Origin of the sequence: Saccharopolyspora phatthalungensis, from assembly GCF_014203395.1 — a bacterium.
Classification (GTDB): Bacteria; Actinomycetota; Actinomycetes; order Mycobacteriales; family Pseudonocardiaceae; genus Saccharopolyspora; species Saccharopolyspora phatthalungensis.
The window spans coordinates 4,446,655-4,677,340 of the sequence record NZ_JACHIW010000001.1 but is presented as its reverse complement, the minus strand read 5'-3'; the positions used below and the strand labels follow the sequence as shown (position 1 = coordinate 4,677,340).

Genomic DNA, 230,686 nt, shown 5'->3' with positions numbered 1-230,686 from the left:
CACACTCCTGCCGATGGTGGTCTGCCAGCTGTTCCTGTTCAACCGCAGCCCGCACCTGGAGGACCTGAGCACCGAGCTGTTCGACCGATTCCGCAGCGACCGGATGTTGCAGGGTGCGCGGTTGAACACCCTCTACGCGGCGCAGCGGGCGATCGCTTCGCTGGGGATCTGTGACCCGCCCCGGCTGCGCACCGGCGCTGACTCGACCCGGGCGACCGGCGGCGCTCCGGTCTGGGAGCAATGGGTGAACCGGTGGCACGAGACCTCGACGCTGCCCCCACGCGTCCGCGGTCAGACCCGCTCGAACCTGCTCAGGGTCGGCCGTTGGCTCGCCGCCGAGCGCCCCGAAGACGCGGATCCATCTGACTGGACCCGCAAAACCTGCGCGGCCTGGGGCGCCGCGCTGGAACGGATGAGGGTCGGCGACTACGTGCAGCGCACCGTCGGGCTCGGCGATCGCCTCGGCAAGCCCATGGAGGCGTCCACTAAGCCTCGATCCACCGGTGGTTTTGGGTAACGGTTCGGCCGTAAGAAGGCGAGATGCCCTCCTGAGCTGGGACGATTGATCTTGCTGAAGGAACCAATCGGTCCTAGTGAGAGGGCATCTCTGGAGTGCGATCTTCTCATAGTCCGGCACGGCTGGGCGCGGTGTTTGATGATCCGAACCTGATCGCGGATGCCGGGCTGATCCCGGTGGTGCGGCTGGCGGAACGAGCCCGGCTGGGTGAGCTGGTCAGCGAGGCGGTACGTATCAGCGGGGCCGACAACAGCGGCGGGGCCAACCCGGCGGCGAAAGTGCTCACGGTGGTGGCGGCGATGGCCGCGGGCGCCGACAGTATCGATGACGTCGACCGCCTTCGGCACTCGGCGATGCCGGTCGTGTTCGACGAGATCAAGGCCCCCTCCACTGTGGGCACTTTTCTGCGGTCGTTCACTCACGGACATGGCCTGCAACTGCATCGTGTGCACCGGCAGTTCCTGGGTGAGCCGGCCACGCACGCACCGCTTTTGCCCGGAGCCGGGCAGGTGGCATTCATCGATATCGCCCCGACCCACAAACGGGTCTATGGCCGGGCCAAGCAGGGTGCGCAGATCGGCCGGTTCCAAGGTATCCGCACGCTGCATCCGCTGCTGGCCACGATCTCAACACCGACCGCGCGGCCGGTCATCGCCGCGGTGCGGCTGCGCGAGGGCAAAGCGGCCGATGCGCGTGGCGCAGCCCGGTTCGTCGCCGACTCCTTGGCCGCCGCCGACCAAGCCGGGTGCCGTGGGATGCGGATCGTGCGGGCGGACTCGAAGTTCTACACCGCTGATGTGGTCGCCGCCTGCCGCCGGCGCGGGGCGTATTCCTCGCTGTCGACGGGTATGAACCCCTCGATCGCCGCCGCGATCGCCGGCATTGCCGCCGATGCCTGGCGGCAGATCCGCTATCCCCGAGCGGTCGTCGATCCCGACACCGGGGAGTTGATCTCCGAGGCCGAAGTCGCCGAGATCCCCGCCTACACCGCGTTCGCCGGCAAGCCCAAACACCAGCAGGTCACCGCGCGCCTGATCGTGCGCCGGGTCCGCGACCTGGCCAAACCACCCATCGAAGGTGAGCAGGGCGAGTTGTTTCCCGTCTGGCGCTACCACCCGATCTTCACCGACAGCCCCATCGAAACCCTGCAAGCCGAACAACAACACCGCGACCACGCCGTGATCGAACAGGTCATCGCCGACGGCAAATCCGGCCCCCTGGCCCACCTGCCCTCCGGCAGGTTCAACGCCAACGCCGCCTGGCTGATCCTGTGGGCCATCAGCTACAACCTGCTCCGTGCTACCGGCACGTTGGCCTCGGTCTTCCACGCCAAAGCCACCACCGCCACCCTGCGCGCACAGCTGATCCACATCCCGGCCCGCATCGCCCGTTCAGCGCGGAAACTCACCCTGCACCTGCCCAAACACTGGCCCTGGCAACACGCCTGGACACAGCTGTTCACCGCCACCCACGCCCCACCAACAACAGCCTGACCCCACCCGCCCCGCCCCCCAAGGGCCCGACCGGAACCACACGTGGAAAAGCTGGGCAGACCAGCAGCTCACACACGCCCGAAAACCCAAACCGACCTCAAAGGCGATCAAACCCCAAGGTCAAGATCACCAACAAACAACACCGGCGGATCGAGGCTAAGGAGGTCCAGCTCGCAGCGATCAGGAGATTCTTCACCGACTGCCAGGAATGGGAGTGGCTGCCCCGCCGCTTCGACCCCCAGCGCGCCCTGGCCACCCCGCGCAGCATCGCCGCCCTGCTCGGCCCCGACCCCAGGGTGATCGCAGACGATATCTGGGCGAAACTGCTCTGGGCCGGGCTTAACCTCGGCGAAGACGATCTCCCGGTGACCAACGCCGGGAACTTCTACCCGATCGACCTGGTTCGCGCGGTCACCCTGGCCTGGCTGTTCTCCGGCCAACGCTCGGACGAGATCGCCCGGCTGCGCGTCGGCTGCATTCGCTGGCAACACGACGGGGCCGCGATCACCGGCGATTCGGACCAGGTCCTGGCCCGCGACGCGGTCTGCCTGCTCGACGTCCCCACCCACAAGACCGGCACCGCGTTCACCAAGCCCGTCGACCCGATCCTCGGCCAGGCCATCGACGCCTGGCAGGCCACCCGACCACCGCAGCCGCAATTCACCGACCGGCGCACCGGCGAGCGCGTGGACCTGCTGTTCGCCTTCCGCGCCCGCCGCATCTCCACCGCCTACATCAACAACACCGTCATCCCGATGCTCTGCCGCAAAGCCAGCGTCCCCGCCGCAGACGTCCGCGGCAACATCACCAGTCACCGCGCCCGGTCCACCATCGCCAGCCAGCTCTACAACGCCAAAGAGCCCATGACCCTGTTCGAGCTGCAAGCCTGGCTCGGCCACCGCTCCCCGCAATCCACCCAGTTCTACGCCAAGATCAGCCCCAACACCCTGGCCAAGGCCTACAGCGACGCCGGATACTTCTCCCGCAACGTCCGCACCATCGAGGTCCTCGTCGACCGCGACGCGGTCGTCTCCGGGCAGGCCGCCGCCGGCGAGCCCTGGCAGTACTACGACCTCGGGCACGGGCACTGCTCCTACACGTTCTTCGAGCAATGTCCACATCGGATGGCCTGCGCCCGCTGCGACTTCTACGTCCCCAAGGCATCCAGCAAAGGACAATTGTTGGAGGCCAAGGACAATCTCCAGCGCATGCTCGCCGAGATCCCCCTCACCGACGACGAACGCACGGCAGTCGACGAGGGGCAGACCGCCCTCGACAGCCTGTTGGGACGGCTGATCGATGTCCCAACTCCGGCCGGGAGCACGCCACGCGAGATCGGTATCCCCGCGACCGCGACCCTGCTCCCGATCGTCGGGGTGAACCAGGGCAAACAGGAATGAACTTGACAAATCAGATTCCACAGAAGGTTGAAGCTGATCAAGCGTGCCATGTTCGGCCGCGCGAACTTCGACCTGCTCCGCCGCCGAGTGCTTGCCAGAACGTGACCCGCCCCAGCCGCGTCATCGAATGTTTGCCAGAACCCATTTCACAGAGCGCCGTCAACCTCCGGCGGCGAGCACGAGAATCCCGCAGCGTGGCGGGCGTGTCCTGGTAGCGGGGCGGGCCTGCGTCTCCGGCCGGAATATGACGCGACGACCGGCTCGGCATCCCCGCCATGGGCAGTGGTGGCCGGCTTGACGGCCATCACATACGGCAGTCCTCGCGTGGCCAGTTCGCACCGGAAGGTGGCGTCGTCGCCGTAGCCGGCATCACCGACCACCACCGGCGGAGTCTGCCCCAGCCGGCGAGTTCGTCGAGCATCTCCAACGCCTGCCGCCATTTCGGGCGATACCCCTGATCCTCGGGATGCCGCAGCGCCGCCGCCGGGCGGCGATGCGTTCGGCCTCGGCGCCGATCGCGCACTCATCGTCCCAGCTCTGCGGGAGAAACAGCCGCCAGTTCAGCGCGGCCGAGCAGGTATCGGTGACCGCGTGCACGCTCACCGCGATCTGGCAGTTGGTGACCTTGCCCGCCGTGCCGGTGTACTGCCGGGCCCTCCCCGGCGAGGCGTTGCCGTCCTTGAGATGCCCGGTGTCATCCAGCACCAATGCCTCCGGGGACACCACCTGCACCGCCCGCGCCCGCCAACCGCCGCCGCACCACCGCATAATTTCAGGTCGAGGGCGTGATGAACTGCTGCAACCGCTGATGATCCACCCCCAGCCGCTCGGCCATCGGCTGCATCGCGCCACCCGTCCAGCAGCAGCCCCCGCAGACACAAGCCACCATTCGCCCGCTACTCAATGCAGACGAACGAGGTGAACATCTCCCCTGATCGTCGGCGGAACGAGCGGTTGGCTCGGTTGCGGTCGATCGTGCATCGTGAGTTCGCGGTGGTCGCGCATGATTTGGCCTCGTCCAAGGCGGAGGCGGTCGCTGATCACGATTCGCAGGTGCTGGGGCACATGTCCAGCAGGGACACGTGGGAGACCAACGACGAGCTCCTGGACTGGGTCGGGCCGATCGCCGCCAAGGCGGGGTTTGCCAGTCTGCGGCATCTCGGTGCCCGCTGTGCCGACCGGCTCGACGCTGCGTGCTCGGCCCGGCAACGCCTGCGTGACCTGCCCGCGGCAGATGATGAACCGCCAACGAACTTCCAGCGCCATACACTAAAGAGTCATCGCGGGTTCCTGTGCTAGTGGCTCCGGCAGGCGACTGGCATGGATGATGTGCAGGTTGCTGACGGCTCGGGTGAGGGCGACATAGAGGCGCTGGAGGCCACGGTGCTCCGCTTGGGCGATGCGTGCCGGTTCGACGACTAGGACGGTGTCGAACTCGAGTCCCTTGGTGAGAGTGACAGGCGTGAGGGTGAGTCGTTCTGTCTGCGGGCTTGCGCCGTTGGTACCCAGAACGGTGTGCTGGAACCCGCTGTCGGAGAGGGCCCGATGGAGTTCGGGAATGTCGCTGTCGGCGGCAATGAGTCCGACCGATCCTTCCCGGGCAAGTGCAGTGGCACATGTTGTGATGGTTGCCGCGATCGTATTCTCGGGCGCGGTTTGGGTGATGTGGAGGGCGTCGGCGGAGTGGCGAAACGATGCAGGGCCGCGTAGTTCTGGCGCGATGTGTGGCAGGAGGCGGGCGGCGTAGTCGATGACCTGTGCTGGTACGCGGTAGCCGCGAGTCAGTTCCTCGATCTGACCGTCCGGTCTGTCGAGGTGGTCGAGGACTGCGGTCCAGTCTTGGACGGCGGAGGGGCTGGTGGCCTGTGCCAGGTCGCCGAGGATGGTGCAGGAGCCTGCCACGCGTCGGGCGATCGCCCGGATCTGCATCGGGCTGAGGTCTTGGGCTTCGTCGACTACGACATGGCCGAGTTTCACAGGGCGCTCGATCAGCGTTGTGACCTCGTCGAGGAGCGCCAAGTCGAGGCTGGTCCAGGTCATTGCTTTCACGCTGCTTGGGCGAGGCGTGAGCAGGATGGCGTGCTGCTCGTCAGGGGAGAGAATTCCGTCCGCGGCGCGGGCCAGGTGAGCTTGGTTGGTAAGGAGATCGAAGACCAGGCGGGCGGGATAGACCGTGGGCCACATCTGCCGGACGGCACGGTTGATTGCCTTGTGGCGACGAAGCTGATGCAGAGTGCTGGGAGCGGCTGAATTCCCTGCCTGCTCCATCTGGCGCAGTACGAGATGTGCCAGACGCTGAGTCAGCAGCTCGCGACCGGCAGCGTAGTCGATTCCGCGGCTGAGCACGGCGTCGAGGTTCTGGGCGAGTTCGTCGGGGGGCAGGCGCCACGTGCGGTGTTGATGCTTGACCTCCAGTGTGTCCCCAGGCGGTTGGATCCGTGACCATAGGTGGCGTCGGATGACCTCGGCCATCCGGGCATCGCCCTTGACCCGTGCGGCCCGCGGATCGTCGGCACGCTCGACGGTAATGCCCGAGCCGGTTAGCTCATCGATGGTGGTCTGCGAGACCTCTACCTCGCCGAGCGCTGGCAGGACGTTACGAATATATGAGAGGAAGGAGTGGTTGGGCCCGATGACGGCAACCCCGCCGTCCTTCCGTAACCGTTCCCGCTCGGAGTAGAGCAGAAACGCCAGACGGTGGAGGCCCACTGCGGTCTTTCCTGTGCCGGGGGCGCCTTGAATGCACAATGTGCGTTCCAGCGGAGCGCGCACCAGGCTCATCTGTTCGGGCTGGATCGTGGCCACGATGTCGCGCATCGGGCCCTTGCGGGGTCGCTCGATCTCCGCGGCCAACAGGCCGTTCCCGCTGCTGGATACGACCTGATGGTCGAGCGGTTCGTCTTCATAAGCGGTCAACACACCGTTGTGGTCAAAGCCGTACCGGCGGCGAACCCGAACTCCCAAAGGGTCCTGGTGGCTGGCCTCGTAGAAAGCGCGCGCCAGCGGGGCACGCCAGTCGATGACCATGGGCTCGCCGTCGTCGTCGCGGACACCACGACGTCCGACATAGACACGATCACTATCCAGCCCGCGCGTGTGAGAACCACTCTTACGGACTATGCCCGAAGCGCTGTCGTAGACCTCTCCCGGTGCGTATTCCAGGCGTCCGAAGAACAGGGGCACGTCATCGAGGTCGGACAGCTCCTCGATCACCTGAATGCGGAACTGGCGCAACGCGTGGTTGAAGTACTTGTCCACGACGGCATCGCCCTCACCCGCGCCCGTGGTCAGCATCGTGTTGACCTCCTCGCGCATGCAGGCCAACGTTGCGCGGCAGGCGTCCATGTAGTCGCGTTCGGCGCGAATCCCTGGCTCTACTGGGTCCTGGTCAGCTTGGGGCATGATCGTGGCGGGCCTCACATCGAAAGTTGAAATCCTAACCCGGTTAATTATACGACCGAGGCAAGTTGTTGCCCAAATCAGGGTTGACTAGGCTGATGTCATGGAGGAATTTGGATTGCGGGAGCGCAAGAAGCGCCGCACCCGCGAGGCGATCATGGAGGCGGCCTTCGCTCTGTTTCGAGAGTCGGGGTTCGACGGCGTCGCTGTCGTCGACATCGCCGCAGCCGCCGAGGTGTCCAAGCCCACCTTGTTTGCCTATTTCCCGACCAAGGAAGACCTTGTCCTCCGCCGATTCATCGACGACAACAAAAGTCCTGCGCTCGTCGTCCGGGAACGTCCGCCCGGCATGCGCGCCCTGCGGGCCTTGCGCCAGAGCTTTCTCGATCGGCTCACTCAGCGAGACGTTCTCACCGGCCTGAACGACTCCCCACCAGCCATAACGTTTCACAATCTGCTGTACTCCACGCCGACCCTGATGACCCGCCTGACCATCTACATGCTCGACCAAGAACGAGACCTCTCCGGCGAACTGCTCACCTCCGGCGGACTGAGCGACGAGTTCATCGCACGCCTTGTGGCCGCACAGGTCTTCGGCACACATCGAATCCTCGCCTACTACAACGCCCAGGAGATGCGGTTGGGACACAGCGCTGACGACACCTACCCCGTAGCGGTCGCCCGTGCTACTACGGCCTTCGATCTCCTAGAGAGGTCTATCTTATGAACGGTGTTTCGGCGTGTTCGGTTAGCAGGTTTCAGCAGCCGACCAGCGGTCACTGAACGTGATAGCGAAGGCGTTGACTCACTGGCTTCCAACGCATGGCCGTCGGGTGTCAACGGCGTCTGAATTTTGGATCTGTCCCACTTTCCGTGATGGACCCGGATGCTTCCCGTCTGGCGGGTAGTTGATCATGTGCTTGGTGTGCTGATCTTGGAGTGCTTGGCGTCCTGTTTCCGCATCTGGCGCAGTTACGGATAGACGATGTGCATGCTGCGGGGCCGGTGGTGCGGATCGAGGCGAGCACGCTGGCCGGCCGTGTGGCGTGTCCTGGCTGCGGAACGCTGTCCGATCGGGTGCACAGCCGCTACGAACGGCGGTTGTCTGACACCGCGATCTCCGGCCGGGAGGCACTGATTCGGCTGCGAGTCCGTCGATTGTTCTGCGATAACCCCGAATGCTCCAAGAAGACCTTCGCCGAAGCGGTGTCGGAGTTGGCGGCTCGCTACGCCCGGCGCACCACAGCGCTGGAGCGGGTGTTGTGTGCGGTCGCGCTGGCGTTGGGTGGTCGCGCCGGGGCCCGGTTGACCCAGCGCCTGGCCGCCGCGGTCAGCCGGATGACGTTGCTGCGTATGGTTCGTGCCCTGCCCGACCCCGAATACGCGACTCCTCGGGTGCTGGGCGTGGACGACTTCGCTCTGCGCAGGGGCCACCGCTACGGCACGATCCTGATCGATGTCGAGTCCAGCCGCCCGGTCGACGTGCTCACCGACCGCACCGCCGAGACACTGACCGCGTGGTTACATGCCCATCCTGGTGTGGAGATCGTCTGCCGGGACCGGGCCGGCGCCTACGCCGAGGGCGCCCGCGAAGGCGCACCTGATGCGCTGCAGGTGGCCGACAGGTGGCACGTGTGGAACAACCTTGCCGGCGCGGTGGAGCGCACCGTCGCCCGACACCAGGAATGCCTGAGTGCAGCGGTGGACACGGTCACCGAGTCCGGCCCCGATCCTGACGCTGATCACCAGCACGGCCAAGACGATCAGGTCACGGCGCCGGTGCAGCCTGCCCAGCCCGAGGACAGAACGGATCGGATCGCGACCCGAACTCGGGAGCGCTACACCGCCATCCATGCCTTGCTGGCCGAAGGCGTGGGCATCAGAGCAATCTCTGCCCGGCTTGGCCTGGCACGCGGGACCGTGCGCCGATTCACCCGCGCCGAAACGGTAGGGGAACTGCTGACCCGTAACGGCACCGGACGACGACCGAGCCTGTTGGAGGAATTCAAGCCCTACCTGCACCAACGCTGGGGCGACGGGTGCACCAATGCCGCTGCCCTGTTCGCTGAGATCAAGGCACGCGGCTACCGCGGTGGCCAGAAGATCGTGCGCGAGTACCTGCGCCCGTTCCGCGCCGCAGGCCGCACTCCCGAACCGCCCCCAAAGCCGCCTTCAGTGCGGCGGGTCGTGGGTTGGATCATGAGCGATCCGTCCAACATGGACGAAGAAGACCAACGCCGGCTCGACGCCATTCTCGCCACCAGCTCACAACTCGCCGCGCTTGCTGGTCATGTCCGTGCCTTCGCCACCATGATGTGCGGCCTCCGCGGCCACGAACTGGAGGAATGGATGGCCGCCGTCGACGCCGACGACCAACCCGGCTTGCACTCCTTCGTCGTCGGCCTCCGACGCGACCAGGACGCCGTCACCGCCGGACTAACCCTGCCCTACAACAGCGGCCCGGTCGAAGGCCACGTCAACCGCATAAAAATGATCAAAAGGCAGATGTTCGGCCGAGCCAAGGCCGACCTGCTCCGCAAGCGCATCCTGCTCAGCGACTGAGCCCCAGGCCAGATTCACGGAAAGTGGGACAGATCCAGTTTTCACCCGCCGCCGACATCGGGCGCGTCCTGTGCCGTAGCGATCCGGCATCAGAGCCTGCCAAAGCCAGCTGATCGCAACCAAGTCGCACCACCTGTCGGGGCTGTGCTGAACATCGCCAAAGTGCTGCGGGGACGGATAGTGCTGGCGGCTCGCGATCGCCGGGAAGACGACGGCCGCGTCTGGCTCGCGAGTGCTCGGCACCCGATGACGTTGCTTTGCTGGTGAGGGCGTCATCGCGCACCGCCCCCTTTCCGGGTCGATCATTCCTCGCCCACTCCAGTCGATCTCAAACACGCATCGAGCGGGCCCGACGACCCTGGTCGGCACGACCCACGTTAGCGATCAGTCTGGGAGTGGCATGCGGTTCGGCATCAGTTTCTTTCCTACGGTCAGCCCCACCGAGAAGAGCGCGTACCAGTACTACGAGGAGTGCCTAGACCTCACCGTGCTAGCCGAGGAACTCGGCTTCCACCACGTCAAGACGGTGGAGCACTACTTTCACCCTTACGGCGGCTACAGCCCTGATCCCGTGACCTTCCTGGCTGCCGCGGCCGCTCGAACGAACCGCGTCCGCCTTGTCACCGGAGCCGCCATTCCGGCCTTCACGCATCCCATCAAGTTAGCCGGCAAGCTGGCCATGCTGGACAACATCTCGGGTGGCCGACTGGACGCCGGCTTCGGCCGCGCGTTCCTGCCCGACGAGTTCGAGGCATTCGGCGTGCCGATTGAGGAGAGTCGGCGTCGCTTCAGCGAGGGTGTGGAGGCGTGCAAGCTGCTGTGGACGCAGGAAGACGCCGTGTGGGACGGCGAGTTCTACCGCTTCGGCCCGGTCACGATGTTGCCGAGGCCATGCCAACGCCCACATCCCCCGGTCATGGTCGCCGCAGCGGCTAGCTCGGACTCCTGTGAGGCAGCAGGCAGAGCTGGCCACAACCTCCAGCTCGTCCCGTCGATCAGCCATCGGGAACGGGTCCAGGACATGCTGGCGCTGTATCGGAAGGCATGGGTCGACGCCGGTCACGCACCCGGTACCGAGCACGTTCAACTTAGCTACACCTGCTACCTGGCCGCCGCCGAAGCCGAGGCGCGGCGCGGTGGGCGGATGTCGCACGAGAACTACACCTCGAAACTGGCCGAGGCCGTGTCCGCGTGGGCTCACACCAGCAGCGCGCAGTACCCCGGCTACGAGCGGCTGGCCCAGCAGGTGACCTCGAGCGATTTCGAACAAGCGCTACGGGACACGAAGATCCTCGCAGGCAGCCCGGAGCAGGTGCGCCGGCAGGTGGCACAGATCCGTGACTGGTATGGCGACGCCACGCTGAGCCTCCAGGTCACGTCCGGAAACCTGCCGATCGAGGAGTCGGCACGCACCATGCGCCTGTTCGCCACCGAGGTCATGGCAATGTTCGACAGGGGCGACTGAGCAATGTTAAAACCTTGGAGGAAAAGCAGAATCCGGACCGTGACGCGCAGTTTCGTTACCTCAACGATTACAGGACGTAACCCTCCTGCCACACCATATCCGTGACCGTATCCGCGGGATACTGGATGCCCCTGGGCGGTGAGCTCCGCAGCGAGTGTGCTGGTCGACTTGGTCGTCCACGCAACGACGATATGGGATCACCCCGCACATCCGGTTGTACCGGCACGAGCAATGCCGGCCGCGGTCCACGGGGCGGGATCGACTCTCTGACCGCCGCCGACAGCGTCAAACGCCGCTGACGCTCGTCCAGATGAGGCCGCAACGCTTCAAACTTCGCCGCCCGTGACGCCTCAACGTCTTCCGCCATGCCCATACCACAAAATACCGTCGTGATCAAAGTCCCCGCCAGCCTTACTATCGATTCGTGTAATCCCAGAAGGCCGATAGATTCCAGGTGGCTGCCTGTCCGTCACCAGCATGTTTCACGTGGGCACGTTCGACCTTCCAGGCTGCGGTGCGCACGGTCTCTACCGCAGCTTGGAGGGCGAACAGTCTCGATACGTTGACTGCCCAGGGGTTTGAGCCGGGTACAGGAATCGGGAAACATTGGATGGAACCAGGCAGAAGTGGACGAGATCGGATGTTCTCGACCAAGCTCGCGCAGCAACTGACACCGGTCCGGCGCACCGTGAATCACCTACGCGACCTGGAGCGAATGACCTCCTGTACGCCGGTAATGATCGCCGCTGGTGGTCGACGTGTCGCTTCCGGCTGAATACTTCGACCGGCGTTGACACGACGGTCATACCTCGAGGGGTGCCCAACAACGTCGACATCGGGCTGCTGATTGGGACATGTCACATTTCGGAAGAGGCGGCCCTGCCTGGAAGCAGCAGCATGAGCGCGGCGGTGATGACATAGAGCGCGATCTCGACGAGGAGAATAGTCGAGAAGGCGTTACCGTAGACTTGCATCCGTGACGCACTACTAGCAGGGGCGTCTAGGATTACGAAGAAGATGGTGCCAAGGACGGCAATGCCAGCCGCGCTGCCGATCTGGTTCACAGTTGAGAGCACACCGCCAGCCGAGCTGGCATCTTTGCTCGGTAGGCCGGCGAGCACGACATTAACCAGAATTGGCGACGCCAAGCCGAGCCCGAGGCCTCCGATAAACAGTACCGAGGCCAGCATCCAGTAACCGGGATTTTGACTGTCGCTGACGATGACCCACAACAGGGCCTGCGATACGGCGAGGATCAACGATCCGCTGATCAGTAGGGCTCGGCCAGCTTTGGCCGCAAGTGTCGTGCCGAGTCCAGAGGTGACGATAGATCCGACCGCGTAGGGAAAAATCACCAGGCCCGTTTGCCAGGCCGTGCGTCCTGTGCCGGACTGTAGATAGATCGACATGGCCAGGAAAAATGCGCCGATGGCGCCATAGAAGAATACCGAGACCAGCAATCCTGCACTGAAACTGCGAACGCTCAGCAGTGCCGGGTCCAGTACGGGCTGTCCACCACGGCGTGTCACCGACCGTTCATAAACGAAGAACCCGCCCAACAGCAGTACCCCAATGGTCATAATCGCGAAGCCCCACCACGGCCAGCCCCAGTCACGGCCTTGGACCAAGGGCAGCAGCACCAGGAACACGGCAAGGGTCGAAAGCGCCGCACCCACTACATCCAGTGTGGCACGGCTTTCGCTGGTCGACTCCGGCACCACCCGAAAACCGAGCGCGATGGCAACAGCCGCGATCGGGACATTCACCCAGAAGATCATCCGCCAGCCAAACCCGAGCACGTCGGCGTCGACGAGAAACCCGCCCAGCAGCGGTCCGGCGACGGTAGCCAGGCCCGTGACGGCCCCAAACGCCCCGAAAGCCTTGGCCATTCTCGCTGGGTCAAGCGCGGACCGGATAATTCCGAACACCTGCGGGACCATCAGGCCACTGGCCAAGCCTTGCAGGACGCGGGTGCCGATCAACATCTCGGGACCGGTTGCCATAGCGCATGCCGCCGAGGCGATAGCGAAGACAGCCAGGCTAGCCAGGAACACCCGGCGTCGGCCATAGTCATCACCGACCCGCCCGCCGGTGATGAGACCAGACCCCAGCGCGAGGACGTAAGCAGTCAGTACCCACTGCAGCTGAGCCTGACTCGCGTGGAGCTCGCCCGCCATGGCGGGTGCCGCGACTGTAACGATGTTGGCGTCCAGCATGTCCATGAATGACGCAGACAGCACAACCAGCAGTGCAATCCCGGCGCTCTTGCCGACCAGAGGACCTGTTTGGGGTTCATGGTGCGAGTTTGTGGACGAAACGGCGCGTGATTTCATGCGTTACCTCATGATAGCTGTAGGAGATTTGTAGTGTTTGTTTCCTGAGTTGGGGTAACCACCGGCGTGTCGGCCGCCGCCTAGCTTATCCAGAGATTCTCGCGCGGATGAGTGGCTCGCGCCGTCGGGATCAGCAGTGTGGAGTAGTCGAGTTCTTCGGCGCGTGGACGATGGTGCGCCATTATGTCGAGGTATATCCGTTCCGGCATTGACTTCGGAGTGAAACGTCGGTCTATCATACAAAAATACTTTTGTTCTTTGCCTTGTGAGCTATTTCGTCAGCGCCGCGTCCAGTTGCGCGAATACGGTTCCGGCTACATCGGGTGTTAGCTGAACGCCTTTGACGACGGCGATCACCAGTTCCACCGCAGCCTGTGCCTCAATTCGAGGTGGCCACACGTCCTGTGCGTCATCCCCGGTAAACAACTCGCCTAACGACTGCCGCCAGTTGGCCTCGTGGTGCTCCATCACGGTCCGGATCTCCGGGTCCCGGCGGGCATGCAGGTCGAGTTCGACGGTCACGACGAACACCTCCGGCGATTCCGTCAGCAGCTTACGCACATACCTCAGATACGCCCGCAAGGACTCTGCGGGATCAGGGCCCTCGGGGAGTCGCGATCCGAACTGGCCGATCGCGTACTCGGCGACCGCCGCGATGATGTCCTTCTTACCCGGAAAATGATGGTGCAGCGTCGAATGATCGATGCCGACGTCCTCGGCGATCCGCCGTAGCCGCAACCCCCCGAGCCCCACCGTCGCCACTTGATTAAACGCAGCCCGGACGATCGCCGTCCGCCGGTCAACTAGCTCCAACGCCACTCCTTCCTCCACCAACCGGTTGGTGGAGTGTGCCAGAAACCCAGTTGGATTGGCAACACGGCAGCGTTGAGCAGGGACGTCAGTGTCTGTGGCTGATGCGGTCATGTCTGAAAATGTGTTGCGGTGTATTCTGCTGAGTTGGTTGCGCCCAGCAGGCGGTGAGGATGGTTGCCGGGCGTTCGTGGAGGGCATAAGTCGAAGTAAGCCACGATAACGGCGGCGGAGCTTACTCGGGGTTGCTCCGCGGAGACGTTGCGAGCGTGGGTGTGTCAAGAGCAGAACAATCGCCGGCGCGGTCACCACCGTGGCCGCCATCGAAGCCAGCGCCACGCTGGCTACGGCCATCAACAACACCCCCTACCCCAACGTCGCATAGTCAGAGGCCACCAACATCGGGAAGTCGGGCTCACCGAGCACCACGCAGGGCCAAGCATCCGTCGACATCCGGAAGTTCTCCGACTACGTCTTCAAAAAGGTCGCACCGGCGGAGGCCCAGGCCGATTACGAGACGCATGCAGGCGATTGGCCGAGATCCTCAATGACGACGTCTTCGCCGACCTCGACGGCATCCGCGGAATCGACGACCTCACCGACCAGCTCACAGCTGAACAGATCACGACGATCACGCGGCACTTGCACCGCTTTGGTGTGTTCTTCACCGGCCCGCTGGACCTCGACCACGCAATGCTGATCCACTTCTGGAACGCCTACACCGAACTGGACCCGGACGGAACGGGCCTCAGAAAACAGATGCGGCGAGGCCGTCTTGGGGGGTGCGCGCCCTCATGACGATTACTGGGATCCCACGGATCCACAGCGTCAGGATGAGCTCCGCTGGTATCGGTACCTGATCATTTCGCGGTCCAGGCCCAGCACACACCTCAAAGCGTTCTCGCGGATGGAGGCCGAGGACCTGAAAACCGGGCCGTCCGTGATCACCGACCTCATCGACCACGTCCGGACGAAGATGGGACTGTGATCAGCGAGAAAGACCCGCTAAACGGCTGGCACCCGGTCGGAATCGACCAACTCGAACCCGCTGCGCGAGACGCGTTGCCCGCAACCGGGTGCACGGCGGCCATCGCCGGTCCTGGCGCGGGTAAGACCGAATTTCTCGCACAGAAGGTCGCATACCTGCTGCAGACCGGCGCGTGCCCAGCACCACGGCGGATTCTCGCCATCTCGTTCAAACGCGACGCCGCCGCCAACCTCGAATGCAGGGGCCGCGACCGCATCCCCGAACACGCCGAGCGCTTCGTGTCGATGACCTTCGACAAGTTCACAAGGGCATCGTCGCGACCGGGGCGCTGACCGGCTCGTACGAGATCGAGTCCTGGAAGCCGCGCCCGCAAACGACCTTCATCAACAACCCGGCGTCCACCGCTTATGGCGCAACCAGAACGGCCTTTCGTCGGAGTTTGGGACCTCCCGCTCGTAACGCCGAGCACCCCCTCCGGGGACCCGAAGGTCGTCGCCGCGTGGCGGTGGTTGCAGGAGCTTTACCTGAACACCACGCCGCAACGCCTCGACTTCGTGATGCTCAACCGCCTGGCCGAACGGCTGGTGCGCGTGGTCCCCCAACTTCGCCGCGCGCTGCGGATCACCTACTGCCTTCGCGAAATTCATCAGCTCCTTCGACGCGAGCCCGCACCCTCTGAAGTGGAACTTCCGCTCGTCGCCGCCCTTGGTCGCGCTCCACCACGTCATCGCCACCCGGCTCGACCGCTCCTCCGTCCGGGCCGAGTCGAAAGCCTTGGCCGAGGAAGGCCACGAACCGGTCGGACTGTGGCGTTTTCCCGACACCGCTCGCGAGGCCGACCGATTCGCGGCCTGGATCGCCCAGGACATCGCGAACTCCCACCGCGCCCCGCCAATTTCGCTCTCCTCGCACGCCAGAAAGTCGCCGACTTCGAGGAACGGTTCCGGCACCGTTTGGCCCACCACGGCATGCGCCTCCGCAACGACACCGCCCAAGTCGGCGGCATGAAACTCCAGAGCCTGCTCAAAAACGACGTAGCTCGCCTGCTCCTCGGCATGCTGCGCCTGGCGGCCGAACCTCATGGCCTCACCACGGTTTGGAACGAGGTATCGACCGTGCTAATCGCACTCCGGGGTCTCGACCCGGACGAGGATTCTGCCCGCAGTGTCAGCGACGAACTGACCACACCACACGGAAACTGCCAACGTGGCTCAACGCGCGCACCCCGACCGAAACCGACCCCAACGATGTCGTAGCCGTCGTTCTCGAGCATTGTGGCCCAGCCGATCGGCGTCGATACACCGCCTCCGCACGACACGGCGAGGACCTTGACGCCATAGCCGGCTCCGTCACCGCCCGACTGACCGAGGTTACCCAAAGCGCCCCCGACTGGGCACAGGTCTTCGACGACTTCGAATCCGCCGACGCCGTCTCGTTGCTGACCGTCCACCGCAGCAAAGGGCTCGAGTACCACACCGTTTTCTTCCTCCGACTCGACGACGAGCAATTGGTGGGCACACGAACGCGACCCGGACGAATCAGCCTCGGCGTTCTTCGTCGGACTGTCCCGCGCGGCACAACGGCTGATCTTCGCCACCACGTCCGCAGCAGCGCGCCATGGCACGATCGCCGACTTCTACACAATGCTCGACCAAGCGAGCGTACCCGAACAACAGTTGGACTAAGTGGCTCCGGCATTTGGATCATTTGAGGCGTCGTGTGGTGGGGCGGGTGTCCCAGCGGTAGAGGGGCCTGGCGCGTTGGATGAGTTGACGGACGGTAACGATCGCGGCGGCGAGGTAGAGGTAGAAGTCGACGATGTCGCCGTTGCGGTCGGTACAGCGCAGCAGTTTGCCGAAGTTGTTCATCCACGAGTGGGTGCGTTCGACCACCCACCTTCTGCCGGCCTGGATCGGAGCGGCAACGCCTTTGCGGGCGATGACACCGGTCAAGGCGTGCTCGCTGAGCAGATCCCGGGTCTTGCCGCTGTCATAAGCACTGTCGAGGTGCACCCTGGCGTCGGCAGGCAGGCCACCGCCGGGTAGGTCGGCGACCTGCTGGCGGGTCTGGGCCAGCGTGGGTTCCAGCAGTGGCGAGTCGTGCCGGTTCGCGCCCGCGGACACGATTCCCAGGGGTACGCCGGTGCCTTCGGTGGCTGCGGAGCGTTTCAGTCCGCCTTTGCGGCGGTCCACCGGAGAGGGACCGGCTTTCTCGCCGCCGCACGGTGCTTTGGTGATGCATCCATCGGCGGAGATCTCCCCCAACTGCAGGCCGATCATCTTGTCGAACGCGGCCAGGCACAGTGCGTGGAGCTTGGTGGCGATCTCCAGTTCGGCCCACTCGATGAGCCTGCGTCGGATCGTGCGGTCCGAACACCGGCTGGTGGCGATGCGCTCGTAGCCGGAGCCATGCACCAAGGCGTCGATGACGTGCTCGAAGACGACTCGGTTGGGGATGCGCTTGCGGTGACAACCCAATGGATGGCGGGCGTCGAAGGTCGGTTTCTCCGGCAGCAACGCGGCGAATTGGACCCAGATCGGTTCGATGAGAGAGGATGGGAGCACGGGCATGGTCGTTCCTTGTGATCACGAAGCGTCAGCAACTTCATGATCACCTGCGGCCATGCCCGTCCCTGTTGGCAGCCCCAGCCAAAGATCAGCTTCCCCGCCTACTGCCGGAGCCTCTAAGTAAGGAGAGTCCGGCCTGAGTCTGTATCAGGAACGAAGCTTCCGCAGGGCTCCACCTCGACGATGCAACTGGACCTGTTGGTGTTCAGTTTCATCCGAAGGTCATCCGTCGAAAGTGAAGGCGTTGAGGGACGGCTTTCGAAGGTCCAGCGTCCTCGGCCTGAACGGCCTCGCCGACGCCCTCGGCACCGCAAGCAGGAAAACCACAACAAGTGTGGTGGCCCGCTCTCTGGAGTGGCCAATCGGGTACGTGGGGTCATGGCTCACATCGAAAAAACAGGGCAAGCGCTTGCGGGTCCGGTACTCGAGACCGGACGGATCCATCGGGTCAGTGTCCGGATTCCACACCAAGACGGAAGCTCCTGCACTACGCCCAATGCCTCGACACCGACCGACACCGAGGCCCGTGGCTGGACCCCAAAGCTGGCCAAATCCCGCTATATCAATGATCTTTTGTTAATAGGGTGAGTCGTTGCGCTTGTTTTGTGTTGCCTGGTGGGACAATCGTGGTGTGCCGAAGTCTTCACAGTCGACGGGCGGCCAGGCCCGTGAGAGCAAACGTGTAGCCGCTGGACGGGATTTCGACGGGTTGCGTGAGCGCCGGATGCGTGCGGCGGAGATGTTTCGTCGCGGAAAGCGCCAGGTCGATGTGGCCTCGGCGTTGGGGGTCTCGGCGCAGACGGCGTCGCGGTGGTACCAGATGTGGCAGGACGGAGGCCGGGCGGCACTGGAGGGTGCCGGTCGTGCCGGGCGGATGCCCAAGCTCTCCGATGAGCAACTGGCCGAGGTCGAAACGGAGTTGATCAAAGGCCCGCGTGCCCACGGGTTCGCGACCGAGATGTGGACCCTGGCGCGAGTGAGCGAGGTGATCGAGCGGGTGACCGGGGTCCGGTACTCACAGACGCAGACCTGGACAATCCTGCGCGAGCGACTGGGCTGGAGCCGCCAGCGCCCGGCCCGGCGCGCGACCGAGCGTGATGATGCCGCGATCGAGGAATGGATCAAAACCGACTGGCCGCGGATAAAAAAAGCGCCCGGCGCCGAGGTGCCTGGATCTGCTTCCAAGACGAAAGCGGATTCTCCCTGCTTCCAGCGGTAAGAGCCACCTGGGCGCCCAAGGGACAGACTCCGGTGCTGCGGCACCGGTTCTCCTGGAAGCGGATGTCGATGTCGGCCGCGCTGGCCTACCGGCCCGATGGCAGCCAGGCGACGTTGGTGTTCCAGGCCGAACACGGCGCCTACGACACCTCCTCGCTGATCGAGTTCCTCACCGACCTGCACCATCACTTTGGCGGAGACCCGGTCACGCTGATCTGGGACGGCCTGCCCGCTCACCGCTCCAATGCCATGAAAGCCTGGCTGGCCACCCAGCGACGCTGGCTGCACGTCGAACCGCTGCCCGCCTACGCCCCCGACCTCAACCCCGTCGAACAGATCTGGGGCAACGTCAAGGCAACCGAACTCGCCAACCTCTGCCCCGACACCATCGACGAAGCCCACACCGCAGCGGAGACCGGACTCGAACGCATCGGCAACAGCTACCAGCTGTGCTTCGCGTTTCTCGACCATACCGGCCTTTCCCTATGAACCAAGATCACTCAAATACCGAAAGATCATTAGGTGCCGGGCTCGTCGAGCTTGGCGGCGAAACGCTTGGGCGAGTTCTGGGTCTTGAGGGCGTAGCCGTCGGCGACCACCTTCTCCAGCGCGTGTGGATATGCGGGTGATGGCGCGGCCTACGGCCCCAGGAGTTCGGCCGTTTGTTGATGTTTCCCGGCAGGGGCGTATTGCTCGGTCGGGTCGGCGTGTCTTCCCGTAACCCTGCTGGGGCGGGGTGATGCTGCGGAGTCATGGTGGTGCGCTGATGGCGTGGGTGCCGGTGATGGAGCGGGAGCTGAACCCTGATGGGACGGCTCACGCGGTTCGGCTCGGCCATCGCGAGGTGGACCGTTATCTGGAGTTCGTGAGGGCGCGGGCTCGGCCGAACACGCTGTTGGCCGTGGCGTTCGATTTGAAGGTGTTCTTCACCGAGATCAGCAAGGATCCGGTCGAGGTAACCACTGCGGATGTGTACGCGTTCATCACCGCCCAGCGAGCCCCTCGCCACGGCGGGCGGGTCGTGCGGTTGGACGATGGCGAGAAGGGCCTGTCTGCGCGGACGATCAAGCGCCGATTGTCGAGTGTTTCCGGTCTGTTTGGCTATCTGGTAGCGCTCGGTGACGCGGGTGTTCACGCGAATCCGGTGCCGTGCGGTCTGGCCACGCGTCGCCCAGGATCATCCCGCACTCGCCGTGGTGGGGCGTTGATCCGCACTCCACGGACACTGCCGAGGATCCTGACTCCTCAGGAGGTGGATGCGTTTCTCGGGGCGTTGCGCACTCGGCGGGATCGGGCGATGGCGTTGGCCATGCTGCTGGGCGGTCTGCGGCGCTGCGAAGTGCTGGGGCTGAGGCCGGAGGATGTCGATCCCGGATCACGGCGGCTGTTTATCTCCGACGGCAAGGGTGGAGCGCAGCGTTATGTACCGATCTCGTCGAGGTTTTTCGCTGAACTCGGCGACTACCTCACGCAGGAACGGCCGACCGAGATCAGCACGGACCATTTGTTCGTGGCGCTGAAGCGGCCCCGTCGTGGCGGTCCGCTGAGCGCGGAGGGGCTGGACGAGATCGTCGAAAATGCCTGCCGCCGTGCGGGTTTGCGGAAGCTGACCTGCCACCAGCTCCGGCACACGTGCTTCACGAGGTTGCGGGAGGCGGGCATGCCGCTGGAGGCGATTCAAGCTCAGGCCGGGCACGCCTGCATCGAATCAACTCGCATGTATCTGCATCTGACCAACGACTGGCTGGCCGAGCAGTACTCGACGGCGATGAACACCATCGACGCGGAACTCTATCCTCCAACCGGGCAGGCACTCGCCCGGGTGGTCCCTCTCCGTGGGCGGAGATGATCGCATGGGCCGTCAGTACCGCCAACCCGGTCCCGACAGCACGGCAGCATCGATGGGCGAGCGTCCTGCCGGTAGCGTCTATCACCGCGAATTGGACACGCGCCATCGGCTGTTCGTGTCGCGGTTCGTGGCCGATGTGAGCGTCGCCGGATTCCGTGCCGACGCACGGAAGCTCACCAACAGGGCGCGCACGTTCTGCCGGCGTTTCGATACTCCGGCGGGATGGCTCCAGCTCAGCCTCGACGAGCAAATTCGATTGCCGGCTGAGATGCGCAACGTTGTGACGTGGTGTCTGTGTACGCAGAGGCTGTCCGGAGTCGACGTGATCGACTACCTGCTCACCCTCAGCGGCGTGGGGCGTTTCGCCGCCCGCCTCAATTCAGAGTTTCATGACCGGTTCGCCGGCATGGCTTCCACGCTCGGCAACAGCGCCATGCGCTCGTCGGGCAGAGACTGGGAAGCGCGGCAGTGGCTGACGCTGGTCCGGCTCTCGGTCATCGCCGGAGTCGCTCCACAGGACATCACCGTGTCGCAGATGGAATCGGCGCGGCTGGCGTTGTGGCAGCGGATGCGCGAGCAGGGCCACGTCGTGATGTCGAACATGCTCAACACCAGCTTCTTCGAAGTCCAGGCGACCTTGTTCCACCTGGGCCAGGTCGAGGAGTTCCCGCGCAGGCGCAATCTGGCGGCACGGTGCGATTTCCAACGCCGCTGGGACGCTGTGGCGCCCGGGCTGGCCGCGACGCTCACCCAGTATCTCGATCAACGTGCGACCGTGCGGGCGGAAAGCACCGTGATCGGCGAACGCCAGACCCTGCTGGGGTTCGCCGAATATCTCGTCAGCCATGCACCCGACGCGCACCGGGTGGCCGATCTGCGGCGCGAGCACATCGAAGCCTACAAACAGCATCTGGCCACAACTCCCGCGCATAGCAAGGACGCCCCGGTCAGCAAACGCACCTTCTACCGCCGGCTGGCAATGCTGCGCGCAGTGTTCGATGACCTCGCTGAAACCGGGCATCCTGACGCGCCCCGGGGATGGCTGGTGCTACCCGGTGACCTGCCGATCCAGGACAAGCCGCTGCCGCGGTTCATCGACGATCCGGCCGCCGCGAAGCTGCTGCAGGCAGCCCGTGACCACTCCGACTTCTTCGTCCGGCTGTCCGTGGAGTTCCTTGCCCGCACAGGGCTGCGCATCGGCGAGTTCCTTGACCTGACCACCGACGCTGTGGTGCAGATCGGCGCCGGATACTGGTTGCGGGTACCGCTGGGGAAACTGCACAATGATCGCTACATTCCCTTGCACCCCCAGCTGAAGGAACTCCTGGATCAGTGGGTGGCCGATCGTCCTGAGGGTTTGCGTACCAGCTATCTGTTCGTCGACCGAGGGCGCCGCATCAGCCGGGGCCGAGTCCGGCTGGGGCTGGCGGAATGCGCCCGCAGCGCCGGAATCGGTCATGCCAGCCCGCACCAACTCCGGCACACTCTGGCCACCCAAGCCATCAACCGCGGCATGACCCTGGAAGCCCTCGCCGCGCTGCTTGGTCACAAGACACTTTCGATGACGCTTGTTTATGCCCGCATCGCCAATCGCACCGTGGCCAATGAGTACTTCTCCGTGTCGGAGAAGGTCGAAGCGCTCTATGACCAGCCCAAGGAGCTGCCCGCCGATGCCGAAGGCAACCAGATGCGCAAGCTCCGCGCGGAGATGCACCGCCGCATGCTGGGCAATGGCTACTGCGCCCGACCTGTCGAGCTGGACTGCCATTTCGAGTCGATCTGTGAATCCTGCACGTTCTTCGTCACCACCATCGAATTCCGCCCCACCCTGGAAAAACAACGCGACGACGCCGAGAACAAAGGCCAAGTCGGCCGGGTGAAGGTCTTCGACGGTCTCCTCGAGCGGCTCGACGCCAACGCCTCCTGACCACAAAGGAACCGTGACCATGCAGGATTACGATCCCGACGAACTCCCCGACAACGACGAGATCACCGAGGCAACCAGCAGCGATGCCGGCACTGCCGAACTTCTCGGTCTCTGCGAAGAATTCCTCCGCACAAGCAGCCCCGCCGTCCACTGCGAGCTTCGCCGATTCCTCACCCGGCACGGCTATCACCCCGTCTGCGGTCTCGGTGCGTTCCTTGATGCTCTGCAGTTCACCGTGTTTCGTCCCGATACCGCGCCCCACAGCCCTACATCACCAACCGAATAAGCGAAGGCGGGGTGCTCCCGCGTCACGGGAACACCCCTACCAGGCGGTTGCATCGCTTGTCGCGGTTACGCCTCCCGCACTGCCGAGTACCTGCGCGGCTGGTCACATGTCCGCACCGCCGCTCCCCGTCCGGTCAAGCGCTCCAACGCATTCGCCACCGCGCCACTGGAGCGGCCGAGTGCTTTGCTGATCGCGGCCGGTCCGTGCTCACCGGGATTCTCGGTCAGGAAGTCCTCCACCAACCCGTGCAACGCGCCCTTCGCCAACCGCGCCTTCCGCCCCTGCACCACCCGCCACCGCGTCAGATCGCCGGAGTCCACACGCACCACGCGGCCCTCTGCCTCCAACGCAGCAAGCACCTCCACGAGATCTTCCTCCGAGGACTCGCAGCCTGGCTCGGACCGTTCCCCGGCCTCCGATGACCCACATATGTTGTTCACCGCGCCCGCAGACCGGTTCAGGGCCTTGCCGATCGCGTTCGGGCTGAACTGCTCGCCCGCGTGCTCGGTCAGGAAGTCCTCAACCATGCCCCGCAGCTCCCCCTTGCCCAACCGGCCAGCCTTCGCCAACGGTGGCTTCCCGGAGGAGTTGTTCGCCCCGGTGTCCGGATGCGTGGGCAAATCCGGGACCGGCTCGATCGGGGAGCAGTCCATGCTGGACACGGTGTCCTCGGTGGGGATCTCCTTCGTCGTTGCAGTGTCGGCCCCCTGCTCGTCGGGGACGTCCGCAGTGGTGCTGGCCTCGTCGGCGTTCGACGGCTCGTCGACCGTTTCCGCTTCCGGGATCGCGGTATCCGCGGGGTCGTTGACCGTCCACCGGTCGGCGGCGCGGCGACCGCCTTCGGCGATACCGGAGATGCGGGTGACGGTGCCGTCCTTGTCCCAGGCGGCGAGGATCTTCCCGGCAGTGGACCGACCCACCTTGGCAGCCTCGGCTAGCTCGGCGGTGGTCGAGTTGGGGTGGGCGTACAACACGGCCCACACCTTGTCCTCAGCGTCGGTGCGCACCGGTGCGGCCGGGCTGGTGGCGGGCAGGGCCTGCAGGGTGCGGGGCGTGGTCGGCTTGTCGGCGTTGTTGTTCTTTCTGGGCATGACAACCCTCTCCTTCACGGATGAAGCTGGATGGTGATTGGTCATGCCCCCAGGGACGGTGTAGCCCCCGGTGCGCTGCCGGTCGTGCGGGGCTACACGGATATAAACGCTTCCTTTGCCTCGTGACGTCAAGAGATTTCGACAACAAGATGACTGTCTTGTGTGGACTTGGCCCGGAGGACCATCGGTTTTGGGCCATTCCGGTTCTTCAGCTGACAGCGACCCGAATCGACGTTGACACCACCGCCCGGGACGAAGCGTCCATATCCACGGTCAGCACCGATCACCACGACAAAGCCCCAAAGGTGCACGACGACGACCAACCAGCACACCACCCCGGACCCGCGCGCGGCGGGCCCTGGCGTCGCCGCTGACCCGCCTGCACCGGTGACCGCACCAGATCCGCCGACCTCGCCGGTCGACGCGTCGGCCCGGGCGAGGAGGCGTCGCTGCACCAATGGGAAGGCTGGCCTGACGACGTGGTCCTCCTCGCCGCACCGATCGCGACCACTCCGCCGATGCAGATGCCCGCTGACGCGCGGGCGATGCTGGTCGCGGCGGTTGACATCGCCGACGCCAGCGAGAGGGTCGCCTTGTTCGCCGGATGCAGGGAACCCCAGCACCACGCCGCCGACATCGTCGACGGCGCCCTCGGCTCCGGCTTGGCGCCAGCACATCGACGACCCCGACGACCCAACGCGAGCGGACATCGAATTGCTGCTGGCCCATCAAGGCCGCTAGAGCCAGGTCGGGTTGCGGACCGGTGTCAGCCCAGAATGGCCCCACCTCATCGCCCCCATCGCAGCAGCCGTGACGGGCCTAGTCGCCGCCCTGGGGCCGGCCACGGGCCAACTGCGCGAGGCCCTCGTGGCACGTAAACCAACGCAAGCAAGCAACTCGGTCCCGGCTTGATTGGCATCGTGCTAGAGCAGATCGTGGTCAGTTCAGTGGTGTGCGGCCTTAGCGACATCGCCGTAGCGCGGCTCACGCCGGAGGGTCCTGACGCTACGACCACCGCAACATCCCGAAGTCCGGACGTCGCATCAGGCACGCGCACGAACGCTACTGCAGAAAGTCGGAGAGCTGAAAGCCTTCGACCACCTCGACCGGCCTCGGTTCGCCCTCGACGCCCTGGCCTACATGTCGTCGCACGTGCGGCAGCTCTGCGCACTTTACAGAATCGGGCCGAACCAGACACGTCAATGCGCTGCCCCGGGAAGCGATGAGACTTGGCCGGAGTGGTGGAACTACACCGACGGACGTGCTCCAACCCCTGCCGTCAACGGCTGTATCGGCACAGGAAGGTGGGTTCGGCAGTTGCAGGTATGCCGTGGCAATACCAGGAGATCCGATGACGCGACTCTCTGCTGCTATTTGGGCGAAGACTCAACCAGTGCTCGTGTTCCCGCGAAAAGTACAACATCAAGCGATCCAGCTGTCGGAGTACCAGTATTCAACCATGTTGTATTCCGAGGCTTCCTCGGCGAGGCGGGCCTCTCATGGCCCGCTTCGCGACGTCCCAGGGCTCCCAGCTTCCTCGCTAGGACGCCGAAGCGTTGAGGGGTGCTGCGGGGACGAACGTCCGCTCATGCCGATGGGCGATAGGCAATGTGATCGCGCACTCGTCAGCGACGGAGTGCCTGTTGGACGCGGGCAAGGGCTGCAGGGCAAATTCCGTGCGGGCGGGCTGCTCCGGCGGTTACTCTCACGCCATGGCGCAGCGGATCATGTACGTGCAGCTCAAAACGGGCTACGACACCGACCGGGGCCCGTCGTGGATCGCCTGGGTTCGTTTCTCCAAGACGTGGAAGACCGCGTATGTCCACGGTCGTACGCTGCGCCGTTGGCCAGGCATGTTCGACGCCAACTTCTACGACGTCGAGACCGGGGAACAGTTTTGGGTTTCCGGACCGAAGAGAGACCAGACCGATGGACGGTACAGCCCCGTTCTGCCGGAGGTCGATGACGACGCCCGCGGACGGTACGAGGAGTTCCTGCGAGGAGCTCCGCTGCCGGGACGCGAACACGGGTAGCTTCACCCTTGGATGACCTCCTGACGTCCGCGTCTGCCGCTGAGCGCGGCCACGTGCCGCACAGCGCAGTGTCCGGGTGGCTGCGGCGTTCTCGGAATCCCCGCTGGGAACGGACGCAAGCGGCATCTCGTGGACCCTGGCGCCACTGTGGCCGAACTCGCCGCCGGGGCCGTCACGTTGCCCACCGAGCTGGGCAGCCCGCTGGTCGCCTTCGCCCACGACAGCGCCGTGCCCGATACCCCGCGCGCCGAACTGCACCTCGCCATCATCCGGCAAGGCAGCATCTGGCAGGCCGAACTCCGTTACGTGCCTGGTCTGTTCGGCGCGGAAACCGCCGAGCGGATGCTGTCCCAGCTGCGCACGCTCGTCGCCGACGTGGCCCGCGACTCGGCTACCCCCGTCTCCCGGCTCTCCCTGCTTGGTCCCGAGGAGATGGAGCGGATCTTGGTCGGCTTCAATGACACCGTCACCGACCTGCCACATGGCACTTGCCTACACACCTGGTTCGAGATGCAGGCCACGGCCCGGCCGGACGCCACCGCTGTGGTGCAGGGCGCGCGCTCCTGGACATACACCTGGATCGACCGTGCGGCCGACCGACTGGCGGGGCGACTGCGCGCGTCAGGCGTCGGGCCCGGCGACCGCGTCGGTCTGTGCCTGGAGCGCTCCGCCGAACTGCTCGCCGCTATCCTCGCCATCCTCAAGGCCGGCGCCGCCTATGTGCCGCTCGACCCGGATTACCCCGAGCAGCGGCTCGCCGCGATGCTGGACGGCACCTCGTGTGCCGCCGTTGTCACCGACGCCGCCCGCACCGCCTGCCTTCCCGGCGCCGACCGGCCTACTCTCGTCACCAACGGCTTGTTCGACGAGCCCGTCGAAGGCGAACGCCTCGATTCGACCGCCGGGCCCGAGGATCTGTGCTACGTCATCCACACCTCCGGCTCCACCGGCGCTCCCAAGCCCATCGCGCTGCGTCATCGCGGCGTCGTCAACAACATCGCCGACCTCAACTCCCGCTTCGAGGTGAGCCCGAGCGACCGCGTCCTCGCTTTGTCCTCGCCCAGCTTTGACATGTCGGTCTACGAGTTCCTCGGCATCACCGCTGTCGGCGGCACCGTGATCGTCCCCGAATCGGAGCACACCAAGGACGTCGCTCACTGGGCCCTCCTGTGCGCCCGGCACGGCGTCACCGTGTGGAACTCAGCCCCCGCCCTCCTCGAACTGCTCGTGGACTACTTGGAGCACACCGGCGAACGGGCCTTCGACGCGCTGCGCCTAGTCCTGCTCGGAGGCGACTGGGTCCCCGTCTCCCTGCCTGACCGCCTGCACGCGTTCGCTCCCGACGCCCGCTTCGCCGTCATGGGCGGCGCCACCGAGGCCTCGATCCACTCCACCCTCTACGAGGTCACCACGACTGATCCGGCCTGGACGAGCATCCCGTACGGACGCCCTATGGCCAACCAGCGCACCTACATCCTCGACGATGCCCTGCGGCCGGTGCCACCCGGCGTCGTCGGCGAACTTCACCTGGCCGGTACCGGCCTGGCCCGCGGCTACCTGGACCGTCCCGACCTCACCGCCGAGCGGTTCCACGACTGGTCGTACGGCGCCGTGCACGACCGGCTTTACCGCACCGGCGACCTCGCCCGCTATCGTCCCGATGGCGTCCTGGAACTCATTGGCCGCAAGGACTTCCAGGTCAAGGTGAACGGCCTGCGCATCGAACTCGGCGAGATCGAGGCCGTGTTGCGATCCCACCCGGACATCAAGGACTCCGTCGTCATGGCCCGCTCCGACGGTGGCAGGCAGCGTCTGGTCGGCTGCGCCGTGCCCCGCCCCGGAACCGCACCCGAACCCGCCGCACTGCGAGCCCACCTCGCCAAGTCGCTGCCCGCATTCATGGTCCCGGCGGCCGTCCTCGTGCTGGATACCCTGCCGCTCAACGCCAACGGCAAGCTCGACCGCAAGGCGATCGGCGCCCTCGACCCGGACAGACCGGCTCTCAAGTCCGCGCCCGCCACGACCGACGACACGCCGCAGGGCCCCTGGGAACAGCACATCGCCGCGGTGTGGACCGAAATCCTGAACGTCGAACCCGTAGGCCGGGACAGCGATTTCTTCGCCCTCGGCGGCGACTCCATGACGGCCCTGCGCTGCCTCGCCCGCATCGACCCGGGCCTGCGCTGGCCGGAACTGGCTCGCCACTCCACGGTCCCGGCCCTTGCCGCCCGCCTCACCACCATGGGCCACACACCCCCCACCCCACGCCTCGACCGCCCCACCAGCGACGGCCGGCGCCCACACGGCGGCGCCTCCACAAGTAAGGAATGAACATGCGCATTCTCGTCATCGGCGGCTCGGTGTTCCTCGGTCGTGCCTTCTTGGAGGACGTCCTCCGACGCGGCCACACTGTCACCGTCTTCAACCGCTGGAAGTCCGGCCCCGACCTCCCCGGAACCCACGCCGTGCGGGGCGACCGCGAGAACCTGGACGACCTCACCGCGCTCACCGCGCACGGCCCCTGGGACGCCGTGATTGACCCCGGCGGACAGCACCCGCGCACCGTCGGCCTGTCGGCCAGCACGCTCAGCGGCCACGCCGACGCCTACCTCTTCGTGTCCTCTTTCCACGCCTACGCCGGCTGGCCTGCGGACCCCGTTGACGAGGAGTCTCCGCGGCACGCCTGCGCTCCCGACGCAGCCGTCGAAGATGTCCCCGCCAACGCCTTGAAGGCAGGCTGCGAGCGTGCTATCGAGGCATCCTTCGAAGGGCGTACGGTCATCCTCAACCCGGGCCTCATCGTCGGCCCGCGCGAGACCCCAGGGCGACTGCTGTGGTGGCTGGAGCGCATGGCGCGCGGCGGCGACGTCGTCGTCCCCGGCGGTCCAGAACGTCCCGTCCAGCTGATCGACGCGCGCGACACCGCCGCGTTCGGCACCCGGCTCCTCGAAACGGGTGGCGCGGGCCGCTACCTCGTCGCTGGGACCCAGGGCGCCGAGACCCTCGGCAACCTCTTTGAGTCCTGCGCCAAGGTGGCCGGTGCCGACGCCCAACTGCGCTGGACCAGCGACGAGTTGCTCCTGGAGCACGAGATCGGGCCCTGGACCGGGCTGCCGTTCTGGGCTCCCGACCAGCCCGCCATGGCCGGGGTGTGGTCGGCGTCCACAGCCCGTGCCCAGGCCGCGGGCCTGCGCTGCCGCCCCCTCGCCGAGACCGTTGCCGACACCTGGCATTGGCTGCGCGAACGCGGCCCGGCCGACGAGCCGTACCGGCAGGGAAAGATCCCGCTCGGCATCGACGAGGACAAAGAAGCTGCCGTGCTCCGTGCCCGCCAGGCCCGGAAGGAACAGCGATGACCCGCAGCCTTCACACGTGGTTCGCGCACGCGGCCGACGCCCACCCGGACTGCTCGGCCCTCGAACTGGACGGCGAGATTCTCACCTACCGCGAACTTGACACCCTAGCCGGTGCGCTGGCCGCCGAGATCGTCGCGTTCGGCGGCGGCACCCCGACCCGCGTGGGCCTGACCACGACACCGGGACCGCTGACCTACGCCGGATACCTCGCAGCCCAGCGCCTCGGCGCGGCCGTGGTTCCCCTCAACTCAAGGTTTCCCACGGCCCGTTCGGCCGCCATCGCGCAGGCCGCCGCCGTCGACCTCGCGCTCTTGGCGGAGACCGAACTCCCCGGCATCCCGACCCTGAACCTGACACCGGAGCTCCACGCCCGACTGCGCACCGCACCCGACAAGGCCCTGCCACCCGTCCCCGTCGCTCCGGACGACATGGCCCACCTCCTGTTCACGTCCGGCTCCACCGGCGTGCCCAAGGGCGTCCCGGTGACGTACCGCAACATCGACGCGTACCTGCGGTACGTGATCGAACGCTACGAGCTCGGTCCCGGCAGCCGGATGGCCCAGAACAGCGGGCTCGGCTTCGACGCGTCCGTCTTCGAGCTGTTCGGCGCCTGGGGCTCGGGTGCCACGCTGGTGGTTCCGCCCCGCCAGGAACTCGCCAAACCCGCCAAGTTCGTCGCGCGCGAGAACATCACCCACTGGTTCTCGGTGCCGTCGGTCATCACCATGGCCGACCTCACCGGCAACCTCGCCGCCGACTCGATGCCGACACTCCGCTGGAGCCTGTTCGGCGGTGAGCAACTGACCGTCCAGCAGGCCGAAGCCTGGCGGGCCGCCGCACCCCGCAGCGTCCTGGAGAACGTGTACGGGCCCACCGAGGTCACCATCACCTGCACCCACTACCGCCTCCCCGAGCAAATCGCCGACTGGCCGCGTACCGCCAATGGCACCCTGCCCATCGGCGCGGTCCATCCCCATCTCGACCACGTCGTCCTCGACGAGAACCACCAGCCCGCCACCACGGGCGAGTTGTGCGTACGTGGAGTGCAGCGCTTCGCCGGATACCTCGACGAGGCGGACAACCACGGCCGCTTCCTCGACCCCACCTGCCACCCCCCGCAGTCCACCGAGCGCCAGGTCCCCGACGACAGGGACTGGTACCGCACCGGCGACCTCGTCCAGGTCCTTGACGAGGGAGCTTTGGTACACCTCGGGCGGATCGACCAGCAGGTCAAGATCATGGGCGAGCGTGTGGAGATCGGGGAGACCGAGGCGGCGCTGCGGGAGCAGGACGGCATCGACCAAGCCGTCGTGGTTGCCGTACGCGGCGTCGACGGCCAACTGCGCCTGGAGGCCGCCTACACCGGCAATCCGATCCCGCCCGCGCAACTGCGCCGCTCCCTGTCCGCCAGCCTCCCGCGCGCCATGATCCCGCACCGTTTCATCCACCGTACGGCCCTGCCACTGAACGCCAACGGCAAGCTGGATCGCCGGGCCCTGACGGACGAACTGGCCGAGGCACAGCCGCACGAGGCGGAACACGCCACGCAGAGTCCCGCGACCCCCGGGCAACTGCGCTTCTTCGTCCTCGACATGCAGCAACCCCGGCCAGCGATCGTGCACCGCCTGACCGTCTCCGGAGCCGTGGACGTCGAGCGGCTCACCGGTGCCGTGCGGGCCGTACTCGGAGCCCAGCCCGCGCTGGGCGTCTCCCTGCGCATGACGGCCGACGGCCTGGCCCAGCGCGTGCACCCGGTGGCCGACGTGCCGTTCGAGGTGCTGGCGCTACCGGCCGACGATGCCGCGGCCGAGCAGGTGCTGTCCGAGCAACAGGCCGTCCTGAGCGCCCCGTTCGACCACGCCGGCGCACCGCTGAGCCGGGTGGTGCTCGTGCACCGCGCCGATCGCGCGCACCTGTTCTTCGCCGTCCATCACGGGGTCTTCGACGACGGCTCCGCTCCCATCCTGCTCGCGTCGCTGATCACCGCCCACGGCCTGGGCCCCGAGCATCTCGCCGTCGCCGAGACCCCGTCCTTCGACGTGTCCGCTCAACACCGGGAAACGCTAAGGGACTTCTGGACCACGACACTGAAGGACGCCCCCGACAACTGCACGCTGCCGCAGCTCGTACCGGACGCCCCGCGCGAGCGGGGCGAGGTCGCGACCAGCCTGTCCGACGGGCTCACCGCACGCATGCAGCGGCGTACGGCGCTGACGGGTGCCAGCCCGTTCACCCAGGTCATGAGCGCCTTTGCCTGGGTGGCCGGCTGGTATGGGCGCACCGACGACGTGGTGATCGCTACGGTCAGCGGCGCGAGCCGGGACGCCCAGGGCCTCTCGGTGGTCGGCTGCCTGCAGAACACCGTCCCGGTGCGCGTCGCGCTCGACGGTGCCACCACCGAGAACCTGCTGGACCGCACCCTGGACGCCCTTGCCGACGCCGTCGAGCACGCCGAACTGCCCATCGAGGACATCGTGGCGGCGACTGGCGCGGGCCGGCACCTCGACCGCAAGCCGTTCACCCAGCTGATTTGCACGCAGGGCGAGGTGGTGACCGAGGAGGTGGACGCGCGGGGGCTGCGCTGGCGTCTGGAGCCGCCCGCGTCCGACAAGGTCGAATACGACCTGAGTGTGACTCTGCTGCACGCCCCGGACGGGGCGGAGCACCTTGTCGTTGCCTATCCCCGCAGCGCCCTCGACTCGGCCGTCGCTGAGCGCTTCCTCGCGCATCTCGTCGCGGCCCTCGACGCGCTCGGCGCCGACGAGGAGCTGCCGCTGGTCCGACTCGACCTGCGTACGCCCGCAGAGCGCGCCGAGTCGCGCCGCCGGTACGGAGCTAGGCCTGGCCGACGTGACCACCCGCGCACGGCGACTGGCCGCCGCGCTTATCGAGGCGGGCGTGCGGCCCGGCGACCGGGTCGGCATCCACCTGGAGCGCTCGCCCGAGGTGATCAGCGCGATCCTGGCGACGTGGTGGGCGGGCGCCGCCTATGTGCCGCTCGATCCGGGCCATCCCGCCGAGCGACTCGCCTACGTCCTTGAGGACGCCGAGCCGGCCGCGCTCATCGCCACCTCCCCGCTGCTGCCCGGCGTCCCCACTGTGCACCCCGGCGTGCGTGCGGCAACGCCTGCAGACTGGCCGCGGGTTGTGCCTGATGCGCCCGCGTACGTGATGTACACCTCGGGGTCGACCGGCCGACCCAAGGGAGCTGTGGTCCGCCACGACAGTCTGTGCGCACTTTTCGCCGACTTCGACGCGCGGTTCGCCGACGGTCCTTCAGTGGTGCTGGCCGGGACCGGCTACTCATTCGAAATCAGCCTGGTCGAGCTGGTGTGGCCGCTGACCTGCGGCCGCACCATCCAATTGACCAGCCACCGCACGGTGGTGGACGATCTCCCCGACCCAGCGGGTGCCTTCTACCAGTGCACCCCGTCGGCCGCCCGTCTGCACACCGCGTCCCCGCAAGGACGCCGCTTCCTGGCCGGTCTCGGCGTACTGCTGGTCGGCGGCGAGCCGCTAGACGCCGACCTCGCCGCCGACCTGGCCCATCTCGTCCCCGGGCCCGTCTTCAACGGCTACGGCCCGACCGAGGCGACCGTCTACACGACGTTCTGGGAGGTGGTGCCCGACGCACCCGTTCTCATCGGCTGCCACTGGCGGGCGTACGGTGCCACGTCGTCGACCATGTCGGACGGGACCTGCCGCCCGGCTGCCCCGGCGAACTGATCATCTCCGGCACCGGGGTTGGCGACGGCTACTGGCGCCGCCCCGAGCTGACCGCCGAACGCTTCCCCGATCTGTCCGGCGCCACCGGCTACCGCAGCGGCGACCTGGTCTCCTTCTCGCCCGGTGCAGGCCTGGCCTTCCTGCACCGCACCGACCAGCAGGTAAAGGTCCTCGGCCAGCGCATCGAGACCGGCGAGATCGAGGCGACGCTGCGCCGCCACAGCACGGTCCGGGACGCTGCGGTCGCCGTGCTCCCGGACCGAACTGGCGTGGTGGCCTTCGTTGTACTGGAAGAAGCCGACAGCCAGCCGCGTCCGTTGCCCGCCGACGTCGCGGCCGAACTACGCCGCGACGCCGAGAAGTGGCTTACCGGGGCAATGCTGCCCACTGCCTGGTTCCAGGTGCACGAGCTGCCCCGATCCCCCAACGGCAAGCTCGACCGGCCGACCCTCACCGGTTGGGCCACGCAGGCAGTGCCCGCAGTCCCGGCGACGGTGACCGGCAGCTCCGCGCAGGCCGTGGCCGAAGTCTGGGAGCGTGTCCTGGGCACGCCGGTCACCGACACGGGCGCCACCTTCTTCTCGCTCGGCGGCACCTCGTCCGGTGTCCTGCGCGCACTTGCCCAACTGCAGCCCCGCTACCCGCGGTTGCATGCTGCGGATCTTTTCCGGCATACCACCCTGCGCACCCTCGCGGCCCATCTCGACACCCTGGACGGCGCTGCGGAACGAACGGACCCGCAAGCCGGAGGCGACCGAGCGCGCACCGTGCCCGCGCCCTCGGCCGCTGGAAAGCACAGCGCCGATAACTTGGAGGAGTCCAATGCCGCTGTCCCTGATGTGCCTGCCCTATGCCGGAGCGGGAGCCGCCCTGTTCCGGCCCTGGCAAGGTGACGCCGGCCTGCCGTTCGAGGTCGTTCCGGTCCAACTCCCGGGCAGGGATGAGTGGTTCGTCGAGGATCCATGCACCTCGATGGTGGACGCGGCCCGCGTCTGCGCCGACCAGATCCGCGAGGCGGCGGGCGGCGGGCCGTACGCCGTCTTCGGCCACAGCTTCGGCGCACTGCTCGGCTACGAGACCGTTCGGCTGCTTGTCGCAGAGGGAGGTCCGCCGCCCGTCCACCTCGTCGTCAGCGGTGCCGCTGCACCGGGGCTACCGAGACCGCGGATGAACGGTGCCCGTCTGGACGACGAGGCCTTTGTTGCCAGGCTGCGCGACCTGGTCGGTTACGACCACGGCGCTTGGCACGATCCGGAGTTGCGTGAGTTGCTGCTGCCCGCTCTGCGGACCGATTTGGAGATCCAGGACAGGTACGTCCCCGCTCCCGGCCCTGCTCTGCCGCTCCCGGTGACCGTGCTGTGCGGCACCGAGGACACCCTGGTGGGGCATGACGACGCAGCTCAATGGGAGCGGTTCACCATGGCAGGAGCCAGCGCCGTAGACGTACCGGGACCTCATATGTACTTCACCGAGAACTGGCCTCTGCTGTGGAAGACGCTTGGGGCAGTTCTCGAGATGTCAACGGGTCGCGAATTTTGAGCCCGGGTGAGAACCCGAGAACCCACGAGGAACTCCGTCAGGCCACCCGGTGCCGACATTGTCGACGTCACAATCGATCAGGTCGACAGCCCCGGCTACAAGGTACTCGATCGACAAGGAGAAACCCGCCGGAACGAACGATCAGCAGATCCACCGGAACATCGCGGAACCTCGCTGTTCGCCTGGGTCGTCGACCAGTGCCGATCCGGGTGGCTGCTGTGCGATGACGGCAACGGCGAGGTCGCGGACTTCCTGCACTTGACCGGCGACGGGCAGCTCACCGCGATCCACGTGAAGGCGTCGGGTTCCACGAGTGCGGGCCGTCAGATCTCGCTGGTCCCGTTCGAGCAGCTGGTCAGCCAGGCGACGAAGAACAAGGGACTGATGGAGCGTGAGCCGCTGGTCGATCGGCTGGGCGGCCGGAGCAGACCCTGGTCGGCGACGTGGCACGACGGTGCGCGAGCGACGGCGGCGGGTTTCTTGGACGCGCTCGATCGCACCGGCACGACACACGCACCTATGTCAGGCTCGTCCAACCGCACCTGTACCGACGTGCAAAGGGGCACATCATCGCGGACCGGCGAACTGTGCAGGCGTACCGGCTGCGCCTTGTCCTGGTCGAGAACTCGGTCAGTAGCCTTGACCTGCTGTTTTGTCCAGGTTGATGATCGGTGGTTCGTGGCTGTTCGACTGCGGTACCAGGTCTTGGCGCAGTCCCTGACGTGGCTGGCGTTGCTGGCGCGCTCCTCGGCCTCCAAGGACGCGGAGATGCTCGCGTTGCGTCACGAGGTGGCGGTGCTGCGCCGGACCAACCCTCGCCCGCGGCTGGGCTGGACCGATCGGGCGGTGCTCGCGGCCCTGTCCCGGATCCTGCCGAAATCTCTGCGGGGCTGCCGCATCGTGACTCCCGCGACGTTGTTGCGGTGGCATCGCCGCCTGGTGGCCCGGAAGTGGCGTCAGCCGAAGCCGCCGGGACGGCCGCCGATCAGCGGTGAGATCACCGCGCTGATCGTCCGTCTGGCGACGGAGAACCGGGCGTGTTCGTGGTCGGGCGCCCCGTCCGGCTGGACCTTCGGCCGGGTGCTGGGCAGGGTCGATGACGACGAACTCGACGAGGCTTTATCCGGTTGGACGGCCCAAGACAACGAGCCGGCCACCGCGGTCGCCATCGATGGCAAGACGATGCGGGCCGCGACCATCGGACATGCCGACATTGCGGGTGCCGATAAATCATCCGTGCTGGTCAGGCGGCATATCGATACTCATGGAGAACGCCCCTGAGCCTGTCGCGTCTGTGGATGTCCAGGTTGGTTACGTGATCCAGGCCGGCGATGGGTGCGGGTAGCGCACGCGTGCGGCTTGGCCCAGTGTCCGGTGCGGACGGTGCTCGTTGTAGAACGACTCGAACTCGCGCAGCACGTGCAGAAGGTGACGCTCGTTCCAGATCAAGGTGCGGCCCAGCAGCTCGCGCCGACAGGTCTGTATCCACCTCTCCATGAGGGAGTTCACTCTCGGCATCCGGATGCCGCTGAGCACTACCCCGATGCCCGCATCGGCAAGGACGGCGTCGAAGGCTGGCGTGAACTTCGCGTCCCGGTCGCGTATCAAGAACCTCGCCTTGCTGCACGAGTCCTCGAGGTCCATGACGAGGTTGCGTCCACGCTGGACGATCCAGTCGCCGGTGGGGTGGGCGGTGGCGCCCATGATTCGGATCCGCCGGGTGGTGTGCTCGATGACGGCGAAAGGTGTACAGGCGCGTGCCGGTCAGGGTGCGGGTCTCGAAGAGGTCGCAGCGAGCAGGGCGTCGGCTTGGCTGCGCAGGAAGTCGGTCCAGGTGGTGCTCTGGCGTTCAGGTGCGGGTGGGATGCCGTGCTCCCGGAGGATTTCCCAGACTGTGGAGGCGGCGACCTTGATTCTCAGTGCGGCGAGCTCACCGTGGATGCGGCGGTATCCCCCCGAGGGATTCTCTCGGGCGAGGCGCATGACCAGGGTGCGTATCGAGCGAACGGTGGGTGGGCGTCCGCGGCGCCTAGGTGCGCACGTTGCGGCATGCCGCTACTTGAGCAGGTCGCGGTGCCAGCGCAAGAGCGTGTCGGGGCGTACCAGCAGCAGAAGCGGCCGCAACTTGTCCATCGGGAGGTGGTGGAGCAGGCCGGCGAGGATGGCGCGGTCAGTGTCGGTGAAGGTGGGCTTGCCGATCTGACGTTGCAGGACGAACAGTTGGTGCCGCAGCGCCAGGATTTCGATGTCTTTGTCTCGGTCACTCATCGACAGCAGGCGTAACAGGGCAAAGATATTGGTCGCGGCGAGGTAGGCCAGGCGCAGCACCACGACCGATCATGATGCCGTCCGCCGCCCCGGCGAAAGACGGCCGGACGACCAACGTCCCATCGGAGACGGCCGATCACCCCCGTGACCTGGGCGGACGATTTATCGGCACGCGCAGGGCTGGAGCGAAAGGCGTAGCCGGAGGGGACCGGGGCATCCAAGGCTTCCCGCACCACGGTATGCCCGGCACGGTAGGCCGCCCACCGCAACCGCAGCATGATCCGCGGCTTGGTCAGATCGACCCGGGCGAGCTCGGCGAGAAACCCGGCCAGCACCGCGGCGTGAATGTCGGTGACCTCCCCGGCGAACCGGGCCGACAGCATCGCCGCGATCCGGGTCAACGCCGGCAGCGCCACCCCCACACAACCGACCGTCCACGTCGCGCCCTCGGTGCGAGAGCGCAGCACCAGATGCGCCCACACCGCATCCCGCACCCCCTGCGGGCAGCGGCGCCGCAGCAACCGGTCCCGGACCTCATTCAACGGCACCCGACGAGCCGGCAAACCAGGAAACAACCGGCCGTCCAGGCAAACCGGATGCGGCCCCGTCACCAGCCACTCGAAAGCCGCACGCGCGGAATCCAACGGCATCCCATCGCGTTCGCAATCCTCCGAGTCCCGACCCCTGCGCGTGTGGCGGAATTGATTCTTCGTGGCCATTAAATGACTCCTTGCGGCGAGCCGGAACAACAACGCCGCAATCAAGCCACGAGAGGTACTACCATACCGCTACAAAACCACTACCGATCTACTGCCAGACTACTACCGTTGATCTTAAAATGATCATTTTCTCAGTTTCTTTGATCGACTACTCGTGGTGGAGTGGATCGTCGCCGCGTGTGTCGTGATCACGTTGTGATCGACCGTAGTAGCCGATGAGCTGGGACTATGCGGACACGATAGTAGTGCCGTAGTAGTGCGGTAGCAGCCGTGACCGAGTGATCCCACCGCGATACCCGACTTTCGCGATCCGGCCTGCGAACGGCTGGGAAAAATTTCCGACCGATCTTCCGCACGGTCGGTGCGGATGGCTGCGTGCGTGCTTCACGCGCGCGTGCGCGCATTTTTCTCTCCCGAATTCCGAGTACGACAACCGCCTCGGCTGCGGCCGGGCCACGTCGGCGAGAAAATTCGATGCCGGTTGTCCCCCGTGGGCCTTTATTTCGGAGTTCAGGGATGTCACCAGCCCGCCACGCGCAACACCACCGCGGAGACATCCATGAACTCAGCCAACGATTCCCAACCCCCCGCTCAGCAAGACCGATCCGAATCGACCGGCCCCGCTCGCCCACCCCGGCACGGCCGACGCGAAGCCCCCCGAGACGGCGCCGCGTTGCCGTCGGCGACCCGGCCCAGCCCCCGCCGCACCCCGACCACGCCGCGATCGCGGGCCGCCGCACCGATTCCAGCATCGGTGTGGACCAGCGGGCCCCGGCCCATCGATCCCGAGACCGTGTGGCCGACCCCCATCGTGGACAAGATCGTCACCTCCTTCACCCGCCTCGGCGGTCGCGTCGTGCTATTGACCGGCCCTGGCACCGCGGCGATCCCCGGCAAGCCCGCCCCCGAAAACTCCTGGCACGACGAGAGCGACAGCGAGGTGGAGGCGGCGCTGACCGCCATCCAGGCCCTGGACCGCACCGCCCAGACCGTCCACCTCAGCCCCACCCCTGGCACGCACCCACCAGCCTTCCCGCCCTACCGGGCCGATCTCCTCGACGAGCCGCAAGGCCCCGACGGCGCCCAGACCGCAGAACGCTCTAACGCCCTGCTCGAACACCTCGCTGATCAGGCGGCGAGAGCGGATGCGGTCATCGCCGACCTGCGCCCGCACCACAGCGGCCAGGCCAACACTGATCACCTCGCCCGCACCGCGGCCCGGCTGCTGCGCACCGGCGGCATCCTCACCGTGCTCACCCACAGCGACAACTCCCGAGGACAGTTGGTCGACCCGACCGGGCCCGTGGTGGCCGCCTGCCAGAACGCCGACCTGCTCTACCTCCAGCACATCGTCGTCCTGCTCACCCCCCTCCGCGACGGCCACGTCGTAATCGGCCCCGAAACCACCGGCACCACCGGCCGTCCGCATCCCCCCACCAAGGACCACAACCGGCCCGCGCCGCACCGGCGCATCCACGCCGACCTGCTCGTCTTCGCCCAACCACACCAGCACCAAGCCCCGCCGCCCCCGCCAGCCGTCCCCGTGCCCGGCACCAGAGCCAGCCGATGACCCACCGTCCCAACCGCCGCCCCACCGATCCCGGCCCCCACACCGAGAAAGGCGCACACGTGCCCGAACCCCACACCGAGGACACCCCGACCGTGCCGATCCCCCGCGCCCTCATCAAGCAGACCGAGCCACCCACACCTGCCCCGGCAGTGTCCGTATGGGACCGCGCAGCGCGCCCCCGCCGCCCAACGCAAGGGCCGCTACACCCGCGAGTCCACCGCCCATCCCGCCAAGATGCTCCCCGCTGTCGCCGCGCAGGCCATCACCCACTACACGCAGCCCGGCGATCTCGTGCTCGACCCGATGTGCGGTATCGGCACCACCCTCATCGAAGCCCTCCACCAGGGTCGCCGCGCGATCGGTGTGGAATACGAGCCGCACTGGGTAGACGTCACCCAAGCCAACCTCGACCTGGCCCGCCGCGCCGGCGTTGATCCCGACGCGCGTGCGATCCACGGCGACGCCCGGCAACTGGCCACGCTGCTGCCGCCCGATCTGGCCGGTCAAGTCGCGCTGGTGGTCACCAGCCCACCGTATGGGCCCTCCACCCACGGGCAGGTCACCGTCACCCCCGGCGGCGGGGTGCACAAGTACCACCACCTCTACGGCAACACCCTCGACCGCGGCAACCTCGCCAACATCGGCCACCACCGACTCCTCACCGGCTTCACCAAAATCCTCACCCACACCGCAGCATTCCTGCGCCCCGGCGGACACGTCGTGATCACCCTGCGCCCCTGGCGCGAACACGCCGAACTCATCGACCTACCAGCCCAGATCACCGCCTGCGGCCGCGCCGCCGACCTGACACCCACCGAACGCTGCGTCGCCCTGCTCGCCCGCATCGCCCAAGACGATCTCGTCGCCCGCGGCAGCTTCTTCCAACGCGACTTCATCGGCAAACAACGCCGCGCCGGACTCCCCCTGCACCTCATCGCCCACGAAGACCTGCTCGTGTTCCAGCGGACCGAAACCCCCGTGAGATCCTTCCACCCCCGCGGGCCTTCACAGCACCCGACAGCAACGGCCCGCCCCCTGTTCTCTGTGGACACTCAAGCCAGTGAGCTGGCCGGAGCAGCCGCGACCGGCCCTCAGCTGGGCCGGGCCGCATGAGCACCCGCAATACCCGCACGACGCACCGCATGCCCCCACAATCGAGACAGTCCACGCCGGTATCAGTCACGGATACCACAAAGCCAGGCGTGGAATCTCGGCCTCAGCACGGCACCGCCAACTCGCAACGCACTCCAGCGCCACGAAACACAGGCAACCGCAGGGCAACAGCCGAACGCAACGAGACCACAACACCCGATACCAGCGACCCACATGGACAACTCGTTCCGCTCTACACACCGGCCGAAGCGGCCGAAATACTCTCTATCAAAGAATCCTGGCTACGCCGAAAAGCCGGAACACGCTCAATACCCTGCACCCTCATCGGCCGCCACCTCCGCTTCTCAGCAACAAACCTTCACGAGATCGCCGACTCCGGCACACGCCCAGCCCGAAAAAGACCCGGACGCCCACGAACACCGAAATAGACCCACCGCGACTGCTCACACGACCACCTGACGTATCCCGCTTGCTTTTCTCGCCGCCACGAGCGTCCGTCTGTCCGTCAAACCAATCCGGCACACACAAAACGGAGGCCAACATGGCATGGGCAGAACGGCGAGGAAAAAATTCATGGCGGGTACGCTACGAAAAAGACGACGGGTCACTCGGATCCATCCCCGGATTCTCCAGCAAAACCGCAGCAACAGCCTACGCTGACAACCTCGAATCCGAACAACGCAAAGGCACCTGGATCGACCCCTGCGCCGGCAAGATCACACTCACCGAGTGGAGCACCAGCTGGCTCGACGCCCTTGATGTCGCGAAGAACACCGAAACCCAATACCGCAGCCTGCTCACCAACCACATCCTGCCCCGCTGGGGAACGACCGCCCTGTCCGACATCACCGGCACGGCCGTCGCCGCCTGGAGCAAGAAAGTCCGCGCCACCGGCTACGCCGAAGCCACAGTCACCACCATGACCAAAGTGCTCTCGATGATGCTGGCCGACGCCGCCGACGACAAACTCATCACCGCCAACCCCGTACGCACCCGCCGACGCGGAAAACGCCAACGCACCAAACGCACCGAACGACTCTGGGCCACCCCACTCCAAGTACTCCAGATCGCCGACCAAGCCGCAGCGCTCGTCGGTAACTGGGCCGCCGCCCTCATCATCACCGCCGCCTGGACCGGCGCCCGCTGGGGCGAACTCGGCGGACTACAACGCCACAACACCCACCTCGACGACGGCCACATCATCATCAATCCCGACATCGGAGCACTCCACGAAATCAACGGACACTTCAGCCTCGGCCCACCCAAAACACCCGAATCCGCCCGCACCATCACCCTGCCCCCATTCCTCATCACCCTCCTGCGCCACCACCTCGACAGCCACGACCACCCCCACGTCTTCGTCACCACCGAACACCAGCACCCACGCCGCTCAAACTTCAGCCGCCGCGCCATGCGACCAGCCGCAGACGGCAACCAACCACGCACAAACCCACCAATCCGGGCACGAGCCATCAAACCCGGCCTGACCTTCCACGAACTACGCCACAGCCACAAAACCTGGCTGATCGAAGACAACATCCCCGAAATCGCCCAGGCACGCCGACTCGGCCACACCCTCGACGACGAGATCCGCGAGGTCTACTCCCACATCGGCCCCGCTGTCCACGACCGCCTCCTGTCCGCCCTCCAACAACGATGGAACACCGCCCTAACCGACACCACCGTCAACCACATCCCGACGGCTTGGCACCCCACCACAGCCCCGGCAAACACAATCCCACCCAGCAGCCAGCAACCCACCACTAAACCAGCACACTGACCGACCACCCCAACCACGAAGCACCGCCCGCCCAGGCGGTGCTTCCCGCTCTCCGCCACACAGGCCAAGACACCCCGAACCCGACCACTATGAACCCAACGTTCAAGACCATCCAGACGGGTGAACAAGATCCCCTCCCACAACGCGACCCCACTTCAATCCCCCAAAACCGATCCTCCCAAGATCCTCCCAAAACCCGCGAAAATTACGACACCGCACGCCGCCGCCGATCACTACAAGATCCACACACAGACACGAAAGAGCCCGCTGACCTGCGCTTACGCGCTAGGCCAGCGGGCTGCTCGGACCGTCGGGATGACAGGATTTGAACCTGCGACCCCTTGACCCCCAGTCAAGTGCGCTACCAAGCTGCGCTACATCCCGGCCTCACCTCTTGGGGTGTGGCGTTAGCTTACCGCACCTCCGGGGGGACGATCTTCGGGGCCCTCCCCTTCGCGTTGGCCCTGGTCATCCGGCCAGGCCCAGGTGTTCACCGCCGCTGTGAGGGCCGTTGTCCAGGTGGTGAGGAGCCGCGCACCCTCCTCGGGTGTTGCGCCTCGGGGGTCACCTAGGACTCCGTTGGGGCTGGCCGCGCGCACTCCGTTGGCGCGCAGGACGTTGATCAGGTTCGTGAGTGGCGTGGTGTTGCCTGGCTCGGCTTGGTCTAGGCGCACTGCTGCTGGGCGCAGTGCCAGCATTACCGAGGTTTCGGTGCGGCCCGCGTGGGTGTCGTCGGGTCGGCCGGTCGGTGCCCAGGCTAGCGTCCGGCGGCCTTCCGTTCTCAGGGTCTGGACGGCTCGGCGGACCGGTTCGGCATTGCCTCCGTGGGCTGACACCAGCACCACTCCCGCGAAGTCGTCCGCGGAGCGGACGAGCTCCACCAGCAGGTGCTCGACCGCTTCGCGGCCGATCGACAGGGTGCCCGGGAATCCCGCGTGCTCTCCGCTGGAGCCGTAGGTCACGGGCGGCGCGACCAGGATGGATCTCCCTTGCGCCAGGCGGTCGCACAGCTCGACCGCGATCTCGGTGTCGACGGTGTAGGGCAGGTGCGGGCCGTGTTGTTCGGTGGCGCCGACCGGGACCGCGAGGAGGCTGTGCGGGGCGGCTTCGGCTACCTCGGGCCAGGTCAGTTCCGTCAGGCGGGCCGTCATGGCTCCGCCTTGTCGTTCACCTGGACGCTGCTACGGCCGCCGCGATCGGTCAGGAAGGGCAGCAGCGGGCCGAGGCTCCGGGACTTCAGGGCGCCGCGCGCGACGCCGCAGCCGTATGCCAGGTCGTCGACTATGCGTGCCAGGCTCCAGCGGGCCGGGTCCAGTGGCGGGCGTTTGCGGGCCCAGTCCAGGACGTGCCTCAGCGCCACCAGCCCGAGCACGACCCTTCCTCGGCGGCTGAGCAGTAGCAGCGGGATGGCCACCGGTGCCCAGGCTCGTCCGATGGCGTCGGCGAAGACGCGGCCGGCGCCGACGTTGCCGTGCACCGCCAGGCGGACCGCCTCCTGGGGCGGGATGCCGATCTTGCCGAGTTTCCGGGTCAGCAGGGCCGCCGCGCCGCCGACCACGGCCAGCCCGGCTCCGGTTCGGCCGGTGAGGACCAAGATCCAGGCCACCACGCTCCACACCGACGCCCGGACCGGTGCGACGGCGTCTCCGTGCCGCTGGGCCAGCGGTCCTGCCGAGCTGCCGTAGTCGAACCGCTGGCGCACCAAAGCTGTCCACCGCGTGCGGGGCGCATGCTCGACGATGGCCGCCGGTTCGTAGCGCACCAGGTGCCGGTGGGCGATCAGTCGCCAGATCAGGTCGACGTCTTCGCCGAAGCGCAGGTCCTCGTCGAAACCGTCCAGTTCGCGTAGCGCCGATGTGCGGACGACCAGCGCCGCCGTCGGGACGTAGCTGACGCGGCTGCCTGGTCGCACCAGGCCCGGTTCGCCGCCCAGGTCGAGCGGTGACTGGGTGCTTTCGTAGCGGGCGATGGCCGTGCTGCCGGGCGTGCTGCGGACCCTCGGTGCCACTGCTGCCACGGCCGGGTCTTCGAAATGGCGCAGTACCGGTTCGAGCCAGCCCGGGGCGGGAATCGTGTCGGCGTCCAGGAACGCCACCAGCGGAGTGCGGGCCAGTCGCCAGCCGGCGTTTCGGGCCGCTGCCGGTCCTCGTGCGACGTCGTGGCGCACCGCAGCTTCCGGGATCGGCTGGCGGGAGCCGTCGTCGATGACGATGGCAGTCGTGTCGAGGGCCGCGAGCAGGCCGGTCAGTGCACCGTCGCGCACCGGGATCACGGCGCTCACGTCGCCCGGACCGTACTGGGCCTCGTCGTAGTGGGGGTGCATCAATCCCGCCCGGACGAGCCGTTGCGCCAAGCCGGTGGCGCTGCCGGCCACCGCCTTGCCGTCGATCCAACCATCGACGGCTTCTGCGCCTTTGGGGCTGAGCCGCAGCACGCGGAAGGGCGATCCCCCGGCGAGCGTTCGCCCGTCGTCGTAGCGACGCAGGCTGGGGTCGGGCGTGAGTCGCAGGGTCATGCCGTGAATCCTCCGTCGGCGTGTACGACGGTTCCGGTGATGGCCGAGGACTGTTCGCTGCACAGCCAGCACACCGCGGCCGCCACCTCGTCCGGTTCCAGCAGGCGTTCGACCAGTTGGTGGCGGCTGAACTCCTCGGCGGCCGGCAGGTCGTAGTAGGCCGCGGTGGCGGTGAGCATGTCCGTGCGGGTCGATCCCGGCGACACCGCGGTGGCGTTGATTCCGGTGCCGCGAAGGTCGGTGGCTAGGCCGCGGATCAAGCCGACCACGGCGTGTTTGGCCGCGTTGTACCCGGCGAGGTGGTAGAGGCCGCGGTGGGCCGCCGACGAGGCCAGGGCGACGAATCTGCCTGTGCGAGGTTGCGGTCGTTGCAGCAGCAGGGGGATCGCGGCGCGCGCCAGGTTCGCCACGCCTCGGACGCCGACGTCGAATAGGGCGTTCCACTGGTCGTCGGAGGTTTCCCAGAGCGGTTGTCCGCCGGCCATGATCGCCGCCGCCGCGACCGCCGCGTCGAGGCCGCCGAACTCGGCCTCCGCCACCGCGACGGCTTGCCGGACTGCCGTCTCGTCGCGGACGTCGGCGACCACGTCGCGGACCGAATCGGGCCATTTCTCCGCGAGGGCACGCAGTTGGTCCCGGGTTCCCAGCGGGTATGTGGCGCCTGGAATGTCGGCGCAGATGTCGACCGCGACCACGCGCCAGTCGTCGGCGGCGAGCCGATCTACGACCGCTGCGCCGATTCCGCGCGCCGCGCCCGTCACGACCGCGACCCTGTTCATGGCGTCTCTCCGCTGATGTAGCCGTGGCGGTGCAGGTAGCCCAGCAGTTCGTCGACCGCTTCTGCCGCGGGTAGCGGTCCGAGGACGGTCGGTGGCGTGCGGTCCTGCAATGCGCCGGTCAGTTCGAGCACACGATCATGCGCGGTGGCACCGGCTGGGGCGGGCAGTTCCCGGGGGCGCGGGCGAAGGGGGCGGGCGGGGAGCGTCGGCCGGTGTCGGTGCGGCTCGGCGGGGATGGCGGGGATCGTTGCCTTCTGCGCCGCCAGCACGGCTGGCAGGCTCGCTCGGCGGAGGCGAACACCGGCGGCTTCCAGCGACACGACGGCTGGCCTGGGCAACCGCAATACCTCCCGGCTGCCGCCGTCTAGTCGGCGGTGTGCGAGCAGCGACTGGCCGTTGGATTCGAGTTTCACGACGCCGAGGGCCTGTGCGGCACCGAGTCTTGCCGCGAGGAAGGCCGGTGTCGTTCCGGTTCCGCCGTCGGCCGATCTGTCTCCGCACAACACGAGATCGGGCGCGCGGCCGTGCAACGCCGACGCGATCGCTTTCGCCGTATCGGCGCCGTTGTGTGCCAGTGAGCCGGGCTCCAGCTGGTCGTCCCGGTCGATTCGGACGGCCTCGTGCGCGCCGGCTGCCAGGGCTGTTCGCAAGATCTCCTCGGCCGCCACTGGCCCCACGGTCACCGCCAGCACACGGCCGTCGAGCTCGTCGGCGAGCCGCAGGGCGTGTTCCAGCGCGGCGAGTTCGGCGGCGTTGCCGCCGCGATCCCGGTCTTCGGCATGGAGGCTCCCGGTGAGCGGATCCACCCGGACCCGCCGCCAGGACCAGCTCAACGCCACGACCATCTGTGGTCCCATGTCAGCCCTTCCGGAACACGACGCCGTGCCCGCCGTCAGGGTAGGTCCAGGTGATGGCGCCGGCCTTGTTGCAGATCTGGTAGCAGGTGCCGCATTCGAAGCACTGCTCGTAGTTGAACAGGATTCCGCCGTCGCCGGTGGGCACGAACAGCTTCGCCGGGCAGGCGTGGACGCATTCCTTGGTGGTGCAGGACCGGCAGATGTCGGAGTCCACGGTGATGTGCGGGCGCTGCCCGACCTCGAAGTCGACGGTGTCCATCCGGTCCTCGAACGACATGTCTGGGTACTGGCGCATGTTCAGCTCCTCAGCCGAAGATCCGGAAGCCTGCCCAGGCGTCCGCGGCGAGTTGCCGCAGCCGGACGCCGTGCCGGGCGGCGGTTCGGCGAAACAGCTTGCCGAGTCCGGGTTTTGGTTCCGGGTTGCGGACCGTGAAGACCTCCTGGGCGAAGTCGCAGAGCAGTCGGGGGTACTGCTGCTGGACCCGCTCGGACAGGACCAGGTGCGCAGCGCCCTGCAGGTTCTTGTGGTCGGTCAGCACGAAGTTGTCCTCCAGCCGCTTGCGGTAACCGGTGAGCCGGGAGGTCTCGCCCGTGGCGATGGCCTCGGCGGCGGTCCGGCCCGCCGCCAGGCCGGAGCCGATGGCGAAGTTGACTCCTTCCAGCCAGATTCCGGCGGCCAGGCACATCGCGGCCGCATCCCCGGCGACCAGCAGGCCGTCCGTGGTGAGCGGCGGCATGCTCCGGTAGCCGCCTTCCGGGATCAGGTGCGCGGAGTACTCCTTGAGCTCCGCGCCCCGCAGGTAGGGAGCGATCGCGGGGTGGGCTTTGAGGTCGGCGAGCACTTCTTCGGGCCGTCGTCCGGACTTCGCGAGGCCGGTCAGCGAGAGCACCACACCGACGCTGACGGTGTCGCGGTTGGTGTAAAGGAAGCCGCCGCCGGAGATGTCTCCGGTGCAGCCGAGGATTTCGAAGTCCGCGCCGTCGTCGCCGCTGAGCCCGAAGCGTTCCTCGATCGTCTTGCGCGGCAGCGCGAGGGTTTCCTTCACGCCGAGGGTGTGCTGCTCGGCGTCGGTCTGCGGGAGCAGGCCGGCCTGCTTGGCGAGGAACGAGTTCACTCCGTCGCAGGCGATGACCAGCTCCGCTCGGATGTCGCCGTCGGGCCGGTCGGTTCGGACGCCGACGACGCGGCCGGCGGCGTCGCGCAGCAGCTCGGTGGCGACCGTGGAGGTCACCAGCTGCGCGCCGGCGTCCACGGCTTTGCCCGCCAGCCAAGCATCGAAGTCCGCGCGGTAGGTGGTCATCCCGTTGTACGGTGCGTTCCCCCAGTCCTCGGTGCGGAAGTCGATCGTGAGGGCCTGGGTGGGGGTCATCATCATGGTGCTGCGGCGGGTGACCCACCGTTGCACCGGCGCGTCTTCCCACCAGCCGGGTAGGACTTCGTCGAGCACCCGGCCGTAGACGACGCCGCCGTAGACGTTCTTGGCGCCGGGGAACGGTCCGCGCTCCAGCAAAATCACGCTGCGGCCCGCCCGGGCCAGCTCCAACGCGGCGGATGCCCCGGCCGGGCCCGCGCCGACCACCACGGCGTCCACACTGGACTTCTCAGGCATCGGCGGCTCCGTTCAGTCGGCGCGCCAGTTCGTGCAGGACCTCGCGCGCGTCGGCGACGATGCCCAGGTCGGCCATCGCGGTCATCGGGCAGGACGGGTCGGTGTTCACGCTCACCACGTGCGCCGGGCGTCCCAGGCCGCCGGTGTGCTGCGTCGCTCCGGAGATGCCGAAGGCCACGTAGAGATCGGGGTCGACGACGACCCCGGTGGTGCCGATCTGGCGGTCGTGGCCCGCCCAGCCGGCGTCGGTGATCACGCGTGTCGCGCCTGCGGAGGCGCCCAGGGCGGCGGCCACTTCCGTCAGGGTCCGCATCACCGCCGAGCCGTCCTCCCCCGGTCGCACCAGCCCGGCTCCGCCGCCGAGGATCCGCTTCGCCTCGGTCAGCTCGACCGTTTCGGGTTCCGGTTCCAGGACCTTGACGACCTCGGCGTCGAGCACGTCCGGCAGGGTGACGGTCAGCTCGACCGGTTCGACTGGCTCGAACGGCGACGGCACCGGGTGCGGGGTTCCGCGTACCCCCGGGATGAGGGTCACCACGACGGGCTCGTCGAACTCGACGTGGACTTCCAGTGAATCGTCCAATCTGGACAGATCGGCGTCTTGCGCCGTGCACCGGAGGGCACCGGCGAACAGCGGCCGTTCGCTTTGGAAGGCCAAGCGGGCAGCGATGTCACGCCCGTCGGGTGATGCCGGTAGCACGACGACGTCGACCGCGTTGAGCAGCGGAGTCAGGGCGGCGGCCAGCGCTGCGGGCGCGATCACCGGCACTTCGGCCGTCCAAATGCGTTGCGCGGCAGTGAAAGCACGAGCCGCTTCCGGCGTGCCGGTCCCGACGACGAGGACCGCGCCGCCGCATTCGGCCGCCACTTCGTCGGCGCCGCCGGGCAGCGCGCCGTCGCGGACGATGACGACGGCGAGCATCTCGGGTAGTCCGTTCACAGACCCACCGCCACTCGATGTCCTTCGACGACCGCGGCATGGGCACGCCGCGGCGCGATGCAGTCGCCGACGCGATACACCGGGAACGCGGCTCCCTTCAGCTCATGCCACAGCGCATCCTCCGGTGCCTGGTGCGCCGCGCACACCACCCAGTCGAACCGGGCTTCGGTCATCTCCCCGGTGGTGTGCTTGAGGATTTGCAGCGCGACGCCGTTCTGCCCGGCCGACGCCGACATCACGACTTCGTCGGTGTGCTGCTCGATTCCCTTCGCGTGGGCCCGGACGTTGAAGGTCTCCATGTCCAATGTCACGCCGAGGTCCTGGCAGACCACCATGCCCGCGGTGGAGATCCGCACCCGGCAGCCGCGGTCGGCGAGCAGCTCGGCGACCGAGGACGCCTGGTGGAATCCGAGATCGTCGACGATCAGCACGTCGCCGGACGGGGTTGTGCGGCCTTCCAGCACATCGCGGACGTCGACGACCCGGTCGAGGCCCCCGGCCCAGGGCACCGGCTGCGGCCGGGCGCCGGTCGCGAGCACGACCGCGTCTGGGTGCTCATCGCGCAGCAGCTCGGCTGTCGCCGCCACGCCCGTTTTGATGTCCACTCCGTAGCGTTCGCATTCCGCGCGCAGGTTTCGCACCACGTCAAGGAATTCCGCCCGGCTGGGAATCGTTGCGGCGACCGCGACTTGACCGCCGGTCGCCTGCTCCCGTTCGAAGAGGGTCACGTGGTGGCCGCGCTCCGCCGCCGTCGACGCCGCCTGGAGTCCCGCCGGTCCGCCCCCGACGACGAGCACCCTCTTGCGGGCCCGAGGTATCGGCAGCGGCACGGATTCCCGGCCGGTGCGGGGGTTTTCGATGCAGCCCAGCCAGCGGTTGAGGCCCATCCGGCCGACGCATTCCTGGTTGCACGACAAGCAGGTTCGGATGTCGCTGCCGTGCCCGGACCGGGCCTTGGCCACGAAGTCGGGGTCGGCGATCTGTCCGCGCACGACGCCGACCAGGTCGCAGTGGCCTTCCTCCAGCGCGCGTTCGGCCTGCAACGGGTCCTTGATCCGCCCGACCCCCACCACCGGCAATCGCACGGCCCGGCGGATCGCGTTGGAGATGAACAGGGCATAGCCCGGCGGAATCGCCATCGACGCCTCGATCATGTACAGGGTCGAGGTCGCCACGCCGATCGAGGTGTTGATGTAGTCGACCTTGCCGGTGGCTTCCACCATCCGCGCGACCTCGACGGCCTCGTCGATGGTGGTGCCGCCTTCGATCAGCTCGTCACCGCACAGACGCACGCCCAGCGCGCGGTCCGGGCCCAGCGCCTCGCGCACCGCGTTGATGATCTCCAGCAATATCCGGGCGCGGTTGGCCAGCGAGCCGCCGTAGGCGTCGGTTCGCATGTTCGTCGCCGGGGACAGAAATCCCCGCACGATCGAGGAGTGCGAGCACTGGAGCTCCACGCCGTCGAACCCGCCCTCGGCGCAGTGCCCGGCGACGGTGGCGTATCCGGCCACTACCTCGGCGATCTCGTGGACGTCGATCGCCTTCGGCACTTCCCGGAACATCGGGTCCGGCACGGCCGAGGGCGCCCACACCGGAAGCCGCGAGTACATCGACGACGCCTGCCCGCCGTTGTGGTTGAGCTGGGCGAAGATCGGGACGGCGTGGGCGTGGACGGCTTCGGTGATCCGGCGGTAGCCGGGCACGACCGACCGGTGAAATCCGTGGACCAGCTTCTCGTACGGCCAATCCGTCGGGTGCGTCGAGTGCTCCTCGGTGATCACCAGGCCCGCGCCACCGGCGGCCCGCGCCGCGTAGTAGGCGGCGTGCTGCTCGCTGGGCAGCCCGTCCTGGGCGTAGTTGGTCAGGTGTGCCGAAAACACGATGCGGTTGCGCACCGTGACCGGGCCGATGCGCAGCGGGGAGAACAGGTGGCGGGTCATCGCGCACCACCTCCGACCAGTTCGGTGATCTCGTGCGCCGCGCGGCGTCCTTCGAGGATCGCCTCGTGGATCGTCCGGGGCGCCACACAGTCACCGATCCGGCGCCACTCGGCCAGATCCGAGTTGGGCAGTCGATGTCCGCAATGGATCAAAGCGGCGCAGGGCAGGGTGCGGCGCTGCGCGGTGAAGGTGTCCTCCAGGAGCACGTGGTCGGGATGGAGCTCCCGCAACAGCGAGCGCTTCTCCAGCCGCACCCCGGCACGCTGCAACCGGCCGTTGGCCTCCGCCAGGTCGCCGGTCAGCGCCAGCTGTGTGCCCACCACCTGGTCCTGGGTAACGATCGCGGTCTCCTTGCCCTGCCCGGCCAGCAGTTCGGCGACGCCGACGCCGACAGCGTCCCCGACCGGATCGAATACCACCACCGGCCCGTCCGGCACGGCATGCCGGTCGAGCAGGTCCGCGACGTCGATGACGACGCCGCCGCGCACGTCGTATGGGCGCGGGCCCGGGACCGATCCGGTCGCCACCAGCACTTCCCGCCCGGAGGCGAGCAGGTCGGCTTCGGTGGCCTCGGTGCCGACGGTGACGCGCACGCCGAGCCGGCGCACCTCCGATTCCAGCCAGTCGGTGATCCGGCGCAGCCGGCCACGCCCGCCGACTTGCGCGGCCCAGAGCGCCGCACCGCCGAGCCGGTCATTCTTCTCGACGATCTCCACCTCATGCCCGCCCTCGGCCAGCACCCGCGCCGCCTCCAGCCCGGCGGGCCCGCCGCCGACGACCAGCACCTCCCGCCGGGTGATGCGCGTGGTTGTGCACTCTCGTCCCGGGGCGTCGCTCTCGTGCCCGCTGAACGGTTCGGCGATGCACGAGACGATGGGGTTGCGGTTGTCCCGGACTCGGCACTTCTGGTTGCACAGCACGCACGGCCGGACCCGACCCGCATGCCCGGCACGCACCAACTCGACCAGCCGGGGCTCGGCGATCTGCGCACGGGTCATCTCCACCACGTCCGCGACTCCGTCGTCCAGTGCCTGCTGCGCTTGCTGCGGCTCCACGACGCTGCCCTGCAGCACCACCAGTGCCCGCCGCTCACCGGACTTCTCGCGCACGACCTCGCGGATCTGGCGGCAGAGCTCGATGTTGAAGCCGGGTTCGGTGTGCAGGTCCGGTTGGGTCGCCGAGGTCGCCATCGCGGATCCGCGCACCACGACGAGGTAATCGATCCCGTCCAGCACGGCCTCGACGATGCCGGCGGCCTGCTCCGGGGTGATGCCCGCCCAGGGAGCAAGTTCGTCGCATGACAGCCGCAGCCCCACCACGCGGTCGCCGACCGCCCGGCGAACCGCGGCCAGCACCTCGCGAAGCAACCGCGTCTTGTCCTCGCCGTAGGAGTCGCCGCGCTGGTTGGTGAGTCCGGACAGGAACTGTCGCAGCAGGGAGTACTGCCCCGCTTCGATCTCGACACCGTGCATCCCGGCCCGCACGGCCGATTCCGCGGCGGCGGCGAAGCCCGCTACGAGCTCGTCGATCTCACCCTGCTCCAGCTCCATCGGCATTTCGCGGGTGGCCACGTCCGGCACCCGCGACGGCGCCCACAATGCGCTCTGCGAGAACGCCGAGGATCCCTGCGAACCAGCGTGTCCGAGCCCGGCGAGCACCACCGCACCATGCGGCCGGCATGCCTGCGCAACGGCCTGCCAACCGATGCGGCATTCGGCGGCGAGCGGAGCGCGTTCGTAGGGCCAGTCCGAGGCGTGCACGCTGGCCGTCTCGGTGACGATCACTCCGGCGCCCCCGGCCGCCCGCGCCGCGTAGTAGGCCACATGCCGCTCGGAGATGCCACGTCCCCGGCCCAGGTTCGTCTCGTGCGGCCCGAACAGCACCCGCGACGGCGCCGCCACCGCGCCCAGCCGGACGCCGTCGGTCAGCCTCACGACTGGCTCACCAGCGGGCTGGAGTCGCACGGCTTGGCCGGAACCGCGGGCATGCCCAGCCCGACCCGCCGCGACGACCGGGAATGGTCCTGCGAGGCCGTCGGCAGCCCAGATCTGTCCACAACGGACAAAGCGGCCTGCCCATGCCCCTTCACACACTCCGGGTCCGGGCCCTCCAGCGGCAGACCGGTGAAGAACTTCGCCGCCATGCACCCGCCCTGGCACGCATCGAACGCCGAACACGACCGGCACGCGCCACCGGACTGCGGCCGCCGCAGCTCGCCGAACAGCTCCGACTCGCGCCACACCCGGGCGAAACCGCCGGTTTCGCGGACGTTTCCGGCCTTGAACGCGTCGTGGATCGCGAACGGGCACGCGTAAACGTCGCCCACCGGGTCGATCAGGCACACCACCCGGCCCGCGCCGCACAGGTTCAACCCCGGCAGCGGCGTGGACCCCAACGCGTTCAAATGGAAGAACGAGTCGCCGGTGAGCACTTGATCGCCGTTTTCCACCAGCCACGCGTAGATCTCGTGCTGCTGCGCGTCCGTCGGATGCAGCTCGTCCCACACGTCCGCACCGCGCCCCGACGGCCGCAACCGGGTGATCCGCAACTGCGCGCCGAACCGGTTCGCGATCGCCTGGAAGTCATCCAGCTGGGAGACGTTGTGCCGGGTCATGACCACCGAGATCTTGAAGTCGCGCATGCCCGCCGCGGAAAGGTTTTCCAGCGCCCGCATCGCCATGTCGAACGACCCGGGCCCGCGCACGGCGTCGTTGACCTCGCGCGTCGCGCCGTCCAGGGAGATCTGCACATCCACGTAGTCGGTGGCGGCCAGTTGCCGGGCCCGCTCGGGGTCGATGCGCAGGCCGTTGGTGGAGAACTTCACGCCCACCTGATGTTCGACGGCGTAGTCCAGCAGCTCCCAGAAGTCCGGGCGCACCGTCGGCTCGCCACCACCGACGTTGACGTAGAACACCTGCATCCGCTGCAACTCGTCGATCACGGCCTTCATCTCCGCCGTGCTCAACTCGCGCGGATCCCGCCGCCCCGATGACGACAGGCAGTGCTCACAAGCCAGGTTGCAGGCGTACGTCCACTCCCAGGTCAAGCAGATCGGGGCGTCCAGACCGCCCTTGAACTGCTCCACCAGGGAGGGAACGGGCGCCGGTTCGACAGCAGTCATCTTCGACTCCGTTCCGAGGCGCGGGTTTCGGGGTTTCGAGGCGCGGGAGCGCGGGGCTTCGGGGCTCGGGTCATCGGGGACGGATCATGTCCGTGGCCGCCAGCGAGGCCAACGCGCGCCGGAACTGCGCCCGCCGATCGGCCGGTATGTCCAGCAATGCGTCCTCGACGCTGGCGTGCTCGTCCAGGCCGCGCACCAACTCGACCAGTTCGGGAACTTTCAGGAACGACAGCTTGCGGTTGCCGAAGTGGTACGCGAGCGCCCCGAACGGCTCGGGACGCAACGCGACCTGCGGATTCAGCCGGTAACCGCGACTCGGATCGAACTCCGCTGCGCCGGCCACCGCTAGTAGACCCCGCACATCCCGTCGATCGAGACCTCTTCAACCAGCAGTTCGTCTTCGATCGCCGGTTCGGCGGCGACGGTGCCCACTTCGTGCTGTTCGTCAGCCATGCGATGCTCCTTGTCGACGCGGGCCGCGCCACGGCGGCCACCGGAGACACCGTATTTGCACCGAGTGCATTTTGGAAGACCTGGAGAGACATTCGTTGGGGCACAACACTGCTGGCGCAGATTCCCGACCCGGCGGTCGGCGGCGGGTGACCACCGCGGCCGAACTGGAACAGGTCGCGTTCGAACTCTTCGCCGAGCAGGGCTTCGAGCAAACGACCATCGCCGACATCGCCCGCGCGGCCGGCATCGCGCGCCGGACGTTCTTCCACTACTTCCCGTCGAAGAACGACATTCCGTGGGGCGATTTCGATCGCGAACTCGACCGCATGCGTGCGGATTTCCGCGCCTCGCCGCCGCAGATGCCGCTGGTGGACGCGATCCGCCACGGCCTGGTCGAGTTCAACCGGGTCGCCCCGGAACAGGTCCCGGCGCACCGGCGCCGCATGCGGCTCATCCTCCGGGTGCCCGTGCTGCAAGCTCACTCCACACTGCGGTTCCGGGCCTGGCGGCAGGTGATCGCCGAGTTCGTCGGCGCCCGCGTCGGTCAGCCCGAAGACGCCCTAGCGCCGCAGGCCATCGCCCACGCCACGCTCGGCATCGCCCTAGCGGCCTACGAGCAGTGGCTCGACCGGCCCGATTCCGATCTCACCGAGCTGCTCGACACCGCAATGCGCGAACTGGTGGCCGGGTTCAACACGAGCAAGCAGCCGGAAGCCGGATGACACCGGGTCACGGATGACCCTGCGCTGAATCCCCGGGCCTAGATGTTGCCGGGTCTCGATGTCGCCTTCTGTGGGAGCTCCGGTCGGTCATGACTACACCGATCCAGCCGACGCGGATAGGCTGCCTGGGATGATCAACGACGAGAACGAGATGTTCGACTGCACCGTGCGGATCCCGGCGGAGCAGCGATGACCGCAGTGATCGTCGGCGCCGGTCAGGCCGGCGCCCAAACGGCGGCGGCGTTGCGCCGCGAGGGTTACGCCGAGCCGGTTGTGCTGATCGGCGCCGAACCCGAGTTGCCCTACCAGCGCCCGCCGTTGTCCAAGTCGTTCCTCGAAGGCGATGAGGCCGCGCTGCCTCTGCGCGCGAAGTCCTTCTACGCCGACAACGGGATCGAGCTGGTGACCGGCGAGCGGGTAACGGCGATCGACCGCGAGGGCCGCACCGTCGGCTTCGGCGATGGGCGTCGGCTGGGTTGGGAACGACTGGTGCTGGCTACCGGCGCCCGGCCCCGGCGGCTGGGCATCCCCGGCGAGGAGCTGGCGGGCGTGTGCATGCTGCGCGATCTCGCCGATGCCCGCGAGATCCGGTCCCGCATGGCGGCGACCGAAGCGGTCGTGATCATCGGTGGCGGTTTCATCGGCTTGGAGCTCGCCGCCGCTTTCAGCGGCCGAGCCGAGGTCGTGGTGTTCGAGGCGACCGACCGGCTGATGGGCCGCGCGGTCACGGCCGACATGTCGGCGCACTTCGCTCGCGCGCACGCGGAAAGCGGTGTGGTGCTCCGATTCGCCCATCTGGCAGCGGAGTTCATCGGTCGGGACGGGCGGGTGACCGGCGTCCGCACGACGGACGGCCGGACCTTCCCCGCCGATCTCGTCGTCATCGGAGCGGGCGTGCTGCCCCGTGACGAGCTCGCGCGGGACTGCGGGCTGGCCGCCGACAACGGGATCCTGGTCGATGCGACCCTCCGCACCTGCGATCCGGCGGTGTTCGCGATCGGCGATTGCGCTCGTTTTCCCAGCGCCCGCACCGGTTCCTCGGTGCGTTTGGAGTCGGTGCAGAACGCCCTGGACCAGGGGCAGCACGTGGCGAAGCAGATCACCAGCGGAATCGTCGGCGAGTATCGCAGCCTCCCCTGGTTCTGGAGCCACCAGAGCGACCTGAAGCTGCAGATCGCCGGGCTGGCGGATGGTCACGACCGGACCCACTTGATCGGCGACCCGGGCGAGGGCAAGTTCTCGGTGCTCGCCTTCCGGCGGGGAGAGCTGGTCGCCGTCGAATCGCTGAACCGCCCGTCCGACCACATGGCCGCCCGCCGCCTGCTCGCCGCGGGCCGAACCGTCCCGTTCGACGAGGCCACCAAGCCCGGCTTCGACCTCCGCGCCTACCAGCGCCGCACCCAGCCGAGCTGACAGCACATCCCGTCGGGACGACAGCACATCCTGTCGGGACGACAGCACATCCCGTCGGGATGGAAGGGGCGGAAGGGAATTGGCGTCAGTGCGGGGTGTCGCGGGCGATGAGCACCGGGCACGGCGCGTGGTGGATCAACTTGTGGCTGGTCGAGCCGAGGTGCGCGCCCGCGACCCCGCCCCTGCCGCGGGCTCCGACCACCACGAGTTGGGCTTCCTTCGCGCGGGCGAGCAGCTCCGCGGTCGGTGATCCGCGGCTGACGAACCGCTGGACCTCGACGTCGGGATACCGCGCGCCCCAGCCCCCCAGGGCCTCGGCGACGAACCGCTCTTCGTTCTCGTTGACCTCCTGCTCGGGCAGCCGGGAGCGCATCCACCTGAGGTCGATCCCGAGCACCTCCCAGGTGTGCACGACGTGCACCGGGACCGTCCAAGACGCCGCCACGGCGAAGGCGTGCGCCAGCACCAACTCGGCGGACCGGGCGTCGTCCACTCCGGCCAACACGGGGCCGGTCACCGGGAAGGTCAGCGGCTCGCCGGTATCCGGCACGACCACCACCGAGCAGTGCGCGTGCGCGGCGGCCTTGACCGCGACCGAACCGGCGAGCAGGCCCGTAAACCCGCCGAACCCGCGATCCCCCACCACCAGGAGCCCGGCGTTCTCGGTCTCCGCGATCAGCACCTTCTCCGCCGTGCCGGGCACGGACGCGGTGCCGACGGGCACGTCCGGCGCCTGCTCCCGCGCGACATCGGCACTGGCGTCCAGCCAGCGCGAAACCTGTTCGCGAATGTGCACCCGGTGTTCCCTCGGCAGGTGCAGACCGGGCGTACCCGCCAGCACGGGCTGGGCGGTCGCGTCCGCATAGACGATCCGCAGGCCGGACCGGCGCCGCGACGCTTCCCGGGCCGCCCAGCGAGCGGCATTCCGCGCGACCGCCGAGCCATCGACTCCCACGACTACAGGTCCGCCGTTCATCCAGACCTCCCGGTGTTGTCCCCTCCCCACCAGGGTGGTCCAGCCCGCGCCGATGCGCTCACCGGAGGCGCGCGGCTGGGCGGGCGGCCGTTCAGCGGATCGGCGCCCCCACGGGGCCAGCTAGTGCCCCGTCCCGGCACGTCGACCGACCGCCGCGGCGCGGTGTTGCCTAAGCCTGATCCGCCAGGGTGTTCCAGAACATCAGCTCGAAGTTCTGAAAGAGACGACCGTATTCGCCGGCCGCGTCGGTGATGAGTCCGGCTTCGATGCCCTCGTGCAGTGCCGCCGATGCCACTTCGTCGGCGTCGGGTGGTGGCGAAGCGAAGAAGTCGAAGAACGCGCACGCCTCGTCGTCCAACCCGTACCGGGTGCGCAGCGCTTCAGCGATCGCGGCGCAGTAACTCCCCCAGGCCGCGAAGTTCGCGGTCACCGCGACGACCACGTCCGCGGGCTCGGCGTTCAACGCCAGCCACGCCAGATAAGCGGGATATGCCTGGCAACCGGCCTGTGGCCGGTAGCTGCGAACCGCTGCCGCGTCCATCCCCAAAGCCGCGGACAATGGCGGAAGCGCCTGCCACGCCATGCCCTCCCCTTGCGCCAGCCCGGCGAAGAATTCCCGTACGGCCGACCCCTGCGCGCGGCCGGCCAGGGTCAGGAAGCTTCGCCAATCGCTGGCAACGATCCGGTGCTCCTCGGCCGCCAAAACGGCTAGCACGGTTCGCGAAACCCGCCCCTCCTGGACCAATGGCACGAACCGATTATCGCCCTCGTTCAGCGCGAGTTCTTCCTGCAGCGAGGTCAGGAAATCCTGCACATTAGCCATTCTGCGAAACCCCCGGTCCGGCGCGTGATCCACTCTGCCGACCGCGCTACCCACACAGGTAGCGCCGCCGATGGCAGGTTCACCTGGGCATTGCGGCATTTCGGCTCACCGCCTCCGCGATGATCGATGCGAATTGTTCCCGATTGGTCAGGTGTGGACCGTGCCCGGCGATCGTCTTTGACCGCGCGCCCGGGATCGGCTTCCCGAGAATCTCCATCTCTCCCGCTCCGCGGAACTCGTAGTGGAAATGCAGGTCTGACACGGACACGTGCCGCATGCTCCCGATTCCTCCTTCAGCCGCCAGGGTGCGGCCGACGAGCGTGGCTCACCGAGCTTACTAGACTCAGACTCTAGTGGCCAACTCTAACCAATCTGGATCGAGTCGCCAAGCCTGACGACGTGGACGTCGCGGTTTCGTTGGAGCCGCGTGACACCAAGGCAGAGAGACGCCACTCGCGCGCGTCATGGCGACATCCGGGAGCCTGAGCGCGCAACCCGGTTGGCTTCCGGAGTCGTGCATCGCCGAACCTTGTCTACATAGAACTGTCCACAAAGCTCATTGTCCGGCGAGGGTGTGTCAGACGAGGGGTCGGCCGGTCCTGATGCGGCGGCGCAGGTCCCAGCGGACCAGGTTGAACGGGAACCGGCGCACGACCGGCGGCAGCCGCCGCACGATGGCCGCGAGCACCGACATCAGCGCGTCGAACCGGCGCTGGTCCCGGGCGGTCCACGGCAGCCGCATCTCCTCCCGGAAGCGCTCCGGGAGGAATCCGGTCGTGACGAACTTGTTGAAGTGGCCGAACAACAGCGACACCGGGCGCGGCAGCCAGGCCAGCACCGTCAGGTCGTAGAGGTAGTCGCGCACGGTGTCATCGATGGAGATCAGGTTCAGCGACTCGGTCCAGTACTCCTCGAACCCGGCCCGGCCGGCCGGCCACGCCTCCGGCGGGACCTGCAAGGTCGTGCCCAGCACCGCCGCGTCCCGGTAGAAGACCTCGGCCGTTTCGCCGCCGAGTTCGCCGAAGAAGATCCGGTAGAGATCCTCGATGCCCTTGTACAGGCAGGCCGCCACCCAGAGCTGGAGGCCGGGGTCGAAGGCGTCGTATGCGACCGGGCTCGAATCCGTCGAGCGCACCCGCGCGTGCACGCGGTTCACCCCGCGCCGGAACAGTGCTCGCTCCCGCTCGGTCCCCATCGTGGCGACCACGAGGTAGCCGAGGGTCGTGCGGGTCCGCTTCACCGGATGCCGGAACAGCTGGCCACTTTCGACCCGGCTCTCCAGCACGCCGTAGCCCACACCGGGACGGGCAAGCTGCATGATCACGTTCGCGTTGCCAGCCAGCAGATCCGCACCGAGCACCGCGTCATCGATTCGCTTGGGCTTGTCCGCCGAAACCGCCACCGTCGGCCACCCTCCGCAGCGGATTCAATTTTGCACACGGTCGTTCCCAGATAGCGAACAGCGCTCCCGCCGATCTGTCAAGATTGCTGGATGAGCCCGTCTAGCCTTCGGATCTACGGCGTTGTGCGAGGCGATCACGGTGCGGGGCGCTGACCGCAGCGATTTCGCGCGAAAAAGACGTTTTCTCCGCAAGGCGTGGGCGATTTCGCACGAAAACGCCCACCTCGCGGGGCACGCGTGGTCGGTGATGGCGAGGACGGCGCAGATCACGGGAGCCAGGTCCAAGCCGGGTAGCGGTAGCGCCCGTTCGCCCGCCTGGGCTAGGTGAACGGGCCGTTCGCTTTAGCCCGCGGCGCGGGCGATCTCGGCACGGACGCCGAGCAGACGCACCGGGCGGTCCAGGGGGAACCGGTCGAGGGCGGTTTGGGCGGCTTGTTCGATCGCCGCCGCGTCGCGGGTGTGGGTCGGCAGCGAAACGCCGTGGGTGTGGGTCGCGAACCGGGAGTCGCGGACCTTCACCACGACCCGGCGGGCCAGGGCGTCCTCGGCCGCGAGATCGTCGGCGACGACGTGCGACAGGCGAGTGATCTCCGCGCGCATTTCGGCCTTGTCGCGCAGGTCCTGCTGGAAGGTGGCCTCCCGGCCGTGCGAGCGCGCCCGGTAGGGCTCGTCGGTGACCGGCGTGGAATCGTAGCCGTGCGCCAGCGCGACGAGCCAGGGCCCGATGTTGGGTCCGAAATCGCCCACAAGATCGGCCATCGCGGTCCGGGCCAAGTCGCCGACGGTGGCGATACCGCGCGCCGCGAGCTTCTTCGCGGTTTTCGCACCAACGCCCCACAACGCGTCCGTCGGCCGCGCCGCCATGACCTCGACCCAGTTGGACATGTCGAGCCGACGCACCCCGGCGGGCTTGGCCAGTCCGGAGGCGAGTTTCGCCCGGAGCTTGTTATCGCCGATGCCCACCGAACACGCCAGGGCGGTGCGCTCCCGCACATGCCGCTGAACCGCCCGCGCGGTCAGCTCGGCGTCCTCGGTGTCGACGAGCATGAACGCCTCGTCCCAGCCGGCGACCTCCAGGATGCCGCCGACCTCCCCCAGCGCCGCCATCACGTCGGCGGATGCCGCCAGGTAGGTCTCGCGGTCGGCGGGCAGGAACACCGCTTCCGGGCAGCGGGCCGCCGCGGTACGCAGGGGCGTCCCGGAGCGGACCCCGAACTCCCGCGCCTCGTAGGAGGCGCCGGCGACCACGCCGCGCTGCTTCGGGTCGCCGGAGCCGCCGACGAGCACCGGCCGCCCCCGCAGCTCAGGGCGGCGCAACAGCTCGACCGCGACGATGAACTGATCGAGATCCACATGCAGCACGACCCGTTCCACGCTGCCAGCATCGACGGGTTTCGGGATTTTCGCCAGAGCGGACGACCCCGCGTTGATCTCAGCAACCCGTTGCGCGAGGTCGACATGAACGCTTGGTGATCGCGCGCGTCGCGCTCGGACCCGCACGGCGAAACCTCGCCACCATCCACATCGGACCCGGAAGCGCGCGGCTACCCCCGCAACGCGATCGTGTGCGCGACACTGGTGGGGTGAGCAAACGAAGCGCGGGCATCCTCCTGTTCAAGATCGAAGACGGTATTCCTCACGTCCTCGTGGTGCACCCGGGCGGTCCGTTCTGGAAGAAGAAGGACGCCGGCGCCTGGTCGATCCCGAAGGGCGAATACGACCCCGACGAGGACGCCCAGTCGGCGGCGATCCGCGAGTTCGGCGAGGAGACAGGTACGCAGCTGACCGAACGCGAACTGATGCCGCTCGGCGAGGTCAAACAGCGCAACGGCAAGCTCGTGACCGCCTGGGCGGTCGAGGGTGACTTCGACGCGGACGCCCTGCGCAGCAACGAGTTCGAAATGGAATGGCCGCCGAAATCCGGTCGCCGCCAAAGATTCCCGGAAGTCGACCGCGCCCTGTGGTGCGACCCGGAAACCGCCCGCGAAAAGCTCAACCCGGCGCAGGCTGCCTTCCTCGACCGCCTGCTTGACCTGCTGCGGAGCACCGGCCGCCTACCGTGAGCTGTGTTCCCGCCCGTCGTAGTCGATAACCGAAGCCGGGACCCGGGCTCACGACAGCTCCAGCACGCGCCTGCCGATCTCGGCATCGATTGGACTCATGTCCACGGCAGGCGGCGTGTGCGGGATCCACCACTGGAAGTCCGACGCCTCGTCGTTGACCACCAGCCGCGGCACTGCCTTCAGGTCGGTCCGGTAGACCGCCGCGTATTCGTGGCGCGCGGGCCGCACGAGCTCGAACTCGACGACAGCGGCCAAGTCCAGCGCTGTCGTCCGGATTCCGGTCTCCTCGGCCAACTCCCGTATCGCGGCCTGGCGCGGCGATTCGCCCGGCTCGCGCAACCCGCCAGGTAACTCCCAGTAGCCTCGCAGGCCATTGAGCATCATCAGCACGGCGTCGGCGAGGCCGACCACGACCAGCGACAGCGGCATCGACCGGTCGTCGAAGGAGGCCAGTTCGGACTCGGCCGTGAACCGGATGTCAACGAGCACGTTGCCAACCCGATCACGCAGTGGCAGCTCGGCCATGATTCCCCTTACCGATCGGAGTTCAGCCGTCCCGCGTCGGCGAGAGGGCCAGGTTTGCGATGCCGGTGGACGACAGGACGCCGCGAAAGGCCGACAGCGCATCCGCCCGCTCGGCGTCGGGGTACCGGAGTTCCAGAATCTGTGCGGCCGGGCCGGCGAGGTCTTCCAAGGCGCGCACACAGCGGTAGTAGGCCAAGCGGTCGGGATCGACGTCGGCGGGCCCGTACCCGGCGAAGAACCACTGCTGCTCCTGCGGGCTCACCGGGGCGAAGGGAAGGACCCCACCGATCACGAACAGGAGATCCCGTTCGCGCGGCGCGACAACCGTGTCGTCCCAGTCGATCAGCCAGACTTCCTCGCCGCGCAACAGCAGGTTCCCCAGATGCGGATCGCCGTGGCACACCACGTTGGACGCGTGCCGGGAGCGAAGTCCCCGCCCCAGGTCGTCGGCCTGCGCGAGGAGCGCACCGATCCGGTCCGTCGCGGCGCACCACTGCTCGGCCAGGCAACGCACCAGGTGATCGGCCGAATCCCTGGCCGACGTGCAGTCGCCGTGCAGGACACGCACGGCCGATGCCCAACGCTCGTGCGTGTGGTCCTCGCGAGGCAACGACGTGGCCGCCTCGACCGGGGGCGTGGCGGGCACCTGCGCGAGAAGCGCTCCGTAGGATTCCCAGTGGTGCGCGGTCATCCCGCCGTTCAGCGCGCCGTCGTCGGAAACCCACGGCACCAGGGACAGGCGACGACCTGCGCGCTCGCTCCACAACTCGCCACGGCGGGTCGCAACCGGCCCCACCACCCCGGACACGCCGCGCTCGACGAGCCAAGCCGACACGGTCAGCCCGGCGGTCGTCCCGCCGCAGCTGTACTTGACGGCGTACCGAGCACCGCCGGAGCAGACCCCGCGCCAGACCTCTGCCGCCACGTCCGCGCCGACCCCAACCGGCTCGATCGCCACGAGGTCGATGCCGAAATCTTCCCGAACCCACACCCGCAGACGATCAGCAGCGGAGATGTCGGACATGTCCGGAACCTAACCAGGTAGTCCCAGGCTTCCGCCAGCGAATTTCCCCGGTTGTGAGCGGATGGTCACCCTGGCGCCAGTGCTACCGAGGCGTACCACGGGTTTCTCGGCAATGACCGCCAACGCCGCGAAAGCGGCCCCCGATCACACTCCGATCGAGGACCGCTTTCGTTCACCTAGGTTCAGACCTCGAACCGGTCACCCTTCACAGCGGCAATAAACGCCGACCACTGCCCAGCGCTCGCGGTGAAGTACCCGGCGGCCCGATCCTTCGTGTCACGAACGGCGGCGCCGTCACCGATCCGGCCGACCTCCACGCAGTTGTCCGTCTGCGTAGAACGGCTCGACTTCCGCCAGTTCTTCGGCTCGCGCGGCAATGTCATGATGTCGTCTCCTTCTTTGATGACGTCGGCGATGAGCTTGGATGACACGGCCGGGCCCATCGCCATCTCCCATGAGCAGTCGTTCGCGGTCACTGTGCAGCCGGGCAAGTTCCAGCGAGCATTGCAGCCCACGTTCATGACTGACAAGGCTGTGTTCCCCGGCCCGGTCTAACGCGCGTTCAACGAACGAAAGCGGCCCCCGATCACACTCCGATCGAGGACCGCTTTCGTTCACCTAGGTTCAGACCTCGAACCGATCACCCTTCACAGCGGCAATAAACGCCGACCACTGGCCAGCGGTCGCGGTGAAGTACCCGGCTGCCCGGTCCTTCGTGTCGCGAACGGCAGCGCCATCACCGGCCCTGCCGACCTCGACGCAGTTGGTCTGTCCGCCACTGACCGTCGATTTCCGCCAGCCTTCGGGGGCCTGCGGTACCGTCATGATGTCGTCTCCTTGGATCTGATGACATCGGCGATGAGCTCGGTTGCCTCTGCTGGGCTCATCGCCAACCCGCGCAGCGTATCCACTGCGTGCCTGTAACTTTCCACCGTCTTCTCGTCGGTGATCGTCGCTGACGAACCAAAGTGCTCAAGATGCAGCACCGGTTTCGTCCGCGAGAACTCAAGGAGCGCCCACGAGCCGCTGAGCATCGCGGCTGCTGGCCGGTCCATTGGCAGCACATGAAGCATGACATTGTCGAGCTCGGCTATACGTTGCAGGTGACGCAGCTGGCCAACCATCACATCGTCGGGGCAGACCGGATATCGCAGCGCGTACTCGCCGACAATCGCGACAAGTTGCTTGGCCGGTGCGTCGGTCAGCACATGCTGTCGTCCGATGCGGAGCGTTGCGCGTTGCTCTGCCTCTCCGCGCGAAGCTCCGAACGCGATCATGATGTGACGGGCGTATTCATAGGTCTGCAAAAGCCCCGGGATCATCAGCGGCTCGACGTTGGTGATTGTCTGCGCGGTTCGCTCGTACTCGGTCAACGCGGCGAGTTGCTTGTCGATGCCCGGAGCGACCCAGTTCGGGTCGAGTGCATCGCGGGCCAGTTCGAGCAGCCGGTCACGATCAGCGCCGTTGACACCCAGGACCGCAAGGACGGTTGCGGTATCGGCCTCGCTGGGGTTGAGCCGTCCGTTTTCCCATCTCGATATATGCGAGCTGCTGCGGCCGATGATCTCGGCAAGCTTGCGTGTCGAATACCCGCGCCGCTCGCGTGCCTGTCGTAGTTCCGCTCCCAATGCTCGGGCGCGCGGGGTGTCAGCGCTGCTTGCCATGCAGCAATCGTAAGCCGTGCACAGATCGTCACGGCACCATCAGCCGATTGGAGCACTAGCGGAATTGCTGCATGCATCAGATACTGATGCATGCAGCAGATCCGCTGCTGGAGACAGCTTAGTGGGGAGGCTTCATGTCGTATCAGCCCCATCCGTTCAGCTGGGCGCCTGCCGGTGGCCTGCGGCACGCCAGCACCGACACCAGACCTCGCAAGGGCTACCCGACCGGTTTCGTGGTGGCCACCCTGTGCGGCTATCAACTGGCCGCGGAAAACACCACTCTGGCTTGGCTTTGGGACAAATGCCCGGCCTGCAACGACAAGGTGCACGGCCGCGCTAACACCCCGACGCCGCACGCGGTCGGTGCGAAATGAGCACCGCCCACGAGCTCGCGTTGCGGATCCGGGGCGTGATCGCGGCGCTGTGTCTCGCCGTCGGTGACGTGGAGCGGGGCCTCTACAAAGACGCCGACCGTGCGCGCCTGGCCAGCTATCTCGACGCCCTCGCCGCCGCGCTGCGCGTTGGGTCGACGACCCGTCAGGGCCCGGTCGTCGACTCGTTGCGGGTCAATGAAACCGGCCAGCAACCGGCCATCGAGCCGCCGAGGGCCGACCAGTGACGCCCGCGCTCGTCTCGACCGGCGTGCTTGTCGTCGGTGCACTCGCGGTGTGGGCGACGCTTTACTACGCCCCCGCCCGGCATTCCGGGGGTGGCCAGGGTGCGTTGACGGTCTCCTACCTGATCGCGCGGGTGGAGTCAGAGACCAGCGGCGGCCGACACCGCCTCCGCGAACGCGAGCCGCGCACGGTGCAGCTTCGCGGCGACCTCGCCGACGACATCGCGAACGAAGAAAGCCGAATCCTGCCCCTTGTCCAGCCCGGACTACCGGTCGCCGACCGCGCATCTTTCCCACTGGCTAGCGACCGTGACGCGCTCTTACGACATCGGGGCTGCTGCGGCGAATCCTGGCCGGGCTCAACCGTACATGGGGTGAATCGATGAGCAATACCAAGGAGAAACTCAACGCCTTGATCTTGAACTTGGCGAAAGTGCAAGAGCACGCCCAGCACCTGCACTGGGTGTATGAGCGAGCGCGCCAGGAAGTAGCCGAGCTGATGTGCGAAGTGCCCGCCGCGAACACCGTGGCAAGCAATGCCCTGCTGGCACACCTCGAAGACGGCAGCCGCGCCGGACTGGAACTCATGGTGATACGACACCACCGGGAACGGTCCCGCGTGCTGCACACGCCGAGCGATGCGGTTGCGCACACGCGGACCACGAGCGCGCCCCCGAACCCTTGGGAGAACAACCGGGTGGTGTGGTTCCTCGCGCACTTCACCGGCCTGCCCAACGGCACGCGGTTCGGGATGCGGTTCGACCCGGATACCCGCCGACCCACGGCCGGGACCATCACCGCGCCGGATGGCTCGTACGCGTCCGTGATGCTCGAACCGACGCCTGACGGGACATGGTCGGTGACCGAGAGCGGCCCGACACCGCTGTGGACGGCAGTCGAAAAGGCACACCAGCTCTGGCAAGCTGCCGGTGAACCGGGGTGGTCGCGGCTCGGGGTGACCGTCGAGGCGGACGATCAGTGGGTGTGGATCGACGAGCCGCATGGCGAGCACCAATGGAAGCTCACCCTGTGATCGTTCCCGCAAACGACGAACGTTGCGCACACCCCTGGGTGTGCGCAACGTCGCGGCACCTTCACTCACGACTCAGTACGCCGCATAATCGCGAGAATGACCATCGCTGAGTTGCACGCCGAGTTCGATGCCCTGCGCGCCGATGAGCTGCGGTTGCGCCGCACGCAGAAGTGGTCCCAGGTCGAGCCGGACGTGCTGCCCGCCTGGCTCGCCGAGATGGACTACCCGCTCTGCCAGGTGGCCCGCACCGTGCTGCGAGAGTTGGTCGACCGTTCCGACTTCGGCTATCCAGTGCTCGGCGAGTACCTCGCGGCGTTCGCCGATTGGGTTGCGCGGGAACAGCATTGGCGCGTCGATCCCGCGCTGCTCTCGCCCGTCTGCGACGTGATGGCCGGGCTCGAAGCGGCGGTGCGCCGGTTGACCGAGCCCGGCGACGGAGTCGTGGTGCTGACCCCGGCCTATCCCCCGTTCCTGGTCATGCTCGCCCACCTCGACCGGCCGATCCGGGAATGCCCGCTACGGCACACCGACGACGGCTGGCGGATCGACTTCGACGCGGTCGCCGACACCCTCGCGGCAGGCGCGCGGGCAATACTGCTCTGCCACCCGCACAATCCGACGGGCCGGGTGTGGTCGCCCGCCGAGTTGCAGGCGATCGCCGAACTGGCCGACCGGTATGGGGCTTTCGTGATCAGCGACGAAATCCACGCGCCGCTGCGCGCGGGTGACCAGGATTTCATCCCCTACGCGGCGGTCAGCGAGCTGGCCGCGTCACACGCCGTCGCGGTCAGCAGCGTGTCCAAAGGGTGGAACGTGCCGGGACTCAAGTCCGCCGTGCTGGTGTGCCAAGAGTCCACGAAGCACGTCCTCGACACCATCCCGCCGTACGAGAAGATGCGCACCGCAGTACCCGGAATCGCCGTCGCGACCGCACTGTGGCGGGACGACGACGGCTGGCTGACGGCGGTGCGCAGCTACCTGGACCGCGCCCGCGACCGGTTGCAGGCGTGGGTGGACGAGCGCCCGCAGGTTCGCTGGCATCGCGGTCAGGCCGGTTACCTGGCTTGGTTGGACGTCCGCGAGCTGGGTCCGGAACCGGCCGAAGTTTTGCTGCGCAAGGCCCGCGTCCGGGTCGTCCCAGGAACGGACTTCGCGCCGCCCGGTTCGGCGGCCGGCCAAGGCTTCGTCCGCTTCAACCACGCGACTTCGCTGCCACTGCTGGAGGAGTTGCTCGCGAGGCTGGGCTCAGTTCTCAATTGACGATGTCCGGCGAAACCACCTCCGGGACCGGTCATTCGGCGAGGAATTCGGTCAGGTTGGCTGTGAGGGCGGCCGGGTTGTCCTCTTGGACCAGGTGGCCGGCTTGGTCGATCCAGGTCAGGCGGGCGTGCGGGATTCGCTCCGCCAGGCGCTTGGCCCGGTCTGCGGGCAGCCAGTCGTCCCGGTCGCCCCAGGCGATCAGGACCGGGCAGGCCAGCTCGGCGTAGCGGTCCTCCACTTCGCGGGTGAAGCGCTCGTCGGCCTGGCGGATCTGGCGGTAGAAAGCCGGTTGGCCCGCCTCGCCCAGCCAGGGCGTGACCAGCGCGTCCAGGACGTCACCGCGCAGTTCGCGGTGCGCCGCCGTCGTGATGTAGCGACGGACCAGCGCCTCGTGCAGATGCGGCGGAAGGGCCGCGAAGACCTCGGAATTCTCGCGCACCAGACGGAAGAAGTCCGAGCCCCAGGGACGCACACTGACCGCGTCCACCAGCGCCAGCCGTCCATATTGGACGCCGTCAAGCAAAGCGGTTCGCAGCGCCACCGCGCCGCCGAAGTCGTGGGCGACGACCGAGGTGGTGCGCAGGTTCCAGTGCCGCAGCAGATCGGTGAAAACCGCCTGCTGGGCGGCTAGCGAGACGTCCTGGCCCTCACGCATTTCGGACTGCCCGTAGCCGGGCATGTCCCAGACGAACACCTGGTGCCGGGCGCTGAGCGCAACGGCGACATCGCGCCAGACATACGACGAGAACGGCGTCCCGTGCAGCAGCACGACCGGATCTCCCTCCCCCATGCTCGCCCAGCGGACCGTCCCGTGCGCCGACTCGTGCCGCTCGGGCAACTCCCAGCTCATCCCAACCTCCCGTCCGCCTTTGCCGGTAACGTTACCATCAAATAGTCTAAGATGGTAACCTTGACGTGTGGCACACGACCGCCCGGCCGCACCGGGCAAGCTGGCACCAGTCGAGGCGTTCGGCAATTCGGCACGCTTCCGGTACGGCGAAGACGCCTTGGCCGACCTGGCGAGTACGCAGACCTGGTTGCGCGAGCACGGTTGGCACGACGCGGCCGACGAGCTCGACGAACCCGCACACCAAGAACTAGTCCGCGCCCGCGAGACGATCCGCGGCCACCTCGCCGGAACCGATTCAACGGGGCTGAACGACTACGCGAGCCGACTGCTGCGGCCACCGCAGTGGCAGGACGGCCAGGTGGTGATCCCGACAGCGAACGGCACCGAGGTCGAGCGCCTGATCGGCCGGCTCATCGCGGCCCTGGCCCTGGACGGGCTCACCGGCAAGCCCGGTCGGCTCAAGGTCTGCCACGCCGACGACTGCCGCTGGCTGTACTACGACCGCTCGCCGGCCAACAACAGCACCTGGTGCAGCATGGACAGCTGCGGAGCGCGCCACAAGATGCGCGCCTACCGGACGCGCCGCAAAGAGTCCTGATCCGCCCGATAATCGGGGCAGATCCGTGGCAGCGGTGCTTGCGCGACCCAGTCCCACACCGCAAATGACTTACGCCGCAGATAAAACAGACCCTAGGAACAGGAGCCACTTCGATGCGAGTCGCGATCACCGGGCACCGGGAACTGCCAGTGGAAACGGCTCGCCTCGTGGAAAGCCGGCTGCGGGCGGAAATCGGCGGCTACCGGGCCGCCGAGCTTGTCGGCGTGACCTGCCTGGCCGATGGCGCGGACAGCATCTTCGCGCGGCTCGTGCTGGCCCACGGCGGTCGGCTGTCCGTGATCATCCCGGCCAGCGAGTACCGCGCCGGGCAGCCCGAGCCGCACCATGCGACTTTCGACGCGCTCTGCGCCAAGGCATCCGAGATCATCGAGCTCGACTTCGTCGCCCCGGAGCCGCCGGCCTACCTGGCGGCCGGCCTGCGCATGCTCGACACCGCCGACCACCTGATCGCCGTCTGGGACGGCCGCCCGGCCCGCGGGCCGGGCGGCACCGCCGATATCGTCGCGGCCGCACACGACCGCGGACTCTCCGTCACGGTCGTCTGGCCGCCGGGCGCGCAACGCGCCTGACCCGAACACCGGCCCCGGGTGCCGTCCGAAACCCTTGCTGGAAAAGGGGAAACTTCCGGATCACACCACGGCTTCGTCCGCTTCGTCCGGCGCTTCCTGGGGGCGCACCGGCAGCGTGCCGAAGACCGCCGGCGGTTCCTTCCAGTAGGTCGCCGAGCTACCGGCCTGGATCGCGGCCCACACGCGCTCCGGGGTGGTCGGCATGTCGATGTGCCGCACCCCCAGGTGCTTCAGCGCGTCGATCACCGCGTTCTGCACCGCAGGCGTGGAACCGATGGTGGCGGACTCGCCGATTCCCTTGGCGCCCAACGGGTTGTGCGGGCTCGGCGTCTCGGTGTTCGACACCTCGAAGGACGGCAGGTCAGCCGCCGACGGAATCGTGTAGTCGGCCAGGGTGCCGGTCTCCGGATTGCCGTCGACGTCGAAGGTCACCTGCTCCCACAACGCCTGCGCGATGCCCTGAGCCGCGCCGCCGTGCTGCTGACCGCGCACGATCATCGGGTTGAGCACCCGGCCGCAGTCGTCCACCGCGATGTGGCGTAACGGCCGGACAAACCCGGTCTCCACGTCCACCTCGACCACCGACACGTGCCCGCCGAACGGGAACGTCGCGCCCGCCGGGGCGAAGTCGATGTTCGCCGCCAGCCGGTCACCGCCGTCCGCGGCGGCCCGGGCGAGCTCCGCCCAGGCGACCGTCGCGCTCGGCACCCCGGCCACGCCGAGCCTGCCATCGTCGGTCAACTGGATGTCGTCGACCGACGCCTCAAGCCGGGACGCGGCGAGTTCCTTGGCCTTCCGCAGCACCAGATCGCCGGCCTCCTGCACCGCACTACCGGCGATCTGCAGCGACCTCGACCCGCCGGTTCCCGAACCGCGCGGCACCTGCTCGGTGTCGGACTGAACGAACTCGATCGACTCCATCGGAATGCCGAGCCTGTCGGACACGATCATGGCGAACGAGGTCGCGTGCCCCTGGCCGTGGGCGGAGGTGCCGACCTTGATCCGGGCACCGCTCTCGTGCACCTCGACCTCGGCGTACTCCCCCGCGCCCCCACCGGTGATCTCCACGTAGGCGCTCACCCCGATGCCCAGTAGCAGGTGCTCGCCGGCGGCGATGCGACGAGTTTGCTCGGCGCGTAACGCCTCGTAGCCGGCCAGCCGCAGCGCCTCGGCAAAGGGCCGCTCGTAGTCGCCGCTGTCGTAGTTGGCGCCGACCACCGTCTTGTACGGGAAGGACTCCGGCACGAGGAAGTTCTTACGCCGCAACGCGACCGGGTCCATATCCAGCTCGGCGGCGGCCAGATCCATCAGCCGCTCCAGCATCGCCGCGGCTTCGGGCCGTCCCGCGCCGCGGAACGCGCCGATCGGCGTGGTGTTGGTGATCGCTGCCAAGGCGTCATAGCTGATCTTCGGGATCTGATAGACGCCCTGCGCCATCATGCGCGTAGATCCCATTGCCAACCCGCCACCGAAGCCCGCGTAGGCACCGGCATCGCCGATGACGCGGCAACGGAGCCCGACGATGGTGCCGTCGCGCTTGAGCCCTAACTCCGCGAACTGCACCTGCGCGCGGCCATGCGGCATGGCCTGCATGTTCTCCGAGCGCGTCTCGACCCACCGGACCGGCCGTCCCAGGCGCCGGGCGACCGCGACGGCCACCGCGTGCTCAACGATCGTGCCGGCCTTGCCACCGAACGCGCCGCCGACGTGTGGCGAGATCACCCGCACCCGCTTCGGATCCCAGCCGAAAGTCTTGGCCAGCCCGTTGCGCACGCCATGCGGCATCTGTGTCGAGACGTGCACTGTGACTTCATAGTCCTCGTCCGGCCCGCCCGGCTGCACAGCGATCGCGTTGCCCTCCAGCGGAACCACGGCGACGCGCTGGTTCTCGATCCGGGCCCGCACCACGACGTCGGCGCCGGCCAGCACGTCTGCCCCGGCGGCGTCGCGATACCCGCCGGCCACATTCGAACCCAGCTCCGGAAACTGTTGTTCCGCTGCGGGCTCCAGAGCCTGCTCCGGGTCCGCGACGACGGGCAGCGGGTCGTAGTCGACGTCGACCAGTTCGATCGCGTCGGCGACCGCGGCGGCGCTCTCGCCGACGATCACCGCGACCGCCTCACCGACGAAACGCACTCGGTCGGTGGCCAGCGGCGGCCGTTCGCAGCGCGAGTTGAGTTCGATGAAGGGTGGCGGGACCGGCACATCCAGATCTGCTGCGGCGAACGCCGCGACGATGCCCGGCGCGGCGGCAGCGGCCTTGACCTCGACGCTTGCCAGGCGCGCGTGCGCGACCGGCGAGCGGACGAAAGCCAGGTGCAGCATGCCATCGAGATCAAGGTTGCCGACGTAGGTGCCCCGGCCCCGGAGCAGCTCCGGGTCTTCGACCCGTTGGACTTCGGTCCCCAATAATGAACCCGCCATGTTCGAACCCTATCCGTCCAGTCGCCGAGAAGCATCGAGAAAACCGGTTGCGGAGGGAACACAACAACGAACATCCGGCGAAAATTCCCCGCCAGATGTTCGCTTCGGGTTCGCGCCCCCCAAGGGCTCGACGGCCAGCCTGCGCTCAGCGCCTCGGCGGGCGCAGCCCCGTTCCCGAGCATCGAGCTATTGGTTCAACCAAGAGGATCGTGGCGTCGTCTCTCGCGCGTTCGCGGCCCCTGGGTTTCACAGACTGAAATTCGCTTTTCACAATAATGAAAACCACGCTGACCTTTTTCAGCACGGATGCGGCAGTGCTCGACCCACGGCCCTGCCAAAGCACGCCGATCAGCACCCGTCGACGTCCGATTCGCGACCCAATGCGACGGCTCACCCTAATCCGGTGGACAGCCCGGTGAGAATCGGCTCGTGAACCACGTCTGGACCCTCGCGCCGGTCGACCCGGCCGAACCCGTCGTCGTCCGACTGCTCCGCGACTACATCGACGAGTTGGCGAGCCACGCCGAGCATTGGCCCGAGAAGACGCTGACATGCGCGGAGGAGCAAGAAGATCCGGAAAAGAGCTTGACGTTTCGAAAGGGTGCAGTGTGGGTGCCATGAGGCCACAGGTGATCCGTACCGAGCGGCTCGGGTTGGTGCCGCTTCGCCTCGATCACGCCGCGGAAATGTCGTGCGTGCTCGCCGATCCGGATTTGTACGGATTCATCGGCGGTGTCCCGCTTACGCCGCACGAACTGCGCTCCCGGTATGAGCGGATGCTGGCAGGCCCGCCGGATCCCGCGGTGTCCTGGTGCAACTGGGTGATCCGGCTGCTCGACGAGGCGCGCCTGGTCGGCGCGGTCCAGGCGACGATCACCCCCGGTTATCCCGGACCGGTCGCCGAGATCGCCTGGATCGTGGGCACCGACTGGCAGCGGCAGGGCATCGCGAAAGAAGCCGTGCGCGGCCTCGTCGACTGGCTGCGCCGGAAACCGGTGCGGGGCATCATCGCGCACATTCACCCGGAGCACCGAGCATCGGCCGCGGTAGCAACGGCGACGGGCCTGAAGCCGACCGGCCACTGGCACAACGGAGAACTCAGCTGGCGCCTGACCCTCAAACCCGCCACCACCGCAAGCTGAGTCCGGGAGGCCAGGACCACCCGGAAGGCAAATCGGCGTGTCTCGGCGGATATCCCGAAATTCGGGATCATCGGGCTCCGCATTCACGTTGGAGGCGAAGCACTTCTGGCCGCGCAGTGTCCAGTGTGCACAGTGCAGCGGGTCCGTCGCGGCTGGCCAACATCGCCGCCGCCCTGCTTCTCGGTCCCGAACATCGCGCTTCTCAGCAGCGAGCCGAACCGGGCGAGCTCAGGCCGAGCGCTGCGACTGCCCGCGACTCCATGAGCCCATTCCGCGATGCGGAAACCATACCCGCTCGGCGACGATTTTCCGCCCGGCGGGCGAAGCGCCCGGACAGCCGGGCCACTACCGTGGAGCCAGCGGTCTTCGGCGAGCAGGCGGGCGACAGACATGATCGATGTGCAACGTAGGTTGGTGCTGATCCGGCACGCCAAGTCGGCCTGGCCGGACGACGTCGACGACTCCGACCGGCCGCTGACCGAGCGGGGCCGCCGCGACGCACCCGCCGCCGGCCGATGGCTGCGCGAAAACGCGGCGGCGATCGAGTTCGTGCTGTGTTCCCCGGCGGTGCGCGCCCGCCAGACCTGGGCGCTGGCGGCCCCGGAGATCCCGGCCGAACCGAAAGTCAAGTACGACGACCGAATCTACGCGGCCTCGGCCCGCGAACTCCTGGCCGTCATCCGCGAAATCCCGTCCACGGTCATGACGGCCGCCGTCGTCGGCCACAACCCGGGACTCGAAGACCTCGTCCAGCTGCTCACCGATGAACCGGCGGAGCTCAAAACCGCAGCGATCGCGCTGCTTTCCAGCCCGGCCGCTTGGTCCGAAGTGGGCCAGTCCTGGGCGGCCGGCGCAACCTACGTCAAGCCTCGCGGCTGACCTATCGCGGGCGATGAGCCGACGAACTCACTGGCTACTGTGGACGAATAGACTCCGTGGCGATTTCAATGGAAATCACCGTGCTGATTTCCATTGAAATCGCCCATGTCCCGCGTCAGGCGTTGACGGGTTGGCGGGATAGCTTGAGGTCCCAGCGGTGGCGGGTCAGCACAACCGGCACGCCTTCGCCTCGGGCCTCCGCCGCGAAGACGGCCGCGCGGGCTCGGCGCCACCAGACCACTGTGCGCAACGTTCCGAACAGCAGCAGCGCCACCAGGGCCAACATCGCCACCCGGTAATCCGAGCCGCCGGGCAGGCCCTGCGTCAGGTCCAGCACCAGGCCCACCAACAGGACACCGAGCGCGGTCGCGGTGTGCCCGCCCGCGTTCGCCACACCGGTCGCCGTTCCGACCTGGTGGAGCGGGTTGTAATCCCGCACCAGGGCGAACGCCACCGCCGAAACCGGGCCGCCCAGCGCGAAGATGAAGAACGCCGTCGCGATCACCGCCAGCGGCGGGTGCCCGCCTTGCCAGCCCAGCAGGACCGCCCAGGCCAGGACGTTGAGGAGCAGATAACCCAGCACGATCCACATCCGGCACTCCGGGCGGCGGCCGATCAGCGCACCCACCACGGGGCCGCCGATCACCTGGCCGATGATCAGCAGGCTGAGCATCACGCTCGCCGTCGCGGTCGGCACGCCCAGCCCGTTGACCAGATACGGGAAACCCCACAGCAGGGTCAATGCGCCCGAGACGAACATCGTGCAGAAGTGCGTCCAGAACGCCAGCCGCGTGCCCGGCACCGACCACGCATCGCGAACCTGCCGGAAAACCGCGCCGCCGCCACGCGGCCGCGCCCCGCCGAACGGGGCGTCCCGCACGACCGTTCCGGTGACCGCCGCATAACCCAGCGTCAACGCACCCACCAGCAGGAACGTCGCCGTCCAGCCCATGTTTTGCAACGCCAGCGCAAGGGGGAACGTGGCCGCGACGCCACCCAGCGCCCCCAACGCGCTGGACATCGTTGCCACCAGTGCGTAGCGACGGGCGGAGAATTGCGTTGCCACCAGTCGCAGGATGCTGACCCACATCAACGCATCGCCCATGCCCAGCACCGCGCGGGCGAGCAGGCCCATCGGATAGGAATCGGCCACCGCGAAAAGCACTTGACCAGTGCCCAACAACACTACCGCCGCGGTGATCACCTTTCGGGCACCGAAGCGGTCCACCAGCAATCCGGTGGGGATCTGCATGCCGGCGTAGATGCCGACCTGCAGCACCGTGAACGCGCTCAGCGCGGCCGGCCCGACGCCGAACCGGTCCAGCGCCTGCGTGCCAGCGACCCCCAAGCTGCCTCTGTGAAATACCGCGGCGAGGTAGGCAACCACCGCCGCGCTCCAGATCCACCATGCCCGACTCTCCGGTCGGTCGGCAGCCACTTGAGACCTCCTTGTTCAGTTCTGTGCAGCGAAATCAAGATCAAGATCAACCGTTGATCGGTCACTCATCCGTATTGTCGCCGAAACGGGACGCGGAGTTACCGAAACCGCACGTGCATTGCACCACACTTTGCGCACGTGCCTACTTTTCCGGCCACTAAAGCAAACCTCGCTATTAAGTCCACTGTGTACTATGAACAATTCAGGTGGACACTATGAACAAGCCGTTTCATGGGAACGGCTTGCGCGTAACGGGGTCAGAGTTGCGCGGCGACCTCGTCCAGCAGACCGACCAATCCGGCCAGCGCCGGGTTCTGGTCATCCCGGCGCCACACCAGGGCCAGCGGGATCGACGGGGCGTCGTGCACCGAAACCAGCACCACGCCGGGAACTTTCAGGTGTCCGGCGGTCATCGGGACCAGGCTGATGCCGGAACCGGCGCCGACCAGCGACAGGATCGTGTGGGTGTCCGGCGCTTCCTGCACGAAATTCGGACTGTAGTCGTGTTGCATGCAGGCCGCCTGCACCAGTTGGTTGACCACCGAGCCGCGATTGGCGGGATAGCTGATGAACGACTCGTTGCGCAGGTCCGCCAGCCCGACTCGCCGGGCACCGGCCAGCCGGTGGTCCTCCGGCAGCGCCACCGCCAACGGGTGCTGCTCCAGCTCCCGCACGCACAGGCCCTCGGTGGGCACCGGCAGTCGCAGCAGCCCGGCGTCGATTTCCTGCTGGTTGATCTGGTCCACCAGCTCGCCGCCGTAGAGCGGGCTGACGATGTCGAAGCGCACGTTCGGATAGCGCTCCCGGAACTTGCGCACGATCAGCAGCATCACGCGGTACGACGTCTGACCGCTGAACCCCAGCCGGACCACGCCGATCTCCCCCGCGGCAGCCTGCCGGGCCAGCCGCGGCGCGGCCTCCGCGGCCAGCAGCGCCTTGCGTGCCTCGCGTAGGAATGCCTCGCCCGCAGCGGTCAGCGCGACGTGCCGCGTGGTGCGGCGCAGCAGCGCCACGCCGACCTCGTGCTCCAGGCGCTTGATCTGTTGCGAAAGCGGCGGTTGGGACATGTGCAACCGGACCGCGGCCCGGCGGAAGTTCAGCTCCTCCGCCACGGCGACGAATGCCCGCAGGTGGCGCAGCTCCACCGCTCCAACCTCCCGACGGCGAGCGCCTTTGCCCAGGTCACCGACGATTGTGTCGCGAAACCGAATCAAACCTACCCGATTTTGGTGTTAGACGAAACACACTCGCTGTCCTAGCGTCGAGACACCGTGTTTCGGCCTGCCGAACCGCCGATTTCCATGGAAATCGCCCACCCAACAAGAAAGGTCGGGAGGTATGGGTGAACTGGCGTCCCCGGGCGGGACGGCCCCCGAAACGGTGTTCCGGGACGGCCTAGCCACCGGCGAGCTGCGATACCAGCGCTGCGGCAGGTGCTCGTCGGCGGTGTTCCAACCGCGCGTGCTGTGTCCGGGCTGCGGAAGCGGCGACCTGAGCTGGCAGCGCAGCAGCGGCCTCGGGACCGTCTACTCGACGACCGTGGTGCGCGACCGCACCGGGATGCACAACGTCGCGCTGATCGACTTGGACGATGGCTTCCGGATGATGTCGCGGGTGGACGACCTGGACGCCGACAAGGTGGTCATCGGGGCGCGCGTCGGGTTCGCCGTCGCCGATGACGAGGGGACGCCCGTCGCCGTGTTCCGTTCTGGAGGACGACACGGACGGCAATCCGCCACCACTGCGCGTAGCGGCCGATCGCGGGACGCAGAGGACTCATGACGTTGCGCGGCAGCACGGCGGTGGTGGGCGTCGCCGAATCGGATCTCGGCCAGGTCGCCCACGGCCTGACTCCGCTGGACCTGGTGGGGCAGGCGACGGTGCGGGCGCTGGCCGACGCGTGCATCCAGAAGTCCGAAGTGGACGGTTTGTTCACCGCGTCGTCGTACTACCCGATGTCCGGCATGGACACCGCCGAGTACCTCGGCATCCGGCCCAGCTACATCGACGGATCGACCATCGGCGGCAGTTCGTTCGTCTCCCACTTGCTGCACGCGGCGGCGGCGATCAACGCTGGGGTGATCTCGACGGCGCTGATCGTCTACGGCAGCACCCAACGCTCCGACGGTGGCCGGCTGGTCTCGCCGTCCAAGCCGAACCCGTTCGAGGCGCCCTACCGCGCGCGGTACCCGATCAGCATGTACGCGATGGCGACCGCGCGACACATGCACCAGTACGGCACGACCCGCGAGCAGCTGGCCGACGTGGCGGTGGCCGCGCGGCAGTGGGCGCAACTCAACCCGGTGGCGTTCATGCGTGCGCCGCTGACCCGCGAGGAAGTGCTGTCCGCACGGATGATCAGCGATCCGCTGACCAAGCTGGACTGCTGCCTGGTCACCGACGGGGGTGGCGCGGTCGTGCTGACCAGCGCGCAGCGCGCGCGGCAACTGCCCGGCCAGCCCGCCTTCCTGCTCGGGGTCGGCGAGGCGACCTCGCACCGCAGCATTTCCGCGATGCCGGACCTGACGGTCACCGCGGCGGCCGAATCCGGCGGCCGGGCCTTCGAGATGGCCGGCCTGACCCCGCGGGACGTCGACGTGATCGAGCTCTACGACGCCTTCACCATCAACCCGATCTTGTTCCTGGAGGATCTCGGGTTCTGCGCCAAGGGCGAGGGCGGCGCGTTCGTCGCGGAGGGCCAGATCGCGCCCGGCGGCAAGCTGCCGGTGAACACCAACGGCGGTGGGCTCTCGTACTGCCACCCCGGCATGTACGGGATCTTCACCGTTATCGAGGCGGTGCGGCAGCTGCGCGGCGACTGCGGTGCGCGGCAGATCCGAGGCGCCGACGTGGCGCTCGCGCACGGCAACGGCGGCGTACTGTCGAGCCAGGTCACGGCGATCTTCGGTACCGAGACCACGCTGTGACGACCACATCCGGCGGCAGGGCGATTTTTCCGCGATTTCCATGGAAATCGCCGCCGGAAGCGCGCAAGGAGGATTTGATGTTGCAGGGCAAGGTTGCGGTCATCACCGGCGGTGCCAAGGGCATCGGGTTCGCCATCGCGGAGAACTTCGTGTCCCACGGCGCGAAGGTGGTGCTCGCCGATATCAATGCCGAGCATGCCCAGGAATCGGCGGAGAAGCTGGGCGGGAGCGGCACAGCGTGCGGGCTGGCCTGCGACGTCACTGACCCGGACGCCGTGCGGGCGGCGGTCGAGGCGGCCACCGACGAATTCGGGTCGCTGGATGTCATGGTGAACAACGCGGGGATCACCCGAGACGCGACCATGCGCAAGATGACGCTGGCCGACTTCGAGGCCGTCCTAGACGTGCATGTCAAGGGTGCCTGGCTGGGCACCCGGGCCGCCGCCGCGGTGATGCGCGAGCAGGGCCACGGCTCGATCGTGAACATCTCGTCGATCTCCGGCAAGGTCGGCATGATCGGGCAGACCAACTACAGCGCCGCCAAGGCCGGCATCGTCGGGCTGACCAAGGCCGCCGCCAAGGAGGTCGCGCACAAGGGCGTGCGGGTCAACGCGGTGCAGCCGGGTCTGATCCACACCGACATGACCGCGGCGTTGCGCGAAGACGTGTTGAAGGCCAAGCTCGCCGAGATCCCGATGCAGCGCGCGGGCGAGCCGGCCGAGGTCGCCAACGTGGTGCTGTTCCTGGCTTCCGACATGTCGTCGTACATGACGGGTTGTGTCCTGGAGATCACCGGCGGCCGGCACATCTGACGGAACTCGCTCGGAAAGAGGCACCCGCAGCGCCTTATAGGGTCAGCCAAGCGGCTCGAAACTCATTGCAACCGCCGTGTATCGGGACCGGCGGCGGACATCCGCCGCCGACCCGTCAAGATCACTACCGAGAAGGGCCGAAGGCAGCGGACCGGTGCAGCATGCGCGCGCGCCCTGCTACGCGAGCCTCGGCATGCGCTCGTGCACGACCACCGCACCGGTCAATCGCGCACTGGTTCGTCGAGTTCGGCGAGGATGGCGGTGGTGTGCTGGCCGAGCTCGGGAATCGGGTCCATCCGCGACTCACGGCCCGCGACTGTCACCGGCGGCAGCAGGGCGCGCAGCTTCCCGGCGGGCGAGTCGACCTCGCGCCAGCGGTCGCGGGCGGCCAGCTGCGGGTGCTCGGCGAACTCGGCCATCGTGCGCATCCGCGAATTGGCGATGCCGACCTCCTCTAGACGGGCTTCGATCTCCGCACTGGTCAGCTGCGCGAACGCCGCCTCGATCACCACCTTCAGCTCGGCCAGGTGCTCGACCCGCTTGGGGTTGGCGTCGAATCGGGGATCGGTGGCCAGTTCGGGCCGGTCGAGCACCTGCTCGCAGAACTTCAGCCATTCCCGCTCGTTCTGCACGCCGAGGAACACCTGCGATCCGTCACCGGCCGCGAAGGGCCCGTACGGCGCGATAGCCGCGTGCCGAGCGCCCGCGCGCCGCGGCGGCGTACCGCTGTATGTGGCGTAGTAGTAGGGAAATCCCATCCATTCCCCGAGCGCGTCGAACAGCGAGACCTCGAATGCCGTTGCCTGGCCGGTGCGCTCGCGCTCGTAAAGGGCGGTCAGCACCCCGGTGTAGGCGTACATGCCGCCGGCGATGTCGGCGGTGGAGATTCCGGTCTTGGCCGGTTCCGCCTCATTGCCGGTGATGGAAACGAGGCCCGTCTCGCACTGGACCAGCAGGTCGTATGCCTTCTTGTCGCGATACGGGCCGGAGCTGCCGTAGCCGGAGATGTCGCAGACGATCAGCCGGGGGTAGCTCGCCCGCAGCTCTGCCGCGCCGAGGCCGAGCCGGGTCGCCGCGCCGGGCGCGAGGTTCTGCACGAACACGTCCGCACGCGCCAGCAGCTTGTCCATGACCTGCCGGTCGGCCTGCTGCTTGAGGTCCAGGACGATGCTTTCCTTGTTTCGGTTGAGCCACACGAAGTGACTGGACAGGCCCTGCACCGAGGTGTCGTAGCCGCGGGCGAAGTCCCCGGCCGGGCGCTCGACCTTGATCACTCGGGCACCCAGGTCGGCCAGTTGCCGGGTGGCGAACGGGGCGGCGACCGCCTGCTCCAGGGACACCACGGTCACGCCGTCCAACGGAAGCATCGAACAGCTCCCCTTCCCAAGCATTTGTACGGCCAATTGCTGGCCCAGCATTACCCGCCGACGAGGCGTTGTCAATGGGCACAAGGCACACCGCAGGCACATTGGCCGTACATATCAGCCGTCGATTTCAAGGGAAACCGGCATGTCGATTTCCCTTGCAATCGCCGGTCCGCATCAGGTCAGGTGACGGCGAAGGAAGTCGAGGGTGCGAGGCCAGGCCATGCGAGCCGAATCCTCGTGGTATGACGCCGGATTCTGGTCGTTGAAGAAGGCGTGCCCGGCCGGGTAGACGTGAATCTGCGGTCGTACCTCGGACTGCTGCTGGATCTTGTCGCGCAACTCGCCCACCGCGTCCATGCTGATGGAGCGGTCGTATTCGCCGAAGTGGCCCAGCATCTGCGCCGTCAGACCGGAAAAGTCCGTGTCCGCCACCGAGGGCAGCCCGTAGAACGGCACCACGGCGCCGACCCGGTCGCCCTGCTGTGCGGCCAGCACGATCGCGAACTTGCCGCCCATGCAGAACCCGACCACTCCGACCGCCGAACTCGTCACCGCGTCTAGCGTCAGCAGGTAGTCGACCGCCCCGGAGAGGTCGCGGGCGGCCTGATCGACCGGCAACTCCTGCATCAGCCGCGCGGCTTGCCTGGCGTCGTGCGTGGTGTGCCCGCCGTAGAGATCCGGGGCGAGCGCGACGAACCCCTCGGCCGCCAGCCGGTCGGCGACATCGGCGACGTGGTCGGTCAGCCCCCACCACTCCTGGATCACCACCACGCCCGGGCCCGGCCGCGACGGCTTCGCCAGGTAGCCGTGCGCGGTGCGCCCATTGCTGGCGAAGCTCACGTTCTGGTGCGGATTCGTCACGCTGGTACTCCCTTTGTCCGGCGGCAAAGCCTTGACCCCGACCGGCTCATCGTCGCGCCCGGCCGGGTTGATCGCACGCGGTCACATCTGGGCCGCCCGGCGTTCCCGCACGACCGGCAGCAGAGCCATCCCGGCGAAGATCAACACGGTATCCGCCGAGCACCGCCCGTGCCAAGAGCCGGTGCGGTCGGTTGATCTCCCTTCAACAGCACGTCGCCGGGCGCGGGCGGCGCTCGGCGACGTGGTGGATCCGGCTCACCAGGCTTGCTCAGCCCGTTATGCCAGAGAGGTCCATGTGGAAGACCTCCCAGATGTGCCCGTCCAGGTCGTGGAAGCTCTTGCCGTACATCGGGCCCTCGTCCATCGGCTCGTTCGCGGGCTGCGCTCCCGCCGCGAACGCCTTCCCGGCCAGCTCGTCGACCTGCGCCCTGCTTTCCAAGCCCAGCGCCACCAGGACTTCGGTGGCCTTGTTCGCGTCGACCAGCTCCTTCTTGGTGAACTGCCGGAAGAACGGTTCCACCAGCAGCATCGCGTAGGAATCGTCGCTGATCACCATGCAGGTAGCGTTTTCGTCGGTGAACCGCTGGTCGAAGGTGAAGCCCAGCGCGGTGAAGAAGTCGACCGCCCTGTTGAGGTCCTTGACCGGCAGGTTGATGAAGGTCTTGATGGACATCGTTTCTCCGTTTCACACGCGCGGTTGATCAGCGGTTGGCCAGGAACGGGATGGTCTGGCGACGCCCCCAGGCGAGCGCCACGAACACCAGGACGAGCACGAGCGGCGGGAGCGCCATGACCGGCGAGTCGAACACGAACAGCTGGGTGATCGTCGCGCCGACCATGACGCAGGCGAGACCGAGCGCGGCCGGTCCGGCCAACCGGGGCACGAGCAGGCCGATGGCGCCGAGCAGTTCCAGCGCGCCGGTCAGGTACCGGAACCACTGCCCGAGCCCGATCAGCCCGAACATCTCGACTGTCGTCGGATCACCGATCAGCTTGGGGACGGCGGCGAACGCGAAGAACGCCGCGAGCAGAGCCTGGAGCACCCAGAGCGTCACGTGTACGCCCCGCCGCTGAGAAACCGCCGCGTTCGAGCTGGTAGTCATGTTGCACCCTTTCCCGAGGGCTGGAGATACCGACTACCCGTATCGACCTCGGGCGCAACGAAAACTCATCGGGGCCGCGCGAAGAAAGTTCGCGCGCCGGTCAGTCGGCGACGACCTGGTCCAGCACCGTCGTGAACGCATCGCGATCCACGGTGGCCGAATCCTGCGCGAGCCACCGCCCGATGTCGCACACGAACTGCGCCGGGGTCATCGGCGAAACCGGGTCGCCATCCTGCTCCACGGTGGTGATGTCACCGGCACGGCTGGGGTAGATCAGCACCACGCCGCGCACCTCGATACCGGGCAGCAGCTCCTCGAAGAGGGCGACGCCCTCCGGCAGCCTGGTCGCGCCGCCGCGGAACGGATGGCCGTTGCGCCACAGCGTGCCCTCGTCGTCGGAGGTGTAGTGGCCGGGCAACCAGCTCTTGGATTCCACCAGCACCAGCCGCCGCCCGCAGAGCACGGCGTGGTGGACGTCCTCGAACACCGAATCGGGCCAGGACAGTCCGTGGAACACCCGCACGCCCGGCAGCCGGGTCAGGTACTTCGCGCACAGCTCGGCGGTCAGCTGCTGGGCCCGCTCGTCCTGCCCGTCCGGAAGGCCGAAGATACGTTGCCCGCCGAACTCCGCGGCGAACGAGCGGTTGACCCGGTGCGCTCGGACATGCCGACGCAGCAGCAGCACGATCACCACGCCGGAGCCCACCAGCACGGCCAGCCAGGCGGCCATCAGCATGGCGCTCAACTCGACGGCGAGCCCGGCCAGCAGCAACAGCGACCAGCCGCCCACCAGCGCCAGCGTGGGTGCCCGATCCGGGCCGGTGACCGGCAGGTAGCGGACCCGGGTGTCCGGATCGACGGTGTCCCACCACGGGATGTCGTCCAGCCGCAGCCGCGGCAACTTCGGGACGTAGGCCGGATCTTCGCCGAAACTCCGCCGACGGCGCCGCCCCGTCACCCGCGGGCGGCGGATGGGCTCGCCCGCACCGTCGTAGTCGGCGCGGCGGACCGGATCGTTGAGCGTCTCGTACGCCTCCTGCAACAACCGGAAGGTTCCTGCGGTGCCACCGACATCGGGGTGCATGCTGCGTGCCAGCGACCGATAAGCGGACTTGATCTCCGCTGCCGTCGCGTTCCGTGTCACGCCCAGCAGTTCGTAATAGTCGACCCCGCGCACGGCCCTCCTGCTTCCCACGATTGCGCGGTCATGATAGGGCTTGCGCGGAATTCAAGATCAACCGAGTGGGGATGTTTCCTCGGCGACTTCGACCACGTCCTGTCCGGGGGCGACTTCGGTGCCGTCGTCGAGCAGGAAGCGGGTGATGGTGCCGCTGGTTTCCGCCTTCACCGGGCTGTAGGTCTTCACCGCCTCGATCACCGCGATGGTCTGGCCGACATCGACGTGGCCGCCTTCGCGCACGTACGGGTCGGCCTCCGGGGACGGACCCCGGTAGAACACGCCTGGTTGTTGCGCCTTAACAGTGGACATACTCGGTACCGTGCTCTTTCCCGAGCCGGACCGCCACTCGCCGCACCCTTGATCTTGGTCTGCCGGCCAGCAGCGCCGGGTTCGGGCCCTGGAAGCGAAAAAACCCGCTGACCGGCCGGTCAGCGGGCTCTTCCACGCGGATGACCGAGACGGCTCGCGCCGCCCCTCCCTTTTGGCCACCCGGGACAGCCGCCCGGTCTCAGGTGGCGCCTCGGACCGGTACGGCTAGCTTTGCGGTCGAACGCCGGGACGACCAGCCGGGAGCGGGGGTACTCCGGCGGCCCACCCGGCACCGCCAGGTCGTTCGCCGGCGGGCGTAGCCCACCGGTGCCAGTCGACACTTTAACCGATTTTCCCGACCCCGTGGAGCGCAACGTGACCCAAAGCTCCCCGCGCGTCACAACCGGCCCATCCGGCGCCTCACGGAGCGCACAATCGGGAACTTCGCGATCACTTGATCATTTCCCGGCGGGCCCCGAGGATTCCGGAGTACGGCCGGATGAACTTGGCTAAGGCGGTCTCGGGTCTTCGCTTTCCCCGTCGAACCCGGGAAACCAAGATCGAATTCTTGCCGACGCGGACTCGGCGAAGCGTGACACACCCATTCGACCATTTCGGACATGGATCGAAAAAGCAGGCCAAAAGGGCCGAGCGGAGCGCGCCGTGGACCTGTCGCGGATCGGTGTCATGGTCTTCACACCCGTTTGACACAAAGGTGAGCCTTACCTAGTTTCTTATCGCTCACCGAATCGCCGGCGAAGGAAGATGTGAATGCTATTCAGCAATGCCCTCATCGGGCTGCGGGAGGGGCTGGAGGCCGTTCTCGTGGTCAGCATTCTGGTCGCATTCCTCGTCCGCACCGAACGCCGCCGCGCGCTGCCGTTGGTCTGGACCGGGGTCAGCTTGGCGGTGGCGCTGTCGGTGGCGGTAGGCGCGGTGCTCACCTACACCGCGGCGACGCTGAGCTTCGAAGCCCAGGAGGGATTCGGCGGGATCGCCTCGATCATCGCGGTCGGCTTCGTCACCGGCATGATCTTCTGGATGCGCAAGGCCGGTCGCACCCTCGCGGCCCAGTTGCGCGGCCAACTCGACGATGCGCTGCAGCTCGGACCGGTTGCCGTGGCCACCGTGGCGTTCCTGGCGGTCGGCCGGGAGGGCCTGGAGACCGCGGTGTTCTTCTTCTCCAGCGTGCAGTCCGCCGGCGGCGGCACCGTGCTGCCACTGGTCGGATTCCTGATCGGGATCGCGATCGCTATCTTGCTCGGCTACCTGATCTACGCCGGGGCGGTCAAGGTCAACCTGTCGAAGTTCTTCACCGTCACCGGGGTGCTGCTGGTCTTCGTCGCCGCCGGGGTCTTCGCCTACGGGATGCACGACCTGCAGGAAGCCGGCCTGCTGCCCGGCCTGCACACGCTCGCCTTCGACGTCAGCGCCTACGTCCCGCCGAACTCCTGGTACGGCGCGCTGCTCAAGGGCATCTTCAACTTCTCCCCGCAGACCACCGTGCTCGAAGCCATCGTCTGGGTCGGCTACGTCGCGGTCGTACTCACCCTGTTCCTCCGCCCCCATCGCGGCGCCGCCCGGCCCGCCGAGATCCGTACCGGAGACGCAAAGTGACCATCAAAGCCCGCACCCTGCTGCCCGCGCTCGGCACCATCCTGCTCGCGGCCGGATGCGGCGGGCAGACCGCCGGCTCCGCGCCCGGTGCGATCGCGGTGCAAGCCGGCGACGACGCCTGCAAGCTGTCCACGACCTCCGCCCCGGCCGGCACGATCCGCTTCGACATCACCAACACCGGCAGCCAGGTCACCGAGTTCTACCTCTACGGCGAGGGCGACCGGGTGCTCAGCGAGGTCGAGAACATCGGTCCCGGCCTGACCCGGCAGCTGGTCGTCGAAGTGCCGCAGGGCGGCAAGTACACCACCGCGTGCAAGCCCGGCATGCAGGGCGACGGCATCCGCGGCGAGTTCACCGTCACCGGCTCCGCGAGCGCGCAGAACGGTGCCGCCACGCAGGCCGTCGCCGACTACAAGCGCTACGTGGACGAACAGGCCGACCAGCTCAAGGCCGGCACCGCGAGGTTCGCCGCAGCGGTCAAGGCCGGTGATGTGGAGCAGGCCAAGCAGTTGTACGCCTCGGCTCGGCTGCCGTGGGAGCGCATCGAACCGGTCGCGGAGAGCTTCGGCGACCTGGACCCGAGGATGGATGGCCGGGAGGCCGATCTGGAGCAGGGCCAGCAGTTCACCGGCTTCCACCGGCTGGAAAAGGACCTCTGGGTCACCGGGCCGCAGCCCGACACCCCGGCGATCGCCGACCAGCTTCTCGCCGACGTCGACCAGCTCGTTGCGCAGACCCGGACCGTCCAGCTGACCCCGGCGGGCATCGCCAACGGCGCCAAGGAACTGCTCGACGAGGTCGCCACCGGCAAGGTCACCGGCGAGGAGGAGACCTTCTCGCACACCGACCTGTGGGATTTCCGGGCCAACGTGGACGGCGCCAAGCAGGTGGTCACCACGCTGCGGCCGGTGCTGAGCGCGAAGGACCCGCAGCTGCTGGCGGTCCTGGACCAGAAGTTCGCGGCGGTGGACGCGCTGCTGGCGCGCTACCAGGTCGGCGACGGCTTCAAGCTCTACACCGAGCTGACCCCCGAGCAGGTCAAGGAACTGGCCTCGGCCGTGGACGCGCTCGGCGAGCCGCTGAGCAAGACCGCGGGCGTGGTGGCGCAATGACCGGTGTGTCCCGCCGTCGGCTGTTCGGGATGACCGGCGCCGGTGTCGCGATCGCGGGCACCGCCGCCGGGACGGGGTACTTCGCCGCGAGCCGCCCCGACGAGACGGCGGCCACGGTGCCCTTCCGGGGTCCGCACCAAGCCGGCATCACCACCCCGGCGCAGGACCGGATGCACTTCGTGGCCTTCGACGTGACCACGACCGACCGCGCCGAGTTGGCCGCGCTGCTGCGGGACTGGACGCAGGCCGCCGAGCGGATGACCGCCGGGTTGGAGGCGATCGAGAACGGCGCGGTCGGCGGGCGCACCGAGGCACCGCCGGGTGACACCGGCGAGGCCCTCGACCTGCCCGCGTCCGCGCTGACGCTGACCATCGGGTTCGGGCCGTCGCTGTTCGACGGCCGGTTCGGGCTCGGCGATCGCCGTCCCGCCGCACTGCTCGACCTGCCGCACTTCCCCGCCGACAACCTCGATCCCGCGCGCAGCAGCGGGGACCTGTGCGTGCAGGCCTGCGCCAACGATCCGCAAGTGGCCGTGCACGCGGTGCGCAACCTGGCGCGCATCGGGTTCGGCAAGGTCGCGGTGCGCTGGTCGCAGCTCGGGTTCGGCCGGACCTCCACGACATCGCGGGCGCAGAGCACACCGCGCAATCTGTTCGGGTTCAAGGACGGCACGAACAACCTGAAGGCCGAGGACACCGCGGAGCTGGACCGGCACGTCTGGGTTCAGCCGGGCGACGGCCCGGAGTGGATGTCCGGCGGGACCTACCTGGTGGCCCGGCGGATCCGGATGCACATCGAGACCTGGGACCGGACGTCACTGGCCGAGCAGGAAGCCATCGTCGGCCGGGCCAAGGGCAGCGGCGCACCGAACGGCGCGGCCGAGGAGTTCGACCCGGTCGACCTCCAGGCCCGCAGCCCGGACGGCGAGTTCCGGATCGCGGCCGACGCGCACATCCGGCTCGCCGCGCCCGCGACGCACGGCGGGGTGCGGATGTTGCGCCGCGGCTACAACTTCACCGACGGATCCGACGGGCTCGGGCGGCTGGACGCGGGGCTGTTTTTCGTGTGCTTCAACCGCGACCCGCGCACCCAGTTCGTGCCCGTGCAGCGGATGCTGTCCAAGAAGGACGCGATGATGGAGTATCTGGAGCACACCGGATCGGCCATCTTCGCCTGCCCGCCAGGAGTCCCACCCGGCGGCCACTGGGGTGACTCCCTCTTCGGGTAATCGGCGCGTTGACTTCCATGGAAATCGCCGCCGGTCTCCGGGGCCACCTGCTCCACCGGCAGGTAGGACGCGGCGGCGCGATGATGCACGCATGGATGTCACCGAAGTGTTGCTCCCGGGGGTCGGGCTGCGCTACGAGTTCACCACCACCAACGGCCAGCGCATCGGAGTGGTGGCTCGGCGGCGCGGCGACTTCGAGTTCGTCACCTACCCCAGCGATGATCCCGACGAGGTCCGCGTGCTGTTCCGGCTCAGCGAAGACGAAGCCGACGCGGTCACCGAAATCCTCGGCGCCCCGCGAATCGCCGAGCGCTTCGCCGATCTGACCCGCGAAGTGCCGGGGCTGAACGCGGGGCAGGTCGAAGTCACCCCCGGGTCGGCGTTCGCCGGGCGCACGCTCGGCGAGACCCGCGCCCGTACCCGCACCGGCGCGTCGATCGTGGCGATCGTGCGCGGCGAGGACGTCATCGCCTCCCCCGCGCCGAGCCAGTCGTTGCAGGCCGGGGACATTCTCGTGGTGATCGGCACGCAGCAGGGCATCACCGGGGTGGAACACATCCTGGCGGGGTGAGTTGCGGTGCACACCTCGATCGCCCTCCTGCTGGAGCTGGGGATCGTGCTGATCGTGCTCGGCGCGGTCGGCACGGTCACCCGGCGTTTTGGGGTGTCGCCGATCCCGCTGTACCTGCTGGTGGGCCTGGCGGTGGGCGAGGGCGGTATCGCGCCGCTGCCCGCGGCACGGGACTTCGTGGAAATCGGCGCGTCGATCGGGGTCGTGCTCCTGCTGCTGACCCTCGGCCTGGAGTTCTCCATCGAAGAATTCACCGTGACGCTGCGGCAGCACGTTCCCTCCGGCCTGGCGGACATGGTCGTCAACGCCGCGCCGGGCGCACTGGCCGGCTGGCTGCTCGGCCTGGACGCCACCGGAATCGTGGCGCTGGCCGGTGTGACCTGGGTGTCGTCGTCGACGATCGTGTCCCGCCTGCTGGACGACCTGCACCGGCTCGGCAACCGGGAAACCCCGGCCGTGCTGTCGGTCCTGCTGCTCGAAGACTTCGCGATGGCGGTGTACCTACCGATCCTCGCGGTGCTGGCCACCGGCGGCACGGCGCTGCACGGCGTGGCCAGCGTCGCGGTCGCGGTGGGGGTCCTGCTGCTGGCGTTGATCGTCTCGCGCCGCTGGGGACACCGCGTCGGCCATCTGGTCGAGGACCGCGACACCGAGCAGTTGCTGCTGCGGATCGTCGGGCTTGCCCTGGTGGTGGCCGCGATCGCGGAGCTGGCCGGCACCTCGGCCGCCGTGGGAGCGTTCCTGGTCGGCCTGGCGTTGACCGGCCCACTGGCCGACCGGGTGCGCTCCGTGGTCGCACCGCTGCGGGACCTTTTCGCGGCGGCGTTCTTCCTGGCGATCGGCATTTCGGTGCCCCCGGCCTCGCTGTTGCCGCTGCTCCCGCTGGCAGCCGCGCTGGCCGCGGTGACCGCGCTGACCAAGATCGGCACCGGCTGGTACGCGGCGGCCCGCGGCGGAGCCGGGCGCCGAGGCCGACTGCGCGCGGGCACCGTGCTGATCGTCCGCGGCGAATTCTCGATCGTCATCGTCGGACTGGTGGCCACCCAAGACGTCCTGGTCGGCCCCCTGACCACCGGCTACGTCCTTCTCCTGGCGGTGGCAGGCCCGCTGATCACCTGGTGGTTCGGCAATCCGGCACGCCAGACGTCGTGAGTGAGTCGCCACCGGCCAGAGCGAGCACTGGATCAAGCGTCCGGAGAACCAGAAAGGCAAGGAATGCCACCGAATCCGCCGGTGCGACCCCGCTCTCCGAATCCACATTGGACGTCGACGAGTCAAGCCTGGCCCGGCTCATGCGCGATGTGGGTGATGCCGGCGTTCGGCGGTCTAGGCGGGGCCGCTCGACGAGCTCGGACCGGCGGGCGGGATAACTGGCTTCTCGGTGCCGGAAGTCCTGGTCGCCCGTGTCCGGCCGCATACCAGACGGCGCGTGACACGTACTCGCCGTACCGGCCGCCGGTGAGCTTCGAGGCGCACGCCAGAATCGGGCTGGCGATCCGCAGCGCTGCGCCGCCGGGGCCTGCTGCTGGATTCCGGCGTCCGGGGCATGCCGGAAAGCCTCGCCGGACAACTGGACCGACACCTGTCTGCTACCCCGAACGCGGAGATCAACTGATGGAACTGGGAATTTCCGGGCGCAATGCCTTCGTGTGCGCCTCGACAGGCGGACTGGGCGAGGCGACGGCCCGTGCGCTGGCGGCCGAAGGCGTCAACGTGGTGGTATCGGGCCGCCGTGGCGACCGGGCCCGCGCCATCGCCGCCGAACTGCCCGGCGCGGTCGGCATCGAGGTCGACCTGACGGCACCCGATGGCGCCGACCAGTTGCTCGCGGCAGCCACTTCGGCGTTGGGCGACATCGACATCCTGGTGCTCAACGGCCCCGGCCCACGCCCGGCGACGGCGTCGGTGCTCACGATCGACGACACCACGCAAGCAGTCCACAACCTGCTGCTGGTGCATCAGCGCCTCGTGGCGGGAGTGCTGCCCGGGATGCGCGAACGGGGTTGGGGCCGGGTGCTCGCGATCGGCTCCAGCGGAGTGGTCGCGCCGATCCCGCGCCTGGCGTTGTCCAACATCGGCCGCAGCGCGCTCGCGGCGTACCTGAAGGGCCTGGCCGCAGAGGTCGCGGCCGACGGTGTCACTGCGAACCTGCTGCTGCCGGGCCGGATCGCGACGGACCGGGTGGCCAGTCTCGATACCGCCCAAGCCGAACGCGAGCAACGGACGCCCGAGGAAGTTCGCGCGTCCACGGAAGCCGCGATCCCGGCAGGCCGCTACGGCGACCCTACGGAATTCGGCGCGGCGGCGGCGTTCCTGTGCAGCGCCAAGGCGTCTTACATCACGGGCACCGCGATCCGCTGCGACGGCGGCATGGTCGCGACCCTATAGCTGAACTGACCGGAGCTCGGAAGCGTTCGCACCGGTTCTTGCCGCAAACGATCACTCACGAGGAGCGTCAGAGCTGTTGGGTGAGGTTCACCGCGTTGCCATCGGGGTCTTGGATGTGGGCGACTCGCTGGCCCCACGGCATGTCGTTCGGCGGGCCCAGGACCCGGCCGCCGACGGCTTCCACCCGTTCCAGGAGCGCGTCGACGTTCTCCACGTCGAAGCTGAGCAGCACACGGCCGGTGGTACCGGTCTCGGCGTCCCTGGCGATCACCAGGCCCAGCTCGAAGTCATCGACCTCCAGGCCGATGTAGAACGTCGGCTCGGTGTCGGGGATGCGGTACTTCTCCACCGCGCCGAACAGCGCCGTGTAGAAGTTCAGCAGGCGGTCCAGGTCGGGCGTGTTGATGATCGGCTGAATGGCCACGTGCATGCGCCTTCCTCGTCGGGCGAGCAATACCAGGGCTCGCGGTGCGTTGCCGAACATGCTGACCATCCGCAACCCGAAAACTCATCGGTGGGGCCGTCCGGGGTGCAGGGCGGTGATCGGCTGGTCTCGGTGGGCTCCCTCGACTCCGGCCGGGATGCGCGACGCGCCCGGACATGTCGTCGTTGCCCGGCTGGGGCCACCATGAGGGGATGACGCCCGAGTCGAGCGTGCGGGTGCGCATCGACCCGGACCTGTGGTTCTTCGCCGTGCCGCAGCACCGGGTCGAACAGTTCGAGCTGCGCTACGACGGCACCGCGACGTTGGGCCACCTCGCCGAGTCCCTCGGCGTCCCACGCACCGAAGTGGGCCCGCTGCTGGTCGACGGCGTGCCGGCGACGCCCGCCCACCAGCCGCGCCCCGGCTCCACCATCGAGATCGGCCCGGTCCGGCGTCCGCAACCGGTGTCGCCCAGGTTCGTGCTGGACGTGCACCTCGGCAAGCTGGCCCGGCGGCTGCGGCTGCTCGGCGTCGACACCGCCTACCGCAACGATGCCGCCGATGACGAACTGATCGCCCAAGCCGAGCGCGAGCACCGGGTGCTGCTCACCCAGGATCGGGGCCTGCTCCGCCGCCGTGCGCTGTGGGCCGGCGGGTATGTACGGGGCGCCGATCCGACACGGCAGTTGGCGGATGTGATCGACCGGTTCGCGCCGCCGTTAGCCCCCTGGACTCGCTGCACCGCGTGCAACGGCATCCTTGCCCCAGTGTCCAAACAGGACGTACTGGACGAGATCGAGTCGGGAACCCGCCGCCACTACGACGAATACGCGCGCTGCCGGGACTGCGGGCAGGTGTACTGGCGCGGCGCGCACGCCCGGCGAATCAACGCGATCATCCGGGCCGCGCGCCTCGCCCACCCGGAGATCGGCCCGTGAGCTCGCACGCCCTTCACCCGGGTGAGGGGCCTGGGTGGCCCTCACCCGCCCTGCACCGGAGGTGGGGCACTTTCGGCGTACTGTGGTCCAGCTACGACGGGAAGGATTACGATGCTGCGGCCACTACCGTCCCCTGCCGAATTCGGAATGTGGGACACCTTGCCCGAAGACCCTCCCGAGCATCTGCTAGATCTGTCCGATGAGGACACCAAGGACACGATCCGGCGCCGCGACATCCTCAAACAAGAGTGGCACTGGTACCTGAACTACCCGCGCGGCCTCTGGCCGGACGCCTCGATCGAGCGGGACACCTTGGGGCAGGGCGAGGCGTGGCGCAACTGGCTTCTCCGCCGCGCGTGGGATGCGGTAGCAACGCTGAATGCCGGTATCTGGTCGCCTGGGTCCAATGCAGCTTGACAGGTGGCGCATAGCTGCTCGTCGCGGTCGGCTTGCCCGCCACGCATTCGGCACGCGGCCGTGTGATCACCTCCGGCAAGAGTCTCCGCAGATGATCTTGGCGTTCGCGTCTTCCGATTGAGTGATAAAGCGCCCCACACCCTGCGCCGCCTTCACCGGGTGCGGGGCGCATTCGTCGTTTCTACGGCCGTGCGAACTGCTCGACGTGTTCACGCTGGCTGTCGGCCAGCCCGAGGTACGGCCGATCGGCTGGGCGCTGGTGCTTCCGGCACACCTCATACCGGCGCCCACCAGCGCCAGAACGCTGGTCGGCATCTGCGTACCCGAGGACTTGAATCGTCAGCGCACGGCCCATCGTCAAGCCGTACTGCGTCATCGTCCACCGCCCATCCGCAGCGTGTTCGCCATCCACACCCACCGATCCGGGATCGACTCGGCAGTGGGCTCGGGCAGTTCGTCGATCGGCGCATAGGTGGCAAAGTGCGTCATCGATCACCCCGCGCCGCCCGTAACAGTCGTCCGAGCTCTCGACATGCTCGGCGAGCTGGTCATGAACCCACTGCAACACTTCGCCCGGTTGCCACGCTACGAGCGCGGGCTCGGCAGTGGACGCGTCGACCCAGTTCCGCGGCTCGGCGCTGGACTCGATGCTGACAACGCAGTGGTGATGCATCGGAACACCGGGCGGGACGTCGCCCCAGCTGCTGACTGTCATTGCCCCATCCTGTCAGTGCGGCGCGCTGCCGAATACGGCACCGCAGTCGTTACTGATGATCAGTACTCGTTCTGGTGAGTACTCCCGTGCGGCGGGCATTTCGGCTCTTCAAACAAGCCATCGTCTCCCACGCTGGCTCCTTTCTTCGCGCGGGTTCGGAGATCCACTAGACGGCCGCGATTAGGACACCGCCAACAGGTCGACTCACCGGATGGGACCACGGCCATGTTTGTGGCAGACTCGCCCCGCCATGTTTCCGCGCCGGGGAATCTGTGTTTTTGGATAGGCGCATTCTGCCTTTATGAATCCTCCGTGACGGGAAACCGCTACTAGTTTCAGCTGTCGTGTCGCTCGTACCGTTCGGCGGCATAGTCGCCTGGGTTTTGGCACCCCTAGGATTGGGACGTCCGGCGTTGCTCACACCGCATCTATTGGCTGTTCACCACAATGGTCGTGGTAGGCCCTCCCGCCATCCACCTAGGGCCGTGAGCGTCGTGTTCGTGGTGCCCCAAGACATCTGGGTCTTCGTCAGCAAATGGGCAGCAATCAGCGACGCAGGGCCACGATAGAGGCTTGTTGGGGTTAAACGTTTCTATAGGCAACTCACACCCACATTCATCGTTACGCGGTACGCGCGGTAGAGTCTTTGACGGTCCCCGGTAGGTAGCTGCTACCGGGGGCCTTTCCAGGCTCACGGGTGTCGCTTACACTTCGAGCAAGCCTCGATATCCCGGGAGGCTTCTTTGTCCACAACTGGCGAGCCGCACAGCGAGAAGCGGAAGACTCGCCCATCTATAGTCACTTCGGGTGCATCCGGTCCGATACGGTGTCTGAGAGCTCGGAAAATCCCCGGATACCATTTACGGCCGTCCGGCTCTAGATCCCCAGCCACAGAGAACCACCCGTTCGCAGCGGGTCTCATGGCAGCTCTAGCTTTCGGATCCTTTCGGCTATCTCAGTCAGAGTGTCTGCGAGCATGTTCAGATCCCCCCGAGACACCGGGTCTTGGATGATCCGGTGGGCAACTCTAATGAGATCCCACGCTATTTGGTGCCGGACTACCGTAGCCACAGTTGCACCCGCCTATTGTCGTCCATTGGGGTGAGCGGACCCGGCCCGGTCGAGGGGGGATCAAACCGGTTCGCTGCCGTTTCCGTTGATGCAGTTCACCGGTTTTGCGCGAACCGGGCCCGCTCGGTATCCACATTGATCAGCTGCCGCTATCTTGGGAAGTGGAAAAGTGTTAGCAGGGGTTAGCAAAGGGGGAGCCTTGACCCATATGGGTGCCATACTCCGGGCAGCGCGGGAAGGCGCGGGGGTAAGCCTTCGGGAGATGTCCGAACGAGTCTGCATGGTTGCCCCATATTTGTCCCAGCTTGAGACCGGTAAGAGACCGGTACTCCCCAGGCACATAAAGGCGTACGAGCGTGCGCTAGGCGTGGAAGGACTGGCCGACGACATGGACAGGAGAGCACTCCTCAGAGCGCTCGCCGCAACTACGGCGGGCGAACCGTTGACACGACTCCTTGACGGGCTGGTGGCCCCAGCGGAATCCGGGCAAGTTGGCAGGATCGAAGTCTCGGCCGTTCGGGAGGCCGCCCGACACCACTCAGCGATGGATCTCCAGTACGGCGGCAACGTCGCCGCCGGCGTCGCAGGGGAGTCACTGAGGTGGGCCGTAAGCCTCCTAGATCGGCCCATGACATCCGAAACCCGCAAGGCGCTTTCGAGTGCCGTGGCATCGCTCTCGGACAGGGTTGCGTGGTCATTCCACGATGCCGGGCTCAAGTACCAGACTCGGCGTCTGTCTGAGTTGGCGATCCGTACAAGCAACGAGGGGGACGATCCGACCCTTACCGCACACGTTCGGCTGAACATATCCTCGTTCATGGAGACCCGACCGATAGACGCGGCATCGGTGCTTACGGGGCTTTACCAAGACACCCGGGTCCACTCGTTGGAACGAGCCAACGTGGCGGCAGTCAGAGCCCGCCACGTTGGCAACGCAGGGGAATCCCGAGAAGCTAGAAACCTCCTCGGCCTGGCTGAGGATCTAATCTGCAAGGAGTACCCGGACGGGGTACCTTCGTGGGCCGGGTTCCTATCGATACCCCACCTTTGTCAAATACTGGGTGACTCGTACAACGCGATCGGGGATTACGACAGGGCTGCCTCGTACTTCCAACAATCCCTAAGGGGCTTCGGCCCAGAGAGGGGCCGGGGGAGGGTCACGCTCATGGTCCGTCTTGGCCTGGTCCGTCTAGCTCAGGGCCGGGTAGAGGATGCACGGGCGCAAGCAGACGCAGCTCGGCGGGCAATGGCCACTGTCAACTCTGTACGGGCTCGGGAGAGTCTGGACAAACTGACCAGTCGACTCGACGTGTTGGCATAGTCGCAAGTTCAGGGAGATGTCACGTTACTTGGGGATGCCCGTATCACCATGCGGGACGCTGCTTTACGGGCGGGTCGCCTTGCTCCGCAGCGGAGTCTGCCAGACGCGCTCTAGTCGAACCGTCCAAAACGACAACGCCCCAGCATTCAACCGCCGGTGCGTTGTCGTTTCGGCCCACTGCCGTCGCGCACTCCGCCGTTCCGCACGGCGCTCCCACACACCTCGTCTAGCGACAGGCAAGCGATCCAGTGCACGGCGACCACGCCGACGATACGGCTCGCACTGCCGTCAGGCAGAGCCCGTCGGCGTCTGGCTCGCCAACCTTCATGGTCCGCACCGATGCCGGTTACCACGATCATGGTCTCGCTTCTGCTTGGATCACTGTCGGTTTGGTAGCGCCAGGCTCCCAGACCACCAGCGTGTACCCGAGCGGCAGGAGAGCGCGTACCGCGTTGGCGCAGCCCTGCTCACCGGGGCACATCGCATTGTTGACGACGACTACGCCGTACGTCTGCCCCGGTCTCACGCTGGCTCCATTCTTCGCGTGGGTTCGAAGATCGACTACACGCTCGATAGGACCTTTGTGCCTACCGGGGCTATCGACCATAGATCACCTCCGTTCAAATCATGTGGGGGTATGGGAGGACGGCTGGACCACCCCAAAGGGGGATGCAGTCTGGTCCAGCCGTCCCTTGCCCTGCGCGCAGCGGTCGCATCGCGCGCCGCTAGGGCACAGCGGCGGTTAGTCTCGGACGGAGGAATGACGGGCTGAGATGACTCACCGCTTCTATTGGTCGCTTCCCCTAGCTATAATCACGGTGGAAGTTTTCGCCATGAATGCGCGGCCGTGCACCTGGTATTCGTGCGGCCCCATCTTATCTGGGTCTTGGTGTGAAAACAGGCAGCCACTTGCTGGACACGCCCACATTATGGGTTCGTCGGTACCGAACGTTTCAGCTTCCTTGGGCAAGGTAACCCCCATTCATCGTTACGAGGTACGTGCGGTAGGGTCTTTGGCGACCCCCGGTAGATAGCTGCTACCCGGAGCCTTTGCATCTCGGTCGTTCTGACATAATCGGATCCTGAGCGTGCGTTAAGGGCGACGAAGGCACTTCGGGCATTTGGCAACCAAATAGTCCGTAGGTTCCGTTCGTTTTACAACAGGCGAGCCGCACAGCGAGAAGAAGAAGACCCTGCCTTCCAGGGAAACCTTGTACGCATCCGGGAGGACACGGTGCATGAGCGCCCGGAATATTCCGAGATGCCAGTTCCCGTCGTCGTTTAACTTCCCGGACACAGAGAACCAGGGGCTCACAGCGGGTCTCATCGCGACTCTAGCTTTCGGAGCCTCTCGGCAATCTCGGTCAGAGTCTCAGCTAGCTTGCTCAGTTCATCCTGAGATACGGCCGGATCATCGATGATCCGGTAAGCGACTCGGATGAGATCCCAGGAGATTTGCTCCAGGACTGCATTGACCACAGCAACACCCGCCTAGTGTCGTCCGATTGGGTGAGCGGACCCGGCCCGGTCGAGGGGGGATCAAACCGGTTCGCTGCCGTCTCCGTTGATGCAGCTCCCCAGTTTTGTGCGAACCAGGTCCGCTCGGTATCCACATTGATCAGCTGCCGCTATCTTGGGAAGTGGATAAGTGTTAGCAGGGGTTAGCAAAGGAGGGGCCTTGACCCATATGGGTGCCATACTCAGGGCCGGTCGCGAAGGCGCGGGAGTAAGCCTTCGGGAGATGTCCGACCGAGTCAGCATGGTTGCCCCATATTTGTCCCAGATTGAGACCGGTAAGAGACCGGTACTCCCCAGACACATAAAGGCGTACGAGCGAGCCCTAGTACGGCAGCAGCCATTTGGTTTTTGACCTGCGGGAACGTGTGGTTGGGGGCTGCGTTCGATGTAGGGCAGCCGCCTGTTGATCATGTGTTTGTGAGGACAACAGGATCACAGGCGGCTGCGGCTGCCAGGATAGGTGTTCGGTTGGGTGGGCGGAAGTTGGGTGAGTTACTGGAGGAGCTGCGCTGGTGTTTTCGGCGGATCGAGCCGTTCGTGCAGGCCCGTAAGTACGTGCGGGCGGTGATGAGCGAGATACCGAAACGGAACGGATGGACCGTTGCCGAGCACGTCGGGGACCGAACGCCGGACAAGACGCAGCGGCTGCTGAACCGGGCGCGCTGGGATGAGGCCGCGGCGATGGCCGAGATCCGGCGGTTCGCGGTGTCCGGGCTAGAGGAGGCGGCCCGCAAGTCCGGACGCAGGCGCGGGAAGCTGGTGATCGGGGCGCTGGATGAGACGGGGCAGCAGAAGAAAGGCGAAGCCACCGCAGGCGTCAAACGCCAGCATATGGGCTGCGCGGGCCGGGTGGAGAACGGGATCAACACGGTGCACCTGTCGTATGTGCGCGAAGGCACCGGACACGCGTTGATCGGGTTCCGGCAGTGGATCCCCGAAGGACACCTCACCGACCCGGTGCGGGCGCTGCGCATGGGACTACCGGCAGACCTGACCTTCCGCACCAAAGGACAGCTCGCCATCGACATCTGCACCACAGCGACCACCGACGGGATCCGACCCGATTTCTACTGCGGGGACGAGGTTTACGGAAACTGCACCGAACTGCGGGAGCACTTCGAGGCCGACGAGCAAGCCTATGTGCTGCGGGTCCAGAAGAACTTCCGGATCACCCTGCCCAGCGGCACGGTGCTGTCCTGCGAACAGGCAACCAAGACACTGCTCAAACACAAGCGACGGTGGGAAATCCGCTCGGCCGGCAAGGGCTCCAAAGGCGACCGGTGGTACGCATGGGCCTGGATCGCCACCGCCTCACAACGGCACTACCTACTCATCCGCAAACACCTGCGCACCGGCGAACTGGCCTTCCACTACTGCTTCGTACCCGAAGGACAACTGCTCACCAAGACGAGGCTGATCCGGGCCGCCGGGCTCCGTTGGCCCGTCGAGGAAGGATTCGAGTTCGGCAAAGACAGCTTCGGCCTGGACCAGTCCCAAGCCAGGCTCTACACCGCGATCGCCCGGCACACCGTGCTCGTCTGCGCCGCCCTCGCTGTCTGCGCCGTCACCGCCGCGCTGCTACGCGACCGCACCAACAGCCAAGCCTCCGAACCAGCACACCCGGACCAGCCCCCACCCGCCGATCCCGGCATGATCCCGCTCACCATCCCCGAAATCAAACACCTGACCGCCGACACCACACGCCGACCATCCGAAAACACAGCCCACTGGGTGAACTGGCGCCGCAAACACCAAGCACGATCACGATGGCACCACAAACGCACCAGACTCGCCCGCGACACCAAGATCACCCAGGTCAGCTAGCGAATGGCTGCTGCCGTACTAGGTGTGAAAGGACTAGCAGACGACATGGACAGGAGAACTCTCCTTGCGGCGATTACCGCCACCGCGAGCGAACCGTTGGCACGACTCCTTGACGGTCTGGTCTCCCCCAAGGAGTCCGGCCAAGTTGGCAGGATCGAGGTCGCGGCCGTGCGGGAGTCCGCCCGGCATTTCTCGGCGATGGACCTCCAGTACGGAGGCAAAGTCGCGGCAGGTGTCGCAGGGGAGTCCCTGCGATGGGCCGTGGGTCTTTTGGACCGGCCGATGACATCCGGTACCCGCAAGGCCCTGTCTAGCGCCGTAGCGTCGCTGTCAGACCGACTAGCGTGGTCTATGCACGACTCTGGGCTCAAGTATCAGACCCGCAGAATGAGCGAGCTGTCGGTTCGCACGAGCAACGAAGGCGACGATCCGACCCTAACCGCGCATGTCCGACTTAACCTGTCCTCGTTCATGGAGACACGACCGGCCGACGCGGCCTCTGTACTAGTGGGGGTCTACCAAGACAACCGGGTGCACCCGTTGGAGCGGGCTAATGTGGCGGCCGTAAGGGCTCGCCACCTTGGCAACGCGGGGAATGCGCGCGAAGCCCGGAATCTGCTGGGTCTAGCTGAAGATCTGATCGGCAAGGAATACCCGGACGGGGTGCCTTCGTGGGCTGGGTTCCTGACGGACCCGCACCTCTTCCGTGTGTTGGGCCGGTCGTACTACTCGATCGGGGAGCTAGACAAAGCAGCAACCCACTTCGACCAAGCTATGCGGGGTTTCGGTTCGGACCGGGGCCGGGGGAGGGCTCAGGTCATGGTTCGTCTTGGCCTCGTCCGTCTAGCTCAGGGCCGCGTGGAGGATGCGCGGGCGCAGGCAGACGCAGCGAGACGGGCAATGGCCACTGTCAACTCTGTACGGGCTCGGGAGAGTCTGGACAAACTGACCAGTCGACTCGATGCACTGGCGTAGTCGCAGTGCATGGGATGTCACATTGCTTGGGGATGCCCGTATCACCATGCGTCGGTGACCGCGCCGGAGCAGGCCCGCGAACGCGAAGTCGGCGACGTGATGCGAATCGGCCCACAGCTGGGGGTATGCCTTCGGGCTGCGCCGAACGCCAAGGTCGTGGTGGTCGGCTACCCGCAGCTGAACGAGCTCGGTGCGTGCAGCGCGACGTAATTTTCGCCGGCGGGCGCGGCGACCGCCGGAGTGGCCAGGACCGTGCTTGCCGTTGCCAGAGCCACGGCGGCACAGACGATGGGCCGGGAGTGACGCATGCTTCCTCCGATCGGACAGCTAAAACGCCACCATTCAAGGAGAACCCCGGCACAAATCGGCCGATTTGGCGAATAATCGCCAGTAATCGCGAACACTGCACAGCGCGCAGCCGAGTCAGGTAACAGCCCGCCAGGAGTGTCGGGTACTCACCTCCGCTACCGGCCCGATTGGCGGACGTGATCGACCGGTTCGCGCCGCCGCTAGCCCCCTGGACTCGCTGCACCGCGTGCAACGGCATCCTTACTCCAGTGTCCAAACAGGACTTGCTGGACGAGATCGAGTCGGGAACCCGCCGCCACTACAACGAATACGCGCGCTGCGGGGACTGCGGGCAGGTGTACTGGCGGGGCGCGCATGCCCGGCGAATCAACGCGATCATCCGGGCCGCGCGCCTCGCGCACCCGGGGATCAGCCCGTGATGGCCTTCAGCGTCGGCAGTATCAATGGACCTGCTTTGCGTGGATCTGCCAGCGGTGCTCACCGTCTGGGTCGTCGATCCAGACCCATTGGCTGCGGCGCGTGGCTGTCAGGCCGAGGCGCTGCCAGTCCGGTCGTCCGAGATCCAGCCAGAGTTGGTGAGCGGCTTCGACCGCCGGCCACAACGCGGTCTGACCGCTCTCGGCGACTTCCCAGGTTTCCTCGTCGACGGGGGTCAGGGAGACCTCGACGGCCGAGCCGTCCTGGGCTGTGATGGTGCTGGCGATCGCCTGTCGAGTGTGGGGATCGAGCTTGTGCCCGATCTGCAGACCGGACGGAAGTCCGTGGAACTGGGCGAGCAGCCACACGACCCGATTGTCCGACCACGGGGTCGGCGCGGCGGACGTGGTGCGCGCGGATCCAGTCTGTTGGACCGGAACACGGCGCAGGGGCGACGGGTCGTTGTAATGGCGCATCGGCATGAACGAGCCCCACCGTGCGGTGAAGTGGCCTTCGAGTCGGTCGCCACATCGACGCAGTAGCACGAGGTTTCCCGCGTTCATCGCGGTTTTGACGTCAACGAGCACGACGCCGCCTGGCCGCAGTTGTTCGGCCCATGACCACGGCACCCGCGGCACCGAACAGGTCGCCATGATCCGGTCGTAGGGCGCGTGGTCCGGCAATCCCCCCTCGCCGTCGACGGCTGCGAGGGTCGGATGCAGTCCAATGGCGGCGAGGCGCGCCTGGGCCGCCGCCACCAACCGGGCGTCGATGTCGACGGAGAACACGCGCGTGCCGCCGAGCCGGTGTGCAAGGAGCGCGGTGGTGTAGCCGGTGCCGGTGCCGATGGCCAGAACCTTGTGGTCATCGTGCACGTCGAGGATTTCGAGCATGCGCACGATCAGATCCGGTTTGGTGCTGCTCGACACGGCTTCGCGGTAGTGGCCCCGGTCGGCGAGCGCGGTAACCAGGGTGACCGGGGAATAGGCCAGCTCCATACCGCGGGGCGAGGTCATGTCGCCAGGCTGCCAGCCTCCGGTCTGGTCCTGCTGGAAGAACTCGGGCACGAGCTCGTGCCGCGGGGTCGCGGCGACCGCGGCTTTCCATGCCGGGTCAGTGAGGTCGCCGCGCGCTTCGAGTTCGTCGGCGAGCGCTTGCGCCCGCGCATGCCAATCGTTGTCCAGGTGAGTTGTCACTGCGTTCCCTTCGCCAAGAAGTCGGCAAGGACATCGGTCAACGGCGCACCGGTCGCGGCTTCGAGCCACAAATATTGGCCCCCGGCGTTGATTTCAAGGAAGTGCCAGTGCCCCGATGGGGTGACAATGAAATCCAGTGCCCCGTACACGAGACCGAACGCCGCCATCAACGACCGAACTCCGGTGACGATGTCCGGTGGCGGGTCGATCAGCTCGTAGGACAGGGCGTCGTAGTCGGAGCGCCAATCCACGTACGATGCCGCGCTGCCTGCGTGTATCGCCGCCGCCGTCAGGTGTTCGCCTACTGCCACCACCCGCACCTCGAACGCCTTGGGAACCCACCGTTGAACCATGTGCGTGGTGACCTCGATACCGCGGAGGTCGGCGAGTTCTGCGGCGTCGAGCAGGCGCGTCCACGACAGTTTCCGGGTTCCCTGCTCGGACAGGGAGTTCGACCCCAGCAGCTTGGTGATGGTCTTGCCCTCGGCAGCAAACTCGCGCACCCGCTCGGGCTCGTTGGTGATTACAGTGCCCGGAACGTGTAGCCCGGCAGCGGCAGCGCGAATGAGCTGCAGCGGCTTGTAGGCTGCCTCCGCCAGCCGGAACGGATGGTTGACCCACAGAGCATCCAAACTGGACAAGGCGCCCCCAAGGCCGTACTTGGCTTCCATGAACGCGTGGTGGCGTTCGGCTTCGGACAGCTCGGCGGGCATCTGGTAAGCCTCGGGGCTGCGGTACCACACCGCGTGCACGTCTTCCAGCTCGACGCAGTGCGCGGGTGTGCGCAAGTACCCGGACCAACGTCCCCCGCGCAGCCCAGCGGAAACGCTGAGCTGCGCAGGGAACCACGCGGTGTTCACTCGAACCACCCGCGTCCCGCGATCACGGAGCGCGGTGACCATCGCATCGGCCGACGGATCGAGATCACGAGCGAGGATCAGAACTGTCATACCGGCTGCGGGGCATCCGGGGCGAAGTCGTACACATAGTCCTCGGACGGGCCCTCGTCGCCGTCGTTGCCGGTCACTGAGCCCGCCGTCGGTTCCGCCATCACCTCGGCCAGCGGACGCCCGTCACCGTCGACCGCCACCTGCCGTTCGTGGTCGTACTGCCAAACCCCTACTACCCGGCTGGTACCGGAGAGCTCGGTCATGCCCCGCAGGCCCCAAGGGCGCACGCCCACCTGGGACGGCTCCGCTGTGCTCTCCGGGGCCCTCGCCGGGCGGGCGAGCGGGAACTGTGCACTGTCGGACGCCAGCGGTTCGTCCGCGAACCGCGTCAACATGCTCGTCATACAACCTCCATTCCATCTGACCGGACTTCGGCCAGAGTTCTTGATACGACCCGCGATGGCGTGTTCACCGACCGGGTCTCCCCATTGACGTGCTGGTCGGCGTGCGAGGGGCGCACGCCGACCAGGGCCCGGCGCGGTGGGCCGGTTTCGGCGAATGCCGCGCGTCGACCTCGTGCCGCGTCGGAGATCGGGGGATGACCGGACCACCCGAGGAGTGCTGTGCCGATCCGGTCATCCCGTGCCCTGCGGCCAGCCGCTCCTGTTCGATCCAGGGCACATATCGGCGGGCGCGCAGAGAACCACGCACTTACAGGGAGCTCATGCCTTTTCACCGCGAAGGGCCTCCCCGCAGCTTCGGCAAGGGGGTGTCAGGAGCCAATCGCGAGTCTGGTCGTCGTCTCTCTTCGTCGCCACTTACCGCACACAGAGGTGTCGGATTCTTCGCTGTCCGCGATAAGCCCTCGAAAGGCGTGTCGAGCCCCGTCCGATACCGGAATCCAGTAATGTCGCCGCGATGCCGTCCGCCCCTGCGCAGGGGCGGTTAGGATCTTCATAGCGCATGTGTCGCACCAAACTGAATTGGACGCGCTCGACTCGTCTGAAACCGGTATGTCGCACAGTGTGGTTTCTGCGTTCCGTGTTACGTCGACCGCGTGGATTAAGTGTGACAGATCAGTCCAGGTGTCGTCTCCCAGCATTCGCAACCCCTGTTCCCGTGATGGTTCCTATCCTGCTACGGTTTCCAAACTCGCGAATGGCGACGCTTAGACGGTAACGGTTACCCGATAATCCAGTCACTGCCCTAAACGGTTGATCTGTTTCGTGCACATCATCTGCGAGACTGTGGTCATGGCAGGTACAGCACGACAGGTCCACCTCGGCCGGAAGCTGCGAGAGCTTCGTGACTCGGCTGGGATGAGCTTGGACGACGTAGCCGCGACGCTTGAGCGTTCGCGGTCGACGGTGGGGCATTGGGAGCGCGGCCACTCGAAAGTCAGCGCGCAAGACCTCAGCGCGCTATTGGCTCTCTACAGAGCGCCGGACGACTTGGCTGATCAACTGCAACAGCTCCGCCGCGAGAGCGGAAAGCGTGGGTGGTGGCAGAGCTACAAGTTGCCCACGTACATGACCCCGTTCATCGGGTTCGAAACGGACGCATCCGAGGTCTTTCATTTCGAACTCGGCATCGTGCCCGGCCTGCTGCAAACCGAGAGCTACGCGCGAGCCGTCCATGAAGCTGGTCGCCTGGTGCTCACGGATGCAGAGCTTCAGGAATGGGTAGACGCGCGGCTCAAGCGGCAGGAACGCTTGGAGAAAGGAGGAGGTCTCACACTTCATGCCGTGGTTGCTGAGGAGGCCCTAAGTCGCATTGTCGGGTCTCCGGCGGTGATGTCCGAACAACTTCGGCACCTCGCGCAAGTCAGCAAGAAACGCAGCGTGAATCTACAGGTGTTGCCGTTCGACGCGGGCGCTCACGTCGGTGCGCATGGTCCGATCACGGTCTTGAGGTTCCCCGACCCCGGCCACGGCGACGTGGCATTCAGCGACACCCCGCTTGGCGGGCATGTAATCGATGACCTTCGAGACGTGGCAGAGCTGGCGAGGTTGTTCAGTGACCTCCAAGCTCAAGCCCTCCCAGCGAAGGAGTCTCGGAGCCTGCTCAGTAGCATCCAGGAAGCGCACGCCACCCGTTCGAAGGAGTAGCAGACGTGAGCACAACCCCAGAGTGGCGGAAGTCCAGCCGTAGCGGGCAGGGCAACAACTGCGTCGAGGTTGCCACTAACCAGCCTGGCACGGCGCTCGTTCGGGACTCGAAGCTCGGTGAGGCATCGCCGATCCTGAGCACCACGCCTCAGTCCTTCGCGGCGTTCATCGACGCGGTGAAGTCCGACCGGTTCTGACCGTCACAGCGAAGCGCCCCCGGCATCCCCTTCGGCTCTAGGAGTCGTCGCAACACCCGATCTACGGGGATGCGATGGACTTCGAGATCCGCAAGGCCCAAGTGCCGGGGGCGCTTCCGTTTCTGCCTACCGCTGTCGTGCTCGCCGCCGCTCCGCACGGCGCGCCCGCACCTCGTCGAGCGACAGGCGAGCGATCCAGTGCACGGCGACCGCGCCGACGACAATGCAGGAGAAGGCCGTCCGGTAGAGTCGTTCGGCGTCTGGCTCGCCAACCGTCACGGTCCGCGCCGATGCCTTGGGTTCGACGGCCCGGCACTCCGGCGACTTCGCCGAGCTCGTCGTGGTCGGCGTCGTCTCAGGATCGGGAATCCGCTCATTCGCACTGAGCATGAAAGCGCCAGCGCGCATGCAGCCGAGCACGACCCCCAGCAGCGTTACGACCGACGACAGTCCTAATTGGACGCTTTTGACTTGCGGTTAAGGATTTTGATCCGCCGAGTCTAAGGTCGATTGATAATGCCGTTCAGCGTCGGCAAGTACGCCTGGGCGTGACCGTCGATGTCCGGGTGAAACGACTCCACCAGCGGATTGCTCGGGCCGTTGATCCACTCGTTGGAGCTGCACACCCCGTGCCCGGCGAACGCGTCGCGGGTGTCTGCGTAGGTGAATCCGGCCGCGTTCGCGCGCTCCGAGATGACCCCGGCCAGCAGGTCGGCGCCGGCGTTGAGCCGCTTGCGCTTGCGTTCGCTGTAGCCGGGAACGCTGCACGCACCGAGCTCGTTCAGCCGCGGGTAGCCGATCACCACGACCTTGGCGTTCGGCGCAGCCCGGCGGATGTTGGCGTAGGTGGCGTCGAGCTTGCCCGGCAACTCCTTGCGGGCTTTCTCCTCGCCGCCACCGACCGCCGAGTCGCAGCCGGCGTCGGTGCCGAGCAGGCACTTTGTGACGACGTCGGCGAAACCGATGTCGTTGCCCCCGATGGAGACGGTGACCAGCGTCGTACCGGCGTTGAGCCGGCCGAGCTGTTGGGTGTTGACGTCGTCGGTGACCGCGCCGGAGCAGGCCGCGAACGCGAAGTCGGCGACGTGATGCGAATCGGCCCACAGCTGGGGGTATGCCTTCGGGCTGCGCAAGCAGTCGCCGCTGTCGCCGAAGTATTCGCGAGTGCCGACCCCGGATGCGTAGGAGTCGCCCAGCGCGACGTAATTTTCGCCGGCGGGCGCGGCGACCGCCGGAGTGGCCAGGACCGTGCTTGCCGTTGCCAGAGCCACGGCGGCACAGACGATGGGCCGGGAGTGACGCATGCTTCCTCCGATCGGACAGCTAAAACGCCACCATTCAAGGAGAAATCCGCACACATCGGCCGTTTTGGCGAGTAACCGCCAGCGATCGCGAACGCCGCACAGCGCTCAGCCGGGCCGGTTACCAGACATCGCCTTCGCGCCAGTCGCAGGTGAGGTCGCCGGTCGGGTCCAGCGGTGTCGCGACCGGTAGGACGTAGATGGCGCCGTCCTCCTCCGGGGTCCGCCGGGTGCCGGTCGGGGTGAGAGCGAAAGTCGGGCCTTGCCAGCGCTGCCAGCCGCGCGCTTGGTAGAACGCCGCTCCGTCGTCGCTGGCTCCCAGCGCACCCAGCTCGTAGGCACCGCGCACCACGCGCTCCAGCTCGGTCATCATGGCTGCGCCGATGCCCCGGCGACGGCGATCCGCGCGAACCGCGACGCCCTCGACGTAGCCGGTGCGCAACGCTCGTCCGGCGTGCAGTAACCGCCGCTGGACCACTGCCGCGTGCCCGACCAGCTCACCGTGTTCCCACACCAGGGCGTGGATGCCGCCCAGGCAGTGTTCCCAGTCGTGTTCGGTCATGTCGTCGAACACGTCCCAGAGCAGGGCTCTGGCCGCCTTGATCGTCGTGCCGTCCAGGTCAGCGGTGTGTGCGAGGCGCAATTCGGCCATACCGGCCATCTTGACACCAGCCGAACCCATCAACCGACCGGCCGGAGCCGTCGTCACGAATCGGTGATCAAGATCGTATGGCGGAAACCGGCCGGATTGTCGTAAGGTCCCGGCCTGGCCGGCGTTCGCCAGATCAATTTCAGCTCAGGAGGTACGGCCGTGGAACAGGTGGTTCTGCTCGACGATTCCGGTCAGGCGATCGGGGTCGAGGACAAGGCGACCGTGCATCACCAAAACACGCCCCTGCACCTGGCCTTCTCCTGCTACGTCTTCAACGACAGCGGCGAGTTCCTGCTGACCCAGCGGGCGCACCACAAGCGCACCTTCCCGAGCGTGTGGACCAACACCTGCTGCGGCCACCCCGCGCCCGAAGAGGACATGAAGGCCGCGATCACCCGTCGGCTGGGCGAGGAACTCGGGCTCACCGTGCGCAGTCTCGAACTCGTCCTGCCCGGCTTCCAGTACCGCGCCGTGATGCCCAACGGCGTGGTGGAGAACGAGAAGTGCCCGGTGTTCGTCGCCTTCACCGAGAGCACGCCGGAGCCGAACCCGGACGAGGTCGCCGCGACCCGATGGGTGGACTGGAAGCAGTTCAGCGCCAACGTGCTCTCGGGCGAAACCGAGGTGTCCCCGTGGTGCGTGCTGCAAGTCCGTCAGTTGTCCCAGCTGGGCCCGGAACCGACTCAGTGGCCCGCGGGCGATCCGGCGGACCTGCCGCCCGCAGCGCGCGTGAGCTGACCTGGCCGACCGGCCACCACAGGAATCCGGGCTAAGCCCGGGTGAATACGAGTTGATCGCCCGAGACGCGATGGCGGCCGAAGGGCCGAACTGAGCGCGGAGGCGGCAGGGCCTTCTCGCCGGGTTAGCTCATGCCGGCAGCACCGTGGACATCACTTGTCGAGGTGTACACGTCGGGCACGAAGCGCGGCGTGCGGCCGGTTGCCCGGATCGACGCGGCTTTCCGTCGCCTCCACCCGGAAACCGGCATCCGCAAGGCGCTGCGAGATCTCCTCGACCGACCAGAAGTAGGCGGTCGTCACCGCGTGCGGAAACGGCTCGACCCGCGCGCCCTCGAAGATGCCAAGCAGCAGGCTGCCGCCATCCGGCAGGCATCGCGCGAACTCGCCAAGAATGCCCGGCACGTCCTCCGGAGCCGTGTGAATGATCGAATACCACGCGAGAATCCCGGACACAGAGCGGTCGGGCACGCCGAGATCGTCGAGCGTCGCCACTCGGAACGCAACATCGAGAAACCGAGACCTGGCTATCTCGACTAAAGCTGGAACAAGGTCAACGCCTTCGACATCGCAACCCTGACTACGGACAAAGTCGGTCCAGTGCCCCGGCCCGCACCCAGCGTCGATGATGCGCCCGGACACCTCGCCAGCCCACCGAGACACCAGCTGCCGATCCAGGTCGTGCACGGCTTCCATCGAGCCCAACAACGATGCGTACTCCTCGGCTCGCCGACCGTAAGCATCCCGCACGTCATCGACCATCAGACACCCCCAGGGAGATCAACACTCAGCACGCGAACATTGTGCCCCCCACCGACGATGGGTCAGGCCAGAAGCGATGCATGCCGACGGACTTGGGGTGGTGTTCGTCATGGTCAGTGATCAACCATGCACAACAGCGGCTTATGACACCGGGGAACCGGCCTTCGGCCGCAGCTCCCGTGACCAGCTCCACTCGCCCGGCTCCGGCGCGCCGACCAGCTTCAGACCACCGCCACGCAGCGTCCGCGCGATCGCGGTGTTGTCAACGTGGGTGTGCGCGGTGAGCGTGCCGATCCCCAATTCCTCGGCCTGCTCGACCAGCTTGCGGACCAGAACCGTGCCGACACCCTGCCGCTGCCAATCGTCCCGGACCAGCAACGCCAGCTCGCCGGAATCGCCGTCATACATCAGGTTTCCCATGCCGACCACCTCACCGCCCGGCGCCAACGCCAGCAGCGAACGCCCGAGGGCCGGGGTGAGCAGCCGCTGCAACCCGCGTTCCCCCGGCGCCGGTCCGGGACTGAAGTACCGCCGGTACCGGGCCGCGCTGGAACAACGCGCGTGGAACGCCGACACCAGGTCCAAATCCGCCCGGTCCGCAGGCCGGATCGTCAGGTCCACCCCGTCCGATGTGCGCGCGGCGTCCGACCTCGGCCGCACCCGCGTGCGGCAGCACTCCGCCAGATCCGCCATCGCCCGAGCCCGCGCGAACTCCGCCGGGGTGAACGCCCCGCCGGGCCGTTCCAGCACGAGTACCCCGCCGCCCGGATCCGCCAGGCACATCGCGCCGCCAGTAAACGAGCCGATCTCCAGCGGCGCCTCGGGCTCCTCCTGCCAGTGGACTTCCACCTGTCCGAGCAAGGCACGCAACGCCCGGACCAGGCCGGTGCGGCCGTTGACCAGGTCGATGGCCAGATTCGCGGTCCGGGTCGGCACGTCGTCGAGCTCGCGCACGTCCGCCCGCGCCGCGGTCACGTCGTGCCCCCCGGCAGCCTCGACGGCGGCGATCAATTCCCGTCGGCTCACCCGTGTCGGCACGTGCAACAGCACCTCGTCCACGACGCCACCGGCCACCGGATGGACCTGCATGGTCCGGATATCCGCTCCGAGGGCGGCCAGGCCGCCGGCAAGGCGAGCCAACCTGCCCGGCGTATCGGTCACCGACGCGCGCAACCGCCACAGCGTTTGCTGCATGCTCACGACTTCCGGTACCGGTGCCACGGCGGGCGGCGCGGGCGGCCGCTGCCGACGCCACCACCACCGTCCGGCGGCCACCACCAGCAGGACGGCGCCGATGGATAACAGCACCAGCGGCCCGCGGGCCTGGCTCTGCATTCCGGTCACGAGCAGGTTCGCCGCGCCCGCCGCCAGGAACAGCGCGGCCAGCTCGATGAGTTCGCGGGTCCAATCCCCACGTGCGTGGCGATGCTGTCTGGAAGTCATGCCACCATGCTTCCCGCGTCGTATTGCGGGCGCTTGATCTGGGATGACGGCCCGGTTAACGGACCCATATCACACCGCCGCGGAGCCGACCGGCGGCGATCGAGCCGAGTTGGTGCTACCCGCGGCGGCGCTTGTTCATGTTCAGCGGGATTGCTGGCCGTAACCCGCGAACTGTTCCGCGCAGCGCGCCAGTTCCGCGTCGCTGAGCAGGCTCGGGGCACCGACTCTGCTCGCGGTCAGCCAGAGTTCACACAGCCACTCCAGCTGCCGCGCCCGGTTGTATGCCTGCGACAGGCCGGCTCCGATCGTGATCGTCCCGTGGTTGCGCAGGATGCACCCGGTGCGTCCGGTCAGTGCCTCGGACATCGTCTCGGCCAGCCGGCAGCTGCCGAAGGTGGCGTACTCCGCCACCCGCACGACACCGCCGAATTCCGCGAGCTGGTAGTGCACCGCCGGAACATCGTTGCGCAGCAAGGACAACGCCGTCGCGTGGAGCGAGTGCGTGTGCACCACCGCCCCCGCGTCGTGCAGCTGGTAGGCGGTGAGATGCATCGGCAGTTCGGAGGTGGGCTTGAGATCGCCGTCGACCACCTTGCCGGTGAGGTCCACCAGCGGAATGTCGGCCACGTCCAGCCTGTCGTAGTCGACTCCGGATGGCGTCACCGCCACCAGATCGCCGCAGCGAACCGACACGTTGCCGGAAGTGCCGACCACCAGCCGGTCCGCGGTCATCCGCCGGGCGATCTCGATGACCTCGCGCCGTTGCTCGGCCAGTCGCGAACTGCTCACATCATCCCTCGTTCAGCAGGCGACGCCGGAAGCATCCGACGCCGACTCGTAGCCGCTGATCGCGGCGACCTTCTGGGCCGACGGCGACGATTCGTCGAACCGGTAGTCCAGCCATTCCGATGCCAGCTTGCGGGCGAGCTCCAGGCCGACCACGCGCTGGCCGAAACACAGTATCTGGGCGTTGTTGCTCAGCACCGACCGCTCCACCGAGTAGCTGTCGTGCGCGGTGACGGCCCGGATGCCCGGCACCTTGTTCGCGCTGATCGCCACGCCGAGCCCGGTGCCGCACACCAGCAGCGCCCGGTCCGCCTCGCCTTCGGCGACCATCCGCGCAGCGTTGACGGCCACGTGCGGATAGGCGGTGTGCTCGTCGGTGCCGACGCCCACGTCCACCACGCTGGCGATTCGCGGGTCGTTCTCCAGATCCTTTTTCAGCGCGTCCTTGTACTGCAGCCCCGCGTCGTCGGAGCCGACCACGATGCGAAACGTCGCCTGCTCAGTCACTTTTCTCCGCTCCCCTCTTCTCCGTCCAGCTTCTCCGTCGAGCACACAGCGCTGCCAACGAGCATGTCGCCGATGCGGTTGAGCGCGAACGCCAGCGACATCGCGCCCGGGTCCGGGTTTCCGACGCTGCGCTCGGCCAGCGGCCGGGCCCGTCCGGTGCGGGGTCGCAGCTCCGCGGTGTCCTCGGCTGCCTTCGTCGCCGCCTTCGCGGCCCGCTGCCATGCCTCGGTGCCGCTCGCACCCGACTCGACGGCGCTGCGTAATTCCGCCACGAACGGCTCCAACGCATCGACCAGCGTCTTGTCACCGAGCTCTGCCCGGCCGATCCGCTGCACCGCCGCCAGTGCCGCCGAGGCGCCCGCAGCAAGATCGTTGGCCGTCGCGGCGCGGTGATCGGGCAGCAGGTCGCCGAACGAACGCAGCGCCGCGCCCCACAGCACGCCCGAGGTGCCACCGGCCTTCGCTGCCCACGCATCGCCGGCCGCGACCAGCACCGCGGCCGGGCCGACGCCCTGTCCCACGGCGTCGTAGGCGGCCTCGACCGCAGCCGCGCTGCCGCGTGTCATGCCCCGGCCGTGGTCGCCGTCGCCGGCGATCGCGTCGAGGCGGCCGAGTTCTTCTTCCTTGCCGCGCAGCAGGTCGGCCACCGAATGCAGGGCCTGCACCACGATCGCCGCGGTCGCTTGGCCTTCCGGTGGGGCCACCACGATCGCCGGCTCCGGCACCGGCACCAGCTCATCGTCCTCATCGGACTCATCCGCCTCGGTGGGCGCGACGTTTCCCGTGCGATAGGCCGGAGTGTCGGCCGGTGCCAGCCACAACCGCTCCAGTTCCGGGTCCAGCCAGGTCAACGTCAGCGAGCAGCCCGCCATGTCCAGGCTGGTCACCAGCTCCCCCACCTCCGGTGCGACGACCTCCACGCCGTTCTCGGCCAGCAACCGGGCCACGGTGCCCCACACCACGAACAGTTCCTCGTACTTGGTGGCGCCCAGTCCATTGAGGATCGCGGTCACGCGCCGGGATTCGGTGTCGGGGGCCTCGGCGAGCAGGCTATCGACCAGGATCTTGGCCAGCTCCGACGCCGAAGGCAGGTCGCGTTCGGAGACGCCGGGTTCGCCGTGGATGCCGAGCCCAAGCCCCATCCGGCCGTCGGGCACCTCGAACAGCGGCTTGTCCTGCCCCGGCAGCGTGCAACCGTCGAAGGCCACGCCGAGGCTGCGCGTGCGCCCGTTGGCGTGCTGGGCGACCCGCACCACCTCGTCGAAGGAGTACCCCTCCTCGGCCGCCGCCGAGGCGACCTTGAACACCACGAAGTCGCCGACCACGCCGCGGCGCTTGGTCTGCTCGGCCGCCGGAGCGCTGGCCACGTCGTCGGTCACGACAACGTTGTGCGCGCGGATCCCGTCGCGTTCCAGGCGTTCCACCGCGAGCCCGAAATTCATGTTGTCGCCGGCGTAGTTGCCGAAAGAGAACACCACCCCGGCACCGCGGTCGGCAGCCCGGCCCACCGAGTAGGCGTCGTCGGCCGATGGCGAGGTGAAGATGTTGCCGATGACCGAGCCGTCGGCAAAGCCCGGCCCGACCACTCCGCAGAACGCCGGGTAGTGCCCGGATCCGCCGCCGGTGACCACGGCGACCTTGCCCTGCGGCGCGCGTTTCGCCCGCACCACGCCGCCCGGCACCTGCCGGACGTATTCGGGGTGCGCCGCCACGAAACCGGTCACCATGTCGTCGGTGAACGACGCGGGATCGTCGTACAAGCGCGTCATCTGCAGCTCCTCAGCACCGTGTCGTGAAGGTCAGGGGGTCGTGCCCCACTGGGGGCGGGCGCGATCGATCGAATCCAGGTAGTCGCGGTAGCCGTGCTCGTAGAACTCCACGGCGCTCGGGTGCGGCACCACGGTGCGCCGCGCGGCGGCCCACAGTTCGCGGTCCACGGGTTCGCCCAGCGAGTCCCACGCGGTCATCGCCGCGCCGCGCGTACCGACGCCTTCCTCGTAGGGCACGTGCAGCGGCCGGCCGAGGACGTCGGCGAAAATCTGGCTCCAGGCGGCCGATCGAGCACCGCCGCCGCACGCCGAGACGTCACCGGCCAGGCCCGCGGTCTCCAGGTTGTGCCGGGCGGCGTAGGCCACCGCCTCGCACATCGCGCGCACCAGGTCGGCCTGCGTGGTTTCCAGCGACAGCCCGCTGAACTGGCCGCGCGCGTGGGGCTCGACGAACGGCGCGCGTTCGCCGGAACTGGACAGGAACGACAGTGCCGACACGCCGCCGGCACCGGGTTTGCTGTTGCCCAGCAACGTTTCCAGTTGGTCCACGCGGGCGCCGATCATGTTCAGTACCCAGTCCAGGTTGGCGGTGCCGACCATCGCGGGCATCACCCGTAGGTACTTCTCCGGCAGCGGCGTCGCCAGCCACATGCCCGCGACCTCGCCGTGCGGGTCGATGCTCACTTCCTCGCGCAGCACCTGGCAGCCCAGGGTCGTGCCGATCACCAGGCTGCCGTCGCCGACTTTGCCGACCCCGGAGCCGAATGCGCAGGCGGGCAGGTCGAAGGGACCGGCCGACACCGGCAGCCCGGCCGGCAGCCCCAGGTTCTTGGCGCTCTTGCCGTCCAGCGCGAACAGCTTGTTCGGCGGGGCCGGTTCGGCCAGCAACCTGCGGTACTCCTCGATGCCGCAGGCACGCAGCGCTTCCGTCGAATAGCTGCGGGTCGGTACGTCCAGGAAGGGCAGCGAGGCATCGGATGCGTCCACCGTGATCTCACCGGTGAAGCGCTGCACGATCGCGTCCACGCAGTAGCCGGCGACCGCAGCCCGCTCCAGCCGCTCCGGGGCATGCTCGGCCAGGTGCGCCAGCAGCGGCCCTGCCGAGCCGGGGAACATCCCCGACCCGGTGAGCCGGAAAACCCGCCGCTGCACACCGGATTCGCCCCACCGGTCCAGCACATCCGCGGCGCGGGCGTCCAGCCACGAGATCGCCGGGCCGACCGGCCGGCCCTGGTGGTCGCGCAGCCACAGCCCGTCGCCCTGCCCGGTGATGGCCAGCGCCTCGACCGGTTCGCCGACCTCATCGGCCGCCGCGGCGACCTCGCGCACCACCTGGACCACCGAGTCGATGACCTCTTCGAGGTCCTGCTCGACCCGGCCCCCCGGCAGCCGCTGCAAGGTGCTGCGCATGCTGTGCGTGACCAGCGCCGTGCCGTCGCGGTTGAGCAGCGACGCCTTGGTCACCGACGTGCCGACGTCGACCCCGATGATCATGGCCGTGGGCCTTCGAACTCGGCCAGCACGTCCGGATTCGCCACGAACCGGGGCCGCTCGCCATTCAGGAACCGGGCGACATCACCGGCGACGATCTCGGCCGCGCGGTGGGCCGTCTCCCGGGTCGCCCCGGCCAGGTGCGGAGTGGTGATGACGTTGGGCGCGTCGAACAGCGGCCAGTCGCGCGGGGGCGGTTCGATGTCGTACACGTCGACGGCCAGGGCGCCGAGGCGACCGGACTTAAGCAACTCCGGCAGCGGCGCGTAGTCGAGCAGCCCGCCGCGTGCGGAGTTGATCAGCACCGCACCTTCCGGCAGCAGCTTGAGATTGTCGGCGTTGAGCAGGTTTTTGGTCTCCGGGGTGAGCCGCGCGTGCAGGCTGACCACCGAGCTGCGCCGCAGCAGCGCCTCCAGTCCGACGAGCTCGACACCGTCGCGGGCGGCGTCCTCTGCCTGCACGAACGGATCGGACACCAGCACGTGCGCGCCGAAGGCCCGCAGCACGCGGGCCACGATCTTGCCGATCGCCCCGTAGCCGACCAGCCCGACGGTCGAGCCCGCCAGCTCGGTGCCGGCTTTCTCGTAGGAGTAGTAGTCGCCGCGCCAGTTGCCGGCCTTCAGCTCGGCATCGGAACCGGGGATGCGGCGCAGCGCGGCCAGGGTCAGCCCGACCGCGAACTCGGCCGCGGCAGCGGCGTTGCGCCCCGGTGTGTAGGTGACGATCACGCCGTTGTCGGTGGCGGCCCGCAGGTCCACGTTCACCGGCCCGCCGCGGCATACACCGACGAACTTCAGCCGCGGGCTGTTGGCCAGCACATCGGCGGTGAACGGCGCCATCTGGGTGGTGACGATCTCCGCGCCGCCCAGTGCGTCGAGCAGCTGCCGTTCGGTACCGCTGGCCTCCTCGACGTTGCCGACCGGCCCGAACGGCTGCACCGGCCACTGCAACATCAGGGTGCTGAACTGCAGGTCGTGCGCGCCGGCACGACGACGCAGGGCGTCGATGAACACCTCGGGAGCGACGAAGTGGTCACCTGCGGCCAGGACACTGGTCATGCGGACTCCTTTGTCTTCCTGCTTGCGGTGGGCCGGTGGCCACTGGAGCTGCCGACCGGTTCGGGCAGCGCGCCCACCAGGCGCAGCCGGACGTCGTCCAGGTCGGCGGCGATGTAGCCGGCCTTGGCCAGGGCGTCCTTGGCTGGCGGATATCCGGAGTTGGGGATGGCCACCACAGTCATTCCCGCTGCGGCGGCGGCGCGCAACCCGTTGCTGGAGTCCTCGACCGCCAGGCAGTGTTGCGGGTCCTGGCCCAGCTTGTCGGCGGCCGACAGGTACACGTCCGGGCTCGGCTTGCCCTTGGGCACCTCGGCGCTGGACACCGTCGCGGAGAAGTGCCTGGTCAGCCCGTGACGGTCGAGTACGGCGTCGATCAATCGGCGTGGCGCGGACGAGGCCAGCGCGATCGGGGCCCGCTCGGCGACCTCGGTGACCATGCGCTCGGCGCCGGGCAGCAGCTCGATCTCACCGCCGTCGAGCGCGGCGATCATGTCGTCGACCACGGCCCGCTCGGTCTCCGCGGTGGATTCGGTGGCCGCGCTGAAGTCGGCCAGGAACGCCGACCACTCGGGGGCGCTCATCCCCTGCACCCGGCGGGTCTGTTCCGCCGTCCAGGTCTTGCCGCGGGCGGCGGCGAACTTGGCCCACATCCGCTCCCACAGGTGCTCGCTATCGACCAGGACGCCGTCCATGTCGAACACGACCGCGCGGTAGGCGCCGTTCGGCCTTTCGGACTGGGTCATCTTTACCTCCCGCCAATCACTGACGCAAGCCAAATTAACATATAAGACGTTAATTGTCACCGTCCAGGTGGTAGTTTCAAATTCCCGGATGTCTCCTCACCGCGACCACCGGACCACCAGGCAAGATTGACCTCATGGCGTCCGCACCGAAGAAGCAGTCCCCCCGGATCCTGCGACAGCAGAAGATCGTCGATCACGTGGTCACGCAGGGGTTCGCCAGCGCCGCGGAACTGTCCGAGCTGACCGGCGTCAGCCTGATGACGGTGCACCGCGACCTCGACGACCTGGTCACCCGGGGCCTGCTGCGCAAGTACCACGGCGGGGTATCCGCCCAGCCGTCCACGGTGTTCGAGAGCAGCTCGGACTTCCGGCTGCACACGCACACCGCGGAGAAGGAGGCGCTGGCCAAGGACGCGCTGCAGTTCATCACGCCCGGCATGTCGGTGATGCTGGACGACTCCACGACCGGGCTCACGCTGGCCAGGCTGCTGCCCGACGTCGGTCCGATGACCGTGGTCAGCAACTACCGGCAGGTGCAGGAGGCGCTGCGCGAGGTGCCGGACATCCGGCTGATCGGCCTGGGCGGGGAGTACTCCCGCACCCACGATTCGTACCTGGGCCTGCCCTGCCAGGAAATGATCAACACCTTCTCGGTGGACATCGTGTTCCTGTCCACCTCGGCGATGAACGCGAAGCTGACCTACCACCAGGAGCAGGAGATCGTCCTGGTCAAGCGGGCGATGCTGGCCAGCGCGACGACGAAGGTGCTGATGATGGACGCCAGCAAGGTGGCCCGCTCGGCGCTGCACCAGTTCGCCCCGGTGCGCGCGTTCGACCACGTGCTGCTGGCCGGGAAGCTGGACGCGGCACTCGTGGAGGAGATGCGGGAGCAGACCGACGTCCGCCTCTCGCCGATGGAGTAGTGCCGACGCTTGACCACAATCCACACCTACGCCCGGCTCGCTCCTTTCGCTGCGTCCAGGGCATCGGCGAGTCGGCATAACCGCGGTCGAGGCGGCATCCTGGGTACCGCTGCCCGCACCCCGGCACAGACGGGCCCCGAAAATCACTAAATTAACGTCTTGCGCGTTAATCTGAACAAGGTGCATGATAGCCGAACCCGTGGACCGGGGACGTGTCTTGGACGCGCACCGGGAACTTCCGATCCTTGGAGACAGTGATGTCCCAACAGACTTCAGCGGATGCCGGGCCTCTGCGGCCGGCCAGCCGACTCGACCGCATGGGTATCCCCAGGCAGCTGTTCTGGGGGTTCGTCGCCGTGCTGATCTTCATGATCGGCGATGGCGTGGAGACCACCTACCTGTCGGACTACCTCCAGCAACCCGAAGGCGGCGGACTGCCCGGCGCGGTGGCCTCGTTCGCCACCGTCACGGTTTACGGCGTCGCGGTGATGATCGCGGCCTGGTTCTCCGGGACACTCTCGTCGATCTGGGGCCCGCGGCGGGTCATGTGGCTCGGCGGCGCCTGGTGGGTCGCCTTCGAGTGCCTGTTCCTGTTCGTCGCGATCCCCTCGCACAACCCCACGATCATCGTGGCCACCTACGGCATCCGGGGCTTCGCCTACCCGCTGTTCGCGTTCGCGTTCCTGGTGTGGGCGCAGGTCGCCAGCCCCACCAAGATGCGCGGCTCGGTCGCCGGGTGGTTCTGGTTCGCCTTCACCGGCGGGCTGCCCACCCTCGGCGCCGCGGTGGCCGCGCTGGCCATCGGCCCGTTCGGCATGAGCCTCTACGGCACCCTGGTGTTGTCGCTGGGGTTGGTCACCGTCGGCGTGCTCATCGGTAGCTTCGGGGTGCGCGAGGAGCACGGTCTGAAGCCGATCGCCGATGAGACGGTCGAGAACCCGCGCAGCATGAAGCGGCTGGGCGAGGGCGTGGACATCCTGTGGCGGGACCGCCGGACGCTGGCGGGTGGCCTGATCCGGATCGTCAACACCGCGCCGCAGTACGGCTTCTTCGCGATGTTCCCGTTCACCTTCGGCCCGGCCGCTCCCGGCGGTGGTTTCCTCAGCGCCGCGGAGGTGGCCACGCTGGCCTCGATCGCCTACGGCGCGAACATCGCGGCGAACCTCTTTTTCGGCGTCTTCGGCGACCGCTTCGGCTGGCGCCGCACGATCACCTGGTTCGGCTGTGTCGGCTGCGCCATCGCCACGCCACTGTGGTTCTTCACCGCCGTGACCTCGCAGAGCTTCGCGGTCACCGCGACCTTCGGTGCCGTCTACGGCGTCCTGCTGGCCGGTTTCGTGCCACTGTCGGCACTGATGCCCTCGATGGTCGAGCCCAAGGACAAGGGTTCGGCGCTCGCGGTGCTCAACTTCGGCGCCGGCGGTGCGGCGTTCGTCGGCCCGGTCGTGGTCACGGTCCTGTACCCGCTGGTCGGCGGTGGCGGGGTGGCCATCGCGTTCAGCGTGCTCTACGTCCTGGTGGCGTTTCTGAGCTTGAAGGTCAAGGACGGCTGCGACCCCGGCGAGCAGAAGTCGAAGCAACGTTACGCGCGGCAGGTCCAGACTGTGCGCTCCCCGGCGTAGTTTCCGTCGCCGTGAGCCCGCGTCCCGAGGACGCGGGCTCACGTGCATTCGGCCGTCGTCGCCGGGCGCGACCAGGTGGCCGTCCGGGGTGAAGGCGGGCCGCCCGACAATCTGGCCGGGCAGGACGGTCGGCGTCGGGCCGAACACCGCGATCCGGCCCTCGCCGTTGCGGACCGCGACGACCGGGAGGCCGCTGCCGAGAACGGCGAGTGCGGGGTCGGAGGTGGCGGCGGTGTCGATGGCGGCGACCACGGACCATCCCGCGTTTTCGCCGAGCACGACCAAGCGTCCGGTCACGGCCTCGCGGAACGCCGCGAACGCTTGGCTGCCGCGTGCTACCGCAACGGATCCGGCTGGATGGTGGGTTTGCGGAGGTGCGGCGAACTGCCCGCCTGTGTCGCCGAGACGCCAGTGCAGCAGTCCAGCCCGGGCAGCGGCGAAGAGGTGCACTTCGCCGCTGGCGGTCGGGAGCACCGACACGGCGTCGTCGACGCCGGTCCCGCCGAGGTCCATCCAGCAAGGCTGGTCGGTGAACCGCGCACTCACCCCGCCGCGGGTGTCGCGGACCGCGACCACTGTTCTCCCGCCCGTTGTCACGGCCGCCGCCGGTGGTCCGACGTGTGTGGTCGGCTTCTCGGCCGCCGGCGGGGAGCCGAGTGCCTGCCAGTCGTCGTTCTGTCGCTTCAGGAAAATCCCGCCCGTGTTCCGGTCCTGCACGACGAGCGTGTCCGGGTCCGCGAACCCGGCCGAACCGCTTTGCGGCACGAACCCCGGCGTGTCCACAATGGACTCGCGAGACCCCGTGCCCTTGATCAACTGTCCGCCCCGGACGTAGGCGAACCAGACTTGGCCGTCTCGACCGGTCGTTGCCCAGTTCGTGCCCCCGGGCCAGCGATGTCGCATGCTGTGCAGCCACGTCGCGTAGGGCTCGCCCAGGCTCACCTCGGTGTCGTGCGCCGCGTAACGCTCGAAGATCGCGCGTTTGTCGGCGACGATGTGCGCGGGCAGGTTCGGCGGCGCGTCGGCGGTGTTGTAGTCGCGATAGTGGATCAGGTACGCCGCGGCGGCCGAGCGCAGCGCCAGCTCGGCGAATCGCGCGGTCATCACATGGTCCGGGTGGTTGTGGTGGTTTCCCCACTGCGGCTGGTACCGGCCGTCCGGTTCGGGGTCGTGGGTCCGCACAACCCCGGGCTCGAACTGCCGGTAAAGCCAGGCCAACGCGGCGATGACCGACGCTCGGTCATGCCTGCCGGTACCAGCCAGTGCCGACCCGTCCGGTTGCAGCGTCTCGGCTTGTGCCGTCGCGTCGTGCCATAGCCGGGTCAGCGCATGCTTGCCGCCGGTGGCGCGCGGATCGTTGTCGTCGGGCAGGTTCAAGAACACCAACCGCACCCGCGGTCGATGGCGCAAAGTCTGCATCTCGGCCTGTCGTCCGCCGGGCAGCGACAGCACGGCGTGCTTCCAGGCGTCGGACACACCGGCCATCGCCGCGAACGCCGCCCGCGCCCCGGCCTGCCGATGCGCGGCATACCGCGCGGCGGGCCGCACATCGCTTTCCCCCGCCGTCAGGAACACGGTCGTCACGGTCGCGCCGGAGCGGATCGAGATGGCCAGGTCCGGATTCATGAACAGGATGTCGTCATCGGGATGCGCTACGACCTGCAGGTGGGACCGCACCCGCGCCGCAGCGGCCGGGCCGGCGAGCAGCGCGACCAACAGCAGTGCGGTCGCGGCGGCTAGTCCTCTCATCGCGGTTGCCTCCTCCGCAGCGGAGAAACCACCGAAAGCACGATCGCGAGCAGGGCGCCCGCGCACGCCAGCAGGAGGTGCGCCGTGAAACCGGGCGGACTCCAGGAAAGCGTGAGCGCACCACCCGGCACACCGGGCGGAACCCGGACCAGGAGCAAGCCCGCGTCGGTGCCGTCGACCCGCACCCGACGACCATCCACCGCGGCCTGGTAGCCGGGCCAGGCCAGACGCGCGAAGACCAGCTCGGCCGGGCCCCCGGTGCGGCCGAAGCGCACGGTCTCCCGCCGCTGCCCGTGCTGCACGTCGTCGAGCACGTGCACGCCCCGGCTGGCGCTGAGCCGCCCGTGCGGCCAAGGAAGTGCGGATTTCCGGCTGAGCACCACGACATCGCGGTCCCGCCGCGAAATCCGCCAGCCCGCCGGGGCCTCGGGCACCTCGCGGAGTCGGCGCTGCACCACGACGTGGGTGGCCTTGAGCTGGTCGACCAGCCCATCCGGCTCCCACAACCGGTCGTAGGCCTGCGGGCAGGTCGCTCCGTAGTAGCTCAGGCAGAGCCGGGTGTGCAGGGCGTTGTATCCGATACCGGTATAGGCGACCAGACTCGCCACCCCGGCCGCCGCGTGCATGTTGCCGAACAGCAGCTGCGACCACGCGGCACGAGAGGCGATGTCCGCCGACGGGATCAGGTCGCGCTCGGCGAGCTGCACCACGGTGCCGCCGTCGAACTCCGCATAGTCGGAACGCAGCTGGGCGATGGAGGTCGGGAAGTTGTAGACGGCGACATCCCGGTTCGCCGGGAACCAGGCCATCTGCAGGGCTAGCGCGCAGACCGTCCCCAAGTGCAGCACCGCGGCCTTCAGCCGCTTGCGGTGCACGATCACGACTGCGGCGCACAGCACCGCGATCATGCCCAACGACACCAAGTGTTTCGGCGCTTGCGCGGGCCAAGCCGCGAACGACAGATACCCGCCCAGCAACAAAGAGCCGGCCGAGCAGGCCAGGCGCACCTTGAAGTGATCGGTGCGCAGCCCGCGCGACAGGGCAACCGAAAGCAGCACCGCCACCGCTAGGTGAAGCACGGCGACGTGGCGCACCGGCCAGCGGAACAACCACACGTTGGACGGCCCCAGGCACAGCAAGAAATAACAGCCCGCGAGCGCCACGGCACACCCGCAGCGGCGCCACGATGCGCCCGCCGACCGCCAATCCAGCCACGCCAGCAGCGGGATGGCGAACCAGGCGAAATAGGTGGCGGGCACCGACATCCGGAAGGTGCCGAAAGACAAGATCTGCGGCACGAAGGAGGGCATGCTCGCGTTCAGCAGATCGCCGACGCCGGGCACCAACTGGCCGATGTTGAACAGCTCGTGCCCGGATCGCCAGCCCACCTCGGCGGCCGCCAGGACCGGGAAGAAGATCAGCGGCAAGGTAGCCGTGACCGCGATGCCGACCAGCCCCAACCGCCGGACGCGCGACCAGTCCCGCCCGGTTTCGATGAACAGCCCGGCGAAAACCGCAGCCAGCGCCAGCACACCATAGGGGTCACCGGCGGACACGCACAGATAGCACAGCAGCCACGGCACGAACGCCGGAATCCGCCCGGCCTGCAGGCGGCGCAGCGCCCACCACGCCCAAGGCAGCCACGCGAACCCCATGAGCCCGCCCGCCCAGGTGGCGGCCTGGAAGTACAGCACGAAACCGGACAGCGGCAATGCCACCGCGAGCACCGAGGCGACATCGCGCTTGGCCCGGTAGTCGCGGCAGAGCAAGAAAGTTCCGACGCCGAGTGTGACGAGGAACTGGGTCTTCACCACGGTGGCGGCGATCGCGAGATCACCGAGCCACACCACCAGCAGGCAGTCCAGCAGGTGCACCGGATTCCAGATCCCGAACAGCGATTCGGCGGCGAGGTTCCCGCCCATCCATGAATCGAGGTCCAGGCCGAGCGGCCAGTCCCCGGCCAGCAGCCGCTCCCCCAGCCGGTGCCACATCGGCAGAAACTGCGCCGCGCTGTCGTCCCAGAAGTAGAACGACGGGTTCACCATTGCCGGAATCTGGCTCAACAGCGCGACGACCACCCCGACACCGACCGCGCCGCGCCACTCGCCGCGCGGCAACCGTTCGGTCAGCACCGCCTTGCTCAACAGGAACGTCGCGGGCACCACGACCAGACCCGCGGCGATCGGGGCGAGCACCGGATCGACACCGAACACCTCGACCGACGCCGCAACGACGGCGGTGCTCAGCCCGATCATCGCCAGGTTCGACAGCGGGAACAGCAGCAGCGTCCGCCGGTTCGGCACCACTCCGAAGGTGAACCGGCAGTTGAGCAGGTACGAGCACACCGTCGCCACCACGGTCGCGATCAGGTGCGCCGGCAAATACGGCAGCAGCAACCACAACGCCAGGTAGACGGTGCAGTGCACGGCCGTGTTAACGCCGCCGACGAGCGCGAATCGCAGGAGCTCTGATCTGCTTGTCTTGCGCCACATCGCTCCCCCTATGACGCCAGCTCGGCCGCCGGGTGCAACCGGCGTTCGCGGGCCTGCGGGTGGAGCTCCGGGCTCGACTCCTTCACCAGGTAGTGCGGCCTACGCTTGGCCTCGAAGTAGCTCTTGCCCAGGTATTCCCCGAGCACTCCGAGGAACAGCAGCTGCACCCCGCCCAACCCGACGACTCCGGCGAGCAAGGTCGCATACCCCGGCACCTCCACACCGTCCACAATGGTGTTCGCCACGACGAAGAGCACATAGGCACCGGCCAGCACCGCCACCAACACGCCCAGGTAGATGGCCAGCCGCAAGGGTTTGCTGTTGAACGACGTCAGCCCGTCGATGCCGTAGTTCACCAGCTTGCCCAGGGTCCACTTCGAGCCACCGCCGACCCGCGGCACGTTCCGGAACCACACGTAGGCCGTATCGAAGCCGATCCAGGCGAACAGCCCCTTGGAGAACCGGTGGTACTCCGGCAACGACAGCACCGCCTCGACGGCCCGCCGCGAAAGCACCCGGAAATCCCCGACCCCGTCCTGCAACCGCACGTCGACGAGCCGACCACAGGCCCAGTAGTACATTTTGGACAGTGCCGATCGGCAGCGGCGCTCGCCAACGCGACTGCGCCTGGCGACGACCTGGTCGTACCCGGAATCAAGCAGCGCCAGCATCCGTCGCAGCAACTGCGGCGGATGCTGCAGATCGGCGTCCAGCAACGCCACCCGGCGGCCCCGCGCATGCCGCAATCCGCACAGCATCGCCGCCTCCTTCCCGAAGTTGCGGCTCAGCGACACGTAGCGAAAACGCGGGTTCAGCGCCGCCAACCGGCGCGCTTCGCGCAGCGTCCGGTCGGTGCTGCCGTCGTCCACCAGGATCACCTCGTAATCCCGGACGCGTCCGGACAACGCCGCGACCAGCGCGTCGTGCAACCGTTGCAGTCCGCGCTCCTCGTTGAAGCACGGCACCACCATCGAGAGGTACATGGCAGGTCTCATCCCCGGTCGGTCGACTCCCGCAAGAACCGGGAAGCCGCTGTGGGCCAAACGAATCGGCGTCGACCGTAGGATCCGGGCCGCGCGACACCCCCTCCCGACACACCGGCGAATAGTCCACCCGGGCGGCTTTCGAACGCACCGCCACCCGATCGCGCAGCCACCCGCCGGAAGTGGCAGGCTGGAATCATGCCGTCAGCGTCGTTTCCCCGCCGCAGCGCACGCACCCAGGGCTTCACCCTGGGGGCGCCGCGGAACTTCACCGCCGGTGACTCCGTGCTCTTCCTGCGCTCCGCAGGCGGCACCGAGCGCGACAACGCCCTGTGGGCACTGGACACCGAAACCGGCCAGGAGAGAATGCTCGCCGATCCGGCCGCGCTCCAGGCCGAAGACCACGTGTCACCGGCCGAACAGGCCCGCCGCGAACGCGCGCGGGAACGGGCCGGCGGCATCACCGGCTACGCGACCGACCGCGACGGGCGACTGGCGGCCTTCACGCTGTCGGGACGGCTGTTCGTCGCCGACGTCGCGGCCGGCACCGCCCGCGAACTCCCGGTGCCGCAACCGGTGGCCGATCCCAGGCCGGATCCCGACGGTCGCCGGGTGGCCTACCTCTCCGGCGGTCAACTGCGCGTGATCGATGTGGACGGTTCCGGCGACCACGCGCTCGCCGAACCAGAAGGCGCGGACATCACGTGGGGCGCCGCGGAGTTCATCGCCGCCGAGGAAATGGACCGCCACCGCGGCTACTGGTGGTCCCCGGACGGATCGCGGCTGCTGGCGGCGCGCGTGGACGAATCCCCGGTGCAGCACTGGTATCTCGGTGATCCGTCCAACCCGGCCAGCGAGCCGACCGCCGTGCGCTATCCGGCCGCCGGGACCGCCAACGCCGACGTGGCGCTGGCCGTCTTCGACCTCGACGGTCACCGGGTGGACGTCGACTGGGACCGGCGGGCCTTCCCGTACCTCGTCACCGCCCACTGGTCCCGGCACGGCCGCCCGCTGATCGCGGTGCAAAGCCGTGACCAGCGCACCCAGCTCGTCCTGGCCCTCGACCCCGGCACCGGCCAGACCACCGAGGTGCACCGCGACACCGACCAGCACTGGGTGGAGATCAAACCCGGCTGGCCCGCCTGGAGCCCGGACGGCCGCCTGGTGCGCATCAGCGCCGACAACGGCGCGTACCGGCTGGTCGTCGGCGATCAGCCGTGGACCGCAGCGCCCCTGCAGGTCCGGGGCATCCTCGACATCGGCGACGACGACATCCTGATCTCCGCCTCGGAGCAGGACCCGACCCAGGTCCACCTCTTCCGCGTCACCGCCGAAGGTGCCGAGCAGGTGACCGAGCAGGCCGGTGTGCACACCGGAACGCGCGCCGGTGAGGTGCTCGTGGTCGCCACGTCCACGCTCGACGAGTCGCGCACCCGGGTGCGGGTGCGGCGCGCCGGGCGGGAGGTCGCCGAGATCGGCAGCCGAGCCGAGAACCCCGAGGTCGACCTCAACGTCGAACTGCTCCGGCTCGGCGACCGCGACCTGCGCAGCGCTCTGCTGTTGCCCAGCCAGTACGACCCGGCCGACGGCCCGCTGCCGGTGCTGCTGGACCCCTATGGCGGCCCGCACGCGCAGCGCGTGCTGTCCCGGCAGCAGGGTTATCTGACCTCCCAGTGGTTCGCCGACCAGGGATTCGCCGTGCTGGTCACCGACGGCCGCGGGATGGCCGGGCGCGGCCCCGACTGGGACCGCGCAATCGCCGGGGACCTCGCCGGTCCGCCGCTACAGGACCAGGTCGACGCGCTGCACGCGGCCGCGGCGCAGCATCCCGAGCTGGACCTCGGCCGGGTCGCCATCCGCGGGTGGTCCTTCGGCGGCTATCTCGCCGCGCTGGCCGTGCTGCGTCGCCCAGACGTCTTCCACGCTGCGGTCGTCGGCGCCGGGGTGGTCGACTGGCGGCTGTACGACACCCACTACACCGAGCGCTACCTGGGCGATCCCAACGTCGTTCCCGAGGCGTACGTGGCGAATTCGCTGCTGTCGGACGCCGCCAAGCTGGAGCGGCCGATGCTGATCGTGCACGGCACCAGCGACGACAACGTGGTCCTAGCGCATGCGCTGCGGCTGTCCGCCGCGTTGACCGCATCGGCCCGCCCACACACCGTGCTGCCGCTGTCGGGCGTCAGCCACATGCCCACCGACGAGACCACTAGCGAAAACCTCCTGTTGCTGCAGGTGGACTTCCTGCGCAACGCACTAAAGCGCCACTAACGCCTCCGCTGGCATAGCTCTTGGCTAGAGGATCTCGAGCGGAACCGGGTGCGGCGGGGCCGGGAATCCCTCGTCGAGCTCGGCGAGATCCGCCGAGGACAGCTGGATGTCCAGCGCCGCCCGGTTCTGCTCGACATGCACCTTGGTCACGGCCTTCGGGATCGCGCACACCCCGTCCTGCGCCAACACCCAGGCGATCGCGATCTGCGCCGGAGTCGCCGAGTGCCGCTCGGCGACCCGACGCAACACCGGCTCGCCCAACAGCCGTCCCTGCTCGATCGGCGAATACGCCATCACCGGCAACCCCTGCCGACGGCACCACGGCAGCAGGTCGAGTTCGACGCCGCGCCGCGTGAGGTTGTAAAGCACCTGGTCCGTGGCGCACTGCCGACCCAGTTCGCTCGTGCAGAGCTCCGCCATGTCCTCGACGCCGAAATTGCTCACCCCGAAATGCCGGATCTTGCCGTCGGAGCGCAGTCGTTCGAACGCGGCCAGCGTCTCCGACAACGGTGTGCTGCCGCGCCAGTGCAGCAGGTAGAGGTCGAGGTGGTCGGTGTCCAGCCGCCGCAGGCTGCGCTCGCACGCCTGGACGGCCCCGCGCCGGCTCGCATTGTGCGGATACACCTTGCTGACCAGGAAAACCTCGTCTCGACGCCCGGCGATCGCGGCCCCGACCACTTCCTCGGCGCCCCCGCCGCCGTACATCTCGGCGGTGTCGATCAGGCCCAATCCGAGGTCCAAGCCGTGCCGCAGCGCGGCGACCTCCGCTGCGCGCTGCGCGCGCCGCTCCCCCATGCCCCAGGTGCCTTGCCCCAACACCGGCAGTTCCGGCCCGCCGGGCAATGGAAGTCCTCGCATGCGCACTCCCCTTCAGCTCCGCTGTGGAAGGACCGCTACCAGCTCGAAGCCACCGTCTTCGGAGGGCCCGGCGTCCAGTCGCCCACCGGCCATCCGCACCCGCTCCGACAACCCCGCCAGCCCGGAGCCGCTGCTGCCGACGTCGACGACCGGACCATCGGGGGCACCGTTGGTGACGGCGATGTGCAACGAGCCGTCGCGGCGCTCCAACCGCACCTTGATGCCCGCACCGGGGGCATGCTTGGAGGCGTTGGTGAGCGCCTCCTGAACCACTCGGTAGGCGGCGCGTTCCACTGCGGGCGGCACATCGTGCGGTTCCCCGAGCTCGGTCGAGAACTCCACATTCACGCCCGCTGCCTGCGCCCCGACCACCAGATCCGGGATCTTGTTCAACCCGGCCTGCTGTCCCGCCGCGCCGAGCCCCAACGTCGTGCGCGTCTCGTCCAGCGCCTGCTTCGCTAGCCCGCGCAACCGCCCGGCGACCTCTTGGGTACCGGGATCCGTCGTGGTCGCCGCCAAGGCCGCCGCCTCGACCGCGATCAGGGTCACGTGATGACCTACCGCGTCGTGGATCTCCCGCGCGATCCGCGCCCGTTCCTCCGCGCGCGCCGTCTCCGCCTTCGCCTGAAGTTCGGCATCGGTGGCCTCCTGCAGCCGCCGCAGGCTGTCGGCCAACTGCTGCCGCAGCGCCACCAATACCCCTAACGCCATCGGCGCACCGGCGGCAAGCAGCACGAACGCAATCGTCAGGATGATCGACCCCACCCCGAGGGACTGCGTGATCATCACGGGTGTCGTCGCGACCACCGAGGTCAGCAGCACCCAGCCGAGCAGCTCCCGGATCACCGGCTGCGCGCGCCCCAGCGCGAACAACGCCACGATCGTCGCCGGCCAGCCCAGTCCACCGGCCAACGCGGGCATGCACAGCAGCACCGTGATGCGTGGCCATCGCCGCCGCAGCGGCAGCAACACCGCAGCCACCAGCCCCGATACCGCCGCATATCCGAACGGGTCGGGTGCGGCCAGCACCGCGGCCGCCGGAATTCCGACGACCAATGCCTCTACAGCGAGGCGATGCCACTGCACCGGCCTCACCGGAAGTCGCCCGCCACCCGCTGCGCGATCAGCGCAGCCTGAACCCTGTTCTGCGCGCCGAGCTTGCTCAACACCGTCGACACGTAACTCTTCACCGTCGCCTCGGTCAACCCGAGACGCGAACCGATGCTGGCGTTGGACCGGCCATCCGCCAACAGCAGGAGCACCTGCCGCTCCCGGGCGGATAACGCCTCCACCAGCTGCTTCTCGTGCGCGTTGTCGGTGGTGCCGCGGAACCTGGGCAGCAGCCGAGCGGTGATCCGCGGGTCCAGCACCGCCCCACCGGCCGCCAGATCGTGCACCGCCCGAACCAGCACCGCGGGCTCGGCGTCCTTGAGCAAGAACCCTTGCGCCCCGAACCGCAAGGCATCGGTCACGTAATCGTCCAGGTCGAACGTCGTCAACACCGCCGCCACCGGCGGCTTGGCCAACAGGGCAAGATCCCGCAACGCGGACAACCCATCCTTACCGGGCATCTGCACGTCGATCAGGGCGACGTCCGGGCGATGCGTGCGCGCCACGGCCAACAACTCGTCCCCGTTGCCCGCCTCTGCGACCACGCGAATCGTTCCGCCGCTTTCCAGCAGAACCCGCAAGCCACGCCGCAGCATCGCCTCATCATCGGCGAGCACAACCCGGATCGGCCCCCCGCCGTCCTCAGCCCGCACGTCTCGGTCACCTCCCCTGTTCCGAGGGTCGCCAGCAGACTAACGGGACCGCGTCAAACCCAGCGCACAGCCACCCAAGCGGCCAGCGATCAACGACGGCCGCCCTTGGCCTTGCGCTCCCGCACCCGCACCGAGATGCGCACCGGGCTACCCACGAATCCGAACGTTTCCCGGAACTTGCGCTCCAGGAACCGCCGGTATCCGGCCTCCAGGAACCCGGTGGTGAACAGCACGATCGTCGGCGGCCGGGACTGCGCCTGGGTGGCGAACAGGATCTTCGGCTGCTTGCCGCCGCGCACCGGCGGCGGATTGGCCGCGACCAATTCGGAAAGCCAGCCGTTCAACCGACCGGTGGGGACCCGGGTGTCCCACGACTCCAGCGCCGTGCGCAGCGTCGGGGCCAGCTTCGCCACCGCCCGACCGGTCCGGGCCGACACGTTGACCCGCTCCGCCCACCGGACCCGCACCAGCTCGCGGTCGATCTCCTTCTCCAACTGGCGACGGCGGTCCTCGTCGACCAGGTCCCACTTGTTGTAGGCGATCATCAGTGCCCGACCGGCATCCACCACCATGGTGATCACCCGCAGGTCCTGCTCGCTCAACGGCTCGGAACCGTCGATGAGCACGATCGCCACCTCGGCCGCCTCGATGGCCGCCTTGGTGCGCAATGACGCGTAGTACTCGGTGCCGCTGGCGGTCTTGACACGCTTGCGCAGCCCGGCGGTGTCGACGAAGCGCCATACCTCGCCGTCCAGCTCGACCAGTGAGTCCACCGGGTCGACCGTGGTGCCCGCGACCTCATGCACCACCGACCGCTCTTCCCCGGTCAGCTTGTTGAGCAGGCTCGACTTGCCCACGTTCGGCTTGCCGATCAGCGCCACCCGCCGCGGCCCGCCGGTCGCGCCGAACACCTCGCGCGGCGTTTCCGGGAACACCTCCAGCACGGCGTCCAGCAGGTCACCGGAACCACGCCCGTGCAGGCCGCTGACCGGGAACGGCTCGCCGAGCCCCAACGACCACAGCGAATGCACGTCGGCGACACCGCGCTGGTCGTCGACCTTGTTCGCGGCCAGCAACACCGGCCGCTTCGACCGGCGCAGTACCTTCGCCACCGCTTCCTCGGTGGCCGTCGCGCCGACCTTGGCGTCGACCACCAGCAGCACCGCATCAGCGGTGTGCATGGCCAGTTCCGCCTGCGCGGCCACCGAAGCCTGCAATCCCTTGGCGTCCGGCTCCCAACCTCCGGTGTCGACCACCGTGAAGCGACGCCCGTTCCACAGCGCGTCGTAGGCCACCCGGTCCCGGGTGACGCCCGGGGTGTCCTGGACAACGGCTTCCCGGCGGCCCAGCAACCGATTCACCAACGTCGATTTGCCCACGTTGGGCCGACCGACCACGGCCAGCACCGGCTGCGGCTTCGGCGGCGCCTCGCCCTCGGCCGCTTCGACCTCGTCGAACTCGGCCCATTCGGCCTCGTCGGACCACGTGCCGTCCAGGCCTTCCACCGACTCGTCGGTCACGCTCGTTTCCCTCTCGAATAGTCTTCGTGCTGGTCCGCGACCAGCCGATCCAACTCGGCGATCAGCTCGACCAGTTCGGTGCGCACGGCTTCGGTCGCCACGACCAGCCCGGTGCGGCCCTTGCCCGCCGGCAGCGTGATCGGCTCCCCGAACAACACGTCGATTCGGGGCAAAAGCCTACGGCCCGCGCCGTCCGGGCGTCGCGTGCCCCGGCAGGCCACCGGCAGGATCCGCGCCTCCGACGCCCGCGCCAGCCAGGCGGCACCGTGCCGCGCGGTGGTCACATCGCCCTCACCTCGGGCGCCCTCCGGGAACACCCCGACGAGCCCGCCAGCCCGCAGCACTCGTACCGCCGCCAACAGCGGCGTGCGGTCCGGTTCACCGCGGCGCACCCCGATCTGCCCGATGCGGCGCAGGAACCAGCCCAGCGGACCGCGGAACGCCTCCTGCTTGATCAGGAACACCGCATTACGCGGAATCATCCCGAATAGCAGCGGCCCGTCGACCAGCGAAGTGTGGTTGGCGACCAGCACCAGCGGCCCGGTGCGCGGAATCCGCTCCGCGCCGTGGATCCGCACCCGGTACGGCAACCGCACGATGCGCCGCGAAATCCACTGGCCGAACCGGTGCATGCCGCGGGACGCGCCCTCGGGCAGGGTTTGGTCGCTCACCGCGTCGTCCGTTCCACCGCGACCAAAAGGCCACGGCTCTCTACGTGCTTGTGCAACTGTTCGAGCACCTCCACCACGCCCAGATCCGTGGTGTCGAGCTCCAGCGCGTCCTCGGCCCTGCGCAGCGGCGCCACCTTCCGACCGGAGTCCAAGGCATCCCGGCGCCGCACATCGGCATGGGTCCGGTCCAGGTCCCCGGCGCGGCCCTCGGAGACGTCCTGCGCCGTGCGGCGCTGCGCGCGGGCGTGCGCGGAGGCGGTCAAGTAGACCTTCAGCCCCGCATCCGGCACCACCACGGTGCCGATGTCGCGCCCCTCGACGACAATGCCGCCCGGCGCCACCAACGCCTCGTCGATCAGCTCCCGCTGCTGGGCGACCAACTGCTCGCGCACCTCAGCGACCGCCGACACCGCCGACACCGCACTGGTCACCTCCGGCCCGCGAATCTCCCGGCCGACGTCCGTGCCTTCGAGGAACACCGTGGGATGCTCCGGGTTGGTTCCCACGGTCAGCCGCGCCGCCCGCACCACCCGCACCACCTCGGCCGGATCCGACGGCTCGACGTCGGCCCGCAGCACGGCAAGCGTCACGGCGCGGTACATCGCGCCGGTGTCGAGATAGGTCGCACCCAACGCGGACGCCAATTTGCGGGACACCGTCGACTTGCCGGTGCCCGACGGGCCGTCGAGCGCCACCACACCGCGGAGCCTGGCGAATGCCACGTGCATGTCCTTCCCGAGCCGGAACCGAGCTGCCCGGCACCCGACCGGACCAACCGTTCATTCTGCCTGCTCCGCCCCCGAGCATCCCAATCGCATCCAGATCGATCCAAACCAGGGGGACAAATCCGAAAGAACACCTAATAGGGTCGCAGGCGTGGACGTAACAGTGACACCCTTGCCGGGACTCGGCACGCAGCAGGACTTCACCACCCGCTCCGGCCACCGCATCGGTGTGATCACCTACCGCGACGGACGGTTCGAGCTGATCGTCTCCGACCACGAGGACCCGGACAAGGTGGCTGCCTCGGTCGACCTGACCACCACCGAGACCAGCGCGCTGGCCAACTTGCTCGGCGCCCCGCAGCTGGTCGCGCAGCTGACCGAGCAGCAGCGCGAGGTCGCCGGGATCACCACCTGGCAACTGCCCGTCGCCCCGAACTCGCCCTACGACGGCCGCGCCCTCGGCGAGACCGAGATGCGCACCCGCACCTCCGCTTCGATCGTCGCGGTCGTCCGGGGAGGCACGGTGCACCCGTCCCCGCGCCCGGACTTCCACTTCGTCGCCAGCGACCTGGTGGTGGTCGTGGGCACGATCGACGGGCTGCGCGCCGCCAGCGAAATCCTGGAAAAGGGCTGACCGGCGCCCCACCAGTAACTCCGTACACCTCCCGGCCACCGGGCCGGGACACGCGTCACCAACGGCGGTCCAACGCGTGCCGAACCCCGAACAACTCCATACACAGGGCACACGCGAGAGGAAACACGGTGCACGATACGGCGATCTCCCTCATCGAGCTGGGAGCGGTTTTCTTCGGCCTCGGCATCCTCGGGAGACTCGCCTGGAAGATCGGGGTGTCACCGATCCCGCTGTACCTGTTAGGAGGGCTCGCGTTCGGCACCGGCGGGCTGATACCGCTGCACGGCATCCAGCCGTTCACCCACATCGCCTCCGAACTCGGCGTCGTCCTACTGCTGTTATTACTGGGCCTGGAGTACTCCGCGGGCGAGCTGGTCACCGGCTTACGCCGCTCCTGGCTGGCGGGCCTGATCGACATCGTGCTCAACGCGGTGCCCGGCGCGCTGGTGGCCCTGCTACTGGGCTGGGGGCCGATTGGCGCGTTCACGATGGCCGGGGTCACCTACATCTCCTCGTCGGGCATCGTCGCGAAGGTGCTCGGTGACCTGGGGCGGCTGGGCAACCGGGAAACGCCGGTGATCCTGTCGATCCTGGTCTTCGAAGACCTGGCGATGGCCGTCTACCTGCCGATCCTGACCGCCGTGCTGGCCGGCGTCAGCTTCCTCGGCGGCCTGACCGCGGTCGGGGTGTCGCTGGTCGTCATCACCCTGGTGCTGGTCATCGCGCTGCGCTTCGGAAAGTACGTCTCCGCGCTGGTCGACAGCCCCGATCAGGAGGTCTTCCTGCTCCGGCTGCTGGGCGCGGCCCTGCTCGTCGCGGGCATCGCTTCGGAATTGCAGGTCTCGGCGGCGGTCGGCTCGTTCCTGCTGGGCATCGCGATCTCCGGGTCGACCGCGGTGAACGCCTCCCGGATGCTGGAGCCGCTGCGGGACCTGTTCGCCGCGCTGTTCTTCGTCGTGTTCGGCCTGAACACCGACCCGAGCCAGATCCCGCCGGTGCTGCCGGTGGCGCTGCTGCTGGCGGTGGCGACCTGCGCGACGAAGGTCCTCACCGGCTGGCTGGCCGCCCGGATGCAAGGCGTCGGCCGGATGGGCCAGCTGCGGGCCGGTGCCGCGCTGGTCGCGCGCGGCGAATTCTCCATCGTGATCGCCGGGCTGGCCCTTGCTTCCGGCGCGGTGACCGGCGAACTCGCCGCCCTCGCCACCGCTTACGTGCTGCTGATGGCGGTCGTCGGCCCGGTTGCGGCCCGCGTCGTCGAGCCGGTGGCCCGGATGTTCCTCAAGCGCCTGTCCAGCAAGGCCTGAGCGAAGCCCCGCACGAAAAGGCCTTCGGCCAATCCCAACTGATCGACCGAAGGCTCAAACTCACTTGAGTCCCACACCGCAAGCGGCTTACGCCGCTTATAAACAGCCCAAATTCAGAGCCCGACCGCCCGGTACAGCGATCCGACCTCCTGCTGGTTCAACGGCCGGATCGCGCCCGGCCGCTCGGTGGTCAGCCGCACCTGGCCCAGCTGCGTCCGCACCAGACGCTGCACCGGGTGGCCGACGTGCTTGAGCAGCCGCCGCACGATGCGCTTGCGGCCCTCGTGCAGCACGATCTCCACCAGCGCCCGGTTCTGGTTCATGTCGACCAGCTTGAACCGGTCCACCTTTACCGGTCCGTCGTCCAGCTCCACGCCCTCGCGCAGCCGCTGCCCGAGGTCCTTCGGGATCGGCCCCAGCACTTCGGCCAGGTACGTCTTGCGCACCTGGTACGACGGGTGCATCAGCCGGTTGGCCAGCTCCCCGTCGTTGGTGATCAGCAGCAGTCCTTCGGTGTCCTGGTCCAGCCGCCCCACGTGGAACAGCTTGCCCTGCCGCTCCCGCAGGTAGTCGCCGATGCACGGGCGTCCCTTGTCGTCGGACATGGTGCACAGGATGCCGCGCGGCTTGTTCAGCAGCAGGTGCGTCAGATCGTCGTTGACCATCACCCGGTTTCCGTCCACGTGGATCACCGCGGTCGCCGGGTCGACCCGCCTCCCCAGCTCGGTGACCACCTCGCCGTCGACCTCGATCCGCCCTTCGGCGATCATCTCCTCGGCCGCGCGCCGCGACGCGACCCCGGCCTGGGACAGCACTTTCTGCAGCCGCGTGCCTTCCGAGTCGGCTCCGGGCCGAGAAGCGTGGGACGGGGAACGGTACTCAGACGTCATCAATCGAATCCACTTCGGGCAACAAGGGGGCGAGCGGCGGCAACTCCTTCAGCGACGACAGCCCCAGCCGCTCCAGGAACAGCTCGGTCGTGCAGTACAGGATGCCGCCCGTCTCCGGGTCGGTTCCGGCCTCTTCGATAAGGCCGCGCCCTACCAGGGTACGGATGACGCCGTCGACGTTCACACCGCGTACCGCCGCGACCCGCGAACGCGTCACCGGCTGCCGGTAGGCGATCACGGCGAGCGTCTCCAGCGCCGCACGCGTCAGCTTCGAACGCTGGCCGTCCAGCAGGTACCGCTCCACATACGGCGCGTACCTCTCCCGCGTGTAGAACCGCCAGCCGTCCCCGACCCGTCGCAGGTCAAAGCCCCGCTGCGCCTCGGCATAGCCGTCGGAAAGCCGTTGCAGCGCCGCCCGTACCCTGGCCACCGGCTGCTCCAGGGTGTCGGCCAGCAACTCCTCGCCCGCGGGTACGTCCACCACGAGCAGCAGCGCCTCCAGAGCCGCATCGAGCGCCGAATCTGCCGACAGGTCCGGCGCGCTCGGCTGCTCCACGGCCTCGGACTCCCCGGACTCCGCCAGCGCTTCCGACGGCTCCTGAGGTTCGGCCGGCGGTGGGGAGTCCGGTGGTTCGGGAGTCTCGTCCTCCGCCGTGGCCTGCGGCTCCAGCTCCGTCACCCGTACTCCTCTTCGTCATGGTTGGCGCGCTGCGCCTCGGCGTCGACCTGCGCCTGCGCCACGCTGCCGCCCACCCAGCGCACGAGCAGCTCGCCCAGCGGGTTCTCCTGCTCGAACTGCAAGACCTTTTCCCGGTAGAGCTCCAGCAATGCCAGGAACCGCGCCACCACCTCGACAGTGTGCCCGCAGTCCGACACCAACTCCGCGAACGTCGCGCTGCCCTTCTCGGCCAACCGCACCCGCAGCAGCGCCGCGTGTTCGCGGACCGAAACTCCGTGCTGGTGAATGTGGTCCAGCGACACCGTCGGCGGCGGTTTCGGCCGGAACACCGCCGCCGCGATCTCGGCGAAGCGCTGCGGAGGAACCCCGATCACCACCTCCGGCAGCAGGTTCTCGAACCGCTCCTCCACCGATACCGAGCGCGGATAGCGCCGCAACGCACCGGCTTCCAACTCGCCGAACAACGCGGCCACCTGCTTGTACGCGCGATATTGCAACAGCCGCGCGAAGAGCAGGTCGCGGGCCTCCAGCAGCGCGAGGTCCGCCTCGTCCTCCACCTCGGCGGCGGGCAGCAGGCGAGCCGCCTTCAAGTCCAGCAGCGTCGCGGCGACCACCAGGAATTCGGTGGTCTCATTTAAGTCCCAATGCTCGCCGAGCGCCCTGGTGTAGGCGATGAACTCGTCGGTGACCTTGTGCAACGCCACCTCGGTGACGTCCAGCTGGTGCTGGGAAATCAGCTGCAACAGCAGGTCGAAGGGTCCTTCGAAATTCTCCAGCCGCACCGTGAACCGACCGCTGGAGCCGGGATCCTCGCTCGGCTGCTCCTCCGGAACAGCGGGGTCGATCACTCGCCGGGCTCCCGCAGGCGCTGCACCAGCACGGAGTCCGCACCATTCTCGTCGAGGTCGGCGAGCACCACCGCAACCGCTTCCCGCACCACTCGGCCCCGGTCCACGGCGATGCCGTGGTGGGCCCGCAATGCCAGTCGCGCCTGCTCCAAGCCCAGCAACTCCTCGTCGGACACGTACACGGTGATCTTCGAATCGTGCTTGCGCCGCCCCGAACCGGACCTGCCCACCGCTTGCTGTGCCGCAGAGTCCCGCACCGGCTCGGGCGGATTCGCGTGATCTGTCCGGGGCACAGTAGTACGGAACAATTCGGCGGCTCCAGGCAGGGCAACCCGGCGCGTCATCGGGCGATCACCTCGCGAGCCAGCGCCCGGTACGCTTGCGCCCCGGCCGAGCGCGGCGCCCAGCGGGTGATCGGCTCGCCCGCCACCGTGGTCTCCGGGAACCGCACCGTCCGGTTGATCACCGCGTCGAAGACGATGTCGCCGAATGCCTCCACCACCCGCGCCATCACCTCGCGGGAATGCAGCGTGCGCGGGTCGAACATGGTCGCCAGGATGCCGCTGATCTCCAGCCTGGGGTTCAATCGCTCCCGCACCTTCTCGATGGTGTCGATCAGCAGCGCCACCCCGCGCAGGCTGAAGAATTCGCACTCCAACGGGATTATCACGCCATCCGCGGCGGCCAACGCGTTCACCGTCAGCAGGCCGAGCGAGGGCTGGCAGTCCACCAGCACATAGTCGTACTCCGGTAGCGCCGGTTGCAGCACCCGGTGCAGGGTCTGCTCGCGGCCCACCTCGGCGACCAACTGCACCTCCGCCGCGGACAGATCGATGTTGCTGGGCAGCAAATCCATGCCCTCGACGGTGGTCTGGCGCACCACGTCCTGGACGGCGACCGGCCGTTCCATGATCACGTTGTAGATGGTCTGATCGAGCTGGTGGGGCTGGACCCCGAGGCCGACCGAAAGCGCGCCCTGCGGATCGAAATCCACCAGCAGCACCCGGCGTCCGTACTCCGCCAGCGCTGCGCCGAGGTTGATCGTCGACGTGGTCTTCCCTACGCCGCCCTTCTGGTTGCACATCGCGAGCACCGATGCGGGACCGTGCCGGTCGAGCAGCGGTGGCTCCGGGATGTGCCGACGTGGCCGGCCAGTGGGACCGAGGCCGCGCGGGGTCGACGTCGGGTCGATGTCTTCCTCGCGGCCCGTCTCCGGGGCGATGCTCAGGTCGACCGCGACCCGGGGCCGCCCTTCGGCGGCGGGCTGCGGTAGCGACATGGCGATCTGACTCCTTTGGTGCCGGTGGCGATCAAACGCAGCCTAAGTGGCATTCACTACCAGCGGCAACGCGCCTCGCCGGGGTGTTGGAAGTTCCCTGTGATCTCCGTGTGATCAACGTCTACCGCTTGTCCCGCCGCCTCGCATTCGCAGCGTGGCCAACTCACTCCGTAGCGTGGGCCCGCGGATGGGTCGTCGCATAGACCTCCCGCAACGTGTTCACGGTGATCAGCGTGTACACCTGGGTCGTCGTGACCGAGGCATGGCCCAGTAGTTCCTGCACCACGCGAACGTCCGCGCCGCCCTCCACCAGGTGCGTGGCGAACGAGTGCCGCAGCACGTGCGGCGACACCGAACCACCGATTCCGGCGCGCCGGGCGGCGGTCTTCAAGGCATTCCACGCGCTTTGCCGGGAAAGTCCGCTGCCGCGCGAATTCAGGAACACCGCGGCACTTCCGCGACCACGCGCCAGCAGACCCGGTCGGCCCCGCACCAGGTATGCCTCCAGCGCGGCCAAAGCCGGCCGGCCGATGGGCACCAGCCGTTGCCGACCTCCCTTTCCGTCCAGCAGAACCGTGCGGTGGGTGGCGTCGAGGTCGTCGAGATCCAGGCCGACCGCTTCGGAAATCCGCGCCCCGGTCGAATACAGCAGTTCCAGCAGTGCCCGGTCCCGCATGCCCCGGGCGTCCTCGCCGCCGGCGTGATCGAGCAACTTCCCAACGTCAGCGATGGAAAGCGCCTTCGGCAGGCGCTTCGGCAGACTCGGCGGCGCGACCTCGCGAGCGACGTCGACCGCCAGCAGCCCTTCGGCATGCGCGAAGCGGTGCAGGCCGCGAGCCGCCACCAGGGCCCGCGCCGCCGACGACGGCGCGAGCGCGGACCGGTCTTCGGTGCCTTCCCGCAGCTCGGCCAGGAATCGCGACAGGTGTTGGGCACGCACCTCGACGAGACCGGAAATCCCCGCGACGACCAGGAATTCGGCGTATCGGCGCAGGTCCCTGGCATAGGAGTCGAGAGTGCTGCGAGCGGTGCCGCGCTCGACGGCGAGGTGATCGAGATACCCGGTGATCACGCCGCGCAGGTCCGGTGGCAGCTCCTCGAAACCCTTCACCGGGCGGCGAAGCGCGACGGCCGGTCCGGCCACTCGGCGTCGGCCGGTCGCGGCCGGGCCCGGCCGTCGCGGACCACTTGGGCGGCGAGCAGCCCGGCCACCGCGGGGCCGTTGACGATCTCCCCGGCCAGCGCCATCCGAATCGTCTCGGCCAGCGGAAAACGCCTGATCACCAGGTCCGCCTCCTCGTCCCCGACCGCCGCCGGTCGGTCCACATCGGACAATCCGGTGGCCAGGAACACCCGCACGCACTCGTCGGTGAAACCAGGTGAGGTGGCGACGTCGACCAGCACCGACCAGTCCCGGGCGGCGAGCCCGGCCTCTTCGGCGAGTTCCCGCTGCGCCGTGCGCACCGGTTCCTCCCCCGCCACATCCAGCAGCCCGGCCGGCAGTTCCCAGAGCCGCCGGCCGAGCGGATACCGGTACTGATGGATGAGCACGACCTCGTCGTGTTCATCGAGCGCCACCACCGCCACCGCGCCGAGGTGCTCGACGACCTCGCGGCGCGCCTGCCCGCCACCGGGCATCGCGACCTCGTCGGCCCGCAGCGCGAGGATCTTGCCGACGTACGCGTCGTCGCTGGCCAGGGTGGTGAATTCGTGCTCGCCGTTGGTGCGCGCGACACCATTCTCAGTCGTGTCCACGTCGACCACCCTAGAGCGGATTGGCGTCCGGAACACGAGTCGCGCGGTTCCAAGGGAAATCGACGGGTCGATTTCCCTTGAAACCGCCTGATCACACGCTGGGCGCCGGCTCCTGGACGGGCTCAAACTCGACCGGCAACCGCTCCGCGGCGCGATAGTCCAGCGCCGCCTTCACAAACGCCGCGAACAGCGGGTGCGGGCGGGTGGGACGGCTCTTCAGCTCCGGGTGCGCCTGGGTGCCGACGAAGAACGGGTGCTCCTCGCGCGGCAACTCGACGAACTCCACCAGCCGGTCATCCGGGGAAGTCCCGGAGAACACCACGCCCGCCTTGCTCAACCGGTCCCGGTAGGCGTTGTTCACCTCGTAGCGATGCCGGTGCCGCTCGGCCACCTCGGTGGCGCCGTAGGCCTCGGCGACGATCGAGCCCTCCTGCAGCTTCGCCGGGTACGAACCCAGCCGCATGGTGCCGCCCATGTCCCGGTCACCGGAGAGCACATCGTGCTGGTCGGCCATCGTGCTGATCACCGGATGCTTGGCGGGCTCCTCGAACTCCGTGGAGTTGGCCCGCTCCAGCCCGGCCAGCGAGCGCGCCGTCTCGATCACCATGCACTGCAGGCCCAAGCACAGCCCGAGGGCCGGAATGCCATGCGTGCGCGCATACCGGATGGCACCGAGCTTGCCCTCGATGCCGCGCACCCCGAAGCCGCCCGGAATCAGCACACCGTCCATTCCGGACAGTGCGTGCGCCGCGCCCGCCTCGGTCTCGCAGGTATCCGAACCGACCCAGGAGATCTCCACCTTCGCCCGGTGCGCGAAACCACCGGCACGCAGCGCCTCGGTGACCGACAGGTAGGCGTCGGGCAGGTCAACGTACTTGCCGACCAGGGCGATCCGCACCCGCTCCGACGGGTTGTGCACCCGGTCCAGCAAGTCACCCCACACCGACCAGTCGACGTCGCGGAACGGCAGTCCGAGCCGCCGCACCAGGTAGGCGTCCAGGCCCTCCCCGTGCAGCACCCGCGGGATGTCGTAGATCGACGGCGCGTCCGGGCAGGCCACCACGCCGTCCACGTCGACGTCGCACATCAGCGCGATCTTGCGCTTGAGATCCTCGGGCAGGTCCCGGTCCGCCCGGCACACCAGCGCATCGGGCTGGATACCGATATTGCGCAGCGCCGCCACCGAGTGCTGGGTCGGCTTGGTCTTCAGCTCGCCGGAGGGCGCCAGGAACGGCACCAGCGACACGTGCAGGAAGAAACAGTTGTCCCGGCCGACGTCGTGCCGGACCTGTCGGCAGGCCTCCAGGAACGGCAGCGACTCGATGTCACCGACCGTGCCGCCGACCTCGGTGATCACCACGTCGGGCGTGCGGCCGTCCTCGTCCGGCTCGGCCATCGCCCGGATCCGGGCCTTGATCTGGTCGGTGATGTGCGGGATCACCTGCACGGTGTCGCCCAGGTACTCGCCGCGGCGCTCCTTGGCGATGACCGTCGAGTACACCTGACCGGTCGTCACGTTGGCGTTGCGGGTCAGGTCCCGGTCCAGGAACCGCTCGTAGTGCCCGATGTCGAGGTCGGTCTCCGCGCCGTCCTCGGTCACGAACACCTCACCGTGCTGGAACGGGTTCATCGTTCCCGGATCGACGTTCAGGTAGGGGTCGAGCTTCTGCATGGTCACCCGCAGGCCGCGGGAAGTCAGCAATTCACCCAGGCTGGATGCCGTGAGCCCCTTACCCAACGAGGAGGCCACGCCCCCCGTGACGAACACATGCTTGATCGTGCGTGCTTGCGGCACCAACAAACGCTCCCCGTGGTCAAGCCGTCGCCTGGCTGGAATTCTGCGCTGGCAGGACGGCTGCATCCGTCGCTCCCACGGAATTCCAGCCTAACGCACGACCATCGGGGTCCGCACCGAGACCCACCGAGCCGAAGCCCGGCCCGATCGGCCAGGTCAACCGCCATCCGGTGGCCTACCCGCCGGTTTCGGGCCGGAGAACCGGCCGCGATGGTGAGCATCGACACACCGCACCACCAGCATCACCAGCACCAACGGGCTCAGCCTCGGGTCGCGGGAACCGGCCCCTGGGCACTGCTCGCGACGCCGTAGTGCCCGGCCTGCCGGTCGGCCTGCTCACGCGCCGCCAGCACGATCGCCACCCGACCCGAGCCGCTGTCCGCGTTGTCCACCGTGGACAGCGTCGACGCCATCGCCGGGTCCGCGCGCGCCACTCCCACCGCACCGTTCCCGTCGGCCGAACCGGCATCGCCGGCCAGCACCGCACCCTGGCCCGCCCGGTCGATCTGGGTCGCGAACCGGGCCAGTGTCGCGGCCTTGTCCCCCGCACTGTCACCGTCGATCCGGCCACCGGTCAGCATCACCGCGAGCTGCGCGGGCCGCAACCCCGGCGAGGCGACCGCGAAGCCCCCGTCGGCCAGACCCGCGAACGCGGCCGCTCGCTCCTGGCCGCCGGTCTGCGGCTGCCCGGTCTGCGGGTTCAGCAGGGCCAACGGCCCGATCAGGCCACCCGCCAAAGTGCCGGGATCCGCCGCCGTGGGCAGCTGCACACCGGCGGGCAGCAGCTCGGTGACCACCCGCCGCAGCTGGTCCGCCCGGTCCGGATCGGCGAACGACTGGCCCAGGCGCACCTCACCGGTCACGTCCGCACCCGCCGCGCGCAGCAGCTGCGCCACCGCGTCGCGCTGCTGTTCGGAGGAGTCCGCCGAAGTGATCAGCACAACGCTGCGCTTCGCCAGCTGGCCCTGCACGGCCATCGGCCCCACCGCCGAGTCGAACCGATCGGCGGCAGCGACCTGCGCCTTGAGCGCCGTTCGCTCGGCGTTGAGGTCGTTGACCTGCTGCTGCAACGACCGTTGCTGGTCGCCAACGCCGGCCAGCAACCGGTCGCTGATCGAGCTGGAGCCGACGACGACGCCCACGGCCAACGCCAGGAACACCGCAGCGATCGACACGATGTGGTAGCGCAACGAGATCACGTGAAAAGCCCCTTGAAATATGCGGATACGTCGTCACCGGTGTCGGCGAGCACGCCCAGGAATGCGGTGCCCAGCCCGGAGACCAGCAGGGCCACGACGACCACCAGCAGCACCGAGGCGACCAGCAGCACCACGGCGCTGACAGGTGTCCGGCTGCGCTGCAACGCGGCCACCGCCGGACCGTCGATGACCTTGCTGCCCAACCGGAGCCGGGTAAGGAACGTCGACGGGTTCGATCCGGAGCGCCCGCGGTCGAGGAATTCGCCCAGCGTCGCCTGGAAACCGACCGTGATCACCAGGCTCGCCTTGTGCGCGTCGGCGAGCAGCAGCGCCAGGTCCTCGGGGTTCCCGGAGGCCGGGAACGTCACCGCGCCGATGCCCAGATCCTGGATGCGCTCCAGGCCGGGCGCGTGCCCGTCGAGGTGGGCGGGGATCACGAGCTCCGCGCCGCACTTCAGCATGGTGGTGGCGATGCCGTCGGGGTCACCGACGATGACGTTCGGCTTGTACCCGGCCTTGCGCAGCGCCTCCGCGCCGCTTTCGACCCCGATCAGCACCGGCCGGTACTCCCGGATGTACTTCCGCAATCGCTGCAGGTCGTCGGCATGGCCATAGCCCGGCGCCACCACCAGCACCTGGCGGCCCGCCATCGGCACCGTCAGCTCCGGCACGCCGACGCCGTCGAGGATCAGCGTCCGCTCCCTGCGCAGGAACTCGATGGTGTTCGCCGAGAACGCCTCAAGCTGCGCCGACATCCCGGCCTTGGCTTCGATGAGCAAATCGGCGACCGAGTTGGCGTCCTGCTGCGTCCCGCGCCCGACCTCCCGGTCCCCGACGAACACACCGCCTTCGTGCAGCCGGATTTTCGCGCCGTCCTTGACCCGGTGCGCCACCTCGGGGCCGACCCCGTCGACCAACGCGACGCCGGCCGACAGCAGCACTTCGGGCCCGAGGTTCGGGTAGCGCCCGGAGATCGAGGGCACGGCGTTGACCACACCGACCACACCGGCCGAGACCAGCGCTTCGGCCGTTCGCCGGTCCAGGTCCGCGTGATCGATCACCGCGATGTCGCCGGAACGGACCCGGCGCAGCACGTCACCCGAGCGCCGCTCGACCCTGGCGATCCCGGCGATGCCGGGCAGGCTTTCCTGCTGGCGGGCCAGCAGACCGCTGAGTTTCATGCACCGATGGTGACAAATCGATCAACCGTTATTGGTCCGCCACGCCGGTGCTGTTGCCCTACAAGCAGCAGAATTCATTGGGCCGAACGGCCTACTTCTTGCTGTGCTCCCGCTTTTTGGGCGCCGACTTCCCGCGCCGCCGGAACCGCGTTTGGGCCAGCTTGTAGGCCGTCGCGGTGTCGAGCAGTTCCTCCGCGTGGGCCCGCCCGGTCTCCGTGGAGTCCATCCCGGCCAGCATCCGCGCCAACTCGACCACCCGCCGCTCGTCGGCGACCACTCGCACATCGCTGCGCGTCAGCCCGCCGTCGGCGGCTCCCTTGTCCACCACGAGGTGCCGGTCGGCGTACGCGGCGACCTGCGGCAGGTGGGTGACGACCACGACCTGGTGGGTGCCGGCCAGGCGGGCCAGCCGCCGCCCGATCTCCACCGCGGCGCGACCCCCGACTCCGGCGTCGACTTCGTCGAACACCAGTGTTGGCACCGTGTCCGCGTCGGCGAGCACGACCTCCAGCGCCAGCATCACCCGGGACAGCTCACCGCCCGAGGCACCCTTGTGAATCGGCAGCGCGGGGGCACCGGAATGCGCGATCAGCTGGAGTTCGACCTCGTCGACGCCCTCCGGACCGGCATGCACGGAGCGCCCTCGCACGGTCAGCGCGTACGGATCGCTGGGGTCGGCTTCCTTCGCCTGGACAACGACTTCCAGCCGCGCCTGCGGCATCGCCAGCCCGTCCAACTCCTCGGATACCGCTGCGGCCAGGCCCACCGCAGCCTCCTGCCGAGCCGCAGACACCGCAGCCGCGTGCTCGGCCAACTCGGTCGCGAGTTCATCACGCCGCGCGGCCAACGCCGCCAGCGCCTCCTCGGAAGTGTCCATTCCGGACAGTCGGGCGCGTGCGTCGTCGGCCCAGGCCAGCACGCCGTCGACGTCCGCGGCGTACTTCTTCGTCAACTGCTTCAGTTCCGCCTGCCGGGCCAACACCTGCTCCAGCCGGGCGGGGTCGGCGTCCAACCGGTCCAGGTAACCGCCGAGCTCGCCGCCCACGTCGGCCAGCACCGCGACCGCCTCCGCCACCCGCGGCTCCAACTCGCGCAGTGCCGGGTCCTCGGCCGCGCCGAGGCGCCGCCGGGCCTCCCCGATCAGGCCGATCGCGCCCGGCGCGTCCGGATCGCCGTCGACCGCGCCGCTGAGCGCCAGGTGAGCGGCGGTCGCGATCTCCCGGAGCTGGTCGACATCCGCGAGCCGCCGCGCCTCGTCGACCAGCTCGACGTCCTCGCCGGGTTCCGGTGCGACGGCCTCGATCTCGGCGAGGCTGTGCCGGAGCAACTCCGCTTCCCTGGCCAACTCCCGCGAGCGTTCGGTGCGCTCGGTCAGTTCCCGCACCGCATCGGCCCATTCCGCCCGGACCCGCTGGTAGTCGGCGAGCACGTGCAGCACCGGTTCGCCGGCGAACCGGTCCAGCACCGCGCGCTGCTCGCCGGACCGCAGCAACCGCAGCTGGTCGTTCTGGCCATGCACGGCGAGCGCTTGCTCGGCCAGTTCCGACAGCACCGCGTTGGGCACCGAACGACCGCCGAGATGCGCCCGCGACCGGCCGTCGGCCGTCACGGTCCGCACCGCGATCAGGCTTCCGTCCTCGTCGGGTTCGGCCCCGGCATCCGCGGCTACCTTTGCCGCCGGCGAGTCGATCGTGGTCTGGAACCGGCCCTCCACGACGGCACGCTGCGCACCGGACCGGACCCGCGACGCATCGGCCCGACCACCGCCGAGCAGATGCAGCCCGGTGACCACCATCGTCTTACCGGCGCCGGTCTCACCGGTGACCACGGTCAGGCCGGCGTGCAGTGCGAGCGTGGCGTCGTCGATGACGCCCAGTCCCTGGATGCGCATCTCCGCCAACACATCAAGCACCCTAGCGGCACGACCCGACCCACGGTTCCCCGCTAGGGTGATCAGCGCGAGAGAAGGGTGCCCGGTCGTTTTGCGTAAGACCCGGTCGTCAAGTTGTGGCGGGGCCTCGCCAGCCCTGGACCGGCAGCTCGAACTTGCGGACCAGGCGATCGGTGAACGCGGTGTCGTGCAGCCGGACGAGGCGCAGCGGCGCGGCACCGGCGACCACCTCGACGCGCGCCCCCGGCGGCAGGTCGAACTGGCGCTGCCCGTCGCAGAACAGCACCGCGTGGTGGCCGTGCTGGTCGATCTCCAATGCGACCAACGACTTCTGCGACACCACCAGCGGGCGGGCGAACAGCGCATGCGCGTTGCTCGGCACGACCAGCAGCGCCTGCACCTCCGGCCACACCACGGGGCCACCCGCGGAGAACGCGTACGCCGTCGACCCGGTTGGGGTGGAGCACAGCACGCCGTCGCAACCGAACGCCGACACCGGGTGGCCGTCGACCTCCACCACCAGGTCCAGGATCCGCTCCCGGCTGCTCTTCTCGACGCTCGCCTCGTTGAGCGCCCAGGTGCGGGCCAGGACGTCGCCGTCGAGCTTCGCGGTGACCTCGATGGTCATCCGCTCCTCGACGAAGTACCGGGATTCGACGACGGCGGCCACCGCTTCGTCGAGCGCATCGGAATCCGCCCCGGCCAGGAAACCGACCCGGCCTAGGTTCACCCCGAAGACCGGCACGTCGGCCAGCCGCGCGAGTTCGGCCGCGCGCAACAGGGTTCCGTCGCCGCCCAGCACCAGAACGAGCTCGGTGCCGGCCGCGGCCTCCGGGCCGGGCTCGACCACCTGGAGGTAGCAGTCGGGGTTCAGTTCCGTCGCCTCTTCGGCGAGCACCCGCACCCGAATGCCCGCGCCGATGAGCTGGCCGGCGACCTTCTCGGCAGTGCGCATGTTGTGCTGCCTGCCGGTGTGCACCACCAGCAGCACCTCTCGGGTCAACTGGACTCCTTCACCGGTGCGAGCCTTTGACTGAAGTCTGCGGCCCCTGCCGAACCGCGTCCACCACGAGCGCTTCCGCCGCCGATGCGTCGGTCTCCTCGCCCGGACGCAGCCAGGCGAAGTATTCGACGTTCCCGGACGGGCCGGGCAGCGGACTGGCCACGACACCGCGCAGGCCCAGCCCGTGCTCGGCGGCGAACCGCACGACCTCCAGGACCGCTTCGGCCCGCAACTCGGGATCGCGTACCACGCCACCCGAGCCTAGCCGCTGTTTGCCCACCTCGAATTGCGGTTTGATCATTGGCACCAGATCGGATTCCGAGGTGGCGCAGTCGACCAGCGCGGGCAGCACCAGCTTCAGCGAGATGAAGGACAGGTCGGCCACCACCAGATCCACCTGGCCACCGATGTCCCGGGGCGCCAGCGACCGCACGTTCGTCCGGTCGTGGATCCGCACCCGGTCATCGGTCTGCAGCTTCCAGACCAGCTGGCCGTATCCGACGTCGACCGCCACCACCTCGCGCGCTCCCCGGCGCAGCAGCACGTCGGTGAACCCGCCCGTGGATGCGCCCGCGTCCAGGCAGCGCCGGTCGGCGACGGTCAGCCCGGCGGGCTCGAACGTCTCTAACGCACCGACCAGCTTGTGAGCGCCGCGCGACGCCCAGCCCGGATCGTCGACGTCCTCGGCGACCACGACCGGCGCGTCGATCTCAATTGCGGTGGCGGACTTCTGGGCCACCATGCCGCGCACGCTCACCCGGCCCGCGGCGACCAGTTCCGTGGCGTGTTCGCGGGATCGGGCGAGCCCGCGACGAACCAGTTCGGCATCCAACCGCGCCTTGCGTGGCACTACCGTCAGCTCCTGTGTGCACTCGTTCCGGAGAGGAGGTTGTCGGCCTTCGACAGCGCGTCGGTGAGCGCGGCGTGCACCGCCTCGAACCGCTCGACGTGCTCGGCCACCGGCAGCTCCCGCACCTCATCGAGCTTGGCCACGGCCGCCGCGATGGCGTCGATCGCCGACTGACCGTCGTCGGCGGTACGCGCCAGCATCGCGGGATTCGGTGCCTGCGGCTCCTGCTGCCACGGAGAGGTCATCCGCTCCTGCTCCCATCGATCACGCCGCTGCAGCGGCAACGTGTCCACGCTAGCGGAACGCCGCGACAGCGACATCACGACATGCGCAGGTCAGGCCAAGCCGAGCTGCCGCAGCACGTCTTGCGAGTGCCAGTCGCCTCCGTGCACGGCGACCGGCCCAGACGCCGTCGCCCACCAAGCCGCGCACAGCGCGCGAAGGGCAGAAACCGCATCGCCCGGCTGTTCTCCGGTCTGAGTGGTCAGCTCCAGCGAGTCGCTGTCGACCCGTACCTGCCACGTCGACTGTTCGCCGATCGCGACCTCGCTCGGCGACTGGTGCAGTGCCCGCAGATCGGCACCGACGAAGTCCGGTCGCAGTTCGGCCGTGGCTTCGAGCAGGTCCCGCGCCGTGCTGACGCCGGTCAGCACCATGAGCGAGGGCATTCCGGCGTTGACCGCGCCCGCGATGTCGGTGTCGAGCCGGTCGCCGACCATCAGTGGCGCCTCGGCCCCGGCTGAAGCGACCGCCCGGTCCAGCAGCGGCCGCTCCGGTTTTCCCGCCACCAACGGATCCTGATCGGTGGCCGCCTGCAGGAGCGCGACGAGCGCACCGTTACCGGGCGCCAGGCCGCGCTCGGTCGGCAGGGTGCGATCGCCGTTGCACGCAACCCACAGCGCGCCCGCGCGGATCGCCAAGCAGGCTTCGGCGAGGTTGCGGTACGCGATCTCGGTGTAAAGCCCCTGCACGACAGCGACGGGCTCGTCAGCGAACTCGCCGACAGGAACCAGCCCCGCTTTGTCCACTTCGGACTCCAGCGCGGGGGCGCCGACGACGAGCACCTTCGATCCGGGCGGCAACTTCTCGGCCAACACGGCGGCACCTGCCTGGGCGCTGGTGCTCACCTCGGTCCGCTCCGCGTTGAGGCCGAGACCGACGAGGTGATCGGCGACGGCCTGGTCCGGTTTGGACGCGTTGTTGGTCACGTACCGGACCGGAACACCGACCCGGTGCACCTCCTGGATCGCCTCCAGTGCACCGGGAACGAGTTCGCCGCCGCGAAACACCGTGCCGTCGAGGTCGAGCAGCACGACATCATGGCCATCGAGAAGCGTGCCGCTCACTGCGCCCGCGCGCCTCCTCCTACATTGCCCGCACCGGTTTCGGTGGCGTCCGAGGTGGCCACTTGTCCGGCGTCGTCGGAATCGGCCGCTTCGGTGTCGGCGTCGACGGACGTCTCCGGCTCCGTGCCCGCGTCGTCGGCTTCGGCTTCGTCTTCGAGCCGCTCGTCGGGTTCACCGTCGAGATCATCGAAGTCGTCGTCCACCTCGGCGGCCTCATCGTCGAACTCGTCGTCGTCGACGTCGTCATCGAATTCGTCGCCAATGTCGTCATCGTCGTCGAATTCGTCGTCAATGTCGTCTTCGTCAACGTCGTCTTCGTCAACGTCGTCGCCGACCTCGGCTGCGGTTTCGGCCTCGGTGACGAGCTCCTCGACCACGTCCGGGCCACCCAGCTTCTCGGCGAGTTCCTCCAGACGCTCCGCGGCGTCGGTCTCGTCCTCGTCATCGGCGTGCGCGGCGTGCACGAACCAGGTGAAGGCGTCGCGCTCCCGCCCGGCGGCCAGCAGGTTGTCGGCGTAGGCGTAGAAGAGGCGCGCGCTCCACGGTTCCTGGCGCTTCGGGTCGAGCTCCGGGATCTGCAGGCTCACCACGGAGGCATCGATCTCGCCGAGGTCTCGGCGGGCGCCGGCGGCGACGATGCGCAGCTCGACCGCATCCTCCTGGTCGAGCTGGGTGGCTTCTTCGCTGCGGCTGAGCTCGACCGCGCGCTCCGGCCGCCCCATGGCTCGCTCGCAGTCGGCCATGATCGCCAGGTGGCCGGGGCCACCGGCCATCCGCCGGACGGCGCGCAGCTCCGCCAGCGCCTCGTTCCACTCGCCCACCAGGTAGGCGGTGAGGCCGTTGGCTTCGCGCACCGAAGGAATGCGCGGAGCCCGCTGCCGCGCGTAGCGCGCGTGTTCAAGGGCGCGCTCCGGCTCGGAGTCGATCAGCTGGCCGGAGGCGACCAGGTGCAGCGCAACCTTGTCGGCCAAGCCCTTGGGCAGCGTCAGCAGCTCGCGGCGGATCTCGATGTCCAGCTCCGAGGGCTCCAGGCCCTCGGGCAGCTGGGGCTCTTGCTTCGCCGCCGACTCGACGGCCGCCTCATCGCGCGATTCCGGTCGCGGCGAGTCGTGCCTGTAGCCCCCGCGGTCCCGTCGGCCGCTGTCGCGTTGCCCGCCGCCACGACGGTCGCCGCCGCGGTGGTCCCGATCCGGACGACCGCCCCGGTCCCGGTCGAAACGCCCGCCCTGCGGACGCGACCGGTCATCGCTACGCCGGTCATCGCGGCGATCGTCCCGGCGAGGCCGGTCGTCCCGACGCCGGTCGTCGCGGGGCCGGTCATCGCGTCGACGGTCGTCGTAACGGGGTTTGCCCGGCCGGTCGTCGTAGCGGGGTTTGCCCGGCCGGTCGTCGCGCCGCCCGTACCCGCCGCGCCGGTCATCGCGCCGGAAGTCACCGCGCCCGCGATCATCGCGATTCCGGTCGTCGCGGCGGAAGCCACCACGATCGTCCCGCCCCCGGTCATCACGGCGCGGACGGTCGTCGCGACGCGGCCGATCACCCTGCCGGAAATCATCACGACGCGGACGGTCGTCACGGCGGAAGTCACCACGCCCGCGATCATCGCGATTCCGGTTGTCACGACTCCGGTCGTCCCGACGGTCATCACGGCGGAACCCACCACGATCGTCCCGAGGCCGATCACCCTGCCGGAAATCGTCACGACGCGGGCGATCGTCGCGGCGGAAGTCACCGCGCCCCCGGTCATCGCGATTCCGGTCGTCGCGGCGGAAGCCACCACGAAGGTCCCGCCCCCGGTCATCACGGCGCGGACGGTCGTCGCGACGCGGACGGTCGTCACGGCGGAAGTCACCACGCCCGCGATCATCGCGATTCCGGTTGTCACGACTCCGGTCGTCCCGACGGTCATCACGGCGGAACCCACCACGATCGTCCCGAGGCCGATCACCCTGCCGGAAGTCATCGCGACGCGGACGGTCATCACGGCGGTCATCGCGCCGGAACCCACCGCGGTCGTCTCGGTAACCACCGGAACGGCGGTCTTGCCCGCCCTGGCCCCGGAATCGGTCGCGCCCACCGAAGTTCTCGCGACCTCCCCGGTCATCCCGGTTGCGGTCGTCGCGATTGCGGTCGTCGCGATTGCGATCGTCGCGATTGCGATCGTCACGATCGTTGCGGTAGCCGCGGTTGTCGCGGTCACCGCGGTTGTCGCGGTCGCCAAAGCGGCGCGGGCCGCCGCCGTCGCGGTCCCGGCGCGGACCGCCGTAGGAACCGCGGCGATCGAAATTCCCGCGGCCACCCTGGCCGCCGCGGCCGGCACCGGCCCCGCGGCGAGGACCGCCGCGCCTGTCGTCGGAACCGGACACCGAACCTCCTGAAGCAGAAATACTGAAGTCCCCACCAGCGTAGTCCCACCAGATGGCGGGTCGCGGCGGGCGCTCCCTGATGTGAGCGGGGACAAGTCGCGTGGAACGTACTGCGTTTGCGATAAAACGCAGCGTATGGACAAAACGAAGGGGGCCGACCGGAATTCCGTCCCGCAAGGACGGGTCCGGTCGGCCCCCTTCTTAGTTGTGTGTCGGCGGTGTCTTACTCTCCCACACCCTGTCGAGTGCAGTACCATCAGCGCTGGGGAGCTTAGCTACCGGGTTCGGAATGGGACCGGGCGGACCCTCCCCGCCATCGCCACCGACAACCCACACCCCACCACCACAAGCAGCGGGAAAACCTCGGGTGCCAGAATCAATGACACAAAACCATCTTCGATTACCAACGTGTCTGATTGTTGTCTCAGACACCGTATAGTGGGTGCGTAGCAATCTTTGTGAACAAGTCCTCGGCCTATCAGCACCAGTCAGCTCCACACGTTACCGCGCTTCCACACCTGGCCTGTCAACCCGATCATCTCTCGGGGGCCTTAACCCACAAAGGGGTGGGAGACCTCATCTAGGAACAGGCTTCCCGCTTAGATGCTTTCAGCGGTTATCCCTCCCGCACATAGCCAACCAGCCACGCCCTTGGCAGAACGACTGGCACACCAGAGGTACGTCCGTCCCGGTCCTCTCGTACTAGGGACAGCCTTCCGCAAGTCTCCTACGCGCGCGGCGGATAGGGACCGAACTGTCTCACGACGTTCTAAACCCAGCTCGCGTGCCGCTTTAATGGGCGAACAGCCCAACCCTTGGGACCAACTCCAGCCCCAGGATGCGACGAGCCGACATCGAGGTGCCAAACCATGCCGTCGATATGGACTCTTGGGCAAGATCAGCCTGTTATCCCCGGGGTACCTTTTATCCGTTGAGCGACACCGCTTCCACCAGCCAGTGCCGGATCACTAGTCCCTGCTTTCGCACCTGCTCGACCCGTCAGTCTCACAGTCAAGCTCCCTTATACACTTACACTCAACACCTGATTGCCAACCAGGCTGAGGGAACCTTTGGGCGCCTCCGTTACCCTTTAGGAGGCAACCGCCCCAGTTAAACTACCCACCAGGCACTGTCCCCGATCCGGATCACGGACCCGAGTTAGATGCCCGGAACGACCAGAGTGGTATTTCACCAACGACTCCACCACAACTAGCGTCATAGCTTCACAGTCTCCCACCTATCCTACACAAGCCGAACCAAACACCAATACCAAGCTATAGTAAAGGTCCCGGGGTCTTTCCGTCCTGCCGCGCGAAACGAGCATCTTTACTCGTACTGCAATTTCACCGGGCCTGTGGTCGAGACAGCGGAGAAGTCGTTACGCCATTCGTGCAGGTCGGAACTTACCCGACAAGGAATTTCGCTACCTTAGGATGGTTATAGTTACCACCGCCGTTTACTGGCGCTTAAATTCTCCGCTACACCCTTACAGGTTCACGGGTCCTCTTAACGTTCCAGCACCGGGCAGGCGTCAGTCCATATACATCGCCTTACGGCTTCGCATGGACCTGTGTTTTTAGTAAACAGTCGCTTCTCCCTGGCCTCTGCGACCACCACCAGCTCCCACCGCAAGGGCGTTCACCAGCAGCGGCCCCCCTTCTCCCAAAGTTACGGGGGCAATTTGCCGAATTCCTTAACCACAGTTCACCCGACCGCCTCGGTATACTCTACCTGACCACCTGTGTCGGTTTCGGGTACGGGCCGTGAAGACACTCGCTAGAGGCTTTTCTCGACAGCATGGGATCACTCACTTCACCACCACGGCTACGCATCACCCCTCACCCCTTACGGCATGCGGATTTACCTACACACCGGGCTACAGGCTTACACCAGTACAACCACTCACTGGCAGAGCTACCCTCCTGCGTCACCCCATCACTTAACTACTACCCCATCAGGCCCCATGCCAGCATGCACATCACCCAAAGGATCAACACACACCAGGATGGTTAGTATCAAAGGATTCGCTATGGACGCATCAACACGGGTACGGGAATATCAACCCGTTATCCATCGACTACGCCTGTCGGCCTCGCCTTAGGCCCCGACTCACCCTGGGCGGACGAACCTTCCCCAGGAACCCTTAGTCATCCGGCGGCAGAGATTCTCACTCTGCACTCGCTACTCATGCCTGCATTCTCACTCCCACACACTCCACACCTGGCTCACGCCGGCGCTTCACCGCATGCAGGACGCTCCCCTACCCAACCATATGTCACCACACAGTTGGCATGGCTTCGGCGGTGCGCTTCAGCCCCGCTACATTGTCGGCGCAGGACCACTTGACCAGTGAGCTATTACGCACTCTTTCAAGGATGGCTGCTTCTAAGCCAACCTCCTGGTTGTCTCAGCGATCCCACATCCTTTCCCACTAAGCGCACACTTAGGGGCCTTAGCCGATGCTCTGGGCTGTTTCCCTCTCGACGACGAAGCTTCTCCCCCGCCGTCTCACTGCCACGCTCAACTCAGGCGTATTCGGAGTTTGGCTGATCTCAGTAACCCGCGAAGGCCCATCAACCAACCAGTGCTCTACCCCACCCAAGCAACCACGCAACGCTGCACCTAAATGCATTTCGGGGAGAACCAGCTATCACGGAGTTTGATTGGCCTTTCACCCCTACCCACAACTCATCCCCCAGGTTTTCAACCCTGGTGGGTTCGGGCCTCCACACGGTCTTACCCGCGCTTCACCCTGGCCATGGGTAGATCACCCCGCTTCGGGTCTACACCACGCGACTAAAACGCCCTCTTCAGACTCGCTTTCGCTCCGGCTACCCCACACACAGGTTAACCTCGCCACGCAGCAGTAACTCGCAGGCTCATTCTTCAAAAGGCACGCCATCACCCGAAGGCTCTGACGGTTTGCAGGCACACGGTTTCAGGAACTCTTTCACTCCCCTCCCGGGGTACTTTTCACCATTCCCTCACGGTACTATCCACTATCGGTCACCAGGGGGTATTTAGGCTTAGCGAGTGGTCCCGCCAGATTCACAACACCCTCCACGAAAGCGCTGCTACTCGGGAACACCACCACACGCGCCATGCAGATTTTCGCCTACGGGACTCTCACCCACTACGGCCGGCTATCCCAAACCATTCGACTAACCCACACAACAACGCTGAAGACTCGGTAGCGTCTTCCAGCAGCGTCCCACAACCCCGCACACGCAACCCCTACCAGGTATCCCACGCGCACGGTTTAGCCTCCTCCGCTTTCGCTCGCCACTACTCACGGAATCACCAGTGTTTTCTCTTCCTACGGGTACTAAGATGTTTCACTTCCCCGCGTTCCCCCCAACACCCTATACATTCAGGCATTGGTAACCCGACATCACCCGGGCTGGGTTACCCCATTCGGACACCCTCGGATCACAGCTCGGTTGACAACTCCCCGAGGACTATCGCAGTCTCCCACGTCCTTCATCGGCCCCTGGTACCAAGGCATCCACCATGTGCCCTACACAACTTGGCCACAAAGATGCTCGCACCCACTATACAGTTCTCAAACAACAACCAAACACACAAGAAAACACACACAATGTGCTCCCTCAGACACCCAACAGCGAACTGTCTTGTTGACGTTAGTGTGTTCCACAATCCATCGAGCACCCACAGCGGAAAACATTCGCTTCCAAACCATGGACACTCCCAACCCCACAGGAGTCAGAGTGTTATTGCTCCTTAGAAAGGAGGTGATCCAGCCGCACCTTCCGGTACGGCTACCTTGTTACGACTTCGTCCCAATCGCCAGTCCCACCTTCGACCACTCCCCCCACAAAGGTTAGGCCATGGGCTTCGGGTGTTACCGACTTTCATGACGTGACGGGCGGTGTGTACAAGGCCCGGGAACGTATTCACCGCAGCACTGCTGATCTGCGATTACTAGCGACTCCGACTTCACGGGGTCGAGTTGCAGACCCCGATCCGAACTGAGACCGGCTTTAAGGGATTCGCTCCACCTCACGATATCGCCACCCTCTGTACCAGCCATTGTAGCATGTGTGAAGCCCTGGGCATAAGGGGCATGATGACTTGACGTCATCCCCACCTTCCTCCGAGTTGACCCCGGCAGTCCCCCACGAGTCCCCGGCATAACCCGCTGGCAACATAGGGCAAGGGTTGCGCTCGTTGCGGGACTTAACCCAACATCTCACGACACGAGCTGACGACAGCCATGCACCACCTGTACACCAACCACAAGGGAAACCCCATCTCTGAGGCCATCTAGTGCATGTCAAACCCAGGTAAGGTTCTTCGCGTTGCATCGAATTAATCCACATGCTCCGCCGCTTGTGCGGGCCCCCGTCAATTCCTTTGAGTTTTAGCCTTGCGGCCGTACTCCCCAGGCGGGGCGCTTAATGCGTTAGCTACGGCACGGAAACAGTGGAACCCATCCCCACACCTAGCGCCCAACGTTTACGGCGTGGACTACCAGGGTATCTAATCCTGTTCGCTCCCCACGCTTTCGCTCCTCAGCGTCAGTATCGGCCCAGAGACCCGCCTTCGCCACCGGTGTTCCTCCTGATATCTGCGCATTTCACCGCTACACCAGGAATTCCAGTCTCCCCTACCGAACTCAAGTCTGCCCGTATCGACCGCAAGCCCACAGTTAAGCTGCAGGTTTTCACGGCCGACGCGACAAACCGCCTACGAGCTCTTTACGCCCAATAAATCCGGACAACGCTCGCACCCTACGTATTACCGCGGCTGCTGGCACGTAGTTAGCCGGTGCTTCTTCTACACCTACCGTCACCCGAAGGCTTCGTCGATGTCGAAAGAGGTTTACAACCCGAAGGCCGTCATCCCCCACGCGGCGTTGCTGCGTCAGGCTTTCGCCCATTGCGCAAGATTCCCCACTGCTGCCTCCCGTAGGAGTCTGGGCCGTGTCTCAGTCCCAGTGTGGCCGGTCACCCTCTCAGGCCGGCTACCCGTCGTCGCCTTGGTAGGCCATCACCCCACCAACAAGCTGATAGGCCGCGGGCTCATCCTGCACCGCCGGAACTTTCCACACCAGACCATGCGATCCAATGTCATATCCGGTATTAGACCCCGTTTCCAAGGCTTATCCCAGAGTGCAGGGCAGATTACCCACGTGTTACTCACCCGTTCGCCACTCATCCACACCCGAAAGTGCTTCAGCGTTCGACTTGCATGTGTTAAGCACGCCGCCAGCGTTCGTCCTGAGCCAGGATCAAACTCTCCAACAATGCCTGTTGAAACAATCCCAGCAGACACTCAAACAATCCCCGAAACCAGGAACCAGAGCGCCATACTCAAAGAAACCACCAACCACACAACCATGTGGTCAGGGGCATAAAAGAACACTAACCAAAACAGTCCGCTGTTGAGTTCTCAAAGAACACACCCACACCATCACCCAGACCCCCATTCCAGGGACCCGCAGCTCCGGGGAGCATTTCCTTTTGCGCTTTTGCTGTTGACCAGAGTAGCAGGCCTTTTTTCGACTCTGCCAGGGGGTCACCCCCGCCGGCTCGCCGCCGAATTTCGGCTCGCTATTCCACCCGGCCGCAGCCAAGCACCGTTGTATCAAAGATCTGAGCGGAAACCGCATCCTCGTCCTCCGGACACTCAAGCCCGGCAAGCGAATTTCGATTTCCCGTTCGGGGCGCCCACTCTATCACCCGGAGGTAAGAGCTTGGTTCGCGACTCCCGTGTCAGTGCCCGGTCCGTTTTTCATCGGCCCGTTCCGCGCTGACTCGAAATAAGTTACGCGCTGATCCGCGTCAAGTCAAATCGGCTCGAATCAGCACCGGCAGGAACCGAACGCGCAGCTCAACGCCCCTTTCCGGTGCTGATTCCAGGCTAGTGCACGACCCGAACGCCCGCAGTGTGACGCTTGCCACGGCGAATTACCAACCAGCGGCCGTGCAGCAGGTCGTCCTTGCTGGGCGACCACTCCTCATCAGCGATTTTGCCGTTGTTGACGTATGCGCCGCCCTCCTTGATGGTGCGCCGCGCCGCGCCCTTGCCGGCCGCGAGACCGGTTTCGACGAGCAGGTCCACCACCGTTGGGCCGTCGGCGAGCCGGATGTCCGCGATCGGCACCTCGGCCATCGCGGCGTCCAGGGTGGCCTCGTCAAGTTCGGTGATCTCGCCCTTGCCGAACAGCGCCTGGCTTGCCGCGATGACCTTGCGGGTCTGGTCCGCGCCGTGCACGAGCGTGGTCAGTTCCTCGGCGAGCCTGCGCTGACCGGCCCGCAGCTGGGGTCGCTCCGTCGTGGTCCGCGCCAGCTCTTCGATCTCCTCGCGGTCGAGGAAGGTGAACAGCCGCAAGTACTTGGCGACGTCGGCGTCGGCCGCATTGACGAAGTACTGGTACCAGGCGTACGGCGAGGTCATCGTCGCGTCCAGCCAGACGTTGCCGCCGCCGGTGGACTTGCCGAACTTGCGGCCCTCCGAGTCGGTGACGAGCGGCAGGGTCAGCGCGTGCGCCGCGACCGACTCCTGCTTCCGGATCAGGTCGACACCCGCGATGATGTTGCCCCACTGGTCGGAGCCGCCGAGCTGGAGCCGGGTGCCATACCTGCGGTACAGCTGCACGTAGTCGTTGGCCTGCAGCAGCATGTAGCTGAACTCGGTGTAGGACATGCCGTCGGTTTCCAGCCGCCGCTTGACGGTCTCCCGGGCCAGCATCGTGTTGATCGAGAAGTGCTTGCCGATGTCCCGCAGGTAAGCCGTGACCGGCAGATCGGCCGTCCAGTGCGCGTTGTTCTCCATGATCGCGCCGGTCGGCGAGTCGTCGAAGTCGACGAACGTGGCCAATTGGGCACGGATCTTCTCGGTCCACTCCAGCACGGTGTTCTCGTCGTGCAGGTTGCGCTCACCGACATCGCGCGGGTCGCCGATCAGGCCGGTGGCGCCGCCGGCGAGGACCACCGGCCGGTGTCCGGCCTGCTGGAAGCGGCGCAGGGTCAGGATCGGGATCAGGTGCCCGGCGTGCAGGCTGGGTCCGGTCGGGTCGAAACCGGCATACAGGGTGAGCGGTCCATCGTCGAGTTCCCGCCGCATCGAGTCGAGGTCGGTGGATTGCGCGATCAGCCCGCGCCAGGTCAGCTCGTCAAGGATGTGCTCACTCACGCGGTTCAGTTTCGCGCATCCCCACAACCGGGTTCACGTCCGGGCCTGGATGCGGCGACGGCCGCCACGCCGGTAGGAGCTGACCGCCGAGGAGCCGTCAATCCAGGTCCGCCAGGGCAGATCCTTCGCGGCGGCCACGCCGACGCGTGGCCCGCTGCGGATGTCGTCCTCGCCGACCGGCGTGCCGTTGTACAGCCGGATCGGGGATTCGGGGTCCGTGAGGTCGACGCCGTTGTGCTCGCGGGTGATGCCGAGCACCCCGGCCAGCCGGGCGGGCCCGCTGGCGAGCTGGACGGCCTTGCGGACCGCCGGTCGCCGGGAGCGGGCGAGCTCGCGGCCGGTGGTGACCTCCCCGGCGCGCAACAGCACCGCGCCGGGGACGCCGTCGCTCAGGCACACCACGTTCATGCAGAAGTGCATCCCGTAGACGAAGTACACGTAGAGGTGGCCTGCCGGGCCGAACATCACCGCGTTGCGTTCGGTGCGTCCGCGATAGCAGTGCGACGCGGGGTCGTCCAAACCGCGGTATGCCTCCACCTCGACCAGCCGCACGCAGACCTCACCCTGGGGGCTAGTCGATCTCAGCTCGCAGCCGAGCAGACGGCGGGCAACCCACAGCGGATCAAGGGCGAGTTCGTCGCGTGTCACCTGGCTCACATGCACGACACTACCGGTGGTGGCCAAAAAGTGATCACTTAGACGACCATTCGCGATGTTCCCGCACTCCGGCGACGACGCGTTCGCGCTGCTCGGCGACCCGGTTCGGGGCCGTGCCGCCGTGCGCGTCGCGCGAGGAGATCGAGCCTTCGACGGTAAGCACTTCGCGCACTTGCGGGGTGAGCGCCGGATTGGCCGCCGCGAGCTCCTGGTCGGTCAGATCCTCCAGGCCGACGCCGCGGGCCTCGGCGGTGCGCACACATTCCCCCGACGCCTCGTGCGCGACCCGGAACGGAACTCCCTGCCGCACCAACCACTCCGCGATGTCGGTGGCGAGCGTGAAGCCCGCGGGCGCGAGCTCCGCCAGTCGTTCGGTGTGGAAAGTCAGGGTGCCGAGCATGCCCGCCATCGCCGGCAGCAGCAGTTCCAGCTGCTCGACGGAGTCGAAGACCGGTTCCTTGTCCTCCTGCAGGTCCCGGTTGTAGGCCAGCGGTTGCGCCTTCAGCGTCGCCAGCAGGCCGCTGAGGTTGCCGATGAGCCGCCCGGACTTGCCGCGAGCCAGCTCGGCGACATCCGGATTCTTCTTCTGCGGCATGATCGAACTGCCGGTGGCCCAGGCGTCGTCGAGGGTCACGTAGCCGAATTCGGCCGTGTTCCAGATGATCACCTCCTCGGCGATCCGCGAGAGGTTCACGCCGAGCATCGCGAGGCAGAACGCCGCTTCGGCGGCGAAGTCGCGCGAGGCGGTGCCGTCGATGGAGTTGTCGACTGCACCGGCGAAGCCGAGTTCGGCGGCGACGGCCTGCGGGTCGAGCCCGAGCGAAGAGCCCGCGAGGGCGCCCGATCCGTAGGGCGAGTAGGCGGTGCGGGCGTCCCAGTCGCGGAAGCGCTGGACGTCGCGCAGCAGCGCCTGGCAGTGCGCGAGGAGGTGGTGCGCCAGCAGCACCGGTTGCGCGTGTTGCAGGTGGGTGCGGCCGGGCAGCACCGCGCCGGGGTGCTTGGCGGCCTGGGAGACGAGGGCGTCGACGACGTCGAGGACACCGGCGACGACGCGGCGGTTGGCGTCGCGCAGCCACATCCGGAACAGCGTGGCAACCTGGTCGTTGCGGGAGCGCCCGGCGCGCAGCTTGCCGCCCAGCTCGGGGCCGACTCGGTCCAGCAGCCCGCGTTCGAGGGCGGTGTGCACGTCTTCGTCGTCGATCACCGGCTGGAAGGCGCCCGCCGCCACGTCGGCGGCCAGCACGTCCAGGCCCGCGAGCATCCGGTCCAGTTCCTCGTCGGTGAGCAATCCGGCGCGGTTGAGCACGCGGGCGTGGGCGCGCGAGCCGGCGATGTCGTAGGGCGCCAGGCGCCAGTCGAAGTGGGTCGACAGGCTCAGCGCGGCCATCGCCTCGGCTGGGCCGGAGGCGAACCGGCCGCCCCAGAGCTTGGTGGGCTCGCTGCCTTGCTGCGTCACGATGTTCCCTCGGGTCAAGTGGTCGTGGTGGTCGGATCCGGTGACGGGGTGGGCGTTTTCCATGGAAATCGCCCGCCTCGTCGGCGTCAGGGGCGCTGGTCGCGCCTGGCGGCGATCTTGCTGGGCAGGCCCCACAGCTGGACGAAGCCCTTGGCCAGGCGCTGGTCGAACGAATCGCCCTCGTCGTAGGTCGCGAGGTTGAAGTCGTACAGCGAATCCTCGCTGCGCCGACCGTTGACCACTGCGCGGCCGCCGTGCAGGACCATCCGGATTTCGCCGCTGACGTGCTGCTGCGAATCGGCGATGAAGGCGTCCAGCGCCTCCTTCAGCGGGGAGAACCACAGGCCGTCGTAGACCAGCTCGCCCCAGCGCTGCGACACCGTCCGCTTGAACCGGGCCAGGTCGCGCTCCAGGGTTACGTCCTCCAGCTCCTGGTGCGCGGTGATCAGCGCGATCGCGCCCGGCGCCTCGTAGATCTCGCGGCTCTTGATGCCGACCAGCCGGTCTTCGACCATGTCTAGGCGGCCGATGCCCTGGGCGCCGGCGCGCCGGTTGAGTTCCTGGATGGCCTGCAGCACGGTGACGGTCTCGCCGTCGATGGCCACCGGGACGCCCTGGTCGAAGGTGATGACGACCTCGTCGGCGTCGCGCGGCTCGGCCGGGTCCTGGGTGTAGGAGTAGACGTCCTCGATCGGGGCGTTCCAGATGTCCTCCAGGAACCCGGTCTCCACGGCCCGGCCCCAGACGTTTTGGTCGATCGAGTAAGGCGACTTCTTGCTCACGTCGATCGGCAGCTTGCGGTCCTCGGCCCAGGCAATGGCCTTCTCCCGCGTCCAGGCGAAGTCCCGGACCGGCGCGATGACCTTCAGGTCGGGCGCGAGCGCGCCGATGCCGACCTCGAAGCGGACCTGGTCGTTGCCCTTGCCGGTGCAGCCGTGAGAGACGGTGTCGGCGCCGAACTTCTTGGCGGCGTCGGCGAGGTGCTTGACGATCAGCGGCCGGGAGATCGCCGAGACCAGCGGGTAGCGGTCCATGTACAGCGCGTTGGCCTGCAGTGCGGGCAGGCAGTACTGATCGGCGAACTCGTCGCGGGCGTCGGCGACGACGGCCTCGACCGCGCCGCATTCCAGGGCCCGCCTGCGGACCATCTCCAGGTCCTCGCCGCCCTGGCCGACGTCGACGGCCACCGCCACGACCTCGGCTCCGGTCTCCTCCGCGATCCACCCGATGGCCACGGATGTGTCCAGGCCACCGGAGTAGGCCAGCACGACCCGCTCACTCATCGTCCTGCTCCTTCGATGTCCGTTCGTCGCCTTCCATCGTGGACCGAGCTGCCTCGGCATCCACTTCGGATTGCGGTCCACCGTCGGCCATGTCGGTGAACCGCTCGGCCAGTTGCCGACCGGTGAGCGGTTCGCGGGCGACGATCATCACCGTGTCGTCGCCGGCGATGGAGCCGACCACCTCGGGCAGCGCGGCCCGGTCGATGGCGCTGGCCAGGAACTGGGCCGCGCCCGGCGGGGTGCGCAGCACGGTCAGGTTGCCCGCGCCGTCGGCGCCGACGAGCAGTTCGCCGAGCAGTCGGCTCAGCCGCGAGGTGCCGCCCTGCACGCCGCGGACCGGGCTGCCGTCCTCGGGGATGACGTAGATCGCCGCCCCGCCGTCGGCGCCCCGCAGCTTGACCGCACCGAGTTCGTCGAGATCCCGGGACAACGTCGCCTGGGTGACCTCGATGCCGTCACCGGCGAGCAGCTTGGCCAGTTCGGTCTGGCTGCGGATGCCCATCGACGTGACCAGCTCGATGATGCGTGCCTGCCGCGCGACCCGGGTCGTCATCGCCGTCGCACCAGCCACGCCAGCAACGCTTTCTGCGCGTGCAGGCGGTTTTCGGCCTCGTCGAACACGGCGCTGGCCGGTCCGTCGATGACCTCGTCGGTGATCTCCATGCCGCGGTGTGCGGGCAGGCAGTGCAGCACGGTGGTGTCGGCCTTGCCGGTGGCGGCCAGCAGTCCGGCGTTGACCTGGAACGGCCGGAACGGGCTGATCCGGTCTTTTCCGTCGGTCTCCTGCCCCATCGAGGTCCAGGAGTCGGTGACCAGCACGTCCGAGCCTTCGACCGCGCCGTCCGGGGTGTTGAACAGCTCGACCGAGCCGCCCGTCTCGGCGGCGCGCTTCTTGGCCGCCTCCACGACCCACGCCAGCGGCCGGAACCCTTCCGGGGCGCCGATGCGGACGTGCATCCCGGCGGTGACGCCGCCGACCATCAGCGAGTGCGCCATGTTGTTCGCGCCGTCGCCGAGATAGGTCAGGGTGAGCCCGGCGAGCTTGCCGTGCCGTTCCCGGATCGTCTGCAGATCGGCGAGCACCTGGCAGGGGTGGAACTCGTCGGTGAGCGCGTTGACCACCGGCACGCGCGACACCGAGGCCATGGCGTCGATGCGGGCCTGCGCGAAGGTCCGCCAGACCACCGCGTCGACGTAGCGGGAGAGCACCCGGGAGGTGTCCTCTATCGTCTCCTCGCGGCCCAGCTGCATCATCCGCCCGTCCACGACGATCGGATGGCCGCCGAGTTGGGCGATGCCGACCTCGAAGGACAGCCGGGTACGGGTGGAGTTCTTCTCGAAGATCACCGCGATCGACTTGGGTCCGGCCAGCGCGTCGGAGCCCAACGGGTCGGCCTTGAGCTGGTCGGCGAGGTCGAGAACCTCGTTCTGTTCGTCGGGACTGAGGTCGTCGTCGCGGAGGAAGTGCCGGGACATCAGTGGTTCTCCTTGGCAGCGTCGAGCAGGGCGGGCAGATCGGTGAGCAGTCGCTGCACCTGCTCGGGGCGGACGATCAGCGGCGGGCAGAGCCGGATGGCGTCCGGCTGGATCGGGTTGACCAGGTAACCGGCGTCCTGCGCGGCGGCGGCGACCTTGGCCGACACCGGTTCGGTCAGGCCGATGGCGATGAGCAGGCCCGCGCCGCGCACTTCGCCGATCAGCGGGTGGCGGAGCCGCTGCACGCCGGTGACCAGGTCTTTGCCGACCCGTTCGACGTGTTCGAGCAGCCCGTCCGCGGCGATGGTGTCGAGCACGGCCAGGGCTGCCGCGCAGACCACGGGGTTGCCGCCGAAGGTGGTGCCGTGCTGGCCGGGGTGCAGCAGGTCGCCGGCGGCACCGATGCCGATGCAGGCGCCGATCGGCAGGCCGCCGCCGAGCCCCTTGGCCAGCGTGATCACGTCGGGCGCGATGCCCGCGCGTTGGAAGGCGAACCACGAGCCGGTGCGGCCGATGCCGGTCTGCACCTCGTCGAGCACGAGCAGGGCGCCGTTGCGGGTAGCGATCTCCCGGGCCGCCTGCAGATAGCCCTCGGGCGGCACGACCACGCCGTTCTCGCCCTGAATGGGCTCCAGGAACACCGCCGCGGTGTTGTCGTCCACTTCGGACTCCAGCGCGGCGGCGTCGCCGTAGGGCACGTGCACCACGCCGGGCGGCATCGGCTCGAAGGGCTGCTGCTTGGCGGGCTGGCCGGTCAGCGCGAGGGCGCCCATGGTGCGGCCGTGGAATCCGCCGTGGGTGGCGACCAGCTTGGCCCGTCCGGTCAGCCGCGCGATCTTGAACGCGGTCTCGTTCGCCTCGGCACCGGAGTTGCAGAACAGCACCCGGCCCTGGCCGGTCGCGCCGGCGAGGTCGAGCAGCCGTTCGGCGAGCTTCAGGCCGAGCTCGTGCACGTAGAGGTTGGAGACGTGGCCGAGCTTGCCGATCTGCGCGGAGACGGCCTGCACCACGGCGGGGTGGGCGTGGCCGAGCGCGTTGACCGCGATGCCGCTGACGAAGTCCAGGTAGGCCTTGCCATCGGCGTCGGTCAGCTCGGCCCCCGAGCCGCTGACGAAGGTCAGCTTGGGGGTGCCGTAGTTGTCCATCATGGACGCTTGCCAGCGCTGCATGCCCGTGGCATTGCTGGTCATCAGTTCTCGCCCTCCTCTGGCTGCACCGGCAGCACCATCGTGCCGACTCCGGCGCTGGTGAACACCTCCAGCAGTACCGAGTGCGCTAATCGGCCGTCGATGACGTGCGCCCGCGGCACCCCGCCGCGCACCGCGCGCAAGCATGCTTCCATCTTCGGGACCATGCCGGAGGCCAGGCCGGGCAGTAGTTCCGCTAACTGGTCGGCGTCCAAATGGGACACCAGCGAGGAGCGGTCCGGCCAGTTGGTGTAGAGGCCCTCGACGTCGGTGAGCACCACAAGCTTCTCGGCACCTAGCGCCACGGCCAGCGCCCCGGCGGCGGTGTCGGCGTTGACGTTGTGCACCACGCCATCGGCGTCGGGGGCGACGGTCGAGACGACCGGGATGCGGCCCGCCTTGATCAGGTCGCGCACCGCGTCGGCGTTGACCGACGCGACGTCGCCGACGAGCCCGACGTCCACGGCCTCACCGTTGACGGTCGCGGTGCGGCGCTCGGCGGTGAACAGCTGGGCGTCCTCGCCGGACATGCCGACCGCGAGCGGTCCGTGCTGGTTGATCAGCCCGACCAGCTCGCGCCCGACCTGGCCGACCAGCACCATGCGCACCACGTCCATGGTCTCCGGTGAGGTCACCCGCAGGCCGCCGCGGAACTCGCCTCGCATGCCGAGTCGGTCGAGCATCGCGGTGATCTGCGGGCCGCCGCCATGCACGACGACCGGATGCAGGCCGGCGAACCGCAGGAACACCATGTCTTGGGCGAAGGCGCGCTTGAGCTCGTCGTCGATCATCGCGTTGCCGCCGTACTTCACCACGACGGTCGCGCCGTGGAAGCGCTGCAGCCACGGAAGAGCCTCGACGAGGACGCTGGCCTTCTCGGCCGCGGTTGCCAGCCGGTCGCTGGTTTCGTCGTGCTGGGTCATGACGAGTACGCGCTGTTCTCTTCGACGTAGCCGTGGGACAGATCGGTGGTCAGGATGGTCGCCGCGTGCTCGCCGAGGTGCAGGTCCACGACGATCTCGATGGCGCGACCGGAAAGGTCGGCCTCGCTGCGGTCGCGGGCCTTGGTGCCGTCGGCGTAGAGCGTGACGCCGTTGGTGGCGATCTCCAGCTTGGACACGTCGATCTCGGCGTCGACCCGGCCGAGCGCCATCGCGATCCGGCCCCAGTTCGGGTCGGAGCCGAACATCGCGGTCTTGACCAGGTTGTCCTCGGCGATGGTGCGCCCGATGGCGATCGCGTCGGCCTCGCTGGCCGCGCCCCGGACGGTGACGTCGATGGTCTTCGTCGCGCCTTCGGCGTCGTCCTGCAGCTGCCGGACCAGGTCCATGCAGACCATGGTGAGCAGCTCGGTGAACTCCTGCTTGGATGGCTCGACCCCGGAGGCGCCGGAGGCCAGCACCAGCACGGTGTCGTTGGTGGAAGTGCCACCGTCAACGTCGAGCCGGTCGAAGGTGACGCGGGTGGCCGCGCGCAACGTCTCGTCGAGGTCGTCGCCGCCGATCACCGCGTCGGTGGTGAGCACGCTGAGCATGGTGGCCATGTTCGGGGCGAGCATCCCGGCGCCCTTGGCGAAACCGCCGATCGACCAGCCCGCGTCGTGCTTGCCGAATGCCTGCTTGGGCTTGCTGTCGGTGGTGAGCACCGCGGTCGCCGCGTCGCGGCCCGCTTGGTCGGTCGCGTCCAGCGCCTTGGCAGCGGTGTCCACACCGGACAGAAGGGCGTCCATCGGCAACCGCTCGCCGATCAGGCCGGTGGAGCAGACCGCCACCTCGATGGCCCCGACGCCGAGCACGTCGGCGACCTTCTCCGCGGTGGCGTGGGTGTCCTGGAAGCCTTCCGGACCGGTGCAAGCGTTAGCGCAGCCGGAGTTGAGCACCACCGAGCGAAGCTTGCGCTCGGTCAACACCTGCTGGGACCACAGCACCGGCGCGGCCTTGACCTTGTTGGTGGTGAACACCCCGGCCGCGGCCTGCTGCGGCCCGTCGTTGACGACGAGCGCGAGATCGCGCGCGCCCGCGGCCTTGATCCCGGCGGCAATCCCAGCCGCCCGGAAACCGGCAGGTCCGGTCACGCTCATTGACTGCTCTCCTCTGCATCTTGCGGGACACCCGCACCCGAGATCTCTAGCGGGACACCCGCACTCGGGCGGCTTGCCTGGGCGGAACGGATGACGTCGTCGCTCATGACGTCGCTTCGATGTCCACGGTGTGTCCTGCCGTGTTCAGCACGTCGGCGGCCTTCTCGGCCGCGTCGGCCGGGACCAGGATCCAGTCGGTGTCGAACGTGGACAGGGTGAAAACGCTGATCCCGGCATCGGCCAGCGGCATCAGCAGCCGGGCCAGGATGCCGGTCAACGCAAGGTCCAACGGGCCGTCGACGGCCAGCGCCCGGAACGGCCCCTCCACCCGGACGTCGCGGCCGGCCTCGGCGGCCAGCGAGTACGGGAAGACGATGGTGCGGCCCGCTTCGGTGGTGAGGCTGCCGTGGATCGGCGCGGTACCGCCGGTCAGGGCCAGATTGACGTGCGCCGGGACCATGCCGACCGCCAACGACTCGGCGTGCAGCCGCAGGTTGAAGCCGGTCATGGAGCCACTCCGACGGTCGGCAACCCGGCGGTCTCCGGCAGCCCGACCGCGAGGTTCATGCACTGCACGGCGCCGCCCGCGGTGCCCTTGGTGAGGTTGTCCTCGGCGCCGACGATGATTAATCGCCCGGCGTCTGCGTCGGCCGCCAGCTGCAAGTGGACGGTGTTCGCGCCGAGCGTCGCGGAGGTCTGCGGCCAGAGGCCCTCGGGCAGCACGTGCACGAACGGCTCGTCGCCGTAGGCGTCGAGGTAGACCTTGCGCGCAGCGTCCGCGTCGGTGCCCTCGCGCAGCGGAGCCGAGCAGGTGGCGAGGATGCCACGCGACATCGGAGCGAGTACCGGGGTGAACGACACGCGCACCGGTTCGCCCGCCGCGGCGCTGAGGTTTTGGACCAGCTCCGGCGTGTGCCGGTGCGCGCCGCCCACGCCGTAGACGCTGGCCGAGCCCATCACCTCGGCGGAGAGCAGGTGCGGCTTGAGCGCGCGGCCGGCACCGGAGGTGCCGGTGACCGCGACGACGACCGCGTCCGGCTCGACGAGCCCGGCGGCCATCGCGGGGACGAGCGCCAGCGAGGACACCGTGGGGAAGCAGCCGGGAACGGCGACGCGCTTGGAACCGCGCAGGCGGTCCCGGGCACCGGGCAGTTCGGGGATGCCGTACGGCCAGGTCCCGGGGTGCTCTCCGCCGTACCAGCGGGCCCAGTCGGTGGGGTCGTTGAGCCGGTGGTCGGCACCGCAGTCGATGACGACCACGTCCTCACCGAGCTCGGCGGCGATGGCCGCGGAGTGACCATGCGGGAGCGCCAGGAAGACGACGTCGTGTCCGGCGAGCTCGGCGGTCGTGGTCTCGGTGAGCACGCGGCCCGACAGCGGCAGCAGATTCGGGTGATGGTGCCCGAGCTTGCTGCCGGCGCTGCCGCCCGCGGTCAACGTGCCGATCTCCACTTCCGGATGCGACAGCAGCAGGCGGAGCAGTTCCCCGCCCGCGTAGCCACTCGCACCGGCAACAGCCACTCGAACCGTCATACGGATGATTATGCACTCCGATGCAACATCAATCAAACAGATATCGAGCACCGAAGTGATCGCAACGTTCGGCCAGCATCGGAGCGAACCGCCGCTTCACCCCAATCGTCCCACCGCAGGGCGACCAAGCGGGCGAGGCGTTTCGATCGCCCGCAGCCCCCAGGCCGACCGGGCCCATCCGCCGTCGCCCACGACGCTTCAGAGCCAGACCAGGCGGAGGTCACAGATCTGGGAAAAGCACTCCAACGCGCCCTCGGCGGAGTCGGAGTTACCTGTCCAGCCATGCGGGCTGACGAACACCGCGCCCGGCCCATCCCCGTCCGGAGCTCGACAGAAGTCCAAGCCCCACAAGTAGACCTGCGCGTCGGTGATCTTGTCCCCCTCGCGCTCGACCTCACACAACGCGAACTTCTTCGGCTGGCAAGCCCCGGCCAGATCCGCCAACACGGCCGGAAGCTCGTCCTCACCCCAGGGCCCCACGGAAAAACGCGACTCCAACATCCCGACTCCCATCTGTCGATCATTGCGAATACGAATGTAGTAGGAATGATTCCAACATTCAGCTACCAGATCAGGTGATCCATTGGCGGGATGCGGCCTGCAACGATGACCCGCATGCCTTCGTCACCCGATCCACGCATGCTGCGCATCCAGCTCGGCATCGAATTGCGCCGCCTCCGCGAACAAGCAGACCGAAGCACGTTTGAAGCGGCGGACCTCCTGGGCTGCAAGCAACCAAAGATCAGCAAGATCGAGAGCGGCAGCCAGGGCGTGAAACCGGACGAAGTCACGCAACTGCTCGACTTCTACGGCGCGACGGCGAAACAACGCAAGTACTTGCTGGGCTTGGCCGAACGCCTCCCCAAGCGATCCAGGCCGAAGATGTACCACCGCGACGCCGTCCCGGACTGGTTCCAGCGGTTCCTGGCGCTGGAGAGCGACGCGACGGAGATCAAGATCTACGAGACCGAGCTCGTAACCGGACTTCTGCAAACCGAGGACTACGCACGCTCAACGATCAAGGCGTGGGAGCCAGCCGCTGACCCAAGGCTCGTTGAACGCCAGGTGCAAACGAGGCTGCGGCGGCAAGAAGTGCTGACGCGGCGGGCCGGTCCGCTCAAGCTCCACGCGGTGCTCAGCGAAGCTGCACTGCACAGAATGCAGGGCGACACGAAGACCATGCTCGGTCAGCTCGAACACCTACTGGCGGTCTCGGAACGGCCGAACATCACCCTGCAAGTACTTCCCTTTGCTGTTCCGAATCGAATCGCTGTCACTTCGAGCGTCATGCTGTTCCAGCTCCGCGAACAGGAACTTTCGGCTGTCTACCTGGAAGACTTCTTCGGTGCCACCTACCTCTGGGAGCCCGCTGACTACACGCGCTACAGCATTGTTTTCGAGCGCTTGATCTTGGCAGCTCTGCCGGTTGAGGAATCCCGCGGCCTCATCGATAGAGTGACCGACAAGTACAGGCAGGCAAGTTGAAGGGGGGACGATGTCCGCCCCGCAGTTCTCCACCGCCGTTTGGCGCAAGTCCAGCTACAGCCAGGGTAACGGCGGCGCGTGCGTCGAGGTGGCTGTTCAGTCTGCCGTTGTCGGGGTTCGGGACTCCAAGGATCCCGGCGGCCCGGTGCTGGTCTTCGATGCTGGAACCTTCGCTCGGTTCCTGCGGACTTTGCAGCGTTAGGCGGGTTGGTCGCCTCAGCTCGACGAAAGCCGGGACAACGTGATCATGGTGCCGCTAATCTGCCCCTCGGGTTCGGCGGAAAGGGGCTCCGGTGGGCGAAGAGCACTTGTTGGCGGGGCGTTTCGCCCTCGAAACCGTGCTCGGGCGGGGCGGGATGGGCACCGTGTGGCGGGCCCGGGACGACCTGCTGGACCGGCCCGTCGCCGTCAAGGAGATCCACCTGCCACCGGGCGCCGACCATCCTGAGCTGCGAGCCCGGGTGCTGCGGGAGGCACGGCTCGCCGGGAAGTTGAACCACCCGAGTGCTGTCACCGTCTTCGACGCCATCGAGGCCAACGACCGGATCTACATCGTCATGGAGCTGGTCGAAGCGACCACGCTGCAGGAGCTGGTGGAGTCCGACGGACCGATGCCGACCGCCCGCACCGCCGAGATCGGGCTGCGGGTGCTGGACGTGCTGGCCGCCGCGCATCGGCTCGGCATCGTGCACCGCGACGTCAAGCCCAGCAACATCATGGTGGCCGCGGACGGTTCGGTGAAGCTGACGGACTTCGGTATCGCGCGCCTGGACGACGGTTCCACCGCCACCGCGTCCAGCATCATGGTCGGCTCCCCCGCCTACATGGCGCCCGAACACGTCCGAGGACGGGCCGTGTCCGCCTCCGACCTGTGGGCGCTCGGCGTCACCCTGTACTTCGCGGTTGAGGGCACATCGCCGTACCTACGCGACACCGCCGGGGATTCGCTGGCAGCGGTGCTCTCCGAGGAACCACCCGCTCCGGTGCGCGCGGGCGAAGCGCTGGCCCGGCTGCTGGGAGGGCTGATGGCCAAGCAGGTCGCCGACCGGCCGTCGATCGACAGCATCCGCGCCCAGCTGAGCTCCATCACCTCAGACCTGGGGAGCCAGAAGACTGTCAAACTTGGGCGCTCGCGGCAGCGCGACCCATGGCTGATCGTCGCGGGCGTGATCTGCCTGTCCAGCTGCCTCGGCTTCGCCCTGCAGCTCTTCGACGTCAAGCAGAAGCTCCTGCCTGGCGTGTTCACTTTGAGCAACATCACGGAGGCCGCGTTCCTCCCGACCCGAGTCCCGGGCCTCTCGGTGGCGGAGACCGGCCTGCGGAACACCGACCTCGTCGGCGTGGCCTCCTGGGCCACCGACGTTCCCCGCGCCGGGTACAGCGGGATGTTCGCCGACGGCGGTCTCGGGCTCGCCGGGGTGATCGTGCTCGGACTGCTCGCCGCGCTGGCCGTGGTTCTGCCGGTCGCCGGACTGCTGCTGTTCTCTCGGCGCCACCAGGTCGCCGTCGCGGCCGTCCTCGCCGGCAGCGTGCCGTTCTGGCTGTGGAGCGCGGGTTTCTTCTTCGTCGGCCTGACCCGGCCGGCCGACGAGCGGCTTTACCTGGCCCACCTGCTCTTCTGGGGCCCGCCGGTCGCCGCGTCGATGCTCGCCCTCATCCGGGTGCCGCGCCGCGTGGCGCGGCTCAGCTCGCGGCAGCGGGTCCTCGCGATCACCACCGGGATCAGCGGCATCGGGTGCGTGGCGCTCAGCGTGTTCACCCACGGCTGGCCCAGCCTGGCCGTGGCGCTGCTGTTCGTGCCCGGCTTCGCGATCTCGCTCTTCGCCATCGTCGCGACGCCGCGCGCCGTCGGCATCCGGATCCTGGGCGCCTGGACGGTGGCGCTGGCGATCCGCGCGGCCGTCGATCTGGCGGTGCTGTTCGACTTCGCCGAGTACGACTTCGTCGACGATCAGGCCCGCGCCGCCGAAGCAGTGCCGGCCGAATTCGTTACCTCGGTCGTGCTCACCTGCATCGTGGTGCTCGTCGGCGCAGCGCTCACGATCATGCGTGCCGTCCGCGAACGCCCGCAGTCCTGGACCGGTCCACGCTGACACCAGCACTCCTCGACCTCCGCGTGGACGAACGCCCCAAATGGGCCGTCAACACACCGAATCCCCGCAACGAAGTCGAAACATCTTCAAGCACGGTGAAATCGACTCGGCCGCCGCCGGGCCGGTGCAAGCGCACCCCCCTGTGAGATCGATCTGGGTGGCGCGGCATCATCGTTGCCGATGACGATGACCCCGCCGCGCCCAGACCTGATGGCCCGCCGTGATTCGATGTCGATCATGACGTCGAATGCGGTGGGGCGGCGAGTGCGGTTACGGCAGATCGAGCCCGCCGATCGGCGCACCCTGATCCGGTTCGACCGGGAATCGGCGCGCGGCCACTCCCCACAGGTCGACGGATACCGGCATTGGGGGGCGCATCGGGCGAATCACCCGGATTCCGGCGACGACCGCCAACTCGCGATCGAGACACTGCACGGCCGCACCCTGGTCGGCTCGATGTGCACCAGCCAGGCCGAACCTGGTTCCGGCCGGTTCAGCTACGGCATCGGGATCGGCCCGCAGTACCGCCGCCTCGGCTATGCCGACGACGCGATAAGCGTGCTGCTCACGTACATGTTCGGGCAGCGCCGCTACGGCAAGTGCGAGGTCGGGATCTACGGCGGCAACCTCGCTTCCCTTTCGCTGCATGGCAAACTCGGCTTCCGCGAGGAAGGCCGCCTACGCGACCCGGAGTTCCTGTGTGTCGGGGCCCAGTACCTGGTCCTGATGAGCATCACGGCCGCCGAGTTCGCCGCCCGCAGCCCGGCCCGCGCCCTCGCGCGGCAGCGCCCCTGAGGAACACCCGCCCGCATTCCCTCGGCTGATGTGATCCGGAGGGTCCGAGGCTCGTACGAGGGCTTCGAGGGGACTGCATGTCCTCGCCGGGCTGCTTCACCGGCGTTGAAGTCACCTCCGCCGGCGCAATCGGCGGTGGCGCGTGTTCAGATGGTGGGCGACGAACCGGCGGCGTTGACGGCACCCGCGGGTACCGTAGGCCGCGCGGTGACCACGACCTGTCCCCCGCAGTTCCAGCACTCCGGCTCGCTCTCGGGTGCGGTTCGTCCGGCGACGTCGCAGTCAGGGCACATCCATGCGGTCAGGATTACGTGACCGAAGGAGTCGTGTCGGAGACGCACGGGCAGCCACCCACTCTGATCATGTCGGAGTCGCGTGCGGTGACCACATCCGACAAGCGTTCACACTTATGAGTGGAAATTATTAGCGAAGTATGCACTCGCAGTCAACCATGTGGGCGGCTCGCTTCCGCCGGGCGATGGCCCGCCGAATCACGCTGGAAGATCGCGCTTGCTGATAGCGCTTCGCCTCGGTGGGCCTTCCTCCCCTAGACAACGCAGAGGCCCCGGCGTCTCCTCGGATTAGGGTCGTCGACGGCCCGTCGGCGGCTGAAGAACGAGATCTACGCTTCATCAAGTCTCCGGGGAAGAGCCCATGGCGACATACGAGTATGACTGCCCGCACTGCGGCCGCTTCGAGACACATCAGCCGATGGGAAGCGCACTTGATGCGTACCCCTGTCCGGAATGCGAACGACCCGCCCGCAGGATTTTCTCGGCGCCTCACCTCACCACCGTGTCCAAGCAGCTTGGCGCGGCGCTTGCCCGCGAGGAGCGAAGCCGCGAGGAACCCGAGGTCGTCACGGGCGTGCCGAGAAGGCAGCCGACGCGTAAGCCGCACCCAGCACTGTCCCGGCTCCCACGCCTCTAACAGACGCGGACACCATCGGAGGTGTCATCGGTGGCATATGTGGGATTGCTGTACGTCGGCGCCGTACTGTTCCTCAACGGCGTGATGTTGTTGGGCAAAGCTGATCCGAAAGCGATCGCCGTGTTCAACATCTTCGTAGGGGCGCTCCAGGTGATCACGCCGACGGTCCTGATCGTGGCGAACCTCTCGGATCCCACCACGCTTCTCAGCGCATCAGGTATCTACCTATTCGGTTTCACCTATCTCTACGTCGGAATCGGACTGCTCGGTGACCTTGACAGCAGCGGTGTCGGCTGGTTCTCGTTGTTCGTCGCCATCATGGCGATCGGCTATTCGTTCGCGAACTTCCGCCTACTGGGCGACAGCCCGTTCGGTGTGATCTGGCTGTACTGGTCGTTCCTGTGGTTGCTGTTCTTCCTGCTGCTCGGCCTCAAAATGGAAAGGCTTACTCGCTACACCGGCTGGGTTGCCGCGATCGAGGGCTGGGTCACCGGCGCGATCCCGTCGTTCTTGATCCTTACCGGTTACTGGCAGAACCCGGACTCCATCACCTTGGGGCTAGTCATCTTCGGCGTCGTCGTGTTCGTCGCGCTGTGGCTGATCACCACCGGCGTGTGGTCGGTTCGGGGCTTTCGGTGGGGCTTCCGGGCGATGCCCACACCCCGCTGACCTGCACATCCGCGAGGAGGTTTCTCATGCCAGAAGTGGTCTTCAGCGTTGATCAGTCGAAGTCGATGCGCGAGCAGGCGGTGCCCGGGCACAACCGGTGGCACCCGGACGTCCCGCTGGCCGCCATGGTCCGGCCCGGCCAGGAATTCCGCATCGAGTGCCGGGAATGGACCGACGCGCAACTCGGCAACAACGACTCGGCCAACGACGTACGGGATGTCAACCTGAACCTCACCCACATGCTCAGCGGCCCCATCGGCGTCGAGGGCGCGGAACCCGGCGACCTCCTGGTCGTCGACCTCCTCGAACTCGGCCCGGTACCGCAGCAGGTTGGTGACGCTCCGGGACAGGGTTGGGGCTACACCGGCGTGTTCGCCAAGGCGAACGGCGGCGGGTTCCTGACCGACTACTTCCCGGACGCCTACAAGGCGATCTGGGACTTCCACGGACAGCAGTGCACCTCTCGGCACCTGCCCGGAATTCGCTACACCGGCATCACCCACCCCGGCCTGATCGGCACCGCTCCCTCGGCCGATCTGCTGGCCAAGTGGAACCGGCGGGAACAAGCGCTCATCGACACCGATCCGAACCGGGTGCCCCCGCTGGGATTGCCGCCGACCGCGGACGGCGCGCTGGCGGGCCAAGCCGACGGCAGCGATGCGGAACGAATCGCCAATGAGGGCGCCCGGACCGTCCCGGCCCGGGAGAACGGAGGCAACCAGGACATCAAGAACTTCACCCGCGGGTCTCGCGTCTTCTTCCCGGTCTTCGTCAACGACGCGAAGCTGTCCATGGGCGATCTGCACTTCAGCCAGGGCGACGGTGAGATCACCTTCTGCGGTGCGATCGAAATGGGCGGCTTCATCGACCTGCACGTCGACCTGATCAAGGACGGCATGGAGAAGTACGGCGTGACCACCAACCCGCTGTTCATGCCTGGCAACGTCGAGCCGCGGTACTCCGAGTTCCTGTCCTTCTCGGGGATTTCGGTGGACCACGACACGGACACGAACCACTACATGGACGCCACGGTGGCCTACCGCCGAGCCTGCCTCAACGGAGTCGAGTACCTCAAGAAGTGGGGCTACACCGGCGAACAGGCGTACCTGCTGCTCGGATCGGCACCCATCGAGGGACGGATCAGCGGGATCGTCGACATCCCCAACGCTTGCTGCACGCTCTACGTGCCAGCGGCGATCTTCGACTTCGATGTCCGCCCCACCGCGGCCGGGCCGACTCGCACCGACAGAGGGCAATGCGCCGTCACGTCCTGATAAACCAAACGGCCCCGCCTCAGGCGGGGCCGTTCGTCACGAAATCACGCCCTTAGGGTCGCGCCGAGGCGATCGGTGGCGGCCTGAACGGCTGCGTCGCGGGCCTCGGTGGCCTCCTCTTGCTTGAGCGTCCGGTCCGAGGCGCGGAAGCGCAGCGCCAGGGCTAGCGACTTCTTGCCCTCGCCGAGCTGCTCGCCCGCGTAGACGTCGAATAGCCGCACGTCTTCCAGCAGCTCACCGCCGCCGGCCCGGACCGCGTCGATCACGTCGGCCGCGGCCACGCCCTCGTCCACCACCAGCGCGATGTCCATCAGCACCGGCGGATAGGCCGAAATCTGCGGCGCCGGACGGCGGTCGGCCAGCGGCAGAGCGTCCAGGTCGAGCTCCATCGCGCAGGTCCGCTTCGGCAGGCCCAACGCTTCGACGACCTTCGGGTGCAGCTCACCGGCGTAACCGACGACGGTGTCGCCGGCCGTCAGCTGCGCGCATCGGCCCGGGTGCCACGGCGCGAGCTCGCCCGCGCGCACGGTCAGCTCCACCCCGGCTGCCGAGGCCACCACGCGCGCGGCCTGCACCGCGTCCGCCCAGCTCGCCTCGCGGCCCTTGCCCCACCAGCCGACCTGCTCGCGCTGGCCGCCCAGCATCACGGCGACGTGCGTCGGCTGCGCAGGCAGCGCGGCGTGCAGCGCGGCGATCTCGTCGTCGCTGGGTCGCGCGGCGACGCCGACCTTCGGCACCCCGGGCTGGTTCTCCGCAGGCTGCACGACCTGTCCGATGTGGAACAGGGCGAGGTCGCGCTGGCCCCGGGAAACGTTGCGCTGCATGGCTTCGGCCAGTCCCGTCAGCAGCGTCGTGGTCAGCAGCGACCGGTCGCTCTCCAGCGCGTTGAGCACCGACATGGTGCGCCGCCGCGGGTCGTCCTCGGCGAGCCCGAAAGCGTCCAGCATCGCCTCGCCGACGAACGGGAAAGGCAGCACCTCGACGTAGCCGCTACCGGCCAGCGCGCGGGAGACCGCGCGCTCGCGGCGCTGCACATCGCTGAGTCCGCGCCCGGGCGGCGCGGCGGGCAGCACCGAGGGGATCGTGTGGTACCCCTCCAGGCGCAGCACTTCCTCCACCAGGTCGAACGGCTGCTTCAGGTCGGGCCGCCAGGTCGGCGGGGTCGCCGTGACCAGGCCGACGCCCTCGTCGGAGGTGCTGACCTCGACGCGGCAGCCGATCTGACCCAGCCGCCGCGCGGTCACGCCACGCTCGTAGGACACCCCGGCGATCCTGTCCGGCAACGCCAACGGCATGGTCACCGGCTCGGGCTGCTTGGGCTCACCCACATCGGTGCGGCCCGGCGCAATGGTGCCGTCGCCGTAGCGCACCAGCAGCTGCGCGGCCAGCTCGGTGGCCACCGCGGCGACCGCCGGGTCCACCGACCGCTCGAACCGCTTGCCCGCCTCGCTGGGCAGCTTGTGCCGGCGGATGGTGCGGGCGATGCTGGCCGGATCCCAGTTCGCGGCCTCCAGCAGCACGTCATGCGTGTGATGGCTGATCTCGGTGGATTCGCCGCCCATCACCCCGGCCAACGACACCGGGCCGGTGTCGTCGCAGATCACGATGTCGTCGGGGTCCAGCTCGCGGCTCAGGCCGTCCAATGTGGTCAGCTTCTCGCCCGACTCGGCGCGGCGCACCACCAGGTCACCGGTCAGCTTCGCGGTGTCGAAGGCGTGTAGCGGCTGGCCGAGTTCGAGCATCACGTAGTTCGTGACGTCCACGGCCAGCGAGATGGAGCGGATCCCGGCCAGTGCCAAGCGGCGGCGCATCCACCACGGGCTCGGTGCGGTCGGGTCGACGCCGGTCACTCGCCGAAGCACGAACCGCTGGCAGGCGCTCGCGTCGCGCAGCTCCACCTTGCGGGAAGGCCGGGCGTCGGCCGGGACCGGCCGGGTGCCCGGGTCACCGAAGGGCACGTCCAGCGCGTTGGACAGCTCGCGGGCCAGGCCGCGCACCGAGAAGCAGTAGCCCCGGTCCGGGGTGATGGCCAGCTCGATGATCGAGTCGTCCAGGCCCACCAGCGCGACAGCGTCGTCGCCGGGGTCGGCCGAGCCGGACGGCAGCACCAGGATCCCGTCGTGGTCCTCGCCGATGCCCAGCTCCTTGGCCGAGCAGATCATGCCCTCGCTGACCTTGCCGTAGGTCTTGCGGGCGGTGATCTCGAAGTCGCCGGGCAGCACCGCGCCGGGCAGCGCGACCACGACCAGGTCGCCCTCCTGGAAGTTGCTGGCCCCACAGATGATGTTCTGTACGCGCTGCTCGCCGGACTCGGCCTTGCCGACCTCGACCTGGCAGTGCCGGATCGGCTTCTTGAACTCGGTGAGTTCCTCGATCTCGACGACACGACCGGCCACGAGCGGCCCGCGCACCTGTGTCAGGTGGGTGACCTCCTCGACCTCCAACCCGATCCGGACGAACGCGTCGGCCAGCGTCTCCGCGGTCGTCTCCTCGGGCAGCTCAAGGTGCTCGGCCAACCAGGAAACCGGAATCCGCACTTGGTCAGGCCCTTCTCTCGTTCAGGTAGGTGGTGTCCGTGGGCATCAGATGCCGAACGGCTGGGTGAACCGGACGTCGCCCTCGACGATGTCGCGCATGTCCGGGATGCCGTTGCGGAACTGCAGCGTGCGCTCCAGCCCCATGCCGAAGGCGAAGCCGGTGTAGACGTCGGGGTCGACGCCACAGGCACGCAGCACGTTCGGGTTGACCATGCCGCAGCCGCCCCACTCGACCCAGCCGGCACCGCCCTTCTTCTCCGGGAACCACACGTCCATCTCCGCCGATGGCTCGGTGAACGGGAAGAACGAGGGCCGCAACCGGGTCTCGGAGTCCGGGCCGAACATCGCCCGCGCGAACGCGTCCAGGGTGCCCTTGAGGTGCGCCATGGTCAGGCCCTTGTCCACCGCCAGGCCCTCGACCTGGGAGAACACCGGGGTGTGGGTGGCGTCTAGCTCATCGGTGCGGAAGGTGCGGCCGGGGCACACCACGTACACCGGCAGGTCGCGCTCCAGCAGCGTGCGGACCTGCGACGGCGAGGTGTGCGTGCGCAGCACCAGCCCAGAGTTCTCCGGCGCCACGTAGAAGGTGTCCTGCATGGTGCGCGCCGGGTGGTCCTTGCCGAAGTTCAACGCGTCGAAGTTGAACCACTCGGTCTCCAGCTCGGGGCCCTCGGCGACCTCCCAGCCCATCGCCACGAAGGTGTCCTCGACCTGCTCGGCGAGCTGCGTGATCGGGTGCCGTGCGCCGGTCGGCGTGCGGTCCCAAGGCAGCGTCACGTCGACGGTCTCTTCGCGCAGCACCCGCTCGTCTCGCTCGGCCTGCAGTGCGGCGCGGCGCTCGTCGAAGGCGCTCTGGATCGACTCGCGGGCCTGGTTGACGCGCTTGCCCGCTTCCGAGCGCGCCTTCGGCGGCAGGGCGCCGATCTCCCGGCGCGCGGTCAGCAGCGGCGAGCGGTCACCGAGGTGCGCCGGCTTGACGGCGGCCAGCGCATCGAGGTCGGTGGCCGCGGCGAAGGCTTTGCTGGCCTCGACCACCGCGCGGTCCAGCGTCTCCGGCGACAGCGCAGCGACCTCTTTCGGGTCGTACGGGTCGTTGGCTCCAGACATCGTTAGTGCGTGACTCCCGTTGATCCCACAGGCATCAGTACCCGATTCCCGGGCTCGGTAAGCCCGGGGGCGGTGAACCTGCTCGTTGGCATACGACTCAAGCCGCAAGCTAGCCCCTAGAGTCTATGCGACGGTTCCAACGCGATTTCGTGGAGATCCGTTCCGCGGCCCGGGCGCCTATGCCTCTCGGCGGCGCTGGGCACGGGCCGAGGCGTAGAGGCAGACCGCCGCGGCGGTGGCGAGGTTGAGGCTTTCGGCGCGCCCGTAAAGCGGCACCCGGAGCGTGCTGTCCAACTCGGATTTCACCAGATCCGGTAGGCCGTGGGCTTCGCTGCCGAACACCCAGGCCGTTGGTTGGGCAAGTTCGCCGGCCCGATCGGCCGTGTCCAGGTCGCCGGTGGCGTAGCCGTCGGCGCCGACCAGCCGGAGCCCGGCCGCACGGCAGGCGGCGAGCACGGCGGAGACATCGCGATCGCGCGCGATGGGCAGGTGGAAGAGGCTGCCGGTGGAGGCCCGCACGGCCTTGCCGTTGTAGGCGTCCACTGTGTCCCCGGCGAACAGCACCGCACCGGCACCGGCCGCGTCGGCGACCCGGACCACCGTTCCGGCGTTGCCCGGGTCGGCCACGCCGACCAGCACGACGACCAGCGCGGGGCGCTCGGCCAGCGCGGCGGACAGCTCGGTGTCCGGCAGGTCGCAGACCGCGATCAGGCCCTGCGGGGTCACCGTCTCCGACAGCGACGCCGCGGCCCGCTCGGTCACCAGGTGCACCGGCACCGACACGGCGCGGGCCCGGTCCAGGAACTCGGCGTGGCGCGGCTGCTCGGTGGCGAAGACATCGCGCACCCGCAGCACCCCGTCGGCGTGCGCGGTCAGCGCCTCGCCGACCGCTTGGGCGCCTTCGGCGAGAAACGCCCCGGCCTTCTCCCGGCCGGCGCGCCGAGTGAGCTTGCGAGCGACCGCGACCCGGGACGATCGCTCCGTCAACGGAGCCGTCGTCCCGGGTCGCGGTGTGGTAGCGGGGCCTTCGGTGCTCAGGCCACACTCTCCGGCAGGTTCTTGCGCGCCACCTCGACCAGCGCGGCGAACGCCTGCGGGTCGTTGACGGCGAGCTCGGCCAGGATCTTCCGGTCGACCTCGACCTCGGCGGCCTTCAGGCCCTGCACGAAGCGGTTGTAGGTCAGTCCGTGCTGCCGGGTCGCGGCGTTGATACGGGTGATCCACAGCTTCCGGAAGTCACCCTTGCGGGCCCGCCGGTCGCGGTAGGCGTAGGTCATCGAGTGGAGCATCTGCTCCTTGGCCTTGCGGTACAGCCGGGAGCGCTGACCGCGGTAGCCGCGGGCCGACTCGAGAATGGTGCGGCGCTTCTTCTGGGCGTTGACTGCCCGCTTGACGCGTGCCACGGGGTCCGTCCTGTTATCTCATCGGGGGCGGGAGACCGCCCGTGTGGGTGGCTGGAACTGCGTTACCGGCCTGCTGCTTCGGGTGCAGCGAGGCCCGGGTATCAGCGACCCAGCAGTCGGTTGATGCGCTTGACGTCGGCCTTGGCCACCGCTTCGGTGCCTTCGAGGCGGCGGGTGACGCGGCTGGACTTCTTCTCCAGGATGTGCCGACGACCGGCCTGCTCGCGCCGCAGCTTGCCCGTGCCGGTCACCTTGAAGCGCTTCGAGGTGCCCTTGTGGGTCTTGTTCTTCGGCATCTTCTCGTCCTCGTTTCGTACTGATGCCGGGCGGGGGCGCGGACTGCGTCCCGGCCCGGCGTCACATCACGAGCCCTGCGGACTTACGCGTTCGCCTTGGGCTTGGTCTTGTTCGACTTGTGCGGCGCAAGCACCATGATCATGTTCCGACCGTCCTGCTTCGGGTTCGCCTCGATGAACCCGAGGTCGGAGACGTCATCGGCCAGTCGCTGCAGCAGGCGGAAGCCCAACTCGGGACGCGACTGCTCACGACCACGGAACATGATCGTCACCTTGACCTTGTGACCCTGGTTGAGGAAGCGGGACACGTGGCCCTTCTTCGTCTCGTAGTCGTGCGGGTCGATCTTCGGCCGGAGCTTCTGCTCCTTGATGACGGTCTGCTGCTGGTTGCGACGCGATTCGCGAGCCTTCTGCGCGCTCTCGTACTTGAACTTGCCGTAGTCCATGAGCTTGCAGACCGGCGGGCGCGCCTGCGGGGCGACCTCGACAAGGTCCAGATCCGCTTCCTGGGCAAGCCGTAGCGCGTCCTCGATGCGGACGATCCCGACCTGTTCCCCGTTCGGTCCGACCAACCGGACCTCCGGAACCCGGATGCGGTCATTGATGCGCGTCTCGGAGCTGATGGGCCCTCCTCGGTTCGATGGCTGTAGTTAACTGCACCGCGGCGCGTAGAGCTCACCCCGGAATGCACAGGTCCCGCTGGATTCCGCTTGCGCGGACCGCGGGACCCTGACTCCAAACCGATCGAACCGGTACCTCAATACCGTTCGCACCACCGGCGGATCGCACCAACAGATACAACCGCCAGCAGGACCGGAACCCGGAAGCCTGTGGCGGCTACTCGGGTGGGAGCGGGACTCCACTTTGCCGCCCCCGCCTGCGCAGGGGCTGGTCGTGCGTGTCAGGGTAGCAGGCGTGACCGAACCGCAGCCAACCCCGTCCCCGACCGGCGCGTCCGACCTGCCGGGTGAGCCGGCACACGACGCGGACATTCATTTCAACGTCCGCGAACTCGCCGATGTTCCCAGCGTCGAGGTCATCAGCCGAGCTGCGGTCATGCTGATGTCCGCGGCAGCGGAGAAGCTCGGGCTAGCCGCCGAGGATCCCGACACCGCCGCGGAGCGCGACCTGGACGAGGCGCGCCGGCTGATCACCGCGCTGGCCGGGTTGGTCACCGCCTCGGTCGAATACCTCGGGCCGCACGCGGGCCCGGTTCGCGACGGCCTGCAGACGCTGCAACGCGCGTTCCGCGAAGCCTCGACCCATCCGGATGCCCCTGGTCAGGGTCCGGGTGAGAAGTACACCGGCCCGGTTTACTGACTCGGGCCAGTCCGCGCGGCAAGAGCGGTTCAGGCCGCCACCGTGCCGGGTGCGAGGAGCAGGAAGATACCGAGGCCGACCAGCACTGCCCCCAGCACGAGGCCGATCACCTGACCGCGCGGCGCCGCCTTTTCCAGCGTGGTCAGCGCCGCCAGCGCGGCCATCCACACCAGATTCATCGCGCCGGCGGCGATCAGCACGACCGTCAGTGCCCAGCAGCAGCCGAAGCAGTAGCCGCCGTGGTGCACGCCGACCCACAGCGCTCCGGTGCGGCTGCGGACCACGGTATCGCCGTGCCGCATGAGCACGGCCAATGGTGATCGGCAGTGCACCACGCACCAGTGCTTCAGCGGGGTGAACTGGTACAGGCCCGCGCCGATGAGCACGCCGGCACCGACCCGGACGGGGACGGTTCCGCCGGTCATGGCGACCGCATCGAACGCCCGCAGAACCTGGTACGCGAGCACCCCGGTGGCGGCCCAGACGACCAGGTAGCCGGTGGTCAGGGCGGCCACGGTGCCGCGTCGGGCGTGGCGCACCCGCACCAGCCGACGCATGCCGACGGTGAACGGCGTGATGCCAGGCAGCATCATCGCCGCCATCATCACGAGCCAGACCAGCAGGAACGCGGCGATCGACAGCGACTCGCCCGGCATTCCCGCCATGCCCGCAGTGCCGGAAATGCCAGTGAGGATGCCGGTGGTCATGCCGGGCATCGCCGCGAGTCCGGTGCCCAGCCAGGCCAGCGCGGCGAGCACGAGTAGCGCGCCGGCCAGTGCGAACTCCACCCGCGACCACGTGCGGAGGGGTGGAATGCCGCGCTGCGCGGCGGTGTGAGTCATGCGGTGTCCGGCCCGGTCCAGTCGAACGGGATGAGCTTGCTGGAGTTGCCGACACGTTCCCAGCGGAAGCCGAACCCGTTGGCCCGGTCGAGGGTCGCTCGCCCCCAGGTCGCCGGCGGCTGGCCGGGGCCGACCTCCGCGCCGGGCAAGTTGTGCACTTGGACGCGGGTGTCCTTGGCGGCCGTGGGACCAGTGAGCGCTTCGACGGTCGCTTCCGCGTAGCCGGGAATCCAGACGCTCCAGGTGGCCAGGTCGTCGGCGATGGTGGCCTCGATCGGGCTGGTCTCCATGCCCACGATCTCCGGCCCGAAGATCTCGCCGAGTTGCTGCGGCCAGCCACCGGCCCTGCCGCCGAAGATCATCTGCAGCGCGTCGCGCTGCGCTTCGTCGGCGCGTTCATCCAAGAACACCGCGGCGCGCGGATCGCGGTGCTCGCCGGTCCAGAGGTTGCCGGTGAAGGAGGCCAGCATCGCCACGTTGAGGCGGTCGAGCTTGGTGTCGCCGTAATTGCCGGTCCGGATGTGCCACAACAGGACGCCGTCGCAGTCGCCGTAGGTGGGCGGCTGCGCGAAGGAGCACGGACACGGGATTGCGCACTTGCAGGCGTCGAACCAGGTGCCCGTCAGATGCCATTGCGGAACACCGGGCACACCCATATCAGCCCCCGAAAGCGCATCGAAACGGACTTCGATGCCAGAATCCGCGCTTCGCGTCCCGGTCGGCACGGCCGAAAGGCCCCGCACGACCACGCACAAGCGCCAGCCTGCCCCGTCCGGTGCTATGGCGACTTCAATGCAAAATCGGCAGGTTGAGTTCCATTGACATCGCCCCGCCGCCAGCCGAGTTCGGCGGAAACCTTGCCGGCGGCGCGCAGCACGTCATCGAGAAGACCGAGCAGTCCGTCAAAGTCCAGCACTACCTTGGGCACCGAAAGCGACACGGCCGCGACGACTTCGCCGCGATGGTTGTGGATCGGTGCTCCGACGCAGTGGATGAAATCCTCGTGCTCGCCGCGGTCGACCGCGTAGCCCTGGGCCCGCACCCGGTCCAACTCGGCCAGGAACCGCTCGGCCGAGTCGATCGTGCCGGCGGTGAACCTCGGGTAGTTGAGCTGTCCGGCGAATCGGCGACGCTTATGCACCGGCCATTCGGCCACCAGCGCCTTGCCCACGGCCGTGCAATGCACCGGCGCGCGGCGGCCGATCCGGGAGTACATCCGCACCGGGTGCTTGCTGTCGACCTTGTCGATGTAGACGACCTGATCGTCGTCGAGGGTCGCCAGGTGCACCGTGTGGCCGCCGGTCTCCCCCAGTTCGACCAGGTACGGCCGGGCCACGCCGCGCACGTCCAGGTCCTCCAGTGCTCGGTGGGCCAGGTCGAACAGGGTGCTGCCGAGGCGGTAGTGGTGCACGTCCTCGCGACGCACGAAGCGGCCCGCTTCGAGCGTGCGCAACAGTCGCATGGCAGTGGATTTGTGCACGCCCAGGCGTTGGGCGAGCTGGTCGAGTGCTTGCGGCCCGCTGGCCAGCGCGGTCAGCAAGGTCAGACCGCGTTCCAAGCTCTGGCTCACCGACCACTCCGTCCGTTGACGCGCCGCGTCGCTGATGGTACGTAGCTAGTCAACTGCGGGTGTACCGCGCGTTCGGGGTCGACCGGATCTTGCTCGCCAACCAGCTGCTGGACCCCAACGGCCTGGCGTGGCTGGCCGACGAGCTCAATGCCGACCCCGAGTTCTGGTTCGGCTGCTTCGTGGACTCGGTGCGCGGGGCGCACCTGATGGCCGAGGCATTGGCCCGGCACGGCGCGTCCCGTCCGGTCGACGTGCTGGTCGAGCTCGCTAACGACGGCGCCCGAACCGGAGCCCGAACGCTCGCCGAGGCAAGCGAGGTCGCCGACGCCGTGCTCCGAAACCCGATGCTGCGGCTGGTCGGGGTCGGCGGATACGAGGGCGCGGTGGCGCACGACGTCAGCGAGCAGGCTCTTTCCGCTGTGGACGGATACCTGCGGCGGTTGCGCAAGCTCGTCGCGGAATTGGCCGAGTCGGGCCATTTCTCCGGGCTGGACGAAGTGCTCGTCACGTGCGGCGGCAGCGCGTACTTCGATCAGGTCGCCGAAGCGTTCACCGAACCGTGGCCCACCGGGCTCCCGGTCGTGCCGGTGCTGCGCAGTGGCGGATACCTGCTCCACGACGATGGCTTCTACTTGATCGACTTGGTGCGCACGTTCTTCTAGGTCGACCCGCACGACGCAAGCGCCTTCGAACGAGCGGCAGTTACATAGCGGCCCCCCTTGAATTCCGTGCGGATTCCGCTCCTCGACAGGTAACGTCGCGTTGAATGATCAGTCGATAACCGGGGGTAAGGATGACGGAAGCATCGGTGGGCCAGGGAATTCCGGTCTCGCAGCTTCCATCGCGCCTCGGCCGACGGTGGATCCGACGACGCCGCGTGGAAAAGATCCCGGATCAGCCGATCATTCACCTGCTGCGCGAGAACGACGCCGACGCGCTCATCGATCAGCTCTCCGGTCACCTCGGCACCGTCGTGCCGCACGTGGCGCTGGACGTGGGCGGCACACCCGCCGAAAACCAACGGCAGCGGTCCGTGCAGATCCGCAAGCTCCTGGACAACGCGGCGTTGAGGCTGCGCGACGCCGACGCCTGGCCGCGAATCGGTCGATTGCGCTTCCGCCGGTACGCGCTGCTGAGCTGGCTGCTGAAGAAGAACGTGCCGCCGACCAACCTGACCCACGCCCCCCATTCGGACACCCGGCAACTGCTGCGGGAATACCTCAGCAGCCGCCGGCCCAGACGGGCCAAGGAGCAGTCGCAGCACGAGGCCGCGATCTGGGAATCGGCCGCCCAGAGCCTGCCCTGGTACCTCTTCGTGCTGTCGCTGGCGTTCTTCCCGCTCTACTACGCGTGGTGGGTACGCCGGGGCCGCGTCGCCCGCTGGTTCATGCGGCAGCACTACCTGTCCCCTCGCGAATCGGCGGATTTCCCCAGCTTCGCGCGACGCCTGATCACCACGCCATCGCGCTGGGAAAACGCCGAACAGGTGCGGAAACTCCTGGTGCACGCGTTCCTGACCGATCTAGCGGAGTCCTACACCAGGAGGTTGTGGCGCTGGCAGTGGGTGCCCAAGGACTGCTATCCGGTGCTACTGCTGCGCAATCTGGGCGACGCGACCGTCGGCAAGGTGCTGATCCGGCTGCTCAACGAGGTGCGAAATGAGACCGGTGCCCCGGATCCGCTGCTGGTGATCGGTAGCGGCTCGGAGCCGCTGCAGGATAGCGAGACGCCCAGCGCGCCGGCAACCCTCGAAACCTGGCCCGAAAAACTGCAAGAAGCACGGCGCAAGCGGTCCAACACCGCCTGGTACGTGATGCTTAGGGTGGCCGATGAGCCGCCCGCGGTGGACGACGAACCATGGGTTTTGCTGGGGCAGACGAGTCTGACCTTGAAGCGCTCCAAACTGCTGCGGCGCGTTCCCGCCCTGCTGATGTTCCTGCTGCTCCTCGGTGGCAGCGCCGGTTACCTTCAGCAATACCACCACCACTGCGGCCGGAGCTGGTGGCCGTGGACCAATGTCGATCTCTGGTCGGCCGACGACGAATGTGTCGGGATAGCCGACTCGGCGTACCGCTTCTCCAGCGACATCTCGGAAACGAGCTTGCGCGATCGGCTCATCGACGCGCAGGACGAGATCGACCGGGAAAACGCGCTGGCCGAGGGCAAGCACCGGCTGGAACGGAACTTGCCCTACGTCACGATCGTCTACTTCAGCACCCTCACCGGTAGGGATCCCGACTCGTCGACGCTGGACGGGGTCGCGGCGGAATTGGAGGGGCTGGCGCAGGCCCAGGCCAAGGCGCGGCGGGACGGCGGCGTGGCGATCCGGGTCGTGCTCGCCAACGGTGGCGCGTCGATGCGGCAGGCCAGCGAAGTCGCCGATCGCATCGTCGAATTCGCCGCGCGACCGTCGGATGCCCCGGTGGTGGGCGTAGTCGGGCTGGGCGGCAGTTGGGCGGGGACCGCGCGGGCCATCAGCACCCTGGGACGCCACGGGCTGACCACGGTGGGCACCGTGACCTCGGCCGATGAATTTCCCAAGCTGAGCAGGCTCTACCACCAGGTGGGTCCGACGAACCAATGGGAGGCCCAGGTCGTCGCGCAGCACGTGCGGAACCTCGGAAGCCGGAACGTCACGGTCTACTACAACGAGAACGACATCTACAGCAACAACCTGGCCCTGGACATCAAGGCACAGCTGGGGGATATGGCCGAGCTGGAGGACTCACAGCACTCCATTCCCGCGGATTCCGTGCGGTGCAGTCCGGATTCGCTGGCGTTTTTCGCCGGAAGGGCCGACCAGTTCGGCAACTACCTGAGCGCGATGCAGGACCAGTGCGTCGATGTCAACGACCGCCCGCGTTTGATGGCCAGCGACGACACCACTAAGTTCCTGCTCGACCGGCAACTGCCGCGCGGCGTCCAGCTCGACTACATCGACTTCACCGGGCTGCGCGTGCAAGAAGGCACCGACGGCCTGACGGGTCGGGCGATGCTCGCCTTCGACGCCGTTGACCTCGTCCGGCAGGCGGTGCGGAAGGTCACCGACGGGCAGGACGACATCGGGGCCACGCCGCTGAACGGCCAAGCGGTCTGGTACGGGATCGCCCGGCTCAGCGAAAACCGTGACGGGATCCGCGCGATCAGCGGCCCCATCGATTTCGGCACACCATCCGGGCAAGTTCCGGTGCGCAAGGCCATCTCGGTGATGCGCATCGTCGGCGACGGCCAGGACAGGCCGGAGGCACCTCGGGACGAGACGAACAAGCCCTGGGTCGTGATGCACTGCGGGAACACCCCGCTGCAAACCGGGCCCTGTCCGCCGTGAGATCTCGGGACGTCCTGGCGCGCGCCGACTGCTACGTTCTCCGATTTTGCCTAAAATTCGGGAAATTACGGCGGGGACGCGGCCTCAGTCCTCGGCCAGCACCGGGGCGAGGAAGCGTCCGGTGTGGCTCTCGTCGATCTCGGTAAGGTCCTCCGGCGTGCCCTCCGCGACCAGCATGCCGCCGGCGGAGCCGCCCTCCGGACCCATGTCCAGCACCCAGTCCGCCGTCTTGATGACGTCCAGGTTGTGCTCGATCACGATCACCGTATTGCCCTTGTCCACTAGGCCGTTGATCACGCCGAGCAGCTTGCGGATGTCCTCGAAGTGCAACCCGGTGGTCGGCTCGTCAAGGATGTAGACCGTCTTGCCGGTGGACCGCTTCTGCAGCTCGCTGGCCAACTTCACGCGCTGCGCCTCGCCACCGGAGAGCGTCGGCGCGGGCTGGCCCAGGCGGACGTAGCCCAACCCGACGTCCACCAACGTCTTCAGGTGCCGGTGGATGGCGTTGATCGGCTCGAAGAACGCCGCGGCCTCCTCGATCGGCATGTCGAGGACCTCGGCGATCGTCTTGCCCTTGTAGTGCACCTCTAGGGTTTCCCGGTTGTACCGGTCGCCCTTGCACACCTCACACGGCACGTACACGTCCGGCAGGAAGTTCATCTCGATCTTCAGCGTGCCATCGCCCGCGCACGCCTCGCATCGGCCGCCCTTGACGTTGAACGAGAACCGGCCCGGCTGGTAGCCACGCACCTTGGCCTCGGTGGTCGCCGCGAACAGCTTGCGGATGTGGTCGAACACTCCGGTGTAGGTGGCCGGATTGGACCGCGGGGTGCGGCCGATCGGCGACTGGTCGACCTGCACCAACTTGTCCACATGCTCCAGGCCCCTGACCCGGGTGTGCCGACCGGGCACCTGCCGCGCACCGTTGAGCTTGTTCGCCAGCACGGCGGCAAGGATGTCGTTGACCAGCGTCGACTTGCCCGACCCGGACACGCCGGTGACCGCCACCAGGCAACCCAGCGGGAAGGTCACGTCGATCTTGCGCAGGTTGTGCTCGCGCGCGCCCACCACCGTCAGCTGCCGCTTGCGGTCGCGCACCCGCCGCTTCGCGGGCAGCGGAATCTGCTTTCGCCGCGCCAGGTAATCCCCGGTCAGCGACTTCTTGTTCTCCAACAGCTCCTTGTAGGGGCCGCTGTGCACGACCTGGCCGCCGTGCTCGCCCGCGCCGGGCCCGATGTCGACCACCCAGTCCGCGCTGCGCACGGTGTCCTCGTCATGCTCGACGACGATCAGCGTATTGCCCAGATCTCGCAGTCGGCTGAGCGTTTCCAGCAGCCTGTGGTTGTCCCGCTGGTGCAACCCGATCGACGGCTCGTCCAGCACGTAGAGCACGCCGACGAGACCAGAACCGATCTGGGTGGCCAACCGGATGCGCTGCGCCTCGCCACCGGACAGCGTCCCGGCCGCGCGGTCCAGCGACAGGTAGTCCAGCCCGACGTCGAGCAGGAAGCCCAACCGCGCCTGCACTTCCTTGAGCACCCGCCCGGCGATCATCTGCTCGCGTTGGCCGAGCACCAGCCCGTTCAGGAACTCGGCGCACTCGTACACGCTCAGCGCGCTGACCTCGGCGATGGACAACTCGCCGAGTTCGTCGTTCTCCATTGTCACGGCAAGGATCTCGGGCTTGAGCCGAGTGCCGTCACATGCGGGGCACGGCACGTCCCGCATGTAGCCCTCGTACTTCTCGCGGGCGTAGTCGGACTCGGTCTGCTCCAGCCGCCGCTCCAGGAACGGGATGACACCCTCGTAGGAGGCGTAGTAGGAGCGGGTCCGCCCGTAGCGGTTCTTGTACCGGACGTGCACCTGGTCGTTGGTGCCGTGCAGCACGGCCTTCTTGACCTTGGTGGTCAACCGCTTCCACGGGGTGTCCATGTGGAAGCCGATGGCCTCCGACAGCGAGGTCAGCAGCCGGGTGAAGTACTCCGCGGTATGCCCACCCGCCCACGGCGCGATCGCGCCTTCGGCCAGCGACAGATCCTCGTCGGGCACGACCAGCTCGGGGTCGACCTCCTTGCGGATGCCCAGACCCACGCACTCGGAGCACGCGCCGTAGGGCGAGTTGAACGAGAATGACCGCGGTTCGAGCTCATCCACGCCCAGCGGGTGGCCGTTGGGGCAGGCCAGATTTTCGGAAAACTTGCGCTCCCGGTTCGGGTCGTCCTCATCGAGTTCGATGAACTCGATCAGCACCAGGCCATCGGCCAGCCGCAGCGCCGTCTCCACCGAATCGGTCAGCCGCTGTTTCGCGCTGGCCTTCACGGTGAGCCGGTCGACGACCACCGCGATGTCGTGCTTCTCCTGCTTCTTCAGCTTCGGCGGGGCGTCCAGCGGGTGCACCACGCCGTCGATGCGGGCGCGCGCGTAGCCCTGTGACTGCAACTGCTCGAACAGGTCGATGTACTCGCCTTTGCGCCCGCGCACCACCGGGGCCAGCACCTGGAACTTGGCCCGGTCGGGCATTTCCAGCACCTGGTCCACGATCTGCTGCGGGGTCTGCTTGCTGATCGGCTCGCCGCAGGTCGGGCAGTGCGGCTTGCCCGCCCGCGCGAAGAGCAGTCGCAGGTAGTCGTAGACCTCGGTGATGGTGCCCACCGTCGACCGCGGGTTGCGGTTGGTGGACTTCTGGTCGATCGACACCGCCGGGGACAGGCCCTCGATGAAATCCACATCGGGCTTGTCCATCTGGCCGAGGAACTGCCGAGCGTAAGCGGACAACGACTCGACGTAGCGTCGCTGTCCCTCCGCGAAGATGGTGTCGAAGGCCAGGCTCGACTTCCCGGAACCGGACAGCCCGGTGAACACGATCAGGCTGTCACGGGGCAGGTCGAGGTCGATCCCGCGCAGGTTGTGCTCACGGGCGCCGCGAACGACAAGGCGGTCAGCCACTGTGATCCCTTCGAAAAGTTCTGGCGTTGACGTGGACGCGCGCCGACTGCAAGTAGTGCATCGGCAGGTGCGCGACGTCGCCCGTCCATGCTATTCGGGGCCTCTGACAGCCCCGGATCGCGTTCGGCGCGCAGCCCGCGACGACCACCCCATCACTCGCACGTGTGAGCCAGGGTGGTCGACCGCCACGCCTCCGACGATACGCAAATTCCCCCGGAATGGGCACTGTCGTCGCTGTCGCCTGCGCAATTAAGCTCGATGCTTCAGACCGATCGCGAACACCCCAGTTCACGCAGAGGTTGACTCATGGCTGACATCGCTCTCGGGGCCGGTGGACGCAACAGTCCGCAGCCCGCAGCAGCGCAACTCGCCCACCAGGTCACGGCTCAACTGGCCGCCATCGAGCGCGCCACCCGTCGGCTGCTCGACACCGTGGCCGAGCTGGACGACCTCGGCGTGCACCGGCCGAGCCTGCTACCGGGCTGGAGCAGGGCGCACGTGATCTCGCACCTGGCGCGCAATGCCGATGGGGTCTCGAACCTGCTGATCTGGGCACGGACCGGGATCGAGCACCCGATGTACGCCAGCGGCGAAGACCGGGACCGGGCCATCACCGCCGGAGCGGCGCGCAACCACCGGCTGCTGCTGGAGGACCTGGCCGCCTCGTGCGACCGCTTCGAGCAGGCCGCCCACACGCTGCCAGACACCGCCTGGACGGCGGAGATCGCCGATGCCGTCGGTGACCCGATGCCCGCGCACCACATGCTGCGGCTGCGCCTGCTGGAGGTGTGGGTGCACCTGGTCGATCTCGATCACGGCTTCGACTTCGCCGACATTCCGCTACCGGACCTGGAGCAGCTGCTGGAGGACGCGGTGCAGCAGTTCGGCGGGCGACCGGACGTGCCGGCGCTGTCCGTCGAGGTCGACTTCGGCGACCACCGGCGGACCTGGGACCTGCGCGGCACCACCTCCCCGCCGAGCCGGGTGCGCGGCGCACCGGGCCCGATGCTCGGCTGGCTGCTGGGCCGCACCGGACCGGAACACCTGGAAGGCGACCCACCGGGCCTGCCGGAATGGCTCTGACGAAGACGGGCTCGCACATGGTTGACCGTGCGCACACCGATAACGCGACTCGACGTGCACACGGGTCCTGGCGCACACCGGCCCTGAACAGGCCGAATTCCGGCCGAACAGCGCGCGAGCGCCGCGGAGCGAACTAGGTTCGGTCTGCGCATCGCGCTGTTTCAAGGGATTGTCGTCCACTATGGACACTCGCGGTGCCGGAGTTTCCGCGCTGCCGATCATCATGTTCGGCTCGGAGTCCGGCTCAAGGTCACCCGGCACCGCCGCCGCGCTGGCCGGCGAGGCGATGATCAGCGTCCTTGTCTTCCCGGTGCCGAGTCTTCCCGGTGCCGCGCATCGGCCGTACGAAGCCCGGAGGAGCCACGGGCTGAACCTCCGGACGTGGGCACCGCCGCCGGTCGAACTGCGCGAATGCCCCGAACGCGCGACGCTGTCGGTGGACACGTCATCGAGCAACTTGAGGGGGTGTGCACGATGTCCAGTCCGCAGACAGGGCCTGAGCCACAGGAGAGGGCCGGGGCGAGGGAATCGCAGCAGAGGGCCGAGATGAGGGAGCCCACGGCTCCCGAAGAGCAAAAGCAGTGGGCGATGGCGGCAGCTCAGCCCACGGCGGCGATGTCGGGGTGGCTAGCGTTCGCCGGGTCACTGATCATGCTGGTCGGCATCTTCAACATCATCAGCGGCATCACCTCGCTGTTGCGGCCCGACCTCTATCTAATCGCCGCAGGTCAGCTGCTGGTCTTCAACTTCGGCATCTGGGGCTGGTTCTGGATCGCGTTGGGTATCGTGCAGGTCGCGGCCGGAGTCGGCTGCCTGTACGGGCAGATGTGGGCGCGGATGACGGGCATCGCCCTAGCCGCGCTGAGCGCCATCGCTCACATCGCGTTCCTCACCACGTTCCCGGTGTGGTCGGTGCTGGTGATCGCGCTTTCGGTGCTGGTGATCTACGGGCTGGTCGTCCCCGCCAAGGGAGCCGCTGCCTGATCCGCCGGGTGAGCCCGGCTACCGCCGATCAAGCGCCGTGGCCACGAACGCGGCGCGTTAGGCTCGCCACGTGGAGCCTCAAGGACAGTACACCGGACACGTCGAGCCGGGCGGCGCGGCAGCGCGCCGCGAGCTCGACGCGCTGACCATCACCAAGATCTCGGTCGGCCCGATGGACAACAACGCGTACCTGCTGGTGTGCCGTCACACCGGGGACGCGCTGCTGATCGATGCCGCCAACGACTCGGAGCGGCTGGCCGACCTGCTGGGCCACGACGACCAACGCCCGCGCCTGCGCACCATCGTGACCACCCACCAGCACGCCGACCACTGGCAGGCCCTCGGCGCGGTCGCCGGCCAGACCGGCTGCTTCACGCTGGCGCACCCGGCCGACGCCGAGGCGCTGCCGGTGCCCCCGGACCGCCTGGTCGAGCACGGCGACACCATCGACGTCGGCGAATCGCAGCTGTCGGTGATCCACCTGCGCGGCCACACGCCGGGGTCGATCGCACTGCTGTACCGCGACCCGAACGGGCACCCGCACCTGTTCACCGGCGACTCGCTGTTCCCCGGCGGCGTGGGCAAGACGACCTCGCCGGAGAACTTCCGGTCGCTGATCGACGACGTGCAGAACCGGATCTTCGCCGAACTGCCGGACGACACCTGGTTCTACCCGGGGCACGGCGACGACTCGACCCTGGGCGAGGAACGCCCCAAACTCGCCGAGTGGCGTGAGCGCGGCTGGTGACCAGTGACAGTGTGCGGACGCCGGCGAGCTCGCGGTGGCCCATTTCCGCGAAACCCATGACCACGACGGCAGAACTTCCCAACGCCGACCAGCGACGGCCCTATGCCGACCCCTTGGTGCCGTTGGCCGGCGCCATCTCCAGGAAACCGCAGTAGCGGGCTGAAACGGTGCGGTGCATCTTCTCGGGTTGCTGGAGCAGCCCGAGAAGATTCACGGCCATTGTGCTCTGTTCGGCCACACCGGGTCGTGTTGAAAATCGAACCGTGGGGGCTTTGTCGGACGGTTTCTGTTTCGTTGTGCCTGGGGTTTGCACAGCGTTCTTGTCATCCGAGGAGAACTGATGGCCACTTTGACCGCCTGGAAGTTCGACAGACCGGACGGCGCCGACGAGGCGTCCCAGACGCTGCGGGACTTGGCGAAGCAGCAACTGATTACCATCTACGACGCCGCCACCGTGACGTGGCCGGAGTCGGCCAAGAAGCCGAAGACCCGGCAACTGCCAGCCTCACCAGTGCCGGTGCGCTAGGCGGCACATTCTGGGGCCTGCTGTTCGGGTTGATCTTCTTCGTCCCGCTCCTTGGTGCGGCCATCGGGGCCGCGACCGGGGCGCTGGCCGGAGCGTTGACCGATGCGGGTATCGATGACGATTTCATCAACCGGTCGCGGGACAAGATCGTGCCCGGTACTTCGGCGCTGTTCCTGCTGAGCGACAACGCGGTGCTGGACAAGATCAAGGAGCACTTCCCCGGCGGGCACGCCGAGCTCATCCACACGAACCTGTCCAACGAGCAGGAAGCCGCGCTGCGCCACGTGTTCGAGGACACCGAGGAGAAAGTAACCAGCTGAGCTGGTGACCGCACGTAGTCACCCCGGGGCCCTTCCTGATCGGACCCCGGGGTTATGTGCGTCATCCACCGTCCACAAGTCACTCGCGTTTGTCTCGGCGACGAACTCCTGCGGCTTCGCCATCCTTGTAGGACGCTGCACACCTGCCGTGGTCGGGAGGATGCAGTGGAACAGCAGCGGGACGACACCGCAAATCCGATAGGACCGCTGCTTCTTCTCGCTTTTCCGGCGCTTCTGGTCGGCGTGGGCAGCAGCCTCGTGCTGCTGGCGGTCAGTTACCTGGCGGACGGCCTCGAACGTCTGCTCTGGACGGTCCTGCCCGCATCGCTAGGCGTCGCCGGAACCGCGGCGGGGTGGATCCTGCCGATGTTGACGGTCGTCGGTGTCGTCGTCGGTCTGGTCGTCTGGCTCGTGCCAGGCCACGCCGGGCCGGATCCGGCCACGCTCGGTCTGGTCGAAAAACCGATGCCCGTGCGGGTGCTGCCCGGCATGCTGGTCACCGTCGTGCTGGGACTGGCCGGTGGGGTGAGCCTCGGGCCGGAGAACCCGACCATCGCGACCAACATCTCCCTCGCATACCTGATCGGCACCTGGCTGATGCCTGCCAGCGCCGCCCGGACCTGGATCGGGCTGGCCACTGCGGGCACGATCGGCGCGCTGTTCGGCACTCCGGTTGCCGCTGCCCTCGTCCTGTCGGAAACCCCGATGGGCGGCACCGCCGGCTCCGAACCGCTGTGGAACCGGCTGTTCGCGCCGCTCGTCGCGGCCGGGGCGGGAAGCTTTACCACGGTGCTGCTCTCCAACCCGGTGCTGTCGATCTCGCTTCCCGCCTACCAGGGTTACGCGCTGGGCGACGTCGTGTCCGCGTTCGTGATCACCGCAGTGGGCGCCGGAATCGGCTTGTCCGCCGTCTACGCGTTCTCGCCGGTGCACGCCTTGTTTCACCGCATCGGCAACCCGCTGCTGATGCTCACCGCAGGTGGCCTGGTTCTCGGCGCGCTCGGCGCCGTAGGCGGGTATCTCACGCTCTTCAAGGGGTTGAACGAGATCAAGGAGCTGGCCGCCTCGTCAGCGGAGTACGGTGTCGGCGCGCTGTTGGTCCTCGTCGTGGTCAAGCTGGCCGCGCTGGTGGTGGCGGCTGCAAGCGGATTCCGGGGTGGGCGGATCTTCCCGGCCTTGTTCGTCGGGGTCGCGCTCGGTTTCCTCGCGCACGCGCTGGTGCCTTCGGTATCGCCGGTGTTGACCGTTGCCTGCGGCGTGCTCGGCATTCTGCTGGCCATCACCCGGCAGGGCTGGCTGAGTCTGTTCATGGCCGCGACCACGGTCGTCGACATCGGCGTGCTGCCGATCCTGTGCGTGGCGGTGCTCCCGGCCTGGCTGCTGGTGACCGGACGACCGGAAATGATCATCGAGCGGCGTGGCGGGTGACTTCCGCGCGGCACGGGCGCCGCGCGTCGGCCCTGCACGACACATTCACCCGAACGGGTGCGGTTGTGTGCCGGCGGTCCGGGCCGAATCCGCTGCTCAGCGGGGGTCCGCCCGGCCCCGGCGAACCGTCCGCCGGGCCGCCTGCCGGACCTGGTCAACCTGCGGAAAGACGCGATGTGAGCGAGCTTCGAGCCAATGTCTCCAGACAGGAGCACGATCATGCCATCTACCTCGCCTCCGGGCCCGAACACCGGCAACAGGACCGACGCCGACACTTCATGGGCCGCCTCGCGTTCCCGACGCCGAGTGGCCGCGATGCCGGACCGGAGGTCGGGGTGGCTCACCTTCGCCGGCACGCTGATTCTCCTGCTCGGGATCTTCAACGTCATCGGCGGATTCGCGGCCTTCTTCCGCACGGGCTACTACCACGTCGCAGCCGGCGACTTGCTGTTTCCGGACTACCGGAGCTGGGGCTGGATCTTGTTGGGGCTGGGCGCGCTGCACGTCGTGGTCGGCCTCGGCGCGCTCTTCGGCCAGGTCTGGGCCCGGGCCTGCGGCGTGGTGATGGCCGGGCTCTGCGCGGTCGGCCACGCCGCGTTCCTCAACGCCTTCCCGGTCTGGTCCCTGCTGGTGATCGCGATGTCGGTCCTGGTGATCTACTCCCTGATCGTGCCCGCCAGGAACGCCGTCGGCGCCTGACCAGAGCGATTTCCATGGAAACGGCCCGTCGGTTTCGATTGAAATCGACACAAACACCACGGGCATTGGCCGGCGGTCGCGCCTAGGCTGTCCAACCGGGGCCTGCTCGCGGGGAAGGGTCGGTCATGAGTGAGCGCGTCGTGTTGAACATCGGGGGCACCGAGGTGTCGGTGTCGCACCCCGACAAGGTCTTCTTCAGCCAGCGCGGCGAGACGAAACTCGACCTGGTCCGCTACTACCAGGCCGTCGCCGACCCGCTGCTGGCCACGCTGCAGGGACGGCCGCTGCTCCTGGAGCGGTACCCGGACGGAGCCGGCGGCAAGTCGTTCTTCCAGAAACGGGTGCCGAAATCAGCGCCACCCTGGCTGCAGACCACCGTGGTCTCCACCCCCAACGGCACCACCAGCGACGCGCTGGTGGCCGCCGACCTGGCGCACATCATCTGGGCGGTGAACCTCGGCTGCCTGGGCTTCCACGTGTGGCCATACCACGCCGACACCCCGGAAATCACCGACGAACTGCGCATCGACCTCGACCCCTCCCCCGGCGTTCGGTTCCCGCAGGTGCTGGAGACCGCCGTGGCGACCAGGGACCTGCTGGCCGAATACGGCATCGAGTCGCTGCTGAAGACGTCGGGATCGCGCGGCCTGCACATCTACGTTCCGCTGCAAGCCCGCTGGAACAGCTACCAGGTGCGGGCCGCCGCGGTAGCGCTGGCGCGCGAGCTGGAACGCCGCCACCCCGCGCTCATCACCGCCAAGTGGTGGAAGGAGGAGCGGGGCTCCCGGGTGTTCGTCGACTACAACCAGAACGCCCCGCACAAGACGGTTTTCGGCGCGTGGTGCGTCCGGCCCCGCGTCGGGGCCCAAGTGTCGATGCCGATCGGCTGGGACGAACTGGCGACGGTCGAACCCGACAAGCTCACCATCGCGACCGTGCCGGGCCGGGTCGCGGAGGGCTACGACCCGTGGGCCGACCGACGCCCGCAGTCGATCGAGCCGCTACTGGAGCAGTCCGAGCGGGACATGGCCAGCGGACTGCAGGACGCGCCGTGGCCGCCGGTATACCCGAAGCAGCCCAACGAGCCGCCCCGAGTCGCCCCCAGCCGCGCCAAGCAGACCTGATCGGCGTCGAGGCGCGTGCAGCGCTGCTAAAGGTCCGGTCTGGCCTTGCCCCCGGTCGGGTGGATGGCGCCGGCACAACGGCGCGGTGGTGCGGGGCTGCTGGACTTTCGTTGGCGTGGATCATGCAACCAAGATATGGGGCACGAGAGTACGCGGGCATCGTTCGCAGGTGCGATCTGTCGATCATTCCCGGGTCGCAGAAATCGCGGTGTAGCAAGGCAATGTCATACCTGGGTAGTACGACCACAGCTCAGTTCGGCGGGCGCCCAGGTCCCATCGGCTCGCCGGTGTGGCACGCAAGAGCTCGCCAGCGTGGCACGCAAGAGGCGGTGGGCGCGCGCAGCCCAATGATCAACTCATGACCGCCAGTGCCGAAACGGCTAGCGGTCAGCGGAGGGCTTCGGCGACGATTCGGGCGGTGTCTGCGTGCAGGGCGTTGTTGGGCTTGTCGTCCCTCCGCGGCCGGCTGGTCAGGATCGCGATCACGATCGGTTGGCCGTTTTCCGTCCAGGTCACCGCCACATCGTTGGCCGCGCCGTAGGAGCCGGTGCCGGTCTTGTCGCCGGTGCGCCAGTTCGGTGGCAGGCCCGCGCGGATCCGCTCGTCGCCGGTGGTGTTGGCGAGCAGCCAACTGGTCAGCTGGTCGCGCTCGGGCCGGGCTAGGGCGTCACCAACGACCAGGGCCCGGTAACCGGCGGCGATGCCCGCCGGTGTGGTGGTGTCGCGCTCGTCGCCGGGGACCGCGCTGTTGAGTTCGGTCTCCCAGCGGTCGAGGCGGGTGCTGCTGTCGCCGATCGAGCGCGCGAACGGGGCGATCGCCGCCGGGCCGCCGAGCTCGCGGAGCAGCAGGTTTCCGGCCGTGTTATCGCTGCGGGTGATCGCCGCGTGACACAACTCGGCGACCGTCATGCCGGTATCCACGTGGGCTTCGGTCACCGCCGAGCCATCGACCAGATCGGTGCGGTCGTAGTGGATCACCTTGGCGAAATATCCGCTGTCCAAAGGATGTGCGCGAAGCAGGGCGGCTGCCGCGTACGCCTTGAACGTGGAGCACATTGCGAACCGTTCGTTCTGGCGGTGCTGCAGGAGGCGGCCGGTGTGGACGTTGACCGCCGACAGCCCCAGCCGCGCGTCGTACCGGAGCTCCAGGTCTGCGAACACGTGGTGTGTGCTGCCAACAACTGCGGCATCAGCGGCCGAACCGCACGCCCCCACCACCGGAGTGGCCAGCAATGCGCCCAGGATCGCTCGTCGTGCGACCCGGGTTTGGTTGTACTGCAAAGAAATTCTCCGTTCGACCGGGAACCCGGGCGATTTCGATGGAAATCGCAGCCGGCGAGGAACTGTCACTCCTGCTTCTTCTCGTCGTCGTCGATGATCTCGGCGTCGACCACATCCTCGTCGGCTCGCTTCGTATCGCCGTCGCCATCGGTGTCGGTCGCGGTCTGCTGCTGGTGGCCGTACATGGCCTGGCCGATGGCCTGCGAGGTCTTGGCGAGGTGGTCCGCCGCAACACGGATCTTGTCGACGTCGTCGCCCTTGAGTGCCTCATTGACGTCCTTGATCGCGTCCTGGACCTGCGTCCGGGTGTCGGCCGGGATCTTGTCCGCATTGTCGGTGAGCACCTTCTCAGTCTGGTAGACCAGCGTCTCGGCCTGGTTGCGGGTCTCGGCCTCCTCGCGGCGCTTCTTGTCCTCGTCGGCGTGGGCCTCGGCGTCCTTGACCATCCGGTCGATGTCGTCCTTCGGCAGCGCCGAGCCGCCGCTGATCTTGATGGACTGCTGCCGCCCCGTGCCGAGGTCCTTGGCGTTGACGTGCACGATGCCGTTGGCGTCGATATCGAAGGTGACCTCGATCTGCGGCATGCCGCGCGGCGCCGGCGGCAGGCCGGTCAGCTCGAACATGCCGAGCTTCTTGTTGTGCGCGGCCATCTCGCGCTCGCCCTGGAAGACCTGGATCATCACCGATGGCTGGTTGTCCTCGGCGGTGGTGAAGGTCTCCGAGCGCTTGGTCGGGATCGTGGTGTTGCGCTCGATGAGCTTGGTCATGATGCCGCCCTTGGTCTCGATGCCCAGGGACAGCGGGGTGACGTCCAGCAGCAGGACGTCCTTGACCTCACCGCGCAGCACACCGGCCTGCAGGGCGGCGCCGACGGCCACGACCTCGTCCGGGTTGACGCCCTTGTTCGGTTCCTTGCCGTCGGTGAGCTCGCGGACCAAGTCGGTCACGGCGGGCATCCGCGTCGCCCCGCCGACCAGCACCACGTGGTTGATGTCGCCCACCTTGATCCCGGCATCCCGGAGGGCGTTGTTGAACGGCTTGCGACAGCGCTCCAGCAGGTCGGCGGTGATCCGCTCGAACTCGGCGCGGGACAGCGTCTCGTCCAGGAACAGCGGGTTCTTGTCCGAGTCGACGGTGATGTAGGGCAGGTTGATGCTGGTCTGCGAGGAGCTGGAAAGCTCGATCTTGGCCTTCTCGGCGGCTTCCTTGATCCGCTGCATGGCCATTCGGTCCTTGTTCAGGTCGATGCCCGACGAAGCCTTGAACCTGTCGACCAGCCACTCGACGATGCGCTCGTCCCAGTCGTCACCACCCAGATGGGTGTCTCCCGAGGTGGCCTTGACCTCGACCAGGCCCTCGCCGACCTCCAGCAGCGACACGTCGAAGGTGCCGCCACCGAGGTCAAACACCAGGATGGTCTGTTCCTTCTCGCCCTTCTCCAGGCCGTAGGCCAGCGCCGCCGCGGTGGGCTCGTTGATGATCCGCAGCACGTTGAGACCCGCGATCTGCCCGGCCTCCTTGGTCGTCTGCCGCTGCGCGTCGTCGAAGTACGCCGGCACCGTCACCACGGCGTCGGTGACGTCCTCCCCGAGGTAGGACTCGGCGTCCCGCTTGAGCTTCATCAGCACGCGGGCGCTGATCTCCTGCGGGGTGTAGGTCTTGTCGTCGATCTGGACCTTCCAGTCGGTGCCCATCTGCCGCTTGACCGACCGGATGGTGCGGTCCACGTTGGTGACCGCCTGATTCTTGGCCGGCTGCCCCACCAGCAGGTCACCGTTCTTCGCGAAGGCCACTACCGACGGCGTGGTCCGGGACCCCTCGGAGTTGGCGATCACCGTGGGTTCACCGCCCTCCAGCACGGCCACCACGGAGTTCGTCGTCCCCAGGTCGATACCAACCGCGCGCCCCATCACGCACTCCTCTCCGACTCGACCGCCGGGGCCGAGTCCTGCGAGGCCGACACCCCAAGTATGGGAACCCCTCTCCAACGCGTCCACCTGGGCGGATCCACCCGTTAGGTCATGATGTTCCCGCGCTTCGCAAGCCCGTTCGGGAAGCGCACACAATGCCGCCCGCGGCCCCGGCGGTCTGTGACATCGAGTGTCACTCGGTGCGCGACGAAACGCTGGCCAATGCGCCTGTACCTGCTCCGACCGGCAGAGCTCGTACCTGCGCGAATGCCTACGACGGGAGCTACCGCCGGGCCGCTTCACGGCGAGGCCGCCCCGCGGGATCCATGACGGGAGGCCACCACGCTCCGCGACCGGCTCGGCGGCAGCGCAAGAACGCACCGCAGCCCGCCGGTGTCCTCGGATCTCAGGTGCGGGTGACGAGCGAGGTGGGCCACCAGTTCCGCCGGTGCCGGCATGGCGTTCATCTCCGCGCGGACCTCGGCCGCTGTCAGACCGTCGTCGATGATCAGGCGGACTAGGTCGGCCGCGGTGATTCGCTTGGCCGCAACCGCGAGACCCGCCCCGCGCGCGGCCACCTGTTCGGCATTGAACTTGCGGTCGCCCGGCCCCGGCGTCACCAGCTCCGGGAGCCCCGCCGCAAAAGCTCCGAAGACGCTGCCCGTCCTGGTGCGGAGCTGGCGACGTTTTTGCGCGAAAACTCGCGTCCCCAAGGCGAGCCGGACAGTGCGACGAGTTGCGCGAGGTGATCTATACCCCAACCAAGATTCCGGCACGAGGCCACTAGTCCGAGTTCGGATGATGCGAACTAGAACCACCATAGTTCGAATCATCACCGCTAGACTTGCCGGCATGGGGAGGTCGGCATGGGGCGGGGGAACATGGGAAGCGAATTGTCGGCGGACAGCCAGCTCGATCGGGACGTGTGCAAGCTGGTCCACCAGTTCGCCCAGACGCTCGATATCCGCGTGCGCCGGGTCGCCGAGGAACTCGGCCTCACCTCAACACAGGTAGTCGCGCTCCGCGAGCTGTCCGAACCGATCACCGCGCGCGAACTGGCCACCAGGATGTCGTGCGAGGCATCCAATGCGACGTTCGTCCTGGACCGACTGGAGCAGCAAGGTCTGATCGAGCGGCGACCGCATCCGACGGACCGGCGCGCCAAGCAGATCGTGCTCACCCCGTCCGGTCGGCGCAGCCGGACCACGGTGCTCAAGAACCTGAACTCCCGATCCCCGCTGACCCCGCTGACCGATGCCCAGCAGAAGACTCTGCGCAATCTGCTGCGAGCGCTCGTCGCGGAACGCTAGGCTCGCTGGAGATCGCCGGTCGCGTTGTCACTCCGCAATCCGCTTACCCCGCAGGATCAGCCACAACAGCCATGCCTGGATCTGCCGCCTACGCCGCACGCCGACAACGGGCGCGGCCCAGTCGTGGGCCCCGCTCCCGAGTCAGCGCAGCGCCACGACGAACAAGGCGCACCAGCGGCCGTCGGAGGTTCCTGCCGAGCCGGTGTCCACACTGCTCACACCGATTTCGGCAATGCCATTGCGCGACAGCGTCTTTCCTCGTCCGCAACTTCCGCCCGAGCTCGCCGACCAGTTCCGCGAGCAGCAAAACCACCAATGCGTCGACGCCGACGGAGTCCCGATGAGTGCGATCACCGATGTCCCCACCACCGTTGTGCCCGCCGCTTCGGGTCGCAGAGCGGCGTCGAACCAGGCGATCCTGTTCGTGTTGTGGGGCGCGTTCTTCGCCTGCTACACCTGGATCTCGGTGTCGCGTTACGCCGGGTACGCCTCGATGTCGTTCGATCTGGGCATTTTCGAACAGGTCGTGCGGTCCTACGCCGAGGGCCGGACTCCGGTCGCGGACCTGCTGGGACCGGGGTTCGTCATCTTCGGCGACCACTTCAGCCCGGTGTTAGCTCTCCTCGCGCCGCTCTACCTCTTGTTCCCCTCCGCGCAGACGCTGCTCGTCGCGCAGGCGGCGCTGTTCGCGCTTTCGGTCGTTCCGGTGACCAGGGCCGCTACGCGCTTGCTCGGCAACGTCCGGGGACTGGCCGTGGGGGTCGCCTACGGCTTGTCCTGGGGCGTGCAACGAGCCGTCGACTTCGACTTCCACGAGATCTGCTTCGCGGTCCCGCTCCTCGCCTTCGTGCTCGAAGCGATGCTGGCGCGGAGGTGGTGGCGAGCGCTCGCCTGGTGCGCGCCGCTCGTGCTGGTCAAAGACGATCTCACGCTCACCGCGGCGACTATCGCGGCCTTGCTCGCGTGGCAGGCCAGGCGGGACGACAAACGATTCGTCCGCGTCGCCGCCGTGAGCGCGGTGCTGTGCGTCATCGCGTGGTTCTGCATCACCCTGCTGATCATCCCCTCGTTCAACGCGTCCGGCACCTACCGGTACTGGGACAAGATCTCCGGCGATGCGGTTCTCTACGGCTGGTTGCTGGACGGCGTCGACGAGAAGTTCAGCACGCTGCTGTGGATCCTCATTCCGACGACCGGGTTGATCGCGCTCCGGTCACCGCTGCTGGTGGCCACCCTCCCGACGTTCGGTTGGCGGTTCCTGTCCCAGGAGGAGCACTACTGGAGCACCGACTGGCACTACAACGCGGTGCTGATGCCCATCGTCGCCCTGGCGATGGTCGACGCCATAGCCCGCGTGCGCGCGACGCACCCTGCCTGGTTGCGGGGCTACGCCTCGCATCTTCCGGGCCTCGTCTTGGCCGCGGCGATCGCATTGAGCGGCACGCTGCCCATTTCGAAGCTGACCCAGAGTCAGAGCGAGCGCTACGAGCAGAACGCCGCGGCGGCGACGAGCGCGCTGGCCCGGGTCCCAGACGGCGCAACGGTTGAAGGCGACAATGCCACGGTCGCGCACCTCACCGGACGGTGCCGGGTCTTCTTCGTCGGCAGCACCGACGGCTTCGTCCCGGACTACATTGCCGTCCACATGACGGACAAGACCGCCGCCGAGATGCGCGACTACGCCCACGAACTGCACCCCGGCACCACCTACCAGGTCCTGGCGGGGGAATCCGACTTCTGGGTCCTCCGCCGGGTCAACGGATTCGGCGGCGCCGCACCCCAGTAGCCGGGCTGAAGTCCAATAACTCCTTGTCCAGCGGGCGACGCCGACTCCCTTTCAGCTGATCAGGTGTACTGGACTTGGATTTCCTTGATGCCGTTGAGCCAGCCGGAGCGCAGCCGACGGGGTTCGCCGATCTGCTTGATGTCCGGCAGGTGCTCGGCGATCGCGTTGAAGATGAGGTCGATCTCCAGGCGGGCCAGGTTCGCGCCGAGGCAGTAATGCGCGCCGGTTCCGCCGAAGCCGACGTGCGGGTTCGGGTCGCGGGTGATGTCGAAGCGCCCCGGCTCGTCGAAGACCTCCGGATCGAAGTTCGCCGAACTGTAGAACATGCCGACCCGCTGGCCGCGCTTGATTTCCACCCCGCCGAGTTCGGTGTCCTCGGTCGCGGTGCGCTGGAAGGCCACCACCGGGGTCACCCACCGGACGATCTCATCGGCCGTCGTCGCCGGCCGGTGCTCCTTGTAGAGCTCCCACTGCTCCGGGTGGTCCAGGAACGCCAGCATGCCGTGGGTGATGGCGTTGCGGGTGGTTTCGTTGCCCGCCACCGCCAGCAGGATCACGAAGAAGCCGAACTCGTCCGACGTCAGCGCGTTTCCGTCGATGTCGGCCTGCACCAGCTTGGTCACGATGTCGTCCATCGGGCAGCCGCGGCGCTGTTCGGCCAGATTGGCGAAGTAACCGAGCATCTCGACGGAGGCGGCCTCCGGCTGGATGTCATATTCCGGGTCGTCGTAGCCGATCATCTGGTTCGACCAGCCGAAGAAGCACCACCGGCACCGCCGGCGGTTACCGGCTCGCCTCGGGCAAGAACCTGCCGCCACTGCTGCTCGACCCGCTCGATCGCTGGCAAGCCTGACCGCTACTCCGTGCGGGTCACGGTGCAGGCTCCCGCCGATGCCGTGCTCGCACACCTGCACCCGCTGCTGCCGGGCCGGGTCGCGCCCATCGACGACCACAGCTGCACCGTTCAGCTCGGCGGGGACACGTTGCCTGTGGTCACCCGACGCGTCCTCGAACTGGCCGTCCTGGACGCCGAGTTCACCATCGACGCCCTGGACGACCTGCGCGATCGCCTGCATTCGCGGATCCACCAGGTGCTCGACGTCCTGTCCTCGTAACCGCTCCGAGCTATCGAACAAGATCGCGACATGCCCACCGGTGGCAACTGCGCGTGCACGAATTTCCCCCAAGAGACCGACCGTTTGCACCTCTTCCTCGAAGCGATCTCGGCCGACGTGAACTCCGAGGGCACGAAGATCAGGAGCGAACGATGGGTGTCGGTGGCGAATTCAACCTCGCGCACTTGCGCAGCCGGATCGCAGCCCGCCACAGACCGCCGTGCGTCCCCAGAATGGACGAATGCCCGGCAGGCGGCAGGCACGCCCCGGTGCCGAAACAGGGCGGTGGCGGCCGGATTTGCGCCAAATGCGGCGCAAACTGCTGAGCACCACCACTTGACGGATGATGCCGGATAACGCTCACGGCGGCCGGTCTGACGAAAATGCCGTCGCCGATGCCGGACCATCCGATGTGGACGATCTGCGCCGGTTTGCCGTCGGGCCGGAGAGGTTCACGCGATTCGTCCTCGCCGCCGACCCCAGCAGCCGGCCTTCCCGCCCCGCGAATGACAACAGGTTCCACCGGAAGTGGCCAGTTCAACGGGTAGGATTCCGGCGGCAGCGGACCGGAACCAGCGGAGGACGCACGTGACGCAGGGATCGGCCACCGACCGAGAGCAGCGCCCCCCGATCCCGACGCAGCTGCGCGAGCTCGCCGAACGGGCCACCGGGTTCATGCCGCCCGACGAGGGGCGGGCGCTCTACGAGGCCGCGCTCGACCACCTCGGCACCGGCCTGGCGGTGGAGATCGGCACCTACTGCGGCAAGTCCGCCATCTACCTCGGTGCCGCGGCCCGGCGCACCGGCGGCCGGGTCGTCACCGTCGATCACCACCGGGGCTCCGAGGAGCACCAGCCGGGCTGGGAATACCACGACCCGATGCTGGTTGATCCGCTGGTCGGAAAGCTTGACACGCTGGGCGAATTCCGGCGAACGATCGCCGCGGCCGGGCTTGAGGAGGAGGTGACCGCGATCGTCGGCCGCTCGGGAGCCGTCGCGGAATTCTGGCGCAGCCCGCTGTCGCTGCTGTTCATCGACGGCGGGCACACCGACGCCGCCGCGAACGCCGACTACGAAGGCTGGGCGCGCTGGGTCGAACCGGGCGGCGCGCTGGTGATCCACGACGTCTTCCCGGATCCCTACGACGGCGGCCAAGCGCCCTACCGCATCTACTGCCGAGCCATCGAAACCGGTGCCTTCCGTGATACCCGGGTCGTCGGCTCCCTCCGAGTCCTCCAACGCACCACCGGCACCCCCGGCTTCCTGTCCTGATGCCTCAAAGCGGTGGTCAGGTGCCGGGGACGTTTTCGAGTTCGCAGCAGGGGACGTTCTCGACGGGCAGACCCATCGGGAGTTTTTCGCCGCGGAAGATGCCGCTGCCCGGCGTGGTGCGCGATAGGGCATCGGCGGCCAGCACCACAGCCGCCGCGGTCCAGGTAGAGCGTTCCTCCGGCCAGCGCTTGCCATCGGCGTAGACCAGGCCCGTCCAGTACGAGCCGTCCGGATCCCGCAGGTGCTGCATGGCCGCCAGTAACTCCCGCGCGAGATCGTGCTCCTCGACCGCATCGAGGCTCAGCACGAGTTCGCAGGTCTCCGCGCCGGTGACCCACGGGTGATCATCGACGCAGCGCACCCCGAGCCCGTCGACGACGAAATCCGACCAGCGGGCGAATAACCGCTGCCGCCCGGCCTCGCCGCGCAGCGCACCGCCAAGCACCGGGTAGTACCAGTCCATCGAGTACCGGTGCTTCGGCGCGAACGCCTCGGGATGCCGCCGCAGCGCGTGCCCGAGCCGACCCAGCGCCACCTCCCAGCCCGGCTGCGGCTGGTCCAGGTATTCGGCCAGGGCAAGGGCGCAGCGCAGGCTGTGGTGGATGCTGGAACACCCCGAAAGCAGCGCCTCACCGGTCGCAACGCCGGATTCGCCCACCGCCCAGTCGATTTCGCCCCGTTCGCGCTGCGCGCCGAGCACGAAGTCGATCGCGGCGCGCACCACCGGCCACATCCGCTCCGCGAAGCCATCATCGCCGCTGATCAGCAGGTAGTGCCACACGCCAACGGCCGGGTAGGCGCAGAAGTTGGTGTCCGCCCCCGCGTCCTCGATCCGCCCGTCGCGCACCTGCAACGGCCAGGACCCGTCGGTTCGCTGGGTAGCGCGCAGCCACGCGTAGGCGCTTTCGGCCTCGGCCAGCAGCCCGGTCGCGGCCATCGCCATCGCCGATTCGACGTGGTCCCACGGGTCCACGTGGCCGCCCGGGAACCACGGCACCGCACCGGATGCCAGCTGTGTCGCGGCGATGGCCTTGCCGGTCTGGATGACCGCCTCGGCGCACAGCACTCCCGGGACCTCAGGCCCCGGCACTGGCCGCTCCCGGTTTGCCGAGGTAGATCGCGATGCTCTTGCCCAGCACCGGGTCCAGAACCCGCTCGGCGGTGCGGGTCAGCCAGGGCCGCTTCATCAGGTCCCACACCAGGAACCGGTGGTAGAGCTTGGGCAGCGGATGGTCGTCGTTGTGGGTACCCACCGCGCACTTGAGCCACCAGTAGGGCGAGTGCAGCGCATGCGCGTAGTGATGGAAAGCCGGGCGTAACCCCGCGTCGCGGAGCTTGCCGATCAGCTCCCCGGCGGTGTAGATCCGCACGTGGCCGCCCTCGACCTGGTGGTATTCGTCCGACAGCGCCCAGCAGACCTGTTCCGGAAACCAGCGCGGCACCGTCACGACCACCCGGCCACCCGGCTTGACCACGCGCACCAGCTCGCGCATCGCCCGCTCGTCCTCGGGAATGTGCTCCATGATCTCCGCGGCGATCACGCAATCGAAGTGCTCGTCCGGGAAAGGCAGCGCGAGGGCGTCGCCGGTAACGGTCTGCGCGCTGGCACCGTCCGGAACCTGGTTCTCGGCGTGCATCGCGGCGAACATCGCCGCCACGTTCTCCAGCTCCGCGACGTCCTGGTCGAAGGCGACCACATCCGCCCCGCGGCGATAGAGTTCGAAGGCGTGCCGCCCCGCGCCGCAGCCCAGGTCCAGCGCCCGCTGGCCCGGTTGCACGCCGAGCTTGTCGAAGTCCACCGTCAGCAACGCGTTGCTCCCTTCCCGGCGCGCGGGCTGCGCGCGATCACTTCGGCGTAGCAGTCGGCCGTCGCCGCCGCCACCGATTTCCAGCTGTACTTCGCCAGCACCCGAGCCCGGCCCGCCGCGCCGAGCCGCTGCCGCCGATCGGCCGAGTCGAGCAGGCCGGCCAGCGCCTTCGCCAGCGCCTCGGCATCGCCCGGCGGGACCAGATCGGCGCATTCGCCGTCGCGCCCGGCGACCTCCGGGATCGCCCCGGCGCGGCTGGCCACCAGCGGTGTCGCGCAGGCCAGCGCTTCGACGGTCGGCAACGAAAAGCCCTCGTACAGCGACGGGACGCAGGCCACTTCAGCGGAGCCGAGCAGGTTCGCGAGCGCGGCGTCGCTGAGGCCGCTGACGGTGCGCACGACCTCGCCGATGGCCAGTTCATCGATGCGCCGCTCGGTGGGACCGCCGGGCGTCGGCCGGGCGACCAGCACCAGCTCCACGGTGCGTTCGGTGCGCAGCTTCGCGACGGCTTCCAGCAGGGTGCCGATACCCTTCATCGGGGTGTCCGCGCTGGCCATCGCCACGATTCGGCCAGGCACCCGGGGCACGGTCGGGGGCTTGAAAACCTCGGCGTCCACGCCCAGCGGCACCACCCGCAACTGCCGGGAGGCGACACCGAAATCGCGCCGGATGTCGAGGGCCGAGGACTCCGAGACGGTTAACAGCCGCGGGATCCGGCGGGCCACCCGGCCTTGCATGCGGGTGAAGCCGTACCAGCGGCGCAACCCGATCCGCCGCCAGCCGGTGGCGCCGGCCAGATCGACCCGGCGGTCGTGGGTGATGGGATGGTGGATCGTCGCGACCAGCGGAATCGCACGCTGCAGGGACAGCAGGCCGTAGCCGAGGCTCTGGTTGTCGTGCACCACGTCGAACTCGTGGGACCGGGCCCGCAGCAGCTTCGCCGCGCGCAGGCTGAAGGTCAGCGGCTCCGGGAACCCGGCGGTCCACATGGTGCCGACCTCCAGCAGGTCGACGGCATCACGCAGCTCCCGCCAGTTCGGCGTGCGGAAGGGATCCGCCTCGTCGTAGAGATCGAGGCTGTCCACTGCGGTCAGGTCCACGCCGGGATCCAGTTCCGGGTACGGCTTACCGGAGAACACCTCGACGTGGTGCCCCAGTTCGGCAAGCCCGCGGCTGAGGTGCCGGACGTAGACGCCTTGCCCGCCGCAGTGCGGCTTACTCCGGTAGGACAGCAACGCGATCCGCACTACTCACCTCACACGGCCCGCGGCCGGCGGGCTGGGTAGACTGGAACATGTTTCAATCGAGCCACGCCGATCACCTTAACCGGTCCGGGTGGTGCGGCGACGGGCCACGTGGCAACTGATCGCGGGTTCGACCAACGAGTCTTCGAGGGGACCGACGCGCATGGAAAGCACCTCGCGAAATGTGCTGCAGGCGCTCCGGGACGATGAGGCCGGCTCCACCGCCCAGCAGGAGCGCCGCAAGCGGATCATCGACGCGACCATCGCGCTGGCGACCAAGGGCGGCTACGACGCGGTCCAAATGCGCACCGTGGCGGAGCAGGCGGACGTGGCGCTGGGAACGCTGTATCGGTACTTCCCATCCAAGATCCACCTGTTGGTCACCGGCCTCGCCGGGGAGTTCGAGCGGGCTCAGGAGAAGCTGAACCGCACCAAGATCCCCGGCGAAACCCCTTACCAGCGCGTCATGTTCGTGCTCGACCGCGCCACCCGGGCGTTGCAGCGCAACCCGCAGCTGACCGAGGCGATGACGCGCGCGTTCATGTTCGCCGGCACCTCCGCGGCCGCCGAGGTCGACACGGTCACCGCGCTGGTCGAGCGGTTTTTCACCAACGCCATGACCGAGGACGAACCGACCGACGAGGAGAAGGCGATCGCCCGGGTGATCGGCGACGTGTGGCTGTCCAACATGGTCGCTTGGGTGACCCGCCGGGCATCGGCCGCCGACGTGTCCAACCGACTGGAGTTGGCCGTCCGGCTGCTACTGGCGTGAACACGGCGCCAAATCTAAAAGGAAATCACGTATTGCGCTACGGCGTCCACAGTGGATGAGCTCGGTCTCCCTGGATTTTGGCGATTTCAATGGAAATCGACGCGCTGCTCTCCAGTGAATCGCCTTGCTCCACAGTGAACAAACGGACAGTACCTCGATCGGTTGATGATCGACGCCGGGATGCAAGGGCAGACCCGCCGGTTGCTGCGGAAAGCCCGCGCGGGCCGCCTGAGTCGAATCGTTCGAGTACGCACAGTAATCGCGCGTGTGCGCTCCGCTGTGGTATACCTTTCCGCGCATGTGGAGACGACCGAGGGAGATCTGATGAACGGTCAGTTCGCTGCTTTCCCGTGCGGCGTAAAGGACGGTGACTTCAATGACCTCATCGGCTGAGACCCATCATGATTCGAGCAAGCGCCTGCGCCAACTCGTGGCGCGCGGATTCCGGCTGATGCCGCCGGTGCGCGACAAGGACGGCGAACTCATGGCCTTGATCTATGTGCGCCCGCACGGCGACATCATCGATATCGTCGAGCTCCGCGGCGAGGACGACGTGCGCGCGGCGCGGGTTCCGCGCGACGACCGCATCCGCGACGATCGGGCCTCGACGCACTGGCGAACGGCCGGTTCGGTATGCGAAGTCCTGGACCAGGTCCTCGCTCTCCCCGAACGCCTCATCCGGGCCTGGGCCTGATCCCCGGCCGCGACGCTCGTAGCCGCGGGAGTCACGAACCCAGCCGGGCCAGGAGCCGAGTCGCCTGGTGGGCGTAGGCCGGGTCCTCGGTGCGCGCCGCGCGGCCGAGGAGTTCGCGAGCCTGTTGCACCTCGCCGCGCCGGTAGTGGATTTCGCCCACCCGGTAGGCTGCTTCGGCGACGAGTTCCCGGTCTTCGGTGTTCGCCAGCGTGTACTCGTAGTGCCGGATCGCCTCGGCGTGTTCCTCGCGCCAGTAATGCATTTCGGCGAGGTGGGCGGCGGCCAGGGCGGCGGTGGAATGCCCGAGGTCGATCAGCGCCAGGAACCACGGCGTCGCGGTGTCGAAGTCGCGGCGGCGCTTGGCGATCACCCCGAGGTTCATCGCCGCCTTCGCGGACAGCTCCGGGTCGGCGGACTCCCACGCCCGCAGGCTCCACTCGCGGGCCTGCGTGTCGTCCTCGGCGTGGAAGGCCATCGACGCCAGTTCCAGCAGCGCTTCGCCCGCGTACCGGTCATCCGGCTCGGACTCGATCAACCGCAGGTAGGTCTGCCGGGCCTGGTCGAACTTGCCCTCCTGGCGCAGAGATTGCGCCAGCGCGTAGGTGGCCATCGGCGGGAACCGGTCGTCGGCGCTGTCCGCGGCTTCGCGGAATGCCTCGATCACCCCGGCGCGGTCACCCACGTCGTGGAGCTTCAGCCTGAGTGTCGCCGTCATCTCCGGACCCTGAACACTCTCCGGATCCTGAACACTCTCCGGGGCCTGGACGTTCTCCGGATCCTGAACACTCTCCGGGGCCTGGACGTTCTCTGGGCTCGGCAGGAATTCCTGGGCCTCGCCAGGACCGTCGTCGTTCGGCAGCTCGACTAACCGGTATTGCGCCACCTCGGCATGGCGTTCGTCGCCGGCGGCAAGCACTTGCTCGTAGGCTTGCCGCGCGCCGACGAGGTCGCCGCGCCGGTGCAACACCTCGCCCAGCGCGAGCACCGCTGCCGGAGCGGGTTCCGGGGCGCCGATCTGCACCGCACACCGCAGGTAGATCAGCGCGGCATCGCAGTCTCCGGCCTCGACGAGCTCGGCGCCGACTTCGTACGCCCACTCCGCGACGTGATGTTCGGGCACCACTTCGACCAGTCGGCGCAGGGTTTCCGCGGCACCGAGGTGATCGCCACCGGCGCGCTGCCCGTCGAGCACGACGCGGACGTTGTTGAGCGCGCTTTCGGCCAGTTCTCCGTCGGATACGTAAGACGTGGTCTTGACGAACGCCGCGACCGCGCCCGCGAAGTCGTTCTCTTCGTACCGAATCAGCCCCAGCCCGAACTCGCCGAGCGCCGCGATTTCCGGTGCGTCGCACCTGCTGACCCGCTCGAACTGGATCCGGGCAGCATCACGGTCGCCGTGTGCGAGCAACAGTTCGCCGAGCCGCCCCCGCACGGTGTCCCCCCGCGCGGTGTAGGAATGTCCGGGCACCCCGAGCTCGGCGGCCGTGCCGAACCAATGGAATGCCCCGGTCTGGTCGCCGGCGCGTTCGCCGAGCAACGCCATCCCGAGGACGGCCGTGATCGGATCGGGCGAAGTCGTCGCCCGACGCAGCAATTCCAAGGCCTCGTCGGTCATTTCGCCGAGCAGCGCGATCCTGTGATGCAGCGCGGCGCCGAATTGCGCCGGCGACTCGGCGGACTCCTCGGAGCGGTCCCAGATCTCCTTCGCTTCGGCGACGTCACCGGCGCCGTAATAGATATGCCCGAGCAGCAGGCCCGCGTCCACCGTCGCGGCCCCGGAACCCGCGGCGATGACGTGCCGGCAAGCGGATTTCGCGCCCTCCCGGTCATTCAGCCGGACCAACAGCTGGCCCAGCAGCACCCCGGCCCGCGCGACGGCCTCCGGCACCTCGGCGGCGCTGGCGCAGCGGTACCAGACCAGCGCCATCGCACGTTCCCCCCGCTGTTCGGCGAGTTCTCCCAGTGCGATCTGCGCCTTCGGGGCCAGCGAGGGATGCCCGTGGTCGGCGACCATGCGGAAGAACGCCCGCGCATTCGGATCGCTGCTCGCCAGCGCCCGACCGAATTCCAGGCCGAGCTCGGAGCACACCTGCAAGTCTTCCCCGGACGCACCGCCCAAGATCGGTGCCGCAGCAGCCGGGTCCGTGCACGCCGCGCACCAGAAGTCGGCGACCCGAGCCGAGCCGTAGTGCTCGCGGATCGCCGCGCGGGCACCCTCGACATCACCCTCTCGGATCAACCGGAATCCCCGCTGTTCGGCGGTTTCGGCGCCCATCTGCCGATACACGTACGGTGTGACATCCGGTTCGTCGAACTCAAGCGCCCGCTCGTAGGCCGCCTTCGCCCCCGCTTCATCCCCAGCGTCCCGGAGCATGTTGCCCAGTTCGAGCGCGGCGTAGGCGGCCACCCCCGGGACACCCGAGGAGATCACGCGCTCGAATGCCTGCCGCGCGGGCTCGGCTTTTCCTTGCCGGGCAAGCAGGATCGCGATGTTGGCGGTGGCATGGGCGGCCTCGCCCCGGGAACCCACCGACTCCGCACGGCGGAACGCCTCGATCGCGCCGTCGAGGTCGCCACGCTCCTCGCGGAAGACGCCCAGCTTGAGCGCGGCTTCGGCGGCGTTCCCCGCCTCTCCGCCAGCGACCTCGGCGAGCAGCGCATCGGCCCGGTCCGGCTCTCCCCTGCCTGACAGCAGGTTTGCGAGGCTGCACTTGGCCACCGCCGCTTCATCCGCATTGCCGCCACGGGCCGCTTGCTCCCACGCGGCTGCGGCACCATCGGCGTCGCCGAGCTCGTTGCGCAACGCGCCGAGCAGGAGCCAGCCCTGCTGAACCCCCGCCGCGTGACCTGCCTCGACGACCAGTCGCAGCGCCCACTCGGTGAACTCGACCGCGCCCCGGCTCTGGTACCGGTCAGCCAGGTTCAGGCAAAGTTGCGTGGCGACCTGATGCGGCTTGTCATCGTCGGTCAGCGCGCGGAAGCTGGCGCGCGCTGACTCGAATTCCTGCCGGATGGCGTGCATCCCGAACGCCGCGGCCGGCGCGGCGGTCGAGCTGGAGTCGGCGGCCTGGGCGAACAGGTCCAGCGCCGACTCCAGGTCGTCGGCCTGGACGAATTCCTCGCCGAGCAGAAACGCCGCCTGCGGCGCGAATTCGGGGTGGCTACCGGCCGCGGTCCGACGGTAGAGGTCCAGGAGATCGTCATGCCGATCCCAGGTCCGGTACATCAGCGCCAGCTTGCCGAACACCTCGCCGAGCACGGTGGGATGCCCGGTGCCCAGCGCGGTCTCGAAGGCCGCGATGGTGCCGTCGAAGTCTCCCCGGTCCAGCAGCACATCACCGAGAAAGGTCGCCGCCCACGGCCGCAGCGCCGGGTGTCCTTCGCCGACGACCCGGTTGAGCAGTGCCTGTGCTTCGTCGTGTCGCTGGTCCCGGACCAGCCAGTCGGCCAGCAGGTGGGCCGCCTTCGTCCGGGCCAGCAGGTTCGGCGATTCGACCAGCCCGGACAGCATTTCCACGGCACTCGATGCGTCGATGGTCATCAGGCGCTCGGCCTTGACGACCGATGCAAGGTCGCGGACCTCTGGCGCGGCACCGGCGACGAGCTGGTCCAGTAGGGTTTCGTCGTTGTTCTCCAGCTGAAGCAGCGCTGGCAGTAACCGGTGCGCGGGTTGTTCGCCGAGCAGCGCGTGGCGAAAAGCGCCGTCCTGCGCCAGCGATCCGTCGTCGGACATCGCGGCCCAGCGCAGCGCGCGCCGTGCCCGGTCCATGTCACCCGCGGCCGCCTCCACCAGGCCGAGCGAGTTGGCCGCCAGCACCGACCAGAAACCGAGCCCCAGATCGATGACCTGCTGGTAATCGGCTTGCGCGGTGGCGAAATCACCGGCCGCGGCCGCCTCTCGCGCGCGCCGCACCAGTTGTTCCGCGTCGTCGCCGACCGGGTCGTCCCGCCCGTCGAATTGGTCCATCGTGGACAGTGCCAGCGCGGCCTGGTGGGCCAAGTGCGGGTCTTCGGCCTCGGTGGCCCTTCGGAATGCCTCGGCGGCGGCGTCTCGGTCGCCGTGCTCGTAGAGCAGCACGCCCATGTTGTAGGCGGCCAGCGGCGCCTTCTCCGGGTGCCCGGAATCAGCGACACGGCCAAAGGTCCCGACCGCTCCGGCGATGTCGCCCTCGTCGCGCTGCAACTCGCCCAGCACGCCGAGCGCCTCGACGGAATAGCGCGGGTGGCGAGTGTTGATCACCTGTTGGTAGGTTTCGCGGGCCTCGTCCGACCGACCGAGGTCGCACAGTTGCATACCCAGCCGGATCAATGCGTGCAGCCGGACGTCGGGGTGGGGATCCTCGGCCGCGCGCTGGAACGCATCGGCGGCGGCCACCGCCTCGTCCAGGTCTGCCAGCACGCCGCCGAGCAGCAGGTAACCCCAGCCGAGGTGCTCGGGGTGGCGGTAGGCGATGATCCGCTCGGCCATCCGCCGCGCCGTCTCGGAATCCTCGACGTGCAGCGTGTACAGCTTCGCCGCGCCGAGCGATCCGTAGTTCGGGTGGCCGCTGTCGAGCAGCCGCCGCAGGATCGGCTCAGCCTCGTGGTCCCGCCCCTGGTCCAGCAGCCGCAAGGCGTGCTCGTGGGCGACCTGGAGGTCGGCTTCCGCGGACCTCTCGCCGAGGCCCGGCAGGTTCACCTCCCTCGCGAGCTCGATCACACCGGGATCGTTGCAGGTCAGGGCCCGGCCGTGGGCCTCGCGGGCGCCCGTGGTGTCGCCGAGAGTGTGCAGCACCTGCGCCAGCAGGGCGTTGGCGTGGCCGGCGGCGTCCGGGGCGGTGCCGTCGGCCGCGATCCGCAGCACTGCCTGGGCTGCGGTCAGATCGTCGGCGTTGAACAGCAGCCGGCCCAACGCGATCGCGGCCAGCTGGGCGTAGATCGGATGCCCGGAGTCAATCGCCCGCTGGTATATCGCGCGGGCCCCGCCGGCGTCGTCGTGCTCGTCCAGGAGCGCCCCGAGCAGCCATGCCGCGTGCGCAGCGGCGTCGAAGTCGCCGTCGGCCCACACGGCGCGCAACTCATGCTCCGCGGCGGCATGATCACCATTGGTCCACAGCTGCCGGGCCCGGGCGACCCGCTGTTCCCAGAGTGACATGCCGCGCCTCCGATCAGGTGATCATCGATCGCGGCGAGGATATCGGTCCGGCACGCGCGGTTCCGGCGAATCCCCGCCATCGGGTTCCACAAAAAGATCACTCGGACCAGCGGCAGGCCGGGTCGCATGTCCTTCCCACTCGGCCGCCCCCACCGCAGCGTCCTAAGAGGACGAAAAGGAGCGGGCCGCCCGCATTCCGCGGACGGCCCGCTCCCATCGAAATTCCGGTCCTAACGTAAGGGGTCAGCCAGCCAGTTGCTGGAGCCGCGCAAGACCCTCCTGGTACTGGTTGAGGTCGGCGCCGCCGCTGATACCGGAGACCTGGCCCTGGTCGGTGTACTGCCAGAAGTCCCAGTTGTCGAAGCCGGCCGGCACCGCCGGGCTGTCCACGCCATAGGAGGCCAGCCACAGCGAGTGGTGACCGAAGGTGTCGGTGCTGCCCATGCACTGCCGCCAGAACGACGGGTTGGCGTAAATGATCGGATCCTTGCCGGTGCGCTCCTTGACCTTGTCGTTGAAGGTCTTGGTCCACAGGTGCATCTGGTCGACGGACAAGCCGTAGCAGCCACCGCTGTTCGGATCGACTTCCAGGTCCAGCACCGGCGGCAGGGTCTTGCCGTCGGCCTGGTAGTCGGCCAGGTCCAGGAAGCGCTGGGCCTGCACTTCCGCCGAGGACGAGCCCGGTCGCGCGAAGTGGTAAGCACCCGCGATCAGTCCGGCGTTCTTGGCCCCGTGGTACTGCTCGCTGTAGCGGGGGTTGCTGAAGCTAGTGCCGTCGGTGGCCAGCACGAAGGTGAACTTCTTGCCGGCGGCCGCGACCCGGGACCAGTCGATGGCGCCGTTGTGGTTCGACACGTCGATGCCCTCGACCGGCGGGCCCAGCGGGGCTTGCGGGGCGGGCGCCGGTGCGGCCGGCATCTCGGGAGCCGGCGCGACCTCGGGACTCGGGGCGCCTTCGGGCACTGGCTGTTCGGCCTGGGGAGCAACCGGAGCCGGGGCCGGCATCGGGGCTGCCTCCGCGGCCGCTTCGACCTCGGACTTGTCCGGGCCGGACACGACGGTGCCGATCAGCAGACCCACCACGCCGATGGCGACGATGGCGGCGCCCGCCTGCATCGACCGCATCCGCGGTGCCTCCCGCACGGGCTTGGGGAGCTTGTTCACGTGCGGCGCAACCCTCTCCCGGAGACGCCGCACCACGGGTGCTTCCTGAACTCGCTGCAGCAGCGGCGCGAGCCACTGCAGAACGCGTTGGATGAGCGGGGCGAGCCACTCGCCGACGCGATGCGCCGCCGGCCGCACGCGATCCACTGCCGTGCGCAGGGCCTGGTCGGCACGCAGCGCAGCGGAACGCCACCCGCGGTCAGTCGCCTCGTTCGGGGTCGACGGCTGATCGTTGTTTTCGGGGGATCTTGTTTGGTCGGAGGATTCGGGGTTCACGAGCGCCCACACTCCAGCACGGAGCGTGTACGTGCATCGCGGTTTGTACGTAGGAAAGTACCTAGTTTACTACTATCGGACTACGATCCCCACTTGATCCGTCACGATCCGTCACAATTTAGTGACACCGACGCTGCTAGCGACAGGATGTTAGCGGCCCACGTCACAAGTCACACCAGGGGGGTGGATGGGCCATTGCCGCGTGGGGGCGGTGAGCCGTGCCGAGGCCACAAGGGAAAGCACACGTTTTCCGGAACTCGGGAACCCCCCTTCGACATGACCCCGAAGTCGGCGCTGAACAGCAGCTATCACCGCCACTCGAAACGCCGGATGAAAAGCGTCCGACAGCAATGGACACCACCCGCGACCGCACCGAACACACCGCGCCGAACGCGCGCTCGAATTCGATCGGAAAATAGTTTCGATAACCTGCCGTTCCGTAATTTTCGCAAGGAAGCGCCTCGGCCGCCAAGCGTTTCGCCAACCCGATCGCGCGGCGCCGTTCGCGACCGTGAACCGACCATCGAGCACGCCCGTGCCCGGTCCGAGATCCCGATTACCACTCAGACTCGCCGTCACCCGAACAAACCGAGTGCACACGCAACTTTCCGACACCCCCATCGAATCCCATTGCTTCTAGGCCGTTTGGCCTAAACTCTGCGGCTGTTTGGCCTAGTCATGATCACAGTGGATAAGGAGTTGCGTCGATGAGTAACCGTCCACGTCGGGCCGTGCCCGCCGAGACGCCGAGCACGACCGCCTCCGGCGGCCAGATCTCGGGAGCCTGCCGGGCGAACCAGCACAGGTGGCCGCTGCCCGGTGCCGCCATGCTCGCCGTCACGTTCAGCCTCATCGGGGTCCAGCCCGCCGACGCCGCGCCGCCCAGCTGCACCCGGACCTTCAACGGTTCCGGAGACAACATCACTTGCAGCCGAGGTGTCCCAGCCGGGATGACGCTCGAAGGAACCGAAGGCAACGACCGGATCGTCCTGAACGGAGCTTTGTCCGGCACCATCAACGCTGGCGGTGGCGACGACACGATCATCATCACCGGCCGCAACGGCGGGCACGGCGGCAAGGGCGGCAACGGCTATCTCGTCGGCGCCAGGAGCGGTGACCGGGGCCTCAGGGGCGCCAACGGCGGCGCCCACGGCGGCAGCACCGGAGGTCACGCCGGCCAGGACGGCACCGATGCCAGGAGCAGCGCAAGGGCCGGAGGCAGGGCAGGCACCGGTGGCAGCGGCGGCGTCGGCGCCGCCGCCGTTGCTCGCACCGGCGTCCTCAACGCAGGCGCCGGAAACGACAAGATCATCATCACCGGCGGTGCCGGCGGCACCGGAGGCGAAGGCGGCGACGGCGGTCCCGGCAGCGCCAACCCCATCGATGCCCGCGGCGGCAACGGCGGTAATGGGGGCGAGGGCGGCGCCGGCAACCTTGGCCGCATCTACCCCGGTGAAGGCAGCAACACCATCACCATCACCGGCGGCGACAACGGTGATGGCGGCATCGGCGGACGCGGCGGTCCCGGCACTGCGACAACGCGAAGCGGCGACGGCGGTGTTGGCGGCAACGGCGGCGGCGGCAAACTGCATCCCAACGGACGCGGCGGTGTCGGCAACGGGGCGACCGGCACGATCATGAGCATTGGCGACGACGACATCACGGTGCGAGGCGGCAAGGGCGGAAAGGGCGGCCGAGGCGGAAAGGGCGGCGACGGCAGTCCGAGCGCCACCACCTCCCGCATGGGCATCAACGTGGAAGGCGACGGCGGTGCCGGCGGCACCGGCGGCAGTGGCGGACTCGCCAACACCGGCAACGTCATGTCGCAGAACGGCGGTAGGTCCGCGGTCCACGTCTTCAACGGCGACGGCGGCGACGGCGGCAACGGAGGCGACGGCGGCGACGGCAGCGGCATCGGGAGCACTGCCGGCCTCCAAGGCCACGGCGGTCTCAACGGCATCGCCGACAAGGGCGGCGTCGGCGGCGTCGGCGGCGTCGGCGGCCACATCGGCACTAGCGAGGACGTCCGACGGAACTCTTGATGCGCGCCGCAGGACTACGTGCCGTCCCCAACCGAAGCCGGCGGCCCCGGGCACCGCCCGATCCGCCCGGCAACACGCTCTGTCGATGGTCGAACCCCGACACGATGCACGCACCCCAATGGCGGCGAAAAACCGCGCACGCCCGTGGGAGTGATTCGAAATGCATCGGGCGCACGGTGCTTCTACGTTCTGCCCCGTGCGCCAGGAACGTGCCGCTGCGGCGCGCTCCAGGGGGTGGCCTAGTTCCGCGTTTTCCCCGTGAATCCCGTTGAATTGTTAAGGAGCACCAGATGCCACAAACCTCTCGGTCGCTGAGCGTTGCCGAACTGGAAAACCAGCGCGTCGAATTCCTTCCGGCTCGCACGGTCATGTCGACCTTCTGGCTCCCCTGGAATGGCGAGGACGTCCTGTCCGCGTACCACCAGCCGACGCACACCCATGTGAACGGACCTGCTGACATCACCACCACCGGCGACATCAATGGCGGCTCGGGCGGCACTGGCGGCGGCAACGGCGGCGGCCAGGGCGGCGGCAACGGCGGCAACGGCGGTGACGGCGGCATGGGAGGCGATGGCGGCAACGGCGGCAACGGCGGCAACGGCATCGGCGGCAACGGCTACGGCGGTGCCGGCATCGGCGGCATGGGCGGCGGCAACCCGAGCTGACGCCGAGCAAGCCGAGCAAACTGGTAGTGCGGCCTTCGTGGCACTACCGGTCGGCGGGCGCGGTCTCCCCCACCCGGGGCGAAGCCGCGCCCTTCGACCACGTTCACATCGGACCACCACTCCAGGAGTCGCAATGGCCGCCGCCCCTGACCAGGCCGAGCTGCCGCCGGCAGACGAGGACGTCGCGCACCGCACGGTGCCCGCGCTTGTGGCGGACACCGAGCTGATCGGCGAATACCAGGGATCTGGTCACCGCGAACCGCCGTACCTGATCCGCCGCGCCGACGGTCAGGTCGTGCAACTGTCGCGGCTGCTCTACCTGGTCGCGGCGGGGCTTGACGGACGCCGCAGCTACGAACAACTCGCGGTGTGCCTCAGCGACGAGTCGCGCCGCGGCATCACCGCCGGGCAGGTGTTCTACCTCGTCGAGAAAAGGTTGCGTCCGGCGGGAATCCTGATCCCCGATCCCGCGTCCGGCCGACCGGCGGAAGTGCCGCCGCAGCGGGATCGGTTGCTGGCGCTGAAGTTCCGCATCGCGCTGGTGCCGGAACGCGCCGTCGCCGTGATCGCCCGCGTGTTCCAGCCCTTGTTCTGGCCACCCGTGGTGATCGTCGCCTTGGCGGCCTTCGTCTTCGCCGACGTCTGGCTGGCCGTGCATGGCGGTGCCGAGCAAGTCATCGCGGGCGCGAAGGAACTGCTCAACCAGCCGGAGCAAATCCTGCTGGTGATGGGCGTGCTGTTCGGCGCCGGGATCTTCCACGAGTGTGGCCACGTCGCCGCCTGCCGCTACGGCGGCGCGCGGCCGGGAAAGATGGGTGTGGGCATCTATCTGGTGTGGCCCGCGATGTACAGCACGGTCACCGATTCCTACCGGCTCAGCCGGGGCGGTCGACTGCGCACGGATCTCGGCGGCATCTACTTCAACGTGCTGGCCATGCTCGTCATGATCGCCGCCTACGCGCCGACCGGTCTTCCGTGGCTGCTGGCCGCGCTCCTGGCGTGGCAGGCGACGACGTTCTGGCAGTTCGTGCCGTCGATCCGCCTCGACGGCTACTACGTCCTGAGCGATCTGGTGGGGGTTCCCGACCTGTTCGACCGGATGGGGCCCGTCTTGCGCAGTCTGGTCCCGGGCCGCCGCCCGCACCCCCGCGTGCTGGAACTCAAGCCCTGGGTCCGCCGGGTGATCATGGCCTGGGTCGTGCTGGTGATCCCCTTCATGGCTTACTGGATCATCGCTTTCCTGGTCCTCGCGCCCTACGTGCTGCCCACCGTGGCAGAGGCGCTGGTCGTGCAGTACAACGGCGTGGGCAGCTCGATCCGGGCCGGCGATGCGGCCGGAACCGCGGTGGGCGTACTCCGGCTCATCCTGCTGGTGCTGCCGTGGGCGGGCATGACATTGATCCTTACGAACCTGATTCGCGGGCGCGTCCGCGCTTTCCGAAGGTGGCGGGCCCGACGCGCGACCGCCGAACCGGCCGCCGGTCAGTCGACCCCCTAGACCGGCTCCGCCGACCGAGCGCGCCGCAGCAGCGGCATCACCACGGAACACCCGAACATCAAGGCACGGGCTCAGATCACCGCGGTTGGTCCACTCCGTGGATGATGGTCGGCTCGTCCTTGCCTGGCTCCCACACACGCAGCGTGTCGCCTCGACGTAGGATCACACGAACCGCTCGTCGGCAACTCACCCTGCCGGGCAGCGAGGACAAGATTTGATTGTTCAGCACGAGGTCGGCGAAGCGTTGCTGGCCGATGTTGCCGCCCTCTCGGTGGCAAGGAGGCTTCTCGGGCAGTGGGGATCGACGTCGGGTGATCACGCGAACCCGATACGCGACGTTCCGACACGCCGACATGAGTGCCGATGTCGCGCGCAGCGGCCGTCCGGCAGAATGTCCGGTCGGATCTGGCAAAGACCGCAGAGAAGGCGGAACTAGCATCGTGACGACTGTTCATCAGAAGATCGCCGAGGAGCTCGGCGTTCGCGAGCGCCAGGTGCAGTCCGCCGTCGACTTGCTCGACGGCGGGGCCACCGTGCCGTTCATCGCGCGCTACCGAAAGGAAGCGACCGGCGCCCTCGACGACGCCCAGCTGCGCACGCTCGAAGAGCGACTGCGCTACCTGCGCGAGCTCGAAGAGCGGCGCACGACAGTGCTGGATTCCATCCGCTCCCAGGGCAAGCTGACCGACGAGCTGGAAGCGCAGATCAACGCGGCCGAGTCGAAGGCCCGGCTGGAAGACATCTACCTGCCGTACAAGCCCAAGCGCCGCACCAAGGCCCAGATCGCCATCGAGGCGGGCCTGGAACCGCTGGCCGACCAGCTGCTGTCCGACCCGAGCAACGACCCGCAGCAGACCGCGGCCGGTTTCGTCGATGCGGACAAGGGCGTCGCCGACGCGACGGCCGCGCTGGAGGGTGCGCGGTCGATCCTGGTCGAGCGGTTCTCCGAGGACGCCGACCTGATCGGCGAGTTGCGCGAGCGGGTGTGGACGCGGGGCCGCGTGGTCTCCCGCATGCGCGACGGCAAGCAGGAGGAGGGCGCGAAGTTCGCGGACTACTTCGAGTTCTCCGAAGCGTTCACGGACCTGCCTTCGCACCGCATCCTGGCGCTGTTCCGCGGCGAGAACGAAGAGGCCCTGGAACTGTCGCTGGAGCCCGACGACGGCACCCCGCACGAGGGGCCGACGGACTACGAGCTGCGCATCGCGCAGCAGTTCGGGATCGCCGACCAGGGCCGCCCGGCCGACCGCTGGTTGTCGGATGTGGTCCGCTGGGCTTGGCGGACCCGGATCCTGACGCGGCTGAGCGTCGACCTGCGGCTGCGGCTGCGGCAGAGCGCCGAGGACGAGGCGGTCCGGGTGTTCGCGGCGAACCTGCGCGACCTGCTGCTGGCCGCGCCGGCCGGATCCCGCGCCACGATGGGCCTGGACCCGGGCTACCGGACCGGCGTGAAGGTCGCGGTGATCGACGGCACGGGCAAGGTCGTCGCGACCGACACGATCTACCCGCACCAGCCGCAGCGCCAGTGGGATCAGTCCCTGGCCAAGCTCGCGACGCTGGCCAAGACGCACCGGGTCGACCTGATCGCGATCGGCAACGGCACGGCCTCCCGGGAGACCGACAAGCTGGCCGCTGACCTGATCAGCCAGAATCCGGAGCTCAAGCTCACCAAGATCTCGGTGTCCGAGGCCGGCGCGTCGGTGTATTCGGCCTCGCCTTACGCGTCGCGGGAACTGCCGGACCTGGACGTGTCGCTGCGCGGCGCGGTCTCGATCGCCCGCCGCCTGCAGGACCCGTTGGCGGAGCTGGTGAAGATCGACCCGAAGTCGATCGGCGTCGGCCAGTACCAGCACGACATCTCGGAGACGAAGCTGTCGCGCTCGCTGGACGCGGTGGTGGAGGACTGCGTGAACGCGGTCGGCGTGGACGTCAACACGGCCTCGTCGCCGCTGCTGACCCGCGTGTCGGGCATCAGCGAGGGCTTGGCGGACAACATCGTCCACCACCGCGACACGAACGGACCGTTCCGTACCCGCAAGGCGCTCAAGGATGTCACGCGGCTCGGGCCGAAGGCGTTCGAGCAGTGCGCGGGCTTCCTGCGGATCCCGGATGGCGATGACCCGCTGGACTCCTCGGCGGTGCACCCGGAGGCATACCCGGTGGTGCACCGGATCCTGAGCAGCACTGGCGGTGAGATCACCGGCCTGATCGGCAACGCCAAGGTGCTGAAGTCGTTGCGGCCGCAGGACTTCGTCGACGAAAGCTTCGGTCTGCCGACGGTCACGGATATCCTCGCGGAGCTGGACAAGCCGGGTCGCGACCCGCGCCCGGAGTTCAAGACGGCGACGTTCGCCGACGGTGTGGAGAAGATCGCCGACCTCAAGCCGGGCATGACGCTGGAGGGCGTGGTCACCAACGTCGCGGCCTTCGGGGCGTTCGTGGATGTGGGCGTGCACCAGGACGGCTTGGTGCACGTGTCGGCGATGTCGAAGAACTTCGTCAATGACCCGCGCGACGTGGTGAAGTCCGGCGACATCGTCCGCGTCAAGGTCCTCGACGTCGACATCCCCCGCAAGCGGATCTCGCTGACCCTCCGCCTGGACGACGAACCGACCGGCGGAGCCCGCCAGGACCGCGGCGAATCCGACCGAGGCCAGGGCGGCGGACGCGGCAACGGCGGTGGTCGAGGTCAGGGCGGCGGCAAGGGCCGAGGCGGTCAAGGGCGCGGCGGCCAGGGCCGCGGCGGTCAGCGCAGCGACGCGCCTTCCGGATCGATGGCCGACGCGCTGCGCAAGGCAGGCTTCGGCAAGTAGCAGCGAAAACGGGGCCGTGGCCTTTTCGAACAGCGAAAGCTACTCGGAAAGACCACGGCCCCGAACCCTCAGGCCTGGAACCGCCCCGCCTTGACGGCCGTGACGAATAACCGCCACTGCTGAGCGGTCGTGGTGAAGTACCCAGCGGCACGGTCCTTGCTGTCCCGAACAGCCGCGCGGCAGGTAACTGGCGCGACCTCGGCGCGCCCGGTTTCCTGCTGCGACTGGGAAGACTCTGGCCAGTCGCCTTCGATCTGGCCCACCTCTACGCAAGTGACCTGGTGCGCCGAATGGCTCGACTTTCGCCAGCCAGTGGGAGCTCCCGTCATGGCCTGCCACCTTCCAGTCCTTCGATGATCTCGGCAATACAGTCTGCTGAACGATCCGGCGTCATGGCTAGCTCGCGAAGTCTCGTCACGGCAGCGGCATGGGCAGCCACTTCTTTTTTGCTGTAGAGGAACGCACCGGAAGCGAGGTGCTCAACGTGGACGATCGACTCGGTCTTGGCAAACTCGAACAAGATGAACGAACCCGCGTGGGCTGGGTGCCATTGCTGTGACTGCGCCGGAAGCACTTGGACGACGACGTTCGGAAGTTCGCTCATCTTTCGAACGAGGCGCAACTGATCCGCCAAGATGGCGCAGCCGCCAATCGGTTCGCGGAGCGCGGCCTCGGCGATAAATGCTACAAACACCGGCGGATCGCTGCTCATCAGGACATCTCTTCTTCCGACCCTCATGGCCACGCGTGCCTCTAGGTCGCTACCAGGGGCCTCGCTCATCACCGCACGGGCGTAGTCCCCGCTCTGAAGCAGCCCGGGGATAACACCGGTCGCGACGTCCGTGATCGTCGTTGCTGTTTTCTCAAGCTCGATCAAGGTCGTCAGCTCGCGCCGAATTCCAGTTGGCCCTATTTCCACCAGCCAGTTCAGTTGTTCCGCGCTTCGGGACATGTCGACCAGCTCAGCGTACTTCTCGCCGTTCACGCCGAGCGTTGCCAGAATCTGGGCCACGTCTTCGGGTTTCGGCGAGCGCGTGCCCGATTCGTAGCGCGATACCGACACGTGGCTGACACCGATCTGGGCGGCAAGTTCCTGCTGCGTCAGCCCGGCTTCCAGGCGGCATTTGCGGATTTCGGCGCCGAGCGCTCGGGCCTTCGGCGTGTGTTCGGATTTTCCGACCATGAAAACAACTCTATGCCTTTGACGTGCACAAACAACCCCCGATTGGGTAGTTGATCGTCAGATTCACCACCAGCAAACTCTTACCGGAAAACACAGCAAAACCGTATTCAACCAATGGGGGGAGCCGATGTATCCGTTTCATTGGGTGCCTGCTGCGGGGCAGCGGCACGCGAGTCTTGATGAACGTCCGGATGGCGCCTTGGCCTATCCGTCGGGAACCGAGGTGTCGACGCTGTGTGGTGCACAGCTCGCCGCTGACAACTCAGTGTTGGCGTGGTTTTGGGAAAGCTGCGTCCCGTGTGCCGACGAAACGCGACGAATCGCGAGCGAACGGACCGGCGGCGGACGAGGCGACCAGTCCGCTCGTTCCGCCCGCAACGGGCGGTCGTGAGCGCGGAAACCGCTGCGGTGGCCATCTTGCTGCGACGGATCCAGTGGCTATTCAACGACTTCGCGTTCCGAGCGGAGATGGGTCAACTCGACGCGGTGGACATCGACATGGCTTCTGCGGCACTCGAAGAAAATATCCTTCTCCTGCTACGGGAAAAGGGATCGACCGCGCCTGCCCCGATGGATCAACCGGATAGGACAGCATGATGCACCCGGCCTGGACCGTCCTCGCGTGCCTTGTCTCTCTGCTATCCGGAATGACCCTGATGTACGCCTACCGCAGACGGCTCCCCCAACACGCGGGCGCGGGCGAAGGTTCACCAACGGTCTGGCAACTGATCGACCACGTTGAGGCCGAAGCAGCCCAACGCACTGCCAGCACCGGGAAACACCACCTGCGGGAACCACGCGAACCAACCCCGGTATCCACTTTGGACACAGTTCCGATCCCTCGGTGGCCTGGCGATTTCAATGGAAATGGGTTAGGGAGTAGACCTTGATCATCTGTCGGTAACCCGGACAAGATCACTAAAATTCGACCCAACGTAACCATTCGTCACGTTCTGCTACCTCGCGGCGGCGGTGCTTCGCGGCGGTGGTTACGTTGTGTCGCTGCCGCTGTGGGTGGTGGCGGTTGTGGTTCGTGGGTGCTTCGGTTCGCTGCTGCCGTGTGGCGTCCTTTGGGGGCGGTCGGTGGTGCTGTAGCTGTCCGGCTGGCTCATTGTCGGGCTGTGTTCTCCTGGTGTGGACACCCCGAGCGAGGCGGAAGGTTTCACGCCGAAGATGCGATGGAATAGCCGCCACGGGCAACAAAAAATAGCATTCAAAGATGGTGTCCCCGGCAATCGTGGCACCATCTTGTTTAGGCCGAATTCGCCAGTGCCGACCGCAGGGCCGATGAGAGATCACAAACGGTGTCCGGCGCATTGCCGCATTCGATTAGGTCGACAGCGCCAGTCAAGCGGTCAATTGCACGCCTTGACTGGAAGACTCCGACATCGCCTATCAAACCTCTAATCGATCTATCAATGTCGCTCCATGACCTGTTCAGGGCATATGCGTAGAGCGCCCACGATCTGTATATAAAATTCATTCGCGGCTCGGGAATCGCATTTGCGGACATCTCAAGAAATTCGACAGACTCGACTTTATTTCCTAGGTCTACGCGTACCGACCCCTCAAACCACCACAGTTGAGGATCATTCACCCACCATGACCAATGCGGGTCGTTGTCCCGCACTCCGTCTTCAAAAAAGAACGCGTGCCCGTTCCAGTTGCTTCTTTGTTTCACCTTCCGCTTGAAGTCGTCCGTAAGAACGGGCGAGACGCAAACGAAACAGCGCTTCGATCCGAGGCGACAAGCGGTTGGATTCCAAAACCAGACGTGAAATATTGATCGATTCGCGTGGGCGGCCGGCCGTCTCGGCGTGCATGGCCATGTTCTGAAGCACGAACAATTCCATGTTTCGGTCCCCAGCCATGCGGGCAAGGCCGAGTGATTCGTTGTTCACACGCTCGGTTAGCTCGTCATTTTCGGAGTCGTAAAGACTCCATCCTGCCACTTCGGCAACTTCGGAAAGAGCCGAATACACGTCTCGATGCAAACCGTTTCGGATCTCACTTGTGTTCACCCGATGCCGAATTTGCTTGTAGGCTTGCCATATTACCGGAGAAGCAGCGGCTCCGCCATATTGCTGATCAAGGTGGACAAAGTTTTCAATCTCTTTGTGCAAGCCCTCGATGTAGTCGCCATCTATCGGTGCAGACTCGGTGTCGGGCTGATCGACGGTCGGCTTGTAAACCGCTGCATCGTTTCGGGTCCGTTTCCCATTTTGTGTCAGTGCTTGTGCTCGCGCTCGGCGCTCGGACTGTAGAGTGTCGGCCTCGGCTCGCCTCAATTGTTCCTCTTGGTCACATACGTTGTCGTAGTGTGCCACTAGCGCTCCACCCGCGCCGAGCGCCTCGTCTGCCTTAGCCCAGAAATTTCGTTCGGCAAATTGGCGACCCGCTTTAATGTGAGAAATAGACGTCCGGTGGTAATTGGTCACGCACGCTAAAGCCTGTCCCGTAATGATCAAGTGTTGGTGGTGTGCAAGGGAAACGAGTCCCGTGTGGGGGGATTGGCATCAGTGAGTCATCACGAGGTTGCGCATGAGGGCCACGCCCCTGGCGGCGTGCCAGACGCCGTCACGTTTGCGTCGGCAGTTACGGAGGATGTTCCAGGACTTCATGTGCGCCAGTGCATGCTCGACGCGGGCGCGGACTCGCCTGTGAACGCTGTTGAGCTCCTCTTTCCACTCGGGAAGCTCGCTGCCGTCAGTGGGTTTGCGATAGGGCATGATCACCTCACGGTTGCCTTGATAGCCGCCGTCACCCATCACCTGCGCGCCCGAGCAGTCCTGGTCGACACCCGATTCGGTGTAGGCACGGCAGTCGTTACGGTTGCCCGGCAGGGGTTTTCCGATCGCGACCGTCAGGCGGGTGTTGGCGTCGATGACGACCTGCAGGTTGGTCGAGTACCGGTAGTTCTTCGACGACGCACTCACGCTTCGGTCATGGGTGGGCACCAAAGTGCCGTCCACGATCAGCACCGTGTCCGGGCTGTGCTTGCGCATGGCCGGCGACAACGCGAGATACGGGCCCAGGTGGTCCACGACCCGCCCGGCCGCGGACTTGGAAATATCGAACAGCAACGCGACCTGTCGCAAGGTCAGGTTGGTGCGGTAGTACACCGCGACCAGCAGTACCCGGTCGTCCAGCGACAGCCCCCACCGGCGGCCGGCGCCGGTCTGCTCGGCGCCACGACCTCGCACGATGCTCACCAGCTTGCCGAACTGCCGCACCGACAGCCCCGTGAACGTCGGTATCCACGCCGGCTGGTCAATCCCGATCACCTGCACCCGTACATGATCCACTGCCACCGAGACCCGTGATTACGGGACAACCTTTAGGTCACTTTGACTCAACGGGGACGCTTCAATGTACGCAGCCAAGGCTGCGCCTACGTCGCGGTGAAGCTTCGCCACTGACTCGGGCCTACGAGCCATGAGCACTCCCGTTGAGTTGCAACAGTGTGTGTCCGTTCCGCAGACCAGCGTAGCCACTTTGGCAAATGGGGTGACACGTCCAGGTGTGGGACTTTCGCCCACGTGCTTACCCACCACCTTGGCCACGGGGTTGCCTGCTGACTACGTAGCGCAACGGAGCCGCTACGGCCCCGGAGTCAGTGGAAGCCCCCCGACACGGGCACCGGGGAACGGTCGGTGGCCAGTGCCCGACAAGTCAGCAACGGAGTTGGCTGTTCGGAGCTGGTCGCCGGCCACACCACGGCGACTACACCGGGTACGAGGGATGGCGACATGACGAGTACCGGCAACGCGGCCGACACGGGCCAACGCATGGACGCACGGGCACGGATGTTCTCGGAGGCGAGCGCGGTTGGGTCGTGCTACCCAGCTCGGCGTGGAACGGCCAGGGGTGATCAGTAATGCCACGTCGAACTCTCGGCCCTGACGGGGCCACTGTGTGGCGATGCAGCCAGTCCACGTGCTTGCACACCGATCCGATTTACCACGAAGTCCGCGAACACGAACGCTGGACTCATTACGACGCTGAGTGGCAGACCGCCTGTACCGAGGCGTCCGCCGAAACCGCCCGGAGCGGGGTTTCACGCGGCAGCCTGTGGCCCACGATCAGCGGGGTGATCCCGTCGTGACCGGCTACCGGAAGCTTGTCAGCCGCAACGGAGTCGAGCATTACGTTCTCTACGGGGCGCTGAGTCCTTGTGCGGAGTGCCACTGGGTGTCCTTGCGCCTGCGGACCCAAACGGACCGGCCCCCGTGCCGTGCACGGGGTGTCCTGGCGTGTTGAAGCGCCTTCAAGGAGCGGAGGGGTCGCGATGATCGGTGGTCTCCCTGTCCGTACTCCTGGTGCCACGATCGCTCTGCCACAGGCCCGGACGCCGGTCGCGTGGTTCCTCTCCGACGACACCGACCCCGACCCCGTCTTGATCTGGGTCGATCACCATCGCACTGCCCACGAACGTGACCCCGCTCGGCGTGGGTGGACGTTGTGCGGCATGCGGGTGATCGGTGGCGATGCACCGACACATGCTCAGGTCAGCGTGGTCGGATGCCGGGACTGTGCCGCCCACTGCGCTGCTCGCAGAAAGCCCGCAGCGCTCGTCTAACCCCGGTGCGGGTGTCGCATGTTCGCCCCCGACCGGCACCCGACCGGAAGACGGTTACTCGATACCGGTGATCGGACTACGCGGAACCGGTGATTCGGCGGGCCGCATGGTTCACCCGGATTGCGGCTGTCCCGCCGTAGCCGGGGTGGAAGGAAGGAAGAGCGGTGCAAGCCGCGTGGAAGCAGGAAGGAGGGGATCCCAATGGAAGACCAGGAAGAGCTGGTGATCGGCGTCCGGCGGCTGCCGATCGTGCAGGACCGACTGAACCTCGTGCACGGCGACCCGTCCAAGTCCGGTGGTGGCGATGGCCACGGCGACCAAGGCGGCGACGGGTTGAACATCCCGGAGTGACCCGCAACGAGTGATCGGCGGCGACAGGGCGCGCCTACCCTGTCGCCGCCGTTCTCATTGGTACGCAAACAAAGGATGATCAGTCGTGGATCACGCACTTGTTTCATCAATCGAAAAAGCGTTGGAATGGAAGGATTCTCGCCC

At 67.7% G+C, this 230,686-nt stretch carries 212 protein-coding genes, 1 tRNA gene, 3 rRNA genes and 9 pseudogenes (1 of these 225 cut by a window edge); 97 read left to right on the top strand and 128 right to left on the bottom strand.

What is annotated here, in order from left to right; all coding sequences use genetic code 11:
- The 3 genes from BJ970_RS21510 to BJ970_RS38055 all read left to right on the top strand — a co-directional run.
- Positions 1-517 carry the end of a hypothetical protein gene (locus BJ970_RS21510; RefSeq protein ID WP_184727899.1) on the top strand. Its footprint begins 599 nt before the window's first position, so the window shows 517 of its 1,116 coding nt (coding positions 600-1,116); the start codon falls outside the window, past its left edge; its stop codon occupies positions 515-517.
- Positions 518-612: 95 nt separating this feature from the next.
- Entirely contained in the window at positions 613-2,010 is a 1,398-nt protein-coding gene (locus BJ970_RS21505; RefSeq protein WP_312864349.1) for an IS1380 family transposase, read from the top strand.
- A 296-nt stretch (positions 2,011-2,306) separates the two neighbouring features.
- Entirely contained in the window at positions 2,307-3,410 is a 1,104-nt protein-coding gene (locus tag BJ970_RS38055) for a tyrosine-type recombinase/integrase (RefSeq protein WP_312864348.1), read from the top strand.
- Between the two features lie 184 nt (positions 3,411-3,594).
- Here the strand turns inward: BJ970_RS38055 and BJ970_RS40350 are convergent.
- Positions 3,595-4,336, bottom strand: a pseudogene (locus tag BJ970_RS40350) (IS701 family transposase); the annotation flags it as partial.
- On the opposite strand from BJ970_RS40350, the gene BJ970_RS21485 reads away from it, so the two are divergent.
- A complete protein-coding gene (locus BJ970_RS21485; protein ID WP_184727897.1) occupies positions 4,314-4,709 on the top strand; it encodes a hypothetical protein in 396 nt (131 codons plus the stop codon). The pseudogene BJ970_RS40350 and the gene BJ970_RS21485 overlap by 23 nt on opposite strands.
- Here BJ970_RS21485 and BJ970_RS21480 read toward each other — a convergent pair.
- Positions 4,680-6,812, bottom strand: a complete 2,133-nt coding sequence (locus BJ970_RS21480; RefSeq protein WP_184727896.1) for a helicase domain-containing protein — start codon at positions 6,810-6,812, stop codon at positions 4,680-4,682. The two genes, BJ970_RS21485 and BJ970_RS21480, sit on opposite strands and share 30 nt — an antisense overlap.
- A gap of 115 nt (positions 6,813-6,927) precedes the next feature.
- Between BJ970_RS21480 and BJ970_RS21475 the strand changes: the two genes are divergently transcribed.
- The 3 genes from BJ970_RS21475 to BJ970_RS21465 all read left to right on the top strand — a co-directional run bounded on the left by BJ970_RS21475 (position 6,928) and on the right by BJ970_RS21465 (position 10,836).
- Positions 6,928-7,536 (top strand): TetR/AcrR family transcriptional regulator, encoded by a 609-nt coding sequence (locus BJ970_RS21475; protein ID WP_312864346.1) that lies wholly within the window; start codon positions 6,928-6,930, stop codon positions 7,534-7,536.
- Between the two features lie 212 nt (positions 7,537-7,748).
- Positions 7,749-9,371, top strand: a complete 1,623-nt coding sequence (locus BJ970_RS21470) for an ISL3 family transposase (protein WP_221467259.1) — start codon at positions 7,749-7,751, stop codon at positions 9,369-9,371.
- 400 nt (positions 9,372-9,771) lie between these two features.
- Positions 9,772-10,836, top strand: a complete 1,065-nt coding sequence (locus BJ970_RS21465) for an LLM class flavin-dependent oxidoreductase (RefSeq protein ID WP_184727894.1) — start codon at positions 9,772-9,774, stop codon at positions 10,834-10,836.
- 70 nt (positions 10,837-10,906) lie between these two features.
- Here BJ970_RS21465 and BJ970_RS38045 read toward each other — a convergent pair.
- The 3 genes and pseudogenes from BJ970_RS38045 to BJ970_RS21455 form a co-directional block, all read right to left on the bottom strand.
- A pseudogene (locus BJ970_RS38045) lies at positions 10,907-11,209 on the bottom strand (ISAzo13-like element transposase-related protein); the annotation flags it as partial.
- Positions 11,210-11,693: 484 nt separating this feature from the next.
- A complete protein-coding gene (locus BJ970_RS21460; RefSeq protein WP_184727893.1) occupies positions 11,694-13,169 on the bottom strand; it encodes an MFS transporter in 1,476 nt (491 codons plus the stop codon).
- A gap of 270 nt (positions 13,170-13,439) precedes the next feature.
- Complete coding sequence (locus BJ970_RS21455) at positions 13,440-13,982, bottom strand: TetR/AcrR family transcriptional regulator (protein WP_184727892.1); 543 nt, start codon at positions 13,980-13,982, stop codon at positions 13,440-13,442.
- A 528-nt stretch (positions 13,983-14,510) separates the two neighbouring features.
- On the opposite strand from BJ970_RS21455, the gene BJ970_RS21450 reads away from it, so the two are divergent.
- Both BJ970_RS21450 and BJ970_RS21445 read left to right on the top strand, forming a co-directional pair.
- Positions 14,511-14,777 (top strand): hypothetical protein, encoded by a 267-nt coding sequence (locus BJ970_RS21450; RefSeq protein ID WP_184727891.1) that lies wholly within the window; start codon positions 14,511-14,513, stop codon positions 14,775-14,777.
- Positions 14,778-14,963: 186 nt separating this feature from the next.
- Positions 14,964-15,299, top strand: coding sequence for a UvrD-helicase domain-containing protein (locus BJ970_RS21445; protein ID WP_184727890.1), 336 nt, complete (start codon positions 14,964-14,966; stop codon positions 15,297-15,299).
- A gap of 51 nt (positions 15,300-15,350) precedes the next feature.
- Here BJ970_RS21445 and BJ970_RS21440 read toward each other — a convergent pair whose 3' ends face one another.
- The 3 genes from BJ970_RS21440 to BJ970_RS21430 form a co-directional block, all read right to left on the bottom strand.
- Positions 15,351-16,049, bottom strand: a complete 699-nt coding sequence (locus BJ970_RS21440) for a hypothetical protein (RefSeq protein ID WP_184727889.1) — start codon at positions 16,047-16,049, stop codon at positions 15,351-15,353.
- Complete coding sequence (locus BJ970_RS21435; RefSeq protein WP_184727888.1) at positions 16,046-16,567, bottom strand: hypothetical protein; 522 nt, start codon at positions 16,565-16,567, stop codon at positions 16,046-16,048. The genes BJ970_RS21440 and BJ970_RS21435 overlap by 4 nt, the downstream gene beginning before the upstream one ends.
- A gap of 103 nt (positions 16,568-16,670) precedes the next feature.
- Positions 16,671-17,537, bottom strand: a complete 867-nt coding sequence (locus BJ970_RS21430; RefSeq protein WP_184727887.1) for an IS5 family transposase — start codon at positions 17,535-17,537, stop codon at positions 16,671-16,673.
- 628 nt (positions 17,538-18,165) lie between these two features.
- On the opposite strand from BJ970_RS21430, the gene BJ970_RS21425 reads away from it, so the two are divergent.
- From BJ970_RS21425 to BJ970_RS21405, 5 genes are all read left to right on the top strand, one after another.
- Positions 18,166-18,753: a winged helix-turn-helix domain-containing protein gene (locus tag BJ970_RS21425; protein ID WP_312864345.1), complete on the top strand. Its 588-nt coding sequence runs from the start codon at positions 18,166-18,168 to the stop codon at positions 18,751-18,753.
- Positions 18,651-19,241, top strand: a complete 591-nt coding sequence (locus BJ970_RS21420; RefSeq protein WP_184727886.1) for an IS630 family transposase — start codon at positions 18,651-18,653, stop codon at positions 19,239-19,241. The genes BJ970_RS21425 and BJ970_RS21420 overlap by 103 nt, the downstream gene beginning before the upstream one ends.
- 250 nt (positions 19,242-19,491) lie before the next feature.
- The gene (locus BJ970_RS21415; protein ID WP_246470949.1) at positions 19,492-20,601 is read left to right on the top strand and encodes a tyrosine-type recombinase/integrase; all 1,110 of its coding nucleotides are present in this window, start codon (positions 19,492-19,494) and stop codon (positions 20,599-20,601) included.
- 4 nt (positions 20,602-20,605) lie between these two features.
- Positions 20,606-22,528, top strand: a complete 1,923-nt coding sequence (locus tag BJ970_RS21410) for a tyrosine-type recombinase/integrase (protein WP_246470947.1) — start codon at positions 20,606-20,608, stop codon at positions 22,526-22,528.
- Positions 22,529-22,541: 13 nt separating this feature from the next.
- Positions 22,542-22,814 carry a hypothetical protein gene (locus tag BJ970_RS21405; RefSeq protein ID WP_184727885.1) on the top strand — a complete coding sequence of 91 codons (273 nt, stop codon included), beginning with the start codon at positions 22,542-22,544 and terminating at the stop codon, positions 22,812-22,814.
- Between the two features lie 65 nt (positions 22,815-22,879).
- On the opposite strand, the gene BJ970_RS21400 is transcribed toward BJ970_RS21405, so the two are convergent.
- Positions 22,880-23,905 carry a helix-turn-helix domain-containing protein gene (locus BJ970_RS21400; protein WP_184727884.1) on the bottom strand — a complete coding sequence of 342 codons (1,026 nt, stop codon included), beginning with the start codon at positions 23,903-23,905 and terminating at the stop codon, positions 22,880-22,882.
- 128 nt (positions 23,906-24,033) lie between these two features.
- Positions 24,034-24,615 carry a hypothetical protein gene (locus tag BJ970_RS21395; RefSeq protein ID WP_184727883.1) on the bottom strand — a complete coding sequence of 194 codons (582 nt, stop codon included), beginning with the start codon at positions 24,613-24,615 and terminating at the stop codon, positions 24,034-24,036.
- Between the two features lie 1,002 nt (positions 24,616-25,617).
- Between BJ970_RS21395 and BJ970_RS21390 the strand changes: the two genes are divergently transcribed.
- The 8 genes and pseudogenes from BJ970_RS21390 (at position 25,618) to BJ970_RS37085 (ending at position 35,840) form a co-directional block, all read left to right on the top strand.
- Positions 25,618-25,938 carry a hypothetical protein gene (locus BJ970_RS21390; RefSeq protein WP_184727882.1) on the top strand — a complete coding sequence of 107 codons (321 nt, stop codon included), beginning with the start codon at positions 25,618-25,620 and terminating at the stop codon, positions 25,936-25,938.
- Between the two features lie 129 nt (positions 25,939-26,067).
- Complete coding sequence (locus BJ970_RS21385; protein WP_221467258.1) at positions 26,068-28,269, top strand: non-ribosomal peptide synthetase; 2,202 nt, start codon at positions 26,068-26,070, stop codon at positions 28,267-28,269.
- Positions 28,270-28,271: 2 nt separating this feature from the next.
- A complete protein-coding gene (locus tag BJ970_RS21380) occupies positions 28,272-29,294 on the top strand; it encodes an NAD-dependent epimerase/dehydratase family protein (RefSeq protein WP_184727881.1) in 1,023 nt (340 codons plus the stop codon).
- A pseudogene (locus BJ970_RS21375) lies at positions 29,291-32,095 on the top strand (AMP-binding protein); the annotation flags it as partial. The gene BJ970_RS21380 and the pseudogene BJ970_RS21375, both read left to right, overlap by 4 nt.
- 49 nt (positions 32,096-32,144) lie before the next feature.
- Positions 32,145-33,020: an AMP-binding protein gene (locus BJ970_RS38040; RefSeq protein WP_312864344.1), complete on the top strand. Its 876-nt coding sequence runs from the start codon at positions 32,145-32,147 to the stop codon at positions 33,018-33,020.
- Positions 32,906-33,913: a non-ribosomal peptide synthetase gene (locus BJ970_RS38035; RefSeq protein ID WP_312864460.1), complete on the top strand. Its 1,008-nt coding sequence runs from the start codon at positions 32,906-32,908 to the stop codon at positions 33,911-33,913. Before BJ970_RS38040 ends, BJ970_RS38035 begins: the two co-directional genes overlap by 115 nt.
- On the top strand, positions 33,843-34,559 hold the full coding sequence (locus BJ970_RS21365) for a thioesterase II family protein (RefSeq protein WP_184727878.1): 717 nt from the start codon (positions 33,843-33,845) through the stop codon (positions 34,557-34,559). Before BJ970_RS38035 ends, BJ970_RS21365 begins: the two co-directional genes overlap by 71 nt.
- Positions 34,560-34,565: 6 nt before the next feature.
- Entirely contained in the window at positions 34,566-35,840 is a 1,275-nt protein-coding gene (locus BJ970_RS37085; protein ID WP_221467257.1) for a hypothetical protein, read from the top strand.
- A gap of 30 nt (positions 35,841-35,870) precedes the next feature.
- On the opposite strand, the gene BJ970_RS37080 is transcribed toward BJ970_RS37085, so the two are convergent.
- The 4 genes from BJ970_RS37080 to BJ970_RS38025 all read right to left on the bottom strand — a co-directional run bounded on the left by BJ970_RS37080 (position 35,871) and on the right by BJ970_RS38025 (position 37,546).
- A complete protein-coding gene (locus BJ970_RS37080; RefSeq protein ID WP_246470943.1) occupies positions 35,871-36,263 on the bottom strand; it encodes an integrase core domain-containing protein in 393 nt (130 codons plus the stop codon).
- Between the two features lie 60 nt (positions 36,264-36,323).
- Positions 36,324-36,542, bottom strand: coding sequence for a hypothetical protein (locus BJ970_RS37075; protein WP_221467256.1), 219 nt, complete (start codon positions 36,540-36,542; stop codon positions 36,324-36,326).
- 72 nt (positions 36,543-36,614) lie between these two features.
- Positions 36,615-36,890, bottom strand: a complete 276-nt coding sequence (locus BJ970_RS38030; RefSeq protein WP_246470942.1) for an integrase — start codon at positions 36,888-36,890, stop codon at positions 36,615-36,617.
- Complete coding sequence (locus BJ970_RS38025) at positions 36,824-37,546, bottom strand: hypothetical protein (RefSeq protein ID WP_184727877.1); 723 nt, start codon at positions 37,544-37,546, stop codon at positions 36,824-36,826. Before BJ970_RS38025 ends, BJ970_RS38030 begins: the two co-directional genes overlap by 67 nt.
- Positions 37,547-38,339: 793 nt before the next feature.
- On the opposite strand from BJ970_RS38025, the gene BJ970_RS21345 reads away from it, so the two are divergent.
- The 4 genes and pseudogenes from BJ970_RS21345 (at position 38,340) to BJ970_RS21330 (ending at position 42,009) form a co-directional block, all read left to right on the top strand.
- The gene (locus BJ970_RS21345; RefSeq protein WP_184727876.1) at positions 38,340-39,116 is read left to right on the top strand and encodes a hypothetical protein; all 777 of its coding nucleotides are present in this window, start codon (positions 38,340-38,342) and stop codon (positions 39,114-39,116) included.
- Positions 39,113-40,229, top strand: a pseudogene (locus tag BJ970_RS21340) (TRM11 family SAM-dependent methyltransferase). The gene BJ970_RS21345 and the pseudogene BJ970_RS21340 overlap by 4 nt, the downstream one beginning before the upstream one ends.
- Complete coding sequence (locus tag BJ970_RS40075) at positions 40,226-40,657, top strand: helix-turn-helix domain-containing protein (protein WP_376775067.1); 432 nt, start codon at positions 40,226-40,228, stop codon at positions 40,655-40,657. The pseudogene BJ970_RS21340 and the gene BJ970_RS40075 overlap by 4 nt, the downstream one beginning before the upstream one ends.
- Positions 40,658-40,770: 113 nt before the next feature.
- The gene (locus BJ970_RS21330; RefSeq protein ID WP_184727874.1) at positions 40,771-42,009 is read left to right on the top strand and encodes a tyrosine-type recombinase/integrase; all 1,239 of its coding nucleotides are present in this window, start codon (positions 40,771-40,773) and stop codon (positions 42,007-42,009) included.
- A gap of 310 nt (positions 42,010-42,319) precedes the next feature.
- Here BJ970_RS21330 and BJ970_RS21325 read toward each other — a convergent pair.
- The 13 genes from BJ970_RS21325 to mftA form a co-directional block, all read right to left on the bottom strand.
- Positions 42,320-42,393 (bottom strand) — tRNA-Pro (locus BJ970_RS21325).
- 23 nt (positions 42,394-42,416) lie between these two features.
- The gene (gene mftE, locus BJ970_RS21320) at positions 42,417-43,160 is read right to left on the bottom strand and encodes a mycofactocin biosynthesis peptidyl-dipeptidase MftE (protein ID WP_184727873.1); all 744 of its coding nucleotides are present in this window, start codon (positions 43,158-43,160) and stop codon (positions 42,417-42,419) included.
- The gene (gene mftF / locus BJ970_RS21315; protein ID WP_184727872.1) at positions 43,157-44,524 is read right to left on the bottom strand and encodes a mycofactocin biosynthesis glycosyltransferase MftF; all 1,368 of its coding nucleotides are present in this window, start codon (positions 44,522-44,524) and stop codon (positions 43,157-43,159) included. The genes mftE and mftF overlap by 4 nt, the downstream gene beginning before the upstream one ends.
- A complete protein-coding gene (locus BJ970_RS21310; protein ID WP_184727871.1) occupies positions 44,521-45,303 on the bottom strand; it encodes a mycofactocin-coupled SDR family oxidoreductase in 783 nt (260 codons plus the stop codon). Before BJ970_RS21310 ends, mftF begins: the two co-directional genes overlap by 4 nt.
- The gene (locus tag BJ970_RS21305) at positions 45,300-46,160 is read right to left on the bottom strand and encodes a mycofactocin-associated electron transfer flavoprotein beta subunit (protein ID WP_184727870.1); all 861 of its coding nucleotides are present in this window, start codon (positions 46,158-46,160) and stop codon (positions 45,300-45,302) included. The genes BJ970_RS21310 and BJ970_RS21305 overlap by 4 nt, the downstream gene beginning before the upstream one ends.
- Position 46,161: 1 nt before the next feature.
- Positions 46,162-46,455: a ferredoxin family protein gene (locus BJ970_RS21300; RefSeq protein ID WP_184727869.1), complete on the bottom strand. Its 294-nt coding sequence runs from the start codon at positions 46,453-46,455 to the stop codon at positions 46,162-46,164.
- 10 nt (positions 46,456-46,465) lie between these two features.
- On the bottom strand, positions 46,466-47,770 hold the full coding sequence (locus tag BJ970_RS21295; protein WP_184727868.1) for an FAD-dependent oxidoreductase: 1,305 nt from the start codon (positions 47,768-47,770) through the stop codon (positions 46,466-46,468).
- Positions 47,763-48,710, bottom strand: a complete 948-nt coding sequence (locus BJ970_RS21290; RefSeq protein ID WP_184727867.1) for a mycofactocin-associated electron transfer flavoprotein alpha subunit — start codon at positions 48,708-48,710, stop codon at positions 47,763-47,765. Before BJ970_RS21290 ends, BJ970_RS21295 begins: the two co-directional genes overlap by 8 nt.
- A complete protein-coding gene (locus BJ970_RS21285; RefSeq protein WP_184727866.1) occupies positions 48,707-50,650 on the bottom strand; it encodes a mycofactocin system FadH/OYE family oxidoreductase 2 in 1,944 nt (647 codons plus the stop codon). Before BJ970_RS21285 ends, BJ970_RS21290 begins: the two co-directional genes overlap by 4 nt.
- Positions 50,647-52,584 carry a mycofactocin system FadH/OYE family oxidoreductase 1 gene (locus BJ970_RS21280; protein ID WP_184727865.1) on the bottom strand — a complete coding sequence of 646 codons (1,938 nt, stop codon included), beginning with the start codon at positions 52,582-52,584 and terminating at the stop codon, positions 50,647-50,649. Before BJ970_RS21280 ends, BJ970_RS21285 begins: the two co-directional genes overlap by 4 nt.
- Entirely contained in the window at positions 52,581-53,771 is a 1,191-nt protein-coding gene (gene mftC / locus BJ970_RS21275; protein ID WP_184727864.1) for a mycofactocin radical SAM maturase, read from the bottom strand. The genes BJ970_RS21280 and mftC overlap by 4 nt, the downstream gene beginning before the upstream one ends.
- Positions 53,772-53,841: 70 nt before the next feature.
- Positions 53,842-54,114, bottom strand: a complete 273-nt coding sequence (gene mftB, locus BJ970_RS21270; protein WP_312864343.1) for a mycofactocin biosynthesis chaperone MftB — start codon at positions 54,112-54,114, stop codon at positions 53,842-53,844.
- A 2-nt stretch (positions 54,115-54,116) separates the two neighbouring features.
- Positions 54,117-54,224, bottom strand: coding sequence for a mycofactocin precursor MftA (gene mftA / locus BJ970_RS21265; protein WP_184727862.1), 108 nt, complete (start codon positions 54,222-54,224; stop codon positions 54,117-54,119).
- A gap of 146 nt (positions 54,225-54,370) precedes the next feature.
- Here mftA and mftR point away from each other — a divergent pair, with 146 nt between their 5' ends.
- The 3 genes from mftR to BJ970_RS21255 are packed head-to-tail and all read left to right on the top strand — an operon-like array spanning position 54,371 to position 56,359.
- A complete protein-coding gene (mftR, locus tag BJ970_RS21260) occupies positions 54,371-54,946 on the top strand; it encodes a mycofactocin system transcriptional regulator MftR (RefSeq protein WP_184727861.1) in 576 nt (191 codons plus the stop codon).
- A 58-nt stretch (positions 54,947-55,004) separates the two neighbouring features.
- Positions 55,005-55,139, top strand: coding sequence for a hypothetical protein (locus tag BJ970_RS38940; protein WP_281399464.1), 135 nt, complete (start codon positions 55,005-55,007; stop codon positions 55,137-55,139).
- Positions 55,136-56,359 (top strand): NAD(P)/FAD-dependent oxidoreductase, encoded by a 1,224-nt coding sequence (locus tag BJ970_RS21255; RefSeq protein WP_184727860.1) that lies wholly within the window; start codon positions 55,136-55,138, stop codon positions 56,357-56,359. Before BJ970_RS38940 ends, BJ970_RS21255 begins: the two co-directional genes overlap by 4 nt.
- A gap of 85 nt (positions 56,360-56,444) precedes the next feature.
- Here the strand turns inward: BJ970_RS21255 and BJ970_RS21250 are convergent, their stop codons facing one another.
- The 5 genes from BJ970_RS21250 to BJ970_RS21230 form a co-directional block, all read right to left on the bottom strand.
- Positions 56,445-57,335 (bottom strand): universal stress protein, encoded by an 891-nt coding sequence (locus BJ970_RS21250; protein ID WP_184727859.1) that lies wholly within the window; start codon positions 57,333-57,335, stop codon positions 56,445-56,447.
- Positions 57,336-57,504: 169 nt separating this feature from the next.
- Positions 57,505-58,158: a thiaminase II/PqqC family protein gene (locus BJ970_RS21245; RefSeq protein ID WP_184727858.1), complete on the bottom strand. Its 654-nt coding sequence runs from the start codon at positions 58,156-58,158 to the stop codon at positions 57,505-57,507.
- A gap of 79 nt (positions 58,159-58,237) precedes the next feature.
- The gene (locus BJ970_RS21240) at positions 58,238-58,435 is read right to left on the bottom strand and encodes a hypothetical protein (RefSeq protein WP_221467254.1); all 198 of its coding nucleotides are present in this window, start codon (positions 58,433-58,435) and stop codon (positions 58,238-58,240) included.
- 300 nt (positions 58,436-58,735) lie between these two features.
- On the bottom strand, positions 58,736-59,560 hold the full coding sequence (locus BJ970_RS21235; protein WP_184727856.1) for an oxygenase MpaB family protein: 825 nt from the start codon (positions 59,558-59,560) through the stop codon (positions 58,736-58,738).
- 342 nt (positions 59,561-59,902) lie between these two features.
- Positions 59,903-60,934: a DNA polymerase IV gene (locus tag BJ970_RS21230; RefSeq protein WP_184727855.1), complete on the bottom strand. Its 1,032-nt coding sequence runs from the start codon at positions 60,932-60,934 to the stop codon at positions 59,903-59,905.
- A 209-nt stretch (positions 60,935-61,143) separates the two neighbouring features.
- Here BJ970_RS21230 and BJ970_RS21225 point away from each other — a divergent pair, with 209 nt between their 5' ends.
- Positions 61,144-61,623, top strand: coding sequence for an NUDIX hydrolase (locus BJ970_RS21225; protein WP_184727854.1), 480 nt, complete (start codon positions 61,144-61,146; stop codon positions 61,621-61,623).
- 48 nt (positions 61,624-61,671) lie between these two features.
- Here BJ970_RS21225 and BJ970_RS21220 read toward each other — a convergent pair whose 3' ends face one another.
- The 5 genes from BJ970_RS21220 to BJ970_RS21200 all read right to left on the bottom strand — a co-directional run bounded on the left by BJ970_RS21220 (position 61,672) and on the right by BJ970_RS21200 (position 64,800).
- Complete coding sequence (locus BJ970_RS21220) at positions 61,672-62,148, bottom strand: NUDIX hydrolase (protein WP_184727853.1); 477 nt, start codon at positions 62,146-62,148, stop codon at positions 61,672-61,674.
- A gap of 22 nt (positions 62,149-62,170) precedes the next feature.
- Complete coding sequence (locus tag BJ970_RS21215; RefSeq protein WP_184727852.1) at positions 62,171-63,172, bottom strand: phosphotransferase; 1,002 nt, start codon at positions 63,170-63,172, stop codon at positions 62,171-62,173.
- Between the two features lie 182 nt (positions 63,173-63,354).
- Positions 63,355-63,555 (bottom strand): DUF397 domain-containing protein, encoded by a 201-nt coding sequence (locus tag BJ970_RS21210; protein WP_184729264.1) that lies wholly within the window; start codon positions 63,553-63,555, stop codon positions 63,355-63,357.
- 241 nt (positions 63,556-63,796) lie between these two features.
- Positions 63,797-63,997, bottom strand: a complete 201-nt coding sequence (locus BJ970_RS21205) for a DUF397 domain-containing protein (protein WP_184727851.1) — start codon at positions 63,995-63,997, stop codon at positions 63,797-63,799.
- Positions 63,994-64,800, bottom strand: coding sequence for a helix-turn-helix domain-containing protein (locus BJ970_RS21200; RefSeq protein ID WP_312864342.1), 807 nt, complete (start codon positions 64,798-64,800; stop codon positions 63,994-63,996). The genes BJ970_RS21205 and BJ970_RS21200 overlap by 4 nt, the downstream gene beginning before the upstream one ends.
- Positions 64,801-64,970: 170 nt before the next feature.
- Between BJ970_RS21200 and BJ970_RS21195 the strand changes: the two genes are divergently transcribed.
- From BJ970_RS21195 to BJ970_RS21175, 5 genes are all read left to right on the top strand, one after another.
- A complete protein-coding gene (locus BJ970_RS21195) occupies positions 64,971-65,210 on the top strand; it encodes an HC3 family zinc finger protein (protein WP_184727849.1) in 240 nt (79 codons plus the stop codon).
- On the top strand, positions 65,207-65,455 hold the full coding sequence (locus BJ970_RS21190) for a hypothetical protein (RefSeq protein WP_184727848.1): 249 nt from the start codon (positions 65,207-65,209) through the stop codon (positions 65,453-65,455). Before BJ970_RS21195 ends, BJ970_RS21190 begins: the two co-directional genes overlap by 4 nt.
- Positions 65,452-65,838 (top strand): hypothetical protein, encoded by a 387-nt coding sequence (locus tag BJ970_RS21185; RefSeq protein ID WP_184727847.1) that lies wholly within the window; start codon positions 65,452-65,454, stop codon positions 65,836-65,838. Before BJ970_RS21190 ends, BJ970_RS21185 begins: the two co-directional genes overlap by 4 nt.
- Positions 65,835-66,485 (top strand): hypothetical protein, encoded by a 651-nt coding sequence (locus BJ970_RS21180; protein WP_184727846.1) that lies wholly within the window; start codon positions 65,835-65,837, stop codon positions 66,483-66,485. The genes BJ970_RS21185 and BJ970_RS21180 overlap by 4 nt, the downstream gene beginning before the upstream one ends.
- A 96-nt stretch (positions 66,486-66,581) precedes the next feature.
- Positions 66,582-67,745: a MalY/PatB family protein gene (locus BJ970_RS21175; RefSeq protein WP_184727845.1), complete on the top strand. Its 1,164-nt coding sequence runs from the start codon at positions 66,582-66,584 to the stop codon at positions 67,743-67,745.
- 31 nt (positions 67,746-67,776) lie between these two features.
- On the opposite strand, the gene BJ970_RS21170 is transcribed toward BJ970_RS21175, so the two are convergent.
- Positions 67,777-68,595 carry an alpha/beta fold hydrolase gene (locus BJ970_RS21170; RefSeq protein ID WP_184727844.1) on the bottom strand — a complete coding sequence of 273 codons (819 nt, stop codon included), beginning with the start codon at positions 68,593-68,595 and terminating at the stop codon, positions 67,777-67,779.
- Positions 68,596-68,662: 67 nt separating this feature from the next.
- On the opposite strand from BJ970_RS21170, the gene BJ970_RS21165 reads away from it, so the two are divergent.
- Both BJ970_RS21165 and BJ970_RS21160 read left to right on the top strand, forming a co-directional pair.
- On the top strand, positions 68,663-69,193 hold the full coding sequence (locus BJ970_RS21165; RefSeq protein ID WP_184727843.1) for a CGNR zinc finger domain-containing protein: 531 nt from the start codon (positions 68,663-68,665) through the stop codon (positions 69,191-69,193).
- 113 nt (positions 69,194-69,306) lie between these two features.
- The gene (locus BJ970_RS21160; protein ID WP_184727842.1) at positions 69,307-69,783 is read left to right on the top strand and encodes a hypothetical protein; all 477 of its coding nucleotides are present in this window, start codon (positions 69,307-69,309) and stop codon (positions 69,781-69,783) included.
- Between the two features lie 60 nt (positions 69,784-69,843).
- On the opposite strand, the gene BJ970_RS21155 is transcribed toward BJ970_RS21160, so the two are convergent.
- Positions 69,844-72,207: a xanthine dehydrogenase family protein molybdopterin-binding subunit gene (locus tag BJ970_RS21155; RefSeq protein WP_184727841.1), complete on the bottom strand. Its 2,364-nt coding sequence runs from the start codon at positions 72,205-72,207 to the stop codon at positions 69,844-69,846.
- 429 nt (positions 72,208-72,636) lie between these two features.
- On the opposite strand from BJ970_RS21155, the gene BJ970_RS21150 reads away from it, so the two are divergent.
- The 3 genes from BJ970_RS21150 (at position 72,637) to BJ970_RS21140 (ending at position 74,228) form a co-directional block, all read left to right on the top strand.
- Positions 72,637-72,828: a hypothetical protein gene (locus tag BJ970_RS21150; protein WP_184727840.1), complete on the top strand. Its 192-nt coding sequence runs from the start codon at positions 72,637-72,639 to the stop codon at positions 72,826-72,828.
- Positions 72,825-73,349: a GNAT family N-acetyltransferase gene (locus tag BJ970_RS21145; protein WP_184727839.1), complete on the top strand. Its 525-nt coding sequence runs from the start codon at positions 72,825-72,827 to the stop codon at positions 73,347-73,349. The genes BJ970_RS21150 and BJ970_RS21145 overlap by 4 nt, the downstream gene beginning before the upstream one ends.
- A gap of 390 nt (positions 73,350-73,739) precedes the next feature.
- Entirely contained in the window at positions 73,740-74,228 is a 489-nt protein-coding gene (locus BJ970_RS21140; RefSeq protein ID WP_184727838.1) for a SixA phosphatase family protein, read from the top strand.
- Between the two features lie 115 nt (positions 74,229-74,343).
- On the opposite strand, the gene BJ970_RS21135 is transcribed toward BJ970_RS21140, so the two are convergent.
- Together BJ970_RS21135 and BJ970_RS21130 are read right to left on the bottom strand one after the other, a co-directional pair.
- Positions 74,344-75,666, bottom strand: coding sequence for an MFS transporter (locus tag BJ970_RS21135; RefSeq protein WP_184727837.1), 1,323 nt, complete (start codon positions 75,664-75,666; stop codon positions 74,344-74,346).
- Between the two features lie 257 nt (positions 75,667-75,923).
- The gene (locus BJ970_RS21130) at positions 75,924-76,811 is read right to left on the bottom strand and encodes a LysR substrate-binding domain-containing protein (RefSeq protein WP_184727836.1); all 888 of its coding nucleotides are present in this window, start codon (positions 76,809-76,811) and stop codon (positions 75,924-75,926) included.
- A 193-nt stretch (positions 76,812-77,004) separates the two neighbouring features.
- Between BJ970_RS21130 and BJ970_RS21125 the strand changes: the two genes are divergently transcribed.
- The 3 genes from BJ970_RS21125 to fabG all read left to right on the top strand — a co-directional run bounded on the left by BJ970_RS21125 (position 77,005) and on the right by fabG (position 79,405).
- The gene (locus tag BJ970_RS21125) at positions 77,005-77,448 is read left to right on the top strand and encodes a Zn-ribbon domain-containing OB-fold protein (protein ID WP_184727835.1); all 444 of its coding nucleotides are present in this window, start codon (positions 77,005-77,007) and stop codon (positions 77,446-77,448) included.
- Positions 77,445-78,593, top strand: coding sequence for a thiolase family protein (locus BJ970_RS21120; protein WP_184727834.1), 1,149 nt, complete (start codon positions 77,445-77,447; stop codon positions 78,591-78,593). The genes BJ970_RS21125 and BJ970_RS21120 overlap by 4 nt, the downstream gene beginning before the upstream one ends.
- A gap of 77 nt (positions 78,594-78,670) precedes the next feature.
- A complete protein-coding gene (fabG, locus tag BJ970_RS21115) occupies positions 78,671-79,405 on the top strand; it encodes a 3-oxoacyl-ACP reductase FabG (protein WP_184727833.1) in 735 nt (244 codons plus the stop codon).
- Between the two features lie 221 nt (positions 79,406-79,626).
- Here fabG and BJ970_RS21110 read toward each other — a convergent pair whose 3' ends face one another.
- The 6 genes from BJ970_RS21110 to BJ970_RS21085 form a co-directional block, all read right to left on the bottom strand.
- Positions 79,627-80,772 (bottom strand): CaiB/BaiF CoA transferase family protein, encoded by a 1,146-nt coding sequence (locus BJ970_RS21110; protein WP_184727832.1) that lies wholly within the window; start codon positions 80,770-80,772, stop codon positions 79,627-79,629.
- A gap of 174 nt (positions 80,773-80,946) precedes the next feature.
- Positions 80,947-81,633 (bottom strand): dienelactone hydrolase family protein, encoded by a 687-nt coding sequence (locus BJ970_RS21105; protein WP_184727831.1) that lies wholly within the window; start codon positions 81,631-81,633, stop codon positions 80,947-80,949.
- Between the two features lie 268 nt (positions 81,634-81,901).
- On the bottom strand, positions 81,902-82,306 hold the full coding sequence (locus tag BJ970_RS21100) for a VOC family protein (RefSeq protein WP_184727830.1): 405 nt from the start codon (positions 82,304-82,306) through the stop codon (positions 81,902-81,904).
- Positions 82,307-82,334: 28 nt separating this feature from the next.
- On the bottom strand, positions 82,335-82,736 hold the full coding sequence (locus BJ970_RS21095) for a DoxX family protein (RefSeq protein ID WP_184727829.1): 402 nt from the start codon (positions 82,734-82,736) through the stop codon (positions 82,335-82,337).
- 100 nt (positions 82,737-82,836) lie between these two features.
- Positions 82,837-83,913, bottom strand: coding sequence for a J domain-containing protein (locus BJ970_RS21090; protein ID WP_184727828.1), 1,077 nt, complete (start codon positions 83,911-83,913; stop codon positions 82,837-82,839).
- A gap of 57 nt (positions 83,914-83,970) precedes the next feature.
- Positions 83,971-84,225, bottom strand: coding sequence for an acetyl-CoA carboxylase (locus BJ970_RS21085; protein WP_184727827.1), 255 nt, complete (start codon positions 84,223-84,225; stop codon positions 83,971-83,973).
- Positions 84,226-84,996: 771 nt separating this feature from the next.
- Here BJ970_RS21085 and efeU point away from each other — a divergent pair.
- The 6 genes from efeU to BJ970_RS21055 all read left to right on the top strand — a co-directional run bounded on the left by efeU (position 84,997) and on the right by BJ970_RS21055 (position 91,142).
- Positions 84,997-85,842, top strand: coding sequence for an iron uptake transporter permease EfeU (gene efeU, locus BJ970_RS21080; RefSeq protein ID WP_184727826.1), 846 nt, complete (start codon positions 84,997-84,999; stop codon positions 85,840-85,842).
- Entirely contained in the window at positions 85,839-86,954 is a 1,116-nt protein-coding gene (gene efeO / locus BJ970_RS21075) for an iron uptake system protein EfeO (RefSeq protein WP_184727825.1), read from the top strand. The genes efeU and efeO overlap by 4 nt, the downstream gene beginning before the upstream one ends.
- Positions 86,951-88,183 (top strand): iron uptake transporter deferrochelatase/peroxidase subunit, encoded by a 1,233-nt coding sequence (efeB, locus tag BJ970_RS21070; RefSeq protein ID WP_184727824.1) that lies wholly within the window; start codon positions 86,951-86,953, stop codon positions 88,181-88,183. The genes efeO and efeB overlap by 4 nt, the downstream gene beginning before the upstream one ends.
- Positions 88,184-88,274: 91 nt before the next feature.
- Positions 88,275-88,754, top strand: coding sequence for a cation:proton antiporter regulatory subunit (locus BJ970_RS21065; protein WP_184727823.1), 480 nt, complete (start codon positions 88,275-88,277; stop codon positions 88,752-88,754).
- Positions 88,755-88,760: 6 nt separating this feature from the next.
- Positions 88,761-89,906 carry a cation:proton antiporter gene (locus BJ970_RS21060; protein ID WP_184727822.1) on the top strand — a complete coding sequence of 382 codons (1,146 nt, stop codon included), beginning with the start codon at positions 88,761-88,763 and terminating at the stop codon, positions 89,904-89,906.
- Positions 89,907-90,368: 462 nt separating this feature from the next.
- Positions 90,369-91,142 carry an SDR family oxidoreductase gene (locus BJ970_RS21055; RefSeq protein WP_184727821.1) on the top strand — a complete coding sequence of 258 codons (774 nt, stop codon included), beginning with the start codon at positions 90,369-90,371 and terminating at the stop codon, positions 91,140-91,142.
- 67 nt (positions 91,143-91,209) lie between these two features.
- Here BJ970_RS21055 and BJ970_RS21050 read toward each other — a convergent pair whose 3' ends face one another.
- Positions 91,210-91,572 carry a VOC family protein gene (locus BJ970_RS21050; protein WP_184727820.1) on the bottom strand — a complete coding sequence of 121 codons (363 nt, stop codon included), beginning with the start codon at positions 91,570-91,572 and terminating at the stop codon, positions 91,210-91,212.
- A gap of 206 nt (positions 91,573-91,778) precedes the next feature.
- Here BJ970_RS21050 and BJ970_RS21045 point away from each other — a divergent pair, with 206 nt between their 5' ends.
- A complete protein-coding gene (locus tag BJ970_RS21045) occupies positions 91,779-92,504 on the top strand; it encodes a Mut7-C RNAse domain-containing protein (RefSeq protein ID WP_184727819.1) in 726 nt (241 codons plus the stop codon).
- A 111-nt stretch (positions 92,505-92,615) separates the two neighbouring features.
- Positions 92,616-92,921, top strand: a complete 306-nt coding sequence (locus BJ970_RS21040) for a hypothetical protein (protein ID WP_184727818.1) — start codon at positions 92,616-92,618, stop codon at positions 92,919-92,921.
- Between the two features lie 181 nt (positions 92,922-93,102).
- Here BJ970_RS21040 and BJ970_RS21035 read toward each other — a convergent pair whose 3' ends face one another.
- Entirely contained in the window at positions 93,103-93,636 is a 534-nt protein-coding gene (locus BJ970_RS21035; protein WP_184727817.1) for a hypothetical protein, read from the bottom strand.
- A 1,279-nt stretch (positions 93,637-94,915) separates the two neighbouring features.
- On the opposite strand from BJ970_RS21035, the gene BJ970_RS21030 reads away from it, so the two are divergent.
- Positions 94,916-96,028, top strand: a complete 1,113-nt coding sequence (locus BJ970_RS21030; RefSeq protein ID WP_184727816.1) for a helix-turn-helix domain-containing protein — start codon at positions 94,916-94,918, stop codon at positions 96,026-96,028.
- 355 nt (positions 96,029-96,383) lie between these two features.
- On the opposite strand, the gene BJ970_RS40070 is transcribed toward BJ970_RS21030, so the two are convergent.
- The gene (locus BJ970_RS40070; protein ID WP_184727815.1) at positions 96,384-96,635 is read right to left on the bottom strand and encodes a DddA-like double-stranded DNA deaminase toxin; all 252 of its coding nucleotides are present in this window, start codon (positions 96,633-96,635) and stop codon (positions 96,384-96,386) included.
- Positions 96,636-97,715: 1,080 nt separating this feature from the next.
- On the opposite strand from BJ970_RS40070, the gene BJ970_RS40065 reads away from it, so the two are divergent.
- The 5 genes from BJ970_RS40065 to BJ970_RS21005 all read left to right on the top strand — a co-directional run bounded on the left by BJ970_RS40065 (position 97,716) and on the right by BJ970_RS21005 (position 101,073).
- Complete coding sequence (locus BJ970_RS40065) at positions 97,716-97,898, top strand: helix-turn-helix domain-containing protein (protein ID WP_376775128.1); 183 nt, start codon at positions 97,716-97,718, stop codon at positions 97,896-97,898.
- 131 nt (positions 97,899-98,029) lie between these two features.
- The gene (locus tag BJ970_RS21015) at positions 98,030-99,370 is read left to right on the top strand and encodes an IS701 family transposase (RefSeq protein WP_221467249.1); all 1,341 of its coding nucleotides are present in this window, start codon (positions 98,030-98,032) and stop codon (positions 99,368-99,370) included.
- Positions 99,371-99,373: 3 nt separating this feature from the next.
- The gene (locus tag BJ970_RS40415) at positions 99,374-100,345 is read left to right on the top strand and encodes a tetratricopeptide repeat protein (RefSeq protein WP_512700288.1); all 972 of its coding nucleotides are present in this window, start codon (positions 99,374-99,376) and stop codon (positions 100,343-100,345) included.
- Positions 100,346-100,399: 54 nt separating this feature from the next.
- On the top strand, positions 100,400-100,555 hold the full coding sequence (locus BJ970_RS21010) for a hypothetical protein (RefSeq protein WP_184727813.1): 156 nt from the start codon (positions 100,400-100,402) through the stop codon (positions 100,553-100,555).
- Between the two features lie 266 nt (positions 100,556-100,821).
- Positions 100,822-101,073, top strand: a complete 252-nt coding sequence (locus tag BJ970_RS21005) for a Mut7-C RNAse domain-containing protein (RefSeq protein ID WP_184727812.1) — start codon at positions 100,822-100,824, stop codon at positions 101,071-101,073.
- Positions 101,074-101,094: 21 nt separating this feature from the next.
- On the opposite strand, the gene BJ970_RS21000 is transcribed toward BJ970_RS21005, so the two are convergent.
- From BJ970_RS21000 to tgmA, 3 genes are read right to left on the bottom strand one after another with little or no spacing between them, the layout of a single operon-like run.
- Entirely contained in the window at positions 101,095-102,267 is a 1,173-nt protein-coding gene (locus BJ970_RS21000; RefSeq protein WP_184727811.1) for a methyltransferase domain-containing protein, read from the bottom strand.
- Positions 102,264-103,217: an ATP-grasp ribosomal peptide maturase gene (tgmB, locus tag BJ970_RS20995; protein ID WP_184727810.1), complete on the bottom strand. Its 954-nt coding sequence runs from the start codon at positions 103,215-103,217 to the stop codon at positions 102,264-102,266. Before tgmB ends, BJ970_RS21000 begins: the two co-directional genes overlap by 4 nt.
- A complete protein-coding gene (tgmA, locus tag BJ970_RS20990; RefSeq protein WP_221467248.1) occupies positions 103,214-103,561 on the bottom strand; it encodes a putative ATP-grasp-modified RiPP in 348 nt (115 codons plus the stop codon). Before tgmA ends, tgmB begins: the two co-directional genes overlap by 4 nt.
- Positions 103,562-104,383: 822 nt before the next feature.
- Here tgmA and BJ970_RS20985 point away from each other — a divergent pair.
- Positions 104,384-105,265 carry a helix-turn-helix domain-containing protein gene (locus BJ970_RS20985; protein WP_184727809.1) on the top strand — a complete coding sequence of 294 codons (882 nt, stop codon included), beginning with the start codon at positions 104,384-104,386 and terminating at the stop codon, positions 105,263-105,265.
- Between the two features lie 5 nt (positions 105,266-105,270).
- Positions 105,271-105,462, top strand: a complete 192-nt coding sequence (locus BJ970_RS20980) for a DUF397 domain-containing protein (RefSeq protein WP_184727808.1) — start codon at positions 105,271-105,273, stop codon at positions 105,460-105,462.
- Positions 105,463-105,588: 126 nt separating this feature from the next.
- Here BJ970_RS20980 and BJ970_RS20975 read toward each other — a convergent pair whose 3' ends face one another.
- The 3 genes from BJ970_RS20975 to BJ970_RS20965 form a co-directional block, all read right to left on the bottom strand.
- Positions 105,589-105,852, bottom strand: a complete 264-nt coding sequence (locus BJ970_RS20975) for a hypothetical protein (RefSeq protein ID WP_184727807.1) — start codon at positions 105,850-105,852, stop codon at positions 105,589-105,591.
- A 110-nt stretch (positions 105,853-105,962) separates the two neighbouring features.
- A complete protein-coding gene (locus BJ970_RS20970; protein WP_184727806.1) occupies positions 105,963-106,766 on the bottom strand; it encodes an SGNH/GDSL hydrolase family protein in 804 nt (267 codons plus the stop codon).
- Between the two features lie 118 nt (positions 106,767-106,884).
- Positions 106,885-107,445, bottom strand: coding sequence for a GNAT family N-acetyltransferase (locus BJ970_RS20965; RefSeq protein WP_376775127.1), 561 nt, complete (start codon positions 107,443-107,445; stop codon positions 106,885-106,887).
- A 129-nt stretch (positions 107,446-107,574) separates the two neighbouring features.
- Here BJ970_RS20965 and idi point away from each other — a divergent pair, with 129 nt between their 5' ends.
- Entirely contained in the window at positions 107,575-108,153 is a 579-nt protein-coding gene (idi, locus tag BJ970_RS20960) for an isopentenyl-diphosphate Delta-isomerase (RefSeq protein ID WP_184727805.1), read from the top strand.
- Between the two features lie 152 nt (positions 108,154-108,305).
- Here idi and BJ970_RS20955 read toward each other — a convergent pair whose 3' ends face one another.
- The 8 genes from BJ970_RS20955 to BJ970_RS20920 form a co-directional block, all read right to left on the bottom strand.
- The gene (locus BJ970_RS20955) at positions 108,306-108,848 is read right to left on the bottom strand and encodes a class I SAM-dependent DNA methyltransferase (protein ID WP_246470940.1); all 543 of its coding nucleotides are present in this window, start codon (positions 108,846-108,848) and stop codon (positions 108,306-108,308) included.
- A 207-nt stretch (positions 108,849-109,055) separates the two neighbouring features.
- Positions 109,056-110,357, bottom strand: coding sequence for a GNAT family N-acetyltransferase (locus BJ970_RS20950; protein ID WP_184727803.1), 1,302 nt, complete (start codon positions 110,355-110,357; stop codon positions 109,056-109,058).
- Positions 110,358-110,498: 141 nt separating this feature from the next.
- Positions 110,499-111,146, bottom strand: coding sequence for a class II aldolase/adducin family protein (locus BJ970_RS20945; protein WP_184727802.1), 648 nt, complete (start codon positions 111,144-111,146; stop codon positions 110,499-110,501).
- Positions 111,147-111,158: 12 nt separating this feature from the next.
- Entirely contained in the window at positions 111,159-111,650 is a 492-nt protein-coding gene (locus BJ970_RS20940; RefSeq protein ID WP_184727801.1) for a ribose-5-phosphate isomerase, read from the bottom strand.
- Positions 111,647-113,419 carry a dihydroxyacetone kinase family protein gene (locus BJ970_RS20935; RefSeq protein WP_184727800.1) on the bottom strand — a complete coding sequence of 591 codons (1,773 nt, stop codon included), beginning with the start codon at positions 113,417-113,419 and terminating at the stop codon, positions 111,647-111,649. Before BJ970_RS20935 ends, BJ970_RS20940 begins: the two co-directional genes overlap by 4 nt.
- Positions 113,420-113,449: 30 nt before the next feature.
- Complete coding sequence (locus BJ970_RS20930; protein WP_184727799.1) at positions 113,450-114,913, bottom strand: FGGY-family carbohydrate kinase; 1,464 nt, start codon at positions 114,911-114,913, stop codon at positions 113,450-113,452.
- Entirely contained in the window at positions 114,910-115,968 is a 1,059-nt protein-coding gene (locus tag BJ970_RS20925; RefSeq protein ID WP_184727798.1) for a 2-hydroxyacid dehydrogenase, read from the bottom strand. Before BJ970_RS20925 ends, BJ970_RS20930 begins: the two co-directional genes overlap by 4 nt.
- Positions 115,965-116,711, bottom strand: a complete 747-nt coding sequence (locus BJ970_RS20920) for an HAD family hydrolase (RefSeq protein ID WP_184727797.1) — start codon at positions 116,709-116,711, stop codon at positions 115,965-115,967. Before BJ970_RS20920 ends, BJ970_RS20925 begins: the two co-directional genes overlap by 4 nt.
- Before the next feature lie 134 nt (positions 116,712-116,845).
- Here BJ970_RS20920 and BJ970_RS20915 point away from each other — a divergent pair, with 134 nt between their 5' ends.
- Both BJ970_RS20915 and BJ970_RS20910 read left to right on the top strand, forming a co-directional pair.
- Complete coding sequence (locus BJ970_RS20915; protein WP_184727796.1) at positions 116,846-117,634, top strand: DeoR/GlpR family DNA-binding transcription regulator; 789 nt, start codon at positions 116,846-116,848, stop codon at positions 117,632-117,634.
- Between the two features lie 317 nt (positions 117,635-117,951).
- A complete protein-coding gene (locus tag BJ970_RS20910; RefSeq protein WP_246470939.1) occupies positions 117,952-119,256 on the top strand; it encodes an MFS transporter in 1,305 nt (434 codons plus the stop codon).
- A gap of 1,140 nt (positions 119,257-120,396) precedes the next feature.
- Here the strand turns inward: BJ970_RS20910 and BJ970_RS40060 are convergent.
- The 3 genes and pseudogenes from BJ970_RS40060 to BJ970_RS20895 all read right to left on the bottom strand — a co-directional run.
- Positions 120,397-120,882, bottom strand: a pseudogene (locus BJ970_RS40060) (PIG-L family deacetylase); the annotation flags it as partial.
- A gap of 119 nt (positions 120,883-121,001) precedes the next feature.
- On the bottom strand, positions 121,002-123,497 hold the full coding sequence (locus tag BJ970_RS20900; RefSeq protein ID WP_184727794.1) for a GtrA family protein: 2,496 nt from the start codon (positions 123,495-123,497) through the stop codon (positions 121,002-121,004).
- Between the two features lie 8 nt (positions 123,498-123,505).
- Positions 123,506-124,480 (bottom strand): glycosyltransferase family 2 protein, encoded by a 975-nt coding sequence (locus tag BJ970_RS20895; protein ID WP_184727793.1) that lies wholly within the window; start codon positions 124,478-124,480, stop codon positions 123,506-123,508.
- A gap of 198 nt (positions 124,481-124,678) precedes the next feature.
- On the opposite strand from BJ970_RS20895, the gene BJ970_RS20890 reads away from it, so the two are divergent.
- Positions 124,679-126,751, top strand: coding sequence for a S9 family peptidase (locus BJ970_RS20890; protein WP_184727792.1), 2,073 nt, complete (start codon positions 124,679-124,681; stop codon positions 126,749-126,751).
- 24 nt (positions 126,752-126,775) lie between these two features.
- Here BJ970_RS20890 and BJ970_RS20885 read toward each other — a convergent pair whose 3' ends face one another.
- From BJ970_RS20885 to cmk, 6 genes are all read right to left on the bottom strand, one after another.
- Complete coding sequence (locus BJ970_RS20885; RefSeq protein WP_184727791.1) at positions 126,776-127,609, bottom strand: aldo/keto reductase; 834 nt, start codon at positions 127,607-127,609, stop codon at positions 126,776-126,778.
- 12 nt (positions 127,610-127,621) lie between these two features.
- Positions 127,622-128,695, bottom strand: coding sequence for a sensor histidine kinase (locus BJ970_RS20880; RefSeq protein ID WP_312864338.1), 1,074 nt, complete (start codon positions 128,693-128,695; stop codon positions 127,622-127,624).
- 5 nt (positions 128,696-128,700) lie between these two features.
- Entirely contained in the window at positions 128,701-129,372 is a 672-nt protein-coding gene (locus BJ970_RS20875; protein ID WP_184727789.1) for a response regulator, read from the bottom strand.
- Positions 129,373-129,461: 89 nt separating this feature from the next.
- A complete protein-coding gene (gene der / locus BJ970_RS20870; RefSeq protein ID WP_376775065.1) occupies positions 129,462-130,892 on the bottom strand; it encodes a ribosome biogenesis GTPase Der in 1,431 nt (476 codons plus the stop codon).
- A complete protein-coding gene (locus tag BJ970_RS20865) occupies positions 130,889-131,563 on the bottom strand; it encodes a lysophospholipid acyltransferase family protein (protein ID WP_312864337.1) in 675 nt (224 codons plus the stop codon). Before BJ970_RS20865 ends, der begins: the two co-directional genes overlap by 4 nt.
- Entirely contained in the window at positions 131,560-132,291 is a 732-nt protein-coding gene (cmk, locus tag BJ970_RS20860) for a (d)CMP kinase (protein WP_184727788.1), read from the bottom strand. Before cmk ends, BJ970_RS20865 begins: the two co-directional genes overlap by 4 nt.
- A 148-nt stretch (positions 132,292-132,439) precedes the next feature.
- On the opposite strand from cmk, the gene BJ970_RS20855 reads away from it, so the two are divergent.
- Positions 132,440-132,922 carry a cation:proton antiporter regulatory subunit gene (locus BJ970_RS20855; RefSeq protein ID WP_184727787.1) on the top strand — a complete coding sequence of 161 codons (483 nt, stop codon included), beginning with the start codon at positions 132,440-132,442 and terminating at the stop codon, positions 132,920-132,922.
- Positions 132,923-133,050: 128 nt separating this feature from the next.
- Positions 133,051-134,226 (top strand): cation:proton antiporter, encoded by a 1,176-nt coding sequence (locus BJ970_RS20850; protein WP_184727786.1) that lies wholly within the window; start codon positions 133,051-133,053, stop codon positions 134,224-134,226.
- A 113-nt stretch (positions 134,227-134,339) separates the two neighbouring features.
- Here BJ970_RS20850 and BJ970_RS20845 read toward each other — a convergent pair whose 3' ends face one another.
- The 16 genes from BJ970_RS20845 to BJ970_RS20770 form a co-directional block, all read right to left on the bottom strand.
- Complete coding sequence (locus BJ970_RS20845) at positions 134,340-135,116, bottom strand: pseudouridine synthase (protein ID WP_184727785.1); 777 nt, start codon at positions 135,114-135,116, stop codon at positions 134,340-134,342.
- Complete coding sequence (scpB, locus tag BJ970_RS20840) at positions 135,106-135,795, bottom strand: SMC-Scp complex subunit ScpB (RefSeq protein WP_184727784.1); 690 nt, start codon at positions 135,793-135,795, stop codon at positions 135,106-135,108. Before scpB ends, BJ970_RS20845 begins: the two co-directional genes overlap by 11 nt.
- A complete protein-coding gene (locus BJ970_RS20835) occupies positions 135,792-136,643 on the bottom strand; it encodes a segregation and condensation protein A (RefSeq protein ID WP_184727783.1) in 852 nt (283 codons plus the stop codon). The genes scpB and BJ970_RS20835 overlap by 4 nt, the downstream gene beginning before the upstream one ends.
- Positions 136,640-136,987: a hypothetical protein gene (locus BJ970_RS20830; RefSeq protein WP_184727782.1), complete on the bottom strand. Its 348-nt coding sequence runs from the start codon at positions 136,985-136,987 to the stop codon at positions 136,640-136,642. The genes BJ970_RS20835 and BJ970_RS20830 overlap by 4 nt, the downstream gene beginning before the upstream one ends.
- Positions 136,984-137,922, bottom strand: a complete 939-nt coding sequence (locus BJ970_RS20825; protein WP_184727781.1) for a ParA family protein — start codon at positions 137,920-137,922, stop codon at positions 136,984-136,986. Before BJ970_RS20825 ends, BJ970_RS20830 begins: the two co-directional genes overlap by 4 nt.
- Positions 137,923-138,085: 163 nt before the next feature.
- Positions 138,086-139,033, bottom strand: a complete 948-nt coding sequence (gene xerD, locus BJ970_RS20820; RefSeq protein WP_184727780.1) for a site-specific tyrosine recombinase XerD — start codon at positions 139,031-139,033, stop codon at positions 138,086-138,088.
- Complete coding sequence (locus BJ970_RS20815) at positions 139,030-139,686, bottom strand: NUDIX domain-containing protein (protein ID WP_184727779.1); 657 nt, start codon at positions 139,684-139,686, stop codon at positions 139,030-139,032. The genes xerD and BJ970_RS20815 overlap by 4 nt, the downstream gene beginning before the upstream one ends.
- Before the next feature lie 82 nt (positions 139,687-139,768).
- On the bottom strand, positions 139,769-141,472 hold the full coding sequence (gene pyrG, locus BJ970_RS20810; RefSeq protein WP_376775064.1) for a CTP synthase: 1,704 nt from the start codon (positions 141,470-141,472) through the stop codon (positions 139,769-139,771).
- 260 nt (positions 141,473-141,732) lie between these two features.
- Entirely contained in the window at positions 141,733-142,671 is a 939-nt protein-coding gene (locus tag BJ970_RS20805) for a copper transporter (RefSeq protein WP_184727777.1), read from the bottom strand.
- Complete coding sequence (gene steA, locus BJ970_RS20800; RefSeq protein WP_184727776.1) at positions 142,668-143,852, bottom strand: putative cytokinetic ring protein SteA; 1,185 nt, start codon at positions 143,850-143,852, stop codon at positions 142,668-142,670. The genes BJ970_RS20805 and steA overlap by 4 nt, the downstream gene beginning before the upstream one ends.
- A gap of 91 nt (positions 143,853-143,943) precedes the next feature.
- Positions 143,944-145,755: a DNA repair protein RecN gene (gene recN, locus BJ970_RS20795; protein ID WP_184727775.1), complete on the bottom strand. Its 1,812-nt coding sequence runs from the start codon at positions 145,753-145,755 to the stop codon at positions 143,944-143,946.
- A gap of 97 nt (positions 145,756-145,852) precedes the next feature.
- Positions 145,853-146,746 carry an NAD kinase gene (locus BJ970_RS20790; RefSeq protein WP_184727774.1) on the bottom strand — a complete coding sequence of 298 codons (894 nt, stop codon included), beginning with the start codon at positions 146,744-146,746 and terminating at the stop codon, positions 145,853-145,855.
- A 10-nt stretch (positions 146,747-146,756) separates the two neighbouring features.
- Positions 146,757-147,596 (bottom strand): TlyA family RNA methyltransferase, encoded by an 840-nt coding sequence (locus tag BJ970_RS20785; protein WP_312864336.1) that lies wholly within the window; start codon positions 147,594-147,596, stop codon positions 146,757-146,759.
- A gap of 5 nt (positions 147,597-147,601) precedes the next feature.
- Positions 147,602-147,841, bottom strand: a complete 240-nt coding sequence (locus BJ970_RS20780) for a hypothetical protein (RefSeq protein WP_246470936.1) — start codon at positions 147,839-147,841, stop codon at positions 147,602-147,604.
- A 90-nt stretch (positions 147,842-147,931) separates the two neighbouring features.
- Positions 147,932-148,942, bottom strand: coding sequence for an HAD-IIA family hydrolase (locus BJ970_RS20775; protein ID WP_184727773.1), 1,011 nt, complete (start codon positions 148,940-148,942; stop codon positions 147,932-147,934).
- On the bottom strand, positions 148,939-149,913 hold the full coding sequence (locus BJ970_RS20770) for a tetratricopeptide repeat protein (RefSeq protein WP_246470935.1): 975 nt from the start codon (positions 149,911-149,913) through the stop codon (positions 148,939-148,941). Before BJ970_RS20770 ends, BJ970_RS20775 begins: the two co-directional genes overlap by 4 nt.
- Between BJ970_RS20770 and BJ970_RS20765 the strand changes: the two genes are divergently transcribed.
- Positions 149,890-151,320, top strand: coding sequence for a hypothetical protein (locus BJ970_RS20765; protein ID WP_184729420.1), 1,431 nt, complete (start codon positions 149,890-149,892; stop codon positions 151,318-151,320). The two genes, BJ970_RS20770 and BJ970_RS20765, sit on opposite strands and share 24 nt — an antisense overlap.
- Positions 151,321-151,518: 198 nt before the next feature.
- Here BJ970_RS20765 and rrf read toward each other — a convergent pair.
- The 15 genes from rrf to BJ970_RS20690 form a co-directional block, all read right to left on the bottom strand.
- Positions 151,519-151,635, bottom strand: a 5S ribosomal RNA gene (gene rrf / locus BJ970_RS20760).
- A 131-nt stretch (positions 151,636-151,766) separates the two neighbouring features.
- Positions 151,767-154,840, bottom strand: a 23S ribosomal RNA gene (locus BJ970_RS20755).
- A 213-nt stretch (positions 154,841-155,053) separates the two neighbouring features.
- Positions 155,054-156,575, bottom strand: a 16S ribosomal RNA gene (locus BJ970_RS20750).
- Together the 16S, 23S and 5S rRNA genes form the textbook arrangement of a ribosomal RNA operon.
- Positions 156,576-157,191: 616 nt before the next feature.
- The gene (gene tyrS, locus BJ970_RS20745) at positions 157,192-158,466 is read right to left on the bottom strand and encodes a tyrosine--tRNA ligase (protein ID WP_184727772.1); all 1,275 of its coding nucleotides are present in this window, start codon (positions 158,464-158,466) and stop codon (positions 157,192-157,194) included.
- A 33-nt stretch (positions 158,467-158,499) separates the two neighbouring features.
- Entirely contained in the window at positions 158,500-159,123 is a 624-nt protein-coding gene (locus BJ970_RS20740; protein WP_184727771.1) for a DNA-3-methyladenine glycosylase, read from the bottom strand.
- A gap of 34 nt (positions 159,124-159,157) precedes the next feature.
- The gene (argH, locus tag BJ970_RS20735; protein ID WP_312864335.1) at positions 159,158-160,579 is read right to left on the bottom strand and encodes an argininosuccinate lyase; all 1,422 of its coding nucleotides are present in this window, start codon (positions 160,577-160,579) and stop codon (positions 159,158-159,160) included.
- 86 nt (positions 160,580-160,665) lie between these two features.
- The gene (locus BJ970_RS20730; RefSeq protein ID WP_184727770.1) at positions 160,666-161,862 is read right to left on the bottom strand and encodes an argininosuccinate synthase; all 1,197 of its coding nucleotides are present in this window, start codon (positions 161,860-161,862) and stop codon (positions 160,666-160,668) included.
- Positions 161,855-162,415 (bottom strand): arginine repressor, encoded by a 561-nt coding sequence (locus tag BJ970_RS20725; RefSeq protein ID WP_246471710.1) that lies wholly within the window; start codon positions 162,413-162,415, stop codon positions 161,855-161,857. The genes BJ970_RS20730 and BJ970_RS20725 overlap by 8 nt, the downstream gene beginning before the upstream one ends.
- Positions 162,412-163,338 carry an ornithine carbamoyltransferase gene (argF, locus tag BJ970_RS20720; RefSeq protein ID WP_184727769.1) on the bottom strand — a complete coding sequence of 309 codons (927 nt, stop codon included), beginning with the start codon at positions 163,336-163,338 and terminating at the stop codon, positions 162,412-162,414. The genes BJ970_RS20725 and argF overlap by 4 nt, the downstream gene beginning before the upstream one ends.
- The gene (locus BJ970_RS20715) at positions 163,338-164,528 is read right to left on the bottom strand and encodes an acetylornithine transaminase (protein ID WP_184727768.1); all 1,191 of its coding nucleotides are present in this window, start codon (positions 164,526-164,528) and stop codon (positions 163,338-163,340) included. The genes argF and BJ970_RS20715 overlap by 1 nt, the downstream gene beginning before the upstream one ends.
- Positions 164,528-165,448: an acetylglutamate kinase gene (argB, locus tag BJ970_RS20710; RefSeq protein ID WP_184727767.1), complete on the bottom strand. Its 921-nt coding sequence runs from the start codon at positions 165,446-165,448 to the stop codon at positions 164,528-164,530. The genes BJ970_RS20715 and argB overlap by 1 nt, the downstream gene beginning before the upstream one ends.
- The gene (argJ, locus tag BJ970_RS20705) at positions 165,445-166,605 is read right to left on the bottom strand and encodes a bifunctional glutamate N-acetyltransferase/amino-acid acetyltransferase ArgJ (protein ID WP_184727766.1); all 1,161 of its coding nucleotides are present in this window, start codon (positions 166,603-166,605) and stop codon (positions 165,445-165,447) included. The genes argB and argJ overlap by 4 nt, the downstream gene beginning before the upstream one ends.
- A 103-nt stretch (positions 166,606-166,708) precedes the next feature.
- Positions 166,709-167,113 carry an ACT domain-containing protein gene (locus tag BJ970_RS20700; RefSeq protein WP_184727765.1) on the bottom strand — a complete coding sequence of 135 codons (405 nt, stop codon included), beginning with the start codon at positions 167,111-167,113 and terminating at the stop codon, positions 166,709-166,711.
- Entirely contained in the window at positions 167,110-168,138 is a 1,029-nt protein-coding gene (gene argC, locus BJ970_RS20695; protein ID WP_184727764.1) for an N-acetyl-gamma-glutamyl-phosphate reductase, read from the bottom strand. The genes BJ970_RS20700 and argC overlap by 4 nt, the downstream gene beginning before the upstream one ends.
- Positions 168,139-168,336: 198 nt before the next feature.
- Positions 168,337-168,651, bottom strand: coding sequence for a hypothetical protein (locus BJ970_RS20690; protein WP_184727763.1), 315 nt, complete (start codon positions 168,649-168,651; stop codon positions 168,337-168,339).
- Positions 168,652-168,777: 126 nt separating this feature from the next.
- Between BJ970_RS20690 and BJ970_RS20685 the strand changes: the two genes are divergently transcribed.
- The 8 genes and pseudogenes from BJ970_RS20685 to fmdA all read left to right on the top strand — a co-directional run bounded on the left by BJ970_RS20685 (position 168,778) and on the right by fmdA (position 175,384).
- Positions 168,778-169,623: a helix-turn-helix domain-containing protein gene (locus BJ970_RS20685; protein ID WP_246470934.1), complete on the top strand. Its 846-nt coding sequence runs from the start codon at positions 168,778-168,780 to the stop codon at positions 169,621-169,623.
- A 10-nt stretch (positions 169,624-169,633) separates the two neighbouring features.
- Positions 169,634-169,825, top strand: coding sequence for a DUF397 domain-containing protein (locus BJ970_RS20680; protein ID WP_184727762.1), 192 nt, complete (start codon positions 169,634-169,636; stop codon positions 169,823-169,825).
- 91 nt (positions 169,826-169,916) lie between these two features.
- Positions 169,917-171,716 carry a serine/threonine-protein kinase gene (locus BJ970_RS20675; protein ID WP_184727761.1) on the top strand — a complete coding sequence of 600 codons (1,800 nt, stop codon included), beginning with the start codon at positions 169,917-169,919 and terminating at the stop codon, positions 171,714-171,716.
- A gap of 180 nt (positions 171,717-171,896) precedes the next feature.
- A complete protein-coding gene (locus BJ970_RS20670) occupies positions 171,897-172,511 on the top strand; it encodes a GNAT family N-acetyltransferase (protein ID WP_376775063.1) in 615 nt (204 codons plus the stop codon).
- A 654-nt stretch (positions 172,512-173,165) separates the two neighbouring features.
- Positions 173,166-173,288: pseudogene (locus tag BJ970_RS39550) on the top strand (FmdB family zinc ribbon protein); the annotation flags it as partial.
- Between the two features lie 18 nt (positions 173,289-173,306).
- Positions 173,307-173,441 (top strand): hypothetical protein, encoded by a 135-nt coding sequence (locus tag BJ970_RS39545; RefSeq protein WP_312864474.1) that lies wholly within the window; start codon positions 173,307-173,309, stop codon positions 173,439-173,441.
- 30 nt (positions 173,442-173,471) lie between these two features.
- Positions 173,472-174,110: an AmiS/UreI family transporter gene (locus BJ970_RS20660; RefSeq protein ID WP_184727759.1), complete on the top strand. Its 639-nt coding sequence runs from the start codon at positions 173,472-173,474 to the stop codon at positions 174,108-174,110.
- A 26-nt stretch (positions 174,111-174,136) separates the two neighbouring features.
- The gene (fmdA, locus tag BJ970_RS20655) at positions 174,137-175,384 is read left to right on the top strand and encodes a formamidase (RefSeq protein WP_184727758.1); all 1,248 of its coding nucleotides are present in this window, start codon (positions 174,137-174,139) and stop codon (positions 175,382-175,384) included.
- Positions 175,385-175,428: 44 nt separating this feature from the next.
- Here fmdA and pheT read toward each other — a convergent pair whose 3' ends face one another.
- The 6 genes from pheT to infC all read right to left on the bottom strand — a co-directional run bounded on the left by pheT (position 175,429) and on the right by infC (position 181,350).
- Positions 175,429-177,921 carry a phenylalanine--tRNA ligase subunit beta gene (gene pheT, locus BJ970_RS20650; protein WP_184727757.1) on the bottom strand — a complete coding sequence of 831 codons (2,493 nt, stop codon included), beginning with the start codon at positions 177,919-177,921 and terminating at the stop codon, positions 175,429-175,431.
- 45 nt (positions 177,922-177,966) lie between these two features.
- The gene (gene pheS, locus BJ970_RS20645; protein ID WP_184727756.1) at positions 177,967-179,028 is read right to left on the bottom strand and encodes a phenylalanine--tRNA ligase subunit alpha; all 1,062 of its coding nucleotides are present in this window, start codon (positions 179,026-179,028) and stop codon (positions 177,967-177,969) included.
- Positions 179,029-179,205: 177 nt separating this feature from the next.
- Positions 179,206-180,015, bottom strand: a complete 810-nt coding sequence (locus BJ970_RS20640) for a TrmH family RNA methyltransferase (RefSeq protein ID WP_221467243.1) — start codon at positions 180,013-180,015, stop codon at positions 179,206-179,208.
- 47 nt (positions 180,016-180,062) lie between these two features.
- The gene (rplT, locus tag BJ970_RS20635; RefSeq protein ID WP_184727755.1) at positions 180,063-180,431 is read right to left on the bottom strand and encodes a 50S ribosomal protein L20; all 369 of its coding nucleotides are present in this window, start codon (positions 180,429-180,431) and stop codon (positions 180,063-180,065) included.
- Positions 180,432-180,532: 101 nt separating this feature from the next.
- Positions 180,533-180,727: a 50S ribosomal protein L35 gene (gene rpmI / locus BJ970_RS20630; protein ID WP_010313612.1), complete on the bottom strand. Its 195-nt coding sequence runs from the start codon at positions 180,725-180,727 to the stop codon at positions 180,533-180,535.
- 83 nt (positions 180,728-180,810) lie between these two features.
- A complete protein-coding gene (infC, locus tag BJ970_RS20625) occupies positions 180,811-181,350 on the bottom strand; it encodes a translation initiation factor IF-3 (RefSeq protein ID WP_184729251.1) in 540 nt (179 codons plus the stop codon).
- A gap of 337 nt (positions 181,351-181,687) precedes the next feature.
- Between infC and BJ970_RS20620 the strand changes: the two genes are divergently transcribed.
- Positions 181,688-182,047: a DUF1844 domain-containing protein gene (locus tag BJ970_RS20620; RefSeq protein WP_221468129.1), complete on the top strand. Its 360-nt coding sequence runs from the start codon at positions 181,688-181,690 to the stop codon at positions 182,045-182,047.
- A 29-nt stretch (positions 182,048-182,076) separates the two neighbouring features.
- On the opposite strand, the gene BJ970_RS20615 is transcribed toward BJ970_RS20620, so the two are convergent.
- The 3 genes from BJ970_RS20615 to BJ970_RS20605 form a co-directional block, all read right to left on the bottom strand.
- A complete protein-coding gene (locus tag BJ970_RS20615; protein ID WP_184727753.1) occupies positions 182,077-182,889 on the bottom strand; it encodes a DUF2182 domain-containing protein in 813 nt (270 codons plus the stop codon).
- The gene (locus BJ970_RS20610; RefSeq protein WP_184727752.1) at positions 182,886-183,545 is read right to left on the bottom strand and encodes a DUF1326 domain-containing protein; all 660 of its coding nucleotides are present in this window, start codon (positions 183,543-183,545) and stop codon (positions 182,886-182,888) included. The genes BJ970_RS20615 and BJ970_RS20610 overlap by 4 nt, the downstream gene beginning before the upstream one ends.
- Positions 183,546-183,667: 122 nt before the next feature.
- A complete protein-coding gene (locus tag BJ970_RS20605; RefSeq protein WP_184727751.1) occupies positions 183,668-184,459 on the bottom strand; it encodes an IclR family transcriptional regulator in 792 nt (263 codons plus the stop codon).
- A gap of 44 nt (positions 184,460-184,503) precedes the next feature.
- Here BJ970_RS20605 and BJ970_RS20600 point away from each other — a divergent pair.
- Together BJ970_RS20600 and BJ970_RS20595 are read left to right on the top strand one after the other, a co-directional pair.
- Positions 184,504-185,091, top strand: a pseudogene (locus tag BJ970_RS20600) (alanine racemase); the annotation flags it as partial.
- A 245-nt stretch (positions 185,092-185,336) separates the two neighbouring features.
- Complete coding sequence (locus tag BJ970_RS20595) at positions 185,337-187,787, top strand: type 1 periplasmic-binding domain-containing protein (RefSeq protein ID WP_184727750.1); 2,451 nt, start codon at positions 185,337-185,339, stop codon at positions 187,785-187,787.
- A gap of 84 nt (positions 187,788-187,871) precedes the next feature.
- Here BJ970_RS20595 and uvrA read toward each other — a convergent pair whose 3' ends face one another.
- The gene (uvrA, locus tag BJ970_RS20590; protein ID WP_184727749.1) at positions 187,872-190,733 is read right to left on the bottom strand and encodes an excinuclease ABC subunit UvrA; all 2,862 of its coding nucleotides are present in this window, start codon (positions 190,731-190,733) and stop codon (positions 187,872-187,874) included.
- Between the two features lie 306 nt (positions 190,734-191,039).
- Between uvrA and BJ970_RS20585 the strand changes: the two genes are divergently transcribed.
- The 7 genes and pseudogenes from BJ970_RS20585 to ligD all read left to right on the top strand — a co-directional run bounded on the left by BJ970_RS20585 (position 191,040) and on the right by ligD (position 197,645).
- Positions 191,040-191,816, top strand: coding sequence for a maleylpyruvate isomerase family mycothiol-dependent enzyme (locus BJ970_RS20585; protein ID WP_184727748.1), 777 nt, complete (start codon positions 191,040-191,042; stop codon positions 191,814-191,816).
- Between the two features lie 588 nt (positions 191,817-192,404).
- The gene (locus tag BJ970_RS20580) at positions 192,405-192,800 is read left to right on the top strand and encodes a DUF7144 family membrane protein (RefSeq protein ID WP_184727747.1); all 396 of its coding nucleotides are present in this window, start codon (positions 192,405-192,407) and stop codon (positions 192,798-192,800) included.
- Between the two features lie 70 nt (positions 192,801-192,870).
- Entirely contained in the window at positions 192,871-193,548 is a 678-nt protein-coding gene (locus BJ970_RS20575; RefSeq protein ID WP_184727746.1) for an MBL fold metallo-hydrolase, read from the top strand.
- A 340-nt stretch (positions 193,549-193,888) separates the two neighbouring features.
- Positions 193,889-194,394, top strand: a pseudogene (locus BJ970_RS20570) (DUF1269 domain-containing protein).
- Positions 194,395-194,559: 165 nt separating this feature from the next.
- Positions 194,560-195,822, top strand: coding sequence for an ion channel protein (locus tag BJ970_RS20565; RefSeq protein WP_221467242.1), 1,263 nt, complete (start codon positions 194,560-194,562; stop codon positions 195,820-195,822).
- A 219-nt stretch (positions 195,823-196,041) separates the two neighbouring features.
- On the top strand, positions 196,042-196,521 hold the full coding sequence (locus BJ970_RS20560) for a DUF7144 family membrane protein (RefSeq protein WP_184727744.1): 480 nt from the start codon (positions 196,042-196,044) through the stop codon (positions 196,519-196,521).
- 125 nt (positions 196,522-196,646) lie between these two features.
- Entirely contained in the window at positions 196,647-197,645 is a 999-nt protein-coding gene (ligD, locus tag BJ970_RS20555; RefSeq protein WP_184727743.1) for a non-homologous end-joining DNA ligase, read from the top strand.
- Positions 197,646-198,032: 387 nt separating this feature from the next.
- On the opposite strand, the gene bla is transcribed toward ligD, so the two are convergent.
- The 3 genes from bla to BJ970_RS40055 all read right to left on the bottom strand — a co-directional run bounded on the left by bla (position 198,033) and on the right by BJ970_RS40055 (position 201,657).
- Entirely contained in the window at positions 198,033-198,890 is an 858-nt protein-coding gene (gene bla, locus BJ970_RS20550) for a class A beta-lactamase (RefSeq protein WP_376775126.1), read from the bottom strand.
- Positions 198,891-198,991: 101 nt separating this feature from the next.
- Positions 198,992-200,836 carry a molecular chaperone DnaK gene (gene dnaK / locus BJ970_RS20545; protein WP_184727741.1) on the bottom strand — a complete coding sequence of 615 codons (1,845 nt, stop codon included), beginning with the start codon at positions 200,834-200,836 and terminating at the stop codon, positions 198,992-198,994.
- 299 nt (positions 200,837-201,135) lie between these two features.
- Positions 201,136-201,657, bottom strand: coding sequence for a nucleotide disphospho-sugar-binding domain-containing protein (locus BJ970_RS40055; protein ID WP_376775062.1), 522 nt, complete (start codon positions 201,655-201,657; stop codon positions 201,136-201,138).
- 45 nt (positions 201,658-201,702) lie between these two features.
- Here BJ970_RS40055 and BJ970_RS20535 point away from each other — a divergent pair, with 45 nt between their 5' ends.
- Together BJ970_RS20535 and BJ970_RS20530 are read left to right on the top strand one after the other, a co-directional pair.
- Positions 201,703-202,146, top strand: coding sequence for a MarR family winged helix-turn-helix transcriptional regulator (locus tag BJ970_RS20535; protein ID WP_246470930.1), 444 nt, complete (start codon positions 201,703-201,705; stop codon positions 202,144-202,146).
- A 340-nt stretch (positions 202,147-202,486) separates the two neighbouring features.
- Positions 202,487-203,932: a DUF2079 domain-containing protein gene (locus tag BJ970_RS20530; RefSeq protein ID WP_184729248.1), complete on the top strand. Its 1,446-nt coding sequence runs from the start codon at positions 202,487-202,489 to the stop codon at positions 203,930-203,932.
- 59 nt (positions 203,933-203,991) lie between these two features.
- Here the strand turns inward: BJ970_RS20530 and BJ970_RS20525 are convergent.
- Positions 203,992-204,690 (bottom strand): annotated as a pseudogene (locus BJ970_RS20525) (cytochrome P450); the annotation flags it as partial.
- A gap of 105 nt (positions 204,691-204,795) precedes the next feature.
- On the opposite strand from BJ970_RS20525, the gene BJ970_RS20520 reads away from it, so the two are divergent.
- Entirely contained in the window at positions 204,796-205,047 is a 252-nt protein-coding gene (locus tag BJ970_RS20520) for a hypothetical protein (protein ID WP_184727739.1), read from the top strand.
- Between the two features lie 588 nt (positions 205,048-205,635).
- Positions 205,636-206,319 (top strand): class I SAM-dependent methyltransferase, encoded by a 684-nt coding sequence (locus BJ970_RS20515; protein WP_312864334.1) that lies wholly within the window; start codon positions 205,636-205,638, stop codon positions 206,317-206,319.
- 16 nt (positions 206,320-206,335) lie between these two features.
- Here BJ970_RS20515 and BJ970_RS20510 read toward each other — a convergent pair whose 3' ends face one another.
- The 3 genes from BJ970_RS20510 to BJ970_RS20500 are packed head-to-tail and all read right to left on the bottom strand — an operon-like array spanning position 206,336 to position 209,374.
- Positions 206,336-207,409 (bottom strand): prenyltransferase, encoded by a 1,074-nt coding sequence (locus BJ970_RS20510; protein WP_184727738.1) that lies wholly within the window; start codon positions 207,407-207,409, stop codon positions 206,336-206,338.
- Positions 207,396-208,118, bottom strand: coding sequence for a methyltransferase domain-containing protein (locus BJ970_RS20505; RefSeq protein WP_312864458.1), 723 nt, complete (start codon positions 208,116-208,118; stop codon positions 207,396-207,398). Before BJ970_RS20505 ends, BJ970_RS20510 begins: the two co-directional genes overlap by 14 nt.
- Before the next feature lie 2 nt (positions 208,119-208,120).
- Positions 208,121-209,374 (bottom strand): glycosyltransferase family 4 protein, encoded by a 1,254-nt coding sequence (locus BJ970_RS20500; protein WP_184727736.1) that lies wholly within the window; start codon positions 209,372-209,374, stop codon positions 208,121-208,123.
- 160 nt (positions 209,375-209,534) lie between these two features.
- Here BJ970_RS20500 and kstR point away from each other — a divergent pair, with 160 nt between their 5' ends.
- Together kstR and BJ970_RS20490 are read left to right on the top strand one after the other, a co-directional pair.
- Positions 209,535-210,143, top strand: a complete 609-nt coding sequence (kstR, locus tag BJ970_RS20495) for a cholesterol catabolism transcriptional regulator KstR (RefSeq protein ID WP_184727735.1) — start codon at positions 209,535-209,537, stop codon at positions 210,141-210,143.
- Positions 210,144-210,519: 376 nt separating this feature from the next.
- Positions 210,520-210,837: a hypothetical protein gene (locus BJ970_RS20490; RefSeq protein WP_184727734.1), complete on the top strand. Its 318-nt coding sequence runs from the start codon at positions 210,520-210,522 to the stop codon at positions 210,835-210,837.
- Positions 210,838-210,868: 31 nt separating this feature from the next.
- On the opposite strand, the gene BJ970_RS20485 is transcribed toward BJ970_RS20490, so the two are convergent.
- Both BJ970_RS20485 and BJ970_RS20480 read right to left on the bottom strand, forming a co-directional pair.
- A complete protein-coding gene (locus BJ970_RS20485) occupies positions 210,869-215,971 on the bottom strand; it encodes a tetratricopeptide repeat protein (RefSeq protein ID WP_184727733.1) in 5,103 nt (1,700 codons plus the stop codon).
- Positions 215,972-216,214: 243 nt separating this feature from the next.
- Positions 216,215-217,411, bottom strand: a complete 1,197-nt coding sequence (locus tag BJ970_RS20480; protein ID WP_184727732.1) for a lysozyme — start codon at positions 217,409-217,411, stop codon at positions 216,215-216,217.
- 707 nt (positions 217,412-218,118) lie between these two features.
- On the opposite strand from BJ970_RS20480, the gene BJ970_RS20475 reads away from it, so the two are divergent.
- From BJ970_RS20475 to BJ970_RS20465, 3 genes are all read left to right on the top strand, one after another.
- The gene (locus BJ970_RS20475; RefSeq protein ID WP_184727731.1) at positions 218,119-219,453 is read left to right on the top strand and encodes a hypothetical protein; all 1,335 of its coding nucleotides are present in this window, start codon (positions 218,119-218,121) and stop codon (positions 219,451-219,453) included.
- Between the two features lie 290 nt (positions 219,454-219,743).
- Positions 219,744-220,118, top strand: a complete 375-nt coding sequence (locus tag BJ970_RS20470; RefSeq protein WP_184727730.1) for a hypothetical protein — start codon at positions 219,744-219,746, stop codon at positions 220,116-220,118.
- A 133-nt stretch (positions 220,119-220,251) separates the two neighbouring features.
- On the top strand, positions 220,252-221,616 hold the full coding sequence (locus BJ970_RS20465; protein ID WP_184727729.1) for a hypothetical protein: 1,365 nt from the start codon (positions 220,252-220,254) through the stop codon (positions 221,614-221,616).
- A gap of 76 nt (positions 221,617-221,692) precedes the next feature.
- On the opposite strand, the gene BJ970_RS40050 is transcribed toward BJ970_RS20465, so the two are convergent.
- Complete coding sequence (locus tag BJ970_RS40050; protein ID WP_376775061.1) at positions 221,693-221,971, bottom strand: DddA-like double-stranded DNA deaminase toxin; 279 nt, start codon at positions 221,969-221,971, stop codon at positions 221,693-221,695.
- 82 nt (positions 221,972-222,053) lie between these two features.
- On the opposite strand from BJ970_RS40050, the gene BJ970_RS20455 reads away from it, so the two are divergent.
- On the top strand, positions 222,054-224,429 hold the full coding sequence (locus tag BJ970_RS20455; RefSeq protein ID WP_312864457.1) for a Tex family protein: 2,376 nt from the start codon (positions 222,054-222,056) through the stop codon (positions 224,427-224,429).
- Between the two features lie 68 nt (positions 224,430-224,497).
- Here BJ970_RS20455 and BJ970_RS20450 read toward each other — a convergent pair whose 3' ends face one another.
- On the bottom strand, positions 224,498-224,758 hold the full coding sequence (locus BJ970_RS20450) for a DUF397 domain-containing protein (protein ID WP_184727726.1): 261 nt from the start codon (positions 224,756-224,758) through the stop codon (positions 224,498-224,500).
- Positions 224,755-225,612: a helix-turn-helix domain-containing protein gene (locus BJ970_RS20445; protein ID WP_184727725.1), complete on the bottom strand. Its 858-nt coding sequence runs from the start codon at positions 225,610-225,612 to the stop codon at positions 224,755-224,757. Before BJ970_RS20445 ends, BJ970_RS20450 begins: the two co-directional genes overlap by 4 nt.
- Positions 225,613-225,739: 127 nt before the next feature.
- Between BJ970_RS20445 and BJ970_RS20440 the strand changes: the two genes are divergently transcribed.
- Both BJ970_RS20440 and BJ970_RS20435 read left to right on the top strand, forming a co-directional pair.
- Positions 225,740-226,003 (top strand): HC3 family zinc finger protein, encoded by a 264-nt coding sequence (locus tag BJ970_RS20440; RefSeq protein ID WP_184727724.1) that lies wholly within the window; start codon positions 225,740-225,742, stop codon positions 226,001-226,003.
- Positions 226,000-226,209, top strand: a complete 210-nt coding sequence (locus BJ970_RS20435) for a hypothetical protein (RefSeq protein ID WP_184727723.1) — start codon at positions 226,000-226,002, stop codon at positions 226,207-226,209. Before BJ970_RS20440 ends, BJ970_RS20435 begins: the two co-directional genes overlap by 4 nt.
- 1,040 nt (positions 226,210-227,249) lie before the next feature.
- Here BJ970_RS20435 and BJ970_RS20430 read toward each other — a convergent pair.
- On the bottom strand, positions 227,250-228,050 hold the full coding sequence (locus BJ970_RS20430; RefSeq protein WP_184727722.1) for an NsdA family TPR-like regulatory protein: 801 nt from the start codon (positions 228,048-228,050) through the stop codon (positions 227,250-227,252).
- Positions 228,051-228,128: 78 nt separating this feature from the next.
- Positions 228,129-228,902, bottom strand: a complete 774-nt coding sequence (locus BJ970_RS20425; protein WP_184727721.1) for a transposase — start codon at positions 228,900-228,902, stop codon at positions 228,129-228,131.
- A gap of 1,490 nt (positions 228,903-230,392) precedes the next feature.
- On the opposite strand from BJ970_RS20425, the gene BJ970_RS20420 reads away from it, so the two are divergent.
- On the top strand, positions 230,393-230,542 hold the full coding sequence (locus BJ970_RS20420) for a hypothetical protein (RefSeq protein ID WP_168585763.1): 150 nt from the start codon (positions 230,393-230,395) through the stop codon (positions 230,540-230,542).
- Positions 230,543-230,686 lie beyond the last annotated feature (144 nt).

What these genes read in the sequence shown, in the direction of transcription:
- BJ970_RS21390 (WP_184727882.1), top strand. Translation starts at nt 25,618, where the DNA reads ATGGCGCAGCGGATCATGTACGTGCAGCTCAAAACGGGCTACGACACC.
- BJ970_RS40415 (WP_512700288.1), top strand. Translation starts at nt 99,374, where the DNA reads ATGGCTGCTGCCGTACTAGGTGTGAAAGGACTAGCAGACGACATGGAC.
- BJ970_RS20965 (WP_376775127.1), bottom strand. Translation starts at nt 107,445, where the DNA reads ATGGGTTCGGCTGGTGTCAAGATGGCCGGTATGGCCGAATTGCGCCTC.
- BJ970_RS21140 (WP_184727838.1), top strand. Translation starts at nt 73,740, where the DNA reads ATGATCGATGTGCAACGTAGGTTGGTGCTGATCCGGCACGCCAAGTCG.
- mftA (WP_184727862.1), bottom strand. Translation starts at nt 54,224, where the DNA reads ATGGCTGACGAACAGCACGAAGTGGGCACCGTCGCCGCCGAACCGGCG.
- BJ970_RS20715 (WP_184727768.1), bottom strand. Translation starts at nt 164,528, where the DNA reads ATGACCAGCAATGCCACGGGCATGCAGCGCTGGCAAGCGTCCATGATG.
- BJ970_RS21210 (WP_184729264.1), bottom strand. Translation starts at nt 63,555, where the DNA reads ATGACATTGCCGCGCGAGCCGAAGAACTGGCGGAAGTCGAGCCGTTCT.
- BJ970_RS20560 (WP_184727744.1), top strand. Translation starts at nt 196,042, where the DNA reads ATGCCATCTACCTCGCCTCCGGGCCCGAACACCGGCAACAGGACCGAC.
- BJ970_RS21175 (WP_184727845.1), top strand. Translation starts at nt 66,582, where the DNA reads ATGACCATCGCTGAGTTGCACGCCGAGTTCGATGCCCTGCGCGCCGAT.
- BJ970_RS21085 (WP_184727827.1), bottom strand. Translation starts at nt 84,225, where the DNA reads ATGTCCACTGTTAAGGCGCAACAACCAGGCGTGTTCTACCGGGGTCCG.
- BJ970_RS21440 (WP_184727889.1), bottom strand. Translation starts at nt 16,049, where the DNA reads ATGAGGTTCGGCCGCCAGGCGCAGCATGCCGAGGAGCAGGCGAGCTAC.
- BJ970_RS21195 (WP_184727849.1), top strand. Translation starts at nt 64,971, where the DNA reads ATGTCGTATCAGCCCCATCCGTTCAGCTGGGCGCCTGCCGGTGGCCTG.
- BJ970_RS20730 (WP_184727770.1), bottom strand. Translation starts at nt 161,862, where the DNA reads ATGAGTGAGCGGGTCGTGCTGGCCTACTCCGGTGGCCTGGACACATCC.
- BJ970_RS20420 (WP_168585763.1), top strand. Translation starts at nt 230,393, where the DNA reads ATGGAAGACCAGGAAGAGCTGGTGATCGGCGTCCGGCGGCTGCCGATC.
- BJ970_RS40070 (WP_184727815.1), bottom strand. Translation starts at nt 96,635, where the DNA reads ATGGTCGATAGCCCCGGTAGGCACAAAGGTCCTATCGAGCGTGTAGTC.
- BJ970_RS20685 (WP_246470934.1), top strand. Translation starts at nt 168,778, where the DNA reads ATGCTGCGCATCCAGCTCGGCATCGAATTGCGCCGCCTCCGCGAACAA.
- BJ970_RS21285 (WP_184727866.1), bottom strand. Translation starts at nt 50,650, where the DNA reads ATGACCCGCCACCTGTTCTCCCCGCTGCGCATCGGCCCGGTCACGGTG.
- BJ970_RS20470 (WP_184727730.1), top strand. Translation starts at nt 219,744, where the DNA reads ATGCCACAAACCTCTCGGTCGCTGAGCGTTGCCGAACTGGAAAACCAG.
- BJ970_RS21295 (WP_184727868.1), bottom strand. Translation starts at nt 47,770, where the DNA reads ATGCCTGAGAAGTCCAGTGTGGACGCCGTGGTGGTCGGCGCGGGCCCG.
- BJ970_RS20970 (WP_184727806.1), bottom strand. Translation starts at nt 106,766, where the DNA reads ATGCGTCACTCCCGGCCCATCGTCTGTGCCGCCGTGGCTCTGGCAACG.
- BJ970_RS20450 (WP_184727726.1), bottom strand. Translation starts at nt 224,758, where the DNA reads ATGACGGGAGCTCCCACTGGCTGGCGAAAGTCGAGCCATTCGGCGCAC.
- BJ970_RS21110 (WP_184727832.1), bottom strand. Translation starts at nt 80,772, where the DNA reads ATGCTTCCGTTGGACGGCGTGACCGTGGTGTCCCTGGAGCAGGCGGTC.
- BJ970_RS21250 (WP_184727859.1), bottom strand. Translation starts at nt 57,335, where the DNA reads ATGAACGGCGGACCTGTAGTCGTGGGAGTCGATGGCTCGGCGGTCGCG.
- fabG (WP_184727833.1), top strand. Translation starts at nt 78,671, where the DNA reads ATGTTGCAGGGCAAGGTTGCGGTCATCACCGGCGGTGCCAAGGGCATC.
- BJ970_RS20690 (WP_184727763.1), bottom strand. Translation starts at nt 168,651, where the DNA reads ATGGGAGTCGGGATGTTGGAGTCGCGTTTTTCCGTGGGGCCCTGGGGT.
- tgmB (WP_184727810.1), bottom strand. Translation starts at nt 103,217, where the DNA reads ATGACAGTTCTGATCCTCGCTCGTGATCTCGATCCGTCGGCCGATGCG.
- BJ970_RS21330 (WP_184727874.1), top strand. Translation starts at nt 40,771, where the DNA reads ATGGCATGGGCAGAACGGCGAGGAAAAAATTCATGGCGGGTACGCTAC.
- BJ970_RS20445 (WP_184727725.1), bottom strand. Translation starts at nt 225,612, where the DNA reads ATGGTCGGAAAATCCGAACACACGCCGAAGGCCCGAGCGCTCGGCGCC.
- BJ970_RS20585 (WP_184727748.1), top strand. Translation starts at nt 191,040, where the DNA reads ATGGCTGACATCGCTCTCGGGGCCGGTGGACGCAACAGTCCGCAGCCC.
- BJ970_RS20440 (WP_184727724.1), top strand. Translation starts at nt 225,740, where the DNA reads ATGTATCCGTTTCATTGGGTGCCTGCTGCGGGGCAGCGGCACGCGAGT.
- BJ970_RS20910 (WP_246470939.1), top strand. Translation starts at nt 117,952, where the DNA reads ATGGGTATCCCCAGGCAGCTGTTCTGGGGGTTCGTCGCCGTGCTGATC.
- BJ970_RS21095 (WP_184727829.1), bottom strand. Translation starts at nt 82,736, where the DNA reads ATGACTACCAGCTCGAACGCGGCGGTTTCTCAGCGGCGGGGCGTACAC.
- BJ970_RS20535 (WP_246470930.1), top strand. Translation starts at nt 201,703, where the DNA reads ATGGGGCGGGGGAACATGGGAAGCGAATTGTCGGCGGACAGCCAGCTC.
- BJ970_RS21155 (WP_184727841.1), bottom strand. Translation starts at nt 72,207, where the DNA reads ATGGCGGGTTCATTATTGGGGACCGAAGTCCAACGGGTCGAAGACCCG.
- BJ970_RS20670 (WP_376775063.1), top strand. Translation starts at nt 171,897, where the DNA reads ATGACGATGACCCCGCCGCGCCCAGACCTGATGGCCCGCCGTGATTCG.
- BJ970_RS21215 (WP_184727852.1), bottom strand. Translation starts at nt 63,172, where the DNA reads ATGTCCGACATCTCCGCTGCTGATCGTCTGCGGGTGTGGGTTCGGGAA.
- BJ970_RS21480 (WP_184727896.1), bottom strand. Translation starts at nt 6,812, where the DNA reads ATGCCCCAAGCTGACCAGGACCCAGTAGAGCCAGGGATTCGCGCCGAA.
- steA (WP_184727776.1), bottom strand. Translation starts at nt 143,852, where the DNA reads ATGAAACTCAGCGGTCTGCTGGCCCGCCAGCAGGAAAGCCTGCCCGGC.
- efeU (WP_184727826.1), top strand. Translation starts at nt 84,997, where the DNA reads ATGCTATTCAGCAATGCCCTCATCGGGCTGCGGGAGGGGCTGGAGGCC.
- BJ970_RS21415 (WP_246470949.1), top strand. Translation starts at nt 19,492, where the DNA reads ATGCTGCGGAGTCATGGTGGTGCGCTGATGGCGTGGGTGCCGGTGATG.
- BJ970_RS21485 (WP_184727897.1), top strand. Translation starts at nt 4,314, where the DNA reads ATGCAGACGAACGAGGTGAACATCTCCCCTGATCGTCGGCGGAACGAG.
- BJ970_RS20975 (WP_184727807.1), bottom strand. Translation starts at nt 105,852, where the DNA reads ATGCTCAGTGCGAATGAGCGGATTCCCGATCCTGAGACGACGCCGACC.
- BJ970_RS21300 (WP_184727869.1), bottom strand. Translation starts at nt 46,455, where the DNA reads ATGCGCCAGTACCCAGACATGTCGTTCGAGGACCGGATGGACACCGTC.
- BJ970_RS40050 (WP_376775061.1), bottom strand. Translation starts at nt 221,971, where the DNA reads ATGTCGGCGTGTCGGAACGTCGCGTATCGGGTTCGCGTGATCACCCGA.
- BJ970_RS37075 (WP_221467256.1), bottom strand. Translation starts at nt 36,542, where the DNA reads ATGCGCCTCGCCCGAGAGAATCCCTCGGGGGGATACCGCCGCATCCAC.
- argC (WP_184727764.1), bottom strand. Translation starts at nt 168,138, where the DNA reads ATGACGGTTCGAGTGGCTGTTGCCGGTGCGAGTGGCTACGCGGGCGGG.
- BJ970_RS21040 (WP_184727818.1), top strand. Translation starts at nt 92,616, where the DNA reads ATGCTGCGGCCACTACCGTCCCCTGCCGAATTCGGAATGTGGGACACC.
- BJ970_RS20530 (WP_184729248.1), top strand. Translation starts at nt 202,487, where the DNA reads ATGAGTGCGATCACCGATGTCCCCACCACCGTTGTGCCCGCCGCTTCG.
- BJ970_RS21190 (WP_184727848.1), top strand. Translation starts at nt 65,207, where the DNA reads ATGAGCACCGCCCACGAGCTCGCGTTGCGGATCCGGGGCGTGATCGCG.
- BJ970_RS21255 (WP_184727860.1), top strand. Translation starts at nt 55,136, where the DNA reads ATGACCGCAGTGATCGTCGGCGCCGGTCAGGCCGGCGCCCAAACGGCG.
- BJ970_RS20950 (WP_184727803.1), bottom strand. Translation starts at nt 110,357, where the DNA reads ATGACTTCCAGACAGCATCGCCACGCACGTGGGGATTGGACCCGCGAA.
- BJ970_RS38940 (WP_281399464.1), top strand. Translation starts at nt 55,005, where the DNA reads ATGTCGCCTTCTGTGGGAGCTCCGGTCGGTCATGACTACACCGATCCA.
- efeB (WP_184727824.1), top strand. Translation starts at nt 86,951, where the DNA reads ATGACCGGTGTGTCCCGCCGTCGGCTGTTCGGGATGACCGGCGCCGGT.
- BJ970_RS20780 (WP_246470936.1), bottom strand. Translation starts at nt 147,841, where the DNA reads ATGACCTCTCCGTGGCAGCAGGAGCCGCAGGCACCGAATCCCGCGATG.
- BJ970_RS20895 (WP_184727793.1), bottom strand. Translation starts at nt 124,480, where the DNA reads ATGTACCTCTCGATGGTGGTGCCGTGCTTCAACGAGGAGCGCGGACTG.
- BJ970_RS20825 (WP_184727781.1), bottom strand. Translation starts at nt 137,922, where the DNA reads ATGTCGCTACCGCAGCCCGCCGCCGAAGGGCGGCCCCGGGTCGCGGTC.
- mftF (WP_184727872.1), bottom strand. Translation starts at nt 44,524, where the DNA reads ATGACCCTGCGACTCACGCCCGACCCCAGCCTGCGTCGCTACGACGAC.
- fmdA (WP_184727758.1), top strand. Translation starts at nt 174,137, where the DNA reads ATGCCAGAAGTGGTCTTCAGCGTTGATCAGTCGAAGTCGATGCGCGAG.
- BJ970_RS20935 (WP_184727800.1), bottom strand. Translation starts at nt 113,419, where the DNA reads ATGACGCGCTTGTACGACGATCCCGCGTCGTTCACCGACGACATGGTG.
- BJ970_RS20475 (WP_184727731.1), top strand. Translation starts at nt 218,119, where the DNA reads ATGAGTAACCGTCCACGTCGGGCCGTGCCCGCCGAGACGCCGAGCACG.
- BJ970_RS21245 (WP_184727858.1), bottom strand. Translation starts at nt 58,158, where the DNA reads ATGGCTAATGTGCAGGATTTCCTGACCTCGCTGCAGGAAGAACTCGCG.
- BJ970_RS21030 (WP_184727816.1), top strand. Translation starts at nt 94,916, where the DNA reads ATGGGTGCCATACTCCGGGCAGCGCGGGAAGGCGCGGGGGTAAGCCTT.
- ligD (WP_184727743.1), top strand. Translation starts at nt 196,647, where the DNA reads ATGAGTGAGCGCGTCGTGTTGAACATCGGGGGCACCGAGGTGTCGGTG.
- BJ970_RS20490 (WP_184727734.1), top strand. Translation starts at nt 210,520, where the DNA reads ATGACCTCATCGGCTGAGACCCATCATGATTCGAGCAAGCGCCTGCGC.
- BJ970_RS21050 (WP_184727820.1), bottom strand. Translation starts at nt 91,572, where the DNA reads ATGCACGTGGCCATTCAGCCGATCATCAACACGCCCGACCTGGACCGC.
- BJ970_RS21310 (WP_184727871.1), bottom strand. Translation starts at nt 45,303, where the DNA reads ATGAACAGGGTCGCGGTCGTGACGGGCGCGGCGCGCGGAATCGGCGCA.
- argF (WP_184727769.1), bottom strand. Translation starts at nt 163,338, where the DNA reads ATGTCCCGGCACTTCCTCCGCGACGACGACCTCAGTCCCGACGAACAG.
- BJ970_RS21065 (WP_184727823.1), top strand. Translation starts at nt 88,275, where the DNA reads ATGGATGTCACCGAAGTGTTGCTCCCGGGGGTCGGGCTGCGCTACGAG.
- BJ970_RS21220 (WP_184727853.1), bottom strand. Translation starts at nt 62,148, where the DNA reads ATGGCCGAGCTGCCACTGCGTGATCGGGTTGGCAACGTGCTCGTTGAC.
- BJ970_RS40065 (WP_376775128.1), top strand. Translation starts at nt 97,716, where the DNA reads ATGGGTGCCATACTCAGGGCCGGTCGCGAAGGCGCGGGAGTAAGCCTT.
- BJ970_RS20680 (WP_184727762.1), top strand. Translation starts at nt 169,634, where the DNA reads ATGTCCGCCCCGCAGTTCTCCACCGCCGTTTGGCGCAAGTCCAGCTAC.
- BJ970_RS21465 (WP_184727894.1), top strand. Translation starts at nt 9,772, where the DNA reads ATGCGGTTCGGCATCAGTTTCTTTCCTACGGTCAGCCCCACCGAGAAG.
- BJ970_RS21055 (WP_184727821.1), top strand. Translation starts at nt 90,369, where the DNA reads ATGGAACTGGGAATTTCCGGGCGCAATGCCTTCGTGTGCGCCTCGACA.
- BJ970_RS37080 (WP_246470943.1), bottom strand. Translation starts at nt 36,263, where the DNA reads ATGGGCGCCACCGCCCACCCCACCGGCGACTGGATCGTCCAGCGTGGA.
- BJ970_RS21430 (WP_184727887.1), bottom strand. Translation starts at nt 17,537, where the DNA reads ATGCCCGTGCTCCCATCCTCTCTCATCGAACCGATCTGGGTCCAATTC.
- BJ970_RS20615 (WP_184727753.1), bottom strand. Translation starts at nt 182,889, where the DNA reads ATGACTCACACCGCCGCGCAGCGCGGCATTCCACCCCTCCGCACGTGG.
- BJ970_RS20930 (WP_184727799.1), bottom strand. Translation starts at nt 114,913, where the DNA reads ATGATCATCGGGGTCGACGTCGGCACGTCGGTGACCAAGGCGTCGCTG.
- BJ970_RS21125 (WP_184727835.1), top strand. Translation starts at nt 77,005, where the DNA reads ATGGGTGAACTGGCGTCCCCGGGCGGGACGGCCCCCGAAACGGTGTTC.
- BJ970_RS21410 (WP_246470947.1), top strand. Translation starts at nt 20,606, where the DNA reads ATGGGCCGTCAGTACCGCCAACCCGGTCCCGACAGCACGGCAGCATCG.
- BJ970_RS20925 (WP_184727798.1), bottom strand. Translation starts at nt 115,968, where the DNA reads ATGACCAGTGTCCTGGCCGCAGGTGACCACTTCGTCGCTCCCGAGGTG.
- BJ970_RS20955 (WP_246470940.1), bottom strand. Translation starts at nt 108,848, where the DNA reads ATGGAAGCCGTGCACGACCTGGATCGGCAGCTGGTGTCTCGGTGGGCT.
- BJ970_RS20900 (WP_184727794.1), bottom strand. Translation starts at nt 123,497, where the DNA reads ATGTGGCGCAAGACAAGCAGATCAGAGCTCCTGCGATTCGCGCTCGTC.
- BJ970_RS21400 (WP_184727884.1), bottom strand. Translation starts at nt 23,905, where the DNA reads ATGCCCAGAAAGAACAACAACGCCGACAAGCCGACCACGCCCCGCACC.
- argB (WP_184727767.1), bottom strand. Translation starts at nt 165,448, where the DNA reads ATGACCCAGCACGACGAAACCAGCGACCGGCTGGCAACCGCGGCCGAG.
- BJ970_RS21045 (WP_184727819.1), top strand. Translation starts at nt 91,779, where the DNA reads ATGACGCCCGAGTCGAGCGTGCGGGTGCGCATCGACCCGGACCTGTGG.
- BJ970_RS20725 (WP_246471710.1), bottom strand. Translation starts at nt 162,415, where the DNA reads ATGACGACCCGGGTCGCGCGGCAGGCACGCATCATCGAGCTGGTCACG.
- BJ970_RS21170 (WP_184727844.1), bottom strand. Translation starts at nt 68,595, where the DNA reads ATGAGCTGGGAGTTGCCCGAGCGGCACGAGTCGGCGCACGGGACGGTC.
- BJ970_RS21205 (WP_184727851.1), bottom strand. Translation starts at nt 63,997, where the DNA reads ATGACGGTACCGCAGGCCCCCGAAGGCTGGCGGAAATCGACGGTCAGT.
- BJ970_RS20920 (WP_184727797.1), bottom strand. Translation starts at nt 116,711, where the DNA reads ATGACCCAGTCCGAAAGGCCGAACGGCGCCTACCGCGCGGTCGTGTTC.
- BJ970_RS40055 (WP_376775062.1), bottom strand. Translation starts at nt 201,657, where the DNA reads ATGGTGGTTCTAGTTCGCATCATCCGAACTCGGACTAGTGGCCTCGTG.
- BJ970_RS20580 (WP_184727747.1), top strand. Translation starts at nt 192,405, where the DNA reads ATGGCGGCAGCTCAGCCCACGGCGGCGATGTCGGGGTGGCTAGCGTTC.
- BJ970_RS20885 (WP_184727791.1), bottom strand. Translation starts at nt 127,609, where the DNA reads ATGCGAGGACTTCCATTGCCCGGCGGGCCGGAACTGCCGGTGTTGGGG.
- BJ970_RS21380 (WP_184727881.1), top strand. Translation starts at nt 28,272, where the DNA reads ATGCGCATTCTCGTCATCGGCGGCTCGGTGTTCCTCGGTCGTGCCTTC.
- BJ970_RS20700 (WP_184727765.1), bottom strand. Translation starts at nt 167,113, where the DNA reads ATGACCGGCTTCAACCTGCGGCTGCACGCCGAGTCGTTGGCGGTCGGC.
- BJ970_RS20915 (WP_184727796.1), top strand. Translation starts at nt 116,846, where the DNA reads ATGGCGTCCGCACCGAAGAAGCAGTCCCCCCGGATCCTGCGACAGCAG.
- BJ970_RS40075 (WP_376775067.1), top strand. Translation starts at nt 40,226, where the DNA reads ATGAGCACCCGCAATACCCGCACGACGCACCGCATGCCCCCACAATCG.
- BJ970_RS21365 (WP_184727878.1), top strand. Translation starts at nt 33,843, where the DNA reads ATGCCGCTGTCCCTGATGTGCCTGCCCTATGCCGGAGCGGGAGCCGCC.
- BJ970_RS20830 (WP_184727782.1), bottom strand. Translation starts at nt 136,987, where the DNA reads ATGACGCGCCGGGTTGCCCTGCCTGGAGCCGCCGAATTGTTCCGTACT.
- BJ970_RS20845 (WP_184727785.1), bottom strand. Translation starts at nt 135,116, where the DNA reads ATGACGTCTGAGTACCGTTCCCCGTCCCACGCTTCTCGGCCCGGAGCC.
- BJ970_RS21120 (WP_184727834.1), top strand. Translation starts at nt 77,445, where the DNA reads ATGACGTTGCGCGGCAGCACGGCGGTGGTGGGCGTCGCCGAATCGGAT.
- BJ970_RS21100 (WP_184727830.1), bottom strand. Translation starts at nt 82,306, where the DNA reads ATGTCCATCAAGACCTTCATCAACCTGCCGGTCAAGGACCTCAACAGG.
- BJ970_RS21160 (WP_184727842.1), top strand. Translation starts at nt 69,307, where the DNA reads ATGCGAGTCGCGATCACCGGGCACCGGGAACTGCCAGTGGAAACGGCT.
- pheS (WP_184727756.1), bottom strand. Translation starts at nt 179,028, where the DNA reads ATGTCTGGAGCCAACGACCCGTACGACCCGAAAGAGGTCGCTGCGCTG.
- kstR (WP_184727735.1), top strand. Translation starts at nt 209,535, where the DNA reads ATGGAAAGCACCTCGCGAAATGTGCTGCAGGCGCTCCGGGACGATGAG.
- BJ970_RS21395 (WP_184727883.1), bottom strand. Translation starts at nt 24,615, where the DNA reads ATGTCCGCTCGCGTTGGGTCGTCGGGGTCGTCGATGTGCTGGCGCCAA.
- BJ970_RS21420 (WP_184727886.1), top strand. Translation starts at nt 18,651, where the DNA reads ATGGATCAAAACCGACTGGCCGCGGATAAAAAAAGCGCCCGGCGCCGA.
- BJ970_RS38025 (WP_184727877.1), bottom strand. Translation starts at nt 37,546, where the DNA reads ATGGCCACGAAGAATCAATTCCGCCACACGCGCAGGGGTCGGGACTCG.
- mftC (WP_184727864.1), bottom strand. Translation starts at nt 53,771, where the DNA reads ATGACTGCTGTCGAACCGGCGCCCGTTCCCTCCCTGGTGGAGCAGTTC.
- BJ970_RS20465 (WP_184727729.1), top strand. Translation starts at nt 220,252, where the DNA reads ATGGCCGCCGCCCCTGACCAGGCCGAGCTGCCGCCGGCAGACGAGGAC.
- BJ970_RS21145 (WP_184727839.1), top strand. Translation starts at nt 72,825, where the DNA reads ATGAGGCCACAGGTGATCCGTACCGAGCGGCTCGGGTTGGTGCCGCTT.
- argJ (WP_184727766.1), bottom strand. Translation starts at nt 166,605, where the DNA reads ATGAGCGTGACCGGACCTGCCGGTTTCCGGGCGGCTGGGATTGCCGCC.
- BJ970_RS21240 (WP_221467254.1), bottom strand. Translation starts at nt 58,435, where the DNA reads ATGCGGCACGTGTCCGTGTCAGACCTGCATTTCCACTACGAGTTCCGC.
- BJ970_RS21305 (WP_184727870.1), bottom strand. Translation starts at nt 46,160, where the DNA reads ATGGGACCACAGATGGTCGTGGCGTTGAGCTGGTCCTGGCGGCGGGTC.
- BJ970_RS21460 (WP_184727893.1), bottom strand. Translation starts at nt 13,169, where the DNA reads ATGAAATCACGCGCCGTTTCGTCCACAAACTCGCACCATGAACCCCAA.
- BJ970_RS20890 (WP_184727792.1), top strand. Translation starts at nt 124,679, where the DNA reads ATGCCGTCAGCGTCGTTTCCCCGCCGCAGCGCACGCACCCAGGGCTTC.
- BJ970_RS20485 (WP_184727733.1), bottom strand. Translation starts at nt 215,971, where the DNA reads ATGTCACTCTGGGAACAGCGGGTCGCCCGGGCCCGGCAGCTGTGGACC.
- BJ970_RS21180 (WP_184727846.1), top strand. Translation starts at nt 65,835, where the DNA reads ATGAGCAATACCAAGGAGAAACTCAACGCCTTGATCTTGAACTTGGCG.
- cmk (WP_184727788.1), bottom strand. Translation starts at nt 132,291, where the DNA reads ATGCACGTGGCATTCGCCAGGCTCCGCGGTGTGGTGGCGCTCGACGGC.
- BJ970_RS20610 (WP_184727752.1), bottom strand. Translation starts at nt 183,545, where the DNA reads ATGGGTGTGCCCGGTGTTCCGCAATGGCATCTGACGGGCACCTGGTTC.
- mftE (WP_184727873.1), bottom strand. Translation starts at nt 43,160, where the DNA reads ATGACGGCCCGCCTGACGGAACTGACCTGGCCCGAGGTAGCCGAAGCC.
- tgmA (WP_221467248.1), bottom strand. Translation starts at nt 103,561, where the DNA reads ATGACGAGCATGTTGACGCGGTTCGCGGACGAACCGCTGGCGTCCGAC.
- BJ970_RS21035 (WP_184727817.1), bottom strand. Translation starts at nt 93,636, where the DNA reads ATGACAGTCAGCAGCTGGGGCGACGTCCCGCCCGGTGTTCCGATGCAT.
- dnaK (WP_184727741.1), bottom strand. Translation starts at nt 200,836, where the DNA reads ATGGGGCGCGCGGTTGGTATCGACCTGGGGACGACGAACTCCGTGGTG.
- rpmI (WP_010313612.1), bottom strand. Translation starts at nt 180,727, where the DNA reads ATGCCGAAGAACAAGACCCACAAGGGCACCTCGAAGCGCTTCAAGGTG.